Raw genomic sequence first — 226,182 nt, 5'->3', positions numbered from 1 at the left:
ATGCGGGATCACCCGCAGTCGTCCGAACACCACCGGGAGGGCCAGTTGCAACGTGCCTGATGGTCTGGCCCGGCGGCGTCCCACGGCGCCCTCGGCCTCCGCAACGGCTTCTAGCGCCAGTTTGGCGCGCTCGTAGAAACTGCGGCCGTCATCGGTGAGCGTCAGCTTGCGCGTGGTGCGGGTGAACAATCGGGTGCCGAGATGATCTTCCAGCGTTGCCACCTGGCGGCTGACGGTCGGCTGGCTGGAATTCTGCTCCTCAGCCACACGGGTGAATGAGCCCGCTTCGACGACGCGGATGAAAGCCTGGAAAAGGGCGACTGTATCGGTCATTCATCCAGAATACGGATAAATAATATCCGAACAAGCCCATAACCGCCAGTGAGCGAATGGACGATGTTCTCCATGTCGGACGGCGATGGCGCCGCCCCAGATCAAATGGAGAGCATCATGACCCGCAAACTCGAAGGCAAAATCGCAGTCGTCACCGGTGGCAGCGCCGGCATCGGTCTGGCCGCCGCGCAGCGTTTTATCGACGAAGGCGCCACCGTGTTCATCACCGGCCGCCGCCAGGCCGAACTCGATGCCGCCGTGAAGCAGCTCGGACCGAAGGCCGTCGGCGTGCAGGCGGACGCTGCCAAGCTCGCCGATCTCGCGCATCTGTTCGATACGGTGAAGGCTGCCAAGGGCAAGATCGACGTGCTGTTCGCCAATGCCGGCGGCTATGAATTTAGCGCGTTCGGCCAGATCACCGAAGACGTCTATGACAAGATGTTCGACATCAATGTGAAGGGCGTTTTGTTCACGGTGCAGCAGGCACTGCCGCTGCTCTCCGACGGCGCCTCGGTGGTTCTCACCGGCTCGGTGTCGGGATCGAAGGGCATGGAGTCCTTTAGCGTCTACAACGCGACCAAAGCCGCGATCCGTTCCTTTGCGCGCAGCTGGACCGCCGATCTCAAGGCACGCCGGATCCGCGTCAATGTCGTCAGCCCCGGGCCGATCCAGACGCCTGGCCTGGACGTCTTCGCCAATGATGACGTGAAGGGCTTCCTCAAGACGCTGGTGCCACTCGGTCGTCTCGGCACCGCGGACGAAGTCGCGAAGGCGGTTCTCTTCCTGGCATCGGACGATTCCAGCTTCGTCGCCGGCACAGAATTGTTCGTCGACGGTGGCCTCGCTCAGATCTGACGATGGGTCTGGCAGAGCAGGAAGGCGCCGCGGATGCGGCGTCTTCTCGTGTCAGAAACTGTGCATGTGCGCGCTGGCGCGATACTCGCTCGCCATCAGCTCTTCGTTTTCAGCAACCTGAATCCACGAGATGGCGAGTTGTAGCAATGCACGAACTTTGCGTGGGTCAGCTTCCACGCTGGCGCGCTGGCTCAGTGCCGACGCCTTGCGACGATATTCCAGTGACGCGCGCGTAAATGTCGAAGACTCGACCTGCGGCGTCCAATTCATCTGTCCCATAACTGGGAATTCCTGTGAGCAAGCAACGGTAGCTTACCGCGCCACACCAGTTATCCCACTACGGAAGCAGTTAGAATTAGAATAGGTCGAAAAGCGAGACCTCTTACTTGATTAACTCAGCTTTCGCCGGGCAGCATATCGAGTTGCATCTTGCCGCTGTACCAATGGAAGAAGGGCAGTGGCGCGTCGTGACGCAACGGGCCGGTGGCGAGACGCTGCTGCAATTGATTGAGGACGTTCTTTGTCATTGCGTGCGCGTCGGCAAGATGCGCGGAGCCGAGTTCGACCCAGACCAGTTCCACCAGTTCGGCATCCGCGTGCACGACGCCCTCGACGCGATGCGCAATCGACGATGCGTCAGCTGTGAAGAAACGCGTATCGAAGCGCTTGATACGGCCGGGTGGTGTAATGGCGCGCGCAATCAGAAACAGGCCCGAGGGATCGGGCAGGAGACCTGCATCGCTAAAAGCTTCCCATACGCCCGGGAGCTTCCTGGTCGCGCCATCAACCTTGCGGCCGAGGCAGAGGCCGGTTTCTTCGCAGGCTTCGCGGATGGCAGCGACAGCAAGCGAACGCGCGCGCGACGGCGGCGTCTTCGGGCTGCCCTTCATCAGGTTGGCTTCAAGCTCCGGCGGCAAAGGTGCAGCCACCGGAATCTTGTTGTCGGTGGTGTCGACACTGCCGCCGGGGAACACGAACTTGCCGGGCATGAATACGACCTTGTCGTGACGCTTACCCACAAGCACTTTGGGAATCGGGCCAGAGCGATCGACCAGCATCAGGGTCGCAGCGTCGCGCGGACGCTTATAGGGATGGTGGTCGGCTTCCTTGCCGATCTCGACTGCGTCGCTCATTCCGTCTCCTGAAATTCTTCTTATTACGTGCTATTCAAGGGGACGGAGAACGTATCAGTCAGCCGGGCCGTCGCCAAATCCGTGCATACGGAATGCCCACTGCAATCCCACCACGGCGCCCTTGACCGGTTGCAGCAGCAACAGCGACGCGATCAGCGTGATCGGCAGGTAGATCGCAAGTTGCAGCGCGACCGATGGCGAGTAGTTGGTCTCGATCCACAATGCGATCGGCACGACGATGTGACCGACGATGACGATCACGAGATAGGCGGGAAGATCATCGGCGCGGTGTGCAGAGAAATCCTGTCCGCACTTGTCGCAGTGATCTGCAGTTTTCAGGAAGGCGCGAAACATCTTGCCTTCGCCGCAGTTCGGGCAACGGCAGGCGAAGCCGCGCTTCATCGCGGTCCACACATTGCGTTTGGCGGAGGAATCCAGCGTCGCGCTCCAGATCTTCGGTGTGGTCAATGTCATCATGACGTTACCCCTTTTTCGGCTTGCCGGGGTTACCACCGGCGCGAGCCTTGTCAGCTTTGGCCGCCTGCCGCGCATTGCGACCGGGCTTGGCCTTCTTGGGCGCCTTGAGCTTCTTCGACGATTTGAACTTCGTCGCACCAGAAGGCTTGGCACCCGGATGACGCGGCCGGTCTGCAGCGTCATTGCTGCGGGCATGTTCGCGTCGGCGGTTCCGTGGGGCGGTATTGCCCTCGGAGAGCATTTCGAACCGCAAGGCACCTGCAACGGGGGCTGCCTCGACCAGACGGACATCGACGACGTCGCCCAACCGGTGCATGGCACCACTGCGTGTACCGACGAGGGCGTGGCGAGCTTCGTCATAGTTGAAGTATTCGGTGCCCAACGTGCGGATCGGGATCAGGCCATCGGCGCCGGTCTCGGTCAATCGGACAAAGAGTCCAGCCCTGGTGACGCCGGAGATCCTGCCCCGGAAGGTGGCGCCGATCTTGTCGGCCAGAAAATGCGCAATCAGCCGGTCGGACGTCTCGCGCTCGGCCTTCATGGCCCGGCGTTCGGTGGCCGAAATCTGCGCCGAGATTTCGCTCAGCGTTTCCACGGTTTCGGTCTCGGGTAGCGCGCCTTCGCCGAGCCCGAGCGCACGGATCAGTGCGCGATGCACGATCAGATCTGCGTATCGCCTGATAGGTGAGGTAAAATGCGCGTAGCGGCGCAGGTTCAGACCGAAATGTCCGTAATTCTCGGCGGCATATTCCGCCTGGGCTTGCGAGCGCAAAACCACTTCATTCACCAGCGGTTCGGAATCCTGACCTTTGACCTGTGACAGCACCCGGTTGAATACCGATGGCCGCAACGCGCCAGCTTTGGCGAACGGCATGTCGAGGGTCTTGAGGAATTCCTCCAGGTTGTGAACCTTCTCCACCGAAGGCTCATCATGTACCCGATAGATAAGCGGCAGAGCCTTCTTTTCAAGCGTTTCGGCTGCGGCGACGTTGGCCAGAATCATGAACTCTTCGATGAGCTTATGGGCGTCGAGACGTTCCGGTACGATGACGCGATCGACGGTACCGTCCTTCTTGAGCAGTATCTTGCGCTCGGGGATATCGAGGTCGAGCGGATCGCGTTCGTCGCGTGCGAGCTTCACTTGCGCATAGGCCGCATAGAGCGGCTTCAGGATCGGTCCGAGCAGCGGGCCGGTAGTATCGTCGGGATGGCCATCGATGGCGGCCTGCGCCTGTGCGTAATTCAGCTTGGCCGCCGAACGCATCAGGATGCGATGGAACGTATGTGACTTCTTGCGGCCATCGACTGATATCACCATGCGTACGGCGAGGGCGCCGCGCGGTTCGCCCGGCACCAGCGAACACAGGTCGTTGGAGATGCGCTCGGGCAGCATCGGCACGACGCGGTCGGGGAAGTAGACCGAGTTGCCTCGGATCAGCGCATCGCGGTCGAGGGCTGAGCCGGGACGCACATAGAAAGCGACATCGGCGATGGCGACGCTGACAATGTATCCGCCTGCATTGTTCGGATCGGAATCGAGTTCGGCATAGACGGCGTCGTCATGATCCTTGGCGTCCGGCGGATCGATGGTGACCAGCGGCACGTCACGCCAGTCTTCGCGTCCTTGCAATGTCGCAGGCTGCGCGGCTTCCGCTTCCTTCAGCGCATCGCGGGAGAACGCCTGCGGAATATCGTGGGAATGGATCGCGATCAGGCTGACCGCTTTCTCGGAGGAGAGTGAACCGAGCCGTTCCTTCACCTTGCCGGAGCCGAGGCCATAGCCACGGGTGCGAATGAGATCAACGCTGACGAGATCGCCGTCCTCGGCGCCGTTGGCATCGGATGCCGCGATGTTGAGTTCGCGCCCGGCCTGCTTCTTGTCGACCGGGATCAATCGTCCGCCGCCATTCGGTAGCGCGCGATAGATGCCGAGCAGGCGCGTGCGGGCACCTTCGAGCACCCGCACGACGCGGCCCTGATAGCTGGCTAACTCGCCATCGTTCTCGATCTTCTCGATACGCAACAATGCGCGGTCACCAACACCGGCGGCGGTGCCGGGCAGGGGACGGCGCGGCGTGTGAATGCGAATTTTTGGTACGACGCCGTCTGCCTCGTCCCATTCGACAGGCGTGGCGATCAACTCGCCATCGGCATCCCTGGAGGTGATGTCGACCAGCACTGTCGGCGGCAGCGCTGCGGGCTCGCGCACGCTGCGGCCTTTCTTGGCGATGGCGCCTTCGTCGGCGAGTTCGCGCAGCATGCGCTTGAGCTCGACACGGGCGGCGTTCTTCAGTCCGAATTCACGCGCGATCTCGCGGGTGCCGATCTTGCCGGGATACGCGCGAACGAACGCGACGATGGCATCCCTGGTTGGAAAGCTGCTGTCACGTTTCTTGTTCACAATTGTCCGTTCTAGCCAGCGCTCTTCTTCGCGACCGTTTTCGCGGCCTTCTTCTTGGCAGACGATGTCTTCGCCTTCACCGGCGCGCGCGCCTTGCTGGCGGCAGCCGTTTCAGCCTTGGGTTTAGCTGCGGCTTTCTTCGCAACGGCCTTCTTGGCCGCCGGCTTCTTCTCGGCCGCGTCGGCCTTCTTGGCGACAGCCTTCTTCGCCGGTGCTTTCTTGACGCCGCGCTTCGGCTTGATGCCGCCCTTGGCCACGCGCTCGTCGATCAGCGCGATGGCCTCTTCGAGCGTGATCGTCTCCTGCGTCTTGTCGCTCGGGATCGTCGCATTGACGCCGCCCGCGGTGACATAGGCGCCATAGCGTCCACCCTTCACGGCAACGCCGCCGAGGGTCGGATGGTCGCCGAGCGGCTTGCCGGGATCGGCGCCGAAGCGGCGGCCTGATGGGCCCTTGGCGATTTTCTCGGCGATCAGCGTGACCGCGCGATTGAGGCCGATGTCGAACACCTCGTCGCCGGCTTCCAGGCTGGCATAGGTTTTCTCATGCTTCACGAACGGTCCGAAACGGCCGAGGCCTGCGGTGATCGGCTCACCGGTTTCCGGATGCTTGCCGATCTCGCGCGGCAGCGACAGGAGCTTGAGTGCCAGATCGAGTTCGATATCGCTGGGCGACGTGTTCTTCGGAATGCCGGCACGCTTCGGCTTCTCGCCTTCTTCGTAATCCTTGGCGTCGCCAAGCTGGATATAGGGCCCGAAACGTCCGGCCTTCACCGCGACTTCGAGACCTGACACCGGATCGGGGCCGAGCACGCGATCGGCGTTGGCACCGCTATCGGCGGCGAGCGGACGCGTGTAGCGGCATTCCGGATAATTCGTGCAGCCGACGAAGGCGCCGAACTTGCCGGCCTTCAGATTGAGACGACCGGTGCCGCAGGTCGGGCACTGGCGCGGATCGCCGCCATCCTCGCGCGGCGCGTAGATGTGTGGGCCGAGCATCTCGTCGAGCGCGTCGAGCACCTGCGCCACGCGCAGATCCTTGATCTCGTTCACGGCGCCGATGAAGTCGGTCCAGAAATCCTTGAGCACCTGCTGCCAGGAGATCTCGTTGTTGGAGATCCTGTCGAGATTCTCTTCCAGCGCCGCGGTGAAATCGTATTCCACATACTTGGCGAAGAAGTTTTCGAGGAAGGCGACGACGACGCGGCCCTTGTCCTCGCCGTACAGACGCTTCTTCTCGAGCCGAACGTAGCCGCGATCCTTCAGCACCTGCAGGATCGATGCATAGGTCGAGGGACGGCCGATGCCGAGCTCTTCCATGCGCTTGACCAGCGATGCTTCCGAGAAGCGCGGTGGCGGTTCGGTGAAATGCTGGGTGACCGCGAGGTTCTCTTTCTTCAGCGCTTCACCTTCGCTCATAGCGGGCAGGCGGCGTGAATCTTCATCCTCGGCGTCGTCGTCCTTGCCTTCCTGATAGACGGCAAGGAAACCATCGAACTTCACGACCTGACCGGTGGCGCGCAATTCGAGCAGGCGCGATCCTGCCTTGGCAGCGATATCGACGGTGGTGCGCTCCATCTCGGCGGATTCCATCTGGCTGGCGATGGTGCGCATCCAGATCAATTCATAAAGCCGCGACTGATCGCTATCGAGACGGCCGCGCAGGCTCGCCGGGCGACGCGACATATCGGTCGGACGGATCGCTTCGTGCGCTTCCTGCGCGTTCTTGGCCTTGCTCGTATATTGACGCGCGGCGTCCGGCACATATTGCTTGCCGTAGTCTTCGCCGATGACAGAGCGGGCCTGCGTGATGGCGGAGGGGTCGATCTGCACGCCGTCGGTTCGCATATAGGTGATGAGACCGGTGGTCTCGCCGCCGATGTCAATGCCTTCATACAGACGCTGCGCGATGCGCATGGTGTGCGCCGGCGCGAAGCCGAGCTTGCGGCTGGCTTCCTGCTGCAGCGTGGAGGTCGTGAACGGCGCCTGCGGATTGCGGCGTGCCGGTTTTGCATCGACGGTGGAGACGGTGAAGTTGGCGGCTTCGATGGCCTTCTTGAAGTCCTCGGCTTCCGCACCGGTGCCGATATCGAGACGCTGGATTTTCTTGCCGTCAGCGCCGACCAGGCGGGCTTCGAAACTCTCGCCGCGCGGCGTCGCCAGCGTGGTTACCAGCGACCAGTATTCGCGCGGGATGAACTTCTCGATTTCCTGCTCGCGGTCGCAGACCAGGCGCAGCGCGACCGATTGCACGCGGCCGGCGGAGCGGGCGCCGGGCAGCTTGCGCCACAGCACAGGAGAAAGCGTAAAGCCCACCAGATAATCGAGTGCACGGCGCGCCATATAGGCGTCGACCAGTGCGCCATCGATCTCGCGCGGGTTCTTCATCGCGTCGGTAACGGCCTGCTTGGTGATCGCGTTGAACACCACGCGTTCGATTTTCTGGTCCTTCAGCGCGCGCTTCTGCTTGAGGACTTCGAGCACATGCCAGGAGATGGCCTCACCTTCGCGATCAGGGTCGGTCGCGAGGATGAGCTTGTCGGCGCCTTTGACGGCCTTGGCGATGTCGTTCAGTCGGCTGGCGGCCTTGGGGTCGATCTCCCAGATCATCTGGAAGTTGGCGTCGGGATCGACCGATCCGTTCTTGGCGGGAAGGTCGCGGACATGGCCGAACGACGCCAGGACCTCATAGTCCTTGCCCAGATACTTGTTGATCGTCTTGGCCTTTGAAGGCGACTCGACAATGACGAGATTCATATGATTCCAATAACTTACAGGGGGAATCCGGCTTGGGTCTGCGAGAGTCGCGCCAGCCGTTTCGCGGCGAACATGGGTGCGAAGGGGTCCCGTGTCAAATCGTGAGTTGTTGATGGCCGCGTCTGTTGGTTCCCAATCACTTACCAAAGGTTGTAAAATACAACCGTTGGGGGTATGGTTTGATGCTTCTTTGGTGCTGATGTCGCCCGGACTGCCCGGGTAGGGAATGCCTATGACACCGCCCACTCCGGACGATCAGGCGCGGGGCGACGGCGGGCCCGAGGAGGCGGCTCTTTATATAAAGAGTGATATAAAGAGTGCGGTCCGGGATCTGTCGCGGATGGCGCGCCGCCATCGCCACGACATGCTCGCTTACCTGCTCGACATGGCGCATCTGGAAACCGAGGAGATCCTGCGGCTGTGTGACTTGCGCAAGCCGTCAGGCCGTTGAGGGCACAATCGTGGTGTCGCCATAGCCGAGCAGCCTGCCGTCGGCCGCATGCAGTTCCAGCTTCTTGATCTGCTTGCCACTCTTGCGATCGACCATGATGGTCGTCGGTTCGCCGGGCTTGAACGCATAATCCTCGCCCCACTGGCGCAGCGCCACCATGATTGGATGAACCGCCTGGCCTTTCGGGGTCAGGACATAGTCCTGATAGGCGCTGCCGTCGGCTGCCGGCTCCAGTTTCAGGATGCCGTCCTCCACGAGGGCTTTCAGCCTGACGGCGAGAATGTTCTTCGCCAGTCCGAGACTCTTCTGGAATTCGCCGAAGCGCCGCGCGCCCAGCATGGCGTCGCGGATGATCATCATCGTCCAGCAGTCGCCGATCACCTCCATGGAGCGGGCGACGGGGCAGGTGGAGTCCTTGAGACTGGTGCGTTTGGCCATGCGACTTTCCTGCGACGGAAAAAGAAAATCTTGCGATCGACTGGTCGATTGGTTGCATTATGAAACCGCTTGCTCTAAATGTCCATGTGGTTTTAAAAAGCAACCACTTGATCATCAGGAGATCACCATGCGTTTGGCGAACAAGACGGCGCTCATCACGGGCGGAAATAGCGGTATTGGACTGACCACGGCGAAGCTCTTCGTCGCTGAGGGCGCCAAGGTGGCCATCACTGGTCGCGACAAGGCGAGGCTCGACGCGGCGGTGGCCGAACTCGGCCCCAATGCGATCGGCATCGTGGCCGATGCGACCGATATTGCTGCCACCGAGAATGCCGTGGCCAAAGCTGTCGAGAAATTCGGCAAGCTCGACATCGTATTCGCCAATGCAGGCATCAGCGCGCATACGCCAGTGGGTGGCACCGCGCTCGATGTGTTCGAGTCCGTTTTGAAGACCAATATCACCGCCGTGTTCTTCACCGTGCAGGCGGCCGCCGCGCATCTCAACGATGGCGCGTCGATCATTCTCAACGGCTCGGTGATCTCCGTGCTCGGCAATCCCGGCTATGCCGCTTATGCCGCGAGCAAGGCTGGCGTGCGCGCGATGGCCCGCGTGATGGCGTCCGAGCTGTCGCCGCGCAATATCCGCGTCAATGTCGTCTCGCCCGGCGCGACCGCGACGCCGATCTGGGACCGTGTTGCGCCGACGCCGGAAGCTTTCAATGCATTCGAGAAGCGCCTGTCGCAGACCATTCCGCTCGGGCGTTTCGGCAAGCCGGAAGAAGTTGCGAAGACCGTGCTGTTTCTCGCGTCGGATGATGCATCGAACATCCAGGGCGCCGAGATTTTCGTCGATGGCGGCGTGACATCGGCCCCGGCAGGTGCACCGGCCTATCGTAGCTGAATGATCGCAACGCGCATCGTCATCCCGGGGCAGGCCGAACGCGCAGCGGATGGCATGAACCCGGGATCTCGATATGTGAATCTCATTTCGAGGTTCCTCGCCACTCCAATTGGAGTGGCTGAGGTTCGCGCATTCAGCTGCGCTGAAAACACGCCCCGGAACGACGCGTATTAGTTAAGCCGCGCGCAAATCCGTCGCTGCCTGCAAGGCACCGGCAACGGCTTTCTCGCGTAGCTCCGGTCCCATCATGATGCCGTCGGCGGCGATGAATTCGAGATTGGTGACGCCGATGAAGCCGAACACCCAGCGCAGATAGGTTTCGAGATGTTCGCCGGCAGCCGTCGGCATGTCCGCGCCGTAGAAGCCGCCGCGTGAAATGGCGACGATGACGCGCTTGGCGCCCGCGAGGCCTTCGGCACCCTTGTCGCTATATTTGAATGTCTTGCCGGCGACGAGGACACGGTCGATCCAGGCCTTGAGCTGGCTCGGGATGGTAAAGTTGTACATCGGTGCGCCGATCACCACGATATCGGTAGCAAGAAACTCCTCCAGCACGGCACTACCGGCGGCGAGATCGGGCTGAAGCGCGGCGTCGGGCGCTGCGCCCTGCGCGACGGCGAGATGGGAGCCGGACAGATGCGCCAGCGGCGTGGTGGTGAGATCGCGATAGGTGATCTCAAGGCCGGGATTGGCCTTCGCCAGCCGGTCGGCGATGGCGGCGGATACCTGTCGGCTGACGGAGTGGGGGCCGAGCACGCTGGAATCGATATGGAGCAGTTTCATGTGGTCACCTCATGGTATAGGTTTGTAACTGACGCTACATGAGTGACTGGCCGAAACCGCACAAGAAGGCACAATTTTGAAACCCGAGCACAAAAAGGTGCCTGCTTTGCCGGCGATTCCGCATCAGGAGAGCGACTGTCGCGGCGTCGCCTCGGTGCTGGCGCGGGTCGGCGACAAGTGGAGCGTGCTGGTGATCATGCTGCTCAGGGACGGCCCGCGGCGCTTCAACGAATTGAAGCGCATGATCGGAGGCATCTCGCAGCGGATGCTGACTCTCACGCTGCGCGGGCTCGAACGCGACGGTCTAGTGACGCGTACCGTGTTTCCGACTGTGCCCCCGCGTGTGGACTATGAACTCACGGATCTCGGCCGAGGCCTGAGCGATCCGGTCATAAAGCTCGGCGAATGGGCGCAGCAACATCTGCCCGATATCGACACCGCACGAAAAAACTTCGACGGGCGCAATTCGGAGGACTGAGTCCTCAGATCATCGACACCAGCCCGCCGCCATGGGGCTCCAGCCGGCCGGCAAGCTCGAGCTCCAGCAGCACGATGCGTACGGTGGCAGCCGATGTACCGGCAAGGCGAATAAGATCGTCGATGCCGACCGGGCTTGGACCGAGCAATGCGATCACGCGTGCACGGTCGCTGCTGTCTGGTTCATCGAATGACGTGATGTCATCAGGTTCACGGCTCGGCAATTCGATCGGCCGCTCCATGATCGGCGCGACCGCATTGATGACGTCGGAGGCTTCGGTCACCAGCGCTGCGCCTTGCTTGATGAGGTCGTTGGTGCCGGCGGCGCGGGGATCGAGCGGCGAGCCCGGCACGGCAAACACTTCGCGGCTCTGTTCGGCGGCCATCCGTGCGGTGATCAGCGAGCCCGAGCGATGCGCCGCTTCGATCACGACGACGCCGAGCGCTGCACCCGAGATCAGGCGATTGCGACGCGGGAAATCGCGAGCACGTGGGATATGGCCGAGCGGCATCTCGGAAATCGCGCCGCCGTTGTCCACCAGGGCGAACAGCAGGCCCTCGTGTTCGGGCGGATAGATTTTGTCATGACCGCCAGCCAGCACAGCGACCGTCCCGCTGGTGGTGCTGGCGCGATGCGCGGCCTGATCGATGCCACGTGCGAGGCCCGACACGATCACGAAACCGGCATCGCCGAGGTCGCGCGCCAGTCTCTCCGCGAATTTCAGTCCCGCGCCGGACGCATTGCGCGAGCCGACGATGGCGATCATCGGCCGCATCAGCGCGTCCACTTTGCCGCGGATGCCGAGCAGCGGCGGTGCATCGTCGATCCCCGCCAATCGCGGCGGGTAGCCGGGCTCACCGGGCGCGACAAGCGCGACATCCATCTTGCGTCCGAGGTCGAGTTCACGCTGTGCGTCGTCGGCGCTGCAGATCCGGCCGGCGCGGGCAGCGCCGCCGCGGCGCGCCAGATTGGGCAGCCGCTCCAGCGCGGCGCGTGCGCTGCCGAAATGGTTGATCAGCGATCGAAAAGTACGCGGCCCCACATTGTCGCTGCGGATCAGCCGCAACCAATCGAGCCGCTGAGCGTCCGTAAGCTGTGTGCTGCCCTGTGAGATGCTGTCCAAGCCACGCTCCCCCCGTGGAGAGCATCTATCAACTTAAGGATGCATTCAATTGACATTCGCACTTAAGGTGCGAGAGTAGGGGTGAGCCCTGATGGCTTGTGTTCAGTGATGGCAATGCTTTGGGACGTGAACAACTTCCAGCGGATAGGCGCATCGAGCAACGCCGCCGTTGGGCGTGAGTTCGAGGAAGCGGCGCAGATCTTCTTTCATTCCGAGGGCGTGCAGCTTGCGCGCAATTTCGTCGTACCCGTCGGCCACCGGCTGCAGAAGAACAAGCGCTTCGATCTCGGCAGCGCCAGCCCGCGCATCCTGGTCGAATGCAAGTCCTACACCTGGACAGTGTCCGGCAATCGGCCGAGCGCCAAGATCCGCGGCATGAACGAAGCCATGCTGCTATTCGGTGCGGCCCCCCGCGACTATCGGAAGATTCTGTTCGTGCTCAAACATCTTCACCCGCATTCGAAGGTGAGTCTGATCTCGCACTATATCAAGAACAACGGCCACCTGATCAGCCGCGGCGTCGAGATCTGGGAGTTCGATCTCGACGCGAAGCAGGGCGCGCGGGTGTTTTAAACTGACACTGACGCCGGGTTGGCCGCGGCTAGCTTCGTTTGCCGAATTCCTCAGCCGCGATCCGGACCGCCTGTTGGACGGCAGGATAGCCGCTATAGGGTGCTAGGTTGAGCAATGTCTCCAGAATTTCGTCTCGGCTGGCTCCCACATTCAGGGCGGCATTGATGTGCACGCGAAGCGGTGTCTCGGCGGTCTTCGATCCGACGGCGGCGAGGGCTGCGCAGGCGGTTAGCTCTCGCGTCCTAGCGTCAATCCCCGTGCGCGAAAAGATCTCGCCATAGGAGTGTTCGACAATCATTCGCCCGAGGTCAGGGGCGATATCGTCAAAGCTTCGGACTACGGCATCTCCGGATGCGCCCGAGGTCTTTCCGAGCGCCGCGCGTCCGCGCTCCAATCGCATCTGCCGGGTTTCGGCATTGGCCGGGCGGAACGATATAGGCTGGCTTACGGTGGTGTCGCCAAAGGCTTCCTTGGCAACCGCAAAGGCATTCAAGGCGCACGGAAAGCCACGATAGACGCTAACCTGCATCAAAAGTTCAACCACCTCGTCTCGCGTTATGCCTTGGGCTAGCGCGCCTTGGATGTGCCGGCGGAGGGCAGCGGCACGATTGCCGCCTGCCGCCAACATAGCAATGATCACAAGCGCCTTGGCCTTGGAATCCAGCCCCTGTCGGGAAAGTGCTTCGCCGAAAGCGAATTCGACCGAGAGCCGCGCCAGATCGGGCGAGGCTTTTTCAAACTCGCCGAAATATGCCTGCATGTCGCCGCCGGTGAGGCGGCTTACAGCTTCGCTGCCGTTCTGCGCGCGTCCGGTTCCATCGTCCGTGGCGGGCTCGACCGGCACGAAAGCGAGCTTTCGTTCGGCGAAAATGCTACGCAACAGCCCGACCGCATTGATGGTCGGAGGAAAACCGAGCAAGGCGACGGAGACGAACATCAGTTCGACGAGGACGCGCGGCTCGCCGCCGACATTGAGATAGCCCGCCATATGATACTTCAGTTGCGGCTGGGCACTCCCATCGGCGAGCAGCATTGCCGCCGTACAAAGTTGTCGCAGCGGAAGCGCGAGCCCGGGTCGAGACAGCACGTCGCCATACGGATACTCCACAGTGAAGCGCGCGAGATCCGCAGATATTTCCGCCAGGCTGTTGACGGGGCCGTCGAAATTCTTCCCGCCGACCTTGCGTAGCACGTCAAGGCCGCGTGTGAATCGCTCATTGTCCATTGCTGCTGTTCCTGCATCGGCTTCTTGCGCGGGAACGGCCAACGAAGCCCCCGCTGCGCCGAGCGCTGTGAGAAAGTTGCGGCGGGAGGCAGTTTTGTCCGGCGGACGGTCTTTGCTGGCGGGGGCGTCCGCGTTCTCCGGCGGGGCGATCTCAATCTTTAAGGGCGCGCGCGAGCGTTTCGCGGATGTGCCGTGTCTGGTGATCCGTGGCAGCGTCATTGTCCTTCTCCACCGTGTTCAGGCCGGAATAGCCGGCGATTTTGGTGTCGAGGACGGCAAGGCAGTCATGAAGTTCGGCCAGACGAGCACGGACATTGGTCCGATGTTGCTCGAGGATGAGCCGGCGGTCTTCCGTGGTTTGCGAACCTCGCTCGCGCAGCTGAGCGTATCGCAGCATGTCGCGGATCGGCATTCCGGTCGTCCTGAGACGTCCGAGAAAGGCAATCCACACCAAGATGGAAGCGTCATATTCGCGTTGACGGGAGGCATTGCGCGGTGCGCCAGGAAGTAGCCCGATCCGCTCGTAATAGCGGATCGTGTGTGCTGACAAGCCGGCGCGCTTTGCGAGTTCTCCGATTTTCATGTTCTGTCTTCTCGTCACGACGCTGACCTTGCTACAGGTTAGAGTGCGCTCTAAGTCAACAGCAAATACTTCTTCGCTCGGAGCTGATGAAGCGGCATTTCCACGCAGTTATCGGCATCGAAAGCGGCAATGCCGGATCGGGATCAGTCCCTGCAGGCAGCACACCGGCGAAGGACGTCAACTGTTCACGATCACGAAGCCCAAGCGGCCTCACTCAATTTTTCGCGCCGATCTTGCCTTCGGTGCCGTTCAGCAATCGCTTGATGTTTTCGCGGTGCATGAACCACAGCAGCAGCGTCAGCGCGGTGGCCAGCACGGCGAGTTGCGGTGCCTTGGCCCACCACAGGAAGATCGGCGTGATGGCGCTGGCGGTCAGGGCCGAAAATGACGAGTAGCGCGAGGAGAAGGCGCAGGCGAGCCAGGCGAGGCAGAACACCACGGCGGCCGGCCAGTACAGGCCGAACATGATGCCGATATAGACGGCGACACCCTTGCCGCCCTTGAAGCCGAGCCAGACCGGGAAGAGGTGCCCCAAGAAAGCGAAGAGACCGGCGATCATGGCCGGGATTGGACCACCGACGCTGCCGGCGATGATCACGGCGACGGTGCCCTTGAGGGCGTCAAGCAGCAGCGTCGCCGCTGCAAGGCCCTTGCGGCCGGTGCGCAGCACGTTGGTGGCGCCGATATTGCCCGAGCCGATGGTGCGGATGTCCTGCGTGCCGGCGAGCTTGGTCAGCACCAGCCCGAACGGGACGGAGCCGAGGAAATAACCGAGCGCGGCGGCGAATATGTAGAGAACGATCATTGGACCTCTATTCTAAGACGCGCTTTGCACTTTCGTGCTCTCAGACGCGCTCCGCGCTTTCGGTGCCCTAAGACGCGCTTATCGCGTCAGACGTGCTCGTAAACGGTGCGTCCGCCGACAATAGTGCGTGCGACGCGCCCCGTGAAGCGGGCTTCGTCGAATGGTGTATTCTTGCATTGCGATTTCAGGTCCGCGGGATCCAGCACCCACGGTACATCGGCGTCAATGACAATGATGTCGGCGACAGCGCCGGGGCGCAGCGTGCCGCCCGGCAGGCCGAGCAGTTCGGCCGGGCGTGTCGACATCGCACGGATCAACTGGGTGAAGGTGAGCTCGCCATTGTGGATCAGCCGCAATCCCGCCGACAGCATTGTTTCGAGGCCGATGGCGCCCGGCGCGGCTTCTGCAAATGGCAGGCGCTTGGTTTCGACGTCCTGCGGATTGTGGTCGGACATGATGACGTCGATCAATCCTGACGCGACGGCCTCGACCAGCGCGCGGCGGTTCTCTTCGGTGCGGAGCGGCGGCGACAATTTGAGATAGGAGCGATAGGGCCCGATATCGTTTTCGTTCAGCGTCAGGTGATTGATCGACGCGGAGGCGCTGACACGCAAGCCGGCGTCGCGGGCACGCTTCAGGATCTCGATGGATTCAATGCAGGTCAGTGAGGCCGCATGGTAGCGCCCGCCGGTGAGGGCGACGAGGCGCATGTCGCGTTCCAGCATGATGGCTTCGGCAGCATTGGGAATTCCCATCAGGCCGAGCCGTGACGCGCGCTCGCCTTCATTCATCACGCCTTCGCCGACGAGGTCGGGATCCTCGGTGTAATGCACGATCAGCGCGTCGAAATCGCGCGCATAAGTCAGCGCGCGGCGCATGATCTGCGCGTTGGTGATGCTCTTGTCGGCATCTGTGAAAGCGACGGCGCCGGCCGCTTTCAGCAGCCCGATCTCGGTCATCTCATGGCCTTCGAGGCCCTTGGTCAGGGCGGCCATCGGATGGATGTTGACGATGGCGGTGTCGCGGGCGCGCCGCAGCACGAAATCGACGGTGGCTGAGTTGTCGATGGTCGGCGAGGTATCCGGCTGGCAGATGATGGTGGTGATGCCGCCGGCTGCGGCTGCACGGCTGGCGGAGGCGAACGTCTCGCGGTGGCTGGCGCCGGGCTCGCCGACGAAAGCGCGCATGTCGACGAGGCCCGGCGCGACGACCTTGCCAGCGCAATTGATGATGTCGGTGCCTTCGGGCACGCCGGCCGCGCCAATGCCGCGGCGGGCGTCGCGGATCATGCCATCGGCGATCAGCACATCCCCGATACCGTCGAGGTCACATGACGGATCGATCAGGTGCGCATTGGCGAGGAGGATAGGGCGGCGGTCTGTCAGCATGGCGTCACGCGTTCGGGAGGTTGCGCGCGAGCGCTTCGAGCACGGCCATGCGGACCGCTACGCCCATCTCGACCTGTTCGCGGATCAGCGACTGCGCGCCGTCCGCGACGAGGGAGTCGATCTCGACGCCGCGGTTCATCGGGCCGGGATGCATCACCAGCGCATCGGGCTTGGCGTAAGCGAGCTTCTTCTGGTCGAGGCCGAAATACTGGAAGTATTCGGCTGAAGACGGCACGAAGGAGCCGTTCATGCGCTCGCGCTGCAGCCGCAGCATCATCACGATGTCGGCGCCGTTGAGGCCCTCGCGCATGTCGCGCGCGACCTCGACACCCATGCGCTCGATGCCCGGCGGCAGCAGCGTGGAGGGCGCGACCACGCGGACGCGTGCGCCCATCGTGTTGAGCAAGAGAATGTTGGAACGCGCGACCCGCGAATGCAGCACGTCGCCGCAGATCGCGATGGTGAGGCCTTCGAGGCGGCCCTTGTTGCGACGGATGGTCAATGCGTCGAGCAGGGCTTGCGTCGGATGCTCATGGGCGCCGTCGCCGGCATTGATGACGGAGCCGTCGACCTTGCGCGCCAGCAGTTCGACCGCGCCGGAGGCATGATGGCGCATCACGAGAATGTCCGGATGCATCGCATTCAGCGTCATCGCGGTGTCGATCAGCGTCTCGCCCTTTTTGATCGAGGACGATGACACCGACATGTTCATGACGTCGGCGCCGAGCCGCTTGCCGGCCAGTTCGAACGACGACTGGGTGCGCGTCGAATTCTCGAAAAACAGATTGATCTGGGTACGACCGCGCAGCGAGGAGCGCTTTTTGTCGACCTGGCGGTTCAGCTCGACATATTCCTCGGACAGGTCGAGGAGGCCGGTGATATCCGCGGCGGAAAGGCCCTCGATGCCCAGCAAATGCCGGTGTCCGAGGACGAAAGAGGATTTCGTGGCTTGGGTCATTAAAACGAAAGCTATAGGCAGAGTTGAAAAGCGGAGCAAGCGCGATTCGCCCGGTTCCGGGTTATCCCCCGGTCTGTCCGCCGGCAGGGTAAAGATCATGAGGCCAAATCCCTGCAGAATCGCCTTGCTGGAGCTCCGGAACCCGTCATGAGACATGCTCTAAACCAGGTGTTCGCAACGGTTTCGGCGGGGCTTTTTCTGGCCTTCGGCGCTGTAGCCGCACATGCGCAAAATCTGCCTGACGATTTCGTGTTCCTGCGCGATATCGATCCCTCGATCCGGCAGGACATTCGCTATGCCGGCGTCAACAATTTCGTCGGCCGCAAGCTCGGCGGCTATGATAGCGCGGAATGCGTGGTGAAGCGCCCGGTCGGCCTCGCGCTGCAGAAGGTGCAGCGCGAGTTGATGGCGCAAAACCTGTCGCTGAAAATGCTGGATTGCTATCGGCCGGTGCGGGCGTCGCGCGACATGGTGGCATGGGCGCGCGATGGCAACGAGACACCTGCGCAGAAGCGTTACAATCCGTCCTTCAGCAAAGCCGATCTGTTCAGGCTCGGCTATATCGCCGAGCGCTCGGGCCACTCCACCGGCGCGGCGCTCGATCTGACGCTGATCGATCTGCGTGCGCCTGCGTCGCCGGCATTCGATCCGAACAAGGCCTATGCAAGCTGTATCGCGCCGGAAGCACAGCGCGCGCCCGAGGGCAGCGTCGATATGGGCACGGGTTACGATTGCTCCGATGCGAAGGCGCATACCGGATCGCGCGCGATCTTGCCCGCACAGCGGCGCTGGCGGGATCTTCTGACGTCGGCGATGGGCAGGCAGGGCTTCGTGAATTATTCCAAGGAATGGTGGCACTTCTCGCTGCCGGGCACAGGCGTGGGCGCCTACGATTTCGCGATTGCGCGGCAGGCAAGATAGCCCCGTGAAATCCCGCCCGATCCGGCGTAAAATGATTCGCAATATCGCCTTCAGCCGGAACTGATTCATGACCGACGCCACCTCTGCCATTCATGCGGTGCTCAACCAGTCGCCCCCATTCGAGGACATCAATCTGTTCGAGCTGGACCGGCCGCTCGTGGAGGCGGTTGCGATGAATGAGGGCTCGTTCGCCTATGTCGACCACGCCGAATTCGGTCAGCTCTGGGGATCGGCCGAGATGGCACAACGCGCGCGGCTGGCCAACGAGAATACGCCGAAGCTGCGGACCTTCGATGCGCGCGGCAACCGGCGTGACGAGGTCGAGTTTCATCCGGCCTATCACGAGCTGATGGCACGGAGCATTGCAGCGGGAATTCACAATTCGACATGGACGCGTGACGGCAAGTCCGCACGCGGCGCGTCCGAAGTGGCGCGCGCCGCAAAATTCTACATGGCGGCGCAGGTCGAGACCGGACATCTATGCCCGATCACCATGACACGCGCTGCCGTCGGCGCGCTGGCGATGCAGCCGGATGTGCTGGCGCAGGTGATGCCGGTCATTGCCAGCCGCGATTACGATCCGAGCTTTGCGCCATGGTCGGCCAAGCGTGGCATGACGCTGGGTATGGGCATGACCGAGCGGCAGGGTGGCACGGATGTGCGGACCAACATGACGCGCGCGATGCGCGACGGCGATGCGTATCGCATCAGTGGCCACAAATGGTTCATGTCGGCGCCGATGTGCGATGCATTCCTGGTGCTGGCGCAGGCCGAGGACGGGTTGAGCTGTTTCTTCATGCCGCGGTTCCGGCCGGATGGTTCGCTCAATGCGCTGAACTTCCAGCGCCTGAAGGACAAGCTCGGCAATCGCTCCAATGCTTCGTCGGAAGTCGAGTTCAACGATGCCTATGCACTGCGCGTCGGCGACGAGGGCAAGGGCATCCGCACCATCATCCAGATGGTGCAGCTGACGCGGCAGGATTGCGCCACGGCATCGGCTGGATTGATGCGCTCGGGCCTCGTTCATGCGCTGCATCACGCCAGGCACCGCAGCGTGTTCCAGAAACATCTTGCCGATCAGCCGATGATGCAAAGTGTGCTTGCCGACATGGCCCTGCATGTGGAGGCGTCGACGGCGCTGGTGATGCGGCTGTGCCGCGCCTTCGATCTCGCGCCGGAAGATACGTCCGAGGCGGCGTATATGCGTTTCCTCACGCCGGTGGTGAAGTACTGGGTCTGCAAATCGGCGCCGGGTTTCCTTTACGAGGCCATGGAATGCATGGGCGGCAACGGCTATGTCGAGGAGGGCATTCTGGCGCGGCACTATCGTGAGGCGCCGGTCAATGCGATCTGGGAAGGCTCCGGCAATGTGATGTGCCTCGATGTGCTGCGGGCGCTGTCGCGCGAAGGCGACGCATCGACCGCGGTGCTGCAGGATCTGATGCTGGAGACGCGCGGACTGCCCGGCGCGGCCGACACTGCGGCCTTTATCATTCGCACCTTGCTGCGGCCCGATAGCGAGCGTGTAGCGCGGCAAGCAGTGGAATCGCTGGCGTTGCTGGCAGCCTGTGCCGCGCTGAACATGGTACATCCGCCCCATGCCGAACTGTTTGCGCGGACACGCCTCGATGGTGCGCGCAACGCGATCTACGGCACCGCTGAATTGACCGAAGCTCAGGGCCGGGGACTGCTCGAGCGGGCGTTGCCACAGTGAGGGCGTTGGAGACGCCGATCGCTCCCGCTGTACCCTCGGATCTGCCACCCGCGATAAAGCCGCCGCGGGTCTGGAAATTCTGGGGCACGTGCCTCTGGGGTCTGTTCGCTTTTGCAGCGATGTTCGTCGGTCAGCTGACCGTCGTCGCCTATTACCTGCTGATCAAGGATGCGCCACTCGATGCGACGCTGCTGATCAAGGCGATGAGCAGCGGTACAACCATCGCCGCGTCGGTTCTCATGGGGCTTCCGGCAGTGTGCCTGGCGCTGTGGCTGGCGACGCGCATGGCGCGGCAATCCTTTGCGGACTATCTGGCGCTACGCGGCACGTCCTGGAAAAACTATGTCATCGGCACGGTGGCGTTGATCGCGCTGGTCGGTGCCTGGGAGCTGGTCGCAAAGGGCATGGGACGCGACTCCGCGCCGACTTTCATGCTGGAAGTGCTGAAGTCGGCCCGTGCCGACGGCGCGCTGTGGCTGCTCGTGATCGCATTCTGCGTCGGCGCGCCGATGACCGAAGAGTTCTTCGCGCGTGGCTTCCTCTATCGCGGCTGGTCGGAATCGTTTTTGCGGCCGTTTGGCGCCATCGTGGCGTCATCGCTGGTCTGGACGGCGATGCATCTGCAGTATGACTGGTTCTTCTTCGTCGAGATTTTCACCATCGGCCTGCTGTTCGGCTATATGCGCTATCGCAGCCACTCGACATGGCTGACGATTTTTCTGCATGGTCTCAACAATCTGGCGGCGACTGTTCAGACGCTGCTCATCGCGAACGGCGTGATATCGCCGTAGAGTATGATCCCGAAAAGTGGGAACCGGTTTTCGGGTAAGATCATGCTCAAAAAAGAAAAACCTATTCCGCCAGCGCAATGAAGACGGGCATGGTCAGGACCGCCAGCGTGGTCTGAATGGTCAGGATCTGCGCCAGGAGGGGCGCGTCGCCGCCCATCTGCCGCGCCAGAATATAGCCGTTCGAGGCCGACGGCACCGATGCACAGCAGACGACCACCGCGAGGTTGGCGCCGGACAGGCCGAAGGCGATGCCGAGGCCCATGGCGATCAGCGGCATCACGGCGAGTTTCAGGACGACTGTCAGCGCCGCAGCCATGCCGGGTCTGTGCAGGCCTTCGAGTTGAAGACCGGCGCCGACAATGAGCAGACCCATCGCCAGAGAGCAGCGCCCGAGCGCATCGAGGAATTCGTGTGCGGGGCGCGGCACGGGCAATCCGGCCAGGTTGATCGCTAGGCCGATCACGCAGGCCCAGATCAGCGGGTTCCTGGCGATGGTCAGCAGCAGCGCCGGCCACGCCATCCGTTGCGGCGAGGCGTAATGTGCCAGTACCCAGACGGCCAGAATATTCAGCAACGGGATCATCGCCACCATGGCGACGGAGGCCAGCGTGATGCCGAGGTCGCCCCACAGATTACCGGCGACCGATAGTGCCACGAAGGTCTGCCAACGCGTGGCGCCCTGAAACAGCGACGTAAATGCCGGCCCATCGAGGCCGATGGCCCGCGCCAGCAGCGGCCGCAGCGCCAGACATAGCGCGGACATCAGGATGACGGAGAGCAACAAGGCACCGCCGACACCTGCGATGGGCACCGAGGACAGATTGGCGCGCGCCAGCGTGTCGATCAGCAGGGCGGGGAACAGGACATAATAGACGAGCTGCTCCAGCCCGACCCATTCGATGTTCTGTTTCAGCAGCAGGCGCCGCAGCGCGTAGCCGAGCACGATCAGTAGGAAGACCGGGACGAGAGCAGCGAACACCGTGAGCATCGTCAGCGAATATCCGGCGTGCGCAGCAAGGCGGCGAGGCGATCTAGCGCGCCCTGAAGAATGAAGATCGCGGCATGTTCGTCGATGACCTTGGCGCGTTTGGCGCGGCTGACATCATTGGCAATTAGTTCGCGCTCGACCGCAGATGTGGAGAGCCGCTCGTCCCAGAAGGCGATCGGAAGTTCAGTCAGTTTCGAGAAGTTGCGGGCGAAGGCGCGTGTCGATTGCGCGCGCGGGCCTTCGCTGCCGTCCATATTGATGGGAAGACCCAGCACGAAGCCGCAGATATTTCGCTCGGCGGCAAGCTTGATCAGGCGTGCGGCATCTGCCTTGAAGGCAGTTCGCTCGACGGTCTCAATGCCGGTGGCGAGGCGACGGTCCGGATCGGACACCGCGACACCAATGGTCTTGGTGCCGAGATCGAGACCGATCAGCGCGCCACGGACGGGCAGATGTGCGGCGGCTTCGACGAGGGGAAGGATGACTGCAGGCATGGCCCCGCATAACACGCGGAGCCATCAGATCAAACGCTGCGCCGCACCTATCGGAAATGACGGCGATCGCGCCATTCCTCGGCGGTCATTTCCCGAGGGCCAACGCTCAGCGGGCGCAGGATCAGGCGCGGCGTCATCAGATCGGGTATGGCGGCGGTCATCGGTCGCGTTTCACAAGGGGAGCAATCTGCGGCAATGTGGTATCGCCTTCGCTTCCTCGCCTGCAAGTTACGAGCCCCGATTATGGATCACCTCAGCCTGTTCGGATTGTTCGCCGTCAGCGCCATGCTGGTCTGCTACGCGCTGGAGGCACGCAGTCCGTGGTTCACGTTGGCCTTTGCCGGCGCCTGCGGGCTCGGATCGCTCTATGGCTTCCTGCAGGGCGCCTGGCCGTTCGGGCTGGTGGAGGCGATCTGGGCCGGCGTGGCGCTGCGCAAGTGGATGCTCATCCCCCGCGCAACCGCATAGCTCGCGCGGGTGCGGCCGTGTTAGCCTGAGCAAGGCTCGGCAATGATGCGCGTGCCATTTCCTCACGTTTGTCTCAAGATCGTCACTGCTTTGCCGCTGGATTCAGAGGCATTGCCGCAAGATTGTCGCAAGAATCCGGAGATCCCCCATGTGGCCCGACCGCCGACTGATCAACCTTTTCGGCACCGAATTTCCCATCGTGCAGGCGCCGATGGCCGGTGTGCAGGATGCCGACATCATGATCGGCGCAGCGGAGGGCGGCGCGCTGGCCTCGTTGCCGTGCGCAATGATCTCGCCGGAGAAAGCCCGTGAGCAGATCAATATCGTGCGCCAGCGCGTCTCCGCGCCGGTCAACATGAATTACTTCTGCCATACGGCGGTGGACGCCGATCCGGCACGCGAGGTCAACTGGCGCAAGCGGCTGTCGTCCTATTACGCCGAACTCGGGCTCGATCCGAATGCAGACATCAATGCGGCCAACCGCGCGCCGTTCGATGAGGCGATGTGCGCGCTGGTGGAAGAGCTGAAGCCCGAAGTGGTCAGCTTTCACTTCGGCCTGCCGGACCCGGCGCTCTTGAAGCGCATCAAGGTAGCCGGCTGTCGGGTCATTGCCTCTGCGACCATCGTCAAGGAAGCCGTCTGGCTCGAAGAGCGCGGCGTCGACGCGGTCATTGCGCAGGGGGCGGAGGCCGGCGGTCATCGCGGCATGTTCCTGACCGAGGATATCGCCACGCAGCCCGGCCTGTTCGCGCTGTTGCCGCAGGTGGTGGATGCGGTGAAGGTGCCGGTGATCGCGGCCGGCGGTATCGCCGATGGGCGTGGCATCGCGGCGGCCTTTGCGCTCGGCGCGGCGGGTGTGCAGATCGGTACCGCCTATCTGCGGACGCCGGAATCCAAGGTGAGCGGGCCGGGTCGTGCCGCCCTGGCCGGGGCGTCGGATGCCTCCACCGTCATTACCAATGTCATGACTGGGCGACCCGCCCGCGGCGTCATCAATCGCGTGATGCGCGAGGTCGGGCCGGTCTCGCCCGATGCGCCGGCGTTCCCGCATTCGGCGACCGCGCTGGGGCCGCTGAAAGCCGCTGCCGAGAAGCTCGGACGGGCCGATTTTACCAATCTCTGGGCCGGACAGTCGGTCGGAATGGGCAGCGAATTGCCTGCGGCAGAGCTGACGCGGTCGCTGGCGGCGGCCGCATTGGCGCGGATGGCTGAATTGCGCGGCTAGAACGCCGCAAAGGCGGAGGCGTCCGCCGGTTGCGGCGCGAAACCTCCGTCTGCTATACGGCGGGCAGAATTCGCCCAGAGGCCCTATATAATGTCCGTCGATGCTGCCACCGTTCGCCGTATCGCGCATCTCGCGCGGATCGCGGTCACTGATGCCGAAGTTCCCCATCTGCAGGGCGAACTGAACGCGATGCTGGCCTTTGTCGAGCAGTTGCAGGAAGTGAATGTCGACGGCGTCGAGCCGATGACCTCGGTGATGCCGATGGAAATGAAGAAGCGCGCCGATGTCGTCAATGACGGCGAAATCGTCGATGCGGTGACGGCGAATGCGCCGGAGTCCGAAGATCATTTCTTCCTGGTGCCGAAAGTCGTCGAGTAATCGAGCAAGAACCGTTCGAACGGAAACCGCCATGTGCCTGCTTTGCGACGATGAAAAGTCCTATCAGCTCTATATGGACTACCTCGACGAGATGGAGCGTCAGGGGAAGGTCAAGGACGTCGACGCGGCCATGGACGCCATCCTCGACAAGGTTCAGGCCGCACAGGAGGTTGACGACAAACTCCGCCGCAGCTCTTTCAAAAAAGATGCACCTGAAAACGACAAGACGCTCTCTCCCTTCTTTTGCAGCCCGGTCAATAAATAGATGACAGATCTGACGTCGCTGACACTCGCCGAGGCGCGTGACGGCCTTGCGACCAAATCCTTCACGTCAGTTGAACTGACCGATGCGCATCTCAAGGCGATGGAAGCCGCACGCGTGTTGAACGCCTATGTGCTGGAGACGCCGGATCAGGCGCGCGCCATGGCGCAGGCGGCTGACGCGAGACTCGCCAAGGGCGAGGGCGGCTGGCTTGGCGGCGTCCCGCTCGGCATCAAGGATCTGTTCGCGACCAAGGGCGTGCGCACAACCGCATGTTCGAAGATACTTGGCAATTTCGTGCCGCCTTACGAGTCGACCGTGACCGCACAGCTATGGCGTGACGGTGCCGTGATGCTCGGCAAGCTCAATAACGACGAATTTGCCATGGGCTCGGCGAACGAGACTTCGTTCTTCGGTCCGGTGATCAATCCGTGGCGGCGCGACGGCTCCGACGTCAATCTGGTGCCCGGCGGCTCGTCCGGTGGTTCGGCATCGGCCGTTGCCGCAGGGCTCTGTCTCGGTGCCACCGCGACCGACACCGGCGGTTCGATCCGCCAGCCCGCGGCGTTCGCGGGCATCGTCGGCATGAAGCCGACCTATGGCCGCTGCTCACGCTGGGGCACCGTCGCTTTCGCATCGTCACTCGATCAGGCCGGGCCGATCGCGCGCACCGTACGCGATACCGCGATCCTGATGCGCTCGATGGCCGGCTACGATCCCAAGGATTCCACGTCGGTCGATCGCACGGTGCCGGACTACGAGGCGGCGATCGGCAAGTCCGTGAAGGGCATGAAGATCGGCATTCCCAAGGAATATCGCATCGACGGCATGCCGGGCGAGATCGAGAAGCTCTGGTCGGAAGGCGCTGCGCAGCTCAAGGCCGCCGGTGCCGAACTCGTCGACGTGTCGCTGCCGCACACCAAATACGCTTTGCCGGCCTATTACATCGTGGCGCCCGCCGAAGCCTCGTCGAACCTCGCCCGCTATGACGGCGTGCGTTACGGCCTGCGCGTACCCGGCCGCAGCATCAGCGACATGTATGAAAATACCCGCGCCGAAGGTTTTGGCGCGGAAGTGCGCCGCCGCGTCATGATCGGAACCTATGTCCTCTCGGCCGGCTATTACGACGCTTACTATCTCCGCGCGCAAAAAGTCCGCACGCTGATCAAGCGCGACTTCGAGGAGTGCTTCGCCAAGGGCATCCATGCGATCCTGACGCCGGCGACACCGTCGGCCGCCTTCGGCATTGGTGAGAAGGGCGGCGCCGATCCGATCGAGATGTATCTCAACGACATCTTCACGGTGACGGTGAACATGGCCGGCCTGCCGGGCATCGCGGTTCCCGCCGGCAAGGACGCGCAGGGATTGCCGCTCGGGCTGCAACTGATCGGTCGTCCGTTCGACGAGGAAACGCTGTTCTCGCTCGGCGAAACCATCGAGCAGGCATCGGGGCGTTTCACGCCGCCCAAGTGGTGGGCCTGACATCATCATCCGCGTGAAGTGTTGCGCGTTTGACATTGCGTTTTGCGGTGCACTTGGCCATGCTTTGTCCATGAGCATGGACCGTGCATGAGCACCGACGACGGGCTTCCGCCTTCCCAACAGGTCGACCAGATTCTGGGTTCCCCGAAGCTTGCGCAGGCGATCGAGAGCGATCGCTACAAGCATCTGCTGGATCATGTTCCCGTTGCGCTCGCCATCTCGCGCGGATTGGGTAGCGAACAGCAGGTTGTCTACATCAACAGGGCCTTCGAGCAACTGATGGCAATGGCGCCGGCCGATGTCGAAGGCCAGAGCTGGACCTGCCTCGACGGCTTTCTCAACGAAGACAATCAGAGCCAGACACTCGGCGAGGCAATCCGCGACGGCGAGGATTTCATCGGCGTGTTCCGGCCGTCGCTGCCGCTGGAACGGCTGGTGATCGTGCAAGCCTATGCCTCGGTGATCGAAAGCGACGACGGCGTCGAGAATTTCCGGATCGCCGCGCTGGTCGATGTCGGCGGCCGCGAGCGTGCGCAGATCGAGCAGTTCGAGAACCAGATACGCGACCGCGACATGCTGATGCGCGAGCTGCAGCATCGGGTGAAGAACAATCTGCAGCTCATCACCGCGCTGGTGCGGCTCGAAGCCCGCTCGGCAGTAGAAGGCGAGGCGGTTGCGCTTGGCCGGCTGGCGAGCCGGATCGATGCGCTGACGGTGCTGTACCGGACGCTGTCCGACGAGAATGCGACGCCCGAGATCGATCTCGGCCAGTATCTATCGGACATCGCCAATGCGGTGATGGCTGCCAGCGCGACGGCGGATATCACGCTCGACGTGCAGGTCGGCTATTGCCCGATGTCGATCAATATCGCGATGCCGGCGGGACTGCTGGTCAACGAGATGCTGACCAACGCGCTGAAATACGCCTTCATCGGCCGTGCCGGCGGTCAGATCAAACTGATCTGCAAGCTGGAAGGCGGCCACGTCACGGTGGTTGTCGCCGATGACGGCATCGGCCTTGGCGAAGGCCAGGAGTGGCCGTCGCCGCGCAAGCTCGGCGCGCTGATCCTGCAGACGCTCAAAGAGAATGCGCCGAACGTGAAGTTCAATGCCGAGAGCATTCGCGGGCAGGGCAGCTGGTTCACGCTGGTATTCGATGCCGCGCCGGGCACGCAGCTGAACTGAGGATTGGCGCCGCGCCATTTGGCGCGCACCCTGTTTCACCATTCATTAGCCACGTTGCTGGCGCGATTGGTGCCGGATCGTCAGTTTGCATCGAATTGCAACGCTTTACGGTAATATCTGATTGAGATTCCGGATTGGGGACCGTCCGGACACGGTCCGTGCCGTTTGGTGCGGCCGTCTTGTGGGATCGGTAGAAAAGTGATGAGTGCGTTGCGTTCGATCGGTGTCGTGGTCACGACCTGTGCACTGCTGCTGGGCTGTACGTCGGTCTACAACCTTCCTGCCAACGTGCCGCTAGCCGGCGCCTCCCTCGATCCCAATCTCGACGCCGTTTTCAAGGATGCTGCCGAACAGGACGACCTGCTGATCGGATTTTCGTTCTCCGGCGGCGGCACGCGCGCTGCGGCGTTCTCGTTCGGTGTCCTGGAAGAACTGGGCAGCATTCGGATGCGCGGCGCATCCGACACCATGCTGGAGCGCATCGACTTTCTGTCCGGCGTTTCCGGCGGTTCGGTCACCGCGGCCTATTACGGATTGAAGAAGCGCGCGGCGCTGTCTGATTTCCGCGAGCGCTTCCTGCTGCAGAATGCCGAGGCCGGACTGACGACGCAGTTGTCGCTCGGCACCATCGGCCGTGCGCTTGGCGGCGGCATCAATGACTCCAAGGGCTTCACCAGTTGGCTCGACGCCAACCTGTTAGAGAATGCGACCTTCGGCAGCCTGCACAATCGCGGTTCGCTGCGAGTCTGGATCAACGCTTCGGACATCTATAACCGCGTGCCGTTCGTGTTCGACAACACGGCCTTCGCCGCGATCTGCAGCGATCTCAGCAAATATCCGCTGTCGGGCGCCGTGGCTGCGTCGGCCGCGGTGCCGCTCGCCTTTGCGCCGGCCGTGGTGCAGGCCTTCCCCGGTACCTGCAGGGAGCCGCTGCCGCCCTGGGTCGCGCGCGCAGCCGCGAACCGCAATGCGTCGCCGATGTTGAGTGCCTATTCCAAGGCAGTGATGCGTTACCGCGACGGCGCGGTGCCTTACATCAAGCTGTTGGATGGCGGGCTGGTCGACAATTACGGCGTCTCTGCGCTGACCATCGTGCGCGAATCCTCCGAGACGCCCTATGGGCCGATGACACCGCAGCAGGCCGTCCGGCTGCGCCGCGGAATCTTCATGGTGGTAGATTCCAAAGTCGGTCTCTCCGGCAACTGGATCAATACGGTGGAAGGGCCTGAAGGCATTGATCTGATCAAGGCTGCGGTGGACACCACTATGGATGCCAGCATCGGCTCCAGCTACACCGCATTCGACCGAACCATGAATGACTGGCAATCGTCGCTGATCAAGTGGCGCTGCGGTCTGTCGGTGGCAGATCGTGCCCGCTATGGCGTGCGGCCGGGGTGGCGCTGCAACGATCTGCAGTTCTTCGTTGGCCGGCTTGGGTTCGATCAGCTGGATCCGGCGCGTGCCGCAGTGCTCGAAGCCGTTCCGACGCGTTTCCAGCTGCCGCAGGGGCAGGTCGATGACTTGATCCTGGCCGGTCGCGAGACGTTGCGTGCCAGCTCCGTGTTCAGGGCTTTCGCTTCGGGCATCTGATCGGATAGGGGCAAATGCCCTGGAAGCGACGCTGGAAAGCCTCACTGGGGGTTTTCCCGCGCCCGCGGTCGCGGTAGAAACCGCTCCATGAACGCACCTGTCAAACCTTCGAAGCTCATCAAGGGCGCCACCGGCGACTGGGAAATGGTCATCGGTCTGGAAATCCACGCCCAGGTCAATTCTCACGCCAAGCTGTTCTCCGGCTCGTCCACGGAGTTCGGGGGCGCGCCGAACAGTCATGTGTCCCTCGTCGATGCGGCGATGCCGGGCATGCTGCCGGTCATCAACGAGGAGTGCGTGAAGCAGGCGGTGCGCACCGGCCTCGGCCTGAAGGCGCAGATCAACCGGCGTTCGACCTTTGACCGCAAGAACTACTTCTATCCGGACCTGCCGCAGGGCTACCAGATCAGCCAGTACAAGTCGCCGATCGTCGGCGAGGGCGAGGTCACGGTTGAGCTGTCCGACGGCGAGACCATCACCGTCTGCATCGAGCGTCTGCATCTCGAACAGGATGCCGGCAAGCTTGTGCACGACCGCAATCCGTCCAGTACCTCGGTCGATCTCAACCGCTCGGGCGTGGCGCTGATGGAGATCGTCTCCAAGCCCGACATGCGCTCAAGCGAACAGGCCCAGGCCTATGTGTCGAAGCTGCGCACCATCCTGCGCTATCTCGGCACCTGCGACGGCGACATGGAGAAGGGCAACCTGCGCGCCGACTGCAACGTCTCGGTCCGCAAGCCCGGCGATCCCTATGGCACCCGCTGTGAGATCAAGAACGTCAACTCGATTCGCTTCATCGGCCAGGCCATCGACTACGAGGCGCGCCGCCAGATCGGCATCCTCGAGGATGGCGGGGTGATCGATCAGGAGACGCGGCTCTACGATCCCAACAAGGGCGAGACCCGCTCGATGCGCTCCAAGGAAGAGGCGCATGACTACCGGTATTTTCCTGACCCCGACCTGCTGCCGCTGGAATTCAGCGAGGACTATGTCGCCGCGCTGAAAGCCGAGCTGCCGGAACTGCCGGATGAGAAGAAGGCGCGGTTCATTAGCGCGTTCGGCCTGTCGGCCTATGACGCCGCCGTGCTGGTGGCCGAGCGCGAGAGCGCCGAGTTCTTCGAGACGACGCTCGCCGGACTTGCCGACAAAGCGCGCGACGGCAAGCTCGCCGCCAACTGGGTGATCAATGAACTGTTCGGCCGCCTCAACAAGGAAGGCCAGGACATTACGTCGTCGCCGGTGTCGGCGGCACAGATGGCTGCCATCATCGACCTGATCGGCGCAGGCGTGATCTCCGGCAAGATCGCCAAGGACCTGTTCGAGATCGTCTGGACGGAAGGCGGCGACCCCCGCGCGCTGGTCGAAGAGCGCGGCATGAAGCAGGTGACGGACACCGGCGCGATCGAGAAGGTGGTCGACGACATCATCGCAGCCAATCCCGACAAGGTGGCGCAGGCGCAGGCCAAGCCGGCGCTGATGGGCTGGTTCGTCGGCCAGGTGATGAAATCATCTGGCGGCAAAGCCAATCCGCAGGTCGTCAACGACCTCCTCAAGAGCAAGCTCGGCATCTGACAATTGCCCTTTCGATGACCGCGGCGCCGCCTCGAGCGGCGCCGTTTTCGTTTCAGCGGACCGCGTTGGTGCGTCGTAACCTAGGCGATGAACGGTCGCGCGCGCGGACTCAGATCGCGAATCGGCATGCCGTCAGTCGACAGAAAGTGCGGTTGTGGCCAGCACCGATAAGTCGCGAACGCGTTTTCCCGAAAAATATTTTCATTGCCAAAAATACCGACTCAGAGTCCGCAGCACCTGTTTTGAGTGCCCCGACTCACGCTTGGAGACGGCAAAAGTTTGTGTAGTTGTTTGATAGTACGAATTGCGGGCGCTCGGAAAAAATAAGCACTTTCCGCAATCTTGACATTTGTGGACGCAGAGTTTCCGGGCGTTTTTTGCCCCGCCTCGCGTGCCGGATTTCAAGTTGTGACTGAGCCCGTGGGGGAAGTGGCGCGTTGCGCTCATCAACACTTCCTTAAGCGGGAGACTGTTCTTTTGAAATCGTTGGTGTATTCGGGATGAAGTGCATTTCGATTCCCGAGTGCACGCAGCGATCAAGTCATCTCTTTATGGAGGGCAACATGGCCAAGAAAGCTACGAAGAAGGCAGTCAAGAAGACCGTCAAGAAGGCAGCGAAGAGCGCTGTGAAGAAGACCGCGAAGAAGACCAAGAAGGTCGCCAAGAAGAAGTAACTTCTTCTGCCACGATCGACGCCGGTGGCAACGCCGGCGACGTCACGAGAGCCACGACGACAATTTGCTTCTCGAAGCGGATATTGATCGCAGCTCTGGTCGACGAAAGAGGGTGTCGGCGAGACATCAGGTCAAACGGCTGGACCGTCACTTCGAGGCAGAGCTTGCTCTCGCCGCGAGCCGGTCCGGCAAAGAAGCCGGTCATTCCGTGATTGGCGTTCTTTATTCGGTGCGGATCATTGGTCCGCAGTTTCATCGGTGGCTCCGGCCACATGAGATATGATCCTGACGTGTTGCCGACGCCCTCGTTTTTGCCGGTGCGGTTCATCCCCGGCGCTTTGAATTTTCCGATCCCGAATAGCTTTTGATCGCCTCGCTGTGACGTATCTCGCGTTGGCGTCGTCGCATGCGCGGAGCAGGCCCTTTTAATATCCCTGGTCGCCGCCGCTTACCTCTGGTCGCTGACGCTGTCGCGATGGTTACGGCATCCCCAAACAGCAGGGTAAACCGAATTCCGCGAAAATGCAGAAAACCCGCATAAATACTGGGTTTCTGGCCGCGTACGGACCCGTTCCGGCTTCGGCTCTTCAGATTTCGTTCATCGCGATGCTTAAACTGCTCTTCAAATTTGATCGGTCATATTGATCCCAACAAGCCGGCAAACGGCGGTTGGGATTGCATCAAATAACGGACGGGAGCCGCGCTCGGTTGGGGGCGGCAAAAGCAAAAAAGGAATGACCGATGTTTCAGGGACAGATCGATTTCGAAGCTGCGATGCCGATCGCAGAGACCGCCATCCAGGACGTGCTGTTCGAGCGCGGTCTGTACTGGGCGTCGGGCCGCTCGGGGATCGTTGACCTCGTCGCCGCGCACAAGTGGTTCAATCTCGCTGCCCTCAAGGGCCGGGTCGATGCCATCCCGATGCGCCGCGAAGTCGCCGAGATGATGTCGGAGGTCGAGATCGCCGCCGCGCAACGCGATGCCCGCGCCTGGCTGTCGACGGTTCACTAAGCAAGCTCAGGCAATGTTTGTGGTCGCCCCTGGGCGACCAGCGTGTCACGACGGATCGCTCGCGGGTTCGCTCACCTTGGTGAGACGCCAGAGCAACGCCGCTGATACGGCAAGGAGCGCCGAGGCCAGACCCGCATTCGCCAGGAAGTCCTGACGAGCGCCGTAGAGCCAGGCGCTGGCTATTCCACCAACCGTGGCGCCGGTCTGATAGACCGCGTTGAGAACCGCATTGAGGCTTCCCCGTTGCGAAGCCGCTACCAGCAACATCGCGCTGCCGAGCATCAAGGCCAGCGTTAGATCGCGCCCGAAGGCGAACAGCGCGTAGCCGATGGCCTGATACGCGAACATGCCGTTGCCGAATGGCATCAGCAGGACGACGGCCGCCGTGCCTGCGAGCACGAACACGCCGAGCCCGAACGGATGTCGAAACATCCCGATCAGACGTCCGGACAGTAGCGCGCCGATCAGACCGCCAATTTCCCCGATCAGAAGCATCGTACCGACAACGGCCGGCCCTTGGGCGGCGAGAGCGTGCTGTACGAGCCAGCTCGGATACAATCCGAGAAAGATGAAGGTCGCCGCCGCCCAGAGGAAATATGCGGCGAGCAGGAAGCTTGCGCCGCCGTCGGTGGACAGCGACAGCAGGCGTCGCCGATAGGCCTGCGCCGTGATCGGCGCGTCTGACAGTGCGTCGGGATTTGTCGCGGGCAGCCGTGAGGCGGCGATCGCCAGCGTAAGCGCCACCATCCCCAACAGGATCAGCGGCAGTTGCCAGGCGAGCAGGCCGCCGAGAAAAGTGCCGAGCGACATCGAGCACAGAAATGCGATCGGCGCGGCCGACGTGACATAGCCCGCCACGCGCGCGCGGGCAGGGGCGGGGATGTAGTCGGCCATCGCCGCATAGACCGACGCGCCGATCATCGGCATGAACAATCCTGTGGCGGCCCTGCCAAGCGCGATGAGCGTCGCGCTATGTGCCCCCGCGGTCAGCAGCAGCACCACGCCGCATCCGGCAGCGCCCGTGACGATAAACCGCTTGCGGCCGAAGCGGTCGATCAGCGGACCCAGCGCCAGATTGACGATCAGTGCGGTCACAGGAAAGGCAGCCAGCACCGTGGCGGCTTGTCCGGGTGACAGGCCGATGTCCGACTGAATGAACGGCAGCAGCGGGATCATCATCGCAATGTTGAAATTCACGACGAAGAATGCCGTCCAGAGTACTGCAATGATGAACATATGGTCCCGCTATTGGATTCCGCCGATGTCGCGAATGGTCGATGCCAGTTTCATGCCGCGCGACGGGGAAGATAGCCGCCCGCATGATTTCGACGGTCGAGGCCTTCGGGCTGTGGCGTGCAGGGCCGCTACTTCTTGACGATGGTGAAGATGCCGTCGGTCTCCGGTTCCGCCACATAGCGGTTGTCCGGCGTCGAGAACTGGATGCGCAGTTTGCGGGTCGCGTCGGCAAAGCCGATCGTCCAACCCTCATAGAGCCGCCACGCCGCGATTTCGTCCATGACGGGGAAAGTCCTGGCGCAGTCCTTGGCGACGTCGATCTGTGAGCCGCCGATGGTGCTTTCGCTCTTCAAAACCACGCGGCAGCGTTTCCTGCCCTTGGCGTCCTGGAGTTCCCAGGTCGCGTAGATATCCCTGAGCAGCGCCGGATCGACCTCCTTGAGATCCATCAGCTTGAGGGTCTGCCCCGAGACGGCAGATGAGGTCGCCATCGCGACGGCCATCACGGCAGCCCATTTCATATCGCGCACTCCCTCGCATACTTACAAATGTACCGTATCCACGTCACGGCCTTGTTACGAGCATCACGGTTGTAACGGGCATGTGCGCCCCAATGTCTGTCTCGTCGCCTGCAACGAGGCCGAGAGGCCGCGCAACAAAAAGGACAACGCCATGTCGACGAAGAAACTTACGCTCCCATCGATCATCCGCGCCAGCGGCCTTGCGACGCTGGTGGGTATTGCCATCGGCGCAGCCCAGCCTGCAGTTGCTGCATCGGCGCCCGCATATCCGCAATCGATCAGCCCGTCCGCTGCTGTCACATCCACCGATATCAGTGCGGCACGCAAGAACCGGCAGGTGAGGCGCGCATCTCCGCGCGATGCTTATGGCAGCTATGTTGGCGGGGGCAGCTATGTCGGCGGGGCAGGCGGGGTATCGCCGTCCTATCCCGGCTACGGTTACGGCGTTGGAGACAATTCGCGGAATCAGACCTGGTAGGTCAGCGTCCAGGATTTGACACCTCGGCGGCGACCGTGAGCGTCGTCCGGGGAGGGTGTCCATGCTGTTGTAGGAGGTGATGGCGGGCCGCACGGCGATGATGAGCAATATTGCTCCGCCTTAGCGCTATGACGCCGGAGACCAAGCACTCAAGAACAGCGGAATATACGACTGCCCACGATCTGGCGCTTCGCCCACAGGGGACGGCTTCCGATGTCCCGGTCGTCCCTATGGGTCTCCATAGCTTTAGCCAGACAGAGCGCCGAAAAATCCAGTCGATTAGTAGGCGGCCGTCTTCGTCCGTCCCGATCATTGGTCCTGTGCCATCGGCACGACGTTGCGCCTCATGCTTGCCGAAGAGGCTGGTAAACTCGGAAGTCGAACGCGACAGCTCGCCATTTCGCGATGACCGCCGGCTCCCTTGAACAGTCTGGAGCCAGCAGCATCGAAGCTGACAGCCATCTAATTGATCATTTGATTGTCAATTGACTGCCTGAGCCTGCGAACGTCGCGGACGGGCGGAGCCCCGAATTGCCGCAGATATTCGCGGCTGAACTGAGAGGCGCTTTCATAGCCGACCGCATAGGCGACGTCGGAGGCACTATGGTCGCCGGCGAGCAGCAACTGGCGCGCCTCCTGAAGGCGTATCTGCTTCTGATACTGGATCGGGCTCAATCCAGTCAGCGCGAGAAAGTGGCGATGCAGGCTCGCCCGGCTCATGCCAGCAGCTTCGCACAGAGCCTCGATCCGCAGCCGCGTATTACCGCGGTCGCGGATCCATTCGACCGCGCGGCGGATGCCGCCGATCGCGCCTTCTGGGCGGGCGATGTGGCGCAACAGTCGCCCCTGCGGGCCCTGCAGGAGACGATAAAGCAATTCGCGTTCGGCCATCGGCGCGAGCGCCGGGATGTCCGCGGGCGTGTCGAGCAACGCCAGCAGTCGCAGCAGCGTGTCGCGCAGCGGCGGAGTCATCGGATTGATCGCGATGCCGCTGCCTGGCGCGTCCGCGTCGCGCACCGCCGGCATCGTCGATGCGACCTCGGCGAGAAGTGCCGGATCAAGGACTAACGAAATCGCCACATAAGGACTGCCGTCGTCAGCGTCATGGATCTGGCCGCTCAAGGGTAGATCGAGTGCGCTGACCAGATATTGAGACGCGTCGTAGCGCAGCAGGTCGTCGTGGATGGCCACCTCTTTCGATCCCTGCAGAATGAAGCAGATCATCGAGCGGTAGAGACACGGTGACGTTCCCGAGGTCGTTTGTCCTACGCCGATTTCCAGGCGCGGGATCGGCGTCAGGGTCATTCCGGTCCGCCCGTGGCGGAGCGCGATATCGCGATGCGGCTGTAGGTTGTCGGTCATGCCAAGGAGTATGACACCAATCCTCACGCCTGAAAAGAGCCTGAGACAATTAGGCAAGCAATTGAGAGCATTAGGCGGGGCGTCGGACACAGCAATCGCCTACCTGACTGGCAGCGAAATGCGACGCCTCAGCGGCGTGCCGTCTGGAAAAATCAATTCACAAGGAACCTAGCCATGTCTCAGAAGATCGCTCTCATTACCGGCGCCAGCCGCGGCCTCGGTCGCAACATGGCGCTGCATCTCGCCAGGCGTGGTGTGGGCGTCATCGGCACGTACCGAAACAGCGCCGCAGAAGCCCAGTCACTGGTTGACGAGATCGAAGCCCTGGGCGGCAAGGCGGCGATGCTGGCGCTCGACGTCACCGATACGACAAGCTTTTCCGGCTTCGCGCAGGCTGTCACCGACACGCTGGGGACGACCTTTGGCGTCGACCGGTTCGATTATCTGGTCAACAACGGCGGCGAGGGCATTTATGTCATGGTCGCCGACGCGAGCGAGGAGCAGTTTGACCAGATGGTCGACATGCACCTGCGCGGGCCGCTGTTTCTGACCCAGAAGCTGCTGCCGCTGATCGTCGACGGCGGGCGCATCCTCAACGTGTCCTCGGGCTTTGTGCGGACGACCATGGCCGGTTATGGCCTCTATGCCGCGGCCAAGGCGGCAATGCAGACGCTGACCAAGTTCATGGCGGTCGAACTGGGTGCACGCCAGATCCGCGTCAACGCGATCGCGCCAGGCGCCATCGCCACCGACTTCGTCGGCGGCCGCGTGCGCGACGACAAGCATATCAACGACTTTGTTGCCGGTAATATCGCGCTCGGCCGCGTCGGCCAGCCCGACGATATCGGTGGCGCGGTCGCCGCGATCCTGTCCGACGATCTCGGTTGGGCTAATGGCACGACGTTCGACGTGTCGGGCGGCCAGTCGCTCTGATCTCTGTTCCAGCACATCGAGACACCATCATGACCGAGCAAAGCCTCACTCTCGTCAGCCACCCGCTGTGCCCATTCGTCCAGCGTGCCGCGATCGTCCTCCTCGAAAAGGGGGTGGCGTTCGGCCGGGTCAACGTCGATCTATCGGCCAAGCCTGACTGGTTTCTGGCCCTGTCGCCGACCGGCAAGGTGCCGGTGCTGAAGGTACGCCAGTTGAACGGTGAGGAGGCGATCCTCTTCGAAAGCGTCGTGATCTGCGAATATTTGAACGAGACGCAGGGCGGCGCGGCGATGTATCCCGACGATGCATTGCTGCGTGCCCGGCATCGCGCCTGGATCGAATTCGCCACCCAGACCTTTACGGAGGGCTGGCAGTTCCTTCACGCCAAGGACATGGCGACCGCCGACGCCAAGCGGGCCGCCTTCCATGATCGGCTAAGCAAGATCGAGGCCGAACTGGGCGACGGCCCGTATTTCGCCGGGCCGGACTTTGGTCTGGTCGATGCGGTCTACGCACCGCTGTTCCGCTATTTCGGGATCATCGATCCGGAAGTGGCGGACCCGATCTTCGCGGGCCTGCCACGCGTCACGGGGTGGCGCGCGGCGCTCGCTGAGCGACCCAGCGTCAAGAACGCCGTAATCGACACCTATCCCGACCTGTTTCGCGACCACCTGTGCCAGCAAGGCGCGATGATCGCCGCCTGACCCTAACCACCATCCCAGGAGTTATAACATGACCGACGCATCCAAGAGCGCGCTGATCCTAATCGAATATGTCAACGACTGGCTCTCGCCGACCGGTGGCATCTATCCGGCGTTTCAGGACCGGGAGCAGGTCGACACCGCTATCGCCAATTCGAAGATCATCCTCGAAGAGGCCCGCCGTCGCGGCCTGCACGTGATCCACGCAGCGCTGAAGTTCGAGCCGACCTTCAAGGTGCTGGGCGAGGCCAAGTACGGCCTGCGCAAGATGACGCGCGACCATGGCGCGTTCCTGGGCGAGCAGGCCGATTTCTTCCCCGGGTTCGAGCCGGCGGCGGGCGAGCATGTCGTTCGCGAGCGCGCCGGCGGCAGCAGCGTTTTCGTCGGAACCACGCTCGACGGCTACTTGCGCAACAACCGCATCGACGAGATCTACCTGTCGGGCTTTTCGCTGCGCCAGTGCGTCGAGTCTTCGATGCGTAATGCCCACGACCTCGGCTACCACACCAACGTCATCTACGACGCGTCGGCCGGCTATACTCGCAAACAGCAGGACGACTTCGTCGCCGAGATCGCCCCATTTTACGCCAACGCCGTCACCACGCAGGCGTTCGTGGCTAAGGCATAATCCGCCGCTGGACCCGGCCCGGTTATAGGGCCGGGTTTCCGTCGGCCGTAGATGCGAGGCGATACGATGATTGGGATCAGGGTCGAACTCACCATCGCGCCGGGTAACACCGACGCATTCGAACACGCCTTAGCGGTCCAAGCCGCCGCAGTGCGTGCCAACGAGCCGGGTAACCGCCTGTACGAACTGTTCAAGTCAAGCAACACGGCCGGCAGCTACACGCTGATCGAAATCTACGAGGACGAGGCCGCGATCGCCGCGCACCGGACATCGTCGCACATGGCGGCCAATCGACCGCTGACCGCGCCGTTCTTCGCCACACCGCCCGTCATGCACGTGTTCACGGTTGTGCCGCACTCCCTATGACCGACCGACGGTCGAGCTATAGCGTGATGACGGCGGTACAGGTTCTCCACCAGCTAGGTGCGATCGCCGTACAGCACCTGGCCGCGAACGGCACTAAGCTTTTCTTTGGGGGGTGAAAATGACGACACAGTCGTCGTGGCCGACACCTTCGAAACGTCACTTCGCTGTTAGGCGCGGCGCTTCCGTCAATATAGACGACTCGGCCGGGTGTACATCCGGAGGCCTTGGTATCGGGCGCCGCAGCTCTGCTCCACGGCTCCAGGCCTGAGCTGCAAGATCAGTGGCTTAGGTGATACCCCCACGGGTTAAAGTCCCTGAGCCAAAATCACCGAAAAAGTCTAAAAAGGGCAACAATTCGCGCAACAAAACGTGCAACATGTGCAACGCTGGGATTTCAGCGGCGTTGTTTCTGTTACGTTATTTTCAGCAAAAAAGAGGTGATGGCGGAGCCGGAGGGATTCGAACCCTCGATACCCTTGAGAGGTATGCCGCTTTAGCAAAGCGGTGCCTTCAGCCACTCGGCCACAGCTCCATCATCGCTGCATATGCCCGACACAGACGAGAGCCGCAAGCACCAGATCGCTGTCGGCATCGTCTGTTAGCAGAATTCGGCAGTCTGCGCCGTCACGCCGCCACGTCCGATGTGGGCAAGCCTCTATATACAAGAGCGTGCGGCCGCAGGGGATACAGTCAGGGCGTTGGGCCCGTAAGGCGTTGAACGACTGCGAATCCACATCGATCGCCTGTCAGATTTGCCGGTTCACAGGAATCGGGCGATTCGGCCCGAGGCGTTGCAGATCGCTCAATTGCATCGCGTGCGGGTAGGGGAGTGTTTCTGCTCGTTACGGGATCGAGGACGCCTTGAAATGCGGCGCCAAAAATTCTTTTGTGGAAACAGTTGCTTGCCGGGAACGTGCATTCACGAGCCCGTGTGATTTTAGCAACACAGCCTAGGAAACGGCCGAATGGGGGCGGCTTTGAGGCGTTCCATTGTTGCGGAGCGAGACACCTTAGGAGATGGTCTCGGTGCGACGGAGGGGGGCATCCCGAGGTCGTCCCGTAAATTGGTTCATCCTGAACCTCGTCGGCACGTTTGTGCGGCGGGTTTTGAGATTCGGAGCGTTTGCGGGTTGTCAGGGATTAAGGGGACTTGTCTTCAGGGTGGCCTCCACCCCGTTGCAGAACCTTCCCTAAAGCAACTTGGAGGTTTACATGAAGACGATTAAGGGCCTTATCCTCGGCTCGACGGCAGCTCTGCTCGCCGTTGGCGGAGCTCAGGCAGCCGATCTTCCCGTCAAGGCCAAAGCGGTCGAATACGTGAAGATCTGCTCCCTCTACGGCGCGGGTTTCTACTACATCCCGGGCACCGACACCTGCATCAAGATCGGCGGCGCGATCCGTTTGGACACCTCGTTCAACGCGGCAGCTTACGACGTTCCGTTCTATCAGGGCGGCGCAGGTGGCAATAATCTTTGGACCAAGGATTATTTCATCACCCGCGAACGCGTCAACGTGACCACCGATACGCGCACTGCCACCGAATACGGTGTCGTTCGTACCTACGCGAACATGCAGTTCGACTTCTCGCAGAACCGTGAATCGATCGCTGGCGGCTTCACCGAAGTCGACTTCGCGTTCATTCAGTTCGCAGGCTTCACCTTCGGTAAGGCTGTCTCGCAGTTCGACTCGCAGTGGGCTCTCTCGAAGCCGACCATTTCGTCGGGCTTCATCGCCGGTTCGCACAACACGACCGGCATCCCGCAGCTCGCCTACACCGCTTCGTTCGGTAACGGCGTGTCGGGCACGATCTCGATCGAAAACGCCTCGCCCTACCGCAATGCTGGCCTCTGGAACACCGCAGGCTTCATCACCGGACCCGGCGCGAGCACTTTTACTGCGGGCGCTTACGGTTCGACCTCGAACACGTTCCTCGGCAACGCCTACGGCGGCAACCACATTCCTGACGTTGTCGGCAACATCCGCCTCGACCAGGCTTGGGGCACCCTGCACTTCGGCGCTGCGATGCACGCTGCGACACCCGGGTTCTACGCGGGTAACGAAGCAACCGGCCATGCCGACGACAAGTACGGTTTCGCAGTCAACGGTGCGGTTGAGTTCAAGAACCTGCCCACCGGTGCTGGCGACAGCCTGAAGCTCGAAGCAACCTACGCCCAGGGCGCTGCCAAGTACGTCTTCGGTGGTACCAACGATTCGTCGGGCGCTGGTCGTTACGCGAAGGTCGACGGCAACACCATCGGCTTCGGCTATGTGCTCGACGGCGTTTACACCACCGGCGGTCAGATCACGCAGAGTGAAGCATGGTCGGTCGCTGGCTTCTATGAGCACTACTGGAACCCGGCATGGCGCACGTCGCTGTTCGGCAGCTACAGCAGCATCACCTACGGTGATGGCAATGCTCTGATGCTGGCAGCGTTCTCGGGCGCTGGCGCCAACGGTCCGGGCACCTCGTCGACCAGCAACCCTGGCACTCGTGCAGGTACCTTCGTCGGCACCGGCAACTTCGACTTCGCCGTTGCCCAGATCGGTACCCGTACCGCCTGGACCCCCGTCAAGAACCTGACCCTGTCGGCTGAATTCACCTACAGCCGCCTCGAGCAGAACCTCAACGGCACCTACACGACCATTGGTAGCGGCATGAGCGGCAAGCCGGCCGGCACCGTGCTGAACACGAGCAACCAGAACCTCTACAACGGTTCGGTGCAGATCCTGCGCTCGTTCTAATATCGACTGCCTCACGGCAATCGCTATCTGAAACAAAGACCCCCGGCAGGAAACTGCCGGGGGTTTTTGCTTGCATGGATGACGTTGACCGCGACGCTGCGACCCCTCCCCGCAATGACGGTGGTGAGTTCGTGCTGTTGTCGCGTTATTCGACGCTCGTGCTGCCGCGATGCAGGTCGGCCTCGATCTGCAGCCTTGAGCCACCGCCGAAGCGGGCGCGATAGACCTGCAGGTTCTCCATGATGCGCTGGACGTAGTTGCGCGTTTCCGAGAACGGAATCGACTCGACCCAGTCGACGGGATCGACCTTGGGGTCACGTGGATCGCCGTAGCGTTCGATCCACTTGCGCACGCTACCGCGCCCGGCGTTGTAGCCGGCGAAGGTCATGATGTAGGAGCCGCGATAGTCCTCGAGCAGGCCACCGAGTTCGGCGGCGCCCAGCGTGGCGTTGTAGACCGAATCGCCCTTGAGGCGCGCGAGGTCATAGGTGCCCCCATGTCGCTTGGTGACGTATTGCGCCGCGCTTGGCGTCACCTGCATCAGACCATAGGCCTGGGCCGGCGATACGACGGCCGGATTGAACGCGCTTTCCTGCCGCGCGATCGCATAGACGACAGCGGATTCAACTTCGGGCCCGATCGGGCGGTAGCTCGGAATGCCCGTTGTCGGATAGGCATAGTGATCGAAGGGCAGGCCGCGATTGAGCGCCGCCTTGCCGACCAGCAACGTACCGCGGGCATCCTTGTTCTGTTGCGCGAGCTCGGCAAGGCCGAGCACAGCTTCCGGATCGCCGTTCTCGCCCACGTCTGCGAAAATCGGTACGGCGATCTCGCGCTCGTCGAGCGCATAAAGCAGTTGCACGGCGCGAACGATCTCGAGCCGTTCGAGGCCGCGCGCACGCGCCGTCAGCGGACCGCTGATATCGAGCTGTGGCAGGCCGAGCTTCGCGCGCGCGAGCTGGCCGTAATAGCTGGTGGATTGCTCGGCCGCGCGCGTATAGGCGGCGCGGGCCTCCTGGCTGCGGCCTGCGGCTTCCGCAGCACGGCCCTGCCAGTAGCCGGCGCGGGCCAGCGCTGTCGGATTGACGCTGCCGACGCCGATGCGGGCGAAGTGCTGCGCGGCCGTTGCCGGGTCTTTCAGGAAGCGCAGCGCGATCCAGCCGGCGGTGAACTCCTGCTCGGTCTTGTAGATGTCGCGGGCGGGCAGGGCGGCATCGCGTGCGACGAGATAGGCCGAGCGGTGTTCGCCGACGTCGAGCAGCTTGCGTGCGAGCAGGCGCCGCTCGATCCACCATTCATCGAGATTATGCAGGCGATGCGGCTCGCGCGGCGCTGCGATCATCAGCCGCGCGGCTTCGCCGAATTTCTCTTCGCGGCGCAGCTGCTGAATGCGGCTGAACATGTAGCCGGGATCGCTATGTAGTTCGGAGGGCACTGCAGCGAGAAGGGCGTTCGCATTGGATGCCTTTTTCGTGACGCCGATGCGCGCCCGGGCCAAGGCCATCTGCGCGCCGCCAAGACGCTTGGCAGAGCGCAGCGCGGCATCTGCATCGCTGCCATAGAGCAGCATGTCCATGCGTGCCTTGTGGTCGCCGGGCGTGATCAGCGGACCGAACATGTCGATGGCCATGTTCTCGGTGTCGCCCGATATCGGATCGCTGCGCCACGCGTCGCGGATGAGGCGCTCTGCGCCGGCGCGGTCGCCGCGCGCGAGCAGCGACTTGGCGAGGGCGAACTTGCCCTTGGCGGAAATCGGCTTCTCACTCTCGAAATAGGACTGGATCGCGGAGTCGTCGCGCTTGTCGTCCCACAGCGCCGCTTCGATGCGGCGACGCAGGAAGGTCTGTGACGGCCAGCTCGGATTTGCTGCGACGAAAGCGCGGTAGCGCTCGACCGACGCGCCATTGTCATCGCTGCGCAGATAGATCCATTCGCCGAGCTTGCGCGCCACCGGATCGCCAATCGTTTGCACGACCTGCGCGGCTTCCGAACCCTTGCGCTTGCGGATCAGCTCAATGACGTTTTCGAGTGTTTCGGCATCTGCCTGTGGTGTGGATGTCGTTGCCGCGACGGCTGCGCGGGCGACCGGCTTCTTGGCAGCAGGGGGGATGGCCGCGTGCTGGCGGGTGGCGGGCTGGATCGCGGGAGCCGGGCTCGCAGCATCTGGCGCGAGTGGCTTCGCCGGGGCCGCCACGGCCGTGGGAGCCTGTGCTGCACTGCGCGCAATGGGGCGCGCCTTCGGCAATGGAACCTTGGTGGCTGCCCAGGCCTCGACGGCCAGCACCGATACCCCGACCGCCAGCGCCAGACCGGAGCCCAAGGCTGTCCGTTGCAGGGCCGTTCGCCGCGCCGTTGTCGTGAGAAATAGGTGCTTCACGGCATTCCCTCGCGGCGAATCAGACGATCGCACGCATTCCCATGATGTATTTGATTGAAACGGTGACCAAATCGTCAATTTCTGCAACCGCGCGCTCCTCTCTGCCCGGCCACGGCGGCGAAATCACGGCCAAACGGGCGGTAAGCCGCGCTGAAACCAGCCGGAAACAGCCTTGGGCGGTCTTTCGCCGCAGCCGCAGACTCGATAAGACTTGCAGTTCAATCAATCGGTTCAAGCAGACGGCTAAAGCCGCATCGCGTTCGGAGCAGACCATGGCAGCCACCAAGACGAATTTCCGGGGGTCTTACACCGCGCTGGTCACGCCGTTCAAAGATGGCGCGCTGGACGAGGCAGGCTTTCGCGCGCTCGTCAGCTGGCAGATCGCCGAGGGCAGCAACGGGCTCGTTCCGGTCGGCACCACGGGCGAGAGCCCGACGCTGAGCCACGAAGAGCATTACAAGGTCGTCGAATGGTGCATCGACGAAGCCAAGGGCCGCGTGCCGGTGATCGCTGGCGCCGGGTCCAACTCCACCAAGGAAGCGGTGGCACTGGCAAAGCACGCCGAGAAGGCCGGCGCCGATGCGGTGCTGGTGGTGACGCCGTATTACAACAAGCCCACGCAAGAGGGCATGTATCAGCACTTCAAGGCGGTGAACGACGCGATCGGCATTCCGATCATCATCTACAATATTCCGCCCCGCTCGGTGGTCGATATGTCCGTCGACACCATGGCGCGCCTGTATGAGCTGAAGAACATCGCCGGCGTGAAGGATGCCACCGCCGATCTCGCGCGCGTTTCCAAGCAGCGTCACGTGATGGGACCGGATTTCATCCAGATGTCCGGCGAGGACATGACTGCGCTGGCCTATATGGCGGCGGGCGGCCATGGCTGCATTTCGGTGACGGCGAATGTTGCGCCGAAGCTGTGTGCCGAACTGATGTCGCTGGTGCTCAAGGGCGACTATGCCGGGGCGCTCAAAATCCAGGATCGCCTGACACCGCTGCATGACACGATCTTCAAGGAGCCGGGCCTCGCCGGCGCCAAGCACGGCCTCGCTTTGCTGGGCCGCATCAAGGAAGAGGTACGTCTGCCGTTGATGACGGTCACGCCGCCGACGGGCAAGGTGATCCGCGACGCCATGGTCTTCGCGGGCCTCATCAACTAGGCATTTGCATCAACCGGGTGTTGAGTGACCTTGGCTGCGTCATCTCTCCTTATTTGTAAGCGCGTACGCGTCGTTCGTTGAAGACAAAAAGGAATTGCAAATGCTGAAGGAATTTCGCGATTTCGCGATGAAGGGCAATGTGGTCGATCTCGCCGTCGGCGTGATCATCGGCGCAGCCTTTGGTGCCATCGTCTCGTCGATGGTGGCCGACGTCATCATGCCGATCATTGGTGCGATCACCGGCGGTCTCGATTTCTCGAATTACTTCACGGGTCTCTCGAAATCCGTTACGGCAACCAATCTGGCCGACGCCAAGAAGCAGGGCGCCGTGCTGGCCTGGGGCAGCTTCCTGACCCTGACGCTGAACTTCATCATTGTCGCCTTTGTCCTGTTCTTGGTGATCCGCTTCATGAACCAGCTGAAGCGCAACGATGCCGCCAAGCCGGTTGAACCGCCGAAGCCGACCCGTGAAGAAGAACTGCTGACCGAGATTCGCGACCTGCTCAAGAAGGCCTGAGCCCAAGGCTTGGGTCGGGCATTCGCGGTACCTATATTCGGTCAGCACGCTGAAAGTATTGAACGATGGCCGAAAAGAACGAACGCCCGATCAAGGTGATCGCTGAGAACCGCAAGGCGCGGTTCAACTATGCCGTCGAGGATACGGTCGAGGCAGGTATCGCCTTGACCGGGACCGAGGTGAAGTCGATCCGCAACGGCAAGAGCACCATTGCGGAATCCTACGCCGACCCGAAGGACGGTGAGATCTGGCTGATCAACTGCAACATCCCTGAATATCTGCAGGCCAACCGCTTCAACCACGAGCCGAAGCGGCCGCGGAAGCTGCTGCTGCATCGCAAGCAGATCAACAAGCTGATGGGTGCGGTAGAACGCCAGGGCATGACCCTTGTGCCGTTGAAGATGTACTTCAACGAACGCGGCCGCGTTAAGCTGCAGCTCGCGCTGGCAAAGGGCAAGCAGCTCCACGACAAGCGCGCGAGCGAGAAGGACCGCGACTGGGGCCGCGAGAAGGGCCGTCTGTTGCGCGCGCGGGGATAAGGCTGGGCGTCGCCCATTCTTTCAAACAAGAGGATGAGATGACGCAAGGCAACCTGCTCGAAGTCGACTGGAGCAAGATTCCGGGACCGGAAGACGACGGTGCCGCCAATCATCTGACCGGCATGACCATCCCACCGGTTAGCCTGCGCGCCACCAACGATACCGCAGTTACGCTGTCCGAACTCACGGGCCGCACCGTGGTGTTCGGCTATCCGCGCACCGGAGAGCCCGGCAAGATCGGGCTGGTCGATGACTGGGACATGATCCCCGGCGCGCGTGGCTGCACACCGCAAACCTGTTCATTCCGCGATCTGTTCGCGGAGCTGAAGGCTGCTGGCGCCAAGCATGTGTTCGGCCTGTCGACGCAGAGCAACGCCTATCAGACCGAAATGGCCGGGCGGCTTCATCTGCCGTTTCCAGTGCTGTCGGATGAGCAGCTCGAGCTGAGCGATGCGCTCAGCCTGCCGACTATGGATGTTGCCGATCAAACGATGATCAAGCGCCTGGCCATGATCATCGACGACGGCAAGATCACCCATGTGTTTTATCCGGTATTTCCGCCGGACCGGAACGCGGGCGACGTGCTGGACTGGTTGAAGGCCAACCCGGTCTAGGCCTGCGCCAGATCCGCCTTCACCCGCGCAAACACCGCACGAAACATCTCGGGCGTCAGCACGCGTGTGTTCGTGTTGTATCGCGAGCAGTGATAGCTGTCGTAGAGCTTGAAGCGGCCGACATCGTGAACGGCGCCGTGCGCAAAGGGCGCTGTCACGGCGCGAATGCCGAGCGTCCTCAGCATCGTGTCGTGGGCGACGCGACCCAGCAGCACGATGGCGCGCAATCGTGGCATGGTGTCCATCGTGGCAATCAGAAACGGCCGGCAGGTGGTGATCTCGACGGGCAGTGGCTTGTTCTGTGGTGGCACACAGCGCACGGCGTTGGTGATCCGGCAATCCTGCAGCATGAGCCCGTCATCAGGACGTGCTTCATAGGTGCCGGACGCAAAGCCGAAATCCAGCAAAGTCTCGTAGAGCAGGTCGCCGGCATAGTCGCCAGTAAAGGGACGCCCGGTACGATTGGCGCCCTGCACGCCCGGTGCGAGGCCCACGATCAGCAGCGCTGCATCCGAGGTGCCGAAGGACGGCACGGGGCCGTTGTAGCCGTCTGGATCCTTCTCGCGCACCGCCATACGGTAGTCGACGAGACGTGGGCAAAGAGGACAATCGCGCCCGGGGTCGGTCGAAGTACCGGCGGAAATCGCGGATGCGATCACCGCCGGCTGTTGTCTGCTGAGTTGCGTCTTAGTCTTCGAAATCTTCATCGCCTCGGGGCGCCATGGTGGTCGCGCGCTGCAGGAATTGCGGCGTCTGGTGACGCGGTTCGCGCGGAGCAGGGCGCTCTGCCGGATCGCGGCCAAGCTTGCTCTGTAGTTCCATGAGATCGGTAAACACGTCTGCCTGCCGGCGCAACTCGTCGGCGATCATGGGTGGCTGGCTCGAGATGGTGGACACCACTGTGACGCGGACGCCGCGACGCTGCACGGCTTCGACCAGGGAGCGGAAGTCGCCATCGCCCGAGAACAGCACGATCTGGTCGACATGTTCGGCCAGTTCCATGGCATCGACGGCGAGCTCGATGTCCATATTCCCCTTCACCTTGCGTCGGCCGGACGCATCGATGAATTCCTTGGTGGCCTTGGTTACCACCGTATACCCGTTGTAATCGAGCCAATCGATCAGCGGGCGAATCGACGAGTATTCCTGATCCTCGATAATGGCGGTGTAATAGAAGGCCCGGACGAGGGTCCCGCGGCTCTGAAATTCCTTGAGGAGGCGCTTGTAGTCGATGTCGAAGCCGAGGGTCTTGGCGGTGGCGTACAGATTGGCGCCGTCGATGAAGAGTGCGATCTTGTTAGATGTGAGGGACATCAAGTTTTCTCATGTGGTTTGTTGTTGTTAGCGTTTTTGGCGCGACTTCGTCGTTGCGCATTTGAATCACATTTGTCGTCCGCTCTTCGTCGGATCGGCCTTATTGACGCCACGCAATCAGCTGGTCTGGAACTGCCCGAATATGCCGATCCATCTTCCCTTGCAATGAAGCCTTTTGGTGTCGAGATATCCGCTTCTGGCCAGATGGTGTCACCGCTTCTGCGGTCTTTTTGAGGGTACCATAGTGCGGCAGAAAACCAAGCCAAGAAGGACGCAATTCCAAATTGGTCCTTGCGAATGCCGCAAAGCCCCTATACCTACGGGACTTAATCATCATATTCGGTCCCACAACAAACGGAGCGACATTTTATGGCGCGCGTAACCGTCGAAGATTGCATCGATAAGGTCGACAACCGGTTCGACCTGGTGTTGCTGGCAGCACACCGGGCACGAATGATCTCGTCCGGTTCACAACTTACGATTGATCGCGACAACGACAAGAATCCGGTTGTTTCGCTGCGCGAAATCGCTGATCAGACCATTTCGCCGGAAGATCTCCGTGAGGAACTGGTCCATTCGCTGCAGAAGTTCGTGGAAGTCGACGAGCCAGAACCGGATACGATTCCGCTGATCGGTTCCGCCGGCGCCAGTGTCGATGCTGACGACACCGAAGTGGCCGTCGAGCGCATGACCGAAGAAGAGCTCCTCAAGGGCCTCGAAGGGCTCGCTCCGCCGGAAGAGCAGCCCGAAGAAGACGAGTAAAGCGATACACACGGTTTTTTGCTTAACCGTTTTGATTATCAGTCATCACAAAGGCCCGGACATGCTTCCGGGCCTTTGCTTTTGCAGTCCGTTTCGGGGCAAACTTGAGATGAAGAATCCAGGTCGCTGCTGACCGGATCGAACGAGGCTAGGATGGCGACTTCGCGCCGTAATAAACGGCAGATGCAGGCTGCGAACGACACGGTCGCCGCGGTCTCGCCAGTTTCGCCTGAAGCGCTGTCTGCAGAGACGCCAATTCCGGCCAAGGTGCCGCGGACGTCCCGTGTCCGGATGATGCGGCAATACGATCTGGTGGACCGCGTCCGGGCCTATAACCCGAACACCGATGAGGATCTGCTCAACCGCGCCTATGTCTATGCCATGGTCGCCCATGGCGAGCAGACACGGGCCTCCGGCGACCCGTATTTCTCCCACCCGCTGGAAGTGGCGGCGATCCTCACCGACCTCAAGCTCGACGACGCCACCATCGTGGCGGCGCTGTTGCACGACACGATCGAGGACACCGAGGCCACCCGGACCGAAATCGACAAGCTGTTCGGCGCCGAAATCGGCGCGCTGGTCGAGGGCCTGACCAAGCTGAAGCGGCTCGAACTGGTGTCGCGCGAAGCCAAGCAGGCCGAGAACCTGCGCAAGCTGCTGCTGGCGATCGCCGACGACGTCCGCGTTCTGCTGATCAAGCTCGCCGACCGTCTGCACAATATGCGGACGATGGAGTTCATGCCGCCAGCCTCGCGCCGTCGCATCGCCGAGGAGACCCTCGACATCTATGCGCCGCTCGCCGGCCGTATGGGTATGCAGGCGATGCGCGAGGAGCTTGAGGAACTGTCGTTCAAGGTGCTCGATCCCGACGCCTATCTGGTGGTGATGCAGCGCCTGGACTCACTGACCGAACGCAATCGCAACCTCATTGACATGATCGAGAGTCATCTCTCCACGAAGCTGGAGAAGAACGGCATCGCGGCGCGCGTCACCGGCCGACGCAAGAAGCCGTTTTCGATCTGGACCAAGATGAAGCGCAAGTCGGTCGGCTTCGAACAGCTGTCGGACATTTACGGCTTCCGCGTTGTGCTGCAGGACATGGAGGCGTGCTACCGCGCACTTGGGGTCGTGCACACCACCTGGCCCGTCGTGCCGGGCCGCTTCAAGGATTACATCTCGACGCCGAAGCAGAACGATTATCGCTCGATCCACACCACGGTGATCGGCCCCGGCAACCAGCGCGTCGAACTGCAGATCCGCACCGAGGACATGAACAGCATCGCCGAATACGGCATCGCCGCGCATGCGTTCTACAAGGATGGCATCGGTTCGCCGACCGAAATGCTCAAGCGCGAATCCAACGCGTTCTCGTGGCTGCGCCATACCATCGGCATTCTCTCGGAGAGCACCAATCCGGAAGAATTCCTGGAGCATACCAAGCTCGAACTGTTCCACGACCAGGTGTTCTGCTTCACGCCAAAGGGCAAGCTCATCGCGCTGCCGCGCAATGCCAATGTGGTCGACTTCGCCTATGCCGTGCATACCGACGTCGGTAACAGTGCAGTTGGCTGCAAGATCAACGGAAAATTCGCGCCGCTGTCGTCCGAACTGCAGAACGGCGACGAAGTCGAAGTGCTGACCTCGGCCGCACAGCAGGCGCCGCCATCCGCATGGGAAGGCCTGGCGGTCACTGGCAAAGCGCGCGCCGCCATTCGCCGTGCGACGCGAACAGCGGTCCGTGATCAATATGCCAGCCTTGGCCGCCGGATCGTCGAGCGCCTGTTCGTGCGCGCCAAGATGGAATATTCGGACGACCAGTTGAAGGGCGCGCTGCCGCGTCTGGCGCGCACGTCTATCGACGATGTGATGGCCTCGGTCGGCCGCGGCGAATTGCGCGCCGCCGACGTCGCGCGTGCGATGTATCCCGACTACAAGGAAGAGCGCATCGGCCGCTTTTCGGCCAACAACAAGAAGTCGACGGCGGACAAGGTCAGAACGCCGGATGGCGCGGCACGCTTCACCTCGATCATCTCGATCGGTGGCGTCGATTCCGATCTGCCAATTAAATTCGCTCCGAACGGTGGCGCCGTGCCGGGCGACCGTATCGTCGGCATCGTCACGCCGGGCGAGGGCATCACGATCTATCCGATCCAGTCACCGGCGCTGAAGGATTTCGAGGAAGAGCCGGAGCGCTGGGTCGACGTGCGCTGGGATATCGATGAATCCTCGCCGCAGCGTTTCCCGGCCAGACTCTTTTTGCAGAATGTCAACGAGCCCGGCAGTCTGGCGCAGATCGCCCAGGTGATTGCCGACCATGACGGCAATATCGACAATATCAGCATGCATCGACGCTCGCCCGATTTCACCGAACAGACCATCGATCTCGGGGTCTACGACCTCAAGCATCTCAGCGCGATCATCAATCAGTTGCGCGCCAAGGCTGTTGTCGCCAAGGTCGAGCGGGTCAATGGGTAGCGTCTTCCCTTAAGGTTTTCTGGAATTCCGTCATGTCCTCATCCTCGCTACGCCTCGGCGTCAACATCGATCACGTCGCGACCCTGCGCAACGCGCGGGGCGGCAAGCACCCGGATCCGGTCCGCGCTGCGCTGGAAGCCATTTCGGCAGGGGCCGACGGCATCACCGCGCATTTGCGCGAGGATCGTCGCCATATCCGCGATGCCGATATGGAGCGACTGAAGGCGGAGATCTCCAAGCCGCTGAATTTCGAAATGGCGGCGACGCCGGACATGGTGCGGATCGCGCTGGCGGTGAAGCCTCATGCGGTCTGTCTGGTGCCGGAGCGGCGCGAAGAATTGACCACCGAGGGCGGCCTCGACGTGGTCGGCCAGCGTGAATCGCTGGAGCCGTCGATCGCACGCTTCACAGAGGCAGGCGTTCGGGTGTCGCTGTTCATTGCGGCTGACCCCAAGCAGATCGAAATGGCTGCCAAACTGAAAGCCCCCGTGATCGAACTCCACACGGGCGCCTGGTGCGATGCCATCACCGATGGCGATACCGCGAAGGCCGCTCATGAATGGCAGCGCATTGCCGCCGGCGCCAGGCTGGCGAAATCCGCAGGTCTGGAAGTGCATGCCGGCCATGGCCTCGACTATGCGACCGCCGAGACGATCTCGGCGCTGCCCGAAATCATGGAGCTGAACATCGGCTACTATATGATCGGCGAGGCACTGTTCATCGGCCTGTCCGATACGGTGCGTCTGATGCGCGCGGCGATGGATCGCGGGCGGATGCAGTCCAAGAGCGCCTCATGATTATCGGCATCGGTTCCGATCTGATCGACATTACGCGCGTCGCCAAGGTGATCGAACGCCATGGCGATCGCTTCCTCGATCGCATCTTCACCGAGGCTGAGCGGGCGAGGGCGCAGCGCCGCGCGAAGAGCGAGAGGATGGTGGTGGCGACATATGCCAAGCGTTTCGCCGCCAAGGAGGCCATGTCCAAGGCGCTGGGCACCGGCATCCGTCAGGGCGTCTGGTGGCGGGATATGGGCGTCGTCAATCTGCCGGGTGGCAAACCCTCGATGAAGCTCACCGGCGGCGCGCTGGCCCGGCTGCAGGCCCTGATACCGCCCGGCCACGAGGCCCAGATCGATCTGTCGATCACGGACGATTGGCCCCTGGCGCAGGCTTTCGTCATAATTTCGGCCGTCCCGTCGCCCAAGCCCTGAGGGCTGGCCGGGAGCCGCACTGAAGCGGTGCGATCACAAGCCGGCACGTCAAACTGGCGGGAAATAGCGGCTTTTCGGGGCGGTTCATTGCACCGTTACCAACAACCGTTTAAACCTGCGAGGACACCGAACCGACGCCAATTCTCGCTGACGCCGCTCATGGCATTTGCAGGACTTTGCCGTAATTATATGAATCTAATGCATTTTTCGTGCGAGGCGCGCCGCCGCCTTGCCCCAAAATGCGCTACCAGCCGCGCGGCGACGCTGCGGGAATCGGGAAAGCGATGAGTGTGACATCCGGGACCAAGACTGAAAGCGGCGTCGGCGAGACCATCCGTGTTGTCATCAACGCACTGCTGATCGCGCTGGTGATCCGGACCTTCCTGTTCCAGCCCTTCAATATCCCGTCGGGCTCGATGAAGGCCACGCTTCTGGTCGGCGATTACCTGTTCGTCTCGAAATATTCCTACGGCTACAGCCACTATTCGATCCCGCTGTCGCCGAATATCTTCTCCGGCCGCGTCTTCGGTTCCGAGCCGTCGCGCGGTGACGTCGTAGTGTTCCGTCTGCCGAAGGACGACTCCACCGACTACATCAAGCGCGTGATCGGCCTGCCCGGTGACCGCGTCCAGATGAAAGAGGGGCTGCTCTACATCAACGAGAAGCCCGTGCAGCGCGAGCGTATGAGCGACTTCGTCGGCGAGGATCCGTGCGGCTCCGACGCCACGGCGCGCGTCAAGCGCTGGAAGGAGACGCTGCCCAATAACGTCACCTATGAGACGCTCGATTGCGTCGACAACGGCTTCTACGACAACACCAATGTCTACACCGTGCCGCCTGGCAATTTCTTCATGATGGGCGACAACCGCGACAATTCGACGGACAGCCGCGTGCTGTCGGCCGTCGGCTATGTGCCGTTCGAGAATCTCGTCGGTCGCGCGCAGATGATCTTCTTCTCGATCGCCGAAGGCGAACATGCTTGGCAGATCTGGCGCTGGCCGACCGCCGTACGCTGGAATCGAATTTTCTCTATCGTGCGATGACCGACGACTCCAACAATCCCATCGAGACCGCGCCGAAGACCGACGAAGTTAGCTCGACGACCGAGGCTGCGCCGGAGACGGCGGCTGCCCGCAAGAAGAAGGCACGCGCAGCGGCGAAGGTCGCCGCAGCCGAGATCGAAGCGCGGATCGGCCACAGCTTCAAGGATCCTCTGCTGCTGGCGACAGCCTTCACTCATGTGTCGGCCCTGAAGTCCCAGCGCAGCCGGACCGAGAGCTACCAGCGTCTCGAATTTCTCGGCGACCACGTACTTGGCCTCGTGGTCTCCGACATGTTGTTTCGCGCTTTCCCGAATGCGGATGAAGGCGAGTTGTCGAAGCGGCTCGCCGACCTCGTGCGCAAGGAAGCATGCGCCGACGTCGCACGGCTGTTGGGTCTCCTCGAGGGTATCAAGCTCGGCACGGTCGGCGCCGGCGCCGGTCAGCGGTTGCGCAAGTCGGTCCTCGGCGATATCTGCGAAGCCGTGATCGGCGCGATCTTCCTCGATGGCGGCTATCCGGCTGCGGAAAGCTTCGTACAGCGCAACTGGACCGAGCGCATGCGCAAGCCGGTCCGTCCGCTGCGCGATCCCAAGACGGTGCTGCAGGAATGGGCCCAGGGCCGCGGGCTGCCGACACCGGCCTATCGGGAGGTCGAACGCTCCGGTCCGCACCACGATCCGCATTTCAAGATCGAGGTGGATGTGAAGGGGTTTGCGCCGGCCGAAGGCGAGGGCGGCAGCAAGCGCGCCGCCGAGAAGGCCGCGGCGCAGGCGATGATTGCGCGTGAAGGCGTCAGCAGTGGCGGCAATGAAGGATGATGTCGTGAACGATGCTGAACCAGATCATGAGTCCGAAGGGACACCCGTTGAAACCCGCTGCGGCTTTGTCGCGCTGATCGGTGCGCCCAATGTCGGCAAGTCGACGCTGGTCAATGCGCTGGTCGGCTCCAAAGTCACCATCGTCTCGCGCAAGGTGCAGACCACGCGCGCACTGATCCGCGGCATCGTGATCGAGAACCACGCCCAGATCATTCTGGTCGATACGCCCGGCATCTTCCTGCCGAAGCGGCGCCTCGACCGGGCGATGGTCAAGACGGCATGGAGCGGTGCGCATGATGCCGACGTTGTCTGCGTGCTGCTCGATGCCAAAGCGGGCATCAACGAGGAAGCCGAGGCGATCTTCGCGCAGCTTGCGAGTGTCAATCACCCGAAGATCCTCGTGATCAACAAGGTCGATATCGTTTCGAAGGAAAAGCTGCTGAAGCTGGCGCAGATGGCCAACGAGCGCCTGAAGTTCGAAGAGACCTTCATGATTTCGGCGATGACCGGCGACGGTGTCGATGACCTGCGCCGCAGGTTGGCAGCCGACGTTCCCGCCGGCCCGTATCATTATCCCGAAGACCAGATGTCGGATGCGCCGATGCGGCATCTCGCGGCGGAAATCACCCGCGAGAAGATCTTTCGTCAGTTGCATCAGGAACTGCCGTACCAGTCGACCGTGGAGACCGATAGCTGGACCGAGCGCAAGGACAAGTCGGTCCGCATCGAGCAGACGATTTTCGTCGAGCGCGAAAGCCAGCGCAAGATCGTGCTCGGCAAGGGCGGTGCGACGATCAAGCAGATCGGTGCGGACTCGCGCAGGGAGCTGACCGAAATCGTGGGCGCGCCCGTGCATCTGTTCCTGTTCGTGAAGGTGCGCGAAAACTGGGGCGACGATCCGAATCGTTATCGCGAAATGGGCCTCGAATTTCCTCACGAGTGATCGAGGAGCGATGATGGAAGTGCAGCCGACAAGATGACCGCTCCCGCCAACCTTCCGAAGAACGTCTTCTATTTTGAAGTCCTGCTCTACATGTCGCTGATCCTCGACGCGCTGTCGATCGCGTTCCAGGACCGCACGCCTGACCTTGCGATGTCCGAGAGCACCATCATGGCGGCGAATCTGGTCGCCGCCTGCATGCTGTTGTTCTTCGTTTGGCTCGTGTGGCTCGCCGCCTATCGCCGCAAGGGCTGGCCGCGCTGGGTGCTGGTGGTGTCGCTGGCCTTCTCGGTATTGTCTCTGTTTCAGGTGCTTGGCCTGTACGGACTGCAGTTCGACAGTGCGATCGAGATTGTGTCCTGCATCCTGACCGGGCTCGGGCTGTATTGCGCCTTCACCGGCGACGCGAAAACGTGGTTCAAGGCCTGATCGCATTTACTGCGGCGGCTGCCGAATTCCTGTAAACTGCCCCCATGGAATGGACGGACGAGGGTATCATCCTTGGCGTGCGGCGGCATGGCGAATCCAGTGCCATCGTCGAATTGCTGACGCGTAGCCATGGTCGTCATCTCGGCCTAGTGCGCGGTGGTGCGGGGTCAAAGATGCGACCGCTGCTGCAACCCGGCAATAGCGTGCAGGCGATATGGCGGGCGCGGCTGGACGAACAGCTCGGCTATTACCTGATGGAAGGCACGTTGATGCGTGCCGCGACGCTGCTGGGTTCGTCCCATGCGGTCTACGGCATCACCCATCTCGCCTCGCTGGCGCGGTTGCTGCCGGAGCGCGATCCGCATGAAGACATCTACGAGACGCTGGAGCGCATCCTAGATGACTTCGATGATGTCGGCGAAGCCGCGCTCCATGTGATCCGGTTTGAGCTGGCGATGTTGACCGAACTCGGCTTCGGCCTCGATCTGGAGAATTGCGCCGCCACCGGCGTGACCTCTGACCTGATTTACGTGTCACCCAAATCTGGCAACGCAGTGTCCCGGACCGCGGGTGAACCGTATCGCGACCGGCTGATGCGGCTGCCGTCATTCCTGCGCGAGAGTGAAGACGGCCAAAACAGCATCTCCGACCGAGACCTGCAGGACGGCTTCGACCTGACCGGGCGCTTTCTGCTCCGCAACGTGCTGGAACCGCGCGGGCAGGGCCATTCCGACGCCCGCGAAGGGTTCATCAACGCGGTGACGCGGCACCTCGCGCGAATCTCATCGTCCTGAGACGAGTTCGACATTGGCGGGCGCCGGATTCGCGTCTATGATCCACGTATTGACGGGTTGATAGGAAGATATCGCATCCAGATGCTGGTTCGTCTGACCAGAGTGCAGCGGCTGAGAGCAGGGTGGTTTGTCGCCCTGGCCTATCTCTTGTGCGTGCTGGCGCCGACGATCTCCTTTGCCTTGCCGGGACAGCACCCGGTCGCGCCGTGCCTGACTGGCGAAAGTCATATGACCGGCATGGTTCATGTTAATAACAGCGCGTCTGCGCACATGCATGGGGATGGTCACGCGCACGATCATTCTGTCGCGCACGCATCAGCCGCACACGCTGATGGCGACCACGCATTGACGGCGATCGACGATGCCTCCGGTTCGCACAAAGTGCCGCATTCACCGAACGGTCCATGCTGCGGCCTGATGTGTATTTCCGCACTGCCAGCACCGCTGACTGACATCGTGACCCCTTCGGTGCCGACGGTCCTTCGTGTTACCGAAGGCTATCGCGCGGTCACCGACAGCGCGCCCACTCGGCTCTACCGCCCTCCCATTTCCTGATCTGATCGTATCGACGCGGTACCGCGCCCGTTAAGGGCTCGCGGGCCTGTGATCCATCGTCATTTCAGGAAAATAACATGCTTGCGCAGCTTGGGGCGAAGCTCGCCGCCGTTTGTTCGGTGGTCGGGAAGCTATTCGATATCAGATTTGGAGTCCTCGCAGCGATGACCGCTGCCAGTATGTCGCTCGGTGGCTGCATGCCAGTGACCGCACCGTTGGCTGGCGCCGACCCGGCAGATCCCGGCACCAAAGTCGCTGGTGTCGGCTATCGCTCCACCGTGGCTCCTTACAGCAGCCTTCGGCCGGTTGCCGCGTCGGCATGGCGCGAGCAGAACGACCGTGTCGCTCCTATGCCGAAATCTGGCCGGTAGGGGCACGTCATGTTCAATAAGCATCACAAGTCACGCACGCATGCGCGCCAATTCGGTTCAAGGTCTGCAGCCAGCATTTCGCTGCTGTCGGCGCTGTTGCTGGCGGGATGTGCATCGTTCTCGCCTGACGGCGGTATGGGCGTCGTCGCCGGGGTCGCAAGCGAGACCATCAACAAGGACGTGATTGCAATCCGGACGCCCGATGACGCACAACGTGCCGATGCGACGGTCAAAGCCCTGCTGCGGCGGGCATTGACAGTCGACAGCTCGGTGCAGATCGCATTGCTCAGCAATCGCGGCCTGCAGGCTGCGTATAATGAATTGGCGCTTGCGGAAACGGATCTCGTGGGCGACAGCCTGCCGCCCAATCCGACATTCTCGATCTCGCGCATTTCCGGGAATGGCGCGCTGGAGATCGAGCGACAGGTCGTCGGCGATATTCTCGCGCTGGCGACACTGCCGTTCCGCTCCGAGATCGCCCGTCAGCGATTCCAGAAGGCGCAATTGCGTGCCGCAGAAGAGACGCTGCGGCTTGCCGCGGACGTCAGACGCACCTACTACCGCGCCGTCGCTGCCAACGAACTTGTCGGCCTGCTAACGGACGCCAAGTCGACGGCGGAAGCCACAGCGAAACTCGCGCAGAAGCTGGGCGAGACCGGATCGCTGAACAAGCTCGACCAAGCCCGCGAGCAGGTATTCTACGCGGAGACGACCGCCGATCTCGCAACGCTCCACCAGGAGGCTACAAGTTCGCGCGAGCGTTTGATTCGTCTGCTCGGACTCTGGGACACCGACATCGGCATCAGGCTGCCGCAAAAACTTCCAGTACTGCCGCGCCAGCCGCTGTCGTTGCCGCGCATCGAGGTCGATGCCGTTGCACACCGCATTGACCTGCAGATCGCCCGCATCGAACTCGCCGCACTCGCCCGGTCGCTCAATCTGACCGAAGCAAGCCGGTTCGTGACGTTGCTCGACGTCGCCGGCATCGACCGCAAGACGCGTGATCCGGAGGGGGCGCCGTTCCGCGAACGCGGCTTCGACGTGCAATTTCAGATTCCGATCTTTGACGGTGGCGAAGTGCGCGTTCGACAGGCGGCGGAGACCTATAATCAGGCCTTCAACCTGTTGACCGAGAAGGCCGTGAACATCCGCTCGGAAGCGCGCGATGCCTTCAGGGTCTATCGCTCGACCTACGATATCGCCGGTCACTACCGGCGCGAGGTGCTGCCGCTGCGCAAGATCATCTCGGAGGAGATGCAATTGCGCTTCAGCAGCATGCAGGTCGATGTATTCGCGCTGCTGACCGAGGCCCGTCAACGTATCGCAGCTTTGCGCGCAGCCATTGAAGCCAAGCGCAATTTCTGGCTCGCGCAGTCCGAACTGCAGACCGCGATCAATGGCGGCGGCCGCGGCGAACCATCATCCGAAACAAGATCCGCGACGGCCGCGCAGGCGTCCAGTGGAGGAGGGCACTGAAATGGAGAAAACCATGTTGTCCCGGCGAAGCTTTCTCGGCACAGCCACGGCGCTTGCCAGTGCGGCTGCGGTCACCGGCCGTGTGCAGGCGGCGAGTATTCCCGAAGCGCCGATGATGGACAAAGTAACGATGCAGCCACCGCTGCATCCGCCGAGCGGGCCCGACTACAATCCGGTGGTTACGCTCAACGGCTGGACATTGCCGTGGCGTATGAATGGCGACTGGAAGGAATTCCATCTGGTCGCCGAGCCTGTCGAGCGCGAATTCGCGGACGGCATGAAGGCCTATCTCTGGGGCTATAACGGCCAGTCGCCGGGGCCGACGATCGAAACTGTCGAAGGCGACAAGGTTCGCATCTTCGTTACCAACAAACTGCCGGAGCACACCACCGTGCATTGGCACGGTGTGATCCTGCCAAGTGGCATGGATGGCGTCGGCGGGCTGAGCCAGCCGCACATCAAGCCCGGCAAGACCTTCGTCTACGAATTCGAGATGAAGCACAGCGGCACGTTCATGTATCACCCGCATTCGGACGAGATGGTCCAGATGGCGATGGGCATGATGGGGATGATGGTCGTGCATCCCCGCGACAACAGCTTCCGGTCCGTCGATCGCGATTTCGTCTTCATCATGAGCAGCTATCTCATCGATCCCGGCACCTATCTGCCGAAGGTCAACGAGATGACCGACTTCAATATGTGGGCGTGGAACAGTCGCGTCTTTCCCGGCATCGATCCGTTGCCGGTGCGTCTCGGTGATCGCGTGCGGATACGGGTCGGCAATCTCACGATGACCAACCATCCGATCCATCTGCATGGGCACAAGTTTGCGGTCAGCTGTACCGATGGCGGATGGGTGCCTGACAGCGCGCAGTGGCCGGAAGTCACCACTGACGTGCCGGTGGGGGCGATCCGCGCATTCGACTTTGTCGCCGACAATCCCGGCGATTGGGCGTTCCACTGCCACAAGTCGCATCACACCATGAATGCGATGGGGCACGACGTCAGAAACCTGATCGGCGTCTCCAAAAAGGATCTGGCGAAGGCAGTCGGCAAGCTGGCGCCGGATGCGATGGTGATGGGATCTACCGGCGGCGCCATGGGCGAGATGGAGATGCCGATGCCTGACAACACGCTGCCGATGATGACGGGATCAGGACAATTCGGCCCGATCGAGATGGGGGGCATGTTCAGCATCATGAAGGTGCGGGACGGGCTCGCGCGCGACGATTACCGGGATCCCGGCCCGTATGATTTCCCGAAGGGCACGGTCGCCTATGAGATCGAGGCGCCGCCAAGCGATGCGCCGCGGCAGACGGGCGTGAAGGACAAAACCGTCAAAGGCCAGGGATCGAAGCCGATGGACATGAAGAAGGGCATGAAAATGAAGGGAATGTAGGGCCAGGACTGCGCATCGTCATCACAGACAACAATCAACACGGAAAACTGAAATGAACAAGATTCGAAAATACATCGGTTGCGGCGTCATGCTGGCCGCGCTGGCTTACTCGGTTGCTGCGGCGGCCCACGACAAGCACGGAGGATATTCTGCTGGCGAGCCCGGCGACCCCAAGAAGCCGGCGCGGGAGATCGTCGTCAGCATGAACGAGATGGACTATTCGCCTGCGGTCATTGAGGTCAAGCGCGGCGAGCAGATTCGTTTCGTGATCCGTAACGCCGGGACTGAAGCACATGAATTCCTGCTGGCGACAACGGCAGAGAATTTAAAGCACGGCGAAGCGATGAAGAAAAATCCCGACATGGAGCATGACGAGCCCAACGGCCTGCGTCTCGCCGCCAAGAAGTCCGGGGAAATCCTGTGGAAGTTCTCGAAAGCAGGGACGTTCGAATATTCGTGCCTGATCCCGACGCATCGCGAATTGGGGATGACCGGCAAGGTCATCGTGAAATAGCCGATGCGAACGGCTCAATCTGAAGCAAAGGAATGCATGATGAAGACCAATGGATTTATCGCGCTTGTCGCGTTTGTCGCGCTCTCGACGTCCGGCATCGTGGCGGCCGCGCAGGATGCTGCCGTGCGTGGGGAAGTGAAGAAAATCGATGAAGCGGCGGGCAAGATCACGTTGAAGCACGGTCCGATCAAGAGTCTCGATATGGACGAGGGCATGACCATGGTGTTTCGTGTCAAGGACCCGGCAATGCTGAAATCGGTCAAGGTGGGCGACAAGGTGAAGTTCGATGCCGGCCGCGTCGATGGCCAGATCGTGGTGACCTTCATCCAGAAAGCCAAATAGTCTCCGGAAGAGGGCGTCCAGCGGAGCCTGGAACCGCCATCTTCCCATCGCCTAATGGCTGACGAAATGACGTGGGCGGCCTCTCCCCCGGGGCGAGGGCGCCCCGATATCGATGGAACTTGATCGGTGGCGCGTGATTCATTTCTTGCCCGATTCGCCGGGAGGCGCTAACCCCTCGCCATGGGAAAAAGACTGATTCCGCCGGAGCCGGCTGAAATTCACGAAGTGCAGCTGCGGGACGCGCTCGAGGAGCGCTACCTCGCTTATGCGCTGTCAACGATCATGCACCGGGCGCTGCCGGATGCGCGGGACGGCTTAAAGCCGGTCCATCGCCGCATCCTCTATGGCATGCGCCTGCTGCGGCTCGATCCGGGTACGCCGTTCAAGAAGTCCGCCAAGATCGTCGGCGACGTGATGGGCTCGTTCCATCCGCATGGCGACCAGTCGATCTATGACGCGCTGGTGCGTCTCGCGCAGGACTTCTCGTCGCGCTATCCGCTGGTCGACGGCCAGGGCAATTTCGGCAATATCGACGGCGATAGCGCTGCGGCCTATCGTTACACCGAAGCGCGCATGACCGACGTGGCGCGGTTGCTGCTCGAAGGCATCGACGAAGACGCGGTTGAGCTGCGCCCGAATTACGACGGCCAGACCAAAGAGCCGGCCGTGCTGCCGGGCGGTTTCCCGAACCTGTTGGCCAATGGCGCGCAGGGCATCGCGGTCGGCATGGCCACCTCGATCCCGCCGCACAACGTCGCCGAGCTCTGCGATGCCGCGCTGCATCTGATCGACAAGCCCGACGCCAAATCGAAATCGCTGATGCGCTGGGTGAAGGGGCCGGACTTCCCGACCGGTGGCATCATCGTCGATTCCAAGGAAAGCATCGCCGAGGCCTATACGACAGGGCGCGGTTCGTTCCGCACCCGCGCCAAGTGGCATGTAGAAGAGGGCGCCCGGGGTGCCTGGAATGTCGTGGTCACCGAGATTCCGTGGCTGGTGCAGAAGTCGCGGCTGATCGAGAAGATCGCCGAGCTGCTCAACGACAAGAAGCTGCCGCTGATCGGCGATATCCGCGACGAGTCCGCCGAAGACATCCGCGTCGTCATCGAGCCGAAGACGCGCAATGTCGATGCCGGTCTGGTGATGGAGTCGCTGTTCAAGCTCACCGAGCTCGAGAGCAAGATTCCGCTGAACCTCAACGTGCTGGTGAAGGGGCGCATCCCCAAGGTGCTCGGCCTTGCCGAGTGTCTGCGCGAATGGCTCGACCATTTGCGCGACGTGCTGCTGCGCCGCTCCAACTTCCGCAAGAACCAGATCGAACATCGGCTGGAAGTGCTGGGCGGTTACCTGATCGCCTATCTCAATATCGACGAAGTGATCAGGATCATCCGCACCGAGGATGAGCCGAAGCCGGCTTTGATGAAGGCGTTCAGCCTCACCGAATTGCAGGCCGAGTCGATCCTCAACATGCGGCTGCGCAGCTTGCGCAAGCTCGAAGAGTTCGAGATCAGGAAAGAAGACAAGGAGCTGCGGGCGGAGCTCAAGGGCATCAACGCGATCCTGAAGTCCGAAACCGAGCAGTGGGCCAAGGTCGGTGAGCAGGTCCGCAAGGTGCGCGACATCTTCGGGCCGAAGACGCCGCTCGGCAAACGCCGCACCGTGTTCGCGGATGCGCCGGAGCACGATCTCGCAGCGCTCGAAGAGTCGCTGGTCGAGCGCGAACCCGTTACGGTCGTGATTTCCGAGAAGGGCTGGGTCCGTACGTTGAAGGGGCAGGTTGCAGATCTCTCCAACCTGACCTTCAAGACCGATGACAAGCTCGACAAGGCGTTCTTCGCCGAGACCACCTCGAAGCTGATGCTGCTGGCCACCAATGGACGGTTCTATTCGCTGGACGTGTCGAAGCTGCCGGGCGGTCGCGGCCATGGCGAGCCGATCCGCCTGTTCATCGACATGGAAGGCGATGCCGCCATCGTTTCGATGTTCGTGCATAAGGGCGGCCGCAAGTTCCTGATCGCCAGCCACGACGGGCAGGGCTTCCTCGTCAATGAGGACGACTGCGTCGGCACCACCCGCAAGGGCAAGCAGGTGCTGAATGTCGAGATGCCCAACGAGGCGCGGGCGCTGACGGTGGTCGGCGAAGGCAGCGATCAGGTCGCGGTCATCGGCACCAACCACAAGATGGTGATCTTCCCGCTCGATCAGGTGCCGGAGATGGCGCGTGGACGTGGTGTGCGGCTGCAGAAATACACCAGTGCAGGCCTGTCGGATGTCGCCACCTTCGTGGCCAAGGAAGGCCTGACCTGGAAGGATTCCTCCGACCGCGAGCATCGTCTGACCTGGAAGGAACTGGCCGACTGGCGCGGCAATCGTGCGGACGCCGGTCGTCTCGCGACCGGCCTGCCGAAGTCGAACAAGTTCGGCCGGGTGATCGAGTAGTATCCAGTCCCTAACTCTCAACATGTCGTCCTCGCGAACGCCGGGACGACATACAGAGCGTGCCGCGACTACCAGTCTAACCGAGCGCTTCTTCCTTGACGCGGCTCGCCAGCACCTTGTCGATGCGGCGGCCGTCGAGGTCCATGACCTCGAACCGCCAGGCATGCGAGACGATCTCGTCGCCGACCTCGGGAATCTTGCCGAATTCCTGCAGCAGGAAGCCCGCGAAGGTCTGATAGGAACGCGACTGCGCGGGCAATTCGATGCCGAGCAGGGCAGCGAACTCCACCGCGGGCATCCAGCCGGAGATGAGGTAGGAGCCGTCCTCGCGTTTGTGGAAGGCGACCTCGGCCGGACCTTCCTCGGTGTGAAAGGCGCCGACGATCGACTCGAGAATATCCGCTGACGTGACTACGCCCTGGAATACACCGTATTCGTCATGCACGAGGCCGATATGGAACGGCGAGTCGCGCAGGATCGCCACCACATCGCGGGCATCAACTGTGTCGGGAATGACCGGCGCCTCGCGCACCAGCGCGCGGATGTCCGGCGTCTTGCCGCTCAAATACACATCGAGCAGATCCTTGGCCTGCACGATGCCGATGGCGGAATCGCCGTCGCCATCGAACACCGCAAAGCGCGAATGCGAGCTGCCGGCGAGTTCGGCCTGGATGGTCTCGATGGGGTCGGCAAGATCGATCATCGCCACTTCATGGCGCGGCGTCATCACGGCACCGACGGGTAGGTCGCCGAGGCGCATCACGCCTGCGATCATTTCCTTCTCGCCGGGCTCAAGCACGCCGGCGGTTTCCGCTTCAGTCACGAGCGTGCGGATTTCGTCTTCGCTGACCTTCTCTTCGGCTTCACCGCGCTGCCCAAGTAGAAACAGGATCGCCTTGCCGGAGCGGTCAAGCAGCCACACCAGCGGCAGCGAGATTTTTGCGAGCAACACCATGGCCGGCGCAACGCGCACGGCCACGGCTTCGGGATCGCGCAGTGCGATCTGCTTCGGCACGAGTTCGCCGATGATCAGCGAAGCGTAAGTAATGATCGATACGACGATGCCGACGCCGAGCGTATCGGCGAGGCCTTTTGATACGCCAAGGTCAAGCAACAGTACCGTGAGACGCTGGCCCAGCGTCGCACCGGAGAAGGCGCCCGACAAAACACCGATCAGTGTAATGCCGATTTGTACGGTGGAGAGGAACTTGCCGGGATCGGAGGCCAGCGTCAGTGCGCGGCGTGAACCTGTCACGCCTTTTTCAACCAAAGCGGCGAGGCGGGCAGGACGGGAGGATACGATCGCCAGCTCCGACATTGCCAGCAGACCGTTGACGACGATCAGGATCGCAACGATCCCGAGTTCGAGAGATAACACGCTCAATCCTTTTGGATGATGGGCAGGTATTATAGTCGATCCGCTGCTCTCGCGCCATGGTGGCAAGTGGCGTTGCGACACTCCGCCGGGCGGGTCGAATTCCTCGTGCGCCCATAGGTCGCTCCCCCCAACCGACGCCTTGCGCAGGCGCGCGTCCCGCAGCAGGACGTCATTATAACGTCGGTATGACGCGAGGCGATGCGTGGGTGTGGCAAGACAATGGCTGCAGGATAGCAGCCCATTCAGGCATCAATTATTTCGCTTGATGTCGAATTGATATAGCGCATGATGATGGCCATATCGCGTGCCGTGGCGGGAGTCTGGTTTTGAAACATTCAATCAGTTTGTCGCGATCATATGACGTTGGAAATGCCTTTGCGTCGTGTTTGTCGGTCGTAACGCCTGTTGTGGCTCTTCTCCTGCTCGCCGGCTGCGGCAAGAAGGAAGAGGCCGCTGCACCTCCTCCGCCACCGGTCACGGTTGCCAATCCCACCAAGAAGATCACGACCGACTGGGATGAATTCACCGGCCGCTTCGATGCGATCGAACAAGTGCAGATCCGCGCCCGCGTAACCGGCTTCGTTACCAAGGTTGCTTTCACGGATGGTGCCGTCGTAAAGGCCGGCGATCTGCTCTACGAAATCGATCCGCGCCAGTATCAGGCTGCAGCGGAGCAGGCGCAGGGCCAGCTCGACGATGCCAAGGCCAAGGTCGTGCTGGCGGAGAAGGAGCTGGAGCGCGCCACCACGCTGATCAAGACCCAGGCGATCTCCGAAAATATCGTCGATCAACGCAGCCAGGCAATAGCTGCCGCGCAGGCAGCGACGCTGCAGGCCGAAGGTGCGCTGAAGCAAGCGCAACTCAATGTCGAATATACCAAGGTCGTCGCGCCGATCGCCGGCCGCGTCAGCCGTCATCTCGTGACAGTCGGCAACCTGGTGCAAGGCAGCGAGAGTGGCGCGACGCTGCTGACCTCGATCGTGTCGCTGAGTCCCATCTATGTCTATTTCGACACCGACGAAGCCACTTACGTCCGCAACAGCAAGCTGTGGTTCGAGGGCAAGCGGCCGAGCTCGCGCGATACGCCCAATCCCGTGCAGATCACGCTGGTCGGAGAAACCAAGCCGTCGCACGAGGGCAAGATGGATTTCCTCGACAACCGGCTCGATGTCGGCACCGGCACGCTGCGCGGTCGTGCCATTGTCGACAACAAGGATCTCTCAATCCTGCCTGGCCAGTTCGCCCGCGTGCGGATCATCGCCAGCGGCGAATATGAAGCGTTGCTGATTCCTGATGCCGCGGTCGCCAACGACCAATCGCGCAAGATTGTGATGGTGGTGAAAGCCGACGACACGGTGGAAGCGCGGCCTGTGACACTTGGTCCGCTGGATGGTGGATTGCGGGTGATCAGGGAAGGGCTCAAACTCGACGATCGGGTAATCGTCGACGGGATTCAGCGCGCCCGTGTGGGCGCCAAGGTGGCGCCGAAGATGGCGGGCGCGACGCCCGCACCAGCAGCTGGCACAAAGCCATGAATCTGGGCAGCCTCTCCGTCAACCGGCCCATCCTGGCGATGGTGCTCTCCATCGTGCTGCTGATCGTCGGCGCGCTTGCTTACACGACCTTGCCGGTTGCGGAATATCCGCAGGTGGCGCCGCCCACCGTGGTCGTGACCACGCAATATCCTGGTGCATCGGCACAGACAGTTTCCGACACCGTGGCGACGCCGATCGAGCAGGAAATCAACGGCGTCGAGGACATGCTGTATATCTACAGCCAGGCCACCTCGAACGGCCAGCTCAACATCACCGTGACTTTCAAGCTCGGCACCGATCTGGATAAGGCCCAGGTGCTGGTGCAGAACCGCGTGGCCATCGCGCAGCCGCGGCTGCCGGAGGAGGTCCAGCGCAACGGCGTCGTCACCCGCAAGAACAGTCCCGACCTGATGATGGTCGTGTTCATGCTGTCGCCTAACGACACTTACGACCAGCTCTACATTTCGAACTACGCGCTGCGTCAGGTCCGCGATCCACTCCTGCGCCTCGATGGCATCGGCGACATTACCATCTTCGGCGCGCGCGATTATTCGATGCGGCTGTGGCTGGATCCTGACAAGATTGCCACGCTGGGCATGACCGCAGGTGACGTGCTGACTGCCATCCGCGCGCAGAATTTGCAGATTGCGGGCGGCCAGGTCGCCGAGCCGCCGATTGCAGATCGCGCGTTTCAGCCTAACCTGACCTTCACCGGTCGTCTGAAGGAGCCGCGGCAGTTCGAGGACATCGTACTGAAAGCCGGCGACGAGGGCCGTCTGGTGCGTCTCCGCGATGTCGCGCGCGTCGAGATAGGCGCGCTGTCGTCGACCACCAACGGCTTCCTGCTGCGCAAGGAAGCGGTGGCTATGCTGGTCTATCAGCGACCGGGTTCCAACGCGCTGGCGACCGCGAAGAACATCGAAGAGGAGATGAAGAAGCTCAAGGCCGATTTCCCGAAGGGGCTGGACTACAATATCGGCTACAACCCGACCGAATTCATCGCCCAGTCGGTTTCGGAGCTGATCAAGACCATCTATGAAGCCATGGTGCTTGTGGTCATCGTCGTGCTGGTGTTCCTGCAGGGCTGGCGACCGGCGATCATTCCCATCATCGCCATTCCGGTGTCGCTGGTCGGCACATTCGCCGTGATGGCCGCGCTGGGCTTCTCGATCAACAACCTTACTCTGTTCGGGCTTGTGCTCGCGGTCGGCATTGTCGTCGACGACGCCATCGTGGTGGTGGAGAATGTCGAGCGCCATCTCGGCGACGGCATGAGCCGGCGCGACGCGGCACTGCTGACCATGGACGAGGTCGGCGGCGCGCTGATCTCGATCGCGCTGGTGCTGTGTGCGGTGTTCGTGCCCACGGCATTTCTCGGCGGCATCTCCGGGCAGTTCTTCCAGCAATTCGCCATCACGATCGCGGTCGCAACGGCGATCTCATGCTTCTGTTCGCTGACGCTGTCGCCGGCGCTGGCGTCGCTGATCCTGCAGCTGCATCACGAGAAGAAACCGCCGGCGAGCTGGAATTTTCTGGCACGGGGATGGGCGGCGTTCACCGGCGTGTTCAATCGCGGTTTTGACCGCCTGTCGCATGCCTATGGCGGCCTCGCAGGCTTCGTTATCAAGCATTCGGCGCTGATGCTGATCCTGTATGTCGCCCTGATCGGCTCTGCCGGCTGGCTGCTTTATGCCACGCCGCAGGGCTTCATTCCGGCGCAGGACCGTGGCTATGTCATCGTGGTCGCGCAATTGCCCGGTGCCTCGTCGCTGGCGCGCACGACGGCGATCGTCAAGCAGATCGAAGGCATCGTGCTGGATACGCCCGGTGTCGCGCGGATGCCGGCGCTGGCCGGCCTGTCCGGTGCGACCTTCACCCAGGCCGGCAATGCGGCCGCCATGTTCCCCGTGTTCGAGGATCCCGAGGAGCGCGCCAAGAAGGGGCTGAGCGCGGGAGCCATCACGGCTGAGTTGCGCAAGCGCCTCTCGGTGATCGAAGGCGCTTTCATCATCGTGCTGCCGCCACCCGCGGTGCCGGGTATCGGCACCGGCGGTGGTTTCGCCATGCGGATCGAGGATCGTCAGGGCAGGGGGCCGCAGCTGCTGGCCGCGGCGACCGATGAGCTCGTCAATGCCGCGCGCCGGGCGCCGGGCCTGACGTCGGTGTTCTCGCCGTTCTCCGCCAACACGCCGCAGGTGTTCGTCGATATCGATCGCCAGAAGGCGCAGATGCTCGGCGTGCCCATGCAGAACGTGACCGAGGCGATCGAGACCTATTTCGGCTCGACCTATGTCAACGACTTCAACATTCTTGGCCGCACCTATCACGTCACCGCGCAGGCGGATTATCCGTTCCGCAAGGAGATCGCTGATCTGGCGCGGCTGCAGACCCGCAACAGCGCCGGCAACATGGTGATGCTCGGCAGTGTGGTGAATTTCAGCGACACGGCAGGCCCCGATCGCGTCGCGCGTTACAATCTGTATCCGTCGTCTGAAATCTCCGGCGACACGCTGCCGGGTACCAGTTCGGCGACGGCGCTCACGACCATGAAGAAGCTCGCGGACGACACGCTGCCGAGTGGCTTTGCCTTCGAATGGACCGATCTTTCCTATCAGCAGTCCACCGGCGCCAATGCCGGTCTCTATATTTTCCCGATCTGCGTGCTGTTCGTGTTCCTGGTGCTGGCCGCGCAATATGGCAGCTGGACATTGCCGTTCACGATCATCCTGATCGTGCCGATGTGCCTACTCGCGGCTACCATCGGCGTGCGCATCATGGGGCAGGACATCAACATCCTCACCCAGATCGGTTTCGTCGTGCTGGTCGGTCTGGCGGCAAAGAATGCGATCCTGATCGTCGAGTTTGCCCGCGACATCGAACAGGAAGGCCGCGATCAGCTCGAAGCCGTGATCGAGGCCTGCCGTTTGCGTATCCGCCCGATCCTGATGACGTCCTTTGCCTTCATTCTCGGCGTGCTGCCACTTGTGATCTCGTCGGGCTCAGGCTCGGAGATGCGGCAGGCCGTTGGTGTCGCGGTATTCTTCGGCATGATCGGCGTCACGATCTTCGGCCTCGTTTTCACGCCGGTCTTCTACATCCTGATTCGGCGCCTGTTCCCCGGCTCCGTCGAGATCCACGCCAAGGAGCAAGGCGCGCATGGTTAAAGCGCCGCAGGATGGGTTTCGCAAAGGCTCAACCCATCCTACAAGTGTCTCATGGAAACTGCCGCACGCATTGAACTGATGAGCTGGCTGGTCGGCGAGGGTCTGACCGGCCTTCCCGAAAACGACCTGATCCGCGGCTTCTGCGAGCGCTGCCGTGCCGGCGGCATCGATGTATCCCGTGGTCTCGTCTTCATTGACACGCTGCATCCGATCTTCGAGGGCCGTGGCTTCCGCTGGAACGACACGGCCAGCAACGAGAGCGACGTGTTCGAATACGGCTCGACCGAGATCGGCGAGGCCGCCGCGAACTGGCAACGATCGGTGTTCTTCCACATGCTGGAAGAGGGGCACGACGAATTGCGGCTCGATCTGCACGCGCCCGGGATCGCCGACCGCTTCTCGATGGTCAGTAGCTTGCAGGAAGGCGGTCACCGCCACGGCGCCGTGTTCCTGCACAAGTTCGGCGAGGCTGGCTCGATGGGGCAGATGGATTGCCTCTATTCGTATTGGGCCACGCGCCATGAAGACGGGTTCGACGAGCGCCAGATGTCGGCGCTGCGCGAACTGGTGCCGATGCTCGGTCTCGCCATCAAGTCGGGAGCCCAGATGGAGATTGCGCGCACGCTTGGCCGCGTCTATCTCGGCCGCGATGCCGCCGAACAGGTTCTCCGCGGCAAGATCGCGCGAGGCGTCACTGAGCGTATCAATGCGGTGTTGTGGTTTTCCGACCTGCGCAACTCCACGGGGATCAGCGAGGCGATCGGACCGGACGAGATCATCCCGTTCTTGAATGACTATGCCGAAGCCTCGATCGCCGCGATCCATGATGTCGGCGGCGACGTGCTCAAACTTATCGGCGACGGCATTCTGGCGATGTTCACCGGCGACGACATGGTGAAGGCGAAGCGCAACGCCTTGCGCGCCGAACATCAGTTCCGCAAGAATATCGCCAAGCTGAATGCGAAACGACTAGCGGCGAACCGGCCGGTCACGACGGCCTATGTCGGTCTGCATGAGGGTGAGGTATTTTACGGCAATATCGGCAGCGACGAGCGGCTCGATTTCACCGTGGTTGGTCCCTCGGTTAACGAGGTGAGTCGCATCGCTTCCATGTGTTCGTCGGTCGATCGGCCGCTGTTGACCTCGTCCGCGTTTCAGGCTGGGCTCGATGCGGCCGGCCGCAAATATCTGGTCTCCACGGGCCGCTACGCCTTGCGCGGTATCGGCCGCGCGCAGGATCTCTACACGCTGGATCCCGAGATCGACAGCGACGAGGTCGTGCGCGGCGGCTATGAGCGCTATCTGGCCCGTTAGCTGACCGCAGTGGCTGGCTGGCGCATCGTGTAGAGCACGATGGCGATCAGGCAGGCTGCACCGAGAACGATGCCGAGCGCCAATGCGGCCTGCGGCACGATCGTGGCCGACAGGGATACGCCGATCGCGGCCCCCATCATCTGCCAGAAGCCGAGCAGTGCCGAGGCGGCGCCGGCATGGGTGCCGAATGGCGACAGCGCCTGAGCCGTGCCGAGCGGATTGACCACGCCCATGCCCAGCAGGAACACACAGGTCGCGGCGATGAAGGTGACGACGTTGCCGTGGAAGTAGGCGGTCGCGAACACCGCGATGCTGCCGATGAACGCGATCAGCAAGCCATAGCGAATGGCCCGATCCAGTCCGAAGCGGGGGGCGAGGCGGGCGGCCAGCATGCCGGAGCCGAACACGACCAGCACGGTGCCCGCAAAGAACAACCCGAGCGCAATCGGTGTGAAGCCGTAGCCCTCAATGAGAATGCGAGGTGTTGCGGAGAAGATCGAGAACAGTCCACCCATGATCAGGCCCACCGTGGCGGCCGGGATCAGGAAGTGGCGGTTCACCGAAAGCTTGAGATAGGTTGTACTGACGGCGAGCGGATTGAGCGGGATGCGCGTTGTGGTGTGGGTTTCACCGAGCACCAGGACATAGCTGAGAGCCGACAGCACGGCGAAGGTGCCGACGAAAACAAATTCTGAACGCCATCCGAAAAAATAATCGAGTCCGCCACCGAGCAGCGGGGAGAATCCAGGGGCTGCGGCCTGCGCGATCATCACCAAGGTGAGTGCGCGTGCCAGCGCTGCGCCGCTGAACAGGTCGCGGGCGATGGCGCGCGAGAGAACCGAGGTCGAACAGGCGCCGGCGGCCTGGATCGCGCGGCCGACCAGTAGCGAAGGAAGATCAGTCGAGACGCCACACCAGATACTGCCGATGATGAAGACAGCGAAACCGGCGAGCACCGGCATGCGACGCCCGTAACGGTCGGAGATCGGCCCGACCAGCAATTGCCCAAGCGCGAAGACCAGCAAAAACACGGTGATCGATGCCGTGACCGCGGGCGTCGTTACCTGCAACGATACCGCCATCTGTGGCAGCGATGGCAGGAGAATGTTGGTCGCCAGGGTGCCCATCGAGGCCAGCCCCGCGAGCACCGCGATCTGCAGCGCGGTGGAGGATGCTTCCTGCGGCGGGGTGTCTGCCATGGCGTCTGCCGTGCGGTCGGTCATATGATGAGCCTCATTTTATAAATGATGTACATCATATAATGCGGCCTGCAAAGAGCAGGGCAGTCATGCGGTATTCCGGGAGGACGGGTGCCACCGCCGTGTTCCCGGCGGTGATTGGGGCTACTGGATCAGTTGCCGTACAGGTAATTCGGCAGCCACAGCGTCAGGCCGGGCCAGATATACATCAGCACCATGCAGATGATGACGATGAGCATATAGGGCATCATGCCGGAGAAGATCTGATTCAGCGTCACATGCGATGGCGCGACGCCCTTCAGATAGAAGGCGGACATCGCCACCGGCGGCGACAGGAAGGCGGCCTGCAGGTTCACGAAGACGAGCACGCCCCACAGGATCGGGTCGATGCCGAAATGCTTCAGCATCGGCAGAAAGATCGGCACGAAGATCACGATGATCTCGGTCCATTCCAGCGGCCAGCCGAGGATGAAGATGATCGCCTGCGACAGGATCATGAACTGGACCGGCGTCAGGTTCAGCGATAGCACCCAGCTCTCCAGCAGCGCCTGTCCGCCGAGAATGGCGAACACCGCGGAAAACAGCGCCGAGCCGACGAACAGCCAGCACACCATGGATGTGGTCTTGGCGGTCAGGAATACGGCCTCCTTGGTGCGCTTCCAGTCCAGCGTCCGCGCCTGGAAGGCGAGCAGGAACGCGCCGGCGGCACCGACTGCGGCGGACTCCGTTGCCGTCGTGATGCCGAGCAGGATCACGGCCAGCACGATGGCAGTCAGGATGCCGAGCGGCATCACGGACGATGTCAGCAGCCGCAGCACCTCGAACTGCGCGGCGCCCATGGTCCAGTAGTAATAGAACAGCATCAGGGCGATGATGGCTGCCGTGAAGGCGAAGTAGGTGTAGAATTCCGGCGGCGGCCCGGCATCGACCGGCGCATTTGCGGGGCTGTTCTGCAGGTCGGCATTGCCCATCTGCTGCAGCACCTCCGGTTCGCTCTCCTTGGCCGACCCCGATTGCGCGGAGCCCAGCTCCTCCAGTTTTTCTTCTTCAGGTGCGACCGTGCCGCCGGACTGAACCCGCTCGGTGATCGCGGCCGGCGCGGGGGCGTCGGGCTGCGGATGGATGACGACATACCACCACGCGGCCCAGAGCGTGGTCAGCGCCAGGACCAGCGGCACCAAAGCAAAGCCGAGATTCTTCAGGATCGTCGCATAGGTGATCCGTGCGCCATCCATGGTCAGGGCCATCGCGCGCGACGGCGCCACGGCTGCCGTCAGCAGGGCCGGCAGCATCTTGTGCGAATAGGCTTGCTGCAGATCGGCGATCCATGGCCGGACGGGCACGCGTGTTTCGCTCTCGGGCAGCTTCGGCGCGATCTTCGGGTTAATGAGCGCCCAGCCGATGATGTAGACGAGATAGAGGAAGGCCAGAAAGAAGCCCGGAAACATCGCAGCGGCATAGAGCTTCACGACAGACTGTCCGGCGACGGCGGCATAGACGATGATCATCACCGATGGCGGGATCAGGATACCCAGCGTGCCGCCGGCCGTGATTACGCCCGATGCCAGCTTGACGTCATAGCCGGCCTTCAGCATCGGATTGAAGGCGATCACGCCCATCAGTACGACCACGGCGCCGACCAGACCGGATGCTATGCCCCAGAAAGTGCAGACGATCAGCGTCGCCACCGCCAGCGAGGCCGGGACGCGGCGGAAGGCGAGCTGGATCGAATAGAACATCTTGTCGACCAGCGCGCCGCGTTCCATCACATAGCCCATCAGCACGAAGAGCGGAATGGAGATCAGGACGTCGTTGGTCATGGCGCCATAGGTGCGCTGGACCATCAGGTCGAAGATGTGGTTGTCGGCCCAGGACTCACCCGCGCGGTAATAGGCGAAGAAGCCGAAGAACATGCCGAGACCCATCAGCGTGAAGGCCGTGGGGAAGCCCAGCATGATCACGACAACGATGAGGCCGAGCATCAGGAGGCCGAGTGCAGGATCGCTCATTTTTGCGTCTCCCCGCCCATGCCGCGCTGGCGTGCGCTTTCCTCGATCTCTTGCGCCTGCGCGATGGCATTCCTGCGCACGTCATCATCGACGTGTTCGCTATGCGCGAGCTGCTCCTCGACGACATCGATTTCGGACACGTCCTTGAGCCGGCTCGGCCACACTCCTGTCTTCAGGCAAATCGCGGCGCGGGTGATTTCAGCCATGCCCTGCAACAACAGCAACGTGCCGGCGAGCGGGATCATCGCCTTGAAATGATAGACGGGCGGTCCGTCCGCCGTGACGTTGGAATGCTCGCGGATGCGCCAGCTGTCGCCGGCGTAGTCCCAGCCCGCATAGACCAGCGCGGCAATGCCAGGCAGGAAGAACACGATGTAGAGAACGAGATCGAGCGAGGCCTGCGTGCGCGGCCGCATCGAGCTGTATAGAAAGTCGCCACGGACATGACCGTTCTGCGCCAGCGTATAGGCGCCGCACAGCATGAATAGCGTGCCATAGAGCATGTTCGACGCGTCGAAGATCCATGCCGTCGGCATGTTCAGCATATAGCGCTTGAACACTTCGGCGCAGACGAGGCCCATCAATCCCAAAATGAGCCAGGCCGCGGCCTTGCCGGCGAATGTACTGATACCGTCGATGGATTGCAGGAAACGCTCGGCGGTCATTTCATGGAGGCCAGTCTACAGGACATGTGGGCAGGTGAAGATCGGCGATATCAGGCAACAACAAAGCATCATCCGGGAGAAAGTCCCGGATGATGCGGGATATGTGCGCCTGATGGCGTCAGGTCTTCTTCTTCGCGTTCGGGCCGAAGTAATGGTTGTAGGCCATGCGGCGATTCACGACCGTGTCCTGCTCCCACTGCGTGGCGCGCTTGGCGAAGGCCTGCTGGGACTCGGAGATTTCCTTGAACAGGGGATTCTCGGCCGATTTCTTGGCGACGACCTCGTCATAGACCTCAAGCTGCTTCTGCAGGATCGAGTCCGGCGTCTTGTAGAACTTGACCTTGTCCTTGCTCTGCATCTCCGCATAATCCTGCGAATAGCGGTCGATGGCCTTCCAGGACATCTCCTGACCGGCCGCATCGGCGGCGCCCGCGATGATCGCCCGGAGCTTCTCGGGCAGGGCGTCATATTTGGTCTTGTTGAACAGGATTTCGAACTGTTCGGCATTCTGGTGGTAGCTCTGCAGCATGCAGGTCTTGGAAACGTCGGGAAAACCGAGGATGCGGTCCGACGAGGCGTTGTTGAATTCGGCGGCATCGAGCAGGCCGCGATCCATCGCCGAGACGATTTCTCCGCCGGGCAATGCGTTCACTGCAGCACCAAGGCCGGTAAACACGTCGATGGAAATGCCGACGGTGCGGAATTTCACACCCTTGAGATCATCGGCCTTGGTGACCGGCTTCTTGAACCAGCCAAGTGGCTGGGTTGGCATCGGCCCGTAGGGAAGTGACACGACATTGGCGCCGATTGACGCATAGAGCTTGGCCAGCAGCTCTTTTCCGCCACCATATTTATGCCAAGCCAGCAGCATGTTGGCGTCCATCGCATAAGCCGGGCCCGAACCCCACAGCGCCAGCGCGGTCTGCTTGCCATAGTGATAGACCATCACGCCGTGGCCGCCGTCGAGCGTGCCTTTGGAGACCGCATCGAGCAGGCCGAAGGCCGGGACTACGGCGCCGGCCGGAAGCACCTCGATCTTGAGGTCGCCGCCGGTCATGTCGTTGACCTTCTTGGCGTAGTCGAGCGCGTATTCGTGGAAGATGTCCTTGGCCGGCCAGGTGCTCTGCCAGCGCATGCTGATCGGGCCCTGCGCCTGGGCGATTGCCGGTGCTGCTATGCTTGCGGCAGCGCCGGCTGTGGCGACTTTCAGAAAGCGGCGCCTGGACGGAGTCCTGTCCTTGGATGCAGTCATTGTGTCCTCCCCGAATGGTCGTCCTTTTGCGGACTGACCTTGTTGATTGGTGGCAAGACAAAGGCTTGCTTTCAGCTTTGGCAAGAAAGTTCGCTTCGCTGCGACGCTTCGACGCGGCGATCCGTAACTAACCAAACAATGCTGCAGTGCGGGGAGGCGGTGAGATTGAACTGAACTACAGATTAACTACACAAGCTATCATCCGGGCGTCGGCCGAGCCGCTTGCGGCAGCGATGGGACAGGATCGCTGACCATATCGGGTTGCCGGGCGAGCGCGACGGTGGGCGAGGTGAGGATTACCATGGCCTGCCAGGCGAAACCCGCGACGGCGAGGTAGAGGCACGCCTCCGCGTGATAGAGCCCGCCGACAACGGCCGCGATCCCGGTTCCGATCGGACGGGCGCCGTAGCTCAGGATGTTGATCGCGGAGACGCGTCCGAGCAGGCTCGGCGGCGTTACCGATTGCCGCAACGTCGCGGTGGAGATCACCCACAGGATCGGGCCGACGCCGAGCAGGAAGAAGCTCAGGCCCGCCAGCACTGGCGAGGCGATCCATGTGGTCAGTGCCATCACGACGGAGGCAATGACGCCGGTGACGGGGCCAAGCGCGATCACGGTGCCGAACGGCAACCGCTTCATCACACGTGTCGCCAGCAGCGCGCCGATCACCATGCCGACGCCATACATCGCGAGTGTCACGCCGACGCCGGAGGCGGAGAGACCGAGATGGCGAACCGCGTAAGGCACGAACACCGCCAGCACCATGAAGGACGCGGCGCTGAAGATGAATTGTGTGATGAAGACCGGCCGCAAATACTGATGATAACAGACGAAGGACAGGCCTTCGGCGATATCCTGCACCGGGTTGCGTTGTTGAATGGTTGTGCGCGGGGGCTCGTGGATGCCCGATAGCAACGCGACAGCGATGACCGACAGCGCGGCGGCAAAGCCGAAAGCAGGCGCGGCGCCAGTGAAGCCGACGAGCGCGCCGCCGACGGCAGGACCGCTCGCAAAAGCCACGGTGCGCGCGAGTTCGATCCGCGCATTCGCCGCGCCGAGCAATTGCGGTACGACCAGCGATGGCACAAGCGACGGCGCGGCGACGCTGTAGACCACGGTGCCGCACACCGCGACGAAGCCGAGCAAAGCGAGCAGTGGCATCGTCAGCGCGCCGAACCAGATCAGCCCCAGCGTCAGCAACAGTGCGATTGCGCGCAGCGCCTCGGCTCCGGCCATCAGGGTGCGGCGCGACATCCGGTCGGCGAGCAGGCCTGCGGGAATGGCGAACAGCACGAAGGGCAAGGTCAGCGCGGTCTGCAGCAATCCGGTCTGGCCTTCGCCGACGCCGAGCAACAGCACCGCGACGATCGGCGCCGCCGCCAGCGCGATCTGCTCGGCCGACTGCGCCGCGAGGTTCGACCAAGCAAGGCGGTTGAAGGTGTCAGGCAGTCGATCAATGGAGGAGTGGGACATGGCGATTCCTGTCTATGACAGCTACCGTGGGGTCCGGACGAGCACGCAGCCACCCGATTACTGAGCGCAGGCCGTTACAGGCAGCGCCCACCAACCGGCTAGATGCAGTTGCAAATGAGTTGCAACAAGGGAGGGATTGCTCTATGCAGCTCTGATGGATGCACTTTCGCCGAAAACCTCGCCCGATTCGTCAACGTCTCCAATCCCCGGCAGCGTTCCAGACGCGGCCGGCTGGCGCTCCGGCCTTGGCGGGGATTTCCGGCGCAGCCTCTCGGAGGTCAATTCGTCGATCCCGGTTCCGATCGGCGGCCACTGGTTTCGCCGGCTGCTGGCATTCGCGGGACCGGGTTACATGGTCTCGGTCGGCTATATGGACCCCGGCAACTGGGCGACCGATCTCGCAGGTGGCTCGAAATTCGGCTACACGCTGCTCTCGGTGATCCTGCTGTCGAACGTGATGGCGATCCTGCTGCAGGCATTGGCCGCGCGTCTGGGCATCGTCACCGACCGCGACCTGGCGCAGGCCTGCCGCGACAGCTTTTCCCGCCCGGTCAACATCATGCTGTGGCTGGCCTGTGAGACGGCGATCATCGCCTGCGATCTGGCGGAAGTGATCGGTACCGCGATTGCGCTGCAGCTGCTGTTCGGCATTCCGCTGATCGGGGGCGCGCTCATCACTGCGCTGGATGCCTTTCTGCTGCTGTTGCTGATGAACAAGGGTTTCCGTTTTCTGGAAGCTTTCGTGATCGCGCTGCTCATCGTCATCGCAGTTTGTTTCACGGTTCAGATTATCGCTGCGGCGCCGCCCGTGGCCGCAGTGCTGAGCGGCTTCCTGCCGTCCACCGCGATCGTGACAAATCCCGAAATGCTCTACATTGCGATCGGCATTATCGGAGCGACCGTGATGCCGCATAACCTCTATCTGCATTCGTCGATCGTGCAGACCCGTGCCTATCCGCGCACCGATGCAGGCCGCCGCGACGCGATTAAGTGGGCGACGACGGACAGCACCATCGCGCTGATGCTGGCGCTGTTCATCAACGCGGCGATCCTCATCGTCGCCGCCGCGACGTTCCATACGTCAGGTCATGCCGATGTGGCCGAGATCGGTCAGGCTTACGAGCTGTTGTCGCCGTTGCTAGGCCTCGGTATCGCATCGACGCTTTTCGCGATTGCGTTGCTTGCATCCGGTCTCAACTCGACGGTGACGGCAACGCTGGCCGGCCAGATCGTGATGGAGGGCTTTCTCCGGCTGCGTCTGCCGAACTGGGCGCGTCGGCTCGTGACTCGCGGCATCGCGATTGTCCCGGTCGTGGTCGTCACCGCGCTCTATGGTGAACGCGGCACCGGACAACTCCTCGTCTTCAGTCAGGTCATCCTGTCGATGCAATTGCCATTTGCAGTCATCCCGCTGGTGCGGTTTGTCTCGGATCGGCGAAAGATGGGTGACTTCGTAATTTCGCGGTCGGTCGCCACGGTGGCATGGATCATCGCCGGCATCATCGTGATCCTGAACTGCAAGCTGCTTTACGACACCTTTTTCGGCTGAAGCCTTGAAATTTAAGGCAGCTGCAGATGATGCCACCAGATTTTGGTGAAGGGGACTGGCCTTTGTGGCTATGTGCGACGTAATCCTGCCCCGCTGGATTTCGCGATCTCCCGCGTGAGCTCCATGACAGTCCGGCATGCCAGCGTCAGGCTTCCGTGACGCGACATTGCCTGAGTAATGTGGCGCGTGACGACCGAATCGACCAGTTTCGACGATTGCAGACGGCACACCCTTCGATGCCGCGGGGGCTGCATAGGGTCCCAGCAAAGCGTAGATGCTTCCTTCGGCGACAATATGCGTTTGCAGGCTGAGTGAATCGGCCTCCAAGGCGACGTTGAGCGAAATGCCTTAGCCTGCAACCTCGGAAGCCGCCGACATCAGCTCTCGCGGAGTGGGAGCCCCGAACATGCGATTGCCCCCCTCAGGAACTTCGGTAAAGCTCCAACGTACGATGCCCTCCCGGTCAAGCAGGAATTGGCCAAAGAGCTGACCCTGGCCAGTTGTCAGCATGTGCTCGTCGGCTTCGGTTATTTCGTAGCCGTCCTTCGTGTTGAGAAGATCGGCCGCCGCCATCGGGTTCATCGGCTCGGGCAGTTCGCCCGGCATGTCCATCCGCATGCTCATGACGGCGTTCATACCCAGCTTGCGCGGCCATTCGGTTTCGCTCTCCGTGAACTCGAGATTGGGCAAGCCAAACGCGCGGTGCGAGACGCGCTCGGGGTCGGACGCGGCGAGCAGATTGGGCAAGGGATGATACCGGAAATAGAGCCGCGCACGGTCGATAGGCGTGTTGACCACCACGAGACTCTCGACGCCTTTCTCGCGCAGGGCCGGGTCAAGTTGCGCCTGGGCCGCGAGATGGCGCCGGCAGAACGGGCAGTGCAGACCTCGAAACAAGCCGACCAGTACTGGGCTGTGGCCGCGAAAGTCATCAAGCGCGATCTTGCCGTCACGTGTGATCGCATCCAGCACAATGTTCGGTGCGCGGTCGCCCGGGTGGAGTAACCCATCGACATGATGCTCAGTCATGGTCAACCTCCTCTACTTGCTAATCAAGAAATGGCAGTACGACCAGCGCTTCGGGATTAAGCCCGTGCCGGGCGCAGACATCGTGCGCCAGAGCAAAATACCGCTCGGCCTCAGGCATGTCGCCTCGATCGAGGTTCAGCGTCGCGAGACCATCATAGCATGGAAAGAGCTGCTGGGGCTCGCCCGTTTCCTGCGCCACCTCAATTGCTTCATTGTAGCAGCGGGCGGCGAGTTCCGGCTGGCCATGGCATTGATGAATTTGCCCGAGCACAATCAATGGCACAGCGAGATGTTCGCGCTGATCAAGCGAGCGGTCGAGTTCGATCGCCTTTTCGGCCGCCGGCACGCCTTCGTCGGCACACCTGTCCGTGAAGGTGCAACAGGCGACAGCGAGATTGACAAGGAGACGCGCCTGAAAACCGAGATCGCCGATCCGGCGGGCGACATCAAGACCGCGCCGGCATACTTCCATGGCTTGCGCCGGATCGACCATCGTGTAGAGCACGCCAAGATTGGTGTAGCCGCGGCAGGCTGCGCTGAGAAGGCCAGCGGCTTCGGCAACTGCGACGCTTCGCTCCACCTCGCGAACGGCCTCCTGGCTTCGGCCCAGCCGCGCCAATGCAACCCCCTTGGTATTGAGCGCCTCCGCGGTGGCGCGAGCCGCTTCTAGTCCGGCTTGCTTGTCTACCTCCGGCGGCACGGATTGAGCGTAGCCAAGCGCATCGTCAGCCCATCTCGCGGCCGCAGCATGATCGCCGATGCGAAACGCGAGGTGGCCGCGCTCCTGTAACAGGTGCGCCCACTCGATCGGCGCGTCCGTTCCTTCGAGCAACGCAGCCGCCTCGGCGTAATGCGCCTCCGCCCCGTTTCGTTTGCCGGCGTCCCACATCAAACGGCCAAGCTTGCGAAGTATCCGCGCTCCGGCAGCGCGGTCCCCGGCCGCGCGGTGGGCCTCCAATACCGTCTGGTAATGTTCGTCGGCCGTGTCACGCCGGCCCGCCGCTCCACACAGGTCGGCAATTCGTTCGTATAGCACAAGCCGTTCCGGTCCTTGATCGCCAGCGGTCAACAAGACGGCGAGGGCCTGCTGATAGAGGCGGATGGCGTCGTCGTTGGCATAGATCGCGCGTGCGCGATCGCCGGCCGCGCTCAGGTAATGTGCACCTTTCGGCTTGCTCGCGCTGAGGCTGAAATGATGTCCCAGTAGGGAGAGGTCTTCGAGCCGCTCCGGATCATCTCCGCACAGCCGCTCCAGGGCAGCACCGATCCGCCCATGCATCTCAATGCGCCGTTGCAGAAGGAGGTTTTGGTAGATCACATCCTGAAGCATGGTTTGCGTGAAACGATAGGATTGCAGCGAAATCGAGTTTGCGCCCGCGATCTCCTCGATGATCTCGGCGTCGCATAGCAGTTCAAGCCCTGCCTCTACTTTCGCCGGGTCGGTCGCTGTGGCACCGAGAAGGGCCGCATCAAAGCGCGGCCCGATGACCGCTGCCTCCTGAGCCAACCTGCGCACGCCGTGTGGCAGTCGGTCCACTCGCGCGAGCAGCAGCGCCTGAATGCTCGCCGGGATGTCAGCGGCCGCTTCATCTGACTTGATCTGCCAATGCGAGCCGTCACGTTCCAAAATGCCAGCTTCGATGAGACCGCGTATGATTTCTTCGACGAACAGCGGATTCCCGCTCGCGCGTTCAAGAATTCGATTGAACAGATTGCCGGATGATCCATTCCAACCGTCACCGAAGAACGCCGCGAGTAGCTTTTGTCCGTCGGCGATGCCAAGGGGTGCCAGCCGCAGTGTTGTATGGCTAATTCGACTTGAGTCGAGCTGGTCCATTTCAAGTGTCGGCCGGTGTGTGAACAATAGCATCAGCCGCCCGCGCTCCAGCCGATCCATTACGAACCGTAGCGCCTCAAGCGATACGGCGTCGGCCCAGTGCAGGTCCTCGACAATGATCAGGAGGGGCGATAGGGCCAGACGCCGTTCGAAGACGGTGCGGATCGCGAACAAAATCTGCCGTCGAAGCTGTTCCGGTTCAACGTGCTGCAGGGCGTCGTCGGGGTCGCAGAGACCAAGAACATAAAAATAGAGGGGCATCAGCCGCTCGACCTCTTCGGTCGCCATGCCCAGCCCCGACAACGCTTCGGCTAGCTTGGCTTGCGCCTCTGCCGCCGAAGCCTTGTGCGCGATGCCGTAGGCGCTACGCAGCACTGCGGCAAGAGTACCGTAGGATTGCTCGCCCAGCGGCGAGCAAGCGGCCCGCCGGATCGCCACGCCTGCGAAGCGATCCTCATCGCGAGCGCGGGTAGCGAATTCATCCACCAGGCGCGATTTTCCGATGCCGGCTTCGCCAACCAGCCGCATCAGCTGGGCAGCTCCGTTACACGCCAGGTCAAGGCACCCCATCATACGGGCCATCTCCGCGTCGCGCCCGATCAGCGGCGCGCTCAGGCCCAGTATCTCGAGTCCGCGTGCCGCACGCGGTGTCTCGAGCGGGCCCCTCAGACGATGGACCAGGACGCTGCCTGCCTTGCCGCGCAGCGCAACGTCGCCGAGCGATTCATACGAGAATGCATGCCGGGTGAGGCGGTAGGTCAGCGGTCCCACCAGCACGTCGCCCGGGGGGGCCATCGACTGCAAGCGTTGAGCGGTATTCACCGTGTCGCCGGTCACTGAATAGGATTTGGCAACGCCTGCGCCCAATCCACCCGCAACCACGTGCCCGGTGTTGATTCCGACATGAAGCATGAGCGGCAAACCGGCAGATATCTTCGAGCGTTCGCTCAAGCACGCCGTGCGCTTGATCATGTCGAGGGCCGCGCGGAGCGCCCGCTCAGGATCGTCCTCGTGCGCGGCCGGCGCACCAAACAGAGCGAGTAGCGCATCGCCAATGAATTTGTCTACGAAGCCGCCGAAATTTTGCACCGCTGCGGTCAGTTCCTCGAATAATTCGTTCTGAAACGCCTGCACGACTTCCGGGTCGAGCCGTTCGCTCATCGTGGTGAAGCCGCTGAGGTCGGCAAACAGCACCGTGATGGTGCGGCGGTTAGCTTCGCTGTCGACCTTATGGAGCGTCCGCCGGGGTGCGCGCTCGGGCTCGACAAGCATCAGCGCCGGTGAACGGGCGCCAGTCGTGACCATCGCCGGAATTGTTGGCGATGACGGCTCCCGCTGGTTGCCGGCCTTGGGGGCGTGATCGACGCGGGCGCCGCATTTCGGGCAATACGCAAAATCCGGTGCGCACGCGTAGCCGCAACTGGGGCATGGGTCCGGCTGCTTCGCGCCGCATTTTGGGCAGAACGCAAAGCCGCTCTGAACCTTGAAACCGCAACACGAGCAGTTCATGGATCAAGACCTCGCGGAAGCCGCGATGGCACGATCTAATCCTGGACCTCGTCGAACAGGCCCTGGATCCCTGGTAACAATGGGCTTGTGGCGCCGGAAGAGCAAGCCATGGCTGCGGCCCTGCCAGCGCGCATGCGCGACCGGGATCACCGATACCGCTGATCGGGCCTCGACTACGCGCGGCGTAGTCCTGCCGCGCTGGATTTCGCGATCTCCCGCGTGAGCCCATGACAGTCCGGCATGCCAGCGTCAGGCTTCCATGACGCGACATCGCCAGAGCAATGTGGCGCGTGACGATCGGATCGACCAGTTTCGACGATTGCAGACGGCACTCCTTCGATGCCGCGGTGTCCTTCCATACGTCAGGTCATGCCGATGTGGCGGAGATCGGTCAGGCTTACGAGCTGTTGTCGCCGTTGCTAGGCCTCGGTATCGCATCGACGCTTTTCGCGATCGCGTTGCTTGCATCCGGTCTCAACTCGACGGTGACGGCAACGCTGGCCGGCCAGATCGTGATGGAGGGCTTTCTCCGGCTGCGTCTGCCGAACTGGGCGCGCCGGCTCGTGACTCGCGGCATCGCGATTGTCCCGGTCGTGGTCGTCACCGCGCTCTATGGTGAACGCGGCACCGGACAACTCCTCGTCTTCAGTCAGGTCATCCTGTCGATGCAATTGCCATTTGCAGTCATCCCGCTGGTGCGGTTTGTCTCGGATCGGCGAAAGATGGGTGACTTCGTAATTTCGCGGTCGGTCGCCACGGTGGCATGGATCATCGCTGGCATCATCGTGATCCTGAACTGCAAGCTGCTTTACGACACCTTTTTCGGCTGAAGACCTGAAATCCAGGACGGCGGCGGATGATGCCGAAGGCGGATCGTCAGCCGGGCCAGCTAATCCTGCGGCTCGGGCATCGTCTCGCCCGTCGCGTCCACGCGCAGCCATCCTGATGGCGCCAGCCGCTGCTGCGGCAGATAGCGGCCCTTGTAGTCCATCTTCTTGGAGCCTTCGATCCAGTAGCCGAGATAGACATAAGGCAGGCCGAGCCGCCTGGCGCGGGCGATGTGGTCGAGGATCATGAAGGTGCCGAGCGAACGGCTTTCCTCGCCGGGCTCAAAGAACGAATAGACCATCGACAGCCCGTCGCTGAGCACATCGGTCAGCGCGACCGCCAGCAGGTCTTCACCGCGACCCGTGATGCCAGTATCAGGTCCGCGGCGGCGATATTCGATGATGCGGGTTTCGACGTGGCTGTCTTCCACCATCATGGCGTAGTCGAGCACGGTCATGTCGGCCATGCCGCCATGGCGATGGCGCTGGTCGAGATAGGCGCGGAACACCGAATACTGTTCGGAAGTCGGCACCGCGTTGCGCTGCTCGCCGATCACGTCGGCATTGCGCGCCATGATCTTGCGGAAGTTGCGCGACGGCTTAAACTCGTTGGCGATGACGCGGACGGAGACGCAGGCGCGGCACTGGTCGCAGGCCGGACGATAGGCGATCGACTGGCTGCGCCGGAAGCCGCCATGGGTGAGCAGGTCGTTGAGATCGCCGGCCTTGTCGCCGACCAGATGCGTGAAAACTTTCCGTTCGTGCCGGCCCGGCAGGTAGGGGCAGGGCGACGGCGCCGTCAGGTAGAATTGCGGAGTGTCGCGGGAGTGCTGGGTCACGGGGTGCCGTCGGTCTCCGAAGCGGTTTGGCGTAGCATCGCGCCGGCCAGGCAAACGGTCAATCGCTTTGCCCGGCCAAGTTGGCGTGATTCGCGGCGGTTAGTAGGCACGGCCGGGCGGCTGGGCGTAAGCGGCGCGGACTACGGAATTATTCACCACCACGGTTCCCAGCACGAGGTCGTGCAGCAGCTGACGGCGGCCGTTGAGCAGGCCGACCACCAGCACCAGCGGCGTGAGTAGCGACACCGAGGCCCAGAACAGCACCGCATGCGCCGCGCCGAGCACGAAGTAGCCGGGCGTGCCCGAGAAAGTGCGCATCTGCAGATCCATCATTCGCATGCCAACGGTGGCCGAATGCGGGCCGCCCAGCGACATGCCGTAATAGACGACCGGCCAGATCACGGTCGCCGGCGAGATCAGCCAGAACAGCGCCCAGCCAAGGCCGAGGGTGACGACGCCGAATACCGCGATGAAGATGACGGCGAGTACGGTCGGAATCGACAGCACCACGAGATCGATCAGGAAGGCGACAATGCGGCGCATCAGCACGCCACGGAACAAGTCGGGCTGCGCATAGGGGTCAAAGGCATGGGCGCGGGGCGGGGTACCGGCACTGCGCCAGGTGTCGCCCTGCCAGCTTCCGTTGTTGGGGCCGCCAGCATTCGGGCCGGTATCAGACATGACGCATCCCTCCGTTTGCATCCTCACGGTCCATCACATGGATATCACCAGACCGCGCAACAAGTGCGCGGAATCGTTACAGACTGTCCATGACGTAAATCAGGCGAGGCTTGAGCGCGGATGCGCTCAGCGCGCAGCCTTGATGCGTTCCGCGGCATGCGGCGCGAAATAGGTCAGCACGCCATCGGCGCCTGCGCGCTTGAAGCCGAGCAGGCTTTCCATGATGGCGCGGTCGCCGTCGATCCAGCCGTTGTTGGCGGCGGCCATGATCATCGCGTATTCGCCGGACACCTGATAGGCGAAGGTCGGAACCGCGAACGTGTCCTTCACGCGGCGCACAATATCCAGATAGGGCATGCCCGGTTTGACCATGACCATGTCGGCGCCCTCGGCGAGATCGAGTTCGACCTCGCGCAGCGCTTCGTCGGAATTGGCGCTGTCCATCTGATAGGTGCGCTTGTCGCCGGTCAGCGTCTTGGCCGAGCCGATGGCGTCGCGGAACGGACCGTAGAAGGCCGAGGCATATTTCGCGGCATAGGCCATGATCTGCACGTCGAGGAATCCCGCTTCGTCCAGTGCCTCGCGGATCGCGCCGACGCGGCCGTCCATCATGTCCGATGGCGCAATGATATCGCAGCCGGCTTCGGCCTGGACCAGCGCCTGCTGGACCAGCACGGCGACGGTCTCATCGTTGAGGATCTTGCCGTTCTGGATCAGCCCGTCATGACCATGGCTGGTGAAGGGATCGAGGGCCACGTCGCAGAGCACGCCGAGATCGGGGAATTCCTTCTTGATGGCGCGGACAGACTGGCAAACCAGATTGTTGGCGTTGCAGGCCTCGGTGCCCATCTCGTCGCGCAGGGACGGGTCGGTATAGGGGAACAGCGCGATGCAGGGGATATCCAGCTTCATGGCGCGCTCGGCATCGCGCACTGCCTGATCGACGCTGAGGCGTTCCACGCCGGGCATCGAGGCGATGGCCGCGCGCTGGTTGTCGCCGTCGATCACGAAGAGCGGCCAGATCAGGTCGTCCGTGGTCAGCACGTTCTCGCGCACCAGCCGGCGGGCCCATTCGGACTTGCGGTTGCGGCGGGGGCGGGTGGTCAGGCCGAGGGAGGGGGCGTCATAGGCGGCTGGGCGGGGGGCATCCCGCAATTCGATGGGACGCCCGAACTTGATTGCCATAATACCGTCTCTCCCGCGGGCCTTCGTGAGGTTGAAAGCCCCTTAAATTCGACCTGTTCTAAGTCTAGCACCTAGATGCCCCGGCGTCACCGCGATCATGCACGTCATGCGCGCGTGACGTGACGGGCTGGGTCATTGATTTTGCAGGCCCGAAGGCTCACAAAAAGCCCCCATGAATCGCTCAAACCATCGCCCAAACGTCCAGTTCCAACCCGTGAGATCGCATTCGCATGTCTGAGCAGATGCCGCGCGACCTTGGTTCAAGAGACCTGGGATCGAGAGAGCCCACGTCGCGGGACCATGCCATGTCGGTTGCGGCGATCTCGTCCGGACGCATCGAATCCGACGAAAACATCTGGACCCGGCGCCTCGTCCTGTTCCTGCGCGTGATGGCCGTCGTCTCGATGATGCAGGGCCTTTATCACTGGGCGCAGGTCACCGGCTTTGTCGGCACCGAGGATGACGCCTTCGAGGTCCAGACCATGGGCTGGCAGACCGCCACGGTCTATTTCGCCGTGATCGAGCTGGTCAGCGCCGTCGGCCTCTGGCTCGCGACGCCTTGGGGCGCCGTCGTCTGGCTGACGACCGTGGTGTCCATGGCGGTCATCGAGTTGATGTTTCCGACCATCTATGGCGGCAATCTCCTGATCGTCGGCGTGCAGGCTGCGTTTCTCGCAGGCTACCTTGCGCTGGCATGGATGGCGGCGCGCGAACGGCCGCCATAGGCTCAGGACGTCAAGCAGAGGCCTCGCAGAAGGCCCTGCATTCAGGGAGGCCATTTTGAACCAGCTTTATTCCGGCGGCACCGCCGGCAGCATCATTGTCAGCGCCATCGCCCGCTATGGCGACCAGCCCGCGCTCGCGGACGGCCATGTCCGCTGGAGCTACCGCGAATTTGGCGACGCGGTCGCGCGTTTCATCAGCCTGTTCCGCAGCCTTGGCCTGAAGAAAGGCGATGCGTTGTCCATTCTCTCCGGCAACCGCGCTGAGAGCTGGGCCGCGATTTCCGCCGCCGCCGTGATGGGCCTGCGCTACACGCCGCTGCATCCGATGGCCGCCGAGGACGATCACGCCTTCATTCTCGAGGACGCCGAGATTTCCGCGCTGATCGTGGAAAGCGGCAAGTTCGCCGCGCGCGGCCTCGCGCTGCGCGGCCGCGTGCCGGGCCTGAAACATCTGCTGTCCTTCGGCGCGCTCGATGGCGCGCGCGATCTCTTGGCCGAGCTGCCGAACGTCACGCCGGCGCCGCTGGCGGATGAGAGCAGCACCGGCGATATCTGCTGGCTGGCTTATACCGGCGGCACCACGGGCCGTTCCAAGGGCGTGATGCTGCCGCATCGCGTGCTGGTGGCGATGTCGCTCGCGATCTATGCGGACTGGGACTGGCCGGCCGATATCCGCTATCTCGCCGCGACGCCGATCAGCCACGCCGCCGGCATCACGCTGTTTCCGGTGATGCTGCGCGGCGGCTTCGCGCGACTGGTGCAGGGTTTCGATGCGGAAACCTATTGCCGCGTGGTGCATGAGGAAAAGATTACCGCGACCTTCCTGGTGCCGACGCTGATCTATGCGCTGATCGACGCGCCGGAGCTGCGCGCCAAATACGACATGTCGTCGCTACAGATGATCGTCTATGGCGCGGCGCCGATGTCGCCGGACCGGCTGCGCGAGGGCGTCGGCATCTTCGGCAATGTGTTCGTGCAGCTCTATGGCCAGACCGAAGCGCCGCAGATCATCACCACCATGCGCAAGATCGATCACGACGACAGCAAGCCGGGCCGTCTCGGTTCCTGCGGCCGCGCCAATCCGATGGTCGAGGTCAAACTGTTCGACGCCGAGATGCGTGAAGTGGCGACAGGGGAGCCCGGCGAGATCTGCGTGCGCGGCTCGCTGGTGATGGATGGCTACTGGAAACGGCCGGAGGCCACCGAAGACGCGTTCCGCGGCGGCTGGCTGCACACCGGCGATGTCGCCGTGAAGGACAGCGACGGCTTCTTCTATATCGTCGACCGCACCAAGGACATGATCATCTCGGGCGGCTTCAACATCTATCCGCGCGAAGTCGAGGATGCCCTGATGGCGCATCATGCAGTGGCGTCCGCCGCGGTGATCGGCATTCCCGATGTGAAGTGGGGCGAGGCGGTGAAGGCCTTTGTCGTGCTGAAAGCCGGCGCGAATAATTCCGCGGAGGAACTTCAGGCGCATGTGAAAGGCAAGCGCGGCGCGCCGTGGTCGCCGAAGACCATCGATTTCGTCAGTGAGATCCCCGTGACGGGCCTCGGCAAGATCGATCGCAAGGCTTTGCGGGCGCCATATTGGGACGGGCGAACGCGCGGAGTTGCGTAAAATTGTCGAATTAATTTTCGGGGCGTTGGCGGTAACACTTCGGCCACCCTAACGCCCCGGTTACGAACCTTACGCGAGTGTTTCGAATTTTACGGAAGCTGTTCCGCTATGCGACAGATCGGGCGGACAAAGCTGGAACATGGGCTCTGCAGCGTGAATCAAACCTTGCGAAAACCCCTTGTTTCACCGGCTTAATCTCAGATTCACTGTCTCAAATTCATGATCTCTTTATTGTCTTATTTAAGCGGTTCTTCAAACGCTCCCCCTTAAGTTGGCCCTATCAGACGGGACACAAGTTTCGTCGAATAAGTCGATAAAAACGACAACAGGGGTAGTGTCATGATGAAGACCGTTGCGACGGTGGAAAGCGTCGATCTCGTTCCGGGCCAGGCGCCGGTTCAGCCGCTTTATCTGGAAGCCTTGACGTTGGTGGAGCGTCTGCATCGCCGCCTGCTCGACGTCATCAAGGATGAATTCGATCGCCGCGGCCGCGCTGATATCAATTCGGTTCAGGCACTGCTGCTCTACAATATCGGCGACAAGGAATTGACCGCCGGCGAGCTGCGCACCCGTGGTTACTATCTCGGCTCCAACGTGTCCTATAACCTGAAGAAGCTCGTCGAACTCGGCTTCCTCGATCATCAGCGCTCGCGCGTCGATCGTCGCTCGGTTCGCATTCGTCTGACGGCGCAGGGCCAGGAAATCCGCCACATCGTCGACGCGCTGTATCAGAAGCACGTCAAGACGGTCGAGCAGGTCGGTGGCATCTCCAACGAGGAATTCGCGACCCTCAACAAGTCGCTGCACCGCCTCGAGCGCTTCTGGACCGACCAGATCCTGTATCGCCTCTGAGACTTTCGACCTCCAAGTTGCCGAACCACTGCCGACGGATTGCCCTCCGAAAGCACATCGAAATGCGCGCAAGACGCATGCGACACTGAAATTGATCAAGGCGCCCTCGCAGGGCGCCTTTTTCTTTGGCGTTACGCGCATCCCACGCTTGCTGAACGAAAACACCTCCAAGACAGATACAGAGATATTGGAGATGATTTCATGAAGCGCTTGTTGATCTTTCTGCTCCTCTTTCCTGCCGTTGCGACTGTCGCGTTCTACGCAGTGACGTACGTCCTGACGGGCGCAGCGGTGGATAGCGGTACAGGGCCGGTGTTCACGTATCTCGTCTTTATTGTGCCGGGGCTCCTGGTCGCTTTGCTCGACTGGCTGATTGCCAGGACGTCCATGCCTGCGGTCATGACGACGACACTTCTTGCCTACGGGCTGTCGGTGTTGGCGATGGCCTTGCTTCTCGGCTCCAGCAAGCAACTCGTGGCACTCGGTCTGATCGGCGCAATTCCAGCCGCCGTGTGTTCGTGGCTGTCAAATAAACCAAGGGAAAGCGTGAAGGCGGCGTGAGCGATTCATCACTCGTGCCAAGCAGGAGTGGAATTGCCGCCGACCAACTTGAATTTTAAGTCTCAGAAATTGCAATCGTGCTGCCCAACACGTAAGCTTGCTGTAGGCAAGTTGGAGCAAACTCTCTGAGAGAGCAGTGGCGACACCAAAGGATTATCTCGCTAACGCCGAACGGCTCGTCTCCGATGCCGCCTATTTGCACGCGCAGGATAGGGCGCGTTCCGCTGCCACATTGATAGTAGTTGCGCTTGAGCAAATGGGCGAATTTGTCGAAGTTCTGACAAAAGTCTCGTATCCCGATGCAGAGGTGCATATGGGCATCTTTGGCGGCAGGACGAATGCACATGCAAAGCGTCAGGATGCCCTTGCTGGCCATATAATGAACTACGCATTCGGCGCATTCTTCGTCCGAACGATGGCAAAGCGCTACGCGGATGAATTCCCGAGCAATAGCACGGAAGACATCGCATCTTGGATTGCGCGTACGCAACCTCATAGCCTGAGCGATGAAGAGCAAAAGGATCAGAGGTCCTGTCCCGATATAGCGGCGGCTCATTTATTGCTGCACTTTGTGCGGTCTAATATCCTTAAAGACTTGAGAGAATACGGCCTTTACGAAAACAACAGCCGAGCCTTTTCTGACGACGAAATAAAGCAGACGATAAGCTTGGCTTTTAAAGTTCGCGCCATGTTGGAAAGGTCGTGGGTCACACCCGAACCGTTTAAATTGGTCGGCGTGAATATGCCAGAAGGTCTAAAATTCGATCTGCCCGGCAATCGTCTTGCGTGACTATTGCTTGGCTAAGCTCTCGATTCGCCTAGATCGCTCAGTAGCAGTCTTACAACTTTCTTCCGTGTCGATGGAACCGGTTCCATTCTCGCGGCTTATCGCTTCGTCAGAAGGGATCAAGTCATGCTGGTCGAACGCGGTCTGAAAGTGATGAATGTCGAGGCGGTGGGCGACGCCTATGCCATCGCTGCGAACTACCTGCGCAAGTCCGGCGCGATCCCCGATACTTATCTCACCAACGATCGGCTACTCGAAATCATCGTTCGGATGTTTCATCGCGGCGAAGACAACAAGCTTCGCCTTGCGAACAGAGCGATCGCGCAATTCCAGGCTGCACGGGCTGAAGCCGCGTAGCCGGTTTTCTGATGTCCAACGGGGAAAATGACGACATGCAGATTGCCATCGACCGCATTATGCACACCTATGACCTGATGATGAGCCGCACCCAGGCGGCATCGGACGAAGCCCGCACCAAGGTGACCGACTATGTGCAGTCGCTGTTCGACGGCGGCGAGAAGGATCCGCATCGGCTGACGGTGTTTGGCTTGACCTATTTGCGTGAGCTCGATGGCAGCAACGATCCGGTGAAGGCTGGATTTACCGGGCTCTAAGGGAGTAGGGCGCAATAGCACAGCGTTTGCGCGCTGGCGCCCTATCCAGGGCCTCGTCAGATTCAACTGTCAAACAGCCACTGTTTTTCAGACATGCGTCATCACCCCCATTGTTTGCGGCGCGGGGGCGCCGTCGTCTCTTGCATTCCCGCCCCCTTGTGAGAGGGCGTGCGGAACGCCGGGTGCCCGTTGCACCCTTGGGCCTGATGCGATGCGGTCTTCCGCAAGGGGTAATGCATCAGGACTTTCGGAGGCGCCGAGCGATTGCCTGGCGTTCCGCATACGGTGTTTTTTCGGTTGCTTGCACTTTGCCTCAGCGAACGATCCGATCACCGAATTAAAGTCCCAAGGCGATGGGAAGGGAGCCTCAAGCGAATAGGCCGAACGCGTTTTGACTTGGTCGTCCGTCACACTGTCCAGGATTCTTTCCATCCGAAGGTCGGCCGTCTCCTTGCCAGTGGCAGTGCTGGCGCAGATCCGTCCTGCCCGAAGACAGACGTCACCCATGAACCGCGTAACGCCGCATCTCCGGCGTCCACCGCATCCCACCCCCCGAACGTGACGATCGCGCTCGCCCCTCTCATCGGGGTCGGACGGAAGGGAATATAAACCTTAAAGGGATGTTGTCAACGGAAGATAGGAAAAAATGTTTAGGCGCTGTCTTGCCGCCTCACACTGTCATTCCGGGGCGTGCGTGCATCTTTGCGCGCGCGAACCCGGAATCCCAGCATGGGAGTTTCTGATCGTGCCAAACACGTCGGGATTCCGGGTTCGCGCTCTGCCGGCTTCGCCGGCGACGCACGCCCCGGAATGACGATGGTGGCTGAACACATCGGGATGCCGGCTCATGCCGACCGCTTCGCAGTCCGGACTGCCCTCGGGCACACCAGTTGGTGGGGAATGACGAGCGGGATGCGATGCGCTCATCGTATGTGTGCTCATCGAAGCACTGTCGTCGCGGTTCTGCTACTCGAACTATCGCTCGACAAGATGCGCGCGCGAGACTGCAGGTTCAAACCGATCGGCGAAATACTGCGTTTCGTTGGCCACCCGTCCGTCGCGGAACTCCATGATGCTCACCGCGTAGGATGGTATACCGTCATAGGTCAGGATGAATTCGGTGACCCATAATTCGCCGCTGCCGATAATCCGCCGAACCGTAAAACGTTTCTCATTTGGCTGGACAAGTCGGCTCATCTGAATGTTGTGCCGACCGCGGATGCGTTCCCCCGATTGGGGATAATAAAGCATCGCATCCTCATGGTAGATGTCATGTTCGATATCGAAATCGTTCGCGTCCGATGCAGTCCAATGACGCTCCAGGGCGGCCCGTACATCGTCCATCTCAACCTCCTGCGATAGGCCTCAGGTTGGCGGCTTGGCTTGGTGCAGAGGGGAAGGAGAGCCGAACCTCTCCACAACGACAGACAGTCGCCTTACCGGCAAACTAGCATGGAAAAGCTCGCGAAGATTTTCTTGTTCGCTGTTTCCGCGCGATAATCCTCGAAGACTTCTCTCACGCCGACGGTCTACAGATCGGGCCGGGGACAACACAAGGACACGCCCATGCTCACGCTTCATCATCTCAACGACTCCCGCTCGCAGCGGATCATCTGGCTGCTGGAAGAGCTCGGTGCGCCCTACGATCTGAAGACCTATCGGCGCGATGCGCAGACGCGGCTGGCGCCGCCGGAGCTCGAGGCGGTGCATCCGCTCGGCAAGTCGCCTGTCATCGTCGACGGCGATGTGACCATCGCGGAATCCGCGGCGGTCGTCGACTACGTCATCCGCCGCTACGGCAAGGGCGCGATGCGGCCGGCGGAGGGCACTCCGGAGCATGAGGCCTATCTCGAATGGCTGCATTATGCCGAGGGCTCGGCGATGTTGCCGCTGATGCTCAATCTCTACGTGTCCCGCCTGAAGGAGGCCGGCGCGCCGCTGCAGCCGCGGATCGACAGCGAGATGGCCCGGCATCTCGGTCATGCCGACCAGGCGCTGCAGGGCCGTGCGTTCTTCGTTGGCGACAGCCTGACCGGCGCGGATATCCAGATGAGTTTCGTCGCCGAGGTCGCCGGCAGCTTCGACCGGCTCAAGGCCTATCCCGATCTGGCCGCCTGGATCGGCCGGATGCATGCCCGTCCGGCGTTCCAGCGCAGCGTGGAGAAGGGCGGGGTATACCGGCTGGCGAAATAGGGCGATTGGGGTCTTGGACGACGCTGGCCCCACACTCGTCATTCCGGGGCGGGAGCGGCGCCGACGGCGGCGAACCCGAGCCCGGAATCCCGAGCTGTTTTGCGCTGAACATGTCGGGATTCCGGGCTCGAGCTCTCAGCTTCGCCGAGATCTCGCCCCGGAATGACAGTGAGAGTACCGATCAGCTTGTGCAATCGCCGCATTTACCCCGCTGCCTAAATATCGCGCCCTGAGGCGCAAAACCTTGGCCCCGCCAGCCAGATATGGTATTCGGGGCACCGTTTCCTGATCGCCACTCGTGACCGTCCGCACGCCGAAAGAAGGCCGCGGCGGTGGAGATATTGCCCTATGACCACTTCGGCCAAAACCGGCTCCGCGCCCGACTCGTTCTTCTCCGCCACGCTTGCTCAGGCCGATCCCGAGATTGCCGAGGCGATCAAGGGTGAACTCGGTCGCCAGCGTCACGAGATCGAGCTGATCGCGTCGGAAAACATCGTCAGCCGCGCCGTGATGGAGGCGCAGGGCTCGGTGATGACCAACAAATATGCCGAGGGTTATCCGGGCGCGCGCTATTATGGCGGCTGCGAATTCGTCGATATCGCTGAGAACCTCGCCATCGAACGCGCCAAGAAGCTGTTTGGCGCCCAGTTCGCCAATGTGCAGCCAAACTCCGGCAGCCAGATGAACCAGGCGGTGTTCCTGGCGCTGCTGCAGCCGGGCGATACCTTCATGGGTCTCGACCTCGCAGCCGGCGGCCATCTCACCCACGGCTCGCCCGTCAACATGTCCGGCAAGTGGTTCAAGCCGGTGCACTACACCGTGCGCAAGGACGACCAGATCCTCGACATGGATGCGATCGCCAAGCAGGCCGAGGAGGTGAAGCCGAAGCTGATCATCGCCGGCGGCTCGGCCTATTCGCGCTCGTGGGACTTCAAGCGCTTCCGCGAGATCGCCGACAGCGTCGGCGCCTATCTTCTGGTCGACATGGCCCACTTTGCTGGCCTCGTTGCCGGCGGCGTCCATGCCTCGCCGGTGCCGCATGCCCATGTCACCACGACGACCACGCACAAGTCGCTGCGCGGCCCGCGCGGCGGCCTGATCCTCACCAATGACGAGGCGCTGCACAAGAAGCTGAACTCGGCGATCTTCCCGGGTCTGCAGGGCGGGCCGCTGATGCATGTCATCGCGGCGAAAGCCGTGGCCTTCAAGGAAGCGCTGCAGCCGGACTTCAAGGTCTATGCCAAGAACGTTGTCGAGAATGCCAAGGCGCTGGCTGAGACGCTGCGCGCACAGGGCTACGACATTGTCTCGGGCGGCACCGATAACCATCTGATGCTCGTCGACCTCAGGCCGAAGGGCCTGAAGGGCAACGTCTCGGAGAAGGCGCTGGTCCGCGCCGGCATCACCTGCAACAAGAACGGCGTGCCGTTCGATCCGGAAAAGCCGTGGATCACCTCGGGCATCCGTCTCGGCACCCCCGCCGCGACGACGCGCGGTTTCGGCATTGCCGAATTCAAGGCAACCGGCGAGATGATCGCCGAAGTGCTGAGCGCGGTGGCGCAGTCCGGCGACGGCAGTGCGCCGCTCGTCGAAGCGGCCGTGAAGGAGAAGGTCAAGGCGCTGACGGATCGTTTCCCGATCTATCAGTAAGGCCTGCTACGAGGCGGAGACCTGCGCGGTCAGAAGGTCGCGCAGGAATGGCTCTTTGGAAGGTTCTTTGGAATGCGCTGTCCGAACTGCAATAGCCTCGATACGCAGGTGAAGGACTCGCGTCCCGCGGAAGATTCCGCCGTGATCCGCAGGCGGCGCGTCTGCGTCACCTGCAACTTCCGCTTCACCACCTTCGAGCGCGTGCAACTGCGCGAACTCACGGTGATCAAGCGCAACGGCCGCCGCGTGCCGTTCGACCGCGACAAGCTGGTGCGCTCGCTGTCGATCAGCCTGCGCAAGCGCCCGGTCGATCCGGAGCGCGTCGAGACCATGGTCTCGGCCATCGTGCGCGAGCTGGAAAGCGGCGGCGAGGCGGAGATTTCGTCGGAGACCATCGGCGAGATCGTGATGGAGCATCTGCGCGGGCTCGATGACGTCGCCTATGTGCGCTTCGCCTCGGTCTATCGCAATTTTCGCGAGGCCAAGGACTTCGAGGCCGTGCTCGGCGAATTGCATGCTGACGACGACGGCCGGCCGGTGGTGGTCCGAAAATGATCTTCCGGATCCTGGAAGATCAATACGCGCAAAAATCCCAAGAGGCGAAAGCAACCGACCTGCGCTTCATGCAGCTGGCGCTGACGCTTGGCCGTCGCGGGCAGGGCCGGACATGGCCCAATCCCGCGGTCGGTGCGGTCATCGTAAAGGACGGTGTTATTATTGGCCGCGGCTGGACGCAGCCCGGCGGCCGTCCCCATGCCGAGCCTGTCGCACTTGCGCAGGCCGGCGAGGCCGCACGCGGTGCCACGCTCTATGTGACGCTGGAGCCATGCTCGCATTTCGGCAAATCACCCCCTTGTGCCGATGCGATCGTCGCCGCGGGCATCGCGCGCGTCGTTGCGGCAATTGAAGATCCCAATCCGGACGTGGCGGGCCAAGGCCATGCACGGCTGCGTGCCGCTGGCATCAGGGTCGATGTCGGGCTCTGTGCCGAACAGGCCGCACGCGATCACGCCGGGCATTTCCGCCGCGTGCGCGACAAGCGCCCGCATGTCGTGCTGAAGCTCGCGGTGTCGCCGGACGACAAGATCGCGGCAGCCGGTCACAAGCCGGTCGCCGTCACCGGCGAGATGGTGCGGTCGCGCGTGCATCTCTTGCGGGCGCAATGCGACGCCGTGCTGGTCGGCATGGGCACTGTGCTGGCCGACGATCCCGAACTGACCTGTCGCTTGCCGGGCATGATGAAGCGCTCGCCGGTGCGCGTGGTGCTCGACCGCGCGCTGCGCATTTCCGGTAACAGCAAGCTCGTGCATTCGGCGCGTACGACGCCAATCTGGGTGATGACCTCCAGCCTGTCGGAAGCGCCCGCCGCGATGGCGCTGGGCGCTGCCGGCACGCAGGTGCTGCGCGTGCCGACTACGACCTCGCCGCCGCCGGGGCTGGATTTGCTCGCCGTGCTGCATAGCTTGTCGGAGAAGGGCATTACGAAGCTGCTGGTGGAAGGCGGATCGAAAGTTGCGGCGTCTTTCGTGGCGGCGGGACTGGTCGACGAGGTCTGGCTGTTTCGCGGGCCGAAGGAGATCGGCGAGGGTGGCATCGCCGCGCTGGATGCATTGCCGCTATCGGCGATCACCGGGTCGCCGGATTTCGTGCAGCGTGCTAGCGAGACGATCGAGAACGACACTCTGACCATCTACGAAAGAAGCTAATGTTCACCGGCATTGTCACCGACATCGGCGAGATCGAGAGCCTTACGCAAGTGGCGCAGGGCCAGCTGCACCGGCTGCGCATTCTCTGTGACTACGACCAGACCACCATCGCCGATGGCGCCTCGATTGCCTGCAATGGCGTCTGCCTCACAGTGGTTGGCTCCGGCGTGGCGAATGGCAAAACCTGGTTCGACGTTGACGCTGCCGCCGAGACGCTGGGCATGACCACGGCGAAGCACTGGAAGCTGGGCACCCGCCTCAATCTCGAACGCGCGCTGAAGATCGGCGACGAGCTTGGCGGCCATATCGTCGCCGGCCATGCTGACGGCATCGCCACCATCGTATCGCGCGAGAACCTGCCGGACATGGCGCGGATTACCTTCCGCACCACGCGCGAACTGGCGCGTTTCATCGCCACCAAGGGCTCCATCACGCTGGATGGCGTGTCGCTGACGGTGAATACCGTCGATGACGTGCAGTTCGCGGTGCTGATCATTCCGCACACGCTGAGCGTCACCACGCTGGGCAAGGCGTGGGAAGCAGGCGCCGAGGTCAATATCGAGGTCGACCTGATGGCCCGCTATGCGGCGCGGCTGAGCGAAATGCCGGTTTAAGGCTCCGACCTCTCGGCCGTCATGGCCGGGCTTGTCCCGGCTATCCACGTCTTCGTGCTCGGCCAAGACGTGGATACCCGGCATGCGCCGGGCATGACGGCGCTAAATTGCCAAGTATTGCCCTTGGCTTCACTGCCCGCGACGACTACAAACACGCGTTGTTGACAATCTTCATTCTTGGAGATGTTCAACGTTTTTAACAGGTTGAGATATGGCAGACGCGCGACGCGCTCATTTGCAGGACCAGACCGACATCACCGGCGCGCGCGTCCTGATCGTCGAGGCGCGGTTCTATGACGACATTCAGGATGCGCTGCTGGAAGGCGCGATCGTCGAGCTGAAGGCAGCCGGCGTCACCCATGACGTGTTGACGGTGCCCGGCGCGCTGGAAATTCCTTCGACCATCGCGATTGCGGTCGATGCTGCCGCGAAAAGCGGCAAGCCTTATGAAGCGGCAATCGCGCTCGGCTGCGTGGTACGTGGCGAGACGTTCCATTTTGAGATCGTCTCGATGGAGTCGTCGCGCGGGCTGATGGATCTGTCCGTCGATCTGCGGCTGCCCCTCGGCAACGGGATCATCACGGTGGATACCGACGAGCAGGCCTGGGCGCGCGCGCGCGCCGGCGAATTGAACAAGGGCGGCGATGCGGCCCGTGCGGCACTGTCCGTGCTGCGCATCAAGCGCCGTCTGGCGAAGGCTTGAGCCGATGTCTGAGAAGAAAACGGCTGACAAGAAATCGTCCGACAAGAAAGCCGACCTCAAGAAGCCGGTCCCCAAGGGTGATCGCAAGGCTAACCGGCGCGGCGCCGCGCGTCTCGCCGCCGTGCAGGCGCTATATCAGATGGATGTCGGCGGCGCGGGCATCAACGACGTCTTCGCCGAGTTCGAGAGCTTCTGGCTCGGCAGCGAGATCGAGGGCGACCAGTATCTCCCGGCCGAGGAGGCGTTCTTCCGCGACATCGTGTCCGGCGTGGTGCGCGACCAGAACAAGCTCGATCCGCTGATCGACGACGCGCTCTCCAGGGGCTGGCCGCTGCAGCGGATCGAGGCGATCCTGCGCGCGGTGATGCGCGCCGGCGCCTATGAGCTGGAACACCGCAAGGACATTCCCGGCCGCGTCGTGGTGTCAGAATATGTCGACGTCGCGCATGCCTTCGTCGAAGGCGACGAGACCGGCATGGTGAATGCGGTGCTCGACCAGATTGCCCGGCAATTTCGCGCGGAAGAGTTTTCGCGCGCGGGACACTGATCATGTCAGCCGGGTCCAACGCATCCGGCGAAGACACCCTGATCGCGCGCTACTTCAAGCCGCTTGCGACTGATCCCGGCGCGTTCGGGCTGACCGACGACGCCGCGGTGCTCAAGGCTGACGGCGAGGATATCGTCGTCAACACCGATGCCATCGTCGAAGGCGTGCACTTTCTTCCCGATGATCCCCCGGACACCATCGCGCGCAAGGCGCTGCGGGTGAACCTGTCAGACCTCGCCGCCAAGGGCGCGCTGCCGGTCGGCTTTGTGCTGACGCTGGCGCTGCGGACACATGATGAGGCGTGGCTGGCGGAGTTCGCGCGGGGTCTCGGCGAAGACATCGCAACATTCGGCTGCGTATTGCTCGGCGGCGATACGGTCTCGACGCCGGGGCCGCTGATGGTCTCAGTCACCGCCTTCGGACGCGTTCCGGTGGGCAAGATGGTCCGCCGCCACGGCGCGGCGGTGGGGGACCGCGTGGTCGTGAGTGGCACGATCGGCGATGCCGCGCTTGGCCTTGCGGCGCTGAAAGGCGGCGCGGTCGCGACGGCGCTGGCCGGTGACAGTGACGCGCATGACGCGCTCGTGGCACGCTATCGCGTGCCGCTGCCACGCAATGCGCTGGCATCGGCGGTGCGCGATTTCGCGACGGCGTCGATGGATGTCTCCGACGGATTGGCCGGCGATCTCGCCAAGCTCTGTGCGGTGTCGGGCGTCTCTGCCGTCATCGATGCATCGGCTATTCCGCTGTCGGATCCGGCGGCAGCACTGCTGGACCGCGGTGTGATCGGTCTCGAAACGGTCGTTGCCGGCGGCGACGACTACGAAGTCCTCTGCACCATACCTGAGAATCGCACGACCGGTTTCGTGCAGGCCGCGCACCAGGCGGGCGTGCGGGTCGCGGTCATCGGGACGATTGTTGCAGGTGCGTCATCGCCGCGCTTCGTCGATCCGGCGGGCAGGGACATCGTGTTGAAGCGCCTGTCCTACAGCCACTTCTGACTAGCCTCACTGTTCCGGCAAGCGCGGACCTAACATCTCCCCGCATCTTGCGCGGGGAGAGGTCGCCGCGTCTTCGCGGCGGGTGAGGGGCGGGGAAGGATGCGTACATCCGGCACGTCGTCTCAGTTCGCGATCCGTTGGATCTGGATGGTGAGGGGCCGCTGCCATGCCCTCACCCGAAACCCGCGCTTTGCGCGGCTTTCGACCTCTCCCCGCGCAAGATGCGGGGAGAGGTTAAGAGCCCCTCCAAAAATCCTGCATTAGCCCATTGGCAGCGTTGCACGGCGATACCGATTTTGCCATGCTCATCAAACGAGAGGCCGTCCTCACGTGCTGGGCAGGCCTCCTTTTTATGCGCCAACTAACAAGGCGCCGGGCAGGAAGGACTGAGGCAGATTCCATGACAGCATTGTGGGTGATCGTGCTCTGCGGGGCACTGTCGATCGTTTACGCGATCTGGGCGACGAGTTCTGTGTTGAAGGCCGATGCGGGTAACGCACGGATGCAGGAAATAGCAGAGGCTGTGCGGGAGGGCGCACAGGCCTATCTGAAGCGACAATATCTCACCATCGGCATCGTCGGCGTCGTGATCTTCGCGCTGCTGGCTTACTTCCTCGGCATGCTCGTGGCCTTCGGCTTCTTGATCGGTGCCGTGCTGTCGGGCGCAGCCGGCTTCATCGGCATGAACGTCTCGGTGCGCGCCAATGTCCGCACTGCGCAGGCGGCGACGATCTCGCTGGCCGGCGGCCTCGAACTCGCCTTCAAGGCTGGTGCCATCACCGGCATGCTGGTGGCGGGTCTGGCGCTGCTCGGTGTCACCATCTACTTCGCTTATCTCACGCACGCCCTGGGCCTCGCTGCCAACAGCCGCACCGTGATCGACGCGCTGGTGGCGCTCGGCTTCGGCGCGTCGCTGATCTCGATCTTCGCGCGTCTCGGCGGCGGCATCTTCACCAAGGGCGCTGACGTCGGCGGCGATCTCGTCGGCAAGGTTGAAGCCGGCATTCCCGAAGACGATCCACGCAACCCGGCAACGATCGCCGACAACGTCGGCGACAATGTCGGCGACTGCGCCGGCATGGCCGCCGACTTGTTCGAGACCTATGCGGTGACCGCGGTCGCCACCATGGTTCTGGCCGCGATCTTCTTCGCGAGTTCGCCATTGCTGGTCAACATGATGACGTTGCCGCTCGCCATTGGCGGCATCTGCATCCTGACCTCGATTGCCGGCACGTTCTTCGTCAAGCTCGGTGCCAGCCAGTCGATCATGGGTGCGCTGTACAAGGGCTTGATCGCCACCGGTGTGTTATCACTGTTCGGCGTTGCCGCCGTGATCTACTGGCTGATCGGTTTCGGTCCGCTGGCAGGCGTGAAGTATACGGGTCTGGCGCTGTTCGAATGCGGCGTCGCCGGCCTCGTCGTCACGGCGTTGATCATCGTGATCACCGAATACTACACCGGCACCGACTATCGGCCGGTGAAGTCCATCGCGCAGTCGTCGGTCACCGGCCACGGCACCAATGTGATCCAGGGCCTTGCGATCTCGATGGAGTCGACAGCGGGTCCGGCAATCGTCATCATCGCCGGCATTCTCGTCACCTACAGCCTCGCGGGCCTGTTCGGTATCGCGATTGCCACCACGACGATGCTGGCGCTGGCCGGCATGATCGTGGCGCTCGATGCCTTCGGCCCGGTCACCGACAATGCCGGCGGCATTGCCGAAATGGCCGGTCTGCCGAAGGAGGTCCGCAAGGCCACCGACGCGCTCGACGCGGTGGGCAACACCACCAAGGCGGTGACCAAGGGCTATGCCATCGGTTCGGCTGGCCTCGGCGCACTGGTGCTATTCGCGGCTTACAATGAAGACCTCAAATTCTTCATCGCCAATGCCGCGAAGTATCCGTACTTCAAGGACGTGCTGCCGGACTTCTCGCTGACCAATCCCTATGTGGTGGTCGGCCTGCTGTTTGGCGGTCTGCTGCCTTACCTGTTCGGTGCGATGGGCATGACGGCCGTGGGCCGCGCGGCCAGCGCCATCGTCGAGGAAGTGCGTCGTCAGTTCCGCGAGAAGCCGGGCATCATGCAGGGCACCGACAAGCCGGATTACGGCCGCGCGGTGGATCTGCTGACCAAGGCGGCGATCAAGGAAATGATCATCCCGTCGCTGCTTCCGGTGCTGTCGCCGATCGTGGTGTACTTCATCATCTACGCCATTGCCGGCGGCGGCGCAGTCGGCAAGTCGGCGGCATTCTCGGCGGTCGGCGCGATGCTGCTCGGCGTGATCGTCACCGGTCTCTTTGTGGCCATCTCGATGACCTCGGGCGGCGGTGCCTGGGACAATGCCAAAAAGTATATCGAGGACGGCCATTTCGGCGGCAAGGGCTCCGACGCTCATAAGGCCGCGGTGACCGGCGACACCGTCGGCGATCCCTACAAGGACACGGCGGGCCCTGCGGTGAACCCGATGATCAAGATCACCAACATCGTGGCGTTGTTGTTGCTGGCGATCCTGGCGCACTAGACGGCCGCGATGCCGAATGCGAAAATCCCGCGGCGCAAGCCGCGGGATTTTTCTTTCTACGTTTGATCAGGTAGGACTACATGCAGCCGTTGCCCCATGGTCGGGTTCGTTTTCGTCATAGTCTCGTAGCCATCGGACTGTTTGTGGCCTGCAGCGCACCGGCCTCGGCCGCCGAGCAATGCCCGGTCTCCGAGGCTGCGATCTCGAAAGCCGGCGGTCTCCACCAGGCGATCATCGCCGCGATGAAGACCGAGTTCAGCTGCGAAGGCGCATACCGGATTCTCGAACTCTGCCAGCTTGGTTCGTCCGGTGATAATGCATTCTCCAGCATCGTGCTGTCGAAATGTGAACCGCGCTTTCTCCCCAAGGCGCTCCCCGCGACCAAGGCCGCCTATGAAAAGGCGCGTGCGAAATGCGATAAGATCGCAGAGAAGAACGAGGGCTCGATGTATCAGAGTCAGGCCGCGATCTGCATTGCGCGATCCGGGCGTGATTTCGCGCGGAAATACGGGACGAAGAGCTAGGGGGCCTGCCGGCCACGACGCGTTAGCGTAGACGACACAGAAGCCCCGCGATGTGATCGCGGGGCTTCTTGTTCAGATAGTCGACCTTACGCCGCCTTGCTCTGCTTGCCGTCCTGGATGGCGCGCCAGATGCGCTCCGAGGTCAGCGGCATGTCGATATGCGTCACGCCATAGTCACTGAGCGCATCGACCACCGCATTGACGATGGTGCAGAGCGAGCCCGCGCAACCGGCTTCGCCGCAGCCCTTGGTGCCCAGCGGGTTGGTGGTTGCAGGCGAGGGATGATCGCCGACCAGCATCAGCGGAATGTCGCCGGCGCGGGGCATCGCATAATCCATGAAGGAGCCCGTGATCGGCTGGCCCGACGCGTCGTAGCTGACTTTCTCCATCAGCGCCTGGCCGATGCCTTGCGCGACGCCGCCATGCAACTGGCCCGCCACGATCATCGGATTGACGATGGTGCCGAAGTCGTTGACCGCCGCGTAATTGACGATGGTCAGCACGCCGGTGTCGGGATCGATCTCGACTTCGGCGACATGACAGCCGTTCGGGAATGTCGAGGGCACGTCCGATGAGGTGTGGTCGACATCGAGCGAGGAGGGTACGCCGTCCGGCATCTTGCCCTCGCGCACACGCTGCGACAGTTCCATGATGTCGATGGAGCGGTCAGTGCCGGCGATGGTGAAACGGCCGGCCTTGAATTCGATGTCGGCTTCGGAGGCTTCCATCAGATGCGCCGCGGCAGCCTTGCCCTTGGCGATGACGAGATCGGAGGCCTCGACAATGGCCTGGCCCGATGCGGTGATCGAACGCGAGCCGCCAGTGCCATTGCCCATGCGCACGAGGTCGCTGTCGTTCTGCTCGAGCCGGATGGCCTCGAACGGCACGCCGAGCTGTGCCGACAAGACCTGTGCGAAGGGCGTGGCGTGACCCTGGCCGTAATCCAGCGTGCCGGTGGTCAGCGTCACGGTGCCGTCTTCGCCGAAGGTCAGTTTGCCGAGTTCGCCTGAGGGGGGAGCGGTGACTTCGAGATAGGAGCCGACGGCAATGCCGCGGAGCTTGCCGTTCTTGCGGCTATCTTTCTTGCGCTTGGCGAAGCCGGCGTGATCGGAAATTGCCAGCGCCTTGTCGAACACGCCCTGGAAATCGCCGCTGTCATAGGTGACCCCTGAGGCGGCCGCGAAGGGTAGTTGCGACGGCTTGATGAAGTTGCGCTTGCGCAGTGTGAAGCGGTCGATGCCCATCTCGTCGGCGGCGCGATCGATCAGGCGCTCCATGAAGTAGTTGGCCTCGGGGCGCCCGGCGCCGCGATAGGCGCCCATCAGCGTGGTGTTGGTGAGCACGCATTTGATGTCGACCGACAGCAGCGGCGTCTTGTAGACGCTGGCGAGGTTCTTGCCGGTGTTGAGCGACAACGGGCTCGGCGATACGCCGGTGATATAGGCGCCGAGATTGCCATAACCCTTCAGGCGCACGGCGAGAAACTTGCCGTCCTTGTCGAGGGCGAGTTCGGCGTGAATGTCCTGGGCGCGGCCATGGCTGTCGGACAGGAAGCTGGAGGAGCGCTCGTCGAGCCACTTCACCGGCTTGCCCAGTTCCTTCGCCGCATGCAGCAGGCAGATATATTCGGGGTAGCTGATGTTCTTCATGCCGAACGATCCGCCGACATTGCCGGTGAGGATGCGGACCTTGTCGGGCGCGACGTTGAGTTGCTTGGCGAGTGTGTTGCGGTTGCCGGCGACGCCCTGGGTCGCCGCCTGGATCACATAGCGGCCGCCGGATTTTTCGTAAGTCGCGAGCGCGCAGCGCGGTTCCATCGACACCACCGCGACGCGCGTGTTCTCGATGTCGAGCTTCGTGACATGCGCAGCCGACGCAAAGGCGGCCTCGACGGCGGCGGTGTCGCCATAGTGATAGTCAAGCGCGACATTGTTCGGGATGTGGTCGTAGAGAACAGGCGCGCCAGACTTCGTTGCGGCCTCGCAATCGGTGACGGCGGGCAGGGCGTCGATGTCGAGGACGACGGCTTCGGCGGCATCGCGGGCCTGCGCGACTGTTTCAGCCACTACGAAGGCGACGGGGTCGCCGACATAGCGCACCTTGTCGGTCATCAAAGCATGGCGATTGGTCTGGAACAGCGGGGTGCCGTCCTGGCTCTTGAGCGGCAGGCCGCAGGTGAAGGGGCCATAATTGGCGGCTTCAAGATCACGTCCGGTCCAGACGCCGCGGACGCCGGGCATCGCCCGGGCCGCCTCGGTATCGATCCCGCGGATCACGCCATGGGCGTGGGGGCTGCGGACGATCCAGGCATAGAGCTGACCGGGCAGGTTGAAATCGTCGGTATATTTGCCCTTGCCGCGGACGAGGGTGTCGTCTTCCTTGCGGCGGACCGGTTGGCCGACCCCGTATTTTTGCATGGCGATGGCGTTATCGACGGGCGAGCCGGTAAAATCTTGCATGGTGAATCCATCAAATGGATGATTCCAGGATTTGGCGCGGGTTCGCGCCCCTGTAAGCCCCCCAGATAAGGCAGCGTTAGCTGTACGACAACGGACGATTGGGCATGGGAGCGTGCCAAGGTTGCGCTGATCCTGTGCCCTGCTAAACTTTCCGTGAAAGATATTTCCAAGAAGGTTTCCACGCCGGCCGGAACGGTCGCGGAAAGATAGATTGAATGGATGATGACACGCGGCTTCGCGGCGGCCATGAGGTGGACAACGCTCGGCCGGGCGAGGGTGTGCAGGGATTGGTTGCGGCACTGGCCGACGGCGGGCGCGAAGCCGCATGCGCCAACACCTATGCCGCGCTTGATCTGGGAACCAATAATTGCCGGCTGCTGATCGCCTGTCCCACAGGCGACAGTTTTCGCGTGGTCGATTCGTTTTCGCGGATCATCCGGCTGGGCGAGGGCGTCTCGACCTCCGGTGTCATCAGCGACGCGGCGATTGCCCGGGCCATCTCGGCGCTCAGCATCTGCCGTGACAAGATCCGCGCCCGCGATGCCCAGCGGCTGCGGCTGATCGCAACCGAAGCCTGCCGCGCGGCCTCGAATTCGGACGCGTTTCTCGACCGGGTGGCGCGCGAGACCGGCATCACGCTGGAGATCATCGATCGCGAGACTGAAGCGGCCCTGGCGGTGATCGGCTGCTCGCCGCTGATCGATCCGCAGGGCCGCGGTGCCATCCTGTTCGATATCGGCGGCGGCTCATCGGAACTGGTGCGTATCGAACGCGATCCCCATGATCCCTCGGGCAAACCGCTGATCAAGGCGTGGATGTCGATCCCGCTCGGCGTGGTGACGCTGGCCGAGAAATTCGGCGGCAAACACGTGACCCGGGACAGCTACACGCAGATGATTGCGGAGGTCGCCAGGCACGTGGCGCCGTTCGCGGCCGAACATGCCGGCGATCTCGACGGCATGCACATGCTGGGTACCTCGGGCACCGTGACCACGCTGGCCGGCGTCTATCAGGGGCTGGCGCGCTACGACCGCCGGCGCATCGACGGCATCTGGCTCAGCAATGCCGAGCTCGACGAGACCATCGCCAGGCTGCTCGACATGACCTACGCGGAACGCGCCGCCAACCAGTGTATCGGCCCCGACCGTGCCGATCTGGTGCTGTGTGGCTGTGCCATTCTGGACGCCATCCGCAACGCGTTCCCGTTGCCACGGCTGCGCGTCGCCGACCGGGGGCTGCGCGAGGGCATGCTGGTGGAAATGATGCGCGAGGATGGCGCGATCCGCGCCTCCTGAGCCTGATTTTCCCGATTCAGAGCGAATATTCGGGTTTCCCGCCATGCCGTGCTAAGGGAAACGCGAATAGCTGAAAGCAAGCACGAGACCATGGCCAAAGACACCACCGGACGCCTGCGGATCCAGGTCAAGAGCGCCGGCAGAATGAAACTGTCGTCGAAGCTCTGGCTCGACCGCCAGCTCAATGACCCCTATGTGCAGCAGGCCAAGAAGGACGGCCTGCGCTCACGCGCGGCCTACAAGATCATCGAGATCGACGATAAGTACCGCTTCTTGAAGCCCGGCCTGTCCGTGGTCGATCTCGGCGCTGCGCCTGGCGGCTGGAGCCAGATCGCGGCGCGGCGCGTCGGCTCGGCCGAGGGCAAGGGGCAAGTGGTGGCCATCGATCTCCTGGAAATGCCGGAGATCGTCGGCGTGACCTTCGCCCAGATGGACTTTCTCGACAATGATGCGCCCGACAGATTGAAGGCGATGATGGGCGGTCTCGCCGATGTGGTGATGTCCGACATGGCGGCAAACACCACCGGTCACCGCAAGACCGATCAGCTCCGCATCGTCGGCCTCGTCGAGGATGCTGCGGCCTTCGCCGCTGACGTGCTCAAGCCCGGCGGCACCTTCGTCGCCAAGGTGTTCCAGAGCGGCGCCGACGCCACGCTGATGACCCAGCTGAAGCGCGACTTCGCGACGGTGAAACATGTGAAGCCGGCCGCGAGCCGCAAGGACTCCTCGGAGCGCTACGTGCTGGCGATGGGCTTTCGCGGCGTGGCAGGTGATCACCGGCTCGGTGAGCACGACAACTAGGTCGTGAGCGCATACGCGACTCTAAGTCCGATTTGGTAAAGTGCTCGATCTCACTTGTGTGATCGCAACACCGGAGATGGCGAGCAGCGCCCCGACAATCAATGTTGGAGTGATATGCTCGTCAAGGAACAGCACGCTTGAAATCAGGGCAAAGACCGGAAGAAGCAAACCGAATGGCGCCACGCGGCCCATGGTGCAGCGAGCGATGAGCCAGAACCAAAGGCCAAATCCAACAAATCCTCCGATGAAAACGGTGTAGGCGAGCGCGAGCCAACCACGTTCATCCGCCGTGACGAGGGACGTCAATTGTCCATCTTCAAGGACAAACGACATCAGCATCACCTGTGGCACCGTGAAGAGAGAGGACCACCCCGTCAACATCAAGGGGTCAAAGGGTCCGTGCCGCTTCGTTAAGACGTTGGCGACCGCGAAGGCGAGTGCTGCCCCGACCACCAGCAGAATCGGAATGGCGTTTGCAGACAGAGCAGGCCCTGCTGCAAGCACGACCACGCCGAGAAATGCCAGCAACACCCCACTAGACGTTACGAGAGACGGTCTCTCCGCGAGCAGCGGCCAAGCCAACAGGATGGTGAAGGGCGTGGCGAGTTGATACGCGACGGCCGAAATACTTCCAGAGCCGAGCCCGAGGCCGACATAGAAGAGGCCGAAGTTCAGCCCACCAAGAAAGACCGAGATCGCGGCGACAGGGCTGAGCTCCTGACGTGCAGGCTTTTTGACGAACGGAACGAGCAGCAATGCCATAGCCAGAAAGCGCAGGCCAAGGAAGAAGAGCGGCGGAAATTCCACAATGCCCACCTTGATGACCACGAACTGATAGCCCCAAAGCAAGGGCACCATCACCGCGCAGACAATCTGGATGAGCGACATGGCACTTTCCATTCAAGACTGTTCGGTCCAGATATAGGTGCGTTCAACCAGCAGCGCCTTGACGCGTTACCTGCTGAAGCGTTCGAGAAGAGCGTCAACAGTGGCTTGCGATGTGCTTCGTGTCGGACGTGTTTTACCTACGACACGCAGCCCCTCGACGAAGCAGACCAGCAGTCGCGCCGCGCTTGCAGGCTCGACACCATGAGCCAACTCGCCTGCGGCCTTCGCGCGCGACAGCGCATTGGCTACTTTGGCCTCCATAGCTTTGAAAAAGCTGCCGATGCGGCGATCGACTTCCGGGTCGCGGCCACCCAACTCCATGGCTGTCGCGACCAGCAGGCATCCGCGGCGACCATTGGCGCCACTCGTCCGATCGACGTAACCCGCAAGGTAGGCCTGTAGGCCAACGACTGGCGCTCCACGCGGGTCGAGTTCGATGTCCATCCGTAGCAGGGCGTCGGCAATGTAGCGATCGAGCGCACGCAGGAAGAGTCCGCGCTTGTCACCGAAGGCGGCGTAGAGACTGCCACGCGAGAGATTCGTCGCCTGAAGAAGGTCCGGAAGCGCCGTGGCATAATAGCCGCGCGACCAGAACACGTTCATGGCGCGCTCGATGGCAGCTTCCGTGTCGAAGCCTCGGGGGCGGCCGCGCGGCAACCGCACAGGGGAATGATGTTCCATTAGTGATATATGGACCGATTGGTTCTGAATTGCAAATGACAGCTTAAGGTGATGGGCGCGGAGAGTTTATGACAGGGCGCGCTTTGCGCGATCTGTCATCTTACGGTCGGATGATTTACTTCGCGCTCTCGCATTTCGGCGACAGCATCGGCACGTTCGGCCATGACCAGTTTCGCCACGATCCATCGCGCTCGACGCAGGCCTCCGGTGTCTTAACGGCAGCCGGATCGGTCTGTTCTTTGGCGTCCTGCGTGGTCACCTGCTCAACGGGCGCGGGTTTCGGCGGAAATCGCCTGTTCACATAATCGAACGACATGACGCCGGCGATGATCGTGAGGACGATCGTGGCGAGACCTATGGCCCATTGCGAGCGCGTCACAACTCACCCCAGCTTCTGATCCCTTGCATCTGCGGTGCCTTCGCTGGCCGCCTTGACGGCGGCTTTTACCTCGCCCTTGCGGCTGGCGATATCGATCACCTTGCGGCCGGAGATTTCGTGGCCGGCGTCGTCCGGCATCTGCCAGAAGAACCAGGCCGAGGCTGCCGAGATCACGGACACCACGAGGAAGGCCGGTGCAAAATCGGCGGCCGACAATTCGGTCATGCCGCGCATCAGCATGGTGGATTCCACAGAGAATGCACCGATCGCGACGCCGGCGGAGATCGACAGCTGCTGGTTGACGCTGACCAGCGTGGTGGCGCGGCTCATCTGTGCCGTCTCGACCTCGGCATAGGCAACCGTATTGATCGCGGTGAATTCGAGCGAGCGGAAGAAGCCGCCGACCACCAGGATGATCAGGATCAGCATTAGCGGCGTGGTCACCGTGAACAGAGCACAGGCGGCGAGAAATACCGAACTCACCACGGCGTTGACGGTCATCACATTGCGGAAGCCGAAGGCGCGGATGATGCGCGCCGCCAATGTCTTCATCCCCATGGCGCCCACTGCCGAGCCGAAGGTCACCATGCCCGACTGGAACGGCGACAGGCCGAAGCCGACCTGCATCAATAGCGGCAGCAGGAACGGCAATGCGCCGATGCCGAGCCGGAACAGGAAGCCGCCGATGATTGCGGCGCGCAAAGTCACCAGCCGCATCAGCGAGAAGTCCAGCACCGGGGACGCTGTGCGCCGGGCGTGGATCACGTAGAGGGTCATGGACACCGTGCCGATGCCGACCAGTGCGGCGACGATCGGCCATGGCAGCAGATTGAGGCCGGCGACCGAGAGGCCGAAGGCGATGCCGGCGAGGCCGACGCCGGCCAGCACCAGGCCCAGCAGATCGAAGCGCTCCGGATCCTCCGAGCGGATCGGATCGATGAAGCGCAGCGCCAGATAGATGCCGAGGCAGCCGATCGGGATATTGATCAGGAAGATCCAGTGCCACGAGAAGTAGGTGGTGATGAAACCGCCAAGTGGCGGCCCGATCACCGGGCCGATCAGCGCCGGCACCGTCATCCACGCCATGGCACTGACGAGCGCGCTCTTGTCGATGGAGCGCAGCAGCACGAGGCGTCCCACCGGCGTCATCATGGCGCCGCCGAGGCCCTGGATGATGCGGGCGATGACGAAATGCGTGACCGATTGCGACAGCGCGCAGCCGATCGAGCCGATCATGAACACGCCGATGGCGATCGAGAACACGGCGCGTGCGCCGAACCGGTCGGCGGTCCAGCCGGATGCCGGAATGAATACCGCGAGCGAGAGCAGGTAGGAGGTGATCGCCAGCTTCAGCGTCAGCGGACTGGTGCCGATATCGGCGGCGATGGCCGGCAGCGAGGTCGCGATCACCGTGGAGTCCATGTTCTCCATGAACAAAGCGGAGGCGACGATGAGCGGGATCAGGCGTTCTTTATTCATGAAATTATTGATGATTCTTACGAGTGCCCAAGCTGCGGGCGCTTTAACATCCTGCCGGGGCGTGGGCTATTGCGAGAGGCCGAATACCTCCTAAATCATCCGTGACTGCGCCCGCCCGGCTGAAGGCCGAAAACGCCCAAAATCCCTGTGCATGGCAGCCAAACGCTTTGATTTCGCGCAGCAGCATGCTATCGACCACCGCCAATCCTACTTATGGGTTCAGATTCGACGACGGTGTCCTGCGCCGCCGTCGAATTGGTGCATCCAGAGGTTTCTACCGCGATCCCGAGGTCGCCGCATGGAGTTGGCAATGGCAGTCGTTCAGAAGATCCGCGAAGCGTACACGTTCGATGACGTTCTGCTGAAGCCCGGCCTGTCGGACATCCTGCCTTCCGACGCCGATATCCGCTCCCACGCCACCCGTGCCATTCCGCTCAATATTCCGATCATCGCCTCGGCGATGGATACCGTCACCGAGGCCCGCATGGCGATTGCCATGGCGCAGGCCGGCGGCCTCGGCGTGATCCACCGCAACTTCGATCCGGAGGGCCAGGCCGCGCAGGTCCGGCAGGTCAAGAAGTACGAGTCCGGCATGGTGGTAAATCCGCTCACCATCGGTCCCGACGCCAAGCTGGCCGAAGCGCTGGCGCTGATGAGCGAGCACGGCTTCTCCGGCATTCCCGTCGTCACCGGTGCGAGCAAGGACGTCCCCGGCAAGCTGGTCGGCATTCTCACCAATCGTGACGTGCGCTTCGCCAGCAATCCTAACCAGAAAATTTCCGAACTGATGACGCACGAGAATCTCGTGACCGTGCGGGAAGGCGTCAGCCAGGATGAAGCCAAGCGCATGCTGCACAAGCATCGCATCGAGAAGCTGCTGGTGGTCGACGATCAGTATCGCTGCGTCGGCCTGATCACCGTGAAGGACATGGACAAGGCCGTTGCGCATCCCCTTGCCAGCAAGGACGCGCAGGGACGTCTGCGTGTAGCTGCCGCAACCACTGTGGGCGAGGGTGGTTTCGAGCGCACCGAACGTCTGATCGATGCCGGCGTCGATGTGGTCGTCGTCGACACCGCGCATGGTCATTCCATGCGCGTGTTGGAAGCCGTGACGCGCATCAAGAAGATTTCGAATTCCGTGCAGGTGATCGCCGGCAACATCGCCACCACCGAAGGCGCGCAGGCGCTGATCGATGCGGGCGCTGATGCGATCAAGGTCGGCATCGGTCCGGGCTCGATCTGCACCACGCGCATCGTCGCCGGCGTCGGCGTGCCGCAGCTCACGGCGATCATGGATGCGGTGGAAGCCGCGAAGAAACACAACATTCCGATCATTGCCGACGGCGGCATCAAATTCTCGGGCGATCTCGCCAAGGCGCTCGCTGCCGGCGCTGACATCGCCATGGTTGGCTCGCTGCTCGCGGGCACCGACGAGACCCCTGGCGAAGTGTTCCTGTGGCAGGGCCGTTCCTACAAGGCCTATCGCGGCATGGGTTCGGTCGGCGCCATGGCCCGCGGCTCGGCGGATCGCTACTTCCAGCAGGACATCAAGGACACGCTCAAACTCGTGCCGGAAGGCATCGAGGGGCAGGTGCCCTATAAGGGCCCGGTGGCCAATGTGATGCATCAGCTCGCCGGCGGCCTGCGCGCCGCCATGGGCTATGTCGGGGCCAAGACGCTGACCGAATTCCACGACAAGGCAGAATTCGTCCGCATCACCAGTGCCGGACTGCGCGAAAGTCACGTGCATGACGTGACGATTACCCGCGAAAGCCCGAACTATCCGGGCGGCGCTTAACTATATGCGTGATATGCGGCACTTTCGCAGTGCCGCATAGGCATCGCTGCCTAAATTGAGCCCCACAGATCGGCGAAAACGCGCTATTGTTCGCGCGTCACGTGCGCTGTCGGCTATGGATGTCCCGATATGGATTTCCAGGGCCGGACGAACCCGGCCGCGGAGCTTGGCTCCGTGTCGCGTTGTGATGCTCATTTTCGACAATGACCTCGTCACGCGTCGAAGTAACACCCGCAGAAAAGAACGTTGGATACTATGGCCATTGAATGGACGGACGAACGCATTGCGGCTCTCGACACCGCGCAACTGAAAAACCTGCGTGAGAACGCCACACGCCGCGAGGTCACGGCGCTGGTCGAGCTTTGCACCACCGAGCTCGCCAAGCGTAATGCCGACAAGCCGCGCAGGATCGGCCAGCCGCGCAGCGAGGCCAAGCAGTTCGAGCATGACATGTCGGCGGAGCTCGCCACGGTCGGCAAGGCGATGGCCGAGAAATACGATCTCTCCGAAGCGACCGCCAAGGCGAAGTCCGAAGGCGTGAAGGGCTTCAAGGCGCACAAGCTGCTCGGCTCCGATGGCCATGCCAAGCTCGGCGGCATGCAGCGCGATGGCTCGGTCGCAGTCGATCGCTACATCTCCTATCGTCGCGGCACCGATATCGCGTCGCTCAGCGTGTTCCTGCTCAAGGACCAGCCGATCGAGGCGCATGAATTTCAGGTCATCGCGCCGCTGACAATGCTCGACGGCGGCAAGCCGGTAGCTGAAATCCGTCCGACGGCAACGGCGGCGCAGAAGCAGTCGGCCGACGGCGGTCTGTCCTTCAAGGATCTCGACAGCGCAGCTGCAGCATTCGACAAGGTGCTGGCGAAGATCACGGCCTGATATTTGCCGGTTTACGTTTTGAATGCGGCGCGCGATCATCGCGCGCCGCATTTTTTTGCGATCAAGAAATAGAAACGGAGAAGTCCCATGTCAGCAGCCAAACGCGTCGTTCTCGCATCGCGCCCGCACGGTGAGCCCGGCCCATCGAATTTCCGCCTCGAGGATTATGCGGTGCCGACGCCGGGTGAGGGCGAAGTGCTGCTGCGCACGATCTGGCTGTCGCTCGATCCCTATATGCGCGGCCGCATGAATGATGGCCCATCCTATGCCGCGCCGGTGCCGGTGGATGGCGTGATGGAAGGCGGTACCGTGTGCGAGGTGATCGCTTCGAACAATCCGGGTTTCGCGAAGGGCGATATCGTGCTGGCTCATGCAGGCTGGCAGACCCACGCGATCTCCGACGGCAAGGGGCTGCGCAAGCTCGATCCGAAGCTGGCACCGATCTCGACTGCCGTCGGCATTCTCGGCATGCCGGGCATGACCGCCTATACGGGCCTGCTTGCCATTGGAAATCCGCAGGCCGGCGAGACCGTGGTCGTTGCCGCAGCCTCCGGTGCGGTCGGCTCTGCGGTCGGGCAGATCGCGAAGATCAAGGGCGCGCGTGCCATCGGCATCGCTGGCGGTGCGGACAAGTGCCGTTATGTGAAGGAGGAGCTCGGCTTCGACGAATGCCTCGATCATCGCGATCCGGATTTTCCGGCGAAGCTGAAAGCCGCGTGCCCGGGCGGCATCGATGTGTATTTCGAGAATGTGGGCGGAGCGGTGTTCGAGGCAGTATTTCCGCTGCTGAACTTCTTCGCGCGCATTCCCGTGTGCGGGCTCATCGCGCAGTACAACGATACGACGTCGGAGGCGCCGAAATGGGCCGCCGCGATGATGCGCAATGTTCTCACCAAGCGTCTCAACTTCCGCGGCTTCATCGTGCGCGATTTCGCGTCGATGCATGGCGACTTCCAGCGTGACATGTCGCAATGGGTGCGCGAGGGCAAGGTGAAGTACAAGGAGCACGTCACCGAAGGCCTCGATAACGCGCCAACGGCGTTCATGGGGCTGCTGAAGGGCGCGAATTTCGGCAAGCAGCTCGTGCGTGTCGGCGCCGACAACGCCTGATTGGTTACATACTCCACCGTCATCCCCGGGCTTGTCCCGGGGATCCACGTCTTGCTTCTCACGAAGGCGTGGATGGCCGGGTCAAGCCCGGCCATGACGAATGAGAGGTTTGCGTATGTGGAGAAAACGCATTGGCCGTCGTCACTGCGGGCGGGGTGCGCCGTCCGCAGTGACGACGCTGAACAGATCGATGTCGGTCTGGCCCGGCGCGCGGCGGTGGCGAACTTCAAAGCCGCCGGGCTGGAAACTGTATTCGACGAGCCCGACTTCCTTGACGCCGATCGTCTCCTGCCTGTCCTCCGGACCAATGATGAAACTACTTGAGGGCGCCCAGATGTGCCTGACGCCGCGCCATATGTAGTCGCGCCGCTGGTGCACATGACCACAGGCGACGAGCCGCAGATCGACAGGGTCAAGCAGATCGATGAGACGCCGGCGCGCCGGCATCGGGACGTAGCGGATCGACGTTGCGGCCAGTTCCGGATCGTCCGGAGTATTCAGAAATAGCGGCTTGTGGATGAACAGCGCCAGCGGTCGTCCGTTCAGGCCCGACAGTTGCGAGGCGAGCCAGTCGAACTGCTCTTCTTCGCAGGCGAGCCCGCTATTCATGATCAACGAGTTCAGACCGATGAAACACCAGCCAGCCGCGTTGAAGCGCCAGTGGTCGTGACCAAAGACCGACACGAATGCCTGCCGGTTTTGTTCGGAGATCAATTGGGCTGGCGGCGGGGCGACCAGAGTCGGGTTGTCGCCGATGTCGTGATTGCCCGGCAGATAGCGGCAGGCGACGGGAAGGGCGTCATGCAGTGACCTAGCGAAGGCGAGGTCATCGGGATTGCCCGGGCCGTCGAAGGCGAGGTCGCCGCTATTGATGACGAGGTCAGGCTTTGCCGCGTCGATGAACGCGCAGACGCGCTGAAAATTTGCGACGAATTGCGGAAAGCCCGCGCTAAGATGCGTATCGGTGATCTGGATCAGGCGGAATTCGGACATTGCGGGAACTCCTCTGGCGGGGAGTGTAGCCATCTCGGATGTCAGTCAGATGGCTCGGGCGACCGAAAGGTTAGATCACGCGATATCTGATCGCATAGCCGTCGTTGGCGCGGGCCGTCTTGCCTGCACGGGCTGAGGCGCTCACTTGATCGACCAGATGCCACGGGCTGAATTCGGTGGAGTGGCTCGGGCTTGCGGCCAGACGCAGTTTGAAGATCAGCGGTGCTTCGCCCGGCACGTTCACGATCATCACGCGCTGCGCGGTGCGAAATTTCAGTGGCACCGTACCCCTGAGAATGCTCTCGCCCTTGTTCGTGAAAGTCGGGCCTTCGCTGATGGCGGCGAGGGCCTGGTTGCGGTCGGTATGCAATTCGATCTGCGTGGCTTCCGCGATGATCTTCGCCGCGACCGCGTCGGGCAGGCGGATTTCGAATTCGACGGCGGGTCTGGTCGGATTGATGCCGAGATAGCCCAGTGCCGTGTGGCGCATGTCGGTGGCGGCGAAGGCCAGCAGGCCCAGCACGGCCAGCGCCGCGACGCCGTGGTGGACCACGTCATGGAGCGAGCGATATCGGGCCCGGAAATAGAGATTCAGCAGGATGGCCACCGCGAGCGCCGCGGCGGCGCCGGCCAACGCCGACATCGTGAGGCCGGCCCAGCTGTCCGGGTCGCCGGGCGTCAGCATCGCAAAGAGGGCATCGAGATAGGCCATGGCGGGGCTCACGGGCAGAACTCTTGAGGCTGGCACGCCGCCGGGCAGCGCCTGCAAATGGGTGTCGAGGGCCGCCCAGCCGGTTCAATGGAACCTGCATGGAACCGATATGGAACTCATATGGAACTCTTGGGCCGGTTAATCGTCATGTTCCAAGGGGCGGGTCTGTAGCGCGAGCGGGGTGCCGCGCGGCTCTGAATTCCCCGGGCTGAGGAAATTTCAATGTCGATTCAATGGGTTTTGTTGCCGGTCTTCGTGCTGGTGGCGATTACGCTGGGCATGTTCTTCTGGACCGGCCGGCGCGGCGGCCTGCTGAGCCGCAACGACGCCGGCGATCTGCCGAATACCGCTCCGCAGCTCGATCTGCTGTTCTATGCGCTGATCGCCATCGGCCTGCCGCTGCGCAAGATCGACCTGGTGCTGGTCTGCCTGTCCTGGATCTTCGTCATCGCCCGCTTCGTGGGCGCCGGATTCATTGCCAATAGCCGGGGATCGCAGGCCTGGCTCGCCAGCGCGCTTGTGTTGTTGGCGATGTGGTTCTACTTCGCGCTACGGATGCTTCTTCTGATCTGATCGGGGGCGGCGTCGCGCCTCTCTCCTTCGAAAGATTGCCATGACTCCCGCCGCACGCCTCTCCGCCGCGATCGAAGTGATCGAGGCCATCGACACCCAGCGTGTCCCCGCCGCCAAGGCGCTGAAGGAATGGGGCACCGCGCACCGCTTCGCCGGCTCCGGCGACCGGGCCGGGATTTCCGGGTTGGTCTGGGACGTGCTGCGGCGGCGCGCCTCCAGCGCCTGGATCATGGACGACGACACGTCGCGGGCGCGGCTGCTCGGCATGCTCAAGGCCGAGCGCAGGATGGATGTCGATACGATTGCCGCGCTCTGCGACGGCGGCGGTTTTGCGCCGGCGCCGCTGTCTGACGCGGAGCGCTCGGCGCTCGCGTCGCGCACTGTCGCGGATGCACCGGCGCATATCGCCGGCGATTATCCGGAATGGCTCGATGGCCAGCTTGCCGATGTATTTGGCGATGATCGCGTGGCGGAAGCCACCGCCATGGCCAGCCGCGCGCCGCTGGACCTGCGCGTCAACACGCTGAAGGCCAAGCGCGAGAAGGTGCTGGGCTCGCTGCGCCATCTCGGGGCCACCGAAACGCCCTGGTCGCCTTTGGGGCTGCGGATCGAGCTCGGCGCCGATGCGCGCAATCCCGGCATCCATGCCGAGGAGGATTTCATCAAGGGCGGCATCGAGGTTCAGGACGAGGGCTCGCAGCTCGCGGCCCTGCTGTCCGGCGCCAAGCCCGGCGAACAGGTCATCGATCTCTGCGCCGGAGCCGGCGGCAAGACGCTGGCGCTGGCGGCGATGATGCAAGGTAAGGGCCGGCTGATCGCCACCGATGCCGACAAGCGCCAGCTCGCACCGATCCACGAGCGGCTGTCGCGTGCCGGCATCCACAATGCCGATATCCGCACCCCGAAGGGCCCGGATGATACGCTCAGCGACATTCACAACTCCGCGGACCTCGTGCTGATCGACGCGCCATGCACCGGCACCGGCACCTGGCGCCGCAATCCCGACGCCAAATGGCGGATGCGGCCGGGCGCCCTCGAGGTCCGGATCAAGGACCAGGCTGAGGTCCTCGACCGCGCGGTGGCGCTGGTGAAGCCGGGTGGTCGGATCGCCTATGTGACCTGTTCGGTGCTTCCCCAGGAAAACCGCGACCAGATCCGCGCCTTTACCGCCCGCCAGCCGGAGTTTTCGGTGGTGCCGCCGGCGCAGGTGATGTCGGTCCTGTGGGGCAAATCCGAGGATTTCGCGGCCGCGACCTATCAGAGCCCGGAAGGCCTGCTGATGACCCCGCGGCGGACCGGAACGGACGGGTTTTTCGTGTCGGTGATGACACGCAAAAAGGCATAGTTTTCGGCAGGACAATGCGAATTCCGGCATTGCGAGGCCGGCATGAGTCGCGTAATTCCTCGCTATGACAGCCCCCAGCAAAACATCCGTTTCGCCCGCCGATCCGTCACCCCATGTGGCCGCGGCGCATGACAAGATTCTGATCGTCGATTTCGGCTCTCAGGTGACGCAGCTGATCGCGCGGCGCGTCCGCGAGGAGGGCGTCTATTCCGAAATCGTGCCGTTCAACAAGGCGGAGGCCGCCTTCGCCGAGATGAAGCCGAAAGCCGTGATCCTGTCCGGCGGTCCGGCCTCGGTGCTCGACGACAACGCACCGTCCGCGCCGCTGTCGATCCTCACCGCCGGCGTGCCGGTACTGGGCATCTGCTACGGCGAGCAGACCATGGCGCAGCAGCTCGGCGGTACCGTCGAAGCCGGCCATCACCGCGAATTCGGCCGCGCCGCCATCGAGATCACCGACACCTGCGCACTGTTCGACGGTGTGTGGGAAGTGGGCGGCAAATACGACGTCTGGATGAGCCATGGCGACCGCGTTACCAAGATGCCCGACGGCTTTCGCGCCGTGGCGAAAGCGCCGGGCTCGCCGATCTCGATCATCGCCGATGACGTCCGCAAGTTCTATGCGATGCAGTTTCACCCCGAAGTTGCGCATACGCCCGACGGCGCCAAACTGATCCGCAACTTCGTGCGTAACATTGCCGGTTTCACCGGCGACTGGACCATGCGCGCCTTCCGCGAGGAAGCGATCGAGAAGATCCGCGCCCAGGTCGGCAAGGGCAAGGTGATCTGCGGTCTCTCCGGCGGCGTCGACTCGGCTGTTGCGGCCGTGCTGATCCATGAAGCGATCGGCGATCAGCTCACTTGCGTGTTCGTCGATCACGGCATGCTGCGCAAGGACGAGGCCAAGACCGTCGTCGACCTGTTCCGGCACCACTACAATATCCCGCTGGTGCATGTGGATGCGTCGAAGACGTTCCTCGGCGAGCTCGAAGGCGTCACCGATCCCGAAGTGAAGCGCAAGACCATCGGCCGTCTGTTCATCGACGTGTTCGATGCCGAGGCGAAGAAGATCGGCGGCGCGGATTTCCTTGCGCAGGGCACGCTGTATCCCGACGTGATCGAGAGCGTCTCCTTCACGGGCGGACCTTCAGTCACCATCAAGTCGCACCACAATGTCGGCGGTCTTCCGGCGCGCATGAACATGAAACTGGTCGAGCCGCTGCGCGAATTGTTCAAGGATGAGGTTCGCGATCTCGGCCGTGAGTTGGGATTGCCGGACATCTTCGTTGGCCGTCATCCGTTCCCCGGACCGGGCCTCGCGATCCGCTGTCCCGGCGAGATCACGCGTGAGAAGCTCGACATCCTCAGAGAGGCGGACGCGGTCTATATCGACCAGATCCGCAAGGCCGATCTCTACGACACCATCTGGCAGGCCTTCGCCGTGCTGCTGCCGGTGAAGACCGTCGGCGTGATGGGCGACGGCCGCACCTATGAATACGTTGTCGGCCTGCGCGCCGTAACCTCCACCGACGGCATGACTGCGGACTTCTATGCGTTCGACATGAAGTTCCTCGGCGAGACCGCGACGCGCATCATCAACGAGGTCAAGGGCGTCAATCGCGTGGTGTATGACATCACGAGCAAGCCGCCGGGAACGATCGAGTGGGAGTGAGAACTCTGCTTCCACAGGGATTGGGAACGAGATGCATCGTAACGGTCCTGCTTGGGCAGATCAGTTTAGAATCGAATCTGAGGTCGATCTAGATTTTGTACTTGGTCAGGCTGACAGGCTTCCTGTCGGAATGTCTCGGAGAAGTCCGCCTGAGTTCCGGAGGCGGATACTTGCCGCTTTGGTCTCTTACAAACTCCGGCTCAAATCTATCGACTACACCCTCAAGCAATACGTAGACTCATCTCTCTACGAGAGCGAAGATATATCGGTCGGAGAAGCTACGAGTGACTATCTGCGGGATAGCACGGCGGCTTTGATGCAAGAGTTGTACAAACTCCACACCGAACATCCAACTTTTGGAGTTTTGGGCGCCGAGCTGACGTTGTACCGACTGCCGCACGCTCTGGATTCCGCGAGACTTTTGGCAAATCGAGGTCTGCTGCTCGAAGTTCTACCAATTCTTCGCCTTTGTCTCGAAATGATGGCTTGGGCCAGCGTTGCATTTCGTCTGCAAGATGAGGAAAAAATAGTCGCGCTCAGAGCGCAGTCATGCATGTCAGAAGTGAAACGCTTCTATCAAACGGCAGGCAATATCTATGGCTACCTTTCGAAGTTGTCCCATTGGGGACATGTAGTTCACGGCGAATTTCTCAGCATCGCTGATGACGGAGTTGCAGTGGTGAACGCATCAGTTCGCTACCGAGCGATGTCCTTGGGACTTCGTCTGGTTATTCTTGATGTGTTTGTCGAGGTAATCAGAGAGCTGTATCCAAGCAGCAGCGAAGCACTGATTGCGGCGATCCAAGGATCTTTGATCCGCGATGCCGATCGAAAGACACATCAGTTCTTGAAGAAAATCGCTAATATAACGCAGCTGAACGACATTAACGAAATTTGCTCACTGGCTTGTTAGCCGTGGGCCAGGATGAAGCAAGTAGTGCGGATTGACGCAGCTCTATTGTGCCATCGACTTAAACCGTCAACTTCGTCAGTACACCCAGCACCAGCCCGACCTCGGCCAATCGCTGATCCAGTGTCTGCACCGTGGCGCCATACTCCGCGGCGATCGCAAGATGCAGCGCGTCGCCGGCGCGGAGTCCGAGTGTATGTTGGTCGACGAATTTTGCTGCCGTCCAGAAGTGTGAGCCAGTCAGAGGCGACACGGTAAAATTGTCGACAATCAGTCTTTTGATCATGGAGCAGCACCGGATAGCCGGGGACACTAGGGCGCATCCTCGGCCATCGACAGCGGTCGACCGATTCTCACGGTCGTGGGTCGATCACTGCTCCTTCTTGAACAAATCCTGGAAGATGAGCGGGCCCCAAGTGCGGCCGCGTGCGTGCACCAGCGCGCCACCCTCGCTGAGCTTTCCCAGCTTGACGGGTGCGAAGCCGAGTTGTTTGGCCAGGGCCGCCACGGGAGAGATCGCGTCCTCGTCGTCGCCAGACAGAAAGACGACGCGGTGGCCGCCCGCGACGACCGGATCGGTCGCCAGGGTGGCTGCGCCCAGGTGATTGAAGCCTTTCACGAACCTGGCGCCGGTGAACGCCTTCGCGACAAAGGCGGAGGACGGGAGGCCGTCCAGCTCTTCAGGGAGAGCTGGAAACGCGTTCATCGCGTCGATGACCGTCTTGCCTTCCCAGCTCGGCAGGACCTTCGCAACCTCGCGATGCTCCCCGAACGGGACCGCCAGGATGATCGTGTCGGCTGCGAGTGCATCCCCCAGCGACCTGGCGACGACCGTGGGTCCGATGGCCCGAGCCTGTGGCGCCAAAGCCTCGGGCGGCCGGCGGCTAGCGACGGTCACGTCGATGTTTTTGCGGGCGAAGGCGTGGGCGAGGGCCTGGCCTATCTTGCCGAATCCTATAATTGCGTAGCTCATAATCTTCTCCGATTTGTTTTGATATTGATTCACGGCCTTCGAGGGCGCCGGATTATTCGGTCCGCGGTGGCGCCCGCGTAGAGGTCCTGCGGTGAATGAGGTGCGATTTCAGATCGCCGAGAAGCCGCCGTCGACCGACAACTCCAGCCCATTCACGAAGCTTGAATCGTCTGAAGCGAGAAACAGCGCGACCGCGGCAATTTCTTCAGGACGACCCATCGTTCCCCGCGGGATCAGGGATTCGAACATCTGCTTCGCCTCCGGGGTGAGAACCTGGTCCTGCATCGGTGTGGCGATCGGCCCCGGGTGCAGCACGTTCACCCGGATATTCCTGTTCTTGAGTTCGTTGAGCCATCCGCGTGCAAATGCGTGCAGCGTCGCCTTGCTCGCCGCATACACGCTATAACCGGGAAAACCTTTGAGCGACGCAACTGACCCGGTCATGAAGATCGATCCGCCATCGTTGAACAGCGGCAACGCCTTCTGAACCGTGAACAGCGTGCCGCGCGCGTTCAGGCCGAAGGTCGCATCGAAATGCTGCTCGGTAATTTCGCCCAGTGGCACGGCTTCGCCCGTGCCGGCGCTCGCGTACAGGATATCGATCCTGCCCTTTTCCCGCTTGACCGTATCGAACAGGCGGTCGAGGTCGTCGAGATTGGCCGCGTCGCCGCGCACGCCGGTCACGTTCCGACCGATCAGCTTGATGGCCTCGTCGAGCGCCTCCTGCCTCCGGCCCGTGATGAAAACGTACGCGCCTTCTTCGACGAACCGCTTGGCGCTCGCCAGCGCCATGCCGCTCGATCCGCCCGTGATGACTGCAACCTTGCCGTCAAGCTTTCCCATAACTTCTCCTGTCGTGGTGTCGGGACAGCATCTGTCCCCGAGAACCTCGAGATGGGTCTGCCGGCGTCAGGCGTTGAGTGCGGAAGCGCGCACATCGGTGGTGCGAAATCGATCCGGCTGGGCGGCTGACGCCGACCGCGACGATCGGTGTCCGCCGGTCGGAATTGGACCGCGCTCGTCTCCATAGGCTATGATGACAGCCCGTATTGCTGCACCATGTCTGGATAGGGGCTTAGAAGGCGCACCGCGCGGTGCGAGATTGCACCATGATCGACTGGGATGACGTTCGCTACTTTCTTGCCGTCGCGCGCGGAGGCTCGGTCCGGGCCGCCGCCGAGCGCCTCGGTGTGAACCACGCGACCGTGCTGCGACGCATCGCCCAGCTCGAGGAACGCCTCGGGGTTCAGATGTTTGAAAAACTGCCTTCGGGCTACCGCCTGACGGCTGCAGGCGAGGAGGTCCTCGAATTCGCGGACCAGATGGAAGCGTCGTCGCATCAGCTGGAGACACGCGTCTTCGGCCGCGACCAGAGCGTGCGCGGGCATCTGCGGGTGACGCTGGCGCCGCCCCTCGCGACACATCTGCTGATGCCGGACTTCGCCGATTTCGCGCGTCTGCATCCGGACATCGAGATGGATATTCTGTCGTTCGGCGAGCTGGCAAATCTGACCAACCGGGAGGCCGACGTCGCGATCCGCGTCGTCTACGACCGCAAAACCCTGCCGCTCAATCTTCACGGCGTGAAGGGACCGGAGCTGTTCGGCGGCGTCTACATGTCCCGCGATCGACTGGCCGCATGGCGTGCGGGCGCGCCTGATCCGATCCGGTGGATCGTCATCAGCATGCATGGAATTCCGGATTGGGCGACTGAGGGTGACGTTCGCGCCACGGGGGTTCCGTTCAGGACCTCGGACGCCGGGGCTCAGATCGTTGCCGTACGGCAAGGGCTCGGGATCACGACACTGCCGTGCTTCGTTGGCGATGCCGACCCCCTGCTGGTGAGGGTGCCGGGCACCGACCTGCACATGTACGGAACGGTTTGGCTTCTTACACAGGGGGAGACACGCAAGACGAAGCGCGTGCGGCTCTTTACCGAGTTCGTATCCGGCAGGCTCGCCGCATACGCGCCGCTTCTCGCGGGGCTGTCCGTATCGCGCGACTGACGTGCGGCAGGTTGCCGACCACCAATTTGCTGACGGTGGCGGGTCAGACCGACGTTTCGGACGTGTCTTCGGAGAGTTTCTTTGCGGCAGGTCGAGTGAGATCCAGCATTTCAGCCCGGCAAGCATGCCTGCCGTCATGTTTTGACCGTTGAACGCTGAATTTAAAGGGCTATTTTTACCGCAATGCAGTATCTTGTCAGTCGGCCGCGATTGACGTACTCGAAGCCGAATTCGCCTTTAGACCGGTTTTAACAATAACGGTTGGTGGCGCTGCGTTTCCAGCGTCAACCACCTCATGACGTTGGGATGACGATGAGCCTCTATTCAGATTACCTCGCTGAGATCGAAAGCCGGAAAGCTCAGAACCTCGCTCCCAAGCCGATCGACGATGGCGCGCTCACCGGCGAAATTATCGCCCTCATCAAGGACAGTGGCAGCGAATACCGCGCCGACGCCCTGAAATTCTTCATCTACAACACCCTGCCGGGCACCACGAGCGCCGCAGGCGTCAAGGCCGCCTTCCTGAAGGAGATTATCCTCGGTGAGGCGATCGTCCCGGAAATCACGCCGACCTTCGCGCTGGAACTGCTGTCGCACATGAAGGGGGGCCCCTCGATCGGGGTGCTGCTCGACGTCACGCTCGACGTCACGCTCGGCAGTGATGCCGGGCTGGCGAAGCAGGCCGGCGAAGTTCTGAAGACCCAGTTCTTCCTCTACGACGCCGACATGTTCCGGCTGCGCGATGCCTTCAAGGCGGGCAATGCGGTCGCCAAGGGCGTGCTCGAAAGCTATGCCAAGGCCGAGTTCTTCACCAAGCTTCCGGACGTCGCGGACGAGATCAAGGTCGTGACCTACGTCGCCGCCGAAGGCGATATCTCGACCGACCTGCTGTCGCCCGGTAACCAGGCACATTCGCGTTCGGACCGGGAGCTGCACGGCCAGTGCATGATGACACCGCAGGCGCAGCAGGAAATCGTGGCGCTGCAGAAGCAGCACCCCGACAAGCGCGTGATGATGATCGCCGAGAAGGGCACGATGGGCGTGGGTTCGTCGCGCATGTCCGGTGTGAACAACGTGGCGCTGTGGACCGGCAAGCAGTCCAGCCCCTATGTGCCCTTCGTCAACTTCGCCCCGGTCGTCGCCGGCACCAACGGCATCTCGCCGATCTTCGCGACGACGGTGGACGTCACCGGCGGCATCGGCGTCAATCTCAAGAACTGGGTCAAGAAACTCGACGCCGACGGCAAGCCAATCCTGAACAACGACGGCAACCCGGTCCTCGAACAGAAATTTGCGGTCGATACCGGCACCGTCCTGACGCTCGATGCCAAGGGCAAGAAGCTGCGCGACGAAAACGGCAAGGAACTGGTCGACGTCGCTGCCGCCTTCACGCCGCAGAAGATGGAGTTCATGAAGGCCGGCAGCTCCTACGCCATCGTGTTTGGCAAGAAGCTGCAGACCTTTGCCGCCGAAACGCTCGGCGTTGAGCCGACCCCGGTTTTCGCTCCGAACAAGGAGATCTCGGTCGAAGGCCAGGGCCTGACCGCGGTCGAGAAGATCTTCAACCGCAACGCCGTGGGCGTGCTCGGCGGCAAGGTGCTGCACGCCGGCTCGGACGTGCGCGTCAAGGTCAACATCGTCGGCTCGCAGGACACCACCGGCCTGATGACCGCGCAGGAGCTGGAAGCGATGGCGGCCACCGTCATCTCGCCGATCGTCGACGGCGCCTATCAGTCGGGCTGCCACACGGCATCGGTGTGGGACAAGAAGGCGCAGGTCAACATTCCGAAGCTGATGAGCTTCATGAACAATTTCGGCGTGATTACCGCGCGCGATCCCAAGGGCAGCTATCATGCGATGACCGATGTCATCCACAAGGTGCTGAACGACATCACTGTCGATGACTGGGCGATCATCATCGGCGGCGACAGCCACACCCGCATGTCCAAGGGCGTGGCCTTCGGTGCCGATTCCGGCACCGTGGCGCTGGCGCTGGCGACGGGCGAGGCGACGATGCCGATCCCGCAATCGGTCAAGGTAACGTTCAAGGGCGCGATGCAGCCGCATATGGACTTCCGCGACGTGGTGCATGCGACCCAGGCGCAGATGCTCAAGCAATGCGGCGACAATGTTTTCCAGGGCCGGATCATCGAGGTCCATCTCGGCACGCTGCTCGCCGACCAGGCCTTCACCTTCACCGACTGGACGGCCGAGATGAAGGCCAAGGCGTCGATCTGCATCTCGCAGGACGACACGCTGATCGAGTCGCTCGAGATCGCGAAATCGCGCATCCAGATCATGATCGACAAGGGCATGGACAATGCCGCGGGCACGCTGAAGGGCCTGATCGCCAAGGCCGATGCGCGCATCGCCGAAATCCGCTCGGGCGAGAAGCCCGCGCTGACCCCCGACGCCAATGCGAAATACTTCGCCGAAGTCGTCGTCGATCTTGATATCATCGACGAGCCGATGATCGCCGATCCCGACGTGAACAATGCCGACGTCTCGCGCCGCTACACCCACGACACGATCCGTCCGATTTCTTATTACGGCGGCACCAAGAAGGTGGACCTCGGCTTCGTGGGCTCGTGCATGGTGCACAAGGGCGACATGAAGATCGTCGCCCAGATGCTCAAGAACATCGAGAAGGCCGAAGGCAAGGTCGCGTTCAACGCGCCGCTGGTCGTCGCGGCTCCGACCTACAACATCATCGACGAGTTGAAGGCTGAAGGCGACTGGGAAATCCTGCAGAAGTATTCCGGCTTCGAATTCGACGACGTGAAGCCGAAGACCGCGAACCGCACCGCCTACGAGAACATCCTGTATCTCGAACGTCCGGGCTGCAACCTCTGCATGGGCAACCAGGAAAAGGCGGAGAAGGGCGATACCGTTCTGGCGACCTCAACCCGTCTGTTCCAGGGCCGCGTCGTGGAAGACACCGCCGAGAAGAAGGGGGAATCACTGCTGGCCTCGACCCCGGTCGTGGTGCTGTCGGCGATCCTCGGTCGCACGCCGAGTGCGGAAGAATACAAGGCAGCCGTCGAAGGCATCGACCTGACCAAGTTCGCACCGCCCAAGATCGGTGCGATGGGGGCGTCCGTCCACTACTAGGATGGAGAGCGAGAGCTGTTCAAAAATTGGCGCGGCAGGTGAACATCTGCCGCGCCGCGCCGCGGGGCTGGCAGGCGAGCGGGCATCAATCGCGTGGTGTATGACATTACGAGCAAGCCGGCCGGGACGATCGAGTGGGAGTGATGTTGAGCGCCGTCGTCTGATTGTAGTCGATCGGACTGTCGGCGCTTCAAGCTCAGAGCCAGGAGTGAACAATATGGCCACCTTTATCCTCATCCCCGGGGGCTGGCAGGGTGGCTGGATCTACCAACAGGTCGCCGAGATTCTCACAGCGCACGGTCACAAAGCCGTACCGATGACTCTTGCAGGGCTGGGCGATGCTCCTGCCCCAACGGCTAATCTTGATACTCACATTGGTGAAGTCGTCGCTACCGCAGGGGCGCAACACGATGACCTGGTCATTGTTGGCCAGTCCTACGGTGGAATGATCGTGAGTGGCGCCGCTGATACTGAGCCATCGCAAATCCGGGCGCTAGTCTATGTGGACGCTTATGTACCTGATACAGGCGATTCCGTATGGTCACTGACGACGCCTCGCTTTCGTGATCTCTTTGTCGCGGGGGCCGAGGCTGATGGCCTCACTTGCACGCCGCCTCCCAATCTCGATCCGCGATGCCGGCCGCAACCAATCGGGACGTTTCTCCAATCGATCAAGCTCCGCGGACGTTGGCATGACGTGCCGCGCAAGACCTTCGTCGGTGCATTTGGGTGGGAAGGAAGCCCATTTCATGATCTGCACAAACGCTTGAGTGACGATCCGGAGTGGTCGACCTTTGCCTTTGATTGCGGGCACAATATCGCGCGGCACAAGCCCGAGGCGCTGGCCGATATATTGCTGGCTCACGTCTGATCAGCAAGTGGCGCAGAATAGCGAAGCATATTCCGCCGCATTGCAGATGGGTGGCGCAATACGCTTCGCTATTGCGCCCTACGTCTCACGCCAGCAATTTCGTCGGTACACCCAGCACCGGCCCGGCGTCGGCCAAGCGCTGATCCAGCGTCTGCACCGTAGCGCCATGCTCCGCGGCGAGGGCAAGATGCAGCGCCTCGCCGGCGCGGAGTCCGAGTGTGTGTTGATCGACGAACTTTGCGGCCGTTCTGAAGTGTCTGCCAGTCACCGGCAACACCGTAAAACTCTCGACGACCAGTCTGCTGAACATGGCCAGCGCAGCCGCTCGCTGTTCCGGATGGATCTGCAAGGTTCGCAGCTTCATTGCCAAGGTTGAGGACATCTCGGTGATGGTCCAGTCGCTGATCAGAAGCTGCGCGGGATCCTGTTCGGCAAGCCAATCCTGGACGTATGACGTCATCGCCGCGTTCGAAAGCGCGGCGACAATCAGCGACGTGTCCAGATAGAGCATCAGGAGCGGTCGCTGTCCCCCATCGATCGCACCAGATCGGCGGCGGCCTGTGTCTGCAACGGCATGCTCGCTGTCAGGGACTGGAGCTGGGCCGCGTCAATCGGCTTGCGCGGCCTGGCCACGGCCGTGAGCCGCGCGACCGGCTTTCCGCGCCGGGTGATGTCGATCGAATCTCCCGCCTCGACCCGATCGACAAGTTCGCTCAAATGGGTCTTTGCATCTGCCAGATTGATCGCGTTCATATGCCGCTCCTGACCATCTACATGGTCATATAGCTCTGGAGAGTTCCAGTGACCCCAGAGCGGACTTTTGTTAGCCGGTCGGTGGCTTGCCGGTGAAGACCGCCAGTTGATCGGCGAAGGCGCGCTTGTAGGCGGGCCGCGCTTCGCCGCGGGCGATGTAGGCGCAGAGGTTCGGATATTCCTCCAGTAGTCCTGATCCGTTCAATCTGCGCAGCACCGTCACCATCAGCAGGTCGCCGGCGCTGAATCTGCCGTCGAGCCAGTCGGCGTCGCCAAGGCGGATGGACAGGTCTGCCAGTCGGGCGCGAACGCGATCGTCGAGGATCGGCAGGCGCGTCGCGTACCAGGTCTTGTCGCGCTCCGTGAGTGCGGCGGCTCCGCGTTCCACGATCGGCGGCTCCACGGTGCTGAGCGCGGCGAACATCCAGGCGATCGCGCGCGCCCGGGCATTCGCATCATCTGGCAGCAGGCCCGGATGGTGCTCCGCGATATGGAAGACGATCGCCCCCGACTCGAACAGTATGAGATCGCCGTCTTGGTAAGTCGGGATCTGTCCGAAGGGATGAAGCCTGCGATGTGCGGGTTCTTTCATCTCAGCGAACGACAGCAGACGGACGTCGTAAGGCTGGCCCACCTCTTCGAGCGCCCAGCGAACGCTCATGTCACGCGCCAATCCCCTTCCGTGATCGGGAGACCGTTCGAAGGCGCTAATCGTGGGCATTGTTTCTCTCCACCTGGGTGTTTCACATCCCTAGGACGAACGAGCGGCGCGTCTCCCGACAGCCGATTTCGATTTTTGGCCGCGGAATTTCGCGGGCCGAACCTGTCATCGGACCCCGCCGGACCACGGATATTCTTCGAAACCGAGAGCATTGACCATTGAGCGAGCTGCTAACTTAGAGATGAAATTACGGAGCGTCACACGCTCGATTCAGAATGATCAAAGATGAGGTGGCTGTTCGAGTGAAGGACGGTCGCCTGCAGCAGTCGCCAGACGACATGCGACTGATCAATGCACCCCCGCTCAAACGCGGGATGTGCGTCATTCTCCGCGATGTTACGACTGGCTCACCATCCTCCCGGAGCCCCTTCATGTCTGACGCGCCTGCACCGAACCACGTCCCCACCGCCGCCGAGACCGATCCCGAGATGCTCGGCTGGATGAAGGGCTTTCCGCCTGCGCAGGACAAGACCATCCAATTTCACGACGGCTCGTTCCGCAACTTTCCCGAGCTACGCTGGGCCTGGAGCAATGTGCGCTCGCTGGTGCCGACGGTGAATGTCTGGCGCGGCGCGGGAGGAGCATCCACGCTGCCGCGCGCGGAGCGCGATATCGGCGGAATCGCGTCGACCACGATGGATGGCCGGCCGATGACGTTTGCCCGCATGTTTGAAGAGACCTATGCCGACGGCATCGCGGTGCTGCACAAGGGCAAGCTGATCTTCGAGCGCTATAGCGGCGCGCTGAAGCCGCACAAGCCGCATATTGCCATGTCGGTGACCAAGTCGTTCACCGGCACGCTCGCCGGTATTCTCATCGCAGAAGGCAAGATCGATCCGCAGGCGCCGGTTACCGACTATGTGCCGGAGTTGAAGGCCACGGCCTTCGGTGATGCGCGCGTGCATGAAGTCATGGATATGACCACGGGGCTCAAATACACCGAGGTCTACACGGACAAGAATTCCGATGTGTGGGGGCTGCGGCGCGCCAATGGCATGGCGCCGATCCCTCCGGATTACGAAGGCGCGAGCGACATCTTCGCCTTTCTCTGCACGCAGCAGAAGCAGGGCGAGCATGGCAAGGCGTTCGCCTACAAGACCGTCAACACCGACACGCTCGCCTGGATCATCCGGCGCGCCAGCGGCATGACGCTGTCCGATCTCTTGTCCGAGCGCATCTGGGCGCCGATGGGAGCGGAGGAGGACGCGCATTATCACGTCGACCGCATCGGCACCGAGAGCGGCGGCGGCGGACTGTCGACAACGCTGCGCGATCTCGCGCGCTTCGGCGAGGTGATGCGCAATCACGGCCGCTTCAACGGTCGCCAGATCGTGCCTAGCGCAGTGGTCGAGGATATCGAACGCGGCGCCGATCCCGCAAAATTCAAGCCGGCCGGCTACGCCACGCTGCCCGGCGCGTCCTATCGCAACCAGTGGTGGGTGACCCATAATGAACACGGCGCGTATATGGCGCGCGGCGTCTACGGGCAGGGGCTCTATATCGATCCGAAGGCCGAGATGGTGATCGCGCGCTACGCGTCGCATCCGGTCGCCGGCAATGCCGCCAACGATCCGGTGACGCTCCCGGCCTATATGGCGCTGGCGAAGGAACTGATGGCGGGCTGAGGGCGAACATAGGCGGAACTTGAGGAACCGGACCGGGAACCTAAGGCCACGCCGCGCGTATGCTTGGCGGCCGACATCTTCCGTCGGCGCCAGGCGGACCCCTCCAGAATGATCAAGCCCTTGTCCATCGCTTCGTGGCTGCGCTGCTGGTGTGCGGCGTTACTGATGTCATGCACCGTCGTAGGAACGACGCCGCTGCATGCGCAGGAGCGGGCGTCTGGTGCTCGGACTGGCCGCAGCAATCCGGCTGTCGCCACTGACGGCGCGACGCTGATTCATGGCAATTACTGCGGTGCCGGTAACCGGCCGGGCAAACCGCCCATCGATGCCCTCGATCTCGCCTGCATGAATCACGATGCCTGCACACCGGCGAGCGGCATTCCTAACTGCGACTGCAACGCCAGGCTTCGCGACGAAGCGGCCGCCGTGGCAGGGGACCCCCGACAAGCGCCGGAGCTCCAGAGTCTGGCGGCATTGACCTCAGCGGCTGCGGCCGTGATGCTCTGCAAGCCGATGATCGATGCCGCTGTCCCTCCGGTGGTTGCTCCTGTCCCTGTGGCTCGGGACGCTCCTGCAGCAGGTGCGCCAGTGGCAATCACGCCGGCTCCCGTTGCTGGAGCACCTGTGTCGATTGTCCCTGATAGTGTCGCGCCCGTGGCTGCCGCTCCCGTAACGGACGTAACTGAAACCCCGCTGCCTGTCGCGCCAGTCACTGACGCTCCCGCGCCTGCCGTATCCGTGCCCAGGTCGACCGCGTTGCCCTGAGCAGGCAGAGTCTTGATCGGCTCTTGCGCGCTGCGATCTTTCCGGGGCAATCATGACCGCGAGTCCAGGTGCGCCGACCGCGCAGCTCATGGCATAGGGAAGCGCGCATGAAGTTACTTGTCGCACGAGTCATGACGCTCGCATTCCTGCTAGGGCCTTTGGCGCTTGGCTCCGCAGCGCTGGCGGCGGATCCCATCCGTGTCGGCGCGGTGCTGCCGTTTTCCGGCGGTGTCGAACTTTATGGTGAGCAAGCAAAACTCGGGCTCGATCTCGCTGCCAGGGAGATCAACGCGGCGGGTGGCATTCTCGGCAGGCCGCTCGAGGTCATCTATGTCGATGACAAGACCCGGCCGGCCTCCGCCGAGAGCGCGATGCGGTCGGTGATCGACAGCGGCGTCGTGGCGGTTGTCGGCCCTGTCACCTCGGCCAACTTCAATGCGATCAGGCCGCTTGCCGAGAGCACGAAGACGCCGCTGCTTTACGCCACCAATTTCGAAGGCGGCACATGCAGCCGCTACATCTTCTCGTTCAGCACGGTGCCGAACCAGGATCTCGGCCAGTTGCTGCCCTATGTGAACGAGGCTGTCGGCAACACCTATTTCCTGCTCGGCGCCGATCGCGTCTGGCCGCATCAGATGTTCGACATTGCCAAGCCGCTGATCGAGAAGCTCGGCGGCACCATCGTCGGCACGCAATATACGCAGGGGACCGAGACGGACTTCACGCCGCTGATCAAGCAGGTGGCGGCGGCCAAACCGAAGGTGCTGCTGTTCGCGCTGAAGGGGGACGGCATCGATTTCATCCGGCAGGCCGATGATCAGGGCTTGTTCAAGGAGACCACGGTTGCATTCCTGGGATTGTCCGAGATCGATCTCGGCATCTTCAAGGGCAAGGGCCAGAACATGATCACCGTCGTGCCGTCGCTGGCGACCAGCGACGCGCCGGAGATGAAGGCGTTCGTCGCCAGGGTGCGGGCCTCAGCCGGCAATGACGTGCTGGTGTCGAACTATGTCATGACCCACTACAACACGCTGATCGCGCTGAAGGCTGCGATCGAGAAAGTGGGCCGTGTCGACAAGGAGGCCATCGTCGATGCGCTGGCCGGGCTCACCATCCTGTCGCCGACTGGAACGGTCACCATCGATGCGAACCACTATGCGACCATGAGCATGTTCATCGCCAAGACGCAGGGCAGTGAATTGGTCACCGTCCGTGCGCTCGGCAGAATTCCGCCGCAGCCGGGTTGCACATTGGCTGGTCGCTGATCGCAACTGGTGAGCAGACGGCTGGTGTAAGTCGCGCGAGATTGTTTAAGTCGGTACCGACATAATTCTGGATGAGCGAAAAGGACACCGGATGGCACGTGTGCGCTGTATCACCGAGATGGGCATGGGCGTCGACGTCCACGGTCGCGATGCCACCAAGGCTGCGAAGCGCGCGGTCTCCGATGCAATCCGCCATTCCAGCGTTGGCTTCTTCCGGATGGTCGGCAAGACGCCGCATGACATGTTCGTCGATGTGACCGTCGCGGTGCCGAATCCGGACGACGTCGACACGGCGGCGGTCGCGAAGGAATTGCCTTACGGCACTGTGACCGTGACCGCAGTCAAAGGCGGTCTCGATATTCCGGCCGAGAGTGGCGGCGACGGCATCCTCATCGCCAATGCGGCGGTGCTGGTGAGCCTCGACGACGGCAAGTAGATCGGCCGCCTCGGACGACGCCCGCGCTTTCCGCGATCCCGAAAACTCCCTTCCATCCAATTTGCGCTTGACCAATCCATAGCTCGCCGGTTATTGATCTAATCGATAGCTGACGGGTTATGGATTGCGATGCCAAACACTTTCGATGTGCTCTTCAAGACGCTCGCCGATCCGACCCGGCGCGCGATCTTCGAACGGCTCTGCCGTGACGGGGAGCAGACCGTCGCGGCACTGACCGCGCAAGCCGGCGTCTCGCAGCCGGCGGTCTCCAAGCATCTCGGCGTGCTGAAGCACGCGGGACTGGTGCTCGATCGCCAGAGCGGCCGTCAGACACATTATCGATCGCAACCGGCGGCCCTGGCGCCGCTGCTCGACTGGACCAGCCAGATGGCCGGGTTCTGGGAGAGCCGGTTCGGCGATCTCGAACAACTGCTGAAGAGGATGGACAATTGACCAATACTGCAGCCGAAACACGTTCTGTCGTCGTCGAGCGGGAATTTGGCCACGCGCCGGAAAAGCTCTGGCGCGCGCTGACCCAGCCGCATCTGATCGCTGAGTGGCTGATGAAAAACGATTTCAAGCCCGTCATCGGGCATCGTTTTGATCTGAGCGCAAACTGGGGCGTGGTCGCTTGCCGGGTCACGGAAGTCGAGCCGAACCAAAAGCTCGCTTACACGTGGGAGGCCCTGGGTCTCGAGAGTGTCGTGACCTGGACCCTTACACCTTCGAGCAACGGGACGCTGCTGCGGATGGAGCAGATCGGCTTCCGACCGGATCAGGAGCAAGCCTATCAGGGCGCCAAGTTCGGATGGCCGCGATTCCTGGCGTCGATGGAGCAGCTTCTGGCGCGACTGGACTGAATTCGGCCGACACAGAATTTCACGCCACTTCCGCATGCACTGAGGGTCGCTCAACATGAGCCTATGGATCAGATACGCACACCGCTGGCTGTCGCTGGCCTTTACCGGGACGGTCATCGCCAATTTCGCTGTCCGCGGATTTGGCGAGCCTCCAGCCTGGGTGACCTTCTCGCCGTTGCCACCGCTGTTTCTGTTGATGTTCAGCGGTCTCTATATGCTGCCCTATACCGCAAAGTGGCGTAGAGCAACGCAGGGCAGTGGACGGATGAACGCGTGAATTGGAATGCGCATGGATATTTTTGATCGTCTCAAATCAGCTTCGGCCGATGACTGGTCCAGCTATGTCGATCATAGTTTCGTCCGACAGCTCGGGGCCGGCACGCTGCCAGAACCCGCGTTCCGCACCTATCTGGTGCAAGACTATCTGTTCTTGATCCAGTTCGCGCGCGCCTATGCGCTGGCGACCTACAAGAGCCGCTCGCTTGACGACATGAAGGCGGCCCAAGGCGGACTTGCGGCCATTCTCGGCGAGATGGAGCTTCATATAAAACTGTGCGGCCGCTGGGGACTGTCGCCCGCCGACATCGAGGCCGCGCCCGAGTTGCAGGCGACGGTGGCCTATACGCGCTTCGTACTGGATTGCGGCGCTGCCGGGGATCTGCTCGATCTGCATGTGGCGCTGGCGCCCTGCGTGATCGGTTATGCCGAGATCGGCAAGAAGCTCGCGCCGGGTGGTGCCGACGCGCTCGGCAATCATCCGTATCGCGAATGGATCGGCGAATATGCCGGCGACGCATATCAGGATATCGCGGTGAAAGCGCGCCACCATCTCGACGATCTCGCCGCGCGTGCGATGACCGAGCGGCGCTTTACGGAGCTCGCAAAACTGTTCGGTCAGGCGTCGCGCCTGGAAGCCGATTTCTGGCAAATGGGGCTGGACGCGCGCTAGTGCGGTGCGCAGCGGTCAGGACAGAGCATGGCACCCGTCAAGGTCGATCCCGCGAATGTGCGTGAGTTCAAGAACGCTGACGCCTTCTATAAATGGCTCGGCAAGAACCACGACAAGGCCGACGAGGTCTGGATCAAGGTTCACAAACTGAAATCTGGTCTCGCATCGATCACGCCGAAGGAGGCGATCGATGTCGTGCTGTGCTGGGGCTGGATCGACGGCATCCGCAAGGGGCTGGACGAGACGAGCTTTCTCCAACGCTATTCACCGCGCGGGAAGAAGAGCGTGTGGAGCAAGATCAACGTCGACAATGTTGCGCGCCTCGTCGCAGAGGAGCGCATGACCGAGCACGGCCTCGTCCATGTCGAGGCGGCGAAGGCCGATGGCCGCTGGGATCGCGCCTATGGCAGCGGCAAGGACATGACGATCCCCGCCGATCTGCAGGCGGCGATCGACGCCGAACCGAAAGCCAAAGCGATGCTGGCCAAGCTCAGTGCGCAGAACCGCTTCTCGCTGGCATTTCGGGTGCACAATATGAAGACCGAAGCCGGCCGCAAGAAGCGGATTGCGGCCTTCGTCGAGATGCTGAAGAAGGGCGAGACGATCTATCCGCAAACCAGAAAGTGAAGTGGCGTCACTCGTTGCTTTTCACTTCCGCTTCGGCCGCCTGATCGCGCGTACCTTGCCGCTGGTTCCGCCGCCGGCGAAGAACTGATCGGCACCATCTGACTCGAGGCCGGAGACGCCACTGCCTGCCGGCAGTGCGAGCTTCTCAAGCGCTTCGCCGGTTTGCGGATCGATGCGCCTGATGTCGCTCTCGTCGTTTTCCCAGGTGCCGTGCCAGAGTTCACCGTCCACCCAGGTGACGCCGGTGACGAAGCGGTTGCTCTCGATGGTGCGCAGGATCTTTCCAGTGTCGGGATCGATCTGGTGAATCTTGCGCTCGCGATATTGTCCCACCCACAGCGTGCCTTCGGCCCAGGCCATGCCGGAGTCGGCACCGCCGCCGGGCGCAGGGATGGTATTCAGCACGCGGCCGGTCGCCGGATCGATCTTCTGGATACGGTCCTCGGCGATCTGGAACAGATGCTTGCCGTCGAATGCCGTGCCGGCATGTGCCGCGACGTCGATGGCGCGCACCGTCTTGCCGCTTGCGGGATCGAGTGCGTGGAGTTTGTTTCCGGATGCGAACCAGACTTGCGTGCCGTCATAGGTGACGCCATGCACGCCGTCGACGCCCTCGAAGGGGCCATATTCGCGGATGATTTCTGCTGCTGAGTTGGTCATGTAACTCTCCCTGATGATGTGACGATGACCCTAGTGATCCGGCAGCGGCGGCGGGAGTAACAACATCGTCGCGAGTCCTGGCAGGGATGGCGACGTCCAGCGGCGCGCCCGTCCGCGTCCGAACGGTTGTACCTTGTTAGTGGCGGCAAGTTCGTCGAGTGCCCGCTGAACGCTGCGCTGGCTGGTGCCGAGCGCGAGCGCCAGTGCAGAGCTCGACCAGGCTTCTCCATCGGCGAGAAGCGCGAGCACTGCGGCGTGTTCTTCCTCGACCGGCCGCGCCAGCACGACGACGTCGCGGGCTCGGTGCAGTACCAGCGCAAAACCGGGCTTGGTCGCGTTCACCTCGGCCAGCGGCGCAAGCAGTTTGCGCAGCCGTCCCATCTCGACGCGGAGCCGCGCGCGATGCGAATCATCGGCATGTCTCGCGCGGAATGCGCGCGCCAGCAGCGTTTCGCGCGAAACGTCCGCAGGCCATGCTTCGCCGAGGGCGCGGACGAGAGCGAACAGGACGGGCCGGGTGGCCAGCGACAGCTCTGTCTTCTGACAGCGGATGACATGCCGGCACGCATCGATGACGATGGCTTTCGAATTCTGCAACGCCTCGACATCGTCGAGCAGCAACACGCGTTCACCGCCGCGTGCGATCAGACGCGCAGCGGGGGCATCGAGAAGTCGGGACGCCATGTCGACCTCGGCAGTGAGTGCCGGGATTGCAGCGAGCTTGGCGGCACGCTGCGCGTCGGCGAGGGCGGTGCGTGACTTTTTCGCCTGCAGGCGGCGCATCGCGATGCCGGCGACGACCAGCGCATGAGCCGTACGCAAGGCGGGCGGCAGAGGCGCGGGATCGAGCGCGCCGAGCTTGCGCTCGGCTTCGTCCAGACGTCCGATGAGCAGAAGGCGCCTGACGTCGAGATAGCCGCCATAGGCCGCATTCACATGGTCGCCGTGGGCGTCGAGTGTCAGCCGTGCGGCGTCGAGCGTCTTGCTGGGCCAGTTCAGATCGCGCGAGACAAGGGCGATCTCGGCCTCGGCGACGATGCACCGCGCACGCGCCACCGGTTCCTTCGCACCGAAGGCGCGCGCGGCCCGTTTTACGAGCTCCTTCGCGCGTGCGAAATCGCCGAGCTGCGCCATTGCGATGCCGCGCAGAGCAAGCGCCGGCGCGTCATCGCGCAATGCAACACGCTTCAATGCACCCAGCGGATCACCCGCGGCGAGCGCATGACCTGCGGCGGTGATCAGGGAGTCCATTCAAATCCCGCCACACTTGTCACTCCCACCCGTCCATTGCCGGATCCTAATCTACCTCACGATGATCAACCGGCAAGTCGTGTCGGCAGCGCATGACGATGGACGAAAGTGGAGAGAAGACCATGACGGCACCGATGAAAACACCACCGATTGTATCACCGCAGGCATGGGAGTCCGCGCGAACGGACATGCTCGTGAAGGAGAAGGCTGTGATGCGCGCGCGCGATGCGCTCGCTGCCGAGCGCCGGCGGATGCCGTGGATGGAAGTGGATAAGGCCTATGCGTTCGAAGGGCCCGATGGCAAAGCCAGCTTGCTCGACCTCTTCGACGGCCGCCGTCAATTGATCGTCTACCGCGCCTTCTTCGAGCCAGGCGTGTTCGGCTGGCCTGATTACGCCTGCCGCGGCTGTTCCCTGGGGGCCGATCAGGTCGCCCATCTCGCGCATCTGAATGCCCGCGATACCACCCTCGTTTATGCCTCGCGGGCACCGCAGGCGGATATCGCGCGCCTGAAGACGCGGATGGGCTGGGAGATGCCGTGGGTCACCATCACGGACAGTTTCGACGCCGACTTCGGCGTGGATGAGTGGCACGGCCACAACGTGTTCTTCCGCGATGGCGACCGCGTGTTCCGCACCTATTTCATCAACAGCCGCGGCGACGAGGCGATGGGGACCACCTGGAGCTATCTCGACGCGACGCCGCTCGGCCGCCAGGAGGTTTGGGAGGATTCGCCCGAAGGCTATCCGCAGACTCCGACCTACAAATGGTGGAACTGGCATGACAACTACGTCGCTGGCGCCGCACCCGACAAGAAATGGGTCGAGGTCTCGGCCGCCGGAGAGGCGACGTTCCGGAAGACCGATGAGTAGCGCCCTCAACGATGTCACGGGTGGTGCGAAACCCGATCGCTGGACAATGGGTAGCCTTGTGCCGGCCGCCGACTGGCTATGCCTTGCGGCCACACCGGCCTTCGCATTGATGGCGCTGCTGACGGGGGTGCTCGATAGCAGTTCGCCGGACCTGCTCTGTTCAACCTCGCGTTCATCGCCGTGGAGTGGAATGGCGGTGATGTATGCTCTGATGAGTTTGTTCCATACCGTGCCCTGGCTCAGGCTGATATCCGGCCGATGCCGCCAATCGCAATGGCGGACGTGACGGTTGTCGCGCGCTTCAGGCGCGCGACAACTTCTCGAACCGCTTGATCAGCCGCTCGCGCTTGAGGCGCGACAGGCGCTGAATCCAGAACATGCCGTTGAGCTGGTCGATCTCGTGTTGATGGCAGACCGCACGCAGTCCGTCGGACTCTTCGATCTGTGTATTGCCATCGAGATCCTGATAGCTGATCCGGACGCGCGCATGCCGCTGGATGTCATCATTCACACCGGGCATCGAGACGCTGCCTTCCTGATGCATGATCAGTTCGGACGAGGCCCATGCGATCTTCGGATTCACATAGATCTTGGCGCCATCGCCGAGATCGAGCACGACCACGCGCAGCAGCACACCGATATGCGGCGCGGTGATGCCGATGCCGGGGGCGGCATGCATGGTGTCGCGCAGATCGTCAGCGAGCGCGCGCAGCACATCGTCGAACACGGTGACATCAGCGGCCGGCTGCGCGAGAAGCGGGTCGGGATAGCGGACGATCGGGCGGATGGTCATTCCGGCAGCCCCGCGGCCTTCAGCGCATCCGCATAGGTCTTCGCCATGGATTCGACGGGGACCGGGATGCGCGCAAAGAAGGCGGAGACTGTCAGCTCCGGTTCGATGGTGAGCAGTTCCTCGACCACCTGTGCGGCGCGTTCGTGCGCGCCGGTTTTCACGAGCGCCACGGCGAGCGCGCGGAGTGCGACGGCGAAACGCCGATTCTGCAGCAGCGCCTTGTCGGCCCAGTTGATCGCTTCGGGATAGTTCTCGTCGATGATCGCGGCGATGGCCAGCGCACCGGAGACGAACCAGCCGTGCGGATCCAGCGGGTTCAAACGTCGTGCGCGGTCGAGCAGCGCGCGGCCGGCCTGCTGCTGGCCGCGCATGGTCTCGATCCATCCGGCCAACGCCAGTGCGGTCGCCGAATTCGGATTGATGGCGAGCGAGCGGCTGAACAGTTCGATGGCGGCGTCCTTCGCCGTCTGCGTCTCGGCGAGATTCCAGATCGCGAACGCCGCCATCCAGAGGATCTGCGGATCGTTTGGCATCCGCTCGATGGCGCGATGTGCGAGTGCCAGGCCTTCGCCGCGATGGGTATCGTCCGGAGTGATCCAGCCCTGGAAGTGTCGCTGCGCATGGCAATAGGCCGCTGCTGCCATCGCGGGCGCGTAAGTCGGATCGATGGCCAGAGCCTGACGTAGGCAATCCAGCGCCGCGGTCATGCTCGCCGGCGTGAAGTCGTGTTGGTAGCCGGAGGCGCGCAGCAGCAGGTCGTAGGCATCGGGCTTGCTCGGACGGCTGTGCCTGCGCCGTTCGATCTCGGCGATGCGCAGCGTTGGCTCGATAGCGGCGACGGCTTGTTCGGTGATGCGGTCCTGCAGGTCGAACACGTCGCTGCGGTCGCCATCGAACTTGTCGGCCCATAGATGCGCACCGGAACGGGCGTCGATCAATTGCGCGATGATGCGGAGCCGCTCGCCGGCACGGCGGACGCTGCCTTCGAGCACGTAATTGACGCCGAGCGTGCGGCCGACGTCTCGGATATCAACCGGCTTGTTCTTGTAAGTGAAGGACGAATTGCGTGCGATCACGAACAGCCCGCTGCAGCGCGACAGCGCCGTGATGATCTCTTCGGCAATGCCGTCGCCGAAATAATCCTGCTCGGGGTCCGCGCTCATATTGTTGAAGGGCAGCACCGCGATCGATAGCCCTTCGGGGTCGGCGGCTTCGGGCAGGAGTTCCGTTGCAGCCGCCGTCGTCACGAGCGGAGAGGGGCTGTCGGTCCGTTCGATGACCTCGCCGACGAAGCGAAACCCCTTCCGCGGCAAAGTGCGGATCAGCCGCTGCTGCTCGCCATTGTCGCCGATGGCCGTGCGGGCCGCGTTGACCCGGCTGCTGAGCGTCGCCTCGGATACGATGCGGCCATGCCAGACTTCGGCCAGCAGATCGTCACGGCTGACGACCTTCTCCCGCGCGCGGATCAGGAATTCCAGCACATCGAACACCTGCGGCTCCACCGCCACCGTGTCCGTGCCCCGCCGTAGCTCCCGCCGGTCAGTGTCGAGGACGAATTCGTCGAACCGGAACAGCAAGATAGGGGGTCCAATACCTGTTGTCGCGCCAAGGCTTGTGCGCAGGAGCGTCCCCTAGCACACCCCGTCTCAACGATAAATCATGGCCTTCTCAAGAGAAAATCGGAGAAATCTTCAAGCGAGGATGCCGGTACCGCGGCATCGTCCGCACATCGACGGCCTCAACCGTCATTGCCCGGAGGATCTGCACCATGACGAATGACAAGCGCGACACCAGCCACTTCAACCGCCGCAGCCTGCTGGGCGCGGCGCTCATGGGCATCGCCGCGGCCCAGTTCGTCGGCATCGGCTCCGCCGCGGCGCAGGCCGCCAAGGCCGGCAAGCAGCTCCCGGCCATCAAGCGCGGCACGCATACGTCGTTCAAGCCGCTGAAGCAGATCAATGCCGGCGACCTCAGCGTCGCCTATGCCGAGGACGGCCCGGCCAACGGCCCCGTTGTGCTGCTGCTGCACGGCTGGCCCTATGACATCTACAGCTATGTGGATGTCGCGCCGCTGCTGGCCTCGGCCGGCTACCGCGTCATCATCCCGTATCTGCGCGGCTATGGCGGGACACGCTTCCTATCCGACGCGACGGTGCGCAATGGCCAGCCGGCAGCGCTCGCCACCGACATCGTCGCGTTCATGGACGCACTGAAGATCGAGAAGGCGGTGGTCGGCGGCTACGACTGGGGTGGCCGCACGGCCGACATTCTGGCTGCGATCTGGCCCGAGCGCGTCAAGGCGCTGGTCGCCGTCAGCGGCTATCTGATCGGCAGCCAGGAGGGCAACCGCATGCCGCTGCCGCCGAAGGCTGAACTGGAATGGTGGTACCAGTTCTACTTCACCACGGAGCGTGGCCGGCTCGGCTATGACAAGTACCGGCACGACTTCGCCAAGCTGATCTGGAAGCTGGCCTCGCCGAAGTGGAATTTCGACGACGCCACCTATGATCGCTCGGCCAAGGCGTTCGAGAATCCCGATCACGTCGCCATTACCATCCACAACTATCGCTGGCGGCTCGAACTCGCCCAGGGCGAGGCGAAATATGACGAGCTGGAGAAGCGGCTGGCGCAGGGGCCGGTGATTTCGGTGCCGACCATCACCATGGAAGGCGACGCCAATGGCGCGCCGCATCCCGATCCCAAGGCCTATGCGAAGAAGTTCACCGGCAAGTACGAGCATCGCCTCATCAGCGGCGGCATCGGGCACAACCTGCCGCAGGAAGCGCCGCGTGAATTCGCCCAGGCGATCATTGATGCCGACGCGATGGCGCGCTGAAGGAGATCCGGAATGCGATGGATTCTTGCAGCGAGCCTCGCCGCAGGCGTGGTGTCATCCGCGATAGCGGCAGCCTTCGCTGCCAATACGGAAAACCTTTCGCCGATCTATCGCGTCGCGCTTCCCGACGGTTATCGTAAATGGGAACTGATCGCACCGGCGCAGGAGGCCGAGCCTCTGAATGAGCTGCGCGCGGTGGTCGGCAACGATATCGCGGTCAAGGCCTATCGGGATGGCAAGCTGCCGTTCCCCGATGGCACGGTGCTGGTGAAGCTCGCCTGGAAGCACACCCAGTCGCCTGAATTCGAATCCGCCTCGATCCCCGGTGCTGCCACAACGGTTCAGGTGATGGTGAAGGATTCGAAGAAGTATGCCGCGTCAGGCGGCTGGGGTTTCGGCCGCTTCATCAACGGCAAGCCGGTGGATCAGGCACAGCACGAAACCTGCTTTGCGTGTCACGAGGCACGCGTGAAGGAGCGGGATTACGTGTTCACGAAGTGGGCGCCGTAAGCGCCCACGTCAGGAGACGCCGACCTCGGCCAGAAACGCCGTCAGGAAAGCCTCGGTCCGCGCGTGGCGTTCCTGCGCCATGCGTCGGCCGGTGGCGGTGTTGAAGCCCTCCGCGAGCGTCAGCAGTTTGGCCGGCAGATGGTCGATCGCAAAATTGCGGTCATCAAAGGCGCGATGCCGCGCAGCGGGATCTTCGGGATCGTACAGGAAGGATTGCATCCGCCCGGCGGTGTAGAAACAGCGCGCGATGCCGATGGCGCCGATGGCGTCCAGCCGATCCGCATCCTGCAGGATCTGCGCCTCGATCGTCTCGGGCGTGATCTTGGCCGAGAAACTATGCGCCACGATGGCATGGGCAACGTGGTCCAGCCGCTCGGTCGTCCAGCCGAACGGGGCGAGCAGGGTCACCGCGTGTTCGGCAGCGAGGCGCGAGGCACTGGCGCGGAGCGGTGAGCTCTTCTCGACGGCGACGCAGTCGTGCAGCAGCGTCGCTGCCGCTAGGATCTCGGGATCGCCGCCTTCGGCTTGCTGGATGATGCGGACGTTGGACCAGACGCGCGCCAGATGCGCGACGTCATGCGAGCCGTCATCGGTCTTGACGTGATGCAGAAGCGAAGAGGCCAGTGTTTCGAACGGAGCGAAGGCGGTGGCGATACCAGTGATCTCGGTCATGGTGCCGTTGTTAGATTGGCCGCCGGGCGTTGCCAAGCGTGTTTTGATGTCATTAGATTCGGATTAAGAGCGGGTAGAACTCAGGCGGCAAGGCTGAGTGTGGTATGCCGTCTTATCGCCGCAGTAGCATCATGAGGAATTGTGGCTAATAACCCCGTCAACAGCCTTAGCGCCTTGCTTGAGCAGAGCAGCGATAATGTGGCTCTGATCATCGGAAACGGCATCCACCGATACGTAGAATCGAAACGTGTAAATTCCTGGGATCAGCTGCTCGTTGAGATTGCTCAAGAGTGCTCGCCCGGGCTTGTCGAGGTACCACCTGGCACGACGCTTACAGAATTTTATGATGTGCTGGAGCTCTTGTCCGGGAGTAAGATCGGTGCTCTGCAGGAGCAATTTTGTGCGCTCCTGGACGGTTGGGATGTACTCCCACATCACCGGACGATCATGAACTGGGCAGTACGACACTGCACTCCAGTGCTCACGACGAATTTCGATCAAGTGTTGAGCGATGCCGTCAATGCACAGTTCTGGCGTCCGCAAAATCCGAAATTTACGAGCTACTACCCGTGGGAGTGTCACTTTAGCCAAACAGCTATCACTGATCCGTCCGCTTCTTTCGGCGTTTGGCACATTAACGGAATGGTAAAATACAAGCGAAGCATTCGCTTGGGACTTAGCCACTATATGGGGTCGGTTCAGCGAGCCCGGACTTGGCTTCATCGCAGCGGCGCCGCCCCTCTCTTTGGAGCAAAGGATCGTCGCATTTGGGCAGGTGCGAATACCTGGATTCATGTTGTATTCAATAAGCCCTTGCTCATCTTTGGTTTGGCTCTTGAAGAAAACGAAGTCTTTCTGCGCTGGCTTCTGATTGAGCGTGCCAAGTACTTCAAGAAGTTTCGCGAGCGCTTTCATCCAGCTTGGTATGTTTACAAAAACGATATGTCTGACGACAGGCAGGCTGGAAAGCTCTTTTTCTTGGAGTCGATGGGAGTCACCTGTATCGCGGTTCAGACGTTCGGAGAGATTTACGACAGTGCGGGTTGGTCGTCCTGACGTGCCAGCTCAACGCATTTGTAAGGTCGCTCGCACCCGCGGGGAACGACGCCGCTATCGCTTCAATAGCTCATACACCACAGGATCGTCCGCGCAGGCCTTGAAGCCGCATTCGAGCAAGGTCGATGCGACGTTCGCGGCCGTCAGGCCGATCACGAGCCAGACGGCAACATGCGCGATCACGCTGGGCGCGGAGTAAGCAGCGGGATCCTTCTCGAATTGCCGGTCGAACAGCAGCACTAGCGACAACAGAATGATGGCTGCGATGAAGCCGATCAGTGCCCAGGTGTAATAGTGATAGCCGAACAGCGCGGTGCCGAAGCCGGGATCGCCGGGCATGATGTGCAGCAACACCTGCCGGGTCGAGACGGTGGCGCCGACCACGGCTGCAAGCAGTGACAGCGCGTAATGGCTGGGACGCGGGCCAAAGCGGATGTTGAGGATCGGGCCGATGGCGAGCAGCGCGAACATGATCCGCTGCAGCAGGCATAGCGGACAGGGCAGTTCGCCCAAAATGAACTGCGCGGCAAAGGCGGCCGCCAGCAGCGCGGCGAGGGCGTAGAGTGCGAGGACGTTGAGGGCGATAGCGCGCTGTGAGGTCATGATGGCCTCAGAACGACAGTTTCAGCGCGTCGGTGGCGTGGTGCAGGAAGGTCGCCACGCAGGCGATCAGCACAACGGCGAACAGAGAGAATGCGAGCGTGCGGCTGCCATACCATGCGACGAGCATGGTGATGGCGATCGCCAGGAAAAGTGCGGTGAACTCCATGGTCGCTCCGGCGCTGAATGTGTCCGGCATCTTACGACAGATTCGCTGGCGCCCTGTCGTGTGTCATCTGCGTCAGTCGGCGCTCTCCGCCACGGTCGCGCCTGTTTTGCCGGTGTAGTTGGCCACGGCATTGCGAAAGGCATGGACCTCGCTGTTCAGGGCGATCAACCGTTCCGGCGTCATGCCGGCCGCGGCGAACAACGTCTCGCCAAGGCAGCGGGATTTTTCGCGCAGACCCGTGCCTTTGGCCGTGAGGCTGACAACGACCTGCCGTTCATCGTCCGGATTGCGCTTGCGCGCGACGAAGCCGGCCTGTTCGAGCCGCTTCACCAGCGGCGTGACCGTGCTCGATTCCAGCGCCAGCCGGTCGGCGATGCCGCCGACGCTCTGTGCGCCGCCCTCCCACAATGTGCTCAGCACGAGATATTGCGGGTAGGTGATCTCAAGCGCGTCGAGCAGCGGCTTGTAGGCGCGGCCGATGGCCATGCTGGCGCTGTAGAGCGAAAAACAGAGCTGGTGATCCAGCGGAATGTCGGCGGGTACCACGGCAACTCTCCTCACGTCGATATCACAATAACGTATATCGCGATAAATAAATATGGACAAGGCGGCCCGCCCGAGCCAATAAGCATATCGCGATATTAGTTATCGTAATATGTAATTTGACCGAAGTTCTTCCGCCAGCCCGGTGGAGAGCGCCCGGCCCAAGCTTCGATGGAGACCAGCATGACCGTCCCACAGGGAACCGCCAGCCTGCCGGCCGTAGCGAGCGGAGACCTCGCACGTTATTACCTCGTTCGCGGTATCGTCGCGGCAGCCTGGGTGGCAGCCGCCTTCACCGTTGGCGTCTCGTCGCCCGGGGCCGCCGCCATCCTGCTGGTCAGTTACCCCGCCTGGGATGCCCTCGCGAACTGGTTCGATGCCAAGGACAGCGGCGGGCTGCTGGCCAATCCCTCGCAGGCGCTGAATGTAGGCGTGAGCCTCATTGCCGCACTGGCGGTGGCCATCGCCTTGCGGACGGGGATGAATGCGGTACTGGCCGTGTTCGGCGTCTGGGCGGCATTGGCGGGCCTCGCGCAACTGGTCACCGGCGTTCGACGCTGGCGCGCATTCGGTGCGCAGTGGGCGATGATCCTGAGCGGAGCGCAGTCGACCGCGGCCGGCCTGTTCTTTGTCAAGCAGGCGGGCGGCGGCACAGTGCCGACGATCGTGGATATAGCGCCCTATGCCGGTTTCGGCGCCTTCTATTTCCTGGTGTCGGCGCTGTGGTTGATCTTCGCGAACCGCAGGCGTACGGCCTGAGATCTGAGGACAAACCGATGATGCCGGCCAGCATCATCGGTGGCCTCTGTGGATGATCGCGGATTTGCTGTCAGCCGCTGCTGCCTGATCTGCTAGTCAGGTCAGAACGACGATCACTCCTGGCAGGCACGGCGACATCTCATGGCCATCACCATCTACGGCATCAAGAATTGCGACACGATGAAGAAAGCGCGCGCCTGGCTCGACAGCCATGGCGTCGCCTACAGCTTTCACGACTACAAGGCCGAAGGCATCGACAAGGCGCGGCTGCAGCGCTGGGCCAAGGAGATCGGCTGGGAGACGCTGCTCAATCGCGCTGGCACAACGTTTCGCAAGCTCGATGACGCTGCCAAGGAAGGTCTGAACGAGAGCAAAGCAATCGCGCTGATGCTCGAGCAGCCCTCGATGATCAAGCGGCCTGTGCTCGATCTTGGCGGCAAGCTTGTGGTTGGCTTCAAGCCGGAGATTTACGCAAAAGACGTAAAATAGCGATCAGTCGATCTCGACGACGTCGCCGGCCGCGAGCCGGTGCGGCGTACGATAGGACAGGCTGCGATCGATCACCGCCCGGAGTTTCGGCACCGGCACGCTGTGATGGCCGCGCATCAGATTTTTGATTTCGAAGCCACCGTCCTCGCTGATCGTCTTGAGTGACGCGATGATGTGGGTGACGCCGTCACCTGATGAGAACGGCATCAGCATCCGCTCATAGGCGACAACACGACCGTTGACATCGTCGATCATCGAGACGGTGTAAGTCGGCAACTCGCGTGCGATACATTCATGATAGGCCGGCAGCACGACAGGACCGAGGATCGGGCCGAGATAGTCGTCGAGATAGCGGCCCCTGCCGGTGGTACCATAGGCGCTCGCCATGCGGGTGCCGTTGCTGTCGATGATGAGCCGCGGCGGTGCCGTGCTGTGATCAACAATGTAGTCGACGAGATCAGGACGTTCCTCGTCCATCCGCTCCGGGCGATAGTTGGCAATGTCGGGCAGGGCCTGTTGTGGTGCATAGAGCCGTAGCCAGCAGTTCAGCAGATCGCGCTGCCGAATGGACTTCACCACGGACGCGTCGGCGCTCTGGAAGTCCACGGCAATGATCCCCCTGATATCGATCGAGGGTAGTATGAGTACAGCGAGCAAATAATCAATGAACGCGGGAAATCGCCTCGCAATACAATTAACGAGCGATTTTCAAAGCTCCTTGCGGCGCAAACAGGTGACGCGTTCTGCGCGGTGGACCGGTCGCAGGCGGACTCTGCTTTCCGTATGCGCAGGGGGGCTAACTGCCTACGACTAAGGGCGAAGTCGGTGCGACAGGCAGTCCACCCTATTCTGCCGCATTGCACCTTGCGTTCGCCGTCGCGTTGACGGCATATTCGCGCCACTCGATGTGGCCGCGCGGGGATGACTTTCAGTTTTCCCCGAAATGCAGCTGCGCAAAAAGTTGGCCACTGGCGGAGACACACGCCGGGAAGGTCGATGGGGGAAATTTGCTTGACCGATGAGTTCATTCTCGAAACCAACGGATTGACCAAGGAATTTGCGGGCTTTTTCGCAGTCCGCGATGTCAGTCTCAAAGTTCGCCGCGGCACCATTCACGCATTGATCGGCCCTAACGGCGCCGGCAAGACGACGTGTTTCAATCTGCTGACCAAGTTCATGCAGCCGTCCGCCGGCCAGATTTTCTACAAGGGCAAGGACATCACCGCGACGGCGCCCGCCGACGTGGCGCGCCTTGGCCTCGTACGTTCGTTCCAGATTTCCGCGGTGTTTCCGCATCTGACGGCGTTGGAGAATGTCCGTGTTGCACTGCAGCGCCAGCATGGATCGTCGTTCGACTTCTGGCGCTCCAAGAGCGTGCTGGACCAGTACAATCAACGCGCCGCTGAACTGCTCGACGATGTCGGCCTCAGCGAATTCGCAAGTACGCCGGCCGTGGAAATGCCCTATGGCCGCAAGCGGGCATTGGAGATCGCCACCACGCTGGCGCTCGACCCCGAGATGATGCTGCTCGACGAGCCGATGGCCGGCATGGGCCACGAGGACATCGACAAGATCGCAGCGCTGATCAAGCGCATCTCGGCGAAATACACCATCCTGATGGTCGAACATAACCTCAGCGTCGTGTCCAACCTGTCGGACATCATTACCGTTCTGACTCGCGGAAAGGTTCTTGCGGAAGGCAGCTACGCTGATCTGACCAAGGACGAGCGCGTCAAGGAAGCTTATCTGGGAGCCGGGCATGGCTGAGATCACAATGGCCGCACCGGCAACGACTGCAGCAACTGGCAATCCAATTCTCAGCATCGAGAATCTCGAAGCCTGGTATGGCGAGTCGCACATCCTTCACGGCATCAATTTCAACGTGAAGCCGGGCGAAGTCGTCACGCTGCTCGGTCGCAACGGCGCCGGCAAGACTACGACGCTGAAGTCCATCATGGGCATCATCGGCAAGCGCACCGGCTCGATAAAGTTCGAAGGCAACGAGATCATCAAGACCTCGTCGGACAAGATCGCGAAGCAGGGCATCGCATTCTGTCCGGAAGAACGCGGCATCTTCTCCAGCCTCGACGTGAAAGAGAACCTGATGCTGCCGCCGACGATCCGGCCGGGCGGATTGTCTCTGGATCAGATCTTCGAGCTGTTTCCAAACCTGAAAGAGCGTCTCAACAGCCAGGGGACAAAACTCTCCGGCGGTGAGCAGCAGATGCTGGCGATTGGTCGCATTCTGCGCACCGGCGCGCGCTTCCTGATGCTGGACGAGCCAACCGAAGGGCTGGCGCCCGTCATCATCCAGCAGATCGGCCACACCATTGCGCGGCTGAAGTCGGAGGGCTTCACCATCCTGCTGGTCGAGCAGAACTTCCGTTTCGCCGCCACGGTGGCGGATCGCTACTACATCGTCGAGCACGGCAAGATCATCGATGGCTTCGCCAATTCCGAGCTCTCGGCGAATATGGACAAGCTGCATACGTATCTCGGCGTCTAATATCGAACAACGGACCGAGCCAACGGTCCGACGATAGACACAACCATCAATACGGGTAGGGAGCACAGAATGAAAAAAGTCGTTTCGACGTCGCTGCTGGGTTTTGCGCTGATGATGAGCGCAAGCTCGCTTGCGTTCGCCCAGGACAAGACCGCCAAGATCGGCGTGCTCAACGACCAGTCGGGCCTTTATGCCGACGTGACCGGTCCGGGTTCGGTGGTCGCGGCCCAAATGGCCGTCGAGGACTCCGGGCTCCTGGCCAAGGGCTGGAAGATCGACGTCGTGATCGGCGATCACCAGAACAAGCCCGACGTCGGCTCCAACATCGCGCGTCAATGGTTCGACGTCGACAAGGTCGACACCATCGTCGACGTGCCGACGTCGTCGGTCGGCCTTGTGGTCAACAATATCGTCAAGGAAAAGAACGGCGTTTATCTGAATTCGGGATCGGGCACCTCCGATCTCTCCAACGCACAGTGCTCGCCCAACACCATTCACTGGGCTTACGACACCTATCAGCTCGCCAACGGCACCGGCTCCGCCATGGTCAAGAACGGTGGTGACACCTGGTTCTTCCTGACGGCGGATTATGCTTTCGGCACCGCGTTGGAGCGCGATACCACCAACGCTGTCACTGCGAAGGGCGGCAAGATCATCGGGAGCGTCCGGCCGCCGCTCAACACGGCGGACTTTTCGTCGTTCCTGCTGCAGGCGCAGGCGTCCAAGGCCAAGGTGATCGGCCTCGCCAATGCCGGCGGCGACACCATCAACTCGATCAAGCAGGCGTCGGAATTCGGTATCATCAAGGGCGGGCAGAAATTGGCTGGTCTCTTGATGTTCATCACCGACATCCATGCGCTCGGACTTCCGGTCGCCAATGGTCTGAGCTTTACCGAGACGTTCTATTGGGATCTCAACGACGGCACGCGCGGGTTCTCCAAGCGCTTCCAGGCGCGCATGAAGAACAAGAACATGCCGACCACCGTGCAGGCCGGCGTTTATTCGTCCCTGATCCATTACTTCAAGACGCTCGACGCCATGGGCGGCAACCCCCATGACGGCCTGAAGATCATCAATGCGATGAAGGCGGCTCCGACCGACGACATCATCTTCGGCAAGGGCACGATCCAGCCGAACGGCCGCAAGCTGCACCCGGCCTATCTGTTCGAGGTGAAGAAGCCCGAGGAGTCGAAGGGACCTTGGGACTACTACAAGCTGGTGGCGACGATCCCTGCCGATCAGGCCTTCACGCCGCTCGACAAGAGTGCTTGTCCGCTTTTGAAGAAGACCTAATTTAGAAGCCCGTCGTCCAAATCATTGAGAGGAAGTCATGAAAAACAAGATTTCAACCGCACTTCTTGGCACGGCGCTTTCGCTGGCCATGGCGGGCATCGCCATGGCCCAGGACAAGACCGTCAAGATCGGCGCACTCAGCGATCAGTCCGGTCTCTATGCCGATCTCGGCGGCCCGGGTTCGACCCTGGCCGCGCAGATGGCGGCGGAGGATTCCGGTCTGATGGCCAAGGGCTGGAAGATCGACATCATCTCCGGCGATCACCAGAACAAGCCGGATATCGGCTCCAACATCGCGCGGCAGTGGTTCGACGTCGACAAGGTCGACACCATCGTCGACGTGCCGAATTCCGGCGTGGCACTGGCGGTGAACAACATCGTCAAGGAGAAGAACGGCGTCTACATCAATTCGGGCGCCGCGACGTCGGATCTCACCAATGCGCAGTGTTCGCCGAACACCGTGCACTGGACCTACGACACCTACATGCTCGCCCATTCGACCGGGCAGGCGATGGTCAAGGCCGGCGGTGACAGCTGGTTCTTCCTCACTGCCGACTACGCCTTCGGTGCCGCGCTGGAGCGCGATACCTCGGAAGTCGTCAAATCCTCGGGCGGCAAGGTGGTCGGCGGCGTCAAGCATCCGCTCAACACCGCGGACTTCTCCTCCTTCCTGCTGCAGGCGCAGTCGTCGAAGGCCAAGGTCATCGGTCTGGCCAATGCCGGCGGCGACACCACCAACTCGATCAAGCAGGCGGCTGAATTCGGCATCGCCAAGGGCGGTCAGAAGCTCGCGGCGTTGCTGCTGTTCATCACCGACGTCAAGGCGATCGGTCTTGAAACCGCACAGGGCCTCAGCTTCACCGAGACTTTCTACTGGGACCTGAACGACAAGACCCGCGACTTCTCCAAGAAGTTCGCAGCGCGCATGAAGAACGGCGCTCCGCCGTCGATGGTGCAGGCGGGCGTGTATGCCGGCTTGATCCACTACTTCAAGGCGCTGGAAGCGCTCGGCAGCAATCCGCATGATGGCGCGAAGATCGTTGCCAAGATGAAGGAATTGCCGACCGATGATCCGCTGTTCGGGCAGGGCAAGATCGAAGCCAATGGCCGCAAGATTCACCCGGGCTATCTGTTCGAAGTGAAGAAGCCGTCGGAATCGAAGGCGCCGTGGGATTTCTACAAGCTTGCCGGTACAGTGCCAGCCGATCAGGCCTTTACACCGATCGAGAAGAGCACCTGTGCGCTGCTGAAGAAATAAGATCGTTGGCCCGGCGGCGCCGCGCTGCCGGGCCAAGACTTTCCTGCGATAAGAGTTGAGAACAACATGTCGATCAATCTACAGGCCCTGTCTGCGCAATTGCTGGTCGGACTCATCAACGGCTCGTTCTATGCGCTGTTAAGTCTCGGCCTCGCCGTGATCTTCGGCATGCTGAACATCATCAATTTCGCCCATGGCGCCGTCTATATGATGGGCGCGTTTGCGGCATACTTCCTGCTCAATCTGGCCGGCATCGGCTACTGGCCGGCGCTGATCCTGGCGCCGCTGGCGGTCGGCCTGTTCGGCATGGTGATGGAACGCACTATGCTGAAATGGATCGCCAATCTCGACCATCTCTATGGCCTGCTGCTGACATTCGGTCTGGCGCTGATCATCCAGGGTGTGTTCCAGAACTATTTCGGCTCGTCGGGTCTGCCTTACGCGATCCCGGATGCGCTGAAAGGCGGCATGAATCTCGGCTTCATGTTCCTGCCGATCTATCGCGGCTGGGTGGTGATCTTCTCGCTCATCGTTTGTATCGCGACCTGGTTCCTGATCGAGCGCACACGGCTCGGCGCCTACCTGCGCGCCGCCACCGAAAACCCCACGCTTGTCCGCGCCTTCGGCATCAACGTGCCGCTGATGATCACGCTCACCTATGGTCTCGGTGTCGGTCTCGCGGCACTCGCCGGCGTGCTGTCGGCGCCGATCAACCAGGTTCGCCCGCTGATGGGCGCGGACCTGATCATCGTCGTGTTCGCGGTCGTCGTGATCGGCGGCATGGGCTCGATCATGGGATCCATCATCACCGGTTTCGCCCTCGGCATCATCGAGGGGCTGACCAAGTATTTTTACCCCGAGGCCTCCAACACTGTCGTCTTCGTGCTGATGGTGCTGGTGCTCCTTGTGAAACCTTCCGGACTGACGGGACGGGCTGCCTGATATGACAACGATCACTGAAAACGCCATTCCGTCACCCCGCCGCACAGTCAAAGACGAGATGGTCGCCTTTGCGATCATGACCGCACTGTTGCTGGTCGTGCCGCTCACTGGCGTCTATCCGTTCTTCGTGATGCAGGCGCTCTGCTTCGCGCTACTCGCCTGTGCCTTCAACCTTTTGATCGGCTATGGCGGTCTGCTGTCCTTCGGCCACGCGATGTTCCTGGGCACCGCCGGCTACTGCACGGCGCATGCGCTGAAAGTGTGGGGCCTGACGCCCGAGTTGGGCATTGTCGTTGGTGTCGTCGCCGCCGCTGCGCTCAGCGTCGTCACCGGCCTGATCGCCATTCGTCGTCAGGGCATCTACTTCGCCATGATCACGCTGGCGCTGTCGCAGCTCCTGTACTTCGTCTATCTGCAGACGCCGTTCACCCATGGTGAAGACGGTATCCAGGGCATTCCGCAGGGCACGCTGTTCGGCCTGTTCAATCTCTCGAAGCCGGTCACGCTGTATTACGTGATTCTCGCCGGCTTCACGCTGGGCTTCCTGATCATCTACCGCGCCATCAACTCGCCATTTGGCGAGGTGCTCAAGGCGATCCGTGAGAACGAGCCGCGTGCGGTGTCGCTCGGCTACAAGACCGATCAATACAAGCTGCTGGCCTATATCCTGTCCGGCACGCTGGCGGGCTTCGCCGGCGCACTGAAGGTGTTCGTCGCACAGAACGCCTCGCTCACCGACGTGCACTGGAGCATGTCCGGTGAAATCGTGCTGATCACGCTGGTCGGCGGCCTCGGTACGCTGTTCGGTCCCGTGGTCGGCGCCTTCGTGATCATCGCCATGCAGCAATACCTCGCCGGCTTCGGCCAGTGGGTGACGGTGATCCAGGGCGTGATCTTTGTGGTCTGCGTGCTGACCTTCCGCCGCGGCGTCATCGGCGAAATCGCGCATTACTTCAAACGGTCGCTGTAGTTCGCCGTTGTCCTACTTCTCCGATCCGGAGGCGGTGGCACGCTATGCAGAAGGCCCGGTGCGGCAAGTGCCGGGCTTCCTTGGGCTGCAGCAGATGGCGGGTATTCTCCTTGCGGAACGAGCGCCGGACGACGCCCATGTGCTCGTGCTTGGCGCGGGCGGCGGACTGGAGCTGAAAGCATTCGCGGCGATGCGGCCTGGATGGCGTTTTTGCGGCGTCGATCCATCGGCCGAGATGCTGGGACTGGCCAAGCGCATGCTCGGTCCGCTTGCATCGCGCGTCGATCTCCATGAAGGCTATATCGACGGCGCGCCCGAGGGGCCGTTCGATGCGGCGACCTGCATCCTGACCCTGCATTTCATCCCGGAGGAGGAGCGTCGACGCACGCTGGCCGAGGTGCACCGGCGGCTCAAGCCGGGTGCTCCCTTCGTTGTCGCCCACCACAGCTTTCCCCAGCACGACGGAGAAAAGGCCAGATGGTTGTCCCGTTACGCAGCTTTTGCGGCGGCATCCGGCGTGCCGGCCGCCAATGCGGAGAATGCGATCTCGGCGATCGGCGAACGCTTGCCGCTGCTGTCGCCGGAGCAGGACGAAGCCCTGCTGCGGGACGCGGGCTTCACCGACATCGCCCTTTTCTATGCCGGGTTCACGTTCCGGGGCTGGGTCGCCTACAGGGCGTAGCTGTCGAGGGGCTGTGGTCGACTTTCCGCCGCAGCGTGAATGGCGAAATCGCGCATTACTTCAAGCGGTCGCTCTAAATCCAAGCACTGCCTCAGGAAAAGCAGGCTGTCATAAAGCGGTGGATGATCGGGCCTAAAAGGTGCGCGATTGCCCGTCTTGGCCGGAAATGCTTTATGACATCCGTGTGACACAGGGCCGCCGGCGGTGGCCCCGCGGGACCATGTCCGCCATCTGGCGGTCCGGTCGCTGCGTTTTCCTGACAGTTGGATGAGATGATGCTGCGTTGGTTCCGGTCCTTTCTGCCCCGGGAGGAAAGGTTTTTCGACCTGTTCGCCCGCCATTCAGTGACCGTGGTCGAGGGCTCCAAGGCGCTTGCGGGGATGCTGGAAGGCGGCGACGAGACGCCGGTCTACTGTCAGCGCGTCAACCAGTTCGAGAACGACGCCGACGCCATCACCCGCGAGGTGCTGACCGCCGTTCGCCGCACTTTCATCACGCCGTTCGATCGCGTCGACATCAAGAACCTCATCACGGCGATGGATGATTCCATCGACCAGATGCAGCAGACGGCGAAAGCGGTGATGCTGTTCGAGGTGCGCCAGTTCGAGCCGCCGATGCGCGAAATCGGCACGCTGCTGGTAGAGTGTGCCAACCTTGTCGGTCGCGCCGTGCCGCTGATGAGCGCCATCGGCGACAACGTCGGCCTGCTCACCGCGATCACTGAGGAGGTCGGCAAGCTCGAAGGCCGCGTCGACGATCTGCACGACATCGGGCTCAAGGAGCTGTTTCTCAAGCATCGCGACGCCAACACCATGGATTTCGTGGTCGGCGCCGAGATCTACAAGCACCTTGAAAAGGTGGCCGACCGCTTCGACGACGTCGCGAACGAGATCAACAGCATCGTCATCGAACAAGTATAAGGCAGGGCCATCAGGTGGACGCCACGCTCGCCTTTCCGGTGCTGATCGGCCTCATCGCCATCGCATTGCTGTTCGACTTTCTCAACGGCTTGCATGACGCTGCCAATTCGATCGCGACGATCGTCTCGACGCGTGTGCTGCGGCCGCAATATGCGGTGCTGTGGGCGGCATTCTTCAACTTCATCGCCTTCCTGGTGTTCGGTCTGCATGTCGCCAACACCATCGGCACGGGGATCATCGAGCCCAGCGTCATCGATCCCGCGGTGATCTTCGCAGCGCTCATGGGTGCCATCGTCTGGAACGTGATCACCTGGGGCCTCGGCATTCCCTCGAGCTCGTCGCATGCGCTGATCGGTGGCTTGCTCGGGGCAGGTGTTGCCAAGGCAGGTCTCTCGGCAGCCTTGTGGACCGGGCTGTCCAAGGCGCTGCTGGCCATCGTGCTGTCGCCGCTGGTGGGCTTCCTGCTGGCGCTGGTGCTGGTGGCTATCGTGTCATGGGCCTCGGTGCGCTCGACGCCCTTCGCCGTGGACCGCGCCTTCCGCATCCTGCAATTCGTCTCGGCTTCGCTCTATTCACTCGGCCATGGCGGCAACGACGCGCAAAAGACCATGGGCATCATCGCGGTGCTGCTGTACTCGCAGGGCCACCTCGGCACCGAGTTCTCGGTGCCGTTCTGGGTCGTGCTGTCGTGTCAGGCGGCGATGGCGCTGGGCACGCTGATGGGCGGTTGGCGCATCGTCCGCACCATGGGCCTGCGCATCACCAAGTTGACGCCGATGCAGGGGTTTTGCGCGGAGACGGGCGGCGCTGCGACGTTGTTTGCGGCGACGTTCCTCGGCGTTCCCGTCTCGACCACCCACACCATCACCGGCGCCATCGTCGGCGTCGGCGCAGCCCGTCGCGTATCAGCGGTGCGCTGGAACGTGGCAAGTTCGATCGTCTATGCCTGGGTGATCACGATCCCGGCCGCGGCAATCGTCGCCGCCGCGACCTGGTGGATCGTGAAGCTGCTGCATCTGAGCTTTATCTGACGCAGGTCAGGACACCAGCTTCAGCCCGGCAATGCCCGCCACGATCAGCCCGATACAGGTGATCCGTGCCACCGTTGCCGGGTCGCCGAACAGGTACATGCCCAGCGCCGCGGTGCCGACGGCGCCGATGCCGGTCCACACCGCATAGGCGGTTCCCATCGGCAGTTCCTTGAGGGCGAGGGCAAGCATGCCGACGGACGCGGTCATGCTGATGAGGGTGAGGACGGAGGGGACGAGGCGGGTGAAGCCTTCGGTATATTTGAGGCCGACGGCCCAGCCGACTTCGAGCAAACCCGCAACGAACAACAATAGCCAAGCCATGGGATGACCCCTGTAAACAGGCAGGGCCGTCCCTGCGGATGATGATGATTTGGAGGTCGTCCTCGCAGGGGTTATATGAAGGCGACGCAGCCGGATCGCAACGCGGCCGATGGTCGCCACTTCGGCCAGTTTCCCGCCCAAAATCCCTTGATTGCGCCCGTTTTCCCTGCCACAGGCACGTTTATGTCCGATATCGCCCTTTCCGCCGACTCAGCCGCGCGTTCCCCGCTTGCCAATGAGGTCGCCCGCCGCCGCACTTTCGCGATCATCTCGCATCCTGACGCCGGCAAGACCACGCTGACCGAAAAGCTGCTGCTGTTCGGCGGCGCCATCAATCTGGCGGGCCAGGTCAAGGCCAAGGGCGAGCGCCGCAACACGCGCTCCGACTGGATGAAGATCGAGCGCGACCGCGGCATCTCCGTCGTCACCTCGGTAATGACCTTCGAATTCCAGGGCCACGTCTTCAACCTGCTCGACACGCCGGGCCATGAAGACTTCTCGGAAGACACCTATCGCACGCTCACCGCGGTCGACTCGGCTGTCATGGTGATCGACGCCGCCAAGGGTATCGAGGCGCGCACGCTGAAGCTGATTGAGGTCTGTCGCCTCCGCGACATCCCGATCATCACCTTCGTCAACAAGATGGACCGCGAGAGCCGCGATGTCTTCGATCTGCTGGACGAGATCGAGAAGACGCTGGCGCTCGACACCACGCCGATCAACTGGCCGGTCGGCCGCGGCCGCGATTTCATGGGCACTTATGACATCGAGACCGGCGGCATCCGCCTGTTAGAGGGCGGCGGCGCCAAGACGGGTGCCGCCGAGAAGATCAAGATTGCCGATCTGGCCGGCCGCAACCCCAATCTCGATGCCAGCGAGGTCGCCGACGAACTCGAACTGGTGAAGGAAGCCTCGAAGCCGTTCGACCTGCAGTCGTTCCGCGAGGGCCATATGACGCCGGTCTATTTCGGCAGCGCGCTGCGCAATTTCGGCGTCGGCGATCTCTTGGAAGGCCTCGGCCGTTTCGCGCCGTCGCCGCGCGCGCAGGAATCTAATTTGCGCAAGATCGAGGCCGACGAGCCCCGGATGTCGGCCTTCGTGTTCAAGATCCAGGCCAACATGGATCCCAACCACCGCGACCGCATCGCCTTTGCGCGGCTGTGCTCGGGTAAGTTGACAAGGGGCATGAAGGCCAAACTCGTGCGCACCGGCAAGAACATGTCGCTGTCGTCGCCGCAATTCTTCTTCGCGCAGGACCGCGCCATTGCGGACGAGGCCTATGCCGGCGACGTGGTCGGTATTCCCAATCACGGCACGCTGCGGATCGGCGACACGCTGACCGATGGTGAGGACATCACCTTCATCGGCGTGCCGTCATTCGCGCCGGAAATCGTGCGTCGTGTGCGCCTCGGTGACGCGATGAAGGCCAAGAAGCTGAAGGAAGCCTTGCAGCAGATGTCGGAAGAGGGCGTCGTGCAGGTGTTTCGCCCGCGCGACGGCGCGCCGGCCCTGGTCGGCGTCGTCGGCCCGCTGCAGCTCGACGTGCTGAAGGCACGGCTCGACGCTGAATATCAGCTTCCGGTCAGTTTCGAAGTCTCGGAATTCTCGCTGGCGCGCTGGATCTCGTCGGAGGACAAGAAGAAGCTCGAAACCTTCATGTCCAACAACAATTCCGGCGTCGCCGACGACGTCGACGGAGATCCGGTATTCCTGGCGAAGAACGACTTCTATCTGAACTACACCAAGGAACGCGCGGAAGGGATCGTGTTCTCGGATATCAAGGACGTGAAGAAGCAGGGGTAAGAGACTGCGCGTTCGACGTCGGTCTATATGGTGAGGCAGCGTTCTCACGAAAAGCGAGGACGATCCGCCGGGTCGCTCCGGCGGATCTCAACCTGCTAGCGGTACGCAATACATGAACCGCTTGAGAGAACCGTATCGCTGAATTCTTAAAGAAAGATTCCTGCGCGCGAAGCGCGTCCGCAACTATTGTCAGAAGGCAACAGAGAATCGGCCGCCGCTCCTACATAGTTAAGTCGTGAAGTGCATATGAAGTTTGTGCGGCCTTCAGGCCGCAGCCTTATGCACGAGATTCCACAATCCTCTTGATATTCCCTAATCCCAACTCCGCTTCCTCGTCGATCCGCGCAATCATTTCCGCTGTTGGTGTCTTCGGCCGCGCCGGGTTGCGCACCGTGCGCGTGAACTTCGTCCCGCCATCCGCCACATCGCACACATATTGCACGACGATCGGGCCGGTGACGCTCATATGCGTCAGGCCGATCCACAGCCGCGGACGCTCGCAGGCGATCACCAGCCAGTCCAGCGCGACAGGGCCCGACCGCGTCGACCAGTGCTCGTGAAACGTGTCGCCGAAACGCATCGGGCGATCCTCGCAGTCGATGTCGTGCGAGGAGGGCAGCCATTGCGGCCATGTTTTCGGATTGGTGACGTAGTCGAACACAGCTTCGGGCGCAGCCGCGATCACAATGGAGTGGCTGCGCTCGAACGGATACGTCGGTGTCTTGGGTGTGGTCATGGCTGGCAGTTCCTCCGCGGTCTGTTCGCGCAGTTGTGAACGGTGTTGTTCTTGATGAGTGCGCAACGGCGCTGCGTATTGTGTGGAGGCTTTGTCGGGGAAGATGGGTGCGTGGGTCAAGCCCGTGTATGACGTATGAGTTGGGCGACAGACTCTCCCACGTCTTGGCTGTGCAAAGCGCGAAGCGCGGCTTCGCGAGATGACCCGGCCATCGTCTGTTCTTGCGAGCCGGGCGGCTGACGATGCATTCGCGGCCTTTGACGTCGGGCGTGACGAACCCGGTTCCCGTCAATCGACTCGCATTTGAGGCATTTCCGGTCAAATTTGATAGTGTTCTCTGGCTACGAGGTACCGGTGCCCAAGCCGTGCGTCACGACGACCTGGGCCTATTGGAAAGTTTGAGCGAGATGAATGGGGTCATCGTCAGAACTACGCTCCAACTGATAACGCCGGGAATATTGTTTGTCTTCGGAGCTGCCTTCGTCTGCGCGTGGCTCGTCGAGAAGAAGCGCAACTACCTGCTCTTACTGGCCGGCGCGTGCGTCCTGTTTGCCCTCGGCGCGATGTCGCAGATTTTGAGTTGGCCGCCCGGCGCGGGGCCCAATGCCATCGTCTCGGGCGCGCTCTACACGTCGGCGGTTATAGCCGCTGTGGAGGGCATCCTGGTGCGTTCGGGGAAGGGGCTCGGTCCGGTCATCGACATGGCAATCCTTGCCGGCTTCGTTCTTCTGCTCGCCTATTTCTTTTATATCGATCGCAGTCTCATCGCCCGGGTCTACATCCAGAATTTCGGCTACGGCCTCCTGATGCTGATCACAGCGGGGCGGCTCACCGCATTGGCGCGCGGGCCTTATGTCGATCGGGCTCTGTTCTGGGTGCTGTTGCTGTTTGGTTTGCATTTTTTTCCGCGAACCCTGCTCACGGTCGGATTTTCCGCGCCGGTCGACAGAACCGCGTTCAGCAATTCAACGTTCTGGCAGGCACTCCAGCTTTCGCTCGCCGTGCTCGGCGCCGGCCTGGCGCTGGCCATCCTCGCCGCGGCGGTGTCCGACATGATCGACGATCTTCGTCGTGAACGCGATCTCGATCTGTTGACCGGCATCCTGAACCGGCGCGGCTTTCAAGAACGGGTATCCGCCCATCTGCGCAAACACGGACCGAGCCGTGCTGCGCTCGCCTTGTGCGACATCGACAACTTCAAGAGCATCAACGACACCCTCGGTCATGACGTTGGAGACGATGTCCTTGGGGAGGTGGGGCGCATGCTGCGCAACGCGTCGCGCAAACGCGACATCGTCGGGCGGCTGGGCGGCGAGGAATTTGCGGTGTTCCTTCCGGATACGGACGAACAGGAAGCGGTTGATTATGCCGAACGGTTGAGGATCGCGATCGAGCAGAACGGCTTTGCCGTCCCGGGTGGAGCGAGGCAGGTCACTGCGAGCTTCGGCGTGGGGACGTTGCAGCTGGGAGATAGCTGGCCGAGCCTGTACAAGCGGGTCGATGGGCGACTTTACGAAGCGAAGCGGACCGGCCGCAACCGCACAATTTCTCGCACGCTAAGCGCCTCTGCCGACGCGCCAGTCGCTGGATCCGGATACGCGCTTCCGCAGCTGCAGAGCCAGGACGGCGCCCGGCTCTGACGTCGAATTCGTTCCGCAAGGATGGGGTGAGTCATCCAGCTTTGCGTCAGACGATTCAGTTGCGATGTATTCCATGTGCTGTGCAGTACGGTCGCTATGTCGGTAATGACTCGCCGGTCTGCTCGCGCACAATATAGTCGGCATACCAATCCGGCCAGTTCTCGTCATGTTTGCCGCCCGTGCGCTTTTCGTGTTCGCCATGGGCGATCGCCGCCCGCCTCAAGGCGGCTGCAAGGTCAGTGGATGAGTTGAACGTCGTGGAACTGGCATCGATGCGTCCCGGCAATCGCGCGGTGATCTCCTGAAACAGCCAGCCGTTGCCGTCCGGGTCGCTGAATGATGCGAAGGAGCGATAGCTGGCCCGCGCGGGATCCGGGCCATTCATCCGAAGCCGTCCGAACAAATAGGGCTCGTCCGGCCCGACATTGACATCTCCGGCGTGGAAGGCGTCGCTCACCTTGATGCCGCGGCCGAGCAGGTCTGCACGGGCGGCCTCGATATCGGAGACGATCAGATACAGGCCTTGCGCCGAGCCGGGCGTCGCGGCAGTGACGTTCTTGCCGAAGATGACCGAGCAATCCGAACCCGGCGGTGTGAACTGGATCACGCGATACTCGTCGCCGACCACGAAGTCGGCGTCGAGTCTCCAGCCGAGGCTTGCGTAAAAACTCTTGGCCGTGTCGACATTCGACACGGGAATGACGACGATTTCGAGCTTCATAGTGATGGAAGTATCACGATGTACCTGGGGACTGCTCATGTCGGTCTCCTGAGGTCGGGGTGTGATGATGACGACGTGTGGTGCCGGGCTGCGCAGGCGCAACAATGTCTGCAATCGGTCGTTTGGCCGGCGTTCCGCTTGTTGGTCTGCTCGTGCAGTTGTGACCCATCCCGATCTTGATGACGCCACACGCCTGCATCATTTCAGGTGAGGGCGCATTTGCAAGGGTGTCCGAATGACACGGAACCTCACGTTACTGTTGATCGTCAGCGTACTGGTGGCATTCGCTGGCCAGGCGGAGGCGCGGCGGCTGCGTGCGGGCGATGCAGTACCTTTCTCGCACAGGCCGTGCAGCGTGCTCGATGGCGAGCCGTGTACGCCGTCCACCTGCAGCGTGTTCGATCACGGGCCGTGCATTCCCGAGATCGATTATCCGATCGGCCAGAACCTGCAGGTCACGGTGCTGAGCGTGCCGCCGGGCGATCAGCAGGCTCTCTATCGCCGGCCCGATCATGATCTCGATACGATCGGCGACCTGTTCGCTGCCTTGCGGTCGTGCTGGTCACCGCCCGCGACGGACGTTGCGCGTGCAGGCATGCAGATGTCGGTGATGTTCTCGTTCAACACGGCGGGTACGCCCATCGCGCCGCCGCGCGTGACCTTTGCAAGCAAGGATGCGCCGCAGGACACGCGCGGCACCTATCTCGAGGCCATCAACGGTTCGCTCGATGGCTGCCTGCCGCTAAGGCTGACCAAAGGCCTCGGCGGCGCGATCGCCGGCCGGCCGATCATGATCCGCTATGTCGATAACCGGGAGCTGCAGAAGCAGTCCGGGAAGTAGCGTGTGGCGTGAACCGCAGCGTCACCCGCCGCGACGAAGGGGAAATCACTCCGGAGGCGGCGATGTTTGGACGCAGGTTCGTGTTGATTGCGACGATTGTTGGCGCTGTCGGCGTGCTCACCGGCGGCAGCGCCTTGTTGTTCTGGCCCGAGCCCGACAACTGGACCGAGGAAGCCAAGGCCTGCGTCGGCGACAAGTATGTCGGGTTCTGGCAGGACAACGGCAAGTATTCGTTCAAGATGGATTTCGAGAACAATTGCGCCCGCAAGATCGCCTGCGGCATCGACGTCACGGTAACCAACGCCAAGGGCTCGGTGAAGGACCACGGCACGGTGATCATCCCCGCACGCGGCCAGACGCCGAGCGAGGCGAGCTACAGCATTCCGACCTCGTCGTCGTCCGGCATGGCGCAAACCGCGCGAAACTGCCGGTTCGTGTGACGGTCTTTCTTACCTCGCCCCGCCTAGCGAAGCTTCGCTTCGCGCGGGGCGGGGAGAGCGACTGTCTTTTTGGTCAAGCGTTTTGATGCTGCCATGGGGTCTTGTCTCGCAGGATTGCGTTGAGGATGGTGAGCAGCTTGCGGGCGACGGCGATGATAGCGACGAGCTTGGGCTTGCCGGCGGCGACGAGCTTGTCGCGGAACAGTTTGAGCTGCGGATTGAAGCGGGCGGCCACCATCGCTCCCATGAACAACACGCGGCGTACATTGGCCCGGCCGCCGCCGATGAAGCTCTTGCCACGCCACTGGCCGGATTGCCGGGTCCATGGCGCCAAACCGGCGAGAGCCGCAATCTGACGACGATCGAGTGTGCCGAGCTCCGGCAGTTCGGCAATCAGGCTGCGCGCGATGGTCGGACCGATGCCGGGCACCGACGCCAGCAAGTCTTCTTTCTCGGCCCAGGCCGGCGATCCCCGCACGTGATCGCCGATGTCGTCGTCCAGTTCGGACAACTCCTTCTCCAGTGCCTTGTGGAGCCGGGCGATGCTCTTCTTCAGGCGCGGATTGCTGACGCGCCGCGCACGCTGGCCTTCCGCGGCCATCATCTCAACGATCTGGCGCCGACGCGCCACCAGATCGGCTAGCAGCCGCGTCGTGGCATCGGGAAGCGGCCGCAGTTGCGGTTTGGTCGCCTCGGTAAAATGCGCGATCACCATGGCATCGATCGGATCGGTCTTGGCGCGCTTGCCGAGGGCGTTGGCAAAGGCGCGCACCTGTGCCGGATTGACCACCACCACAGGCAGATCGGCGCCGGCCAATCCTGCGGCGACCACCGTCTCGAAGCCGCCGGTCGCCTCGATCGCCACCACCAGTGGCGGTCGCGCTTTCAGCCGCGCGATCAGATCATCGATCCCCGCACCATTGCGGGCAACCGCAAAACTCTCACCGCCCGGACGCATCGCCACGTCCAACCGATCCTTCGACACATCGATGCCAACATAAATCGCGTCCATCTGATCCCATCCTTGCGCAACCGGGCTTGCTGAGCGGCCCAAGCGACTGTTCGGGTTCGATGGAACGGCAAGCAAGGACCCGCGCTCTCCCACGGGCTTGGTGTCCCTCAGGTTACTCGGTCTCCCGCCTGCCACCGCTCCGCATAGCTTAGCAGAAACGGCGGGAGGCAAGTTACAAGGTTAGGAAGTCCCTCAATCGATCCTGATCTTCGCCGCTTTGATCACCTCGGCCCACAGCGCTTTCTCATCGGCCATGCGCTTGCGGAGCTGATCGGGCGTGGTCGGCGAGGGCGTGATGAGCTGCAGCTTCAGCTTCTCGATCACGGCAGGCTCGGCGAGCGTCTGCGTCACTTCGGCATTGATCGTCGCCACCACATCCTTCGATAGCCCGCCCGGGCCGACCAGCGCGTTCCAGGCGTCGGACTGCACGTCGATGCCGCTCTCGGTGAGTGTCGGCACATCCGGCAGGAACGGCGAGCGCTTCGCGGTGGTGACGGCGAGGATCTTCACGGCGCCGGTGGCGAGCTGCGGCGTGACGCCGATGGCGGGCAGACACGCGACCTGCACATCGCCGCGGATCAGCGCGGTGGTCGCCGCGGGGGACGACGGGTAGGGGATGTGCACCATATTGGCGCCGGCCTTTTGCGCGATCGCTTCCATGCAGAGCTGCGACAGTGTGCCGACGCCGATCGAGCCGTAGCCGAGGCCCTTCGGATCGGCTTTGGCCTTGGCGAGGAATTCCGCGACGGTGTTGACGCCGAGGCTGGTCGGCACCGCGAGCACGCTCGGGAGCTGCGTCAGCAAAGTGATCGGTGCGATGTCGGTGTCGGGATTGTAGGGCAGCTTCGCAAACAGCAGCGTGTTGATGGCGAGGGGGCCGCCGAGCGAGATGCCGATGGTCGAACCATCCGGCGTGGATTTGGCGATGGCGTCGGTGCCGATATTGCCGGAGGCGCCGGGCTTATTCTCCACGACGAAATTGGTGCCGGGATGCCGCGTCTGCAGACTGTCGGCGAGCACGCGACCGACGATGTCTGGGCTCGCACCGGCGCCGAACGGCACGATGATGCGCACCAACTTGGGCGGCCAGACGGGTGTCTGCGCGTGCGCTGCGAAGGGCAACGTCGCGAACAACAGCGCTGCGAGCGCAAGGCGAAAGCGGGCAGATGTCGTGTCGTTTCGCAGCATTGCGTGCGTCCCCTGAAAAGTGATACCCGGAAACCGTCTGACCGGCGCCAAAGGCGGCTAAAATCCGCTGGCCGGGCGGGACCATAGTGGGAATTTCAGGGCGGGCAACCCATCCGGCACGCAACCGCCCGGGCGAGAGGACTGAACATCATGGGACTGAGTGTGATGATCCTCGGCCTCGTGCTGTTTCTCGGCATTCACCTGTTCATCATCAGGCGCGAGGCGCGCGCGGAGCTGATCGCGCGTCTGGGCGAGAGCGTCTACAAGCTCGGCTTTGCACTGATCTCCGCCATCGGCCTCGCGCTGATCATCTGGGGCTTCGCGCAATATCGCGCGACCGGCTGGATCAATGTCTGGACGCCGCCGTTGGCGATGAAGCACATCACCGTCGCCCTGATGCTGCCGGCGGTGATCATGGTCACCGCGTCCTATATCCGCGGCCGCATCTACACCACGCTGAAACATCCGATGCTTGCCGGCATCAAATTGTGGGCCGCGGCGCATCTGCTCGCCAATGGCGATCTCGGCTCGATCATCCTGTTCGGATCGTTCCTGGCCTGGGCGGTGATCGATCGTATCTCGATGAAACATCGCACTGACGCCGGCGGTCCGCCGATCCCGGTCGGCGGTCCGATGAATGACGCGATTGCGGTCGCGGTCGGCATCGTCGCCTATATCGCTTTGGGTTTCGCTTTCCATCCGGTGGTGATCGGCGTTCCCGTGTTCGGAGCTTAAGTTCATGTCAGTTCAGTCAGCCATCAGGCGCAAGACCGCACCGGATATTCTCGCGCGCAAGAACGGCGAGCCGATCGTGATGCTCACCTCGTATCATGCGCATACGGCCTCACTGGTCGATCGCTATTGCGACGTGATCCTGGTCGGCGACTCGCTCGGCAATGTCATGCACGGCTTCGAGACCACAATCCCGGTGACGCTGGAGATGATGATCCTGCAGGGCCACGCGGTGATGCGCGGCTCGAAGCAGTCGCTGGTCGTCGTCGACATGCCGTTCGGCTCCTATGAAGCGTCGAAAGAGCAGGCGTTTCATTCTGCCGCGCGCATTCTGAAAGAGACCCATTGCGGCGCCGTGAAGCTGGAAGGCGGCGCGCGCATGGCCGAGACCATCGCGTTCCTCACCGAGCGCAGCATTCCGGTGATGGCGCATATTGGTCTGACGCCGCAGTCGATCGCGGCGCTCGGTTCGTTCCGCTCGCAGGGCAAGGAAGAGGCCGAAGCGATTGCGCGCGGTGAGAACGTGCCGGGGCCAATTCAGAACGATGCGATTGCTGTCGCGCAGGCCGGTGCGTTCTCGGTGGTGATCGAAGCGGTGGCTGAACCGCTCGCGCGAAAGATCACCGAGACGATTCCGATCCCGACCATCGGCATCGGCGCGAGTCCGGCTTGTGACGGTCAGGTATTGGTGCTCGAAGACATGCTCGGCCTGTCGGCGCGGGTGCCGAAATTCGTCAAACGCTATGGCAATCTTGGACCGATGATCGAGGCCGCCATCGAGGGCTATGCCACCGATGTGCGTTCGCGCGCGTTTCCGGGGCCGGAACATGTCTATGGCGGCAAGCCGAAGGGCTGACGCAGGTTTGACGCAAGACGGACGCAAGATTTCCGCAGGAATTTTGCGGCCCGGTCGGGGTTGAAATGCAGGGGCAATGCAAGGATGTTGATGATGAAGGTTTTGAAGTTCCTGAGCTTTGTCGTCGTTTTGGCGTTGCTTCCCGCGGTTTCGCACGCGGAGCCAGCCAAAAAGGAGCGGAAGCCCCATTATCGTGTCGAGGAGCCGCGCCCGGTCGCAAACCCGCTTAACGACACCCGCGGCAATGCGGCGCTGGGCGGCAACAATGCCAATTCGGCCTTCGGCGATAACAGCGCCGGGTCCAATGCCAATGGCCGCACCAGCGGCGGTGCCGGCGGCATGAACTGACGCGCCCAAAGGCATCGGTTCGAAATTAAGCATTTCGGGATAACGCTTTGATCGCGCTGGCTTTGCCTTGCCAGCGCCATAACGCTAGGGTATCGCCGCCGCCATGCCGGGGCGTATATGCCCGGCGCCGCTCGGGGTGAGCGCGGCCCATCGGGGACAGGATACCTTTAAGTGTCTGAATTATTTAATGAAGTCGACGAAGACCTGCGTCGCGAGCAGCTCAAGAAGATCTGGGAGAAGTATTCGCTCCTGATCATCGCAGTCGCGATTCTGATCGTGGTCGGCGTCGGCGGCTGGCGTGGCTACAGTTATCTCGAGGCCAAGAAGGCCGCCGTGGCCGGTGCGGCGTTCGACCGTGCGGTCGAGCTGGCCGAGCAGAACAAGCATGCCGAGGCGGAAGCCGCCTTCACCAAGCTCGCGGCCGAGGCGCCGTCCGGCTACCGCACGCTGGCGCGTCTGCGCGCCGCTGCCGAGGCTGCTTCGCGCGACCCGCAGGCTGCCGTGAAGCTCTATGACGACATCATCGCCGACCGCACCGTTCCAGCACCCGAGCAGGATCTCGCGCGTATCCGCGCCGGCAGCCTGCTGCTGGAGACCACGCCTTATGAGGTGATGCAGACCCGCCTGGAGCCGGCGACGACCAATACCAGCACCTATCGTCATTCGGCGCGTGAACTGCTGGCGCTGTCGGCATGGAAGGCCAACAACGCCGTGGCGACGCGGCAGTGGCTGGACATGATGTCCAACGATGCGGAGACGCCGGCGAGCCTGCGCACCCGTGCCGAAGCACTGCAGGCGCTGCTGCCGCCCGCGGCGAAAAGCTGAGCAAGACAAGAGCCGAATTAAAGCTGACCTGAAGCCGATCGTTCAGATCACGAGTTGAGTGAGAAGTCGTCCATGCGCCCGATGCAACGCCTCGTTTCCGCCGCCGTCCTGATCGCGCTGTCCAGCGCGCTCGCAGGCTGCGGCAGCATGACCGGCTGGGACCCGTCCGACATGCTCGACTTCCTCGACACCAAGAAGAAGCTGCCCGGCGACCGCAAGCCGGTGTTTCCCGACGGCGTCCCCGGTCTTGAGCAGGGCGTGCCGCGCGATCTCTACAAGGAGAATGTTGAGCGCCAGCGCGCGCAGGAGGCTGCGCCCGTCGCAGCCGCCCCACTGCAGCCGCCGCCGGGCGCGCCAGAGCCGAAGGGCCGCAAGGCGAAGAGCCGTGGCTCTGTTCAGGTCGGCACCGTCCGTCAGGACGGCGCAGCGCCCGCCGATCCCGATGCCGCACCGGGCGAGGAAGGCAGCACGGCTGCCGCACCGCCTCCGCCGCAAGGCAAGAAGGTCGCCCGCCGCCGCAGCACCACCGCGCCGCCGCCGGATGAGCCGGCAGCAGCCGCGCCGGCCCAGCAGGCCACCACACCATTCCCGGCACCAGTGCCGTCGGGCAGTTTCTCGCGCTGAGTTCGCGCGCCCTCTCATTGACAGGCTGTCCGTAAAGGGCGCACGGATCACCCATGTCTTATACCATTGCCATCATCGGCCGACCCAATGTCGGCAAGTCCACGCTGTTCAACCGTCTGGTCGGGCAGAAGCTTGCGCTGGTCGATGACACTCCCGGTGTCACCCGCGACCGCCGCGAGGGCGAGGGCAAGCTTGGCGATCTCGAATTCACGCTGGTCGACACCGCCGGTCTCGATGAAGGCCCGAAGGGCTCGCTGACCGCGCGCATGCAGGAACAGACCGAGACGGCGATCGCGCTGGCAGACGCGCTGTTCTTCGTCATCGATGCGCGCATGGGCTTGACGCCGAACGACCGCGCCTTTGCGGATTTTGCGCGCCGCGCCAACAAGCCGGTGCTGCTGCTCGCCAACAAGAGCGAGGGCAAGCACGGCGAAGTCGGCGCGATGGAATCCTATGCGCTGGGCCTCGGTGATCCCATCCAGGTCTCCGCCGAACACGGTGAGGGCTTGGGCGAGCTCTATGACGCGCTGCGCGTGCTGATGCCGGAGCCGGTCGAAGAGCCGGAAGAATTCGACGACGACGACGTCATCATTCCCGAAGAAGAGATCGAGACGCGGCCGATCCGCGTCGCCATCGTCGGCCGCCCCAATGCCGGCAAGTCGACGACCATCAACTATCTGCTCGGTGAAGAGCGCCTGCTGACCTCGCCGGAGGCCGGCACCACGCGCGATTCTATTTCGGTCGAGCTCAACTACAAGGGCCGCGATTTCCGCATCTTCGATACTGCCGGCCTGCGCCGTCGGTCGCGCATCGAGGAGAAGCTGGAAAAGCTGTCCGTCGCCGACACGCTGCGTGCCGTGCGCTTCGCCGAAGTCGTCGTGCTGATGATGGACTCGCAGAACAAGTTCGAGGAACAGGATCTACGCATCGCCGACCTGGTCGAGCGTGAGGGACGCGCGCTGGTGCTTGCGGTCAACAAATGGGATCTGGTTGAGAAGCAGGGCGGCCAGATTGGCGCGCTGCGCACCGATGCTGATCACTTGTTGCCGCAGATCAGGGGGGTGCCGGTCGTTGCGATCTCCGGCCTGATGGGCGAGGGCGTGGAACGGCTGATGAAGGCGATAGAGGATTCCTACGCGGTCTGGAATCGCCGCATTCCCACCGCCGGCCTCAATCGCTGGTTCGAGGATGCAATCGACAAGAATCCGCCGCCGTCGGTATCGGGTCGTCGGCTGAAACTAAACTACGTCACCCAGAACAAGGCACGGCCGCCAAGCTTCGTGGTGTTCTGCTCGCGCGCCGATGCGGTGCCGACGAGCTATCTGCGCTATCTCACCAATACGCTGCGCGAAGCCTTCGACCTGCCGGGCACGCCGATCCGCATCACATTGCGCGAGAAGGCCAACCCGTTCGCGCATAAGCGCAAGCGGCCGAACTGATCAGCCAGAAAAAAAACGCCGGACCGCGGTGCACGCGATCCGGCGTTTTTATTTTGTGTCCTATCGTTCGCCGCTGAGCCCGAACGGATTGGCGTGCCTCTGCGTCGGCGGACGCTCTGATTTGCGCCATGGCAGGATCATCGACACCCGATCGCGGTAGCGCCGATAGTCGTCGCCGAACAGCTCGACCAGATCGCGTTCTTCCAGAAAGATGCCGACGAAGATGTAGGCGGTGGTGACCGCCGCAAAGAGCAGATGCCCCACCGTCATCATCGGTGTCGCCCAGAAGGCGATGATGAAGCCGAGATAGATCGGGTGTCGCACAAGCTTGTAGTAAAGCGGCGTGCGAAACACCGGCGCAGATGGCTTCTGGTCAGACAGATTCTGCACCACCTGCTGCACGCCGAACAACTCGAAATGGTTGATCAGGAACGTGCTGGTGAAGACGATGATCCATCCGAACAGGGAAAGCCCTGTCATGGCCATGACCAGTTGTGGATTGCTGATCTGCCAGACGATCGCCGGTATCGGGCGCCACTGCCAGAATAGTAGCAACAAGCTCAGGCTCGCGAACAGCACATAGGTACTGCGCTCGACCGAAGCCGGGACATATTGCGTCCACCACTGCTTGAACGACTTCCGCGCCATGACGCTGTGCTGGATTGCAAACAGCGACATCAGAGCGAGATTGACGAGGACGGCCTCCAGCCACGGGACCTGCGTTCCCGCGTTGATGTCTTTCGGTACCATCATTCCGTCGACGAAACCGATGGCGTAAAGGATCGTGATGAAGAAGATCGCGTAGGACGCGAGCCCGTAGATGAGTGCAATGAGGCGGGTCATGGAACTATCCTTTGCTGGTTGTCTTGTCGATTTGAACCAAGCGTTTCCTTAGCCGGCCCGTCCGGGAGGACCCGCGCGCGCTTCGGGTTGCCTGCTGCGCGGCTGGCTGGGGAGGAGAGATGCCTCGGCCACGCGCTCGCTCGGCCGCATGATCGGCGATAGACGAATGAGATTCGGGCGCAGCTGACAGCGCGCGGGCTGATCACGGCGGATTTGTGCCGCATCGTGATTGGGCAGGCTGCCGGAGCAGGCACTCAGGGCACCGACGGCGACGAGCACGCCAGCCGTCAGGATTTGCATGCGGAAGCTCACCATTTGTCGGATCTCATGCATGATGGTTCCCCGGTGAAGCGTATCGGTCTGCGCGCGATGGTTGTCGAAAGCGATCGATTCATCTGGCGGAAGATGAATCGGGTCCGGTTGGGCCAGCGACACCTGAATCGACTCAAGAGTGGTATCGGTATCTCGCAGACCGCGCTGCGCATGCTTGCGGCTGAAGAAGCGGTGCGGGTCGGTTCGAAGCGGACTCTCGAGGAACTCGGCCACCGCGGTGCGTGATAATCCTGCGTTGGATAGCGATCTGTCGTCGATGCGGATCAGCCGCGCAATGGCGCGCCGCATCAACATTGCTGCAATCAAGCGGAAGCTACGATCGGCGGCCTTGGACAGCCGTTTCTTGATCATCATCGTCTCCATCGGATACAATGCGACGCCACATGCCGCGCATGGTTGGGGCAGCGGACGATGGTCGGAGGTTCAGGACCTCGCATGATCGAGACACCGCCATCATTTGCAGCGACGCCGGATATTGATCGCGGCGGGGATTTGCTTGCAGATATGCTGCGGTCGATACGGCTCAGCGGATCGGTATTTCTGAACGCCAGCCTGACTGAGCCCTTCGGCCTCATTAGCCCGAAACATTTCGACGAACGCACCCCGATGGCGCATTTGCGCCATGTCAGCATTTTTCATTTGATCGCGGCGGGCGAATGCACCGTTGAACTCGCCAGTGGCGAGCGAGGCACCATTGCCGCGGGTGACATTCTGCTGATGCCGTTCGCCGACACGCACAGGTTCTACAGCGGCGACGGCGCGGAGTTGTGTTCCGCGATGGAACTGGTGCGGGCCGGTCCACTATCCGGCATGTGGACGATCGAGCATGGCGGCGGAGGGCGGGAGACCCGCATGGTCTGCGGCTTCATCGAATCGTCGGAGTTGCTGCATTCTCCGGTCTTTCGGACCCTGCCGCCGATGCTCATCGATCGCGCCGGCGACGACAAGGTGAGCGCGATTCTCGCCACGACGGTGCGCGAAATTCTCTCACTGACCGAAGACGCTACGCCCGGCAGTGAGATCATGCTCGGCCGGCTGATGGAGCTGCTGTTCGTCGAGGTGCTGCGTCGCTACGCTGCGGGATTGCCGCCAAGCGCCCATGGCTGGTTCGCGGCACTGAACGATCCCGTGCTCGGACGTGCGATGTGGCATGTCCATGGCAACCCGGGCCATCGCTGGACGGTTGACGATCTGGCCCGCGAATGTGGCACGTCGCGCACGGTGCTCGCCGAGCGCTTCAACGAGGTGTTGGGCCAGGCTCCGATCGAATATGTCACCAGCTGGCGGATGCAGTTGGCAGCGGAGCGCATGCGAACGGGCGCCGACAGCCTTGCCGTCATCGCCAGCGATGTCGGCTACGATTCCGAGGCGGCCTTCAATCGCGCCTTCAAGCGCGTGACCGGCATAGCACCGGGGCGCTGGCGTGACGGCGCGAAGTCGGCGAAGCCGTATCCCAGCCCCATGCGCAGGGGCTGAACTCGACTTCAACCGGCTACTCCTCGCGAAATGATCGCGCGATCTGGTCGCCGATGGGCTTGACCAGAAAAGACAGGACCGTGCGCTCGCCGGTCTGAATGAAGGCTTCCGCGGGCATTCCTGGAACGAGGGCGAGCTTGCCAAGGCGCGCCAGTTGCTGCGGCGGGATGGTGATGCGGACGATGTAATGGGAAAGCCCGGACTTCTGATCCAGCGTCAGGTCGGCGGCAATGCGGCTGACGCTGCCATTCAGTTCGGGCGTGGTGCGCTGGTTGAAGGCCGACATGCGCAGCACGGCCGGCTGGCCGAGCCGTATCTGGTCGATGTCCTGCGGGTTGATCTGCACTTCGAGCGCCAGCCTGTCGCTGTCGGGCACGATCAGCATGACCGTGTCGGCTGGCGAAATCACGCCGCCAACGGTATGCACCGCGAGCTCGTGGACCAGTCCGCTTTGCGGAGCGATAATATCGATCCGCTTGAGTTGATCTTCTGCAGTCACCTTCCGTTCGACATATTCCGCCGTCTGGCCCTCGATGTCGCGCAGGCTGCTGGCGACCTCGCTGCGGAGATCCTGGTCGACCTGAATCATCTGCAACTGTGTTTCGGAAATCTTGCCCCCCGATTGCGCCTGGGCTTCGACGAGCCGGCCACGTTCGCCGTCGAGATTTGCCGCCTCGCGTTCCAGCGCCATCATGCGCTGAATGGGCACGAGGCCCTTCTCCCAGAGTTCGCGCACGCCTGTCAGTTCGCGTTGGATCAGACCGATGCCGCGAATTTTCGCTTCCTCCTGAGCCACCAGGCCGCGCACTTCCTTGCCGTATTGAAGGGCGCGTTCGCGAAGCTGCGCTTTTTGACCGAGGCGGGCGTCGCGGCGCAGTTCGAACAGTCTGCTTTCGCCTGCCATGAGCTGGGCGACCTCCGGATCGGCGGCGCGCGATCTGATTTCATCGGGGAAGGCGATGACGCCGGCCTCATCGCGCTCGGCGCGGAGTCGCGCCCGTCGCACCGCGAATTCGTCGAGCCGCTTGGTGACGATGGCGAGATTGGCGCGCGTTTGCGTCGCGTCGAGGCGCATCACCATGTCGCCTGCGGTGACGCGTTGTCCTTCGCGGACCAGAATTTCGCCGACCACGCCGCCGGTCGGGTGCTGGACTTTCTTGACGTTGGTATCCACGACGAAGTGCCCTGCGGCGACGACCGCACCGGCCAGATTGGTCGCCGCGGCCCATCCGCCGATGCCGCCCACCAGCACAACACCCGCCAGCGTGGCGATGCCGAGGTGGCGCAGGATCGAGTGGGAGACCGCCGAGACATTGCTATCGGGCATCGCGATCTTCCATATCGTCGTGAGGATGTGTGCTCATTCCCGACTTGTCGGCGGGATTGGCGATCACCCGCAGCGGCGCCAGAGACCGCGCGGTGGCCGCATGGCCGGTCGTCGTGCCGCTGCCGTGTGCTGCGGGGGCGGGAGCCTTCAGCGCTTTGCTGAGGACGTCCGCGCGGGGACCGAATGCCTTGGCGCGACCGCCTTCCATCACCAGGACGAGGTCGACGGCGCCGATCGCACTCGGACGATGTGCGATGACGATGGCAATGCCCTTGCGCTCGCGGATGGCGGCGATGGCGCGGATGACCGCCGCTTCGCCTTCCACGTCCAGATTGGCATTGGGCTCGTCGAGCACGATCAGGAACGGATCGCCATAAAGCGCGCGTGCCAGCCCGATGCGCTGGCGCTGGCCGGCGGACAGGGCGGAGCCGGCTTCGCCAATCCGTGTCTGGTAACCATGTTCTAGGCGCAGGATGAGATCGTGCACACCGGCAGCTTTGGTCGCGGCGACGATGGTCTCGGAGTCCGGGTCGTCTTCGAAGCGGGAGATATTCTCGGCAATGGTGCCGTCGAACAGTTCGACGCCCTGCGGCAGATAACCGATATCGCGACCGAGCATCTCGCGGTTCCACTGGTCGAAGCTGGCGCCGTCGATGCGCACTTTGCCGCTGGCCGGTCGCCATGCGCCGACCAGTGCGCGTGCCAGCGTGGACTTGCCGCTGCCACTATGGCCGATGATGCCAAGAGCGCTTCCGGCGGAGACGGTAAAGCTCAGCCCCGTGACGCTCGGCCGTTTCTCTCCGGGCGGCGCGATGGTCATCGCTTCGACGCGCAGATCGATATGGGCACGCGGCAGTGCCATCGTCTTGGTGGCTTCCGGCATGCGCGTCAGCAATTCATCGAGCCGTGTCCAGCTCTGCCGTGCCATCAGGAACGGCTTCCATGTCGAGATGGCCAGATCCACGGGCGCAAGCGCCCGGCCCATCATGATCGAACTCGCCACCATCACGCCGGCGCTGGCTTCCTGCCTGATCACGAGATAGGCGCCGACACCGAGCATGGTCGACTGCAGCAGCGCGCGCAGCGCGCGGGCTACGCCACCGAGGCCTCCCGCCACATCGCCAGCTCGTCGATTGGCCGCCAGATAATCCGAATTGGTACGATGCCAGCGCGCGGCCATCCGGCCGCCGAGGCCCATCGCGCGCACCACTTCGGCGTTGCGACGGCTGGCTTCCATCAGGGCGTTGCGAAACATGCCGTGTTGCACTGTCTCGCGTGCGGGCCCCCTGGAGCGGGTATTGGTGAGAAGGGTGAGGGATACGAGGATGACCGCACCCGCGAGGGCCGTGATGCCGATCCAGACATGAAACACGAAACAGATGGCGAGGTAGAACGGCATCCATGGCAGGTCGAAGAAGGCGGTGGGACCGGGGCCGGACAGGAAGCCGCGCACATTGTCGAGATCGCGCAAGGGCTGCAGGCCATCGCCGGGCAAAGGCATCTCAAGCGGCAGACCGACAACGGCATCATGCACGCGGCCGGACAACTGATGATCAAAGCGCTCGCCGATGCGCAGCAGAATGCGCGATCGAATGATGTCGAAAAGGGACTGAAAAGCGTAGAGCGTGGCCGCCAGCACACCGAGGCCGATCAGCGTCGAAACGCTGCGGCTGGCCAGCACGCGGTCATAGACCTGCAGCATGAACAGCGGCGCGGTCAGCGCGAGCACATTCACGATGCCGCTGATCACGGCGATCCCCGCGATGGCGGGCTTGAGTGGCGAGATGGCCGCCGCAGCCAATGGCTGCGGCGGAATACGCTGCGGAGCTTTCACCACGACAGCTCTGCTCAGACGGTGAAGTGGCCGTCCAGGATCAGACCAAGCATGTCTGTCCCGACATAGCCATCGAGCTGGATCGAGTTGGCACCATCGGTGATGGTGAGCACGCTGCTATTGTCCCACCAGTTGCTGTGGTTGAAGAACAGGTCGACATAGTTCGAGATGTTGGTCACGCCCTGCAGGTCGAGGACGTCGAAATCGCCGGTGGCCGCGTGAAAATCCAGCACGACGTCATTGGCCCACCCGTCGGCAAAAACGAGCGTATCGTTGCCAAGACCGCCAGTGAAGCTGTCATTGCCACCGAAGCTCAGCATGACATCGTTGCCGGCCGTGCCGGTCTGGATGGTGCCCTGTTCGGCAAAGTAGCCGTAAAGGCCGTTCAGACTGCCATTCTGCGACAAGTCGGTGATCGCGGCGTCGAAGGCCGGCGTCAGCGTTGCGCCGCCGAATCCGATCGACAGGCCGGGATCCTGGACCCACAGATCGGTCGATGAGACATAAGCCAGATTGCTGCCGAGTGTCAGGTTGGTGACCGTGCCGTCGATGACGCCCGGCGTATAGGAGAAGTCATCACCGCTCACGATGATCGACGATTTGTCGTTATCGACACCGCCGACGATGCGTGTGCCAGCATACCATTGGTCCGTGGTGTTCTTCACGGCGTTGAAATTTCCGGTGCCGCGATATTCGAAATTGTCGATCCAGTTGTCCAGATAAGCGGGCAGGTTGCTGCTTGCTTCGCTGTAGGTGATGGTCAGTGCCATTATCGTTCCTCTGAATTTGAGTTGCCGGAAGGTCGTGATCCGGCGGCGCATCGTGATCAGCCTGCGGGTGATCCCGATGCAAGGGGCTGACGCGACATCAGTGTCGCGTCAGCAGGTTGCGTGGCCGCCAGTTCGCAGCGAAGCCTGTTAGACGAAGGCGATATCGCTCCAGTCCAGCGTGCCGCCGCCGTCGAAGTTCACGGTGATGGTGCTGGTCAGCCCGTTCGTCGCGTCGGCATAGGTGATGACATTGCCGGACAGGCTGCCGCCGGCGCTCTGGAATGCCGAGGCATTTGCCCAGCCGAAACCTGTGAACTGAATCTGGTCGGCGTCGTCGAAGAAGTCGGTGATGACGTCGTTGCCCCAGCCCTGGGCTGCTGTTCCTGCGGCCGTATCGTAGTAATTCGCGCTCCAGAGGAATGTATCGACCAGCACGGCTCCATTGCCGGTCAGAACGTCGTCGCCGGCGAAACTGACGAGGACGTCATCGTTTGCCGTACCGGTCTGGTTCGTGCCCTGTTCGGCGAAGTAGTCCGTCAACCCCGCGAACGACTGACCGAAGAACGTCCCACCATCGACCAGCCCGCCATGCGATAGCGAATAGATCGCCTGATTGAAGGTGGTGGTGACGGGCATGTAGCCACTGCTATTGGTGATGATCAGTTCCTGATCTTGCACCCACAGATCCGTGGCCGGCACATATTCAAGATTATGGCCGAGCGTGAGCGATTCCACGTCGCCGTTGAACGTACCGGGCGAATAGCTGTAGTCATGGATGTTCATGATGACGGAAGGCAGGTTATTGTCGGTTCCTTCGGTATCGACGCCGGCCGACCACTGATCCTGGCCGGTGAACGAGGTGGAGAACCAGCCGTTTCCATTGTAGGTGAAGTTGGCGTCGTACGACGTCAGATATGTTGCGAGGTCGCTGCTTGCTGCCGTAAGCTGAAGATTGAGTGCCATTCTCGAAACCCTTCTCTGCTAGTTTTTCCCGCCTTGTAGCGGGTCGCCATCCACGCCAATGGGGCGGGGAATTCCTAGAATTTGTAGTTCAGCGACACCGTCGCGGTGCGGCCCGGCGCGGCGTAGAAATTGGCGCCGACCGCCGGCGCATAAGCGAGGTCGGTGACGTTGTTCACCGCAAAGCGCAGCTTGGTCGCTTCGTCGAAGCTGTAGGATCCGTAGATGTCGTAGACGCGATAACCCGACATCTCGTAGCCGCTGCGCAGCGAGCCGAGGGCAGGGACGGTCTTCGACACGTCGACGATGCGTGTGCCGAGCGTCAGCTTCTCGTCGAACAGCCGGATGCCGGCATCAAGCGTGACGCGCAGCTTCGGCTGTTCGAAGATGACGGCGGCGCCGAGGCCGCTATTGATAGGCATGTTCCTGCCCGACGGGGTCGTGAAGCTGTCGGCGAAGTCGGTGTCTATGCGCGTCACCGTGCCGCCGATATAGAGGAATCGCGCGTCGTAATTGGCCTCGATCTCGACGCCCTTCATGCGGGTGACGCCATTGAGATTGACGTAGGTCTGGTACTGTTTGGCGGCTTCCGTATTCCGGATCTGACCGAAGCTGATGTAATCGGTGATCTCGCGATAGAAGCCGACGCTCTTGAAGCGGACAGTGTCGCGCTCGGTCAGGATGCCGTTGGCGAGGACGTTGAACCCGGCCTCATAGGTGTCGCCGCGTTCCGGACGCAGGAATGGGTTCGGCGCGTAGCCATTGATTTCATTTGCGTCGTGGCCGCCATTCAGGAACGATTCCATGATTGTCGGGGGCCGATAGCTCTTGGAATATTTGGCGAAGGGCTGCAGCCAATCGGTGGGCTGAAAGGCAACCGTGAAGCTCGGTAACCAGGCGCCGCCGGATTTATCGATCTCCACATCATAGCTCGGATAGACAGGGGGACCGTAGATCGGCTCATATTTCGGCAGAATAGTGTCCCAGCAGCCGCGCCGGTTACAGCCGGCCGGCTTACCGGGGTCAGTCATCTTCTGACCGATGACCGGCGGCTTCGGATCGCCATAAATCGTCGCATTGCCAGCGATATGATACCAGTCGTAGCGGACACCGCCGATCAGGGTCACCCATTCCGTTGGCTTGAGAGTGGCCGTGCCGAATCCACTGGCGACGTCGCGATCTCCGCTCGGTGTGCCGCCGGTCAGGGTGCTGGAATAGTCGACGCCGTTGGCGTCGGTGAAGCCGCGTTGCAGCTTCGTCTTGCCGGTGTCGCTGAACGCTTCCAGGCCGTAATTGAGCGCCAGCGCGCCGATTCCCGTCTCGAAGCGACTGGTATTCTCGACGCTGCCGCCCAGCGTCGAGAATACGAAGTTCGAAGGCCCGGTCAGCGCAAACGCGCCGTCGGAGACCGTGTCGTTCTTGAGGTGGTTGTAGTAGAGCTTTGCTTTCAGATTGACGATGTCATTGCCCGGATTCCAGTCGAGCGCTGACGTGAATGTGTCGTTGGCGACCTGTTCGCTGGACTTGAGGATGCCCCCGCGTGCGATCGTGTCATCGTAGTTTCCGGTATTGTACCGGGAATCGTTATGCAGCCAGCCGATCGTGATCTTGACGTCTTCGGTCGTCAGTGCCTCGGCCTTGAGGATCGTCGAGAACACCTCCTGGCCGGAGAACAGGAAGACATTGCCGTCATAGGCCGTGGTGCCGCCACCGATCGTGCCGTTCTTGCCGATATCGTAGGCGCCGATGTTCTTGTAGCTGACGCCGCCGAGCACCGAGAAACGCTCCGACACGCGGACGGCTGCGGCCGTCGAACCGTCGAAATTGTACGCATTGGTACCCGTAGTGGCATTCACCACGCCGCCATATTGATTGCCGGGCTTGATCAGGTCGTCGGCGATGAAGGTGCGGAAATTGACAAGGCCGCCGAGCGCGCCGGCGCTTCCAACGCCCGATGTCGTGCTCTTCTCCACGTCGATCTGGCGCAGGAAGGCGGTGTCGACATAGGTCCGCTGCGTCGCACCGTGGCCGCTGCGCTGGAAGTTCTGCCGCGCGCCGTCGATCATGGTGGCGATGCGGTCCTGATCCTGCAGGCCGCGGATATTGACGCTGATGCCGGGGTTCTGCGCCGCCGAGCGATTGGCATAGACGCCGGCCACATTGTCCAGGAGATCGCGCGCGTTGCGCGTCGGACTGCTCTCGATCGCCTCCCGGGAAATCACGCTGACGGCTGCAGGGCGCTGATAGACCCAGTTCGGCGTTCCCTGATAGCCGGAGCCCGTCGTATTATCGCTCCTGGCCGCATCGACGACGATCGTATCGAGCTGGACGCCGTCGCCCGAAGGGACGGGCCCCGCGCGGCTCTGCGACGGATCGATCAGCAGCGCGGCTTTCGGGCCGGTGATGCGATACGTAATTCCCGTGCCGGCCAGGAGCTGTGCGAGCGCCTGTGCCACGGTGTAGGTGCCGTTCAACGGCTGGCTGCGGATGTCTGGCGCGAGCTGGATCGTGTAGAGGATGCGCCATCCGCTGCTGGCGCCGAGATCGGCAATTGCTGCTGCAAGAGGTTTGGCGGAAATGTTGAGCGGGTAAGTCGTAGGGGTGGTCGCTGTTGCTTCGACATTGTTTTGGCCAAAGGCCGGTACTGTCGTGATCAACGGCAATATGCCGATCAGCCCGCTCGCCACATGGCGAGCGACGCCCCGTCTACCCCCGAACCGCATTACGCACGAACTCCGTTGTCTCATTGTTTGCTGTGCGCCGCCCCAGCGCCGCGAAGAGCTTTTGCTCTTCATCCAGTTCAACGAGTCACGAAATCAAACCCACATCAGGTCCGTGGGTGTTGCGGTTTAGAATTCCGGTAAACAGCGGAGGAGTTCAGTAGATGACCGTCACCCAGGGGGTGATCTGGGCGATGTTGCCCTCGACCATGCCAGCAATGGCTGTGAGGCTTTCGTCGACATTCGTGGTCGGAAACGTGCCGGAGACGAGCAGATCGCTGAAGCGACCGCGGATGACGATGCGGCTTGATGTCTGACGCTGCAGCGCTTCGACGACCCGATGCAGCGGAACGCGGTCGAAGACCAGGCGGCCGGATATCCACGCGAGCCTCGCCTCAATATCTCCGGTTTCGACGGTGCCGAGTTTTCCGCCTGACATGCGCATATGCTGGTTTGCCGATAGCTTGACGGTCGTATCGCGGTCCTGGCCGGCGACCGACACCAGTCCGCGTTGAACCGTCACTTCGACACCATCAGCCGCGCGGTCGATATTGAAGGCGGTACCGAGTACGCGGATTTCGCCAGCGCCACTATCAACCGTAAAGGCGGTCTGGTCGGGCTTTACATCGAAAAAGGCCTGGCCACGGCGTAGAACGACCCGGCGTCGACCATCCTTGAAGTCTAGGTCCAGGGCAGTGTCGGCACCGATGTTCAGGCGGGAGCCGTCCGGCAGGTCGCGGGCGACCACCTGACCTCGCGCCGTGACAATATCTGCCTGCCAGTTCTCGACCATCGATGGATTGACGAACCAGATGACGCAGGCTGCAGCGATCGCTGCGGGCAATGCCGGCCACCATCTCATCTGGCGCCGGGCAGCGATGTTGCCGAGACGATGGTCGCGTGCAGCCAGCCGAATGGCAGGCTCCTCAAGCTGCTGCCAGATCGCCGCTGCTTCGCGATACGCAAGTTGATGACGATGATCCTCATTGAGCCATTGCCGAAAGGACGCTTCGTCGGCCTCAGTTGTCGTCCCGTCGCGTCGGATGAGCCAGAGATCAGCGGCGGCGCACTGTGCTTTCGTTGGCCGGTCGCCAGGTTTCATCAGCAATTCCTTCGATCGATCGAAAAGGCGACGCGGGAATGCTCCTGCCGTTAGAAGCGTTCCAGCTACTCCTACCTTTACAACGAGCGACGAGAAAGAACCCACATCCATTTTAGCGGAAATCTTTGCTGGCGAGGTTGAGATGATCATTCACAGCGGCGCGGCAGTGTTGCATGGCGCGTAGCAGATGTTTTTCGACGGCACTCACGGAAATGCCGAACCGCTGTCCGATCTCGGCATTGGATTCGCCATTGACACGTCGGCGAATGAAAATCTCGCGGGTTCGGGTGGGGAGCTGCGCGAGCGCGCGATCCAGTGCAGCGACGGCTTCGCGCGCCTGTAATGCTGCATCTTCCGATGGCTGCCCGGGGCTGAGCTGTTCAGGCAGTACGTCGGCGAGCATATGATGCCGCCGCGATGCCGTCAGGTTATGGTCGATCGCGGCGTTCCGGGCTGCAGCGTAGAGTACGCGCTTGTTGTCTTCATCCGAGCCGTTAGTCCCGGCGGCAAGCACCCGGGCGAAGACATCCTGGACGATCTCCGAAGCCACTTCACGATCACGGACCCGGCGACGCACGAGCGTTTCGAGATGAGCGCGATGTGACGTAAAGAGCCTCGCGATCGTGCTCTTCCAGAGGGTCATGATGTCACGCGTTCGAACAAGACGGGCTTCGATGCGTTGCGGCGATCATTGAGAACGGAGCAATAGCTGACCCATACAAACGATATGTTGTCTGTATGACGAGATCGTCGACCATGTCACCGACGGCGCCAATGTCGCTATCGGAAATCTCGCTCATCACCGGTTCCTGTAGTCAGGATATTCCTGATTGTCCGGCAGAGATAGACGGTACCACTGTCCAGCTCAAGTTATTGATGAGGACGTGATATAGAACGGTTCGAAATTCACGGAAGCCCGGCCATGCGAAGTGCCGGCACGGGATATTCCGACACTCAGGCCGCAGCCACGATCACGTGTGCCTGAATTTTAGCAGCAACCTCGCCGTTGCCATGCCTGCGCGCAATTTCAGATGCGGCGTAGTCAGTTGCAGCTTCCAGTTTTCCCGCGTCTCTGGCTTCGATTTCGGTGCGAAGAACAGTTCCCTGACAATAAGCAACAGCCGGAAGACGCGGCGAAGATGCACGACTTTGTTCGGCTCTCGTCTCGATCCTCACGTGGGAGAAACCTGCGTCCTCCAGCTCGCGACGGATCAGTGCCGTATCGTGGTAGCCGTGCGGCGTGCGCGCCAGAAAGCGCGGTGGATCGTCCGGAAAAATATTCGCGAGAGCATTCGTCACATCGTCAGCAAATACATTGTCCTCGATGCGATCCCATACATTGAATAAAAGATGCCCTCCGGGCTTCAGAACTCGCTTCGCTTCGCGGTAGGCAGATGGGCGATTAGGAAAGAACATCGCACCGAACTGACAACACACGAGATCGAAGGCCGCATTTTCAAACGGGAGCGCCAGAGCATCCGCTTGTCGCCATGTGATGCGATTGTCCGGTGCTTGTCGCGACGCGGCGTAGTCGAGCATCGGCTGGTTGAGGTCGGTGACAATATAGCTTGCGCGTGGGGATAATTTTGGCGTCAACGCGCGGGTGACAACCCCGGTGCCCGCGGCAATTTCCAGAACGGCGCCTGGCGAGAAAGACGCAGCGCGTTGTGCGAGATCTGCGGCGTAGGGCTCGAAAATCAACGGCACCATATAGCGGTCGTAGTTTTCCGGAATCGAGCCAGCGAACAACTTGTCGGTTTCCAGCATTGCTATCACCCGTCGTCCGTTTGATGGCGCGCGAGACTAGCATGGATTGTCGGCGTCGTCCCGAAGGGCGAGAGCCGAGCCAGGGCCATTGCGTCTGGCCGAATGTCAGTGATTCAAATTCTCCAACTGGGAGCTCGAACGATGCGGCTGTCCAGATGATGGACAGCTCCATTGTCCGTGTGCATCAGGATGGGGCGTGTATCATCAGGACCAGAAACGGTCGGTCTGATTGTCGCGATGACTACTTCAGCGCATCCGAGACCAGCCTGAATTTCTGGATGCGCTTTCCGGTGTCGACTTCGGCCGTGTAGACATTGCCCTTGGCATCGACAGCCATGGCGTGAATCCAGTGGAACTGGCCGGCCTGGCGACCGTTGCGGCCGAAGGTGCCGACGACCTTGCCATCGTCGCGATTGATGACGCGGATCTCGTTGTTCTCGCCATCCGCCGTCAGCAGCCAGGTCTGTTTCGGGTCGGGCCACACCGCGAGATCCCACACCGCGCCGTTGCCGAGCGTGGCCTTCTCGTAGAACCACTCCTTCACGAAGGTGCCGTCCTTCTTGAACACCTGCACGCGGTTGTTGATGCGGTCGCAGACATAGACGAGGCCGTCATTGGCGAGCTTCACGCAATGCACGGGATTGCCGAATTGTTGTGCCACCGGCGCGTTCGGATCATAGGCCGCCTGCTTGTCGTCATTGGGCTTGTTGCCATAGGCGCCCCAGTGCCGCTTGTAGGCACCGGTGGTCGCATCGAACACGATGACGCGGCGATTGCCGTAGCCGTCGGCGACATAGATCTCGTTGGCATCTTTGTCGATCGCGGTCTCGGCGGGCTTGCCGAGCTGCGTGGTGTCGTTGCTGCCCTTGCTCGGTGCGATCTTGCCGATCTGCATGACGAACTTGCCATCGGTCGTGAATTTCAGGATTGCATTGTCGTTGTCGAGATTGCCGCCGACCCAGACGAAGCCTTTCTCGTCGACCTCGATGCCATGTTCGCGGCCGACCCATTCATAGCCCTCGCCGGGACCGCCCCATGAGCGCAAGAGATTGCCGTCCGCATCGAACTCCAGCACCGGCGGCGCGGAGACGCAGCATTTCGAGCGCGGCGGATTGAGTGCCGCGCCTTTCTCGTCGTCGGTCAGCGAGCGCGGGCGATGGATCACCCAGACATGGCCATCCTTGTCGGTGGTGATGCCGCCGACCTGGCCGAGGATCCAGTTGTTCGGCAGCGGCTTCGGCCAGGACGCATCGACTTCGAAGCGGGGGATATCGGCAGCGCGGGATGGCGGGGCGAGGGAGAGCGCGGCGAAAGCGAGAGCTGCTGTTGCAAGTGCACGCAGTGACCGCGCGCGATGAGTTGGCGACGCCATGACGACCTCCCTGATTGTCGGTGCGGGTTGTCCCGCTTGGGAGGGAGTGAAGGCTTGAGATTGGGAAGAGTCAATCCTGTGCACTCTCGGTCGTCATGCCCGGACTTGTTCCGGGACATCCACTCCTTGGCCGCAACGTTAGACGTGGATGGCCGGGACAAGCCCGGCCATGACGGAGTGAGGGTCGTTCTACGAAATCGTCACGACGGCGCGTGGAAGCCCATCACCTTGCCGGTCTTGTAGTCATAGAATTTCCCGGTCTCGGTCCAGGACGGCAGGCAGAGCGGCACGATGGTCTCGGCAACTTGTGCCGGCGTGTCGAGCGTTTCGGGATCTTCGCCGGGCATCACGATGGCGCGCATATGCGTGCGCACGGGACCGGGATTGAACAGGTTGACGCGGATATTCGTGGTCGCGGTTTCATTGGCCCAGACGCGGACCAGCGTTTCCAGCGCAGCCTTGGAGACGGCATAGGGGCCGCGATAGGCAGAGGCCTTGCTGGCGGTGCCGGATGTGAGGAACACCGCGCGCCCGGCATCGGACTGCTGCAGCAGCGGCTCCATGCAACGGATGAGCTGGAAGTTCGCGGTGAGGTTCGCGGCCATGGTGTCGTTCCAGGCCTTCAGCTCGATATGGCCGAGCGGCGACGAGGGGCCTGCGACGCCGGCATTGCCGACCAGAATATCGAGCTTGCCGTGACGCTCATGCAGAGCGGCGCCGAGGCGCGACAGGCCGTCGAGATCGGTGATGTTCAGCGGCACCAGTGTGGCGCTGCCGCCCTCGGCGCGGATCGCGTCGTCGAGTTCTTCAAGGCCACCCTGGGTGCGCGCCACGGCGACGATGTGCGCGCCGGCCTTGGCCAGCGCCAGCGCAGTGGCATAGCCGATGCCGCGCGAGGCGCCGGTGACGAGGGCGATACGGGAGGCGAGGGGGTTGGTCATGGCGCGGCTCATAAATCTCAGGCGTCATCCCCGCGAAGGCGGGGATCCATACACGGGAGGGTTATGATGCGGAAAGGTGGTTGTGTCTAATCCAGAGCCAAACAAATTAGATCGTGGCTATGGATCCCCGCCTTCGCGGGGATGACACCCGATAAGACTGCGCTCAGCTCGCTTCGGCCAGCAGCGAGAGCTGCCGCGGGGCGTCGATCTCGCTCATGTCGGTGAGTGGGGTCGGATAGTCGCCGGTGAAGCAGTGGTCGGCGAATTTCGGATGGGCGGGATCGCGGCCGGGTTCACCCATGGCGCGGTAGATGCCGTCGACCGAAACGAAAGCCAGCGAGTCCGCGCCGATCAGGTCGCGCATTTCTTCCAGCGTGTGCGTGGCGGCCAACAGGCCGGCGCGGTCCGGCGTGTCGATGCCGTAATAGTCGGGATGGGTGATCGGCGGCGAGGCGATGCGGAAGTGGACTTCCCTGGCGCCGGCGTCACGCATCATCTTGACGATCTTCTTCGACGTGGTGCCGCGCACCAGACTGTCGTCGATCAGCACGATGCGCTTGCCTTCGATGGCGGCGCGGTTGGCCGAATGTTTCATGCGCACGCCGAGTTCGCGCACGCTCTGGGTCGGCTGGATGAAGGTGCGGCCGACATAGTGATTGCGGATGATGCCGAGTTCGAACGGCACGCCCGACGCGCGGGAGTAGCCGATCGCGGCAGGCACGCCGGAGTCCGGCACCGGCACGATGACGTCGGCTTCTACATGGGTCTCGCGGGCGAGCTGTTCGCCCATGGCCTTGCGGGTGTCGTAGACCGAGCGTCCGCCGACGATCGAGTCCGGACGTGCGAAGTAAATATATTCGAAGATGCAGGGGCGCGGCGCTTGCGGCGCGAACGGCTTGTGGCTCTGCACGCCGCTCTCGTCGAACACGATGACTTCGCCGGGCTCGATGTCGCGCACATACTTGGCGCCGATGATGTCGAGCGCGCAGGTCTCCGAGGCGAGGATCGGACAGCCATCGAGGTCACCCAGCACCAGCGGACGGATGCCGAGTGGATCGCGGGCGCCGACCAGTTTCTTGTTGGTCAGGGACACCAGCGCATAGGCGCCTTCGATGGTGCGCAGGGCTTCGATGTAACGGTCGATGAAGCGGTTGCGTTTGGAATGCGCGACGAGGTGCAGAATCACCTCGGTGTCGGTGGTCGACTGCATCATCGCGCCGTTCTTCACGAGCTCGCGGCGCAGGGTCAGACCGTTGGTGAGGTTGCCGTTATGGGCCACTGCAAACCCGCCGGCATTGAGTTCGGCGAATAGCGGCTGGACGTTGCGGAGAATAGTTTCGCCCGTGGTGGAGTAGCGGGTGTGGCCGACGGCGGCGGTGCCGGGCAGGCGCTCGATCACTTCGCGGCGGGAGAAGGTGTCGCCGACGAGGCCGAGACGGCGTTCGGAATGGAAGCGCTTGCCGTCGAAAGCGACGATGCCGGCAGCTTCCTGTCCGCGATGCTGGAGGGCGTGGAGGCCGAGCGCGGTGATCGCCGCAGCGTCGGGATGCCCGTAGATACCGAATACACCGCATTTTTCGCGGAGCATGTCGCCATCTAAGTCAGAATTCGCAAGATCAGGATTACGCATGGTGGTGCTCGCGTCGTCGGAAGGGCTCTGCATCGGATCCATCGCGCCTTTCAGGTGTCGCGAGAAACTAAGAACGCCTAGCGTCCCGCCGGTTTGCCATCGATCAGCTTTTTCAGGCTGTCGCGGGCAGGTTTGGAATAGCCATCCGCGGCGCCGGGCGCTGCGGGCTCGGCGTCGGTCGTATCCTCATCGGGTTTGTTTTTCTTGAACCTCTTCAAGATGGTGTTTTCAGGGTCATCCGGCAAGAGTGCCATCAGCCAATCGCCGGTTCCTTGCAGAACGACGCGCGATTTTGCACCCGTGACCCAGTCCGGACGCTGCTTGTCCGGTACCAGCCAGGAGAAGAACAGGAAGGCGACGACCACGATCAGGAGGCCGCGGGCGAGGCCGAACAGGAAGCCCAGCGTGCGGTCCAGCGCGCCGATGCGCGAATCCAGGATCATGTCGGAGATCCGGACGGTGATGATCGAGACCACGATCAGCGTGCCGATGAACACGCCGGCCACCACGACGATGCTGGCGACGGTATCGTTGTTGAAATAAGTTTTAGCGGTCGGGAGCAGCTTCTGGAAAGCAAACAGGGTGACCAGCGCCGCCGCGCCCCAGGCCGCGATCGACAGGATCTCGCGCATGAAACCGCGGACCATGGCCAGGAGGCCGGAGATCAGCATGACGCCGAGCAGGACAAGGTCGAGAATCGTGATCGGCATCGGCTGGTCAGGTCCGCTCGTGAATCAGAAACCGCGAATCGGCACAGGCTGCCGCTTCAGGTGACGGTGATATGGCACGTCTCGCAAGGCCGGAAAACCGCTATCGGCCGCAAGAGCACACCTGATCACACCATTGTTCCGCTTTCGGCAGAGTGCCTTAACGGAGCGTGTTGCACATCTGCGCAGTCTGTCGCGCGCGCATTCTATAGCGGCCGCGGCAGCGCAGGTCACGTCGCTGTCAGCCGTCCTGGCGCTTGAATCGCGCCGGTACGGTATTTTTCTCGGCATCTGTGCTTTTGCTGTTGTCGCGCGTGGGTTTGACGCCACGCGCGGCGATATCGGCGACCAGCGAGGTCAGGCCGCCGATGGTATTGAGGGACAGTCCGGCATCGCCGCCGGGATCGCCGCGCGCCGATTCCGGCAGCACTGCGCGGCCGAAGCCGAGTTTTGCAGCCTCTTTCAGCCGTGCCGAGGTCTGCGCCACCGGGCGCACCGCGCCGGACAGCGAGATTTCGCCGAAATAGACCGCGTCGGTGGGCAGCGGCGCATTGCATAGCGACGACACCAGCGCTGCGGCCGCGGCCATGTCGGCGGCCGGCTCGTTGATCCGCAATCCGCCGGCGACGTTGAAATAGACGTCGTAGCCCGACAGCTTGACCCCGCAATGGGCCTCCAGCACGGCCAGCACCATAGAAAGCCGGGAGGAATCCCAACCCACCACGGCGCGGCGCGGCGTGCCGAGCGTGGTCGGCGCAACCAGAGCCTGCAGTTCCACCAGCACCGGGCGGGTGCCCTCCATGCCGGCGAAGACGGCGGTGCCCGGCGAGCCGAGATCGCGGTCGGACAGGAACAGCTCTGAGGGGTTGGAGACCTCGCGCAGGCCAAGCCCCGTCATCTCGAACACGCCGATCTCGTCGGTCGGGCCGAAGCGGTTCTTCACCGCGCGCAGGATACGGAACTGCTGCGAGCCTTCGCCTTCGAAGGACATCACGGCATCGACCATATGCTCGACCACACGGGGCCCGGCGATCTGGCCGTCCTTGGTGACATGGCCGACCAGGATGATGGTGGCGCCGGATTTCTTGGCGAAGCGAATGAGCGCCTGCGCCGAGGCGCGGACCTGGGTGACGGTGCCGGGCGCGGATTCCACCGTGTCGGTCCACATGGTCTGGATCGAGTCGATCACGATCAGCCGCGGCACCGTGCCTTCCGACAGCGTAGCGACAATATCCTCGACCGAGGTTTCGGAGGCGAGCTGCACCGAGGCGTCCGCGAGGCCCAAACGCGACGCGCGCAGCCGCACTTGCGCCACGGCCTCTTCGCCGGAGATGTAGACGACGCGGTGGCCGGCCCGCGCCATCAGGCTGGTGGCCTGCGTCAGCAAGGTCGATTTACCGATGCCGGGATCGCCGCCGATCAAGAGCACCGAGCCGCGCACGAAACCGCCGCCGGTGACGCGGTCGAGTTCGCCCATGCCCGAAGGAATACGCGGCGCGTCGTTGCTCTGGCCGGTCAGGCTTTCGAGATTGAAGGTTCGCCCCTTGCGTTTGGAGCGCGCGCTGACCGGAATCGTGGTGACGCCGGTGGTGTCCTCCTCGGCTAGCGAATTCCACTCGCCGCAGGCGTCGCACTTGCCCTGCCACTTGTTATAGGCGGCACCGCAGTTCTGGCAGACGAAGGAGAGGAGGTTCTTGGCCATTGGCGGAAGGAATCGCGGCTGTGGGTGTTTTTGGTTTGTTCTCTTGGTCTACGCGGTTGAACGGGGCATTTGCAAGTTTCTTCTCGAAGGGGTCGCCAGCCTCGCCGGGTGGGACGCATCGACCGGCACATGGGCAAGGTCTATTCGGTTGCCAAAATTCCGATGCGCGAGAACTGGTCGGCAATGTTGGCCTGGATCGCCTTTGCCGCAGCGATGCCGGAGGTGCAGCCTCTGCAATGGTCCTTCTTCAGCTTGGCGATTGCTTACGCTCGGTAGACGCGCCGCGAGCAGAATCCAGATGCAAGCAGTGGTGAGCAATCGAGGCTGCTCGACCTACCAGCTGAGCCGCAGTCCAGCGCTTCGCGAGTCCAATTTGTTCCGCGCAGGAGCTCGCGTGGGAACTGCCATGCGACGAATCCTTCATTAACCTCCGCCCGATAGCCTCACCGCAGTGACGTCAGCGTGAGGTGTGCCGTGCGTATTTTGATGATCGTGCTGGGTGCAGCGACGCTGGCGACGCCGGTACTTGCCTCTGACTACCGTGATGTGCGCTATCGCGCCGGCACCGCGCGCTATCCCATCACGATGGATACCGGCATTCGCGCGCCGCCGCCGCTTTACTATGTGGAAGCGCCGCCGCGTTATGTGCGGGATCTGAGAACGGGCGAACCGGGCCAATGGGTGGTTCGCCAACCGAGTGTGTTCGACCAACTCTTCGGGCTGCCCCGCGACGGTTATTAAGATAGTCCGCAGAGACCGGTTGATCTCACGCTGCGCTGGGCTGTGAATCCGAACGCAGCGCAATGTGTCTGCCTTGGCATCCTGATAGTTGCCGTCATCAATTCTTAAGCACGTTCATCAAGGTAAATATCAGGACCGCGTTGACCGGTGGTGGTGCTTGGCTAAGTGTCGCGCATCAGAGCGATACGAACTCATTTCAAACAAGCTCGCCACGGGGTCTCATCATGACAAAATTGATTGCTGCTGCGATGTTCGCCACTGTCGCCGGAATGGCGATGCCCGGTGTTGCCTCGGCCGGCTGCTATAATTGCTACGCGCCACCGCCGCCGTGCCAGACCTGCTATCAGCAGCAGGTGGTGCCGCCGCAGTATCGTACGGTCGAAGAGACGGTCATGGTTGCTCCCGGTCGCACCGTCGCGCGCCGCACGCCGGCGCAGTACGAGACGGTGATGGTGCCGAAGACCGTGATGGTTGCGCCTGCGCGCGTCGATTACGAGCGCATCCCGGCACAATATGCCACCCAGCAGCGCGTCCAGATGGTCGCTCCGGCGCAGGTTTATTACGCACCGGTGCAGCAGGGCTGCTCGACCTGCAATCGCGGCTTCAGCTTCGGCTCAAGCTACGGATACGGCTACTAAGCCGCGGATAGCTCAGATTTTCAGGACTGCAATCGGCCGCCTCAGGGCGGCCGATTTGCGTTTGGGGGAGGCCGCCGGTGGCGGCGGCGGTCATCTCCCTGCCGTGATGACCCCTGCGCGCACCTTGCCGTCGGCGGCGCTGTTTCCAAATGAAGCTGCCGCATTGCGGCCGAATTCGGCGAGCGGGACGGGCCGACCGAACAGAAAGCCCTGGACGAGGTCTACGCCTGCAGCCCGCAGATATTCAAATTGCTCTTCGGTCTCGACGCCCTCGGCCGTCGTTGCGATGCCAAGACCATGGGCCAGCGCAAGCACCGAGGATACCACCGCTGCGCAATCGCGGCGGTTGGGAGCGCCTTGCGCGAAAGACTTGTCGATCTTGATCCGATCGAACGGGAAATTGGTCAGATAACTTGCCGTCGAATAACCAATGCCAAAATCATCGAGCGCCATGGAGATGCCGAGATTCTTGAGCTGCCGTATCGTCCCCAGATGCGCCGTCGCGTTCTCAAGAAGAGCCGTCTCCGTAATTTCCAACTCAAGCCGTTCAGGCGCAAGACCCGTCTCCATCAGAGTATCCAGCATGACGTCGAGCAGTTTTCCCTTGCTGACCTGAACCGCAGAGATGTTGACCGTGATCTTGAGGTGAGCCGGCCACGACGCTGCATCCATGCAAGCTTGGCGCAGAATCCACTCGCCGAGAGGAAGGATCAGCCCCGTCGCTTCGGCGAGCGGAATAAATTGATCGGGAGCGATGAGTCCTTTCGACGGATGTCGCCAGCGGACCAGGGCTTCAGCACCACAGATCTGCCGCGTCCTGGCGTCAACCAGCGGCTGATAGTGCACCTCGAATTCATGTCGCGCGATCGCGTCCCGCAGTTCGTTTGCCAACACTTTCTGCGAGTGGGCAGCTTCGATCATTTCGGACTGGAACAGGCGGAAATCGTTTCGACCGCCCGTCTTGGCGTCGTAGAGCGCAAGATCCGCTTTTCTCAACAGGTCCTCAGGATCGACGCCCTGTTCCGGAGCAAGGGCAATTCCAATGCTGATCCCGATGCTGGCCTGTTGGCCGTTGAGATCAAATGGCTGAGCAATAGTATCGATGATCCTGAGTGCAAGCACGATTGCACCCTCCTGCGGATTGGGTCCGCTGTCCTGGATGATCGCAAACTCGTCGCCCCCAAGGCGGGCCAGTACATCGGTTTCGCGAGTCGATGATTTCAGCCGTTGAGCGAACTCGACGAGCAAACGATCCCCAGCGAGATGTCCCAGCGTGTCGTTGACGGTCTTGAATTTATCGAGGTCGAGCATGACCACGGCAAAGCCACCGCCATGGCGGGCAAGACGCTTGCTTGCCTCCTCAAGTTTCTCGGTAAACAGTGTCCGGTTGGCAAGTCCCGTGAGCGCATCGTGACGCGCCAGGTGAACGATCTCGGCCTCTGCGCGCCGCCGTTCGGTGACGTCTTCGTGCGTTGCAACCCAACCGCCGTCCTTCATTGGCTGTCGGGTGATGAGTATCAATCGCCCATCTGCAAATTCATCGACTCTCGCCGAACTTGAATCCGTCGAATGCTGGCCTAATTCAGCTATCTTTTTCCTGATGGCTGGTTCACTCGTCTCGCCCTTGAGAAGGCCACGAGAAACGCGATCGGCGATGATGGTTTCATGAGGCGTCCCGACTTTCAACAAAGCCGCAGGCAACTGGTATAATTCCGCATAACGATCGTTCCAGACAACGAGCCGTTTCGCCCCGTCGAACATGCAGAGACCCTGCGACATGTTGCTCAGCGCAATGTCGAAGCGTTCGTTCGTCTGCTCCAGCTCCGCGGCTTTCGCGGCCAGCAATTGCTCCCTGTGCTTTTGCGCCGTGACATCTTCATGAGTCGCGAGCCACCCCTCGTTCGGCATCAGATGGCGCGTCATCGAAATGAGGCGCCCGTCGACAAGCTCCTGGACCTCTTTCTCCAGTTTCAGTTTCGCGTCGACAAGGACATCCGCAGCCATTTCGCAATTTGTTCTCTTCGCCCGGCGATATTCAATGATTTGCCGCAGTGTAGTCCCTGGCTTCACCTGTTCCTCGCTGAGGTGATAGATTTCCGCATAGCGCGCATTTGAAAGAATGATCCTCTGCTCACCATCAAACAGCGAAAGACCCTGCGACATGTTGTTCATCGCGGCGTCGAAGCGCATGTTGATCCGCTCGAGTTCAGCAGCTTTATCAGTCAACAAGCGCTGTGCGCGTTTCTGCTCGGTGATGTCTTCATGGGTTGCGACCCATCCGCCATCCGCAATCGATCTGCGTTGAATTAAAATCACGCGACCGTCGGCAGTCATAAAAATCTGTTTTTGCTTCGTCGGAATCTCCTGAACATCCCCCTCGATGGACAAATCGTGCTTTCCGCGATCTTTGAGGGCCTGCAGCATGAGAGATAAAGGTGTTCCGGGCCTGACGAGTTCTTCCGGGAAACCGTACATCTCGCGGAAGCGGCCATTCGAAACCACCAGATTCTTGTTCGCGTCAAACAGGCAGAGCCCTAGCGACATGTTGCTCAAGGCAGCATCGAACTGCATGTTCGTTCGTTCCAGAATCCTAGTTTTCACGGCAAGACTATTCGTCTGACGTAAAATCCTAAACGTGCCGAACAAGATGACGGCAACGATCATGGCGACGAGCGGGCCCACCATGTAAAGGTGCTGGCGCCACGGTCCCAGCACCTCGCTGCGGGCGTATGTGACGACCAAGACCAGCGGCAGTCCGGTCACCGCCTTGTATCCCACAATGCGGGCGAGGCCGTCGAGAATGCCGATCGTCTCGTAGGAGCCCGCTTCCGATTGTGGCAGATATTCGGAGACGAGCGGGCTATCCGCGAAAGATTTTCCGATGGCTCCTTTTATCGCGGGCTCTCGCGCAAGAACGCGCCCCGTGCCCGCGCGATGCAGCAACAGCACTGATCCGCCCTTGCCGACATCGATCGCGCGATAGACCTGCGTGAAATGGGTCGGGTCGAGCGGCGTAGTTACAATCCCTGCGAAGCTGCCGTCGGCATTGCTTAACCGGCGCGACGCCGCCGTAAACCATTTGTCGGTGACGGCCGAGGGATAGGGGGGCGAGATAAACAGCCCGCCATCGGCCTGATCGCGTTGCGTGGTGAAGTGCAACATGTCGGAGATATTGCTTCGCGGCGGCGTGCGCTCATAGGAATGCGCCAGAACGTTACCGGCGGCATCTGTCCAGCCGACGGCAACGACGATCGATGAGGCTTTCTTGAGAAGACGCAAGGCGGTATTCGCGGCTTCGGGCGTCGCATACTTTCCCGAAAGACTATCTTCGCGAATTCTCTCGGCTTCGAGCAGTGTTCGATCGATCCCCTCAAAGGTCAGCGCCGTGTGTTCGGCGAGAATCTCGGCAATGTTCAGTGCCGCCTTTTTTGCCTCAGAGAGCGCTGCATGATGGCGCGCCTGGAGATCCACCAGAAACACAACGATGATCGACGCCGCAAAGAAGACGCCGAGCACCACCAATGAAAACCCTGGCAGCCGGGTCAGCCTCCTATAAAACGCGCGCATGAAGCGTCCAGTAGTCGTTACAAATGAAACAAATGAAATTCCGGATTTCAGCGTGGATGACGAACCTTAATAATAGGTTGGAAATATTGGCTTTACTGTGCGCGGCGAGGCAAAGGATTATGTTGCATTGCGCACGTTGGATATGCGGATTTGCGAGATACTAATACCTGTTGCTGGTTGATCGCATCTATGAAAATCAGTCGCATGTACTTGTAAGTAATAGATACAACTTTAAACAGCGCCAGTTTTCAACGGCCTGTTGTCCGGCTTGATTCCGCAATTCGCAGGGTAGACATACTTACCTCGATTTAAGAGTACACGCCCTAGATCAGCGCCATGCCCGATAGCACCATGCTTGCGCCCGCCAGAAGCATGATCCCGTCCATGATCAGGCGGAACGTCTCGACGCTCAGTTTCAGTACGTAGCGCTTGGCGATGAACGCGCCGGCCATCAGCGAGGCGCCGGCGATCAGGCCTTTCACAAACACGTCGGGATCGAGCGCGCCAAACCGCTGGAAGGTGACAGACTTGCTGAGATACAGGCCGAGCGAACTCGCGGCTTCGGTGGCGAGGAAGGCGCCCTTGGCGAGGCCGTAAAACAGAAACAGCGGCACGCTGAGTGGACCGCTGGAGACGACGATGCCGGTGACATAGCCGATGATCGCGCCGCCAAGCGCGAGTTGCCACAGGCTGATAGTGAAGGAGCGCCGCGCCAGCCTGTGGCGCAGCGGCACCATGGCAATGAAGAACAGTCCGATGGTGAGATCGACCACATGCGACGGCAGCACCAGCAGCGTGCGTGCGCCCAGGGCTGCAGCTGGAATGCCGGTGAGCGAATAGGCGGCGGTGGCGCGCCAGTCGACCTCGCGCCACCAGGCGAGGATGCGCGACAGGTTGGCCATCACGGCGGCTACCGCCATGATCGGCACGGCTTCCTTCGGCCCGAATTGCCAGACCAGCACCGGCATCAGCATGATCGACGAGCCGGTGCCGACGATCCCGGAAATGGTGCCGGCGATAAGGCCGACCGTGCAGACGAAGATGAAGTTCACGACGCGACTCTCCAAGCGCGAGACGTTACAAGAGCGCTCCAGTCGTGTAGGTGCAACCGATCCGATGGGAGACGGCGATGCCAGTCACAAGAATAGTCACCGGAGAATGGGCGCGGGGCCGCGAGATCGAGGTCATCGAGGCCGTGCAGTCGGCGGTGCTGGCGGCGCTCAAAATTCCCGACTGGGACCGCGACGTGACGGTGGACACCTATAGCGAAACGCAGCGCATCGTGCCGACTGGGCGCTCGCAGCGTTTTGCGCGGGTCGAGATCACGATGTTTGCCGGTCGCTCCATCGAGGCCAAGCGAAGCCTCTATAAGACGATCGTGCAGAACCTTGCGGCGCTCGGCGTTCCGGAATTCGAGATCAAGATCGTCCTGAACGAACAGCCTTTGGAGAACTGGGGCGTGCGCGGTGGCCTGCCGGCCTCCGAGATCGAACTCAGCTTCAAGGTCGACGTCTAGGACGCGGCGGCGGGCTCTGCGGCGGCGGTGCCGTCGCCGCCCTTGTAGATCCGCAGGTAGCGTCGGCCGAGGCTGGTCAGCACCTCATAGGCGATGGTGCCGTAGTGATGCGCGAGTTCGTCGACAGTGATGCCGTCGCCGATCAGCGTTGCCAGATGGCCGCGGCGGGCGGCGTTATGGGGCAGGTCGGTGATATCCACCGCGAGCAGATCCATGGAGATGCGGCCGGCGATCTGGCAGCGCTGGCCGGCGATGATGACTTCGGCGCCGCGGGTACCATCGCTGCTGCCGGCAGCGCGGAAGTAACCATCGGCATAGCCGGCGGCGATGATCGCGAGTCTGGTCGGACGCCGCGCCACCCAGGTGGCACCGTAGCCAACGCTGTCGCCGCGCTCGACGCTGCGGGTCTGCAGGATGCGCACCTTGAGATCGACCACGGGTGCCATCGGGTTGTCGGCTTCCGGCGTCGGATTGACGCCGTAGAGCGCAGCACCCGGACGCATCAGGTCGAACTGATAGGCCGCGCCGAGATAGATGCCCGACGAATTCGCGAGGGATGCAGGCACGCCGGAGAACAGCGAGGAAGCCTCGCGGAAATTGGAATATTGCCGGGCGTTCATCGGATTGTGCAGTTGTTCGGCGCAAGCGAGGTGGCTCATCACCAGCGTGAAGCCGTGATGGCCCGAGCCGAGGCGCGGGATCAGACCCTGGACGTCAACCAGGCCGAGGCCGAGCCGGTTCATGCCGGTGTCGATATGCACCGCCGCGCCACCCTTCCAGCCGGTACGGCGGCAGAACATGTCCCATTCGGCTAGTTCGTTGAGATCGCCGATCACCGGCTGCACATTGATGGCGGCCAGCGCATCGCCGGAATTCGGCGGAAAACCGTTCAGTAGATAGATCGCCGCGTCAGGCGCAGCGGCGCGCGCGGCGCGGGCCTCATCGAAGGTGGCGACGAAGAAGGTCTTGCAGCCGGCTTTTGCTAGCGCGGCTACGACTGGTTTGATGCCGCAGCCATAGGCGTCAGCCTTCACCGCCGCGCCGCATTCGGCAGGCACGCCGTGTTTTTCGAGCTTGCGCCAATTGGCGACGATGGCGTCGAGATCGATGGTCAGGATGCCGCTGGCGTCTGCGGGCAACTCCGTTTCAGTGGGAGCTGTCGGTTTCGGGTCGGAGACGCTGGTCATCGAAATATCCTGGCACAGGGATCGTGTGATGGGATCACACGATCGAATTCTGCGCCGCACAATATGCGCGCGTCAGAGACGGTTCAACCGCACGCGCGTCACTCCTGCGGGGCGCGGAACTGGGCGCCACCGGCGAGATCGCTGAAGCGGGTGAACTGGCCTTCGAACTGCAGGTCGACGGTGCCAGTGGGGCCGTGACGCTGCTTGGCGATGATGACTTCGGCCTTGCCGTGCGCAAGATCCATCTCGAGCTGCCATTTCTCGTGTTCGGGAGTGCCGAGTCGCGGCTCCTTGGCCTGCAGATAGTATTCCTCGCGATACACGAAGACCACCACGTCGGCGTCCTGCTCGATCGATCCGGATTCACGCAAGTCGGACAGCTGCGGATGCTTGTCTTCACGATTTTCGACCTGACGCGAGAGCTGCGACAGCGCCACTACCGGGCAGTTCAATTCCTTCGCCAGCGCCTTGAGGCTGGTGGTGATCTCGGTGACTTCCTGCACGCGGTTGTCGGAGCGCTTGCCTGAGCCCTGCAACAGCTGGATGTAGTCCACCATGATGACGTCGAGGCCCTTTTGCCGCTTCAGGCGGCGGGCGCGGGCGGTAAGCTGCGAGATCGACAGGCCACCGGTTTCGTCGACGTAAAGCGGCAGGTTCTGCAGCTTGATGGTGTAGTCGCGGATCTTGTCGAATTCGGCTTGGGTGATGCCGCCGCGGCGGATCGCGCTGGAGGAAATCTCGGTCTGCTCTGCGAGAATACGCGTGGCGAGCTGTTCGGCCGACATTTCGCACGAGAAGAAGCCGACGACGCCGCCATTGATGGTCTTCATGCTGCCGTCGGGCTGCACTTCGGACTGATAGGCGGCGGCGATGTTGTAGGCGATGTTGGTGGCCAGCGAGGTCTTGCCCATGCCGGGACGTCCGGCGAGCACGATCAAGTCGGAGCGCTGCAAGCCGCCCATGCGGGCGTCGAGGTCGCGCAACCCGCTGGAGATGCCCGACAGCTTGCCGTCGCGCTGATAGGCGTTGGCGGCCATGTCCAGCGCGGTGGTCATCGCCTGGGAGAAGCGCTGGAAGCCGCCGTCATAGCGGCCGGCTTCGGCCAGCTCATAGAGCCGGCGCTCGGCATCCTCGATCTGGGCGCGGGGAGCGAAGTCTACCGGCGCGTCATAGGCGACGTTGACCATGTCCTCGCCGACATTGATCAGCTGGCGGCGGATCGCCAGTTCGTAGATCGTGCGGCCGTAATCCTGCGCATTGATGATGGTGGTGGCTTCGGCGGCGAGGCGGGCGAGATATTGGCCCACGGTCATGCCGCCAAGATCCGTGTCGGTCGGCAGGAAGGTCTTCAGCGTCACGGGTGTGGCGATCTTGCCGGCGCGCACGATGGCAGCGGCCGTTTCGAAGATCGTCTGGTGGATCGGCTCGAAGAAATGCTCGGCCTTGAGGAAGTCCGAGACCCGGTAGAAGGCGTCGTTATTGACCAGGATCGCGCCCAGCACGCCCTGTTCCGCCTCGATATTGTGCGGCGCCGACCGATAGGCCGGGGTGCCCGCCTCGGGGGTGAGCTTGAGAACGTTCGAATCGAATGCGGCCATGGTCTCTATTGGGTCTTCCGAATTGGGCGGATGAACGGCGTCGTCACGCGGGCGTCGGCGACTAAGCGCCTGACCGTCTCCGAGTGGAAGGACGAAGCGGCCTTATGCACGATTCACACATCAAGGCGGGGGAATTCCGGCCGGTGGCGCGCATTGCGCTTGACGCTTCCACCGCAGCAAGGGGAGGTGTCTGAATCATTGCTTAAGGAACCCGGAAAAATTGCGCCCCGCGCCTGAACCGGATGGCGATCTCTCGCACTTATAAGAGAGCCAGCCGCTGGCAGGCACGGCAGTACCGGAACCCCACGGGGAGCCGGGCGTTGGCTTCAAAACGAATAAGAGGCGAAGGATACATCCATGAGCCAGCGTCACCAGCATCCCGATGCCGGAACTCAGGCTGCCGGAACCGACGGTTCTGCGTGGTTGTCCACGTTGATCGACACGTTCGAGCGCACCACGCAGCTTGAAAATGTCCCATGCGATACGAAAGCGCTCTCCGCCGCCAAAGCGCGCCTCCAGCGCCCCGCCATTTTGCGGCCGCGGCCTGTCTTGCGCCGCCGGCAGACGACGCTCCTATTCCAGCACTAAACCAGCCTATTCGCCGGCAATCTGCAGACGCGGTTGCTGGGTCCGTTCCCTGGCTCGAAGCCGATCTTCCTCCCGCCCGATATAATCGCGCGTGAGCGGCACAACGTCCTGACGTTTGGTGAGCTGGATCTGGAAGTTCATCACGTTCTGCATGCGAAACGACATTTCCGACGCCGCCAAATAGAACTCCCACATCCGCGCAAAGCGCTCGTCATAGAGCCGCACGGCTTCCTCGCGTCGTGCCATAAAGCGCTCGCGCCATGCCTTGAGCGTCTCGGCATAATGCAGTCGCAGGATTTCGATGTCCGAGACCAGTAACCCGGCCCGTTCGATCGCCGGGAGAACTTCCGACAAAGCGGGGATATAGCCGCCGGGGAAAATGTACTTGGCGACCCATGGATTGGTGATACCGGGTCCCTCAGGGCGGCCGATGGAGTGCAGCACCATGACGCCGTCCTCTGTCAGGAGTTCAGCGCATCGCTTGAAGTAGGTGTCGTAATGGTCGACGCCGACATGTTCAAACATGCCGACGGAGACGATGCGGTGGAATGGACCGGGGATGTCGCGATAGTCCTCGAGCAGGAATTTTGCGCGGTCTTTGAGGTTTTTCTCGCCGGCCCGGGCATTGGCGACCTGCAGCTGTTCGGTGGACAGCGTAACGCCGGTGACATTGGCGCCGGTCATCTCTGCCAAATAGAGCCCAAGCCCGCCCCAGCCGGAGCCGATGTCGAGTACGCGTTGGCCTTTTTCGATGAGCATCTTGGCCGCGAGGTGGCGCTTCTTGGCGAGCTGGGCGTCGTCCAGGGTCGCGTCCGGTCCTTCGAAATAGGCGCAGCTATATTGCTTGTCGGCATCCAGAAACAATGAATAGAGGCGGCCGTCCAGATCGTAGTGATGGGCAACGTTGTTGCGGGAGCGCTTGCGGGGATTGAACTGCTGGGCGTGGCGAAGGACGTAGCGGAGCCACCATTGCAGCTTGGCCCAGCGGGGCGCCATGTCAGGCTGGTTCAGGGCGATGGCGAGCAGGTCGGCAATGGTGCCACGCTCCATAACGAGGAGCCCGTCCATGAATATCTCGCCGAGTGCCAGTTCGGGATCGAGAAGTAGTCGGCGTTGGGCGGCTTTGGTGACGAAGCGGGCAGAAACGGGAGGCCCGGAGCCATCACCGAAGGTGAATTGTTGGCCGGAGGCCGTAGTGAAGGTTATTGCCCCTCGGCGAATGTACTGACTCAGGAAGAATCGCAACAGACGGTCCATCGAAATCGCCCCAATGATCCGATCACGCGCAAACTGAAGCAACAGCGTAACTTCCCGCCGTGCACGAGATCAACTGTCTCCCTAGCTCTTGAGTAGAAGATAGTAGCGGTGCACCGCCTGTGCCAATGCGCACGCTGCAATGCCGCTATCCCGATTGTTCCGATCACATCGTTGCGATATGTCGATGCTTCCATTCACGTCACAATCGGATACAAGGTGATCCGCGTGATTAAGCTAGCCACATCAGGAGATTGAAATGTTGAGCCGAGCGCTCAGTTTAGCGACGGTGATGCTCCTGATTAGCTTCGCGGCAGTCCCGGCACAGGCCCAAAACCTCGAAGCCGGAAAGTCACCCTCCCAGATTTTCGCGGGCGGCTGTGCCGTGTGCCATAAAAGTCCGCGCGGGCTGCTGAAGACGGTGGCACCCGGTCAGTTGCCGGCCTTCCTGCGCCAGCACTACACCACAAGTACAGATATGGCGGCGTCGATGGCCGCTTATGTCGTGTCCAACGGGGCGGCCGACCGCCGTCCTGCCGGGGATAACCTGACGCGTCAGGGCCGTGAACTCACGACCGAGCAGAAGCCGGCCCCGGCCGATGCCAGGCCCGGTGCTGCGCCGCCGTCCGAGGCTCCGCCGCCGGGACGCCGGCTACGTCCGCAGGAGGCCGCCAAGCCCGATGCCGATGTTGCACCAGCTCAGGCCGAGCCCGGCACGCGCCAGGGCCGCAATGCCCGGCGACAGGCGCGCCCGGCGACAGACAATCCCGAAGCGAAGCCCGATGCGGCCAAGCCCGTAGACGCACAGTCGCCGGCTGCCGCCGAAGCAGAGCGTCCCGCGCAGAAGCAAAAGCTCGGCAAGAAGGGGCGCCGTCATCAGGAAGAGCCGCCGAAGGCCGAACCTGTGAAGGACGAGCCCAAGGTCGAACCCAAGACTGAGCCGAAGGCTGAACCCAAGTCTGAGCCACGGCCTGAGCCGGCCAAGACCGAGCCTGCGAAGCCCGCTGAAGAGAGCAAGCCTGAGGCGAAGCCCGAAGCCAAGCCTGAGACGCCGGCACTTCGTCCAGATCCCGTTCCGTCGGTCACGCCGGCTCCGAAGGCGCCTGAAGGGGAAAGCCGTCCGGCGCCTGCCGAGCCGGCGCCTCCTGCGCCGGCAGCCTCTGCGTCTCCGCCCGCAGCAACGCCGGCCCCGGCACCTGTGGCTCCAACGCCTCCGCCAGCCGCAGCTCCGCCGCCAGCGGTCGCGCCTCCCGCAACTCCGCCAGTGCCCGCGCCGACTCCTGTGGCTCCAGCTGCGCCTTCGCCGGCACCGGCCGCGCCGCCACCACCGCCTCCGGCGTCGGCTGCACCACCGGCGCCTCCGGCCTCGTCAGGCTCGCCGGTACCGCCGATCTCGCAGTAATAGATCGGCCGTCGTTTGAGTGACGATACAAAAAAAGCCCGGCCAATCTGGCCGGGCTTTTCTCGTTTGAGCAGAAACTCCGAGGTGCGTGGCTTAGCCGTTGTCTTCTTCGGCATTGCCCTGTGCGTCCGGATCGAAGAACTCGCCGGCGGCGGCGAGTGCTTCGGCGGCTGCGTCCTGATCTTCCTGACGGCTCGAAATGTCTTCGCCGCGGTTGATGCGCTCGGCTTCGTCGGCCGAACGGGCAACGGTGACGCTGACGCTGACTTCGACTTCCGGATGCACGGCGATCGAGATCTTGTGCTGGCCGATGGTCTTGATCGGCGCGTCGAGCAGCACCTGGCTGCGGGCGAAGGTGACGCCGTCAGCCTCGAAGGTGGCGATGATGTCGCGCACCGACACCGAACCGAACAGCTGACCGGTTTCCGACGCCTGACGGATGATGACGACGTTGCGGCCGTCGATCTTCTCGGCAACCGTGGTGGCTTCCGCCTTGGCCTTGATGTTGTTGGCTTCGAGGTCAGCCTTCATGCCGTCGTACTTGGCGCGGTTGTCGGCGGTGGCGCGCAGCGCTTTGCCACGCTTCAGCAGAAAGTTGCGGCCGTAGCCGTCCTTGACGCGGACGACTTCGCCCATCTGGCCGAGCTTGGCGACGCGTTCGAGCAAAATGACTTCCATGATCGTTCTCCTTATAAGTGTTGAGCAGGTGTTGAGTTGAGTTGGTCAGGCCACCGTCGAAGAAGGTGGCTTGCGTGCGAGAAAACGTTGGCGAAATCCGAAGAAGGCATCGGCGAGGCCGAGGCCAACCATGGTGAGGATGGGCCAGCCGAGGACGAGCACCATGGCGTAGGTCAGACCGAGCACCATCACGCGGCTTTTCATGCCCATGGTTAGCGTATGCAGCGCGGCGAAGCCGGTGAGGGCATAGGCCATCATCAGCGCCGAGGTGACGATCTGTGAAAAGATGCCGATCAGTCCGCCCATGAAGGACAGCGCGACGGCCAGACACAGCGCGACCATCGTCATCGGCGGCAGTGCTGCGGATTTCAGCTCAGGCCACGGCCTATTCAGCCGGCCCGATGTCACGATGATGCGGCCGGCGAGCCAGAGATTGAGCGTCAGCGTCATGATCGCGACGATGGCGGCGGCAGCCGGAGCGATCGTCACCAGCGCATTGATGACCTGTTCGGAGTCGCCAGCGCCGCCGCGCGATCCCAGGATGCGGGTCAGAGCGCGGCGCAGCGCCGAGACGATAGTGTCGCCATCGGTGCCGAGCGTCAGCAGCGCGCCCATGGTTGTGAATGCGGCGAAACCCGCTGTCCACAGCAGCATACGACCGACCGGATACCATTCGACCACGGGCGGTGTCGTGGCTGCGCCATTCACGCCCGGCACTTCTGCAGTCACTGGACGGCCGAGCAATGCGAGATGGCCGAGCCACCAGGCGGGCAGGGCCACGGTGAAGACGAAGGCGGCGAGATAGGGCATGCCGAACAGCAGGCCGAGCGAGGTGCCGGCTGCGATGCCGCCGATGGCAGCAGTCACCGGACCCCAGCCGAGAGCGGCCACCATCAAGGGCAGCGGCGCGAGATAGAACAGCAAAAGGGAAATCAACGCGCCCGAAATGATCGAGGCGAACATCAGCGCTGAGGCAGCGCCGGCGGCAAACGCGATGAGAAGGCTTGCGATCATCAGCTGTCCCGCCCCCTTTGAGCGGTTAGAGGCACTTGCCCCAACCATCGGCGACCGGACGACCCGGAAGCCTTATGAGAAATAAAAGCGACCGGCGGCACGAGGCCGCCGGTCGAAAACCGCCTTAGCGGATAACGTAGGGCAGCAGACCGAGGAAACGCGAGCGCTTGATGGCGCGGGCGAGTTCACGCTGCTTCTTGGCGGAGACGGCCGTGATGCGGCTCGGCACGATCTTGCCGCGCTCAGAGACGTAACGCATCAGTAGCTTGGAATCCTTGTAGTCGATCTTCGGCGCGTTCGGACCTGTGAACGGGCAGGTCTTGCGACGGCGGAAAAACGGACGACGTGCACCAGCTTCAGCCATTATTCTTACTCCTCAACCGATGCTGCTTCGTCGTCGCGCGGACGACGCGGACCACGATCACCACGGAAGCCACCGCCTTCACGGTCGCCACGGAAACCGCCGCCTTCGCGGTCGCCACGGAAGCCACCGCCACGGTCGTCGCGTTCACGATCACGATCAGCCTTACGCATCATGGCGCTCGGGCCTTCCTCGTGCTCTTCGACGCGGACGGTCAGATAACGGATGACGTCTTCGCTGATACGCTCCTGGCGCTCAATCTCGGTGACCGCCGCGGACGGGGCATCGAGGTTCATCAGCACGAAGTGCGCCTTGCGATTCTTGTTCATGCGATAGGTCAGGGAGCGCACGCCCCAGTTTTCCATCTTCACGACCTTGCCGCCGAGACCTTCGACGATGCCGGTCATCTGGGTGGTGAGGTCTTCGACCTGCTGTGCGCTCGCATCCTGACGTGCGAGAAATACATGCTCATAAAGAGGCATGGCTGTCCTTTCCAAGGTTAGCGCGTTTCCCGGCGGCAAGCCCTTCGAACCCTTATGGAAAGGACTCGATATTGCTCAGAAGGCGGGAGCACGGGACGACGGACCAACTGGCCCTATCGCAACAAACCTGTGTGTGATTTTGCTGTGACCGTCCGTTCAGCTCCCGGCCGGGATCTGCGGATCGGGGCCTTATACGGATTTTCCCAGTAATGGCAAGCGAAACAGGGGCCAAATGAGCGGATTCCGGGAGTGGGCGGGAACCCGGATCGTGGTGCATCCTGGGCGCTGCGGCTTGACATTCCCCGTCGTGCCAGTGTCTTACGGCGCACGTTTGAACGAGTTTAAGCCAAAAAACATGACGGGGCGTCAATGACCGCAGCATTTACCTTTCCGGGGCAGGGTTCCCAGGCGGTCGGCATGGGCAAGGCGCTCGCGGATGCATTTCCCGCCGCCAAGGCCGTGTTCGACGAAGTCGATTCGGCCCTCAGTGAGAAGCTAACCGGCATTATCTGGGATGGCCCGGCCGAGACGCTGCAATTGACCGAAAACGCCCAGCCCGCGCTGATGGCAGTGTCGCTGGCGACCATGCGGGTGCTTGAGGCCGAGGCCAGCATCTCGCTGGCCAGGGACGCTGCTTTCGTGGCCGGCCACTCGCTCGGCGAATATTCGGCGCTGGCGGCGGCTGGAAGTCTGTCCGTCACGGATGCAGCGCGCCTGCTGCGGACTCGCGGTCTGGCCATGCAGAAAGCCGTGCCGGTGGGCGTCGGCGCCATGGCGGCGTTGCTCGGCCTCGATTACGAGACCGCCGTGGCCGTGGCTGAAGAAGCTGCACAAGGGGAAGTGTGTCACGCCGCCAACGACAATGGTGGCGGTCAGGTCGTGGTGTCCGGCAACAAGGCTGCGGTCGAACGCGCACTGGAGATAGCCAAGACCAAGGGCGCCAAGCGTGCGATGTTGCTGCCGGTGTCGGCGCCGTTCCATTGCAGCCTGATGCAGCCCGCCGCCGACGTGATGGCGGAGGCGCTGGCCAAGGTCACGATCAACAAGCCGGTGGTGCCGCTGGTGTCCAACGTGCTGGCCGCGCCGATCTCGGATCCTGATGAAATCCGCCGCCGCCTGGTCGAGCAGGTCACCGGCACTGTGCGCTGGCGCGAATGCGTGTCCTATATGGCAGGCCAGGGCGTGACGCGCTTCCTTGAGGTCGGCTCCGGCAAGGTGCTGAGCGGGCTCGTCAAACGCATTGCCGAAGGCGCCGTCGGCGTCGCCGTCGGTGGACCCAATGACATTGCCGCCGCCAAGGATGCGCTCGCAGCAGCGCGTTCGGCGTAAGCGGCCAGAGGAGAAGACAAGATGTTCGATTTGACAGGCAAGACGGCGCTCGTGACCGGCGCGACTGGTGGCATCGGCGAAGCCATCGCCACGGCTTTGCATGCGCAGGGCGCGACGGTGGCACTGTCCGGAACGCGCAAGGCGGTTCTCGAAACGCTGGCTGCGAAGCTCGGCGATCGCACGCATGTGCTGCCGTGCAATCTTTCCAACGCCGCTGAGGTCGAAGAGTTGGTGCCGTCAGCCGAGAAAGCCATGGGCCAGCTCGACATCCTCGTCAGCAATGCCGGGATCACCCGCGATAATCTGTTCGTCCAGTTGAAGGACGAAGACTGGGATGACGTGATCAACGTCAATCTGACCGCGACCTTCCGCCTCGCACGCGCCGCAACCAAGCTGATGATGCGCAAGCGCTTCGGCCGCATCATCGCCATCACTTCGGTGGTCGGCGTCACTGGAAATCCCGGGCAGGGGAATTACACCGCAGCGAAAGCCGGCCTGATCGGCATGATGAAAACGCTGGGGGCGGAATACGCCAAGCGCAACGTGACGGCCAATTGCATTGCACCCGGTTTCATCGCAACGCCGATGACCGATGTGCTCAATGACAAGCAGCGCGAAACGATTCTGACCAAGGTGCCGGCAGGGCGTCTCGGCTCGCCGGAAGATATTGCGGCAGCAGCGGTCTATCTGAGCTCAAATGAGGCGGCCTACGTCACCGGACAGACGATTCATGTCAATGGCGGCATGGCGATGATCTAAGCGTCGGGGGAACCCCAACGTCGTGATTTAATTGAGGTTTGGACAGTCACCGGGCTATGTGGCCAAGCCAAATGAAGTATGGTAACCGAACCTCCAACGGTGGGGCAAAGAAGGCCATTGCAGGAATTTGAAACCCTGTATATTGGCGGGGACGAGCCTGCCGTTTTCGCGAGGCTCCGTCCGGGACGACGGGGTCAATCCAGAGACGCGCAACTGCGCAAGGTTTAACGAGTTAAACGCTCCACGATGGCTCGTATCGTCTGCGGACGGGCCCAATGTAACAAGCACGAGGTTGATATGAGCGAGATTGGCGAGCGAGTGAAGAAGATCGTGGTTGAACACCTTGGTGTTGAACCCGAGAAGGTGGTCGATGCCGCGAGCTTCATCGATGATCTCGGCGCTGACAGCCTCGACACGGTCGAGCTCGTGATGGCGTTCGAAGAAGAGTTCGGCTGCGAAATTCCGGACGATGCCGCCGAGACGATTCTGACCGTCGGCGACGCAACCAAGTTTCTCGAGAAGAACGCAAAGAGCTGACACCTTCGCGCGACACATTTTGAAGCCGGCCGGATCGCGTTTGTGCGATCCACCGGCTTCTTGCTGTGACGCGTAGGCATTGCTCAAAGGCATTGGCTCAAGGATGGGCCATGGAGGTACGACAATGAGGCGGGTGGTCGTCACAGGCCTTGGCATGGTGTCGCCACTTGGCTGCGGCGTCGAGCCGACCTGGAAGCGCATCCTCAACGGTGAGAGCGGCGCAAAGCGGATCGATACATTCGATGTATCCGATCTCACCAGCCAGATCGCCTGTGTGATTCCACGCGGCGACGGCACGGGCGGTACCTTCAATCCCGACCAGTGGATGGAGCCGAAAGACCAGCGCAAGGTCGATGACTTCATCATCTATGCGATGTGCGCCGCCAAGCAGGCGCTCGACGATGCCAACTGGCACCCCGACAATGAAGACGATCGCTGCGCCACCGGCGTGATGATCGGCTCCGGCATCGGCGGTCTGTCCGGCATTGCCGATACCGCATTGCTTCTGAAAGAGCGCGGCCCGCGCAAAGTGTCGCCGTTCTTCATTCCCGGCCGCCTGATCAATCTCGCTTCGGGATATGTCTCGATCGAGCACGGCCTTAAAGGCCCCAATCACTCCGTCGTCACCGCATGTTCGACCGGCGCACATGCGATCGGCGATGCCGGCCGTCTGATCGCGCTCGGCGACGCCGATGTCATGGTCGCCGGCGGTACCGAGTCGCCAATCAGCCGTTTGGCGATGGCCGGCTTCGCGGCAGCACGCGCGCTGTCGACCAATTTCAACGAAGCGCCGGAAAAAGCGTCGCGGCCTTACGACAAGGATCGCGATGGTTTCGTCATGGGCGAGGGTGCCGGCGTCGTGGTGCTCGAAGAGTACGAGCACGCCAAAGCGCGCGGCGCACGCATCTATGCCGAGATCATCGGCTACGGTATGTCGGGCGATGCCTATCACATCACCTCACCGACGCCCGATGGCGATGGTGCGTTCCGCAGCATGAACGCTGCGATGAAGCGCGCCGGCATTGCCGCGGCCGACATCGACTACATCAATGCGCACGGCACCTCGACGCCACTCGGCGACGAGATCGAACTCGGCGCGGTTCAGCGCCTGCTCGGCAATGCCGCGTCAAAAGTGTCGATGTCATCGACGAAGTCGTCGATCGGTCACCTGCTCGGTGCGGCTGGTGCGGTCGAGGCCATCTTCTGTGTGCTTGCGATTCGGGATAACATCGCGCCGCCGACGATCAATCTCGACAATCCGTCGGTGGAAACTGCGATCGATCTCGTCGCATTGACCCCGCGCAAGCGCGAGATCAACATTGCCTTGTCGAATTCATTCGGTTTCGGCGGTACTAATGCGTCCGTGATCCTACAGCGCGTGGCTGGTTAGAGAACCTCCACCGTTTCGCCGTATTCCGCGCTAATTCCTACACTGGGCGTATGTTATTGACGGGGATCGTGTTTGTCCACGTCACGATTGAACCGACAGGATCAGGTACTATCGATGAGTGAGAGGCCGCCCATTTCGCCGAGGAGTCCGCGTGCCGCGCTGGAGCCGGAGCAGGTTCCGCCGCCGCCGAAGCGTTCTGATCATGCGCGTAATCCGCTCGTGGTTGCCGGTAATGCCATCATCACCATCATTATCGTCGCCATGCTCGGTGCAGGTGGCGCGTATGTCTATGGTCGCCAGGCGCTGGAAGCGCCGGGACCGCTGCAGGAAGAAAAGGTCGTCAATATCCCCGCGCGTGCGGGCAAAGGCGACATCGCCGAAGCGTTGCTGCGCGAAGGCGTGATCTCAGCCAATCGCTGGGTTTTCATCGGCGCCGTGTTTGCGCTGAAGGCCAGCTCGGAACTGAAGCCCGGCGAATATCTGTTCCAGAAGAACGCCAATCTGCGCGATGTCATCGGCACCATCGTCGAAGGCAAGGTCGTGCAACACTCCATCACGATTCCCGAAGGTCTGACCTCCGAGCAGATCGTCGCGCGTTTGACCGATAGCGACATCTTCACCGGCTCGATCCGTGAAATGCCACGCGAAGGCACGTTGTTGCCCGAGACATACAAATTCCCCCGTGGCACGCCGCGCGACCAGGTGATCCAGCGCATGCAGCAATTGCAGAAGCGCGTGCTGGCCGAAGTCTGGGAACGCCGTAACGCCGACATTCCGGCGAAGACGCCTGAACAACTGGTGACGCTCGCCTCGATCGTCGAGAAGGAAACCGGCCGCGCCGATGAGCGCAGCCGGGTGGCCGCCGTGTTCGCCAATCGCCTGCGCCAGAAGATGAAGCTGCAGTCCGATCCGACGATCATTTATGGCATCGTTGGCGGCAAGGGCACATTGGGCCGTCCGATCAAGCGCAGCGAGATCCAGCAGCCGTCGCCCTACAATACCTATGTGGTGGAAGGCCTGCCTCCGGGCCCGATCGCCAATCCGGGCCGTGCGTCGCTTGAGGCGACTGCCAATCCGGCACGCACCCGCGACCTGTTCTTCGTTGCCGATGGCACCGGCGGTCACGCCTTTACCGAAACCTACGACGCACACCAGAAGAACGTCAGCAAGCTGCGCGCGCTCGAAAAGGCCGTCCAGAACGACGCCGTCGAGCCGCCGGAAGAGGCTGCTGCGCCCGCCGGTGCTCCTGCGGATCCTGCTGCGGCGACCGGTACAAGTCCGGCCAGACCCGCACCGGCCAAGCAGCGCGCCCGCACGGCCCCCGCGCCTGCCGCGCCGGCTCGTCAGGGCGCTGCGCAGTCGACGGGTACACCGCCGGTTGTTCAGCAATAGGCCGTACCACCAAGCCTGCGCTGGCTTCTGCTTCGAATTCCCCTTGGCCTGAAAAGGCCCTAACCTGAGCCGGTTCGCGCCTTGCGAATCTTACTCGTATTCTTTGGAGACGTTCCGCGATGGCGTTGTCGAGCATGACCGGCTTTGCGCGAAGCCACGGCACCAGCGGGCCTTACAGCTTCGAGTGGGAGCTGAAGTCCGTCAACGCCAAAGGCTTCGACTTGCGCTTCCGGATGCCCCCGGGCTTCGACGAAGTCGAGGCGGTCGCCCGCAAGCGCGCCACTGAAGTGCTGTCGCGCGGCACGGTTTACGCGAACCTCACCGTTAAGCGCAGCAACGCGGCTTCGACCGTGCGGATCAACGAAGAGGTGCTGAATTCGGTGCTGCGTATTGCCGCCGAATTGGCCAGCAAGATCGACGCCGTCGCGCCGAGCGTCGATGGTCTAATGAATATCAAGGGCGTCATCGAAGTGGTCGAGCCCGAGGCGGATGAAGCCGAGGACAAGGCGGCGAAGGCTGCCGTGGCCGCAGCATTCGAAGAGGCCCTCGCCGCGCTGGTCGCCATGCGCAAGCGTGAGGGCATGACGCTTGGTGACATCCTGTCCCAGCGTCTGAATGAAATCGAGGCGCTGTCGAAGAAGGCCGAGGCCGCGCCCGGCCGCAAGCCGGAAGCCATTCGTGCACGGCTTGCCGAACAGATCGCGACGTTGCTCGAGGCGTCGGATCGTTTCGATAGTGATCGGCTGAATCAGGAAGCGTTGATGATGGCGACCAAGGCCGACATCCGCGAAGAACTCGACCGCATCGCGTCGCACATTTCGCAGTCGCGCGAAATGATCAAGAAGGGCGGTCCGGTGGGGCGGCGGCTGGATTTCCTGTCGCAGGAGTTCAATCGCGAGGTCAACACCTGCTGCTCGAAATCCAACGATCTGGAATTGACCAGCACCGGCCTCGAGATGAAGAACGTGGTCGAGCAATTCCGTGAACAGGTACAAAATCTGGAGTGACCATGTCCGGGGGCAGCCGAAATTCTCAAGAAGCTGGCTTTGACGGAGTCGAACGGCGCGGGCTGATGTTCGTGCTGTCATCGCCATCCGGTGCCGGCAAGACGACGCTGACGCGGCTGCTGATCGACCGGATGCCGGGGCTGCAACTGTCGGTCTCGGCCACGACGCGCCCGATGCGGCCTGGCGAGGTTGACGGCAAGGACTACATCTTCGTCGACAAGCCGCACTTCGAAAAAATGGCCAAGGGCAATGAACTGCTCGAATGGGCCACGGTGTTCGACAACCGCTACGGCACGCCACGTGCACCGGTGGAAGCCGCGCTCTCAGCCGGCAATGACGTGCTGTTCGATATTGACTGGCAGGGTACGCAGCAACTGCGTGAGAAAGCCCGGGCCGACGTCGTCAGCGTTTTCATCCTGCCGCCCTCGGCGGCTGATCTCGAAAAGCGTCTTCATACCCGCGCGCAGGATTCCGACGAAGTGATCCGCGGGCGCATGAGCCGTGCCAGCCACGAGATGAGCCACTGGGCTGAATACGACTACATTGTCATCAACCACAATGTGGAGGAGGCCTATAGCGAGGTGCAGTCGATCCTCAAGGCCGAACGTCTGAAGCGCGAACGTCGTACCGGGCTGACATCTTTCGTCCGCGGATTGCAGCAAGAACTCGAAGGCTAATACCATGCAGGCATTGTTCTGGAATGAGCGCACGCAGCAGCTCAGCGATGGTGCACGGGTATTCGATCCGCTGGCGTTGAATTGGCACGATAGTGCCGCGCAGGGCGGCGAAGCGGTTACCGCTTCCGAAGCACTGCTGCGGCTTGCTGCAACGCGCAAGCTGCGCCGCGTGCCCATCGGCATCATCGGGCCGCGAGACGCGACACAAGCGCAATACGATCTCGCCGAACAGATGGGCGCGGCATTGGCCCGCCATGGCCTGCAACTGTTGTGCGGCGGCAAGAACGGCGTGATGGAAGCTGCGTGCAAGGGCCACGCGCAGGAAGGCGGCATGCCTGTCGGTCTGCTGCCCGATGAGGAATGGCACGCAGCCAATCCCTATGTTGCGATCCCCATCGCAACGGGCATCGGCCCCGCACGGAATGCCATTATCGCGCGCGCGTGTCTCGTGCTGGTCGCGATCGGTGGGGGCGTCGGGACACTCTCGGAGATGGCGCTGGGACTACAGTTCAATCGTCTGGTGCTGGCGATGGCCGATGCGCCAGAGGTGAATACGGTCGAGCGCGTCGCTGATGTCGACGGCGTCATTGCTCGCATCGCAGCACGCCTTCTCGCAAATGCATAACTTTGCCGCTCTGTCATAAAACTGATATGCCGCCGTTATACTGAGGCGCAGACTTCAGCATCACATTTGACAGGGGACATGGCTCGTGCCGTTCGTCGCGATCGCCTATCTGATTTTTCTCGCGGCGCCAGTCCTGTTGTTGTTCGTCGGCTCCTTTGGAGAAGTCTGGAGCGGGACGCTGCTGCCGTCAGGCTTCACCTGGCGCTGGTATCAGGAAGTCGCCGGCGATCCCAGCTTTCGCCGCGCTTTCATCACCAGCCTGAAGATCGTCGCGACCACCTGCATTCTCAACATCCTGATCGGCCTGCCGCTCGCTTACGCCATTCATGCCGGCGCGCGGGGTGGTGTGCGGCTCGCGGCGCGGATCGTCACGCTGATGCCGATTGCCGTGCCCGAACTGGTTCTGGCTTTCGGCTTCATCCTCGTCTTCTCGTCGGACGCATTGCCGTGGCTCGGCAGTTTTTGGCTGCTGGCGGCGGGGCACCTCGTATTGACGCTGCCCTATACGGTGACGGCTCTTGTCGCCGATATGGATCAGCTCGGGCTCGCCGAATATGAGCACGCAGCCGCAACGCTCGGCGCATCGTTTCCGGCACGTATGTGGGACGTCACACTGCCGCAGCTGCATACGAGCCTGCTGTCCTGCATGCTGACAGTGGCAGCGCTGTCGATCGGTGAATTTCAATTATCCAATCTGGTCTCTGGCTTTCTGTCGCGCACCTATCCTGTGGTGCTGTTGCAGGCGTTCTATGGCGCGACGGGCTTTGCCTGCGCGGCCACCGTCGTATTGCTTGGGCTTGCGATGATCGCATCGCTGACCAGCGGGCTGACGGCGCGGGTCACCGGCCGGCGTAAAGTGGGGGCAGGCGCGTGACGCTGCGATACGATCAAGTGAGCTACAGCTATCCCGGCACGAGCACTGGTGTGTTCGACATTGCCCTGGAGATCGGCCGCGGCGAATTGCTGGCGATCATCGGCGCGTCGGGGTCGGGCAAGTCGACGATTTTGAAATTGCTGGCGGGATTCCTCAAGCCTGACACCGGGCGCATCCTGATCGATGGCAAGGATGTCGGCGCGTCACTGCCCGAGGCGCGTCGTCTGGGTGTCGTGTTTCAGAACTATGCGTTGTTCCCGCATATGCGGCTGTGGGAAAACATCGCCTATCCACTGAAGGTGCGCGGTATCGCCAAGCAGGAACGGCGCGCGCGGGCCATCGAGATGCTGGGACGTGTCGGCATGGGCAAGCGCGCGGAAGACTATCCAGCGGAATTGTCGGGCGGTCAGCAGCAGCGCGTCGCGCTGGCGCGTGCGTTGGTGTTCGAGCCGCAAGGCCTGCTGCTCGACGAGCCGCTGTCGGCGCTCGATGCGGGGTTGCGACTGGAAATGCGTGACGAAATTCTGCGTGTGCAGCGGCAGGCAGGAATCGCGACATTGCTGGTGACGCATGATCAGGAAGAGGCGTTGTCGATTGCCGACAAGGTCGTGATGATGCGCGACGGCCGCATCGTGCAGATCGGCACGCCGCGCGAATTATACGAGACACCGGCCGATGCCAGTGTCGCGGCCTTTGTCGGTCAATCCAACCTGTGGCCCGGCAGCATTTCCGGTGACGGCATGGTGACAACGCCGGTTGGCGCGCTGGCCTGCGACACGCAGGGCAAGAGCATCGGTGCGAAGGTCACTGTGTTCGTGCGTCCTGAACGGGTCGAGCCGATCACAGGACCCGTCGATGCGAGCAATCCATGTTGCTTCGCCGGCTCCATGTCCGCCGACCGTTACCTCGGCCCTGTCAGGCGCATCGATATGGCCGTCGCCGGCGGGGCCATCCGTCTCGAAACTCATCTGCGCGGGCCGATCACCGGCGTGACGATCCCGCACGATGCCATCCGCCTTCTTCCCCCGACCTCATAAAGGAGATCGACATGAACCGACGCAAGTTTCTGAGCGGCGTTGCCGCAGCTTCCCTCGCCATTGCCATCAGCCCGGCCGCATGGGCCTTCGAAGGCGCCGAACTCTACGCCGGCGAGAAGACTCTGTACGAAGCCGCGCGCAAGGAAGGCCTCGTCGTGTCGTTCGATACCGGACCGACCTGGGCCAACTGGGCCAACCAGTTCAAGGCCTTCCAGAAGCGCTATCCCGGCGTCGAGATGGTCTATAACGATCTCGGTTCGGCGGCGACCGTCGTCGCCCTCGACAAGGCGCGCAATCGTCCGCAGGCCGATACGGCCTATTACTTTGCAGCGTCCGCTCTGGACGCAGCAAAGGCCGGCGTCGTCGATGGCTTCAAGCCGGTGAATTTCGACAAGCTCGCCGATCCGCTGCGCGAGGCCGAAGGCCGCTGGTTCACCATCCATACGCTGAGCGTGGCGTTCCTCGTCAACACCAAGCTGGTCAAGACCGTGCCGCAGAGCTGGGCGGATCTTTTGAAGCCGGAATACAAGAACGCCATTGTGTATCAGGACCCGCGCTCGACGGGGCAGGGCCAAGTGGTGGCTTTCGCCGCGGCTTTCGGCAATGGCGGCAGCATGGACAATGTCGCGCCGGGTATCGACTATCTGGGCAAGCTGACCAAGGCCGGCAACGTACTGCGCACGGTCGGCACCACGCCTTACGCGCAGTTCCTGAAGGGCGAGATCCCGATCTGGATCGGCTACGAGAACGATGGTTTGAAGGCCAAGTTCACCGACGGTCTCGGCGATGGCGTGTCTGTCGTCATTCCGAAGGAAGCGTCGGCAGCCGCGCCATACGCGATCTCGCTGGTGAAGAACGGCCCGAACCCGAACGCCGGCAAGCTCTGGCTCAACTTCATCATGAGCGATGAAGGTCAGAAGATCTTCGCCGAAGGTTATGTGCGTCCGGCCGTGCCCGGTGTCGCCCTGCCGCCGAGCGTTGCTGACAAGATGCCGGCCGCGCCGCAGGTGCAGGCGATGGATATCGCCAAGGCCACCGCGAAGAAGGCCGAGATCGATGCCGGCTGGGCCAAGGCCGTCCTCGGTCAGTAAACTGAATTAACAGGCGATCCTCGCGTCAGCGCGGGGATCGCGTCTTCGTCATGCTGCAACAAGGACCACGATGAGCGCCCGCGTCCCGACATCCATGCTCGCTGCATTCGCCGTACCCGGCAGCGTGGTGCTGGGATTGTTCTTTCTGATCCCGGTTTGTGCGGTGCTTGTCGGCGCCTTTGCGGACGGCGGCAGTGCGTTCGGTCGTCTCGCGGGCGATCCCGTGTTCTGGAACGGCCTGCGCGGCACGATGGTGCTGGGCACCGTCGCACCGCTGTTCTCGCTCGTTGTCGGCTTCTGCGTTGCACTTGCGCTGGCGCGTTTCGCGCCAGGCCTCCGTACGGCAGCCTTGATCGCGATCTCGCTGCCGCTGACATTTTCCGGGTTGATCGTCGCCTACGGTTTTATCCTGCTGCTTGGCCGCGCCGGCTTCGTGACGCTGTTGCTCGCCAAGCTCGGCTTCGATCCCGCGGTGATCGGCGGTTTCATCTTCTCACCGGTGGGACTGGGACTGGCCTATTCCTATTATCTGGTGCCGCGCGTCGTGTTGATCGTGCTGCCGGCGATCAGCAATTTCGATCGCAATCAGATGCTCGCCTCGCGCTCGCTCGGTGCAGGGAGTGTCCGCACGCTGATCGAAGTGATGCTCCCGCAGATATTGCCGAGTCTGATCGCTGCCTATTGCCTGACGGCGGCTGTTGCCGTTGGCGCCTATGGTACTGCACTGGCACTGGCGGGTACGCAGGTGAACATTCTGCCGCTCGTGCTCTACAGCAAAATCTCGGAGACCGGAACCGATCTGCCGGCTGCGTCCGCAGCATCGATCGTGCTGGTGGCGATTTGCGCCGTCGTCGTGGCGATCGGCGAGGCGATGCGGCCGCAACGCAAGACGTAGTCGTTACCGCCGATCATTGCTTGCTGGCCGTCCAGCGACCAGTGCAGCCATTCGACATTTGCATCGAGCCGCCGCCACCGCGGCCGGACAGGCGGCCGGTCATGACGGCGCTCACACTGCCGCTGCTGCCGACCCCTTGCAATACGCCGCTCGGACTGATGCTGCCGCCTCCGCCGACGCTCCCACCGGAGATCGTCAATGTGCTGCTGGCGGTTTTGTCCGCACACGCCGACGATTGACCGATGAATGCGATCAGCCAGGTGCCGTCGAATCTGACGGCGCTGCCGCCGCCGTCACCAGAACCGCGGCGGGCTGGAGCTCCACGCTGCTCGGATCGCTCACGGCGGGCTGGTTTGGCGGCACGCGACTCGGAGTCCGAGCCGGACAGCGACTTACTGTCATTGCCGAGACTTCCGCCGGTTGCGCCCTGACTCCATGCGTCGCTGCTGCCGAGTGCGATGATGAGCAGACAGGGGAGAATAACGGATTTCATGATGATCTGCGGGATTGTCATGGGCGCTTACTGCTTGCTTGCGACCCAGCGGCCCGAGCATCCATCGGATCGCTGGAAAACTCCCGAACCGGTACGGCCGGAGAGGCGACCCTGACTGGTGACGCGGATGCCGCTGTAGTTTCCGCTTCCGCGCACTGTCCCGTTGGCGCTGACCGGGGCGCTGCCGTCTTTGCCGATCATCCTTCCGTTGGACACGACGAAGCTTTCCGTGAACGTGTCGGAACAGCCCGAGGTGCCTACGCTCGATATCGACCAGGCGCCGTCGAAATTTCCGGAGCCTCCCGCGCCCTCACCACGGTTGCGCGACGCGGTTTGACGACGCGGCGCGCGGCGCTCGGAGCTCTCGCGTTGGGCAGGCGCCGCTGATCGGGATTCGGGGGAGGAGCCCGACAGCGTCTTGCTGTCATTGCCAAGGCTGCCGCCGGTTGCGCCTTGCGCGAAAGCCGCGCTCCCCGAGAGAAACAATACGGCCGCGCAAGTCATCAATCCGGATCGAAAAGACATTGCAATCAGCTTTCAAAATAGAGGTGTTTACAATTTCGCGTCAGGCCCGATCGTGGCGTTGGCGCAGATGGCGCCGACAATCGGACATGATTTTCCTGTTTTGGTGCATTGATCGATGGCCGCATCGCGCGCCTGTGCAAGCGTGGGCCGCGCGACCAACGACCAGTTGCCGCCGAGAGCTGCGAATGCACCGCAATTCGCTCCGTAAAACGACAGTTCGAGCGGGCAGGGAGCCGTGCCGCATTGGGCGCGTGCCTTGGTCACGGCTGACTTGCGGGACGGTTGATCCCACGACATGCCCCATTTCTTGTTCTTGATGTCGTAGACGATCGAGCCCCATTGTTTCTGGTCGCTCGCGCTGCGCAAACGCTGCAGCAGGCCCTCGGTCGCCTCTCCCGTTGGTGGCATGCCGCCCTTGACCTGGAAATCGCGGATCGCAACCGCGATTCCATTCTTGCTGTTCAGCGGTTCGGGATCGAAATTCAGCTCATAAAGCCGGTCGCTGATTTCCGTAAGCTTGATTGGATCGGTGATCGGCAATTTGTCGAAGTCGATCCGCGGCGCATCGGGCAGGCGTGCTTCCTGCACGGGCTTCTGCGGCACGACGAGCGGCACGGTGGCTGTTGGTGCCACGAAGTAGAATGTGCCATCGATCGGCGATGACGACACCCAAGGCTGTTGCGAGCCGCCGGTGGCGCGCTTCACGGCAAGGCCGACCTGATTGAAGGTCTGGAAAATATCGAGACCGGCTTGGCGCACAGTGGTCGCCAGCGCCCTGGTATAGGGGCTGTTACCATCGCTGCCGTCCTGCGCCACGCTGCCGGGCTGGGTCGCGTAGGAAATCAGCGTTCCTTCCGGTGCGCGTATCTGGGCAAGGCCTCCTTCCGAGGCGCGCAGACCACGCGACCCGAACGGATTATTCCGGCAGGCATCGAGGATGACCATGTTGAGCCGCGTCCCGGAGCCTTGCATCTGCCGCAGCACCAGATTGATATCGACCATCTGGAAGTCGACATCAGCCTCGCGGGTGGGATTGGCATTCACAGGCACGAGGTAATTGGAGCCGCTGACCTGTACGCCGTGGCCCGCGTAATAGAACAGGGCGACGTCAGCGCCCTGAACCTGCCGGCCGAAATTCTGCACGGCGAGATCAAGTGCGCTTTTTGTCCAGGTCCAATTGCGCAGTGCCGCCGATCAGCGTGAAGCCGAGACCGCTCAGCGTCTCCGCCATCAGCTTGGCGTCGTTCTTCGGATTATCGAGGCGGGTGATGTTCTGGTAGCCGGAGTTGCCGACCACAAGCGCGATGCGCTTCTCGGCCAATGCAGCGCTGACCGAGAGCAGCAAAGTCAGGGCCATCAGCGCGGCAATTCGCGCAAGCGACCTGACCGGTTGGACGAAATGGTCCATGAAGCCCATCCTGCAATGGGACATATCCTAGCCCGGATCGCATGAAGCGCAATCCGGGCCAGAGCCTGAGTGCAGTCTAATTCAGTTGCTCAGCATGATCCGGCCGACGACCTTGCCGGCGCGCAATTCATCGATCCATTTCTGCGCATCGCCCATCGGCTCCGCCTTCATCGGCGTCGGCTTGAGCTTGCCTGCGCGGGCCAGAGCCATCAGCTCTTTGGCTTCCTCAAGCGTGCCGACCATGAAGCCCTCGATGGTCATGCGCTTGTAGATCCATTGCACCATGGGTAGGCTGAACTCGCCGCCCATCAGGCCGGACACCACGATCTTGCCGCCGCGCGCAACAGTGGCCACTGCGAAGTTCATGGACTTGTCATTGCCGGCAAAGTCGACCACGCCATCGAAGCCGCCATCGTTCTCCTTGACCATGCGCCTGGCGACATCGGGCTCGGAAGGGTCATAGGCGAAGGCGGCGCCGTTCTTGAGCGCGGCTTCGCGCGCCGCCGGATTGAGATCGGCCACCGAGATCGGCTGCTTGAACATCGCCTGTGCCAGCGCGAGACCCGCCATGCCGACGCCGCCGAGACCGACCAGCAGCAGGTTGCGCTGTCGCGGGCGATCGACGAGACGTTTGAGTGCGCCGTAAGCGGTGATGCCCGAGCACATCAGCGTCGCCGCCATGTTGATCGGCAGCGGATCGTAATCGAGCAGATATTTCTCGTCGGGCACAAGCACGTGCGTCGCGAAACCGCCGTCGAGTGACACGCCGAGGAATCGGTTCTTGGCACAGAGGTTCTCGTCGCCAGCAAGACAGTCGCGGCATTTGCCACAGCCGATCCACGGGAAGACGGCCTTCTTTTTGCCGATCAGCGATTGATCGCCATCGGGGCCGACTTCATCGACGATGCCGGCGATCTCGTGGCCGAGGGTGAAGGGAAGCGTCATGCCGCGGGTGGTGTCGAGCTTCTTGCCGCCGCCGAGATCTGCATAGCCGTCCTGGATATGCAGGTCGGAATGACACAGCCCGCAGCATTCGATGCGGACCAGCACTTCCTTGCCCTGCGGCTTCGGCGTGTCGACGATGGTTTCGCACAGCGGAGCGTCGAATTTCACCAGAGACTGGCGTTTCATAAGTGCCATTTTTGTTTTCCCTAGACTTCGTTGCATCCTAGCAATCACAGGATGGGGGCGAGTTCAAGGGCGCGAAAGAGCGCCAGGTTTGCACCTTCTTGCCCACGTCGCGGTCGTCTTGAGAGACTCATGTCGCGCGCATGCGGGCCCGGGCTGCGCGACGAATGCTGAGCCTTCTAAGGCGCGACCATGCGGGGGAGATTTGTTCTGGCTCGGGCTCGACCACCGCCTGCAGCAGCCGCGCATAGTCGAGGATCAGGCCGGGCGTCCATGCCATTGCTTCGGCGCGGCGTCGCAACACGCTTGCAACCCACAATTCGGGCGTGGCCACGGCCTGGAAAAATGCCCGCCAAGGCCGATCGGTGCGTCCAAGCACACCTTCGAGGCCTGCATCGAGCGCGTGTGCCACGGCGGTCGAGCAATTGCGGCTGGTGAGGTTGTAGGTCGTATCAACGCGGTAGGTGCGCCAGAAGTGGCGGACGCGAACGCGATCGATGCGCGTGAAACGGACATGTTCAGTGGCCTCGCACCATCCTTGTGCTTCCTCGGCATAGCTCGGCTGGAAACGGCCGGGCAGGTCGTTCTCGACGCCAGCACGTAGCACCCGGCCGAACTCATCCGGCGCGCGATCTATTTCGACGGCGGGGTAGTGGCTGACATAGACATTGGGCGCGAGTTCAAGTGCTGCATGTCCGGTGGAGACGATGCCGTTGGCATCGACAGCTGCAATGTAGCGGTCCACCAACGGTCGGCGCCGCGCACTGCGGCCAGGCCCTGTGGGTGTCCAGACATGCACGACGAGATCGTCCTTGCCGGCATCATCGGGCGTGGCGGGCACCCACAATGCGGTCGGAAACGCGCCGCCCACCAGCATCGAGATGGGGGCATCCGGTGGCAATCGCCGTAAGCGATTGGCCAGCAACGTCGTGCTCAACCCCGATACGATCAGGAGTGCGCCGATGTTAAAGCCGATCGTGCCCTCGTACCAGGTTGGCCACGGCTCCAGTGTCGTAGCGGCAAGCATCACCTCGACAGTGCCGGCACCGATTGCCATCCGCCAGTTCTCGAAGCGCACCAGCCACGCGCTGACGATGCGTGCGCTGCCGTCGAACAGCAGTACGCCGCCCAGCAGCATCGCGATCAACAGATTGGAATGACGCGGCTGCGCGATGATAATAACGGCCGGTACGATCAGGATAACGGCCTTGGCGAACTGATAGGGCCGGCGCGTGACGGCAAGCAGGGCAGCCAGCAGGCTGACAATGCCTTCCAGCAGCAGCAGGTAGCCGAAGTAGTGCGGTCGCACGATCGTGCTGCCATCGAACGCGTCGATCACGATAGCGAGGCCCAAGGCGGCCCACAGCACGCCGATCGCGAGCAGCAACCCCCAGCGCCGTTGGACCACTTCCGCGCCCAGCAGGAGAAGCAGCAGTCGTATCATCGGTTGCCCATGATGCCGGTTTCCAGGGCCAGATATAGCCAGCGGATGATTAATGTTTTTATGCGAGGAGCTCTGCGTTCACCGCGGGGTCATGCATGCAGTCTTCAGCCGGTTCCATACCCGGTTCCACGCTCTGGTCGCGTGCCGCAGTGATCATGGCAGCGATGATCTTCGGCCTGACTTACAGCCTCAGCGCCGCATTAATCGCGCTCGATCTGGCCGAACGCGGTTCATCAGACACGTTCATCGGCGTAAATGCCGCCATGCATGCGGTTGGCGTGCTGGCCATGGCATTTTTGCTGCCAAGGTTCGCCGCCCGCGCCGGCATGCGGCGCATGGTGATCGGCGCGCTGGCCGTTGCTGCCGCGGTACTTGTGCTGTTTCCGGCGGTGCCGTCGATCTGGCTGTGGTTTCCGCTGCGCATCGTGCTTGGCGCCGCGTCCGAAACGCTGTTCGTGATGTCGGAAACCTGGCTGAACAGCCTGAGCACCGACGCGACACGGGCCCGCGCCATGGCGGCCTATACTGCCGCGCTCTCGGTAGGCTTCGCGCTCAGTCCGTTTACGCTGTCCCTTGTGGGGACGCAGGGCGGGACCGCTTATTGGATCGGTGCGGGCTTCTCCATCCTTGCCTTGATGTGTCTGGCGATGCCCGGGATTGCGCAGCCGGTGTTCGATGAATCCGTGGATGCCAATCCGCTGCACTTCATCATGCTGGCGCCAATTGCGATGGCGGCAACGGTGCTGCATGCAACGGTGGAAAGCGCGGGACTGTCGTTCCTCGCGCTTTATGCCGTGAAGCTCGGCTGGCTCGAGACCGAAGCGACGCAATTGATATCGTGCATGATGATAGGCGCCGTTGTGCTGCAGCTCCCGATTGGCTGGCTTGGCGACAAGCTCGACCGACGTCGCATGATCATCGCTTTGGCGGGGCTGGCGGTGATCGGTGCGCTCGTGTGGCCATGGGCGCTGTTGTCGCCGTGGACGACCTATCCCTTGCCGTTCGTGTGGGGCGGTGTGTTCGTCGGAATCTATACGATCATGCTGACGATTGTCGGCAGTCGCTTCAGCGGCAGCCGGCTGGTTGGTATCTATGCTGCGATGGGACTGATGTGGGGTGCAGGTGCGCTGATCGGCCCGGTCTTCGCCGGCGTGGCGATGCAGTGGCTGACGCACGGACTACCAATGTTCGTGGCGTTCGTTTGCGCCTGCTTCATGTGCGCGGCAATCTGCAGTCCTGCGCGCGACATCAGGGCGCCGGCGTGATGCTCTTTGTCTTTCTGATCTCTGACAATTCGCGCGCCATCGCGACAAAGCCCGACACCGGAACCGTCTCGGCGCGCCGGGTAACGTCGACATCGGCAGCTGCGGCGAGCCGCTCCGGATCGGCGCCGAGGGACTTCAGGCTCTGTCGCAGCATCTTGCGGCGTTGGTTGAAGGCGGCGGCCGCCACCTGCTCCAGCAGGCGTCGTTCGCAGGCCTCTGGCTCCGCGCGGGGAACGAGGCGCACGACCGATGACGTCACCTTTGGTGGCGGCGTGAAGGCGGCCGGCGAGATGTCGAACAGGATCTTGGTTTCGGCGCGCCAATTGGAGAGCACACCGAGCCGGCCATAGGCTTCGTCATCTTCGACGGCGACGATGCGTTCGGCGACCTCGCGCTGGAACATCAGCACCATCATGTCGTACCAGGGTGGCCAAGGCTCGGTGCACAGCCAGTCGATCAGGAGCTGGGTGCCGATATTATAGGGCAGGTTGGCGACGATCTTGGCACGCTCGCCTGATAGCATCGGGCGCGGATCGAAGGTCTGGGCGTCGCCGATGACGATCTCGAGCCGACCAGGATAGTGCGCGGCGATTTCCTTGAGTGGGCCGAGCGCGCGCTCGTCACGCTCAACGGCGATAACGCGCCTGGCGCCGGCGGCCAGCAATGCACGGGTGAGGCCGCCGGGGCCGGGACCAACCTCGATGACCGTGCAATCTTCCAGCGGGCCGGCGGCGCGGGCGATGCGTGCGGTGAGATTGAGGTCGAGCAGAAAATTCTGGCCGAGCGATTTGCGCGCCTGCAGATCGAAACGTTTGATGACGTCACGCAGCGGCGGCAGATCGTCGATCCCGCTCATGCGGACTGCGTCGCAGCCATGCGGGCCGCGAGTTTCAGCGCCGCAATCAGGCTCGATGGATTGGCCTTGCCGGTGCCGGCGATGTCGAAGGCGGTGCCATGATCGGGTGAGGTGCGGATGAAGGGAAGGCCGAGCGTGACGTTGACGCCCTCATCGAAAGCGATGGTCTTGATCGGGATCAGGGCTTGGTCGTGATACATGCAGATCGCGCAGTCATAGGTCGCGCGGGCTGCCGGATGGAACATGGTGTCGGAGGGCAAAGGCCCGCGTGCGTCGATGCCTTCATTCTGCAATACGGTGACCGCGTGCATGATGAACGCCTGCTCCTCATCTCCCATCGAACCGTCTTCGCCGGCATGCGGATTGAGGCCAGCAATTGCCAGTCGTGGCCGCTTGATGCCGAAACGGGTCTTCATGTCGTTGACCACGATGCGCGCGGTGGCAGTGATCAGCGGGCCGCTCAGTTGGGCAATGGCATCGCGCAGCGAGACATGGATCGTGACCGGCACCACGGCCAGTTCCGGCGACCACAACAGCATCACCGGCAGCGGGACCTTTCCGTCGCGGGCGGCCAGCTCGGCGAGAAATTCGGTGTGACCGGGGTGGGTGAAACCTGCGCGATAGAGCACGCTCTTGGCGATCGGATTGGTTACGACGGCGCTGGCACGGCCGGCTTCCACATCCGCGACAGCCTGACGGATCGAGGCGACGGCTGCGGGCGCGCTGGAAGCGTCAGGACGACGGGGAGGCGCGGTGACCGTCTGCCCGATCGACACCACTGGTAACGCGTCAGCAAACGTCTCAGCAGCACTGGCGGGCGTTGCATCGGCCAGCCTGACGACGAGGCCGAGCGTCTTGGCACGTTCCGCCATGAAGTCACGGTCACCAAGCAGATAGAACGGGGGCAGGTCGAATTCGTGCCGACGCAGCCAGGCAGCGATGGCAATGTCCGGGCCGATGCCGGCCGGTTCGCCCAATGTCAGCGCAAGAGGTTTGGTCATGGTGCCGCCCTAAGCCAGTCGCGGCCTAAGCCGGATCGGAAATTACCGATATTCGATCATCGCCGCTTTGCGCACTTCCTGCAGGTAGGATTTCGACTTCGCTTCGAATTTGTCGGCAAACATCTTGTCGCGGACTTCCCGCTTCTTCGGCGTATCGACCTTGGTCGGCTTGCGCGCGCATAGGGCGACCATTTCGACACCCTGGCGGGTCACTTCCGGAGGCGTGAGACGTCCGATCGGAGTCTTGTCGAGCAGTTCTCGCAGCGACGGAGGCAGATCGGCAGAGGTCTTGACGACCGTATCGCGGATGGTCGCATTCTGCATCGACTTGAAGGTACGGTTGGCGTCTTCACAGCTCTGGATACGCTCGCGCAGCCCTTCGGCTTCCTTGTGCCGCGCTTCCATCATGCCGGACGCCGCACCGCGGGGGACGACCAGCACGACAGGTCGCATCTGATATTCGAATGCTTCGGTCATCGCGTCGCCGCCAGCGCTCTGGACGGCTGCATCGACTTCCTTTTCGCCGACCTGCAGGCTCTGCTTGAAGCGCCCGCGGACGATCGCGTTCCAGACCATGTCGGCCTTCAATCGGCTTTTCAGCGTGTCCGGGCGGATGCCTTTGGACGCCAGTGACTGCACCAGCTGATCCGGCGTGAGGCGCATGCGCGAGCTCATGTTCTGAAATGCGCCATCGACTTCCGAAGCACCGGGATCGACGCTGTATTTCTTGCCTTCCTTGATCTTCACCTTTTCGCTGATCAACTCCTCGATCACGTCCTGGCGGCTGTTCGTCTTCGCGCCGGACAGTGCATTCAACTTGGTGCGTTGCTCGATATCGAAATTGGTGATGGGCTCGCCATTGACCATGACGGCGACGGACTGCGCCCGAGCCGGCGATCCCGCGCAAATGAGAAGGGTAACTGCCGTCGCCAAAGTGGCTCGCAGAACGCGTCCGGAAATCATCGTACCCATCATTGTCAAAACCGCGGTGTCAAAGCTCTCTTGAAAGCAGAATTCGCATACATCGCGACGGAAAACGGAGATTTCACGGCACAAAGGACCGATACTAGTAAGTGCCGCCGGTTCCGCTCGCTGACGTGGTATTGCCAATTGTCCGC

The 226,182-nt window shown here is 62.2% G+C and carries 223 protein-coding genes, 1 tRNA gene and 6 pseudogenes (2 of these 230 running past the window's edge); 133 read left to right on the top strand and 97 right to left on the bottom strand.

Annotated features, from left to right (window positions below; genetic code table 11):
• Positions 1-333 carry the 5' portion of a LysR family transcriptional regulator gene (locus tag SFY93_RS21600; RefSeq protein WP_320444548.1) on the bottom strand. The gene continues 600 nt to the left of window position 1, outside the view, so 333 of the gene's 933 nt are visible here — the first part of the coding sequence; its start codon is at positions 331-333; its stop codon lies beyond the left edge, outside the window.
• 117 nt (positions 334-450) lie between these two features.
• Between SFY93_RS21600 and SFY93_RS21595 the strand changes: the two genes are divergently transcribed.
• Positions 451-1,188 (top strand): SDR family oxidoreductase, encoded by a 738-nt coding sequence (locus tag SFY93_RS21595; protein ID WP_320444547.1) that lies wholly within the window; start codon positions 451-453, stop codon positions 1,186-1,188.
• 51 nt (positions 1,189-1,239) lie between these two features.
• On the opposite strand, the gene SFY93_RS21590 is transcribed toward SFY93_RS21595, so the two are convergent.
• The 5 genes from SFY93_RS21590 to topA form a co-directional block, all read right to left on the bottom strand.
• Positions 1,240-1,467 carry a hypothetical protein gene (locus tag SFY93_RS21590; RefSeq protein ID WP_089263755.1) on the bottom strand — a complete coding sequence of 76 codons (228 nt, stop codon included), beginning with the start codon at positions 1,465-1,467 and terminating at the stop codon, positions 1,240-1,242.
• A gap of 116 nt (positions 1,468-1,583) precedes the next feature.
• Positions 1,584-2,321: an NUDIX hydrolase gene (locus SFY93_RS21585; protein WP_089263756.1), complete on the bottom strand. Its 738-nt coding sequence runs from the start codon at positions 2,319-2,321 to the stop codon at positions 1,584-1,586.
• A gap of 54 nt (positions 2,322-2,375) precedes the next feature.
• Positions 2,376-2,798 (bottom strand): DUF983 domain-containing protein, encoded by a 423-nt coding sequence (locus tag SFY93_RS21580; protein ID WP_089263757.1) that lies wholly within the window; start codon positions 2,796-2,798, stop codon positions 2,376-2,378.
• 4 nt (positions 2,799-2,802) lie between these two features.
• Positions 2,803-5,199 (bottom strand): ribonuclease R, encoded by a 2,397-nt coding sequence (rnr, locus tag SFY93_RS21575; protein WP_320444546.1) that lies wholly within the window; start codon positions 5,197-5,199, stop codon positions 2,803-2,805.
• Positions 5,200-5,210: 11 nt separating this feature from the next.
• A complete protein-coding gene (gene topA, locus SFY93_RS21570) occupies positions 5,211-7,955 on the bottom strand; it encodes a type I DNA topoisomerase (protein WP_320444545.1) in 2,745 nt (914 codons plus the stop codon).
• A 232-nt stretch (positions 7,956-8,187) separates the two neighbouring features.
• Here topA and SFY93_RS21565 point away from each other — a divergent pair, with 232 nt between their 5' ends.
• Positions 8,188-8,406, top strand: coding sequence for a hypothetical protein (locus tag SFY93_RS21565; protein WP_320444544.1), 219 nt, complete (start codon positions 8,188-8,190; stop codon positions 8,404-8,406).
• On the opposite strand, the gene SFY93_RS21560 is transcribed toward SFY93_RS21565, so the two are convergent.
• Entirely contained in the window at positions 8,395-8,844 is a 450-nt protein-coding gene (locus SFY93_RS21560) for a winged helix-turn-helix transcriptional regulator (RefSeq protein ID WP_093761332.1), read from the bottom strand. The genes SFY93_RS21565 and SFY93_RS21560 overlap by 12 nt on opposite strands.
• Positions 8,845-8,971: 127 nt before the next feature.
• On the opposite strand from SFY93_RS21560, the gene SFY93_RS21555 reads away from it, so the two are divergent.
• Entirely contained in the window at positions 8,972-9,745 is a 774-nt protein-coding gene (locus SFY93_RS21555; RefSeq protein WP_120292057.1) for a glucose 1-dehydrogenase, read from the top strand.
• Between the two features lie 174 nt (positions 9,746-9,919).
• On the opposite strand, the gene SFY93_RS21550 is transcribed toward SFY93_RS21555, so the two are convergent.
• Positions 9,920-10,528, bottom strand: coding sequence for an FMN-dependent NADH-azoreductase (locus SFY93_RS21550; protein WP_320444543.1), 609 nt, complete (start codon positions 10,526-10,528; stop codon positions 9,920-9,922).
• 97 nt (positions 10,529-10,625) lie between these two features.
• Between SFY93_RS21550 and SFY93_RS21545 the strand changes: the two genes are divergently transcribed.
• A complete protein-coding gene (locus SFY93_RS21545; protein ID WP_231080341.1) occupies positions 10,626-11,006 on the top strand; it encodes a winged helix-turn-helix transcriptional regulator in 381 nt (126 codons plus the stop codon).
• A gap of 4 nt (positions 11,007-11,010) precedes the next feature.
• On the opposite strand, the gene dprA is transcribed toward SFY93_RS21545, so the two are convergent.
• Positions 11,011-12,129, bottom strand: coding sequence for a DNA-processing protein DprA (dprA, locus tag SFY93_RS21540; protein ID WP_320444542.1), 1,119 nt, complete (start codon positions 12,127-12,129; stop codon positions 11,011-11,013).
• A 108-nt stretch (positions 12,130-12,237) separates the two neighbouring features.
• Between dprA and SFY93_RS21535 the strand changes: the two genes are divergently transcribed.
• Positions 12,238-12,702, top strand: a complete 465-nt coding sequence (locus tag SFY93_RS21535) for a hypothetical protein (protein ID WP_081421847.1) — start codon at positions 12,238-12,240, stop codon at positions 12,700-12,702.
• Between the two features lie 28 nt (positions 12,703-12,730).
• On the opposite strand, the gene SFY93_RS21530 is transcribed toward SFY93_RS21535, so the two are convergent.
• The 6 genes and pseudogenes from SFY93_RS21530 to SFY93_RS21510 form a co-directional block, all read right to left on the bottom strand.
• Complete coding sequence (locus SFY93_RS21530; protein ID WP_320444541.1) at positions 12,731-13,927, bottom strand: carboxymuconolactone decarboxylase family protein; 1,197 nt, start codon at positions 13,925-13,927, stop codon at positions 12,731-12,733.
• A 33-nt stretch (positions 13,928-13,960) separates the two neighbouring features.
• Positions 13,961-14,146, bottom strand: a pseudogene (locus tag SFY93_RS29695) (twin-arginine translocation signal domain-containing protein); the annotation flags it as partial.
• Positions 14,079-14,510: a MerR family transcriptional regulator gene (locus SFY93_RS21525; RefSeq protein WP_120292065.1), complete on the bottom strand. Its 432-nt coding sequence runs from the start codon at positions 14,508-14,510 to the stop codon at positions 14,079-14,081. The gene SFY93_RS21525 and the pseudogene SFY93_RS29695, both read right to left, overlap by 68 nt.
• Positions 14,511-14,724: 214 nt before the next feature.
• Positions 14,725-15,315, bottom strand: a complete 591-nt coding sequence (gene plsY / locus SFY93_RS21520; RefSeq protein WP_320444540.1) for a glycerol-3-phosphate 1-O-acyltransferase PlsY — start codon at positions 15,313-15,315, stop codon at positions 14,725-14,727.
• 86 nt (positions 15,316-15,401) lie between these two features.
• On the bottom strand, positions 15,402-16,703 hold the full coding sequence (locus SFY93_RS21515; RefSeq protein ID WP_320444539.1) for a dihydroorotase: 1,302 nt from the start codon (positions 16,701-16,703) through the stop codon (positions 15,402-15,404).
• 4 nt (positions 16,704-16,707) lie between these two features.
• Positions 16,708-17,661, bottom strand: coding sequence for an aspartate carbamoyltransferase catalytic subunit (locus SFY93_RS21510; protein WP_320444538.1), 954 nt, complete (start codon positions 17,659-17,661; stop codon positions 16,708-16,710).
• 147 nt (positions 17,662-17,808) lie between these two features.
• Here SFY93_RS21510 and SFY93_RS21505 point away from each other — a divergent pair, with 147 nt between their 5' ends.
• The 3 genes from SFY93_RS21505 to SFY93_RS21495 all read left to right on the top strand — a co-directional run bounded on the left by SFY93_RS21505 (position 17,809) and on the right by SFY93_RS21495 (position 21,087).
• A complete protein-coding gene (locus SFY93_RS21505) occupies positions 17,809-18,582 on the top strand; it encodes a M15 family metallopeptidase (protein WP_320444537.1) in 774 nt (257 codons plus the stop codon).
• Positions 18,583-18,649: 67 nt separating this feature from the next.
• A complete protein-coding gene (locus SFY93_RS21500) occupies positions 18,650-20,296 on the top strand; it encodes an acyl-CoA dehydrogenase family protein (protein WP_320444536.1) in 1,647 nt (548 codons plus the stop codon).
• On the top strand, positions 20,293-21,087 hold the full coding sequence (locus tag SFY93_RS21495; protein WP_414716941.1) for a CPBP family intramembrane glutamic endopeptidase: 795 nt from the start codon (positions 20,293-20,295) through the stop codon (positions 21,085-21,087). The genes SFY93_RS21500 and SFY93_RS21495 overlap by 4 nt, the downstream gene beginning before the upstream one ends.
• 61 nt (positions 21,088-21,148) lie before the next feature.
• Here SFY93_RS21495 and SFY93_RS21490 read toward each other — a convergent pair whose 3' ends face one another.
• Together SFY93_RS21490 and ruvX are read right to left on the bottom strand one after the other, a co-directional pair.
• Positions 21,149-22,075: an AEC family transporter gene (locus tag SFY93_RS21490; protein ID WP_320444535.1), complete on the bottom strand. Its 927-nt coding sequence runs from the start codon at positions 22,073-22,075 to the stop codon at positions 21,149-21,151.
• 2 nt (positions 22,076-22,077) lie between these two features.
• Positions 22,078-22,569 carry a Holliday junction resolvase RuvX gene (ruvX, locus tag SFY93_RS21485; protein ID WP_320444534.1) on the bottom strand — a complete coding sequence of 164 codons (492 nt, stop codon included), beginning with the start codon at positions 22,567-22,569 and terminating at the stop codon, positions 22,078-22,080.
• Positions 22,570-22,812: 243 nt separating this feature from the next.
• Here ruvX and SFY93_RS21480 point away from each other — a divergent pair, with 243 nt between their 5' ends.
• The 9 genes from SFY93_RS21480 to SFY93_RS21440 all read left to right on the top strand — a co-directional run bounded on the left by SFY93_RS21480 (position 22,813) and on the right by SFY93_RS21440 (position 32,416).
• A complete protein-coding gene (locus SFY93_RS21480; RefSeq protein WP_320444533.1) occupies positions 22,813-23,037 on the top strand; it encodes a hypothetical protein in 225 nt (74 codons plus the stop codon).
• A gap of 148 nt (positions 23,038-23,185) precedes the next feature.
• Entirely contained in the window at positions 23,186-24,262 is a 1,077-nt protein-coding gene (locus tag SFY93_RS21475) for an NAD(P)H-dependent flavin oxidoreductase (protein WP_320444532.1), read from the top strand.
• A 90-nt stretch (positions 24,263-24,352) separates the two neighbouring features.
• The gene (gatC, locus tag SFY93_RS21470; RefSeq protein ID WP_093761362.1) at positions 24,353-24,640 is read left to right on the top strand and encodes an Asp-tRNA(Asn)/Glu-tRNA(Gln) amidotransferase subunit GatC; all 288 of its coding nucleotides are present in this window, start codon (positions 24,353-24,355) and stop codon (positions 24,638-24,640) included.
• A 31-nt stretch (positions 24,641-24,671) separates the two neighbouring features.
• Positions 24,672-24,905 (top strand): hypothetical protein, encoded by a 234-nt coding sequence (locus tag SFY93_RS21465; RefSeq protein WP_116661896.1) that lies wholly within the window; start codon positions 24,672-24,674, stop codon positions 24,903-24,905.
• Positions 24,906-26,384 (top strand): Asp-tRNA(Asn)/Glu-tRNA(Gln) amidotransferase subunit GatA, encoded by a 1,479-nt coding sequence (gene gatA / locus SFY93_RS21460; RefSeq protein WP_320444531.1) that lies wholly within the window; start codon positions 24,906-24,908, stop codon positions 26,382-26,384. It abuts the gene before it with no gap.
• Between the two features lie 87 nt (positions 26,385-26,471).
• Positions 26,472-27,569: a sensor histidine kinase gene (locus SFY93_RS21455; RefSeq protein WP_320444530.1), complete on the top strand. Its 1,098-nt coding sequence runs from the start codon at positions 26,472-26,474 to the stop codon at positions 27,567-27,569.
• A 201-nt stretch (positions 27,570-27,770) separates the two neighbouring features.
• Complete coding sequence (locus SFY93_RS21450; RefSeq protein ID WP_320444529.1) at positions 27,771-29,159, top strand: patatin-like phospholipase family protein; 1,389 nt, start codon at positions 27,771-27,773, stop codon at positions 29,157-29,159.
• 87 nt (positions 29,160-29,246) lie between these two features.
• On the top strand, positions 29,247-30,731 hold the full coding sequence (gene gatB, locus SFY93_RS21445) for an Asp-tRNA(Asn)/Glu-tRNA(Gln) amidotransferase subunit GatB (RefSeq protein ID WP_320444528.1): 1,485 nt from the start codon (positions 29,247-29,249) through the stop codon (positions 30,729-30,731).
• 1,415 nt (positions 30,732-32,146) lie between these two features.
• A complete protein-coding gene (locus SFY93_RS21440) occupies positions 32,147-32,416 on the top strand; it encodes a hypothetical protein (RefSeq protein ID WP_320444527.1) in 270 nt (89 codons plus the stop codon).
• A 45-nt stretch (positions 32,417-32,461) separates the two neighbouring features.
• Here SFY93_RS21440 and SFY93_RS21435 read toward each other — a convergent pair whose 3' ends face one another.
• Positions 32,462-33,652, bottom strand: a complete 1,191-nt coding sequence (locus SFY93_RS21435) for an MFS transporter (RefSeq protein ID WP_320444526.1) — start codon at positions 33,650-33,652, stop codon at positions 32,462-32,464.
• A 128-nt stretch (positions 33,653-33,780) separates the two neighbouring features.
• Positions 33,781-34,173, bottom strand: a complete 393-nt coding sequence (locus tag SFY93_RS21430; protein ID WP_320444525.1) for an AprI/Inh family metalloprotease inhibitor — start codon at positions 34,171-34,173, stop codon at positions 33,781-33,783.
• Between the two features lie 151 nt (positions 34,174-34,324).
• Between SFY93_RS21430 and SFY93_RS21425 the strand changes: the two genes are divergently transcribed.
• Entirely contained in the window at positions 34,325-34,651 is a 327-nt protein-coding gene (locus SFY93_RS21425; protein WP_320444524.1) for a hypothetical protein, read from the top strand.
• 462 nt (positions 34,652-35,113) lie between these two features.
• Here SFY93_RS21425 and SFY93_RS21420 read toward each other — a convergent pair whose 3' ends face one another.
• Positions 35,114-36,013 (bottom strand): AraC family transcriptional regulator, encoded by a 900-nt coding sequence (locus tag SFY93_RS21420; protein ID WP_320447819.1) that lies wholly within the window; start codon positions 36,011-36,013, stop codon positions 35,114-35,116.
• 174 nt (positions 36,014-36,187) lie between these two features.
• Between SFY93_RS21420 and SFY93_RS21415 the strand changes: the two genes are divergently transcribed.
• The 4 genes from SFY93_RS21415 to SFY93_RS21400 all read left to right on the top strand — a co-directional run bounded on the left by SFY93_RS21415 (position 36,188) and on the right by SFY93_RS21400 (position 38,641).
• Complete coding sequence (locus tag SFY93_RS21415) at positions 36,188-36,946, top strand: SDR family NAD(P)-dependent oxidoreductase (protein ID WP_320444523.1); 759 nt, start codon at positions 36,188-36,190, stop codon at positions 36,944-36,946.
• A gap of 29 nt (positions 36,947-36,975) precedes the next feature.
• Complete coding sequence (locus tag SFY93_RS21410) at positions 36,976-37,650, top strand: glutathione S-transferase family protein (protein WP_320444522.1); 675 nt, start codon at positions 36,976-36,978, stop codon at positions 37,648-37,650.
• Positions 37,651-37,678: 28 nt separating this feature from the next.
• Positions 37,679-38,275 carry a cysteine hydrolase family protein gene (locus tag SFY93_RS21405; protein ID WP_320444521.1) on the top strand — a complete coding sequence of 199 codons (597 nt, stop codon included), beginning with the start codon at positions 37,679-37,681 and terminating at the stop codon, positions 38,273-38,275.
• Between the two features lie 66 nt (positions 38,276-38,341).
• Entirely contained in the window at positions 38,342-38,641 is a 300-nt protein-coding gene (locus SFY93_RS21400; protein WP_320444520.1) for a putative quinol monooxygenase, read from the top strand.
• A 441-nt stretch (positions 38,642-39,082) separates the two neighbouring features.
• On the opposite strand, the gene SFY93_RS21395 is transcribed toward SFY93_RS21400, so the two are convergent.
• Positions 39,083-39,173 (bottom strand) — tRNA-Ser (locus SFY93_RS21395).
• A gap of 680 nt (positions 39,174-39,853) precedes the next feature.
• Between SFY93_RS21395 and SFY93_RS21390 the strand changes: the two genes are divergently transcribed.
• Positions 39,854-41,383: a porin gene (locus tag SFY93_RS21390; RefSeq protein ID WP_320444519.1), complete on the top strand. Its 1,530-nt coding sequence runs from the start codon at positions 39,854-39,856 to the stop codon at positions 41,381-41,383.
• Positions 41,384-41,528: 145 nt separating this feature from the next.
• Here the strand turns inward: SFY93_RS21390 and SFY93_RS21385 are convergent, their stop codons facing one another.
• On the bottom strand, positions 41,529-43,760 hold the full coding sequence (locus tag SFY93_RS21385) for a lytic transglycosylase domain-containing protein (protein WP_320444518.1): 2,232 nt from the start codon (positions 43,758-43,760) through the stop codon (positions 41,529-41,531).
• A 19-nt stretch (positions 43,761-43,779) separates the two neighbouring features.
• A complete protein-coding gene (locus SFY93_RS21380; RefSeq protein WP_320444517.1) occupies positions 43,780-44,046 on the bottom strand; it encodes a hypothetical protein in 267 nt (88 codons plus the stop codon).
• Here SFY93_RS21380 and dapA point away from each other — a divergent pair.
• The 4 genes from dapA (at position 44,033) to SFY93_RS21360 (ending at position 46,596) form a co-directional block, all read left to right on the top strand.
• Positions 44,033-44,926 (top strand): 4-hydroxy-tetrahydrodipicolinate synthase, encoded by an 894-nt coding sequence (gene dapA / locus SFY93_RS21375; RefSeq protein ID WP_320444516.1) that lies wholly within the window; start codon positions 44,033-44,035, stop codon positions 44,924-44,926. The genes SFY93_RS21380 and dapA overlap by 14 nt on opposite strands.
• A gap of 100 nt (positions 44,927-45,026) precedes the next feature.
• Positions 45,027-45,443, top strand: coding sequence for a large conductance mechanosensitive channel protein MscL (gene mscL, locus SFY93_RS21370; RefSeq protein WP_089263809.1), 417 nt, complete (start codon positions 45,027-45,029; stop codon positions 45,441-45,443).
• Between the two features lie 65 nt (positions 45,444-45,508).
• On the top strand, positions 45,509-45,982 hold the full coding sequence (gene smpB / locus SFY93_RS21365; RefSeq protein ID WP_068732465.1) for an SsrA-binding protein SmpB: 474 nt from the start codon (positions 45,509-45,511) through the stop codon (positions 45,980-45,982).
• Between the two features lie 38 nt (positions 45,983-46,020).
• Entirely contained in the window at positions 46,021-46,596 is a 576-nt protein-coding gene (locus SFY93_RS21360) for a peroxiredoxin (protein ID WP_320444515.1), read from the top strand.
• Here the strand turns inward: SFY93_RS21360 and SFY93_RS21355 are convergent.
• Both SFY93_RS21355 and SFY93_RS21350 read right to left on the bottom strand, forming a co-directional pair.
• A complete protein-coding gene (locus SFY93_RS21355; protein WP_320444514.1) occupies positions 46,593-47,303 on the bottom strand; it encodes a uracil-DNA glycosylase in 711 nt (236 codons plus the stop codon). The genes SFY93_RS21360 and SFY93_RS21355 overlap by 4 nt on opposite strands.
• Positions 47,284-47,910 carry a LabA-like NYN domain-containing protein gene (locus SFY93_RS21350; RefSeq protein WP_068732474.1) on the bottom strand — a complete coding sequence of 209 codons (627 nt, stop codon included), beginning with the start codon at positions 47,908-47,910 and terminating at the stop codon, positions 47,284-47,286. Before SFY93_RS21350 ends, SFY93_RS21355 begins: the two co-directional genes overlap by 20 nt.
• A gap of 369 nt (positions 47,911-48,279) precedes the next feature.
• Here SFY93_RS21350 and rpoZ point away from each other — a divergent pair, with 369 nt between their 5' ends.
• From rpoZ to parC, 16 genes are all read left to right on the top strand, one after another.
• On the top strand, positions 48,280-48,672 hold the full coding sequence (rpoZ, locus tag SFY93_RS21345) for a DNA-directed RNA polymerase subunit omega (RefSeq protein WP_068732476.1): 393 nt from the start codon (positions 48,280-48,282) through the stop codon (positions 48,670-48,672).
• A gap of 153 nt (positions 48,673-48,825) precedes the next feature.
• On the top strand, positions 48,826-51,147 hold the full coding sequence (locus SFY93_RS21340) for a RelA/SpoT family protein (protein WP_120292108.1): 2,322 nt from the start codon (positions 48,826-48,828) through the stop codon (positions 51,145-51,147).
• A gap of 32 nt (positions 51,148-51,179) precedes the next feature.
• Complete coding sequence (locus SFY93_RS21335; protein WP_320444513.1) at positions 51,180-51,944, top strand: pyridoxine 5'-phosphate synthase; 765 nt, start codon at positions 51,180-51,182, stop codon at positions 51,942-51,944.
• Positions 51,941-52,360 (top strand): holo-ACP synthase, encoded by a 420-nt coding sequence (gene acpS, locus SFY93_RS21330; RefSeq protein WP_320444512.1) that lies wholly within the window; start codon positions 51,941-51,943, stop codon positions 52,358-52,360. The genes SFY93_RS21335 and acpS overlap by 4 nt, the downstream gene beginning before the upstream one ends.
• A gap of 284 nt (positions 52,361-52,644) precedes the next feature.
• Positions 52,645-53,403, top strand: coding sequence for a signal peptidase I (lepB, locus tag SFY93_RS21325; RefSeq protein WP_089264616.1), 759 nt, complete (start codon positions 52,645-52,647; stop codon positions 53,401-53,403).
• Positions 53,400-54,221, top strand: a complete 822-nt coding sequence (rnc, locus tag SFY93_RS21320; protein WP_320447818.1) for a ribonuclease III — start codon at positions 53,400-53,402, stop codon at positions 54,219-54,221. Before lepB ends, rnc begins: the two co-directional genes overlap by 4 nt.
• On the top strand, positions 54,211-55,164 hold the full coding sequence (gene era / locus SFY93_RS21315) for a GTPase Era (RefSeq protein WP_089263818.1): 954 nt from the start codon (positions 54,211-54,213) through the stop codon (positions 55,162-55,164). The genes rnc and era overlap by 11 nt, the downstream gene beginning before the upstream one ends.
• A gap of 33 nt (positions 55,165-55,197) precedes the next feature.
• Positions 55,198-55,590: a hypothetical protein gene (locus SFY93_RS21310; RefSeq protein WP_089263819.1), complete on the top strand. Its 393-nt coding sequence runs from the start codon at positions 55,198-55,200 to the stop codon at positions 55,588-55,590.
• 44 nt (positions 55,591-55,634) lie between these two features.
• Entirely contained in the window at positions 55,635-56,384 is a 750-nt protein-coding gene (gene recO / locus SFY93_RS21305) for a DNA repair protein RecO (protein WP_089263820.1), read from the top strand.
• 81 nt (positions 56,385-56,465) lie between these two features.
• Positions 56,466-56,939, top strand: coding sequence for a hypothetical protein (locus tag SFY93_RS21300; RefSeq protein WP_320444511.1), 474 nt, complete (start codon positions 56,466-56,468; stop codon positions 56,937-56,939).
• Positions 56,940-57,016: 77 nt separating this feature from the next.
• Complete coding sequence (locus SFY93_RS21295) at positions 57,017-57,310, top strand: hypothetical protein (protein ID WP_320444510.1); 294 nt, start codon at positions 57,017-57,019, stop codon at positions 57,308-57,310.
• A 9-nt stretch (positions 57,311-57,319) separates the two neighbouring features.
• Complete coding sequence (locus SFY93_RS21290; protein ID WP_320444509.1) at positions 57,320-58,786, top strand: TolC family protein; 1,467 nt, start codon at positions 57,320-57,322, stop codon at positions 58,784-58,786.
• 13 nt (positions 58,787-58,799) lie between these two features.
• Positions 58,800-60,185, top strand: coding sequence for a multicopper oxidase family protein (locus SFY93_RS21285; protein ID WP_320444508.1), 1,386 nt, complete (start codon positions 58,800-58,802; stop codon positions 60,183-60,185).
• Positions 60,186-60,273: 88 nt separating this feature from the next.
• Positions 60,274-60,699: a cupredoxin domain-containing protein gene (locus SFY93_RS21280; protein ID WP_320444507.1), complete on the top strand. Its 426-nt coding sequence runs from the start codon at positions 60,274-60,276 to the stop codon at positions 60,697-60,699.
• A gap of 39 nt (positions 60,700-60,738) precedes the next feature.
• Positions 60,739-61,041 (top strand): copper-binding protein, encoded by a 303-nt coding sequence (locus SFY93_RS21275; protein WP_320447817.1) that lies wholly within the window; start codon positions 60,739-60,741, stop codon positions 61,039-61,041.
• A 180-nt stretch (positions 61,042-61,221) separates the two neighbouring features.
• The gene (gene parC / locus SFY93_RS21270) at positions 61,222-63,480 is read left to right on the top strand and encodes a DNA topoisomerase IV subunit A (RefSeq protein ID WP_320444506.1); all 2,259 of its coding nucleotides are present in this window, start codon (positions 61,222-61,224) and stop codon (positions 63,478-63,480) included.
• 76 nt (positions 63,481-63,556) lie between these two features.
• Here parC and SFY93_RS21265 read toward each other — a convergent pair whose 3' ends face one another.
• On the bottom strand, positions 63,557-64,858 hold the full coding sequence (locus tag SFY93_RS21265) for a hemolysin family protein (protein ID WP_320444505.1): 1,302 nt from the start codon (positions 64,856-64,858) through the stop codon (positions 63,557-63,559).
• A 344-nt stretch (positions 64,859-65,202) separates the two neighbouring features.
• Here SFY93_RS21265 and SFY93_RS21260 point away from each other — a divergent pair, with 344 nt between their 5' ends.
• From SFY93_RS21260 to SFY93_RS21250, 3 genes are read left to right on the top strand one after another with little or no spacing between them, the layout of a single operon-like run.
• Entirely contained in the window at positions 65,203-66,393 is a 1,191-nt protein-coding gene (locus SFY93_RS21260; protein ID WP_414717155.1) for an efflux RND transporter periplasmic adaptor subunit, read from the top strand.
• Positions 66,390-69,557 carry an efflux RND transporter permease subunit gene (locus tag SFY93_RS21255; protein WP_320444503.1) on the top strand — a complete coding sequence of 1,056 codons (3,168 nt, stop codon included), beginning with the start codon at positions 66,390-66,392 and terminating at the stop codon, positions 69,555-69,557. Before SFY93_RS21260 ends, SFY93_RS21255 begins: the two co-directional genes overlap by 4 nt.
• 51 nt (positions 69,558-69,608) lie before the next feature.
• Positions 69,609-70,871 (top strand): adenylate/guanylate cyclase domain-containing protein, encoded by a 1,263-nt coding sequence (locus tag SFY93_RS21250; protein WP_320444502.1) that lies wholly within the window; start codon positions 69,609-69,611, stop codon positions 70,869-70,871.
• Here SFY93_RS21250 and SFY93_RS21245 read toward each other — a convergent pair.
• From SFY93_RS21245 to SFY93_RS21225, 5 genes are all read right to left on the bottom strand, one after another.
• Positions 70,868-72,094, bottom strand: a complete 1,227-nt coding sequence (locus SFY93_RS21245; protein ID WP_320444501.1) for a multidrug effflux MFS transporter — start codon at positions 72,092-72,094, stop codon at positions 70,868-70,870. The two genes, SFY93_RS21250 and SFY93_RS21245, sit on opposite strands and share 4 nt — an antisense overlap.
• Positions 72,095-72,222: 128 nt before the next feature.
• Positions 72,223-74,079, bottom strand: coding sequence for a TRAP transporter large permease (locus SFY93_RS21240; RefSeq protein ID WP_320444500.1), 1,857 nt, complete (start codon positions 74,077-74,079; stop codon positions 72,223-72,225).
• Positions 74,076-74,744, bottom strand: a complete 669-nt coding sequence (locus SFY93_RS21235; RefSeq protein WP_320444499.1) for a TRAP transporter small permease subunit — start codon at positions 74,742-74,744, stop codon at positions 74,076-74,078. Before SFY93_RS21235 ends, SFY93_RS21240 begins: the two co-directional genes overlap by 4 nt.
• Positions 74,745-74,862: 118 nt before the next feature.
• Positions 74,863-75,996: a TRAP transporter substrate-binding protein gene (locus SFY93_RS21230; protein WP_320444498.1), complete on the bottom strand. Its 1,134-nt coding sequence runs from the start codon at positions 75,994-75,996 to the stop codon at positions 74,863-74,865.
• Positions 75,997-76,194: 198 nt separating this feature from the next.
• The gene (locus tag SFY93_RS21225) at positions 76,195-77,469 is read right to left on the bottom strand and encodes an MFS transporter (RefSeq protein ID WP_320444497.1); all 1,275 of its coding nucleotides are present in this window, start codon (positions 77,467-77,469) and stop codon (positions 76,195-76,197) included.
• Between the two features lie 154 nt (positions 77,470-77,623).
• On the opposite strand from SFY93_RS21225, the gene SFY93_RS21220 reads away from it, so the two are divergent.
• Entirely contained in the window at positions 77,624-79,018 is a 1,395-nt protein-coding gene (locus tag SFY93_RS21220; RefSeq protein WP_320444496.1) for an Nramp family divalent metal transporter, read from the top strand.
• Positions 79,019-79,366: 348 nt separating this feature from the next.
• Here SFY93_RS21220 and SFY93_RS21215 read toward each other — a convergent pair whose 3' ends face one another.
• Together SFY93_RS21215 and SFY93_RS21210 are read right to left on the bottom strand one after the other, a co-directional pair.
• A complete protein-coding gene (locus SFY93_RS21215; RefSeq protein ID WP_320444495.1) occupies positions 79,367-80,047 on the bottom strand; it encodes a peroxiredoxin-like family protein in 681 nt (226 codons plus the stop codon).
• Positions 80,048-80,066: 19 nt separating this feature from the next.
• The gene (locus tag SFY93_RS21210; protein ID WP_320444494.1) at positions 80,067-83,393 is read right to left on the bottom strand and encodes an adenylate/guanylate cyclase domain-containing protein; all 3,327 of its coding nucleotides are present in this window, start codon (positions 83,391-83,393) and stop codon (positions 80,067-80,069) included.
• Between the two features lie 341 nt (positions 83,394-83,734).
• On the opposite strand from SFY93_RS21210, the pseudogene SFY93_RS21205 reads away from it, so the two are divergent.
• Positions 83,735-84,223: pseudogene (locus SFY93_RS21205) on the top strand (divalent metal cation transporter); the annotation flags it as partial.
• A gap of 59 nt (positions 84,224-84,282) precedes the next feature.
• On the opposite strand, the gene SFY93_RS21200 reads toward SFY93_RS21205, so the two are convergent.
• From SFY93_RS21200 to hemB, 3 genes are all read right to left on the bottom strand, one after another.
• Positions 84,283-85,059: an arginyltransferase gene (locus tag SFY93_RS21200; RefSeq protein ID WP_320444493.1), complete on the bottom strand. Its 777-nt coding sequence runs from the start codon at positions 85,057-85,059 to the stop codon at positions 84,283-84,285.
• Between the two features lie 99 nt (positions 85,060-85,158).
• Entirely contained in the window at positions 85,159-85,740 is a 582-nt protein-coding gene (locus SFY93_RS21195) for an RDD family protein (protein ID WP_414716940.1), read from the bottom strand.
• A gap of 126 nt (positions 85,741-85,866) precedes the next feature.
• Positions 85,867-86,925 carry a porphobilinogen synthase gene (gene hemB / locus SFY93_RS21190; RefSeq protein WP_320444492.1) on the bottom strand — a complete coding sequence of 353 codons (1,059 nt, stop codon included), beginning with the start codon at positions 86,923-86,925 and terminating at the stop codon, positions 85,867-85,869.
• 230 nt (positions 86,926-87,155) lie between these two features.
• Between hemB and SFY93_RS21185 the strand changes: the two genes are divergently transcribed.
• From SFY93_RS21185 to SFY93_RS21155, 7 genes are all read left to right on the top strand, one after another.
• Positions 87,156-87,650, top strand: coding sequence for a DUF6163 family protein (locus tag SFY93_RS21185; RefSeq protein ID WP_320444491.1), 495 nt, complete (start codon positions 87,156-87,158; stop codon positions 87,648-87,650).
• 55 nt (positions 87,651-87,705) lie between these two features.
• On the top strand, positions 87,706-89,271 hold the full coding sequence (locus SFY93_RS21180) for an AMP-binding protein (protein ID WP_320444490.1): 1,566 nt from the start codon (positions 87,706-87,708) through the stop codon (positions 89,269-89,271).
• A gap of 339 nt (positions 89,272-89,610) precedes the next feature.
• Positions 89,611-90,123 (top strand): transcriptional regulator LdtR, encoded by a 513-nt coding sequence (gene ldtR, locus SFY93_RS21175; RefSeq protein ID WP_068732529.1) that lies wholly within the window; start codon positions 89,611-89,613, stop codon positions 90,121-90,123.
• A gap of 201 nt (positions 90,124-90,324) precedes the next feature.
• Positions 90,325-90,684, top strand: a complete 360-nt coding sequence (locus tag SFY93_RS21170; RefSeq protein WP_320444489.1) for a hypothetical protein — start codon at positions 90,325-90,327, stop codon at positions 90,682-90,684.
• A 136-nt stretch (positions 90,685-90,820) separates the two neighbouring features.
• Positions 90,821-91,474 carry a hypothetical protein gene (locus SFY93_RS21165; protein ID WP_320444488.1) on the top strand — a complete coding sequence of 218 codons (654 nt, stop codon included), beginning with the start codon at positions 90,821-90,823 and terminating at the stop codon, positions 91,472-91,474.
• 123 nt (positions 91,475-91,597) lie between these two features.
• Positions 91,598-91,828: a hypothetical protein gene (locus SFY93_RS21160; protein ID WP_089263849.1), complete on the top strand. Its 231-nt coding sequence runs from the start codon at positions 91,598-91,600 to the stop codon at positions 91,826-91,828.
• Positions 91,829-91,863: 35 nt separating this feature from the next.
• Complete coding sequence (locus SFY93_RS21155) at positions 91,864-92,085, top strand: hypothetical protein (protein ID WP_068732570.1); 222 nt, start codon at positions 91,864-91,866, stop codon at positions 92,083-92,085.
• Positions 92,086-93,060: 975 nt separating this feature from the next.
• On the opposite strand, the gene SFY93_RS21150 is transcribed toward SFY93_RS21155, so the two are convergent.
• Complete coding sequence (locus SFY93_RS21150) at positions 93,061-93,429, bottom strand: nuclear transport factor 2 family protein (protein WP_320444487.1); 369 nt, start codon at positions 93,427-93,429, stop codon at positions 93,061-93,063.
• A gap of 222 nt (positions 93,430-93,651) precedes the next feature.
• Here SFY93_RS21150 and SFY93_RS21145 point away from each other — a divergent pair, with 222 nt between their 5' ends.
• The 10 genes from SFY93_RS21145 (at position 93,652) to SFY93_RS21100 (ending at position 103,544) form a co-directional block, all read left to right on the top strand.
• Positions 93,652-94,278, top strand: coding sequence for a glutathione S-transferase family protein (locus tag SFY93_RS21145; RefSeq protein ID WP_320444486.1), 627 nt, complete (start codon positions 93,652-93,654; stop codon positions 94,276-94,278).
• Positions 94,279-94,626: 348 nt separating this feature from the next.
• Positions 94,627-95,928: a serine hydroxymethyltransferase gene (glyA, locus tag SFY93_RS21140; RefSeq protein ID WP_184517620.1), complete on the top strand. Its 1,302-nt coding sequence runs from the start codon at positions 94,627-94,629 to the stop codon at positions 95,926-95,928.
• A gap of 72 nt (positions 95,929-96,000) precedes the next feature.
• Positions 96,001-96,483, top strand: coding sequence for a transcriptional regulator NrdR (gene nrdR / locus SFY93_RS21135; protein ID WP_068732542.1), 483 nt, complete (start codon positions 96,001-96,003; stop codon positions 96,481-96,483).
• Positions 96,480-97,634 carry a bifunctional diaminohydroxyphosphoribosylaminopyrimidine deaminase/5-amino-6-(5-phosphoribosylamino)uracil reductase RibD gene (gene ribD, locus SFY93_RS21130; protein WP_320444485.1) on the top strand — a complete coding sequence of 385 codons (1,155 nt, stop codon included), beginning with the start codon at positions 96,480-96,482 and terminating at the stop codon, positions 97,632-97,634. The genes nrdR and ribD overlap by 4 nt, the downstream gene beginning before the upstream one ends.
• The gene (locus SFY93_RS21125; protein ID WP_093761460.1) at positions 97,634-98,248 is read left to right on the top strand and encodes a riboflavin synthase; all 615 of its coding nucleotides are present in this window, start codon (positions 97,634-97,636) and stop codon (positions 98,246-98,248) included. Before ribD ends, SFY93_RS21125 begins: the two co-directional genes overlap by 1 nt.
• A 211-nt stretch (positions 98,249-98,459) precedes the next feature.
• Positions 98,460-98,951 carry a 6,7-dimethyl-8-ribityllumazine synthase gene (ribH, locus tag SFY93_RS21120; protein ID WP_089263855.1) on the top strand — a complete coding sequence of 164 codons (492 nt, stop codon included), beginning with the start codon at positions 98,460-98,462 and terminating at the stop codon, positions 98,949-98,951.
• Positions 98,952-98,955: 4 nt separating this feature from the next.
• Positions 98,956-99,498, top strand: a complete 543-nt coding sequence (gene nusB, locus SFY93_RS21115) for a transcription antitermination factor NusB (RefSeq protein WP_093761462.1) — start codon at positions 98,956-98,958, stop codon at positions 99,496-99,498.
• A gap of 2 nt (positions 99,499-99,500) precedes the next feature.
• Positions 99,501-100,499, top strand: a complete 999-nt coding sequence (gene thiL / locus SFY93_RS21110; protein ID WP_093761464.1) for a thiamine-phosphate kinase — start codon at positions 99,501-99,503, stop codon at positions 100,497-100,499.
• Positions 100,500-100,899: 400 nt separating this feature from the next.
• Complete coding sequence (locus SFY93_RS21105) at positions 100,900-103,020, top strand: sodium-translocating pyrophosphatase (RefSeq protein ID WP_120292179.1); 2,121 nt, start codon at positions 100,900-100,902, stop codon at positions 103,018-103,020.
• A gap of 80 nt (positions 103,021-103,100) precedes the next feature.
• On the top strand, positions 103,101-103,544 hold the full coding sequence (locus SFY93_RS21100; protein WP_320444484.1) for a hypothetical protein: 444 nt from the start codon (positions 103,101-103,103) through the stop codon (positions 103,542-103,544).
• Between the two features lie 86 nt (positions 103,545-103,630).
• Here SFY93_RS21100 and SFY93_RS21095 read toward each other — a convergent pair whose 3' ends face one another.
• Positions 103,631-106,003, bottom strand: coding sequence for a xanthine dehydrogenase family protein molybdopterin-binding subunit (locus SFY93_RS21095; protein WP_320444483.1), 2,373 nt, complete (start codon positions 106,001-106,003; stop codon positions 103,631-103,633).
• 215 nt (positions 106,004-106,218) lie between these two features.
• Here SFY93_RS21095 and SFY93_RS21090 point away from each other — a divergent pair, with 215 nt between their 5' ends.
• Together SFY93_RS21090 and SFY93_RS21085 are read left to right on the top strand one after the other, a co-directional pair.
• On the top strand, positions 106,219-107,298 hold the full coding sequence (locus SFY93_RS21090; protein WP_320444482.1) for a Ppx/GppA phosphatase family protein: 1,080 nt from the start codon (positions 106,219-106,221) through the stop codon (positions 107,296-107,298).
• Positions 107,299-107,388: 90 nt separating this feature from the next.
• Positions 107,389-108,099 (top strand): RlmE family RNA methyltransferase, encoded by a 711-nt coding sequence (locus SFY93_RS21085; protein WP_068730972.1) that lies wholly within the window; start codon positions 107,389-107,391, stop codon positions 108,097-108,099.
• 21 nt (positions 108,100-108,120) lie between these two features.
• Here SFY93_RS21085 and SFY93_RS21080 read toward each other — a convergent pair whose 3' ends face one another.
• The 4 genes from SFY93_RS21080 to SFY93_RS21065 form a co-directional block, all read right to left on the bottom strand.
• Positions 108,121-108,987 carry a DMT family transporter gene (locus tag SFY93_RS21080; protein WP_320444481.1) on the bottom strand — a complete coding sequence of 289 codons (867 nt, stop codon included), beginning with the start codon at positions 108,985-108,987 and terminating at the stop codon, positions 108,121-108,123.
• A 66-nt stretch (positions 108,988-109,053) separates the two neighbouring features.
• Positions 109,054-109,590, bottom strand: a complete 537-nt coding sequence (locus tag SFY93_RS21075; RefSeq protein ID WP_320444480.1) for a TetR/AcrR family transcriptional regulator — start codon at positions 109,588-109,590, stop codon at positions 109,054-109,056.
• Positions 109,591-109,783: 193 nt separating this feature from the next.
• Positions 109,784-110,047, bottom strand: a complete 264-nt coding sequence (locus tag SFY93_RS21070) for a hypothetical protein (protein ID WP_320444479.1) — start codon at positions 110,045-110,047, stop codon at positions 109,784-109,786.
• A 3-nt stretch (positions 110,048-110,050) separates the two neighbouring features.
• On the bottom strand, positions 110,051-111,526 hold the full coding sequence (locus SFY93_RS21065; RefSeq protein ID WP_320444478.1) for an MFS transporter: 1,476 nt from the start codon (positions 111,524-111,526) through the stop codon (positions 110,051-110,053).
• 310 nt (positions 111,527-111,836) lie between these two features.
• Between SFY93_RS21065 and guaB the strand changes: the two genes are divergently transcribed.
• The 3 genes from guaB (at position 111,837) to SFY93_RS21050 (ending at position 115,316) form a co-directional block, all read left to right on the top strand.
• Positions 111,837-113,324, top strand: a complete 1,488-nt coding sequence (guaB, locus tag SFY93_RS21060) for an IMP dehydrogenase (protein WP_089263865.1) — start codon at positions 111,837-111,839, stop codon at positions 113,322-113,324.
• 255 nt (positions 113,325-113,579) lie between these two features.
• Positions 113,580-114,206 (top strand): hypothetical protein, encoded by a 627-nt coding sequence (locus SFY93_RS21055; protein ID WP_089263866.1) that lies wholly within the window; start codon positions 113,580-113,582, stop codon positions 114,204-114,206.
• An 87-nt stretch (positions 114,207-114,293) separates the two neighbouring features.
• Positions 114,294-115,316, top strand: a complete 1,023-nt coding sequence (locus SFY93_RS21050; RefSeq protein ID WP_320444477.1) for an NADPH-dependent curcumin/dihydrocurcumin reductase — start codon at positions 114,294-114,296, stop codon at positions 115,314-115,316.
• 141 nt (positions 115,317-115,457) lie between these two features.
• Here the strand turns inward: SFY93_RS21050 and SFY93_RS21045 are convergent, their stop codons facing one another.
• Positions 115,458-116,309 (bottom strand): metallophosphoesterase family protein, encoded by an 852-nt coding sequence (locus SFY93_RS21045; protein ID WP_320444476.1) that lies wholly within the window; start codon positions 116,307-116,309, stop codon positions 115,458-115,460.
• A gap of 70 nt (positions 116,310-116,379) precedes the next feature.
• Positions 116,380-117,033, bottom strand: coding sequence for an acriflavin resistance protein (locus SFY93_RS21040; protein ID WP_320444475.1), 654 nt, complete (start codon positions 117,031-117,033; stop codon positions 116,380-116,382).
• 210 nt (positions 117,034-117,243) lie between these two features.
• Between SFY93_RS21040 and SFY93_RS21035 the strand changes: the two genes are divergently transcribed.
• The 4 genes from SFY93_RS21035 (at position 117,244) to SFY93_RS21020 (ending at position 121,524) form a co-directional block, all read left to right on the top strand.
• The gene (locus tag SFY93_RS21035) at positions 117,244-117,594 is read left to right on the top strand and encodes a hypothetical protein (RefSeq protein ID WP_175366215.1); all 351 of its coding nucleotides are present in this window, start codon (positions 117,244-117,246) and stop codon (positions 117,592-117,594) included.
• A gap of 40 nt (positions 117,595-117,634) precedes the next feature.
• Positions 117,635-118,939 (top strand): RsmB/NOP family class I SAM-dependent RNA methyltransferase, encoded by a 1,305-nt coding sequence (locus SFY93_RS21030; protein WP_320444474.1) that lies wholly within the window; start codon positions 117,635-117,637, stop codon positions 118,937-118,939.
• Between the two features lie 64 nt (positions 118,940-119,003).
• Positions 119,004-120,611 (top strand): glutamine-hydrolyzing GMP synthase, encoded by a 1,608-nt coding sequence (gene guaA, locus SFY93_RS21025; RefSeq protein WP_320444473.1) that lies wholly within the window; start codon positions 119,004-119,006, stop codon positions 120,609-120,611.
• A gap of 31 nt (positions 120,612-120,642) precedes the next feature.
• Entirely contained in the window at positions 120,643-121,524 is an 882-nt protein-coding gene (locus tag SFY93_RS21020) for a hypothetical protein (protein WP_320444472.1), read from the top strand.
• Positions 121,525-121,582: 58 nt separating this feature from the next.
• Here the strand turns inward: SFY93_RS21020 and SFY93_RS21015 are convergent.
• From SFY93_RS21015 to SFY93_RS21005, 3 genes and pseudogenes are all read right to left on the bottom strand, one after another.
• Positions 121,583-121,786, bottom strand: a pseudogene (locus SFY93_RS21015) (PIN domain-containing protein); the annotation flags it as partial.
• Between the two features lie 105 nt (positions 121,787-121,891).
• Complete coding sequence (locus tag SFY93_RS21010; RefSeq protein ID WP_320444471.1) at positions 121,892-122,494, bottom strand: NADPH-dependent F420 reductase; 603 nt, start codon at positions 122,492-122,494, stop codon at positions 121,892-121,894.
• 108 nt (positions 122,495-122,602) lie between these two features.
• The gene (locus SFY93_RS21005; RefSeq protein WP_320444470.1) at positions 122,603-123,337 is read right to left on the bottom strand and encodes an SDR family NAD(P)-dependent oxidoreductase; all 735 of its coding nucleotides are present in this window, start codon (positions 123,335-123,337) and stop codon (positions 122,603-122,605) included.
• A 266-nt stretch (positions 123,338-123,603) separates the two neighbouring features.
• Here SFY93_RS21005 and SFY93_RS21000 point away from each other — a divergent pair, with 266 nt between their 5' ends.
• From SFY93_RS21000 to SFY93_RS20990, 4 genes and pseudogenes are all read left to right on the top strand, one after another.
• The gene (locus SFY93_RS21000) at positions 123,604-124,500 is read left to right on the top strand and encodes a LysR family transcriptional regulator (protein ID WP_320444469.1); all 897 of its coding nucleotides are present in this window, start codon (positions 123,604-123,606) and stop codon (positions 124,498-124,500) included.
• A 312-nt stretch (positions 124,501-124,812) separates the two neighbouring features.
• Positions 124,813-127,611 (top strand): bifunctional aconitate hydratase 2/2-methylisocitrate dehydratase, encoded by a 2,799-nt coding sequence (locus SFY93_RS20995; protein ID WP_320444468.1) that lies wholly within the window; start codon positions 124,813-124,815, stop codon positions 127,609-127,611.
• A gap of 81 nt (positions 127,612-127,692) precedes the next feature.
• A pseudogene (locus SFY93_RS29690) lies at positions 127,693-127,755 on the top strand (GMP synthase); the annotation flags it as partial.
• Positions 127,756-127,828: 73 nt separating this feature from the next.
• Positions 127,829-128,482 carry an alpha/beta fold hydrolase gene (locus SFY93_RS20990; RefSeq protein WP_120292205.1) on the top strand — a complete coding sequence of 218 codons (654 nt, stop codon included), beginning with the start codon at positions 127,829-127,831 and terminating at the stop codon, positions 128,480-128,482.
• Positions 128,483-128,567: 85 nt separating this feature from the next.
• Here the strand turns inward: SFY93_RS20990 and SFY93_RS20985 are convergent, their stop codons facing one another.
• From SFY93_RS20985 to SFY93_RS20975, 3 genes are all read right to left on the bottom strand, one after another.
• Positions 128,568-128,993 carry a type II toxin-antitoxin system VapC family toxin gene (locus SFY93_RS20985; protein WP_320444467.1) on the bottom strand — a complete coding sequence of 142 codons (426 nt, stop codon included), beginning with the start codon at positions 128,991-128,993 and terminating at the stop codon, positions 128,568-128,570.
• Positions 128,993-129,235, bottom strand: a complete 243-nt coding sequence (locus tag SFY93_RS20980) for a type II toxin-antitoxin system Phd/YefM family antitoxin (protein ID WP_320444466.1) — start codon at positions 129,233-129,235, stop codon at positions 128,993-128,995. Before SFY93_RS20980 ends, SFY93_RS20985 begins: the two co-directional genes overlap by 1 nt.
• 70 nt (positions 129,236-129,305) lie before the next feature.
• A complete protein-coding gene (locus SFY93_RS20975) occupies positions 129,306-129,956 on the bottom strand; it encodes a glutathione S-transferase family protein (RefSeq protein WP_320444465.1) in 651 nt (216 codons plus the stop codon).
• 371 nt (positions 129,957-130,327) lie between these two features.
• Here SFY93_RS20975 and SFY93_RS20970 point away from each other — a divergent pair, with 371 nt between their 5' ends.
• From SFY93_RS20970 to SFY93_RS20935, 8 genes are all read left to right on the top strand, one after another.
• On the top strand, positions 130,328-131,581 hold the full coding sequence (locus tag SFY93_RS20970; protein ID WP_320444464.1) for a serine hydrolase domain-containing protein: 1,254 nt from the start codon (positions 130,328-130,330) through the stop codon (positions 131,579-131,581).
• Positions 131,582-132,453: 872 nt separating this feature from the next.
• The gene (locus SFY93_RS20965) at positions 132,454-133,611 is read left to right on the top strand and encodes a substrate-binding protein (protein WP_320444463.1); all 1,158 of its coding nucleotides are present in this window, start codon (positions 132,454-132,456) and stop codon (positions 133,609-133,611) included.
• Positions 133,612-133,702: 91 nt separating this feature from the next.
• A complete protein-coding gene (locus SFY93_RS20960; protein ID WP_116664620.1) occupies positions 133,703-134,047 on the top strand; it encodes a Lin0512 family protein in 345 nt (114 codons plus the stop codon).
• A gap of 129 nt (positions 134,048-134,176) precedes the next feature.
• Entirely contained in the window at positions 134,177-134,500 is a 324-nt protein-coding gene (locus SFY93_RS20955) for an ArsR/SmtB family transcription factor (RefSeq protein WP_320444462.1), read from the top strand.
• Positions 134,497-134,907, top strand: coding sequence for an SRPBCC family protein (locus tag SFY93_RS20950; RefSeq protein WP_320444461.1), 411 nt, complete (start codon positions 134,497-134,499; stop codon positions 134,905-134,907). The genes SFY93_RS20955 and SFY93_RS20950 overlap by 4 nt, the downstream gene beginning before the upstream one ends.
• Positions 134,908-134,962: 55 nt before the next feature.
• Positions 134,963-135,184: a hypothetical protein gene (locus SFY93_RS20945; RefSeq protein ID WP_320444460.1), complete on the top strand. Its 222-nt coding sequence runs from the start codon at positions 134,963-134,965 to the stop codon at positions 135,182-135,184.
• A gap of 12 nt (positions 135,185-135,196) precedes the next feature.
• Positions 135,197-135,856, top strand: coding sequence for a TenA family protein (locus tag SFY93_RS20940; RefSeq protein ID WP_320444459.1), 660 nt, complete (start codon positions 135,197-135,199; stop codon positions 135,854-135,856).
• Positions 135,857-135,883: 27 nt separating this feature from the next.
• Complete coding sequence (locus tag SFY93_RS20935; protein WP_320444458.1) at positions 135,884-136,483, top strand: YdeI/OmpD-associated family protein; 600 nt, start codon at positions 135,884-135,886, stop codon at positions 136,481-136,483.
• Positions 136,484-136,504: 21 nt separating this feature from the next.
• Here SFY93_RS20935 and SFY93_RS20930 read toward each other — a convergent pair whose 3' ends face one another.
• Positions 136,505-137,143, bottom strand: coding sequence for a Vgb family protein (locus SFY93_RS20930; protein ID WP_320444457.1), 639 nt, complete (start codon positions 137,141-137,143; stop codon positions 136,505-136,507).
• 30 nt (positions 137,144-137,173) lie between these two features.
• Positions 137,174-138,394, bottom strand: coding sequence for a winged helix-turn-helix domain-containing protein (locus tag SFY93_RS20925; RefSeq protein ID WP_320444456.1), 1,221 nt, complete (start codon positions 138,392-138,394; stop codon positions 137,174-137,176).
• Positions 138,395-138,516: 122 nt separating this feature from the next.
• Between SFY93_RS20925 and SFY93_RS20920 the strand changes: the two genes are divergently transcribed.
• Positions 138,517-139,266, top strand: a complete 750-nt coding sequence (locus tag SFY93_RS20920) for a DUF899 domain-containing protein (RefSeq protein WP_320444455.1) — start codon at positions 138,517-138,519, stop codon at positions 139,264-139,266.
• Positions 139,259-139,552 (top strand): hypothetical protein, encoded by a 294-nt coding sequence (locus SFY93_RS20915; protein WP_320444454.1) that lies wholly within the window; start codon positions 139,259-139,261, stop codon positions 139,550-139,552. Before SFY93_RS20920 ends, SFY93_RS20915 begins: the two co-directional genes overlap by 8 nt.
• A gap of 15 nt (positions 139,553-139,567) precedes the next feature.
• Here the strand turns inward: SFY93_RS20915 and SFY93_RS20910 are convergent, their stop codons facing one another.
• Together SFY93_RS20910 and SFY93_RS20905 are read right to left on the bottom strand one after the other, a co-directional pair.
• Positions 139,568-140,059, bottom strand: coding sequence for a peptide deformylase (locus SFY93_RS20910; protein ID WP_320444453.1), 492 nt, complete (start codon positions 140,057-140,059; stop codon positions 139,568-139,570).
• Positions 140,056-141,636, bottom strand: a complete 1,581-nt coding sequence (locus SFY93_RS20905; protein ID WP_320444452.1) for a winged helix-turn-helix domain-containing tetratricopeptide repeat protein — start codon at positions 141,634-141,636, stop codon at positions 140,056-140,058. Before SFY93_RS20905 ends, SFY93_RS20910 begins: the two co-directional genes overlap by 4 nt.
• A 254-nt stretch (positions 141,637-141,890) precedes the next feature.
• Here SFY93_RS20905 and SFY93_RS20900 point away from each other — a divergent pair, with 254 nt between their 5' ends.
• Positions 141,891-142,895 (top strand): alpha/beta fold hydrolase, encoded by a 1,005-nt coding sequence (locus SFY93_RS20900; RefSeq protein ID WP_320447815.1) that lies wholly within the window; start codon positions 141,891-141,893, stop codon positions 142,893-142,895.
• 12 nt (positions 142,896-142,907) lie between these two features.
• Entirely contained in the window at positions 142,908-143,405 is a 498-nt protein-coding gene (locus SFY93_RS20895; RefSeq protein ID WP_320444451.1) for a cytochrome P460 family protein, read from the top strand.
• A gap of 9 nt (positions 143,406-143,414) precedes the next feature.
• Here the strand turns inward: SFY93_RS20895 and SFY93_RS20890 are convergent, their stop codons facing one another.
• A complete protein-coding gene (locus SFY93_RS20890; RefSeq protein WP_320444450.1) occupies positions 143,415-144,077 on the bottom strand; it encodes an HD domain-containing protein in 663 nt (220 codons plus the stop codon).
• Positions 144,078-144,218: 141 nt separating this feature from the next.
• Here SFY93_RS20890 and SFY93_RS20885 point away from each other — a divergent pair, with 141 nt between their 5' ends.
• Positions 144,219-145,133, top strand: a complete 915-nt coding sequence (locus SFY93_RS20885) for an SIR2 family protein (protein ID WP_320444449.1) — start codon at positions 144,219-144,221, stop codon at positions 145,131-145,133.
• 54 nt (positions 145,134-145,187) lie between these two features.
• Here SFY93_RS20885 and SFY93_RS20880 read toward each other — a convergent pair whose 3' ends face one another.
• From SFY93_RS20880 to SFY93_RS20870, 3 genes are read right to left on the bottom strand one after another with little or no spacing between them, the layout of a single operon-like run.
• Complete coding sequence (locus SFY93_RS20880) at positions 145,188-145,736, bottom strand: disulfide bond formation protein B (protein ID WP_320444448.1); 549 nt, start codon at positions 145,734-145,736, stop codon at positions 145,188-145,190.
• A 7-nt stretch (positions 145,737-145,743) separates the two neighbouring features.
• The gene (locus tag SFY93_RS20875) at positions 145,744-145,932 is read right to left on the bottom strand and encodes a DUF5993 family protein (RefSeq protein WP_320444447.1); all 189 of its coding nucleotides are present in this window, start codon (positions 145,930-145,932) and stop codon (positions 145,744-145,746) included.
• Positions 145,933-145,974: 42 nt separating this feature from the next.
• On the bottom strand, positions 145,975-146,448 hold the full coding sequence (locus SFY93_RS20870) for a MarR family winged helix-turn-helix transcriptional regulator (protein WP_414716938.1): 474 nt from the start codon (positions 146,446-146,448) through the stop codon (positions 145,975-145,977).
• A gap of 180 nt (positions 146,449-146,628) precedes the next feature.
• Here SFY93_RS20870 and SFY93_RS20865 point away from each other — a divergent pair, with 180 nt between their 5' ends.
• Both SFY93_RS20865 and SFY93_RS20860 read left to right on the top strand, forming a co-directional pair.
• On the top strand, positions 146,629-147,204 hold the full coding sequence (locus SFY93_RS20865; protein WP_320444446.1) for a DUF308 domain-containing protein: 576 nt from the start codon (positions 146,629-146,631) through the stop codon (positions 147,202-147,204).
• Between the two features lie 141 nt (positions 147,205-147,345).
• Positions 147,346-147,693, top strand: coding sequence for an ArsC family reductase (locus tag SFY93_RS20860; protein WP_320444445.1), 348 nt, complete (start codon positions 147,346-147,348; stop codon positions 147,691-147,693).
• Positions 147,694-147,696: 3 nt separating this feature from the next.
• On the opposite strand, the gene SFY93_RS20855 is transcribed toward SFY93_RS20860, so the two are convergent.
• A complete protein-coding gene (locus SFY93_RS20855) occupies positions 147,697-148,299 on the bottom strand; it encodes a PAS domain-containing protein (protein ID WP_320444444.1) in 603 nt (200 codons plus the stop codon).
• Positions 148,300-148,704: 405 nt separating this feature from the next.
• On the opposite strand from SFY93_RS20855, the gene SFY93_RS20850 reads away from it, so the two are divergent.
• From SFY93_RS20850 to SFY93_RS20810, 9 genes are all read left to right on the top strand, one after another.
• The gene (locus SFY93_RS20850; protein WP_320444443.1) at positions 148,705-149,460 is read left to right on the top strand and encodes an ABC transporter ATP-binding protein; all 756 of its coding nucleotides are present in this window, start codon (positions 148,705-148,707) and stop codon (positions 149,458-149,460) included.
• Entirely contained in the window at positions 149,453-150,199 is a 747-nt protein-coding gene (locus SFY93_RS20845; RefSeq protein WP_089263896.1) for an ABC transporter ATP-binding protein, read from the top strand. The genes SFY93_RS20850 and SFY93_RS20845 overlap by 8 nt, the downstream gene beginning before the upstream one ends.
• A 69-nt stretch (positions 150,200-150,268) precedes the next feature.
• Positions 150,269-151,492 (top strand): ABC transporter substrate-binding protein, encoded by a 1,224-nt coding sequence (locus SFY93_RS20840; protein ID WP_320444442.1) that lies wholly within the window; start codon positions 150,269-150,271, stop codon positions 151,490-151,492.
• Between the two features lie 37 nt (positions 151,493-151,529).
• A complete protein-coding gene (locus SFY93_RS20835) occupies positions 151,530-152,750 on the top strand; it encodes an ABC transporter substrate-binding protein (RefSeq protein ID WP_120292249.1) in 1,221 nt (406 codons plus the stop codon).
• Between the two features lie 66 nt (positions 152,751-152,816).
• The gene (locus SFY93_RS20830) at positions 152,817-153,692 is read left to right on the top strand and encodes a branched-chain amino acid ABC transporter permease (protein WP_093761814.1); all 876 of its coding nucleotides are present in this window, start codon (positions 152,817-152,819) and stop codon (positions 153,690-153,692) included.
• 1 nt (position 153,693) lies between these two features.
• Positions 153,694-154,662: a branched-chain amino acid ABC transporter permease gene (locus SFY93_RS20825; RefSeq protein WP_320444441.1), complete on the top strand. Its 969-nt coding sequence runs from the start codon at positions 153,694-153,696 to the stop codon at positions 154,660-154,662.
• A 7-nt stretch (positions 154,663-154,669) separates the two neighbouring features.
• Entirely contained in the window at positions 154,670-155,344 is a 675-nt protein-coding gene (locus SFY93_RS20820) for a class I SAM-dependent methyltransferase (protein ID WP_320444440.1), read from the top strand.
• A 275-nt stretch (positions 155,345-155,619) separates the two neighbouring features.
• Entirely contained in the window at positions 155,620-156,264 is a 645-nt protein-coding gene (locus tag SFY93_RS20815; protein WP_089264630.1) for a DUF47 domain-containing protein, read from the top strand.
• Positions 156,265-156,278: 14 nt separating this feature from the next.
• On the top strand, positions 156,279-157,295 hold the full coding sequence (locus SFY93_RS20810; RefSeq protein ID WP_089263901.1) for an inorganic phosphate transporter: 1,017 nt from the start codon (positions 156,279-156,281) through the stop codon (positions 157,293-157,295).
• A gap of 6 nt (positions 157,296-157,301) precedes the next feature.
• Here SFY93_RS20810 and sugE read toward each other — a convergent pair whose 3' ends face one another.
• Positions 157,302-157,616 carry a quaternary ammonium compound efflux SMR transporter SugE gene (sugE, locus tag SFY93_RS20805; RefSeq protein ID WP_093758260.1) on the bottom strand — a complete coding sequence of 105 codons (315 nt, stop codon included), beginning with the start codon at positions 157,614-157,616 and terminating at the stop codon, positions 157,302-157,304.
• Between the two features lie 183 nt (positions 157,617-157,799).
• On the opposite strand from sugE, the gene SFY93_RS20800 reads away from it, so the two are divergent.
• Complete coding sequence (locus SFY93_RS20800; RefSeq protein ID WP_320447813.1) at positions 157,800-159,419, top strand: peptide chain release factor 3; 1,620 nt, start codon at positions 157,800-157,802, stop codon at positions 159,417-159,419.
• A gap of 277 nt (positions 159,420-159,696) precedes the next feature.
• Here the strand turns inward: SFY93_RS20800 and SFY93_RS20795 are convergent, their stop codons facing one another.
• On the bottom strand, positions 159,697-160,275 hold the full coding sequence (locus SFY93_RS20795) for an SRPBCC family protein (protein ID WP_320444439.1): 579 nt from the start codon (positions 160,273-160,275) through the stop codon (positions 159,697-159,699).
• A 245-nt stretch (positions 160,276-160,520) separates the two neighbouring features.
• On the opposite strand from SFY93_RS20795, the gene SFY93_RS20790 reads away from it, so the two are divergent.
• Entirely contained in the window at positions 160,521-161,795 is a 1,275-nt protein-coding gene (locus SFY93_RS20790) for a GGDEF domain-containing protein (protein WP_320444438.1), read from the top strand.
• A gap of 94 nt (positions 161,796-161,889) precedes the next feature.
• Here SFY93_RS20790 and SFY93_RS20785 read toward each other — a convergent pair whose 3' ends face one another.
• Positions 161,890-162,555: a VOC family protein gene (locus SFY93_RS20785; protein WP_320444437.1), complete on the bottom strand. Its 666-nt coding sequence runs from the start codon at positions 162,553-162,555 to the stop codon at positions 161,890-161,892.
• 196 nt (positions 162,556-162,751) lie between these two features.
• On the opposite strand from SFY93_RS20785, the gene SFY93_RS20780 reads away from it, so the two are divergent.
• Positions 162,752-163,357, top strand: coding sequence for a UCP034077 family protein (locus tag SFY93_RS20780; RefSeq protein ID WP_320444436.1), 606 nt, complete (start codon positions 162,752-162,754; stop codon positions 163,355-163,357).
• A 62-nt stretch (positions 163,358-163,419) separates the two neighbouring features.
• Positions 163,420-163,797 (top strand): hypothetical protein, encoded by a 378-nt coding sequence (locus tag SFY93_RS20775; RefSeq protein WP_320444435.1) that lies wholly within the window; start codon positions 163,420-163,422, stop codon positions 163,795-163,797.
• Between the two features lie 73 nt (positions 163,798-163,870).
• Here the strand turns inward: SFY93_RS20775 and SFY93_RS20770 are convergent, their stop codons facing one another.
• Entirely contained in the window at positions 163,871-164,809 is a 939-nt protein-coding gene (locus SFY93_RS20770; RefSeq protein WP_320444434.1) for an IS110 family RNA-guided transposase, read from the bottom strand.
• Positions 164,810-165,001: 192 nt separating this feature from the next.
• Complete coding sequence (locus SFY93_RS20765; protein ID WP_320444433.1) at positions 165,002-165,997, bottom strand: Bug family tripartite tricarboxylate transporter substrate binding protein; 996 nt, start codon at positions 165,995-165,997, stop codon at positions 165,002-165,004.
• A 150-nt stretch (positions 165,998-166,147) separates the two neighbouring features.
• Between SFY93_RS20765 and SFY93_RS20760 the strand changes: the two genes are divergently transcribed.
• The 6 genes from SFY93_RS20760 to der all read left to right on the top strand — a co-directional run bounded on the left by SFY93_RS20760 (position 166,148) and on the right by der (position 170,821).
• Complete coding sequence (locus SFY93_RS20760) at positions 166,148-166,732, top strand: NnrU family protein (RefSeq protein ID WP_320444432.1); 585 nt, start codon at positions 166,148-166,150, stop codon at positions 166,730-166,732.
• A 4-nt stretch (positions 166,733-166,736) separates the two neighbouring features.
• The gene (gene panB, locus SFY93_RS20755; RefSeq protein ID WP_184517493.1) at positions 166,737-167,585 is read left to right on the top strand and encodes a 3-methyl-2-oxobutanoate hydroxymethyltransferase; all 849 of its coding nucleotides are present in this window, start codon (positions 166,737-166,739) and stop codon (positions 167,583-167,585) included.
• A gap of 84 nt (positions 167,586-167,669) precedes the next feature.
• On the top strand, positions 167,670-167,933 hold the full coding sequence (locus SFY93_RS20750; protein ID WP_320444431.1) for a hypothetical protein: 264 nt from the start codon (positions 167,670-167,672) through the stop codon (positions 167,931-167,933).
• 171 nt (positions 167,934-168,104) lie between these two features.
• Positions 168,105-168,758 (top strand): tetratricopeptide repeat protein, encoded by a 654-nt coding sequence (locus SFY93_RS20745; protein WP_320444430.1) that lies wholly within the window; start codon positions 168,105-168,107, stop codon positions 168,756-168,758.
• 72 nt (positions 168,759-168,830) lie between these two features.
• The gene (locus SFY93_RS20740; protein ID WP_320444429.1) at positions 168,831-169,382 is read left to right on the top strand and encodes a hypothetical protein; all 552 of its coding nucleotides are present in this window, start codon (positions 168,831-168,833) and stop codon (positions 169,380-169,382) included.
• Positions 169,383-169,435: 53 nt separating this feature from the next.
• Positions 169,436-170,821 (top strand): ribosome biogenesis GTPase Der, encoded by a 1,386-nt coding sequence (gene der, locus SFY93_RS20735; RefSeq protein WP_320444428.1) that lies wholly within the window; start codon positions 169,436-169,438, stop codon positions 170,819-170,821.
• A 60-nt stretch (positions 170,822-170,881) separates the two neighbouring features.
• Here the strand turns inward: der and mddA are convergent, their stop codons facing one another.
• A complete protein-coding gene (gene mddA / locus SFY93_RS20730; protein WP_320444427.1) occupies positions 170,882-171,664 on the bottom strand; it encodes a methanethiol S-methyltransferase in 783 nt (260 codons plus the stop codon).
• Between the two features lie 48 nt (positions 171,665-171,712).
• A complete protein-coding gene (locus SFY93_RS20725; protein WP_320444426.1) occupies positions 171,713-172,348 on the bottom strand; it encodes a hypothetical protein in 636 nt (211 codons plus the stop codon).
• 84 nt (positions 172,349-172,432) lie between these two features.
• On the opposite strand from SFY93_RS20725, the gene SFY93_RS20720 reads away from it, so the two are divergent.
• Complete coding sequence (locus tag SFY93_RS20720) at positions 172,433-173,473, top strand: AraC family transcriptional regulator (protein ID WP_320444425.1); 1,041 nt, start codon at positions 172,433-172,435, stop codon at positions 173,471-173,473.
• Positions 173,474-173,489: 16 nt separating this feature from the next.
• Here SFY93_RS20720 and SFY93_RS20715 read toward each other — a convergent pair whose 3' ends face one another.
• The 8 genes from SFY93_RS20715 to SFY93_RS20680 all read right to left on the bottom strand — a co-directional run bounded on the left by SFY93_RS20715 (position 173,490) and on the right by SFY93_RS20680 (position 183,953).
• Positions 173,490-174,800 carry an HlyD family type I secretion periplasmic adaptor subunit gene (locus tag SFY93_RS20715; RefSeq protein ID WP_320444424.1) on the bottom strand — a complete coding sequence of 437 codons (1,311 nt, stop codon included), beginning with the start codon at positions 174,798-174,800 and terminating at the stop codon, positions 173,490-173,492.
• Positions 174,790-176,637: a type I secretion system permease/ATPase gene (locus tag SFY93_RS20710; RefSeq protein ID WP_320444423.1), complete on the bottom strand. Its 1,848-nt coding sequence runs from the start codon at positions 176,635-176,637 to the stop codon at positions 174,790-174,792. The genes SFY93_RS20715 and SFY93_RS20710 overlap by 11 nt, the downstream gene beginning before the upstream one ends.
• A gap of 11 nt (positions 176,638-176,648) precedes the next feature.
• The gene (locus SFY93_RS20705) at positions 176,649-177,404 is read right to left on the bottom strand and encodes a calcium-binding protein (RefSeq protein ID WP_320444422.1); all 756 of its coding nucleotides are present in this window, start codon (positions 177,402-177,404) and stop codon (positions 176,649-176,651) included.
• 147 nt (positions 177,405-177,551) lie between these two features.
• Positions 177,552-178,367, bottom strand: a complete 816-nt coding sequence (locus SFY93_RS20700; protein ID WP_320444421.1) for a hypothetical protein — start codon at positions 178,365-178,367, stop codon at positions 177,552-177,554.
• Between the two features lie 74 nt (positions 178,368-178,441).
• Entirely contained in the window at positions 178,442-181,021 is a 2,580-nt protein-coding gene (locus SFY93_RS20695) for a TonB-dependent receptor (protein WP_320444420.1), read from the bottom strand.
• A 220-nt stretch (positions 181,022-181,241) separates the two neighbouring features.
• The gene (locus SFY93_RS20690) at positions 181,242-182,336 is read right to left on the bottom strand and encodes a FecR family protein (protein ID WP_320444419.1); all 1,095 of its coding nucleotides are present in this window, start codon (positions 182,334-182,336) and stop codon (positions 181,242-181,244) included.
• Positions 182,299-182,829: an RNA polymerase sigma factor gene (locus SFY93_RS20685; RefSeq protein WP_175366163.1), complete on the bottom strand. Its 531-nt coding sequence runs from the start codon at positions 182,827-182,829 to the stop codon at positions 182,299-182,301. Before SFY93_RS20685 ends, SFY93_RS20690 begins: the two co-directional genes overlap by 38 nt.
• 311 nt (positions 182,830-183,140) lie before the next feature.
• Positions 183,141-183,953, bottom strand: a complete 813-nt coding sequence (locus tag SFY93_RS20680) for a class I SAM-dependent methyltransferase (protein WP_320444418.1) — start codon at positions 183,951-183,953, stop codon at positions 183,141-183,143.
• A gap of 137 nt (positions 183,954-184,090) precedes the next feature.
• Here SFY93_RS20680 and SFY93_RS20675 point away from each other — a divergent pair.
• Positions 184,091-184,177, top strand: a pseudogene (locus SFY93_RS20675) (IS5/IS1182 family transposase); the annotation flags it as partial.
• 17 nt (positions 184,178-184,194) lie between these two features.
• On the opposite strand, the gene SFY93_RS20670 reads toward SFY93_RS20675, so the two are convergent.
• From SFY93_RS20670 to radA, 5 genes are all read right to left on the bottom strand, one after another.
• Complete coding sequence (locus tag SFY93_RS20670) at positions 184,195-185,325, bottom strand: NHL repeat-containing protein (protein WP_320444417.1); 1,131 nt, start codon at positions 185,323-185,325, stop codon at positions 184,195-184,197.
• A gap of 200 nt (positions 185,326-185,525) precedes the next feature.
• Entirely contained in the window at positions 185,526-186,266 is a 741-nt protein-coding gene (locus SFY93_RS20665) for an SDR family NAD(P)-dependent oxidoreductase (RefSeq protein ID WP_320444416.1), read from the bottom strand.
• A gap of 163 nt (positions 186,267-186,429) precedes the next feature.
• Entirely contained in the window at positions 186,430-187,929 is a 1,500-nt protein-coding gene (gene purF, locus SFY93_RS20660; RefSeq protein WP_320444415.1) for an amidophosphoribosyltransferase, read from the bottom strand.
• Between the two features lie 44 nt (positions 187,930-187,973).
• Positions 187,974-188,606, bottom strand: a complete 633-nt coding sequence (locus SFY93_RS20655) for a CvpA family protein (RefSeq protein ID WP_068731040.1) — start codon at positions 188,604-188,606, stop codon at positions 187,974-187,976.
• 238 nt (positions 188,607-188,844) lie between these two features.
• Positions 188,845-190,305: a DNA repair protein RadA gene (radA, locus tag SFY93_RS20650; RefSeq protein ID WP_175366157.1), complete on the bottom strand. Its 1,461-nt coding sequence runs from the start codon at positions 190,303-190,305 to the stop codon at positions 188,845-188,847.
• A 129-nt stretch (positions 190,306-190,434) separates the two neighbouring features.
• On the opposite strand from radA, the gene SFY93_RS20645 reads away from it, so the two are divergent.
• The 3 genes from SFY93_RS20645 to SFY93_RS20635 all read left to right on the top strand — a co-directional run bounded on the left by SFY93_RS20645 (position 190,435) and on the right by SFY93_RS20635 (position 191,684).
• Positions 190,435-190,581: a hypothetical protein gene (locus tag SFY93_RS20645; protein ID WP_320444414.1), complete on the top strand. Its 147-nt coding sequence runs from the start codon at positions 190,435-190,437 to the stop codon at positions 190,579-190,581.
• Positions 190,582-190,779: 198 nt separating this feature from the next.
• Positions 190,780-191,046, top strand: a complete 267-nt coding sequence (locus SFY93_RS20640; protein ID WP_320444413.1) for a hypothetical protein — start codon at positions 190,780-190,782, stop codon at positions 191,044-191,046.
• Between the two features lie 275 nt (positions 191,047-191,321).
• Complete coding sequence (locus SFY93_RS20635; protein WP_093759051.1) at positions 191,322-191,684, top strand: hypothetical protein; 363 nt, start codon at positions 191,322-191,324, stop codon at positions 191,682-191,684.
• Positions 191,685-191,774: 90 nt separating this feature from the next.
• Here SFY93_RS20635 and SFY93_RS20630 read toward each other — a convergent pair whose 3' ends face one another.
• Positions 191,775-195,251 (bottom strand): bifunctional diguanylate cyclase/phosphodiesterase, encoded by a 3,477-nt coding sequence (locus tag SFY93_RS20630; protein WP_320444412.1) that lies wholly within the window; start codon positions 195,249-195,251, stop codon positions 191,775-191,777.
• Between the two features lie 323 nt (positions 195,252-195,574).
• Complete coding sequence (locus SFY93_RS20625; RefSeq protein ID WP_320444411.1) at positions 195,575-196,303, bottom strand: sulfite exporter TauE/SafE family protein; 729 nt, start codon at positions 196,301-196,303, stop codon at positions 195,575-195,577.
• A 77-nt stretch (positions 196,304-196,380) separates the two neighbouring features.
• On the opposite strand from SFY93_RS20625, the gene SFY93_RS20620 reads away from it, so the two are divergent.
• Positions 196,381-196,767 (top strand): tautomerase family protein, encoded by a 387-nt coding sequence (locus SFY93_RS20620; protein ID WP_320444410.1) that lies wholly within the window; start codon positions 196,381-196,383, stop codon positions 196,765-196,767.
• Here SFY93_RS20620 and alr read toward each other — a convergent pair.
• Together alr and SFY93_RS20610 are read right to left on the bottom strand one after the other, a co-directional pair.
• Positions 196,764-197,954, bottom strand: a complete 1,191-nt coding sequence (gene alr / locus SFY93_RS20615) for an alanine racemase (protein ID WP_320444409.1) — start codon at positions 197,952-197,954, stop codon at positions 196,764-196,766. The genes SFY93_RS20620 and alr overlap by 4 nt on opposite strands.
• Before the next feature lie 98 nt (positions 197,955-198,052).
• Positions 198,053-199,552, bottom strand: coding sequence for a replicative DNA helicase (locus SFY93_RS20610; RefSeq protein WP_068731048.1), 1,500 nt, complete (start codon positions 199,550-199,552; stop codon positions 198,053-198,055).
• Between the two features lie 357 nt (positions 199,553-199,909).
• Between SFY93_RS20610 and SFY93_RS20605 the strand changes: the two genes are divergently transcribed.
• The gene (locus SFY93_RS20605; protein WP_320444408.1) at positions 199,910-200,140 is read left to right on the top strand and encodes a hypothetical protein; all 231 of its coding nucleotides are present in this window, start codon (positions 199,910-199,912) and stop codon (positions 200,138-200,140) included.
• Positions 200,141-200,146: 6 nt separating this feature from the next.
• On the opposite strand, the gene SFY93_RS20600 is transcribed toward SFY93_RS20605, so the two are convergent.
• Positions 200,147-201,397: a cyclopropane fatty acid synthase gene (locus tag SFY93_RS20600; protein ID WP_320444407.1), complete on the bottom strand. Its 1,251-nt coding sequence runs from the start codon at positions 201,395-201,397 to the stop codon at positions 200,147-200,149.
• Between the two features lie 382 nt (positions 201,398-201,779).
• Here SFY93_RS20600 and SFY93_RS20595 point away from each other — a divergent pair, with 382 nt between their 5' ends.
• Positions 201,780-202,796 (top strand): hypothetical protein, encoded by a 1,017-nt coding sequence (locus SFY93_RS20595; RefSeq protein ID WP_320444406.1) that lies wholly within the window; start codon positions 201,780-201,782, stop codon positions 202,794-202,796.
• A 93-nt stretch (positions 202,797-202,889) separates the two neighbouring features.
• Here SFY93_RS20595 and rplI read toward each other — a convergent pair whose 3' ends face one another.
• The 4 genes from rplI to rpsF form a co-directional block, all read right to left on the bottom strand.
• Positions 202,890-203,474, bottom strand: coding sequence for a 50S ribosomal protein L9 (rplI, locus tag SFY93_RS20590; protein ID WP_089263933.1), 585 nt, complete (start codon positions 203,472-203,474; stop codon positions 202,890-202,892).
• A gap of 45 nt (positions 203,475-203,519) precedes the next feature.
• Positions 203,520-204,488: a hypothetical protein gene (locus SFY93_RS20585; RefSeq protein WP_320444405.1), complete on the bottom strand. Its 969-nt coding sequence runs from the start codon at positions 204,486-204,488 to the stop codon at positions 203,520-203,522.
• Positions 204,489-204,612: 124 nt separating this feature from the next.
• Positions 204,613-204,852: a 30S ribosomal protein S18 gene (gene rpsR / locus SFY93_RS20580; RefSeq protein WP_002711478.1), complete on the bottom strand. Its 240-nt coding sequence runs from the start codon at positions 204,850-204,852 to the stop codon at positions 204,613-204,615.
• 5 nt (positions 204,853-204,857) lie between these two features.
• The gene (rpsF, locus tag SFY93_RS20575; RefSeq protein WP_068731054.1) at positions 204,858-205,331 is read right to left on the bottom strand and encodes a 30S ribosomal protein S6; all 474 of its coding nucleotides are present in this window, start codon (positions 205,329-205,331) and stop codon (positions 204,858-204,860) included.
• A 369-nt stretch (positions 205,332-205,700) separates the two neighbouring features.
• Here rpsF and fabD point away from each other — a divergent pair, with 369 nt between their 5' ends.
• The 12 genes from fabD to SFY93_RS20515 all read left to right on the top strand — a co-directional run bounded on the left by fabD (position 205,701) and on the right by SFY93_RS20515 (position 216,944).
• Positions 205,701-206,660, top strand: a complete 960-nt coding sequence (gene fabD / locus SFY93_RS20570) for an ACP S-malonyltransferase (RefSeq protein WP_320444404.1) — start codon at positions 205,701-205,703, stop codon at positions 206,658-206,660.
• 21 nt (positions 206,661-206,681) lie between these two features.
• The gene (gene fabG, locus SFY93_RS20565) at positions 206,682-207,419 is read left to right on the top strand and encodes a 3-oxoacyl-[acyl-carrier-protein] reductase (RefSeq protein WP_089263936.1); all 738 of its coding nucleotides are present in this window, start codon (positions 206,682-206,684) and stop codon (positions 207,417-207,419) included.
• 297 nt (positions 207,420-207,716) lie between these two features.
• On the top strand, positions 207,717-207,956 hold the full coding sequence (locus SFY93_RS20560; protein WP_006020277.1) for an acyl carrier protein: 240 nt from the start codon (positions 207,717-207,719) through the stop codon (positions 207,954-207,956).
• Positions 207,957-208,080: 124 nt separating this feature from the next.
• The gene (gene fabF / locus SFY93_RS20555) at positions 208,081-209,346 is read left to right on the top strand and encodes a beta-ketoacyl-ACP synthase II (RefSeq protein ID WP_089263937.1); all 1,266 of its coding nucleotides are present in this window, start codon (positions 208,081-208,083) and stop codon (positions 209,344-209,346) included.
• Between the two features lie 114 nt (positions 209,347-209,460).
• On the top strand, positions 209,461-210,738 hold the full coding sequence (gene mltG / locus SFY93_RS20550; protein ID WP_320444403.1) for an endolytic transglycosylase MltG: 1,278 nt from the start codon (positions 209,461-209,463) through the stop codon (positions 210,736-210,738).
• A 119-nt stretch (positions 210,739-210,857) separates the two neighbouring features.
• Positions 210,858-211,745 (top strand): YicC/YloC family endoribonuclease, encoded by an 888-nt coding sequence (locus SFY93_RS20545; RefSeq protein ID WP_320444402.1) that lies wholly within the window; start codon positions 210,858-210,860, stop codon positions 211,743-211,745.
• A gap of 2 nt (positions 211,746-211,747) precedes the next feature.
• Positions 211,748-212,422: a guanylate kinase gene (gene gmk / locus SFY93_RS20540; RefSeq protein WP_320444401.1), complete on the top strand. Its 675-nt coding sequence runs from the start codon at positions 211,748-211,750 to the stop codon at positions 212,420-212,422.
• Between the two features lie 4 nt (positions 212,423-212,426).
• Positions 212,427-213,047: a TIGR00725 family protein gene (locus SFY93_RS20535; protein ID WP_175366143.1), complete on the top strand. Its 621-nt coding sequence runs from the start codon at positions 212,427-212,429 to the stop codon at positions 213,045-213,047.
• 85 nt (positions 213,048-213,132) lie between these two features.
• Positions 213,133-213,921: an ABC transporter permease gene (locus SFY93_RS20530; RefSeq protein WP_089263942.1), complete on the top strand. Its 789-nt coding sequence runs from the start codon at positions 213,133-213,135 to the stop codon at positions 213,919-213,921.
• Positions 213,918-214,958 carry an ABC transporter ATP-binding protein gene (locus SFY93_RS20525; protein WP_089263943.1) on the top strand — a complete coding sequence of 347 codons (1,041 nt, stop codon included), beginning with the start codon at positions 213,918-213,920 and terminating at the stop codon, positions 214,956-214,958. The genes SFY93_RS20530 and SFY93_RS20525 overlap by 4 nt, the downstream gene beginning before the upstream one ends.
• 11 nt (positions 214,959-214,969) lie before the next feature.
• A complete protein-coding gene (locus SFY93_RS20520; RefSeq protein ID WP_320444400.1) occupies positions 214,970-216,049 on the top strand; it encodes an extracellular solute-binding protein in 1,080 nt (359 codons plus the stop codon).
• A 70-nt stretch (positions 216,050-216,119) separates the two neighbouring features.
• Positions 216,120-216,944: an ABC transporter permease gene (locus SFY93_RS20515; protein ID WP_320444399.1), complete on the top strand. Its 825-nt coding sequence runs from the start codon at positions 216,120-216,122 to the stop codon at positions 216,942-216,944.
• 13 nt (positions 216,945-216,957) lie between these two features.
• On the opposite strand, the gene SFY93_RS20510 is transcribed toward SFY93_RS20515, so the two are convergent.
• The 5 genes and pseudogenes from SFY93_RS20510 to SFY93_RS20490 form a co-directional block, all read right to left on the bottom strand.
• Positions 216,958-217,437 carry a hypothetical protein gene (locus tag SFY93_RS20510; protein ID WP_320444398.1) on the bottom strand — a complete coding sequence of 160 codons (480 nt, stop codon included), beginning with the start codon at positions 217,435-217,437 and terminating at the stop codon, positions 216,958-216,960.
• 27 nt (positions 217,438-217,464) lie between these two features.
• A complete protein-coding gene (locus tag SFY93_RS20505) occupies positions 217,465-217,941 on the bottom strand; it encodes a hypothetical protein (protein ID WP_320444397.1) in 477 nt (158 codons plus the stop codon).
• Positions 217,942-217,989: 48 nt separating this feature from the next.
• Positions 217,990-219,319 (bottom strand): annotated as a pseudogene (locus tag SFY93_RS20500) (caspase family protein).
• A 132-nt stretch (positions 219,320-219,451) separates the two neighbouring features.
• Complete coding sequence (locus tag SFY93_RS20495; protein ID WP_320444396.1) at positions 219,452-220,510, bottom strand: alcohol dehydrogenase; 1,059 nt, start codon at positions 220,508-220,510, stop codon at positions 219,452-219,454.
• Positions 220,511-220,628: 118 nt separating this feature from the next.
• The gene (locus SFY93_RS20490; RefSeq protein ID WP_320444395.1) at positions 220,629-221,942 is read right to left on the bottom strand and encodes an HdeD family acid-resistance protein; all 1,314 of its coding nucleotides are present in this window, start codon (positions 221,940-221,942) and stop codon (positions 220,629-220,631) included.
• Between the two features lie 95 nt (positions 221,943-222,037).
• Here SFY93_RS20490 and SFY93_RS20485 point away from each other — a divergent pair, with 95 nt between their 5' ends.
• Positions 222,038-223,207, top strand: a complete 1,170-nt coding sequence (locus SFY93_RS20485; RefSeq protein ID WP_320444394.1) for an MFS transporter — start codon at positions 222,038-222,040, stop codon at positions 223,205-223,207.
• Here SFY93_RS20485 and rsmA read toward each other — a convergent pair.
• From rsmA to SFY93_RS20465, 4 genes are all read right to left on the bottom strand, one after another.
• On the bottom strand, positions 223,191-224,063 hold the full coding sequence (gene rsmA / locus SFY93_RS20480; RefSeq protein ID WP_320444393.1) for a 16S rRNA (adenine(1518)-N(6)/adenine(1519)-N(6))-dimethyltransferase RsmA: 873 nt from the start codon (positions 224,061-224,063) through the stop codon (positions 223,191-223,193). The two genes, SFY93_RS20485 and rsmA, sit on opposite strands and share 17 nt — an antisense overlap.
• Positions 224,060-225,064 (bottom strand): 4-hydroxythreonine-4-phosphate dehydrogenase PdxA, encoded by a 1,005-nt coding sequence (gene pdxA, locus SFY93_RS20475; RefSeq protein WP_320444392.1) that lies wholly within the window; start codon positions 225,062-225,064, stop codon positions 224,060-224,062. The genes rsmA and pdxA overlap by 4 nt, the downstream gene beginning before the upstream one ends.
• Before the next feature lie 42 nt (positions 225,065-225,106).
• Complete coding sequence (locus tag SFY93_RS20470) at positions 225,107-226,036, bottom strand: SurA N-terminal domain-containing protein (protein ID WP_414717154.1); 930 nt, start codon at positions 226,034-226,036, stop codon at positions 225,107-225,109.
• 94 nt (positions 226,037-226,130) lie between these two features.
• Positions 226,131-226,182, bottom strand: the 3' portion of a protein-coding gene (locus tag SFY93_RS20465) for an LPS-assembly protein LptD (RefSeq protein WP_320444390.1). It continues 2,390 nt past the right edge of the window; only the last 52 of its 2,442 coding nucleotides appear in the window; its start codon lies beyond the right edge, outside the window — the gene reads right to left on this strand; its stop codon occupies positions 226,131-226,133.

It is taken from the genome of Tardiphaga sp. 42S5 (assembly GCF_034044155.1).
GTDB lineage: Bacteria > Pseudomonadota > Alphaproteobacteria > Rhizobiales > Xanthobacteraceae > Tardiphaga > Tardiphaga robiniae.
This window is presented reverse-complemented; position numbering and strand designations above follow the sequence as displayed.

Excerpts from the sequence above, each read along its gene's own strand:
- SFY93_RS21595 (WP_320444547.1), top strand. The coding sequence starts at position 451 with ATGACCCGCAAACTCGAAGGCAAAATCGCAGTCGTCACCGGTGGCAGC.
- SFY93_RS21590 (WP_089263755.1), bottom strand. The coding sequence starts at position 1,467 with ATGGGACAGATGAATTGGACGCCGCAGGTCGAGTCTTCGACATTTACG.
- SFY93_RS21585 (WP_089263756.1), bottom strand. The coding sequence starts at position 2,321 with ATGAGCGACGCAGTCGAGATCGGCAAGGAAGCCGACCACCATCCCTAT.
- SFY93_RS21580 (WP_089263757.1), bottom strand. The coding sequence starts at position 2,798 with ATGATGACATTGACCACACCGAAGATCTGGAGCGCGACGCTGGATTCC.
- topA (WP_320444545.1), bottom strand. The coding sequence starts at position 7,955 with ATGAATCTCGTCATTGTCGAGTCGCCTTCAAAGGCCAAGACGATCAAC.
- SFY93_RS21565 (WP_320444544.1), top strand. The coding sequence starts at position 8,188 with ATGACACCGCCCACTCCGGACGATCAGGCGCGGGGCGACGGCGGGCCC.
- SFY93_RS21560 (WP_093761332.1), bottom strand. The coding sequence starts at position 8,844 with ATGGCCAAACGCACCAGTCTCAAGGACTCCACCTGCCCCGTCGCCCGC.
- SFY93_RS21555 (WP_120292057.1), top strand. The coding sequence starts at position 8,972 with ATGCGTTTGGCGAACAAGACGGCGCTCATCACGGGCGGAAATAGCGGT.
- SFY93_RS21550 (WP_320444543.1), bottom strand. The coding sequence starts at position 10,528 with ATGAAACTGCTCCATATCGATTCCAGCGTGCTCGGCCCCCACTCCGTC.
- SFY93_RS21535 (WP_081421847.1), top strand. The coding sequence starts at position 12,238 with ATGGCAATGCTTTGGGACGTGAACAACTTCCAGCGGATAGGCGCATCG.
- SFY93_RS21530 (WP_320444541.1), bottom strand. The coding sequence starts at position 13,927 with ATGGACAATGAGCGATTCACACGCGGCCTTGACGTGCTACGCAAGGTC.
- SFY93_RS21525 (WP_120292065.1), bottom strand. The coding sequence starts at position 14,510 with ATGAAAATCGGAGAACTCGCAAAGCGCGCCGGCTTGTCAGCACACACG.
- plsY (WP_320444540.1), bottom strand. The coding sequence starts at position 15,315 with ATGATCGTTCTCTACATATTCGCCGCCGCGCTCGGTTATTTCCTCGGC.
- SFY93_RS21515 (WP_320444539.1), bottom strand. The coding sequence starts at position 16,703 with ATGCTGACAGACCGCCGCCCTATCCTCCTCGCCAATGCGCACCTGATC.
- SFY93_RS21510 (WP_320444538.1), bottom strand. The coding sequence starts at position 17,661 with ATGACCCAAGCCACGAAATCCTCTTTCGTCCTCGGACACCGGCATTTG.
- SFY93_RS21505 (WP_320444537.1), top strand. The coding sequence starts at position 17,809 with ATGAGACATGCTCTAAACCAGGTGTTCGCAACGGTTTCGGCGGGGCTT.
- SFY93_RS21500 (WP_320444536.1), top strand. The coding sequence starts at position 18,650 with ATGACCGACGCCACCTCTGCCATTCATGCGGTGCTCAACCAGTCGCCC.
- SFY93_RS21490 (WP_320444535.1), bottom strand. The coding sequence starts at position 22,075 with ATGCTCACGGTGTTCGCTGCTCTCGTCCCGGTCTTCCTACTGATCGTG.
- ruvX (WP_320444534.1), bottom strand. The coding sequence starts at position 22,569 with ATGCCTGCAGTCATCCTTCCCCTCGTCGAAGCCGCCGCACATCTGCCC.
- SFY93_RS21480 (WP_320444533.1), top strand. The coding sequence starts at position 22,813 with ATGGATCACCTCAGCCTGTTCGGATTGTTCGCCGTCAGCGCCATGCTG.
- SFY93_RS21475 (WP_320444532.1), top strand. The coding sequence starts at position 23,186 with ATGTGGCCCGACCGCCGACTGATCAACCTTTTCGGCACCGAATTTCCC.
- gatC (WP_093761362.1), top strand. The coding sequence starts at position 24,353 with ATGTCCGTCGATGCTGCCACCGTTCGCCGTATCGCGCATCTCGCGCGG.
- SFY93_RS21465 (WP_116661896.1), top strand. The coding sequence starts at position 24,672 with ATGTGCCTGCTTTGCGACGATGAAAAGTCCTATCAGCTCTATATGGAC.
- gatA (WP_320444531.1), top strand. The coding sequence starts at position 24,906 with ATGACAGATCTGACGTCGCTGACACTCGCCGAGGCGCGTGACGGCCTT.
- SFY93_RS21455 (WP_320444530.1), top strand. The coding sequence starts at position 26,472 with ATGAGCACCGACGACGGGCTTCCGCCTTCCCAACAGGTCGACCAGATT.
- SFY93_RS21450 (WP_320444529.1), top strand. The coding sequence starts at position 27,771 with ATGAGTGCGTTGCGTTCGATCGGTGTCGTGGTCACGACCTGTGCACTG.
- gatB (WP_320444528.1), top strand. The coding sequence starts at position 29,247 with ATGAACGCACCTGTCAAACCTTCGAAGCTCATCAAGGGCGCCACCGGC.
- SFY93_RS21440 (WP_320444527.1), top strand. The coding sequence starts at position 32,147 with ATGTTTCAGGGACAGATCGATTTCGAAGCTGCGATGCCGATCGCAGAG.
- SFY93_RS21435 (WP_320444526.1), bottom strand. The coding sequence starts at position 33,652 with ATGTTCATCATTGCAGTACTCTGGACGGCATTCTTCGTCGTGAATTTC.
- SFY93_RS21430 (WP_320444525.1), bottom strand. The coding sequence starts at position 34,173 with ATGAAATGGGCTGCCGTGATGGCCGTCGCGATGGCGACCTCATCTGCC.
- SFY93_RS21425 (WP_320444524.1), top strand. The coding sequence starts at position 34,325 with ATGTCGACGAAGAAACTTACGCTCCCATCGATCATCCGCGCCAGCGGC.
- SFY93_RS21420 (WP_320447819.1), bottom strand. The coding sequence starts at position 36,013 with ATGACCGACAACCTACAGCCGCATCGCGATATCGCGCTCCGCCACGGG.
- SFY93_RS21415 (WP_320444523.1), top strand. The coding sequence starts at position 36,188 with ATGTCTCAGAAGATCGCTCTCATTACCGGCGCCAGCCGCGGCCTCGGT.
- SFY93_RS21410 (WP_320444522.1), top strand. The coding sequence starts at position 36,976 with ATGACCGAGCAAAGCCTCACTCTCGTCAGCCACCCGCTGTGCCCATTC.
- SFY93_RS21405 (WP_320444521.1), top strand. The coding sequence starts at position 37,679 with ATGACCGACGCATCCAAGAGCGCGCTGATCCTAATCGAATATGTCAAC.
- SFY93_RS21400 (WP_320444520.1), top strand. The coding sequence starts at position 38,342 with ATGATTGGGATCAGGGTCGAACTCACCATCGCGCCGGGTAACACCGAC.
- SFY93_RS21390 (WP_320444519.1), top strand. The coding sequence starts at position 39,854 with ATGAAGACGATTAAGGGCCTTATCCTCGGCTCGACGGCAGCTCTGCTC.
- dapA (WP_320444516.1), top strand. The coding sequence starts at position 44,033 with ATGGCAGCCACCAAGACGAATTTCCGGGGGTCTTACACCGCGCTGGTC.
- mscL (WP_089263809.1), top strand. The coding sequence starts at position 45,027 with ATGCTGAAGGAATTTCGCGATTTCGCGATGAAGGGCAATGTGGTCGAT.
- smpB (WP_068732465.1), top strand. The coding sequence starts at position 45,509 with ATGGCCGAAAAGAACGAACGCCCGATCAAGGTGATCGCTGAGAACCGC.
- SFY93_RS21360 (WP_320444515.1), top strand. The coding sequence starts at position 46,021 with ATGACGCAAGGCAACCTGCTCGAAGTCGACTGGAGCAAGATTCCGGGA.
- SFY93_RS21355 (WP_320444514.1), bottom strand. The coding sequence starts at position 47,303 with ATGAAGATTTCGAAGACTAAGACGCAACTCAGCAGACAACAGCCGGCG.
- SFY93_RS21350 (WP_068732474.1), bottom strand. The coding sequence starts at position 47,910 with ATGTCCCTCACATCTAACAAGATCGCACTCTTCATCGACGGCGCCAAT.
- rpoZ (WP_068732476.1), top strand. The coding sequence starts at position 48,280 with ATGGCGCGCGTAACCGTCGAAGATTGCATCGATAAGGTCGACAACCGG.
- SFY93_RS21340 (WP_120292108.1), top strand. The coding sequence starts at position 48,826 with ATGGCGACTTCGCGCCGTAATAAACGGCAGATGCAGGCTGCGAACGAC.
- SFY93_RS21335 (WP_320444513.1), top strand. The coding sequence starts at position 51,180 with ATGTCCTCATCCTCGCTACGCCTCGGCGTCAACATCGATCACGTCGCG.
- acpS (WP_320444512.1), top strand. The coding sequence starts at position 51,941 with ATGATTATCGGCATCGGTTCCGATCTGATCGACATTACGCGCGTCGCC.
- lepB (WP_089264616.1), top strand. The coding sequence starts at position 52,645 with ATGAGTGTGACATCCGGGACCAAGACTGAAAGCGGCGTCGGCGAGACC.
- rnc (WP_320447818.1), top strand. The coding sequence starts at position 53,400 with ATGACCGACGACTCCAACAATCCCATCGAGACCGCGCCGAAGACCGAC.
- era (WP_089263818.1), top strand. The coding sequence starts at position 54,211 with ATGAAGGATGATGTCGTGAACGATGCTGAACCAGATCATGAGTCCGAA.
- SFY93_RS21310 (WP_089263819.1), top strand. The coding sequence starts at position 55,198 with ATGACCGCTCCCGCCAACCTTCCGAAGAACGTCTTCTATTTTGAAGTC.
- recO (WP_089263820.1), top strand. The coding sequence starts at position 55,635 with ATGGAATGGACGGACGAGGGTATCATCCTTGGCGTGCGGCGGCATGGC.
- SFY93_RS21300 (WP_320444511.1), top strand. The coding sequence starts at position 56,466 with ATGCTGGTTCGTCTGACCAGAGTGCAGCGGCTGAGAGCAGGGTGGTTT.
- SFY93_RS21295 (WP_320444510.1), top strand. The coding sequence starts at position 57,017 with ATGCTTGCGCAGCTTGGGGCGAAGCTCGCCGCCGTTTGTTCGGTGGTC.
- SFY93_RS21290 (WP_320444509.1), top strand. The coding sequence starts at position 57,320 with ATGTTCAATAAGCATCACAAGTCACGCACGCATGCGCGCCAATTCGGT.
- SFY93_RS21285 (WP_320444508.1), top strand. The coding sequence starts at position 58,800 with ATGTTGTCCCGGCGAAGCTTTCTCGGCACAGCCACGGCGCTTGCCAGT.
- SFY93_RS21280 (WP_320444507.1), top strand. The coding sequence starts at position 60,274 with ATGCTGGCCGCGCTGGCTTACTCGGTTGCTGCGGCGGCCCACGACAAG.
- SFY93_RS21275 (WP_320447817.1), top strand. The coding sequence starts at position 60,739 with ATGAAGACCAATGGATTTATCGCGCTTGTCGCGTTTGTCGCGCTCTCG.
- parC (WP_320444506.1), top strand. The coding sequence starts at position 61,222 with ATGGGAAAAAGACTGATTCCGCCGGAGCCGGCTGAAATTCACGAAGTG.
- SFY93_RS21255 (WP_320444503.1), top strand. The coding sequence starts at position 66,390 with ATGAATCTGGGCAGCCTCTCCGTCAACCGGCCCATCCTGGCGATGGTG.
- SFY93_RS21250 (WP_320444502.1), top strand. The coding sequence starts at position 69,609 with ATGGAAACTGCCGCACGCATTGAACTGATGAGCTGGCTGGTCGGCGAG.
- SFY93_RS21245 (WP_320444501.1), bottom strand. The coding sequence starts at position 72,094 with ATGACCGACCGCACGGCAGACGCCATGGCAGACACCCCGCCGCAGGAA.
- SFY93_RS21240 (WP_320444500.1), bottom strand. The coding sequence starts at position 74,079 with ATGAGCGATCCTGCACTCGGCCTCCTGATGCTCGGCCTCATCGTTGTC.
- SFY93_RS21235 (WP_320444499.1), bottom strand. The coding sequence starts at position 74,744 with ATGACCGCCGAGCGTTTCCTGCAATCCATCGACGGTATCAGTACATTC.
- SFY93_RS21230 (WP_320444498.1), bottom strand. The coding sequence starts at position 75,996 with ATGACTGCATCCAAGGACAGGACTCCGTCCAGGCGCCGCTTTCTGAAA.
- SFY93_RS21225 (WP_320444497.1), bottom strand. The coding sequence starts at position 77,469 with ATGTCCCACTCCTCCATTGATCGACTGCCTGACACCTTCAACCGCCTT.
- SFY93_RS21220 (WP_320444496.1), top strand. The coding sequence starts at position 77,624 with ATGGATGCACTTTCGCCGAAAACCTCGCCCGATTCGTCAACGTCTCCA.
- SFY93_RS21215 (WP_320444495.1), bottom strand. The coding sequence starts at position 80,047 with ATGACTGAGCATCATGTCGATGGGTTACTCCACCCGGGCGACCGCGCA.
- SFY93_RS21210 (WP_320444494.1), bottom strand. The coding sequence starts at position 83,393 with ATGAACTGCTCGTGTTGCGGTTTCAAGGTTCAGAGCGGCTTTGCGTTC.
- SFY93_RS21195 (WP_414716940.1), bottom strand. The coding sequence starts at position 85,740 with ATGTCTGATACCGGCCCGAATGCTGGCGGCCCCAACAACGGAAGCTGG.
- hemB (WP_320444492.1), bottom strand. The coding sequence starts at position 86,925 with ATGGCAATCAAGTTCGGGCGTCCCATCGAATTGCGGGATGCCCCCCGC.
- SFY93_RS21185 (WP_320444491.1), top strand. The coding sequence starts at position 87,156 with ATGTCTGAGCAGATGCCGCGCGACCTTGGTTCAAGAGACCTGGGATCG.
- ldtR (WP_068732529.1), top strand. The coding sequence starts at position 89,611 with ATGATGAAGACCGTTGCGACGGTGGAAAGCGTCGATCTCGTTCCGGGC.
- SFY93_RS21170 (WP_320444489.1), top strand. The coding sequence starts at position 90,325 with ATGAAGCGCTTGTTGATCTTTCTGCTCCTCTTTCCTGCCGTTGCGACT.
- SFY93_RS21160 (WP_089263849.1), top strand. The coding sequence starts at position 91,598 with ATGCTGGTCGAACGCGGTCTGAAAGTGATGAATGTCGAGGCGGTGGGC.
- SFY93_RS21155 (WP_068732570.1), top strand. The coding sequence starts at position 91,864 with ATGCAGATTGCCATCGACCGCATTATGCACACCTATGACCTGATGATG.
- SFY93_RS21150 (WP_320444487.1), bottom strand. The coding sequence starts at position 93,429 with ATGGACGATGTACGGGCCGCCCTGGAGCGTCATTGGACTGCATCGGAC.
- SFY93_RS21145 (WP_320444486.1), top strand. The coding sequence starts at position 93,652 with ATGCTCACGCTTCATCATCTCAACGACTCCCGCTCGCAGCGGATCATC.
- glyA (WP_184517620.1), top strand. The coding sequence starts at position 94,627 with ATGACCACTTCGGCCAAAACCGGCTCCGCGCCCGACTCGTTCTTCTCC.
- nrdR (WP_068732542.1), top strand. The coding sequence starts at position 96,001 with ATGCGCTGTCCGAACTGCAATAGCCTCGATACGCAGGTGAAGGACTCG.
- ribD (WP_320444485.1), top strand. The coding sequence starts at position 96,480 with ATGATCTTCCGGATCCTGGAAGATCAATACGCGCAAAAATCCCAAGAG.
- SFY93_RS21125 (WP_093761460.1), top strand. The coding sequence starts at position 97,634 with ATGTTCACCGGCATTGTCACCGACATCGGCGAGATCGAGAGCCTTACG.
- ribH (WP_089263855.1), top strand. The coding sequence starts at position 98,460 with ATGGCAGACGCGCGACGCGCTCATTTGCAGGACCAGACCGACATCACC.
- nusB (WP_093761462.1), top strand. The coding sequence starts at position 98,956 with ATGTCTGAGAAGAAAACGGCTGACAAGAAATCGTCCGACAAGAAAGCC.
- thiL (WP_093761464.1), top strand. The coding sequence starts at position 99,501 with ATGTCAGCCGGGTCCAACGCATCCGGCGAAGACACCCTGATCGCGCGC.
- SFY93_RS21105 (WP_120292179.1), top strand. The coding sequence starts at position 100,900 with ATGACAGCATTGTGGGTGATCGTGCTCTGCGGGGCACTGTCGATCGTT.
- SFY93_RS21100 (WP_320444484.1), top strand. The coding sequence starts at position 103,101 with ATGCAGCCGTTGCCCCATGGTCGGGTTCGTTTTCGTCATAGTCTCGTA.
- SFY93_RS21095 (WP_320444483.1), bottom strand. The coding sequence starts at position 106,003 with ATGCAAGATTTTACCGGCTCGCCCGTCGATAACGCCATCGCCATGCAA.
- SFY93_RS21090 (WP_320444482.1), top strand. The coding sequence starts at position 106,219 with ATGGATGATGACACGCGGCTTCGCGGCGGCCATGAGGTGGACAACGCT.
- SFY93_RS21085 (WP_068730972.1), top strand. The coding sequence starts at position 107,389 with ATGGCCAAAGACACCACCGGACGCCTGCGGATCCAGGTCAAGAGCGCC.
- SFY93_RS21080 (WP_320444481.1), bottom strand. The coding sequence starts at position 108,987 with ATGTCGCTCATCCAGATTGTCTGCGCGGTGATGGTGCCCTTGCTTTGG.
- SFY93_RS21075 (WP_320444480.1), bottom strand. The coding sequence starts at position 109,590 with ATGAACGTGTTCTGGTCGCGCGGCTATTATGCCACGGCGCTTCCGGAC.
- SFY93_RS21065 (WP_320444478.1), bottom strand. The coding sequence starts at position 111,526 with ATGAATAAAGAACGCCTGATCCCGCTCATCGTCGCCTCCGCTTTGTTC.
- guaB (WP_089263865.1), top strand. The coding sequence starts at position 111,837 with ATGGCAGTCGTTCAGAAGATCCGCGAAGCGTACACGTTCGATGACGTT.
- SFY93_RS21055 (WP_089263866.1), top strand. The coding sequence starts at position 113,580 with ATGGCCATTGAATGGACGGACGAACGCATTGCGGCTCTCGACACCGCG.
- SFY93_RS21050 (WP_320444477.1), top strand. The coding sequence starts at position 114,294 with ATGTCAGCAGCCAAACGCGTCGTTCTCGCATCGCGCCCGCACGGTGAG.
- SFY93_RS21045 (WP_320444476.1), bottom strand. The coding sequence starts at position 116,309 with ATGTCCGAATTCCGCCTGATCCAGATCACCGATACGCATCTTAGCGCG.
- SFY93_RS21035 (WP_175366215.1), top strand. The coding sequence starts at position 117,244 with ATGTCGATTCAATGGGTTTTGTTGCCGGTCTTCGTGCTGGTGGCGATT.
- SFY93_RS21030 (WP_320444474.1), top strand. The coding sequence starts at position 117,635 with ATGACTCCCGCCGCACGCCTCTCCGCCGCGATCGAAGTGATCGAGGCC.
- guaA (WP_320444473.1), top strand. The coding sequence starts at position 119,004 with ATGACAGCCCCCAGCAAAACATCCGTTTCGCCCGCCGATCCGTCACCC.
- SFY93_RS21020 (WP_320444472.1), top strand. The coding sequence starts at position 120,643 with ATGCATCGTAACGGTCCTGCTTGGGCAGATCAGTTTAGAATCGAATCT.
- SFY93_RS21010 (WP_320444471.1), bottom strand. The coding sequence starts at position 122,494 with ATGAGCTACGCAATTATAGGATTCGGCAAGATAGGCCAGGCCCTCGCC.
- SFY93_RS21005 (WP_320444470.1), bottom strand. The coding sequence starts at position 123,337 with ATGGGAAAGCTTGACGGCAAGGTTGCAGTCATCACGGGCGGATCGAGC.
- SFY93_RS21000 (WP_320444469.1), top strand. The coding sequence starts at position 123,604 with ATGATCGACTGGGATGACGTTCGCTACTTTCTTGCCGTCGCGCGCGGA.
- SFY93_RS20995 (WP_320444468.1), top strand. The coding sequence starts at position 124,813 with ATGAGCCTCTATTCAGATTACCTCGCTGAGATCGAAAGCCGGAAAGCT.
- SFY93_RS20990 (WP_120292205.1), top strand. The coding sequence starts at position 127,829 with ATGGCCACCTTTATCCTCATCCCCGGGGGCTGGCAGGGTGGCTGGATC.
- SFY93_RS20985 (WP_320444467.1), bottom strand. The coding sequence starts at position 128,993 with ATGCTCTATCTGGACACGTCGCTGATTGTCGCCGCGCTTTCGAACGCG.
- SFY93_RS20980 (WP_320444466.1), bottom strand. The coding sequence starts at position 129,235 with ATGAACGCGATCAATCTGGCAGATGCAAAGACCCATTTGAGCGAACTT.
- SFY93_RS20975 (WP_320444465.1), bottom strand. The coding sequence starts at position 129,956 with ATGCCCACGATTAGCGCCTTCGAACGGTCTCCCGATCACGGAAGGGGA.
- SFY93_RS20970 (WP_320444464.1), top strand. The coding sequence starts at position 130,328 with ATGTCTGACGCGCCTGCACCGAACCACGTCCCCACCGCCGCCGAGACC.
- SFY93_RS20965 (WP_320444463.1), top strand. The coding sequence starts at position 132,454 with ATGAAGTTACTTGTCGCACGAGTCATGACGCTCGCATTCCTGCTAGGG.
- SFY93_RS20960 (WP_116664620.1), top strand. The coding sequence starts at position 133,703 with ATGGCACGTGTGCGCTGTATCACCGAGATGGGCATGGGCGTCGACGTC.
- SFY93_RS20955 (WP_320444462.1), top strand. The coding sequence starts at position 134,177 with ATGCCAAACACTTTCGATGTGCTCTTCAAGACGCTCGCCGATCCGACC.
- SFY93_RS20945 (WP_320444460.1), top strand. The coding sequence starts at position 134,963 with ATGAGCCTATGGATCAGATACGCACACCGCTGGCTGTCGCTGGCCTTT.
- SFY93_RS20940 (WP_320444459.1), top strand. The coding sequence starts at position 135,197 with ATGGATATTTTTGATCGTCTCAAATCAGCTTCGGCCGATGACTGGTCC.
- SFY93_RS20935 (WP_320444458.1), top strand. The coding sequence starts at position 135,884 with ATGGCACCCGTCAAGGTCGATCCCGCGAATGTGCGTGAGTTCAAGAAC.
- SFY93_RS20930 (WP_320444457.1), bottom strand. The coding sequence starts at position 137,143 with ATGACCAACTCAGCAGCAGAAATCATCCGCGAATATGGCCCCTTCGAG.
- SFY93_RS20925 (WP_320444456.1), bottom strand. The coding sequence starts at position 138,394 with ATGGACTCCCTGATCACCGCCGCAGGTCATGCGCTCGCCGCGGGTGAT.
- SFY93_RS20920 (WP_320444455.1), top strand. The coding sequence starts at position 138,517 with ATGACGGCACCGATGAAAACACCACCGATTGTATCACCGCAGGCATGG.
- SFY93_RS20915 (WP_320444454.1), top strand. The coding sequence starts at position 139,259 with ATGAGTAGCGCCCTCAACGATGTCACGGGTGGTGCGAAACCCGATCGC.
- SFY93_RS20910 (WP_320444453.1), bottom strand. The coding sequence starts at position 140,059 with ATGACCATCCGCCCGATCGTCCGCTATCCCGACCCGCTTCTCGCGCAG.
- SFY93_RS20900 (WP_320447815.1), top strand. The coding sequence starts at position 141,891 with ATGGGCATCGCCGCGGCCCAGTTCGTCGGCATCGGCTCCGCCGCGGCG.
- SFY93_RS20895 (WP_320444451.1), top strand. The coding sequence starts at position 142,908 with ATGCGATGGATTCTTGCAGCGAGCCTCGCCGCAGGCGTGGTGTCATCC.
- SFY93_RS20890 (WP_320444450.1), bottom strand. The coding sequence starts at position 144,077 with ATGACCGAGATCACTGGTATCGCCACCGCCTTCGCTCCGTTCGAAACA.
- SFY93_RS20880 (WP_320444448.1), bottom strand. The coding sequence starts at position 145,736 with ATGACCTCACAGCGCGCTATCGCCCTCAACGTCCTCGCACTCTACGCC.
- SFY93_RS20875 (WP_320444447.1), bottom strand. The coding sequence starts at position 145,932 with ATGCCGGACACATTCAGCGCCGGAGCGACCATGGAGTTCACCGCACTT.
- SFY93_RS20865 (WP_320444446.1), top strand. The coding sequence starts at position 146,629 with ATGACCGTCCCACAGGGAACCGCCAGCCTGCCGGCCGTAGCGAGCGGA.
- SFY93_RS20860 (WP_320444445.1), top strand. The coding sequence starts at position 147,346 with ATGGCCATCACCATCTACGGCATCAAGAATTGCGACACGATGAAGAAA.
- SFY93_RS20845 (WP_089263896.1), top strand. The coding sequence starts at position 149,453 with ATGGCTGAGATCACAATGGCCGCACCGGCAACGACTGCAGCAACTGGC.
- SFY93_RS20840 (WP_320444442.1), top strand. The coding sequence starts at position 150,269 with ATGAAAAAAGTCGTTTCGACGTCGCTGCTGGGTTTTGCGCTGATGATG.
- SFY93_RS20835 (WP_120292249.1), top strand. The coding sequence starts at position 151,530 with ATGAAAAACAAGATTTCAACCGCACTTCTTGGCACGGCGCTTTCGCTG.
- SFY93_RS20830 (WP_093761814.1), top strand. The coding sequence starts at position 152,817 with ATGTCGATCAATCTACAGGCCCTGTCTGCGCAATTGCTGGTCGGACTC.
- SFY93_RS20825 (WP_320444441.1), top strand. The coding sequence starts at position 153,694 with ATGACAACGATCACTGAAAACGCCATTCCGTCACCCCGCCGCACAGTC.
- SFY93_RS20815 (WP_089264630.1), top strand. The coding sequence starts at position 155,620 with ATGCTGCGTTGGTTCCGGTCCTTTCTGCCCCGGGAGGAAAGGTTTTTC.
- sugE (WP_093758260.1), bottom strand. The coding sequence starts at position 157,616 with ATGGCTTGGCTATTGTTGTTCGTTGCGGGTTTGCTCGAAGTCGGCTGG.
- SFY93_RS20800 (WP_320447813.1), top strand. The coding sequence starts at position 157,800 with ATGTCCGATATCGCCCTTTCCGCCGACTCAGCCGCGCGTTCCCCGCTT.
- SFY93_RS20785 (WP_320444437.1), bottom strand. The coding sequence starts at position 162,555 with ATGAGCAGTCCCCAGGTACATCGTGATACTTCCATCACTATGAAGCTC.
- SFY93_RS20780 (WP_320444436.1), top strand. The coding sequence starts at position 162,752 with ATGACACGGAACCTCACGTTACTGTTGATCGTCAGCGTACTGGTGGCA.
- SFY93_RS20775 (WP_320444435.1), top strand. The coding sequence starts at position 163,420 with ATGTTTGGACGCAGGTTCGTGTTGATTGCGACGATTGTTGGCGCTGTC.
- SFY93_RS20770 (WP_320444434.1), bottom strand. The coding sequence starts at position 164,809 with ATGGACGCGATTTATGTTGGCATCGATGTGTCGAAGGATCGGTTGGAC.
- SFY93_RS20765 (WP_320444433.1), bottom strand. The coding sequence starts at position 165,997 with ATGCTGCGAAACGACACGACATCTGCCCGCTTTCGCCTTGCGCTCGCA.
- SFY93_RS20760 (WP_320444432.1), top strand. The coding sequence starts at position 166,148 with ATGGGACTGAGTGTGATGATCCTCGGCCTCGTGCTGTTTCTCGGCATT.
- panB (WP_184517493.1), top strand. The coding sequence starts at position 166,737 with ATGTCAGTTCAGTCAGCCATCAGGCGCAAGACCGCACCGGATATTCTC.
- SFY93_RS20750 (WP_320444431.1), top strand. The coding sequence starts at position 167,670 with ATGTTGATGATGAAGGTTTTGAAGTTCCTGAGCTTTGTCGTCGTTTTG.
- SFY93_RS20740 (WP_320444429.1), top strand. The coding sequence starts at position 168,831 with ATGCGCCCGATGCAACGCCTCGTTTCCGCCGCCGTCCTGATCGCGCTG.
- der (WP_320444428.1), top strand. The coding sequence starts at position 169,436 with ATGTCTTATACCATTGCCATCATCGGCCGACCCAATGTCGGCAAGTCC.
- mddA (WP_320444427.1), bottom strand. The coding sequence starts at position 171,664 with ATGACCCGCCTCATTGCACTCATCTACGGGCTCGCGTCCTACGCGATC.
- SFY93_RS20725 (WP_320444426.1), bottom strand. The coding sequence starts at position 172,348 with ATGATCAAGAAACGGCTGTCCAAGGCCGCCGATCGTAGCTTCCGCTTG.
- SFY93_RS20720 (WP_320444425.1), top strand. The coding sequence starts at position 172,433 with ATGATCGAGACACCGCCATCATTTGCAGCGACGCCGGATATTGATCGC.
- SFY93_RS20715 (WP_320444424.1), bottom strand. The coding sequence starts at position 174,800 with ATGCCCGATAGCAATGTCTCGGCGGTCTCCCACTCGATCCTGCGCCAC.
- SFY93_RS20705 (WP_320444422.1), bottom strand. The coding sequence starts at position 177,404 with ATGGCACTGACCATCACCTACAGCGAAGCAAGCAGCAACCTGCCCGCT.
- SFY93_RS20700 (WP_320444421.1), bottom strand. The coding sequence starts at position 178,367 with ATGGCACTCAATCTTCAGCTTACGGCAGCAAGCAGCGACCTCGCAACA.
- SFY93_RS20690 (WP_320444419.1), bottom strand. The coding sequence starts at position 182,336 with ATGATCATCTCAACCTCGCCAGCAAAGATTTCCGCTAAAATGGATGTG.
- SFY93_RS20685 (WP_175366163.1), bottom strand. The coding sequence starts at position 182,829 with ATGACCCTCTGGAAGAGCACGATCGCGAGGCTCTTTACGTCACATCGC.
- SFY93_RS20680 (WP_320444418.1), bottom strand. The coding sequence starts at position 183,953 with ATGCTGGAAACCGACAAGTTGTTCGCTGGCTCGATTCCGGAAAACTAC.
- SFY93_RS20670 (WP_320444417.1), bottom strand. The coding sequence starts at position 185,325 with ATGGCGTCGCCAACTCATCGCGCGCGGTCACTGCGTGCACTTGCAACA.
- SFY93_RS20665 (WP_320444416.1), bottom strand. The coding sequence starts at position 186,266 with ATGACCAACCCCCTCGCCTCCCGTATCGCCCTCGTCACCGGCGCCTCG.
- purF (WP_320444415.1), bottom strand. The coding sequence starts at position 187,929 with ATGCAGAGCCCTTCCGACGACGCGAGCACCACCATGCGTAATCCTGAT.
- SFY93_RS20655 (WP_068731040.1), bottom strand. The coding sequence starts at position 188,606 with ATGCCGATCACGATTCTCGACCTTGTCCTGCTCGGCGTCATGCTGATC.
- radA (WP_175366157.1), bottom strand. The coding sequence starts at position 190,305 with ATGGCCAAGAACCTCCTCTCCTTCGTCTGCCAGAACTGCGGTGCCGCC.
- SFY93_RS20645 (WP_320444414.1), top strand. The coding sequence starts at position 190,435 with ATGGGCAAGGTCTATTCGGTTGCCAAAATTCCGATGCGCGAGAACTGG.
- SFY93_RS20635 (WP_093759051.1), top strand. The coding sequence starts at position 191,322 with ATGCCCGGTGTTGCCTCGGCCGGCTGCTATAATTGCTACGCGCCACCG.
- SFY93_RS20630 (WP_320444412.1), bottom strand. The coding sequence starts at position 195,251 with ATGCGCGCGTTTTATAGGAGGCTGACCCGGCTGCCAGGGTTTTCATTG.
- SFY93_RS20620 (WP_320444410.1), top strand. The coding sequence starts at position 196,381 with ATGCCAGTCACAAGAATAGTCACCGGAGAATGGGCGCGGGGCCGCGAG.
- alr (WP_320444409.1), bottom strand. The coding sequence starts at position 197,954 with ATGACCAGCGTCTCCGACCCGAAACCGACAGCTCCCACTGAAACGGAG.
- SFY93_RS20610 (WP_068731048.1), bottom strand. The coding sequence starts at position 199,552 with ATGGCCGCATTCGATTCGAACGTTCTCAAGCTCACCCCCGAGGCGGGC.
- SFY93_RS20605 (WP_320444408.1), top strand. The coding sequence starts at position 199,910 with ATGAGCCAGCGTCACCAGCATCCCGATGCCGGAACTCAGGCTGCCGGA.
- SFY93_RS20600 (WP_320444407.1), bottom strand. The coding sequence starts at position 201,397 with ATGGACCGTCTGTTGCGATTCTTCCTGAGTCAGTACATTCGCCGAGGG.
- rplI (WP_089263933.1), bottom strand. The coding sequence starts at position 203,474 with ATGGAAGTCATTTTGCTCGAACGCGTCGCCAAGCTCGGCCAGATGGGC.
- SFY93_RS20585 (WP_320444405.1), bottom strand. The coding sequence starts at position 204,488 with ATGATCGCAAGCCTTCTCATCGCGTTTGCCGCCGGCGCTGCCTCAGCG.
- rpsR (WP_002711478.1), bottom strand. The coding sequence starts at position 204,852 with ATGGCTGAAGCTGGTGCACGTCGTCCGTTTTTCCGCCGTCGCAAGACC.
- rpsF (WP_068731054.1), bottom strand. The coding sequence starts at position 205,331 with ATGCCTCTTTATGAGCATGTATTTCTCGCACGTCAGGATGCGAGCGCA.
- fabD (WP_320444404.1), top strand. The coding sequence starts at position 205,701 with ATGACCGCAGCATTTACCTTTCCGGGGCAGGGTTCCCAGGCGGTCGGC.
- fabG (WP_089263936.1), top strand. The coding sequence starts at position 206,682 with ATGTTCGATTTGACAGGCAAGACGGCGCTCGTGACCGGCGCGACTGGT.
- SFY93_RS20560 (WP_006020277.1), top strand. The coding sequence starts at position 207,717 with ATGAGCGAGATTGGCGAGCGAGTGAAGAAGATCGTGGTTGAACACCTT.
- fabF (WP_089263937.1), top strand. The coding sequence starts at position 208,081 with ATGAGGCGGGTGGTCGTCACAGGCCTTGGCATGGTGTCGCCACTTGGC.
- mltG (WP_320444403.1), top strand. The coding sequence starts at position 209,461 with ATGAGTGAGAGGCCGCCCATTTCGCCGAGGAGTCCGCGTGCCGCGCTG.
- SFY93_RS20545 (WP_320444402.1), top strand. The coding sequence starts at position 210,858 with ATGGCGTTGTCGAGCATGACCGGCTTTGCGCGAAGCCACGGCACCAGC.
- gmk (WP_320444401.1), top strand. The coding sequence starts at position 211,748 with ATGTCCGGGGGCAGCCGAAATTCTCAAGAAGCTGGCTTTGACGGAGTC.
- SFY93_RS20535 (WP_175366143.1), top strand. The coding sequence starts at position 212,427 with ATGCAGGCATTGTTCTGGAATGAGCGCACGCAGCAGCTCAGCGATGGT.
- SFY93_RS20520 (WP_320444400.1), top strand. The coding sequence starts at position 214,970 with ATGAACCGACGCAAGTTTCTGAGCGGCGTTGCCGCAGCTTCCCTCGCC.
- SFY93_RS20515 (WP_320444399.1), top strand. The coding sequence starts at position 216,120 with ATGAGCGCCCGCGTCCCGACATCCATGCTCGCTGCATTCGCCGTACCC.
- SFY93_RS20510 (WP_320444398.1), bottom strand. The coding sequence starts at position 217,437 with ATGAAATCCGTTATTCTCCCCTGTCTGCTCATCATCGCACTCGGCAGC.
- SFY93_RS20505 (WP_320444397.1), bottom strand. The coding sequence starts at position 217,941 with ATGACTTGCGCGGCCGTATTGTTTCTCTCGGGGAGCGCGGCTTTCGCG.
- SFY93_RS20495 (WP_320444396.1), bottom strand. The coding sequence starts at position 220,510 with ATGGCACTTATGAAACGCCAGTCTCTGGTGAAATTCGACGCTCCGCTG.
- SFY93_RS20490 (WP_320444395.1), bottom strand. The coding sequence starts at position 221,942 with ATGATACGACTGCTGCTTCTCCTGCTGGGCGCGGAAGTGGTCCAACGG.
- SFY93_RS20485 (WP_320444394.1), top strand. The coding sequence starts at position 222,038 with ATGCAGTCTTCAGCCGGTTCCATACCCGGTTCCACGCTCTGGTCGCGT.
- rsmA (WP_320444393.1), bottom strand. The coding sequence starts at position 224,063 with ATGAGCGGGATCGACGATCTGCCGCCGCTGCGTGACGTCATCAAACGT.
- pdxA (WP_320444392.1), bottom strand. The coding sequence starts at position 225,064 with ATGACCAAACCTCTTGCGCTGACATTGGGCGAACCGGCCGGCATCGGC.
- SFY93_RS20470 (WP_414717154.1), bottom strand. The coding sequence starts at position 226,036 with ATGGGTACGATGATTTCCGGACGCGTTCTGCGAGCCACTTTGGCGACG.